The sequence below is a fragment of the Thioalkalivibrio sp. AKL7 genome, assembly GCF_000381705.1.
Lineage (GTDB): Bacteria > Pseudomonadota > Gammaproteobacteria > Ectothiorhodospirales > Ectothiorhodospiraceae > Thioalkalivibrio > Thioalkalivibrio versutus.
The window spans coordinates 461,374-639,354 of the sequence record NZ_KB906947.1 but is presented as its reverse complement, the minus strand read 5'-3'; the positions used below and the strand labels follow the sequence as shown (position 1 = coordinate 639,354).

The 177,981-nt window shown below is 65.8% G+C and carries 165 protein-coding genes, 7 tRNA genes, 2 other RNA genes and 1 pseudogene (1 of these 175 only partly in view); 82 read left to right on the top strand and 93 right to left on the bottom strand.

What is annotated here, in order from left to right:
- Window positions 1-651 (top strand): IS30 family transposase (locus tag G315_RS0102890; protein WP_019611894.1); only part of this gene is annotated, 651 nt, incomplete at its 5' end.
- On the opposite strand, the gene G315_RS13995 is transcribed toward G315_RS0102890, so the two are convergent.
- From G315_RS13995 to G315_RS0102875, 4 genes are all read right to left on the bottom strand, one after another.
- Window positions 538-927: a transposase gene (locus G315_RS13995; RefSeq protein ID WP_081624441.1), complete on the bottom strand. Its 390-nt coding sequence runs from the start codon at window positions 925-927 to the stop codon at window positions 538-540. The two genes, G315_RS0102890 and G315_RS13995, sit on opposite strands and share 114 nt — an antisense overlap.
- Before the next feature lie 470 nt (window positions 928-1,397).
- Window positions 1,398-2,315, bottom strand: coding sequence for an ornithine carbamoyltransferase (gene argF / locus G315_RS0102885; RefSeq protein ID WP_018145406.1), 918 nt, complete (start codon window positions 2,313-2,315; stop codon window positions 1,398-1,400).
- Complete coding sequence (locus tag G315_RS0102880; RefSeq protein ID WP_019611893.1) at window positions 2,312-3,508, bottom strand: acetylornithine transaminase; 1,197 nt, start codon at window positions 3,506-3,508, stop codon at window positions 2,312-2,314. Before G315_RS0102880 ends, argF begins: the two co-directional genes overlap by 4 nt.
- A 103-nt stretch (window positions 3,509-3,611) precedes the next feature.
- Complete coding sequence (locus tag G315_RS0102875; RefSeq protein WP_019611892.1) at window positions 3,612-4,193, bottom strand: superoxide dismutase; 582 nt, start codon at window positions 4,191-4,193, stop codon at window positions 3,612-3,614.
- A gap of 161 nt (window positions 4,194-4,354) precedes the next feature.
- Here G315_RS0102875 and G315_RS0102870 point away from each other — a divergent pair, with 161 nt between their 5' ends.
- Window positions 4,355-5,863, top strand: a complete 1,509-nt coding sequence (locus tag G315_RS0102870; protein WP_019611891.1) for a DASS family sodium-coupled anion symporter — start codon at window positions 4,355-4,357, stop codon at window positions 5,861-5,863.
- 161 nt (window positions 5,864-6,024) lie between these two features.
- Window positions 6,025-7,935, top strand: coding sequence for a methyl-accepting chemotaxis protein (locus G315_RS0102865; RefSeq protein WP_019611890.1), 1,911 nt, complete (start codon window positions 6,025-6,027; stop codon window positions 7,933-7,935).
- A gap of 681 nt (window positions 7,936-8,616) precedes the next feature.
- Here the strand turns inward: G315_RS0102865 and G315_RS0102860 are convergent.
- The 11 genes from G315_RS0102860 to G315_RS0102810 form a co-directional block, all read right to left on the bottom strand.
- The gene (locus tag G315_RS0102860; RefSeq protein WP_018145411.1) at window positions 8,617-9,450 is read right to left on the bottom strand and encodes an amidohydrolase family protein; all 834 of its coding nucleotides are present in this window, start codon (window positions 9,448-9,450) and stop codon (window positions 8,617-8,619) included.
- 29 nt (window positions 9,451-9,479) lie between these two features.
- Window positions 9,480-9,917 (bottom strand): glutathione S-transferase N-terminal domain-containing protein, encoded by a 438-nt coding sequence (locus G315_RS0102855; RefSeq protein ID WP_018145412.1) that lies wholly within the window; start codon window positions 9,915-9,917, stop codon window positions 9,480-9,482.
- Window positions 9,918-10,585: 668 nt separating this feature from the next.
- The gene (locus G315_RS0102850; RefSeq protein WP_018145413.1) at window positions 10,586-11,191 is read right to left on the bottom strand and encodes a DsrE family protein; all 606 of its coding nucleotides are present in this window, start codon (window positions 11,189-11,191) and stop codon (window positions 10,586-10,588) included.
- A 99-nt stretch (window positions 11,192-11,290) separates the two neighbouring features.
- Complete coding sequence (gene phoU / locus G315_RS0102845; protein WP_018145414.1) at window positions 11,291-12,013, bottom strand: phosphate signaling complex protein PhoU; 723 nt, start codon at window positions 12,011-12,013, stop codon at window positions 11,291-11,293.
- Between the two features lie 286 nt (window positions 12,014-12,299).
- Window positions 12,300-13,130, bottom strand: coding sequence for a phosphate ABC transporter ATP-binding protein PstB (gene pstB, locus G315_RS0102840; protein ID WP_018145415.1), 831 nt, complete (start codon window positions 13,128-13,130; stop codon window positions 12,300-12,302).
- A gap of 277 nt (window positions 13,131-13,407) precedes the next feature.
- Window positions 13,408-15,075 (bottom strand): phosphate ABC transporter permease PstA, encoded by a 1,668-nt coding sequence (gene pstA / locus G315_RS0102835; RefSeq protein ID WP_019611889.1) that lies wholly within the window; start codon window positions 15,073-15,075, stop codon window positions 13,408-13,410.
- A gap of 27 nt (window positions 15,076-15,102) precedes the next feature.
- Window positions 15,103-17,373: an ABC transporter permease subunit gene (locus G315_RS0102830; protein WP_019611888.1), complete on the bottom strand. Its 2,271-nt coding sequence runs from the start codon at window positions 17,371-17,373 to the stop codon at window positions 15,103-15,105.
- A gap of 210 nt (window positions 17,374-17,583) precedes the next feature.
- Complete coding sequence (locus G315_RS0102825; RefSeq protein WP_019611887.1) at window positions 17,584-18,558, bottom strand: PstS family phosphate ABC transporter substrate-binding protein; 975 nt, start codon at window positions 18,556-18,558, stop codon at window positions 17,584-17,586.
- A 299-nt stretch (window positions 18,559-18,857) separates the two neighbouring features.
- On the bottom strand, window positions 18,858-20,180 hold the full coding sequence (phoR, locus tag G315_RS0102820) for a phosphate regulon sensor histidine kinase PhoR (RefSeq protein WP_019611886.1): 1,323 nt from the start codon (window positions 20,178-20,180) through the stop codon (window positions 18,858-18,860).
- A gap of 15 nt (window positions 20,181-20,195) precedes the next feature.
- Window positions 20,196-20,885, bottom strand: a complete 690-nt coding sequence (phoB, locus tag G315_RS0102815; protein ID WP_018145420.1) for a phosphate regulon transcriptional regulator PhoB — start codon at window positions 20,883-20,885, stop codon at window positions 20,196-20,198.
- Between the two features lie 162 nt (window positions 20,886-21,047).
- Window positions 21,048-21,833, bottom strand: a complete 786-nt coding sequence (locus tag G315_RS0102810) for a 3',5'-cyclic-nucleotide phosphodiesterase (protein ID WP_018145421.1) — start codon at window positions 21,831-21,833, stop codon at window positions 21,048-21,050.
- A gap of 251 nt (window positions 21,834-22,084) precedes the next feature.
- Here G315_RS0102810 and G315_RS0102805 point away from each other — a divergent pair.
- Window positions 22,085-22,160, top strand: a tRNA-Ala gene (locus tag G315_RS0102805).
- 48 nt (window positions 22,161-22,208) lie between these two features.
- Here G315_RS0102805 and G315_RS0102800 read toward each other — a convergent pair.
- From G315_RS0102800 to G315_RS0102760, 9 genes are all read right to left on the bottom strand, one after another.
- Window positions 22,209-24,674: a bifunctional diguanylate cyclase/phosphodiesterase gene (locus tag G315_RS0102800; protein ID WP_019611885.1), complete on the bottom strand. Its 2,466-nt coding sequence runs from the start codon at window positions 24,672-24,674 to the stop codon at window positions 22,209-22,211.
- 127 nt (window positions 24,675-24,801) lie between these two features.
- A complete protein-coding gene (gene cynS / locus G315_RS0102795) occupies window positions 24,802-25,248 on the bottom strand; it encodes a cyanase (protein ID WP_019611884.1) in 447 nt (148 codons plus the stop codon).
- Window positions 25,249-25,284: 36 nt separating this feature from the next.
- Entirely contained in the window at window positions 25,285-26,196 is a 912-nt protein-coding gene (locus G315_RS0102790; RefSeq protein ID WP_019611883.1) for an ABC transporter ATP-binding protein, read from the bottom strand.
- A gap of 29 nt (window positions 26,197-26,225) precedes the next feature.
- On the bottom strand, window positions 26,226-27,074 hold the full coding sequence (gene ntrB / locus G315_RS0102785; RefSeq protein WP_018176619.1) for a nitrate ABC transporter permease: 849 nt from the start codon (window positions 27,072-27,074) through the stop codon (window positions 26,226-26,228).
- Window positions 27,075-27,077: 3 nt separating this feature from the next.
- Window positions 27,078-28,532 carry a CmpA/NrtA family ABC transporter substrate-binding protein gene (locus tag G315_RS0102780; protein ID WP_019611882.1) on the bottom strand — a complete coding sequence of 485 codons (1,455 nt, stop codon included), beginning with the start codon at window positions 28,530-28,532 and terminating at the stop codon, window positions 27,078-27,080.
- Window positions 28,533-28,720: 188 nt separating this feature from the next.
- The gene (locus G315_RS0102775) at window positions 28,721-30,370 is read right to left on the bottom strand and encodes a sigma-54-dependent Fis family transcriptional regulator (protein WP_018145427.1); all 1,650 of its coding nucleotides are present in this window, start codon (window positions 30,368-30,370) and stop codon (window positions 28,721-28,723) included.
- Window positions 30,371-30,569: 199 nt separating this feature from the next.
- Window positions 30,570-31,409 (bottom strand): ABC transporter permease, encoded by an 840-nt coding sequence (locus G315_RS0102770; protein ID WP_018145428.1) that lies wholly within the window; start codon window positions 31,407-31,409, stop codon window positions 30,570-30,572.
- A complete protein-coding gene (locus tag G315_RS0102765) occupies window positions 31,406-32,689 on the bottom strand; it encodes an ABC transporter substrate-binding protein (protein ID WP_019611881.1) in 1,284 nt (427 codons plus the stop codon). The genes G315_RS0102770 and G315_RS0102765 overlap by 4 nt, the downstream gene beginning before the upstream one ends.
- Window positions 32,690-32,732: 43 nt before the next feature.
- A complete protein-coding gene (locus tag G315_RS0102760; protein ID WP_019611880.1) occupies window positions 32,733-33,587 on the bottom strand; it encodes an ABC transporter ATP-binding protein in 855 nt (284 codons plus the stop codon).
- A gap of 414 nt (window positions 33,588-34,001) precedes the next feature.
- On the opposite strand from G315_RS0102760, the gene G315_RS0102755 reads away from it, so the two are divergent.
- Genes G315_RS0102755 through G315_RS0102740 form a run of 4 tightly spaced genes read left to right on the top strand, consistent with a single transcriptional unit; the run spans window position 34,002 to window position 37,593 of the window.
- Window positions 34,002-34,550 carry an OsmC family protein gene (locus G315_RS0102755; RefSeq protein ID WP_018145431.1) on the top strand — a complete coding sequence of 183 codons (549 nt, stop codon included), beginning with the start codon at window positions 34,002-34,004 and terminating at the stop codon, window positions 34,548-34,550.
- A gap of 34 nt (window positions 34,551-34,584) precedes the next feature.
- Complete coding sequence (locus tag G315_RS0102750) at window positions 34,585-35,724, top strand: acyl-CoA dehydrogenase family protein (protein ID WP_019611879.1); 1,140 nt, start codon at window positions 34,585-34,587, stop codon at window positions 35,722-35,724.
- Window positions 35,725-35,779: 55 nt separating this feature from the next.
- Window positions 35,780-36,160: a DUF302 domain-containing protein gene (locus G315_RS0102745; protein ID WP_018176625.1), complete on the top strand. Its 381-nt coding sequence runs from the start codon at window positions 35,780-35,782 to the stop codon at window positions 36,158-36,160.
- Window positions 36,160-37,593, top strand: coding sequence for an FAD-dependent oxidoreductase (locus G315_RS0102740; RefSeq protein WP_019611878.1), 1,434 nt, complete (start codon window positions 36,160-36,162; stop codon window positions 37,591-37,593). The genes G315_RS0102745 and G315_RS0102740 overlap by 1 nt, the downstream gene beginning before the upstream one ends.
- Window positions 37,594-37,656: 63 nt before the next feature.
- Here the strand turns inward: G315_RS0102740 and G315_RS14610 are convergent, their stop codons facing one another.
- Together G315_RS14610 and G315_RS0102730 are read right to left on the bottom strand one after the other, a co-directional pair.
- Window positions 37,657-37,821 (bottom strand): hypothetical protein, encoded by a 165-nt coding sequence (locus G315_RS14610; protein WP_018140916.1) that lies wholly within the window; start codon window positions 37,819-37,821, stop codon window positions 37,657-37,659.
- 3 nt (window positions 37,822-37,824) lie between these two features.
- Complete coding sequence (locus G315_RS0102730) at window positions 37,825-38,871, bottom strand: folate-binding protein YgfZ (protein ID WP_019611877.1); 1,047 nt, start codon at window positions 38,869-38,871, stop codon at window positions 37,825-37,827.
- A gap of 177 nt (window positions 38,872-39,048) precedes the next feature.
- Between G315_RS0102730 and sdhC the strand changes: the two genes are divergently transcribed.
- The 7 genes and pseudogenes from sdhC to G315_RS0102695 all read left to right on the top strand — a co-directional run bounded on the left by sdhC (window position 39,049) and on the right by G315_RS0102695 (window position 44,205).
- Window positions 39,049-39,429 carry a succinate dehydrogenase, cytochrome b556 subunit gene (sdhC, locus tag G315_RS0102725; protein WP_019611876.1) on the top strand — a complete coding sequence of 127 codons (381 nt, stop codon included), beginning with the start codon at window positions 39,049-39,051 and terminating at the stop codon, window positions 39,427-39,429.
- Window positions 39,426-39,764, top strand: a complete 339-nt coding sequence (gene sdhD / locus G315_RS0102720; protein WP_019611875.1) for a succinate dehydrogenase, hydrophobic membrane anchor protein — start codon at window positions 39,426-39,428, stop codon at window positions 39,762-39,764. Before sdhC ends, sdhD begins: the two co-directional genes overlap by 4 nt.
- 10 nt (window positions 39,765-39,774) lie before the next feature.
- Complete coding sequence (gene sdhA / locus G315_RS0102715) at window positions 39,775-41,550, top strand: succinate dehydrogenase flavoprotein subunit (RefSeq protein WP_019611874.1); 1,776 nt, start codon at window positions 39,775-39,777, stop codon at window positions 41,548-41,550.
- A gap of 233 nt (window positions 41,551-41,783) precedes the next feature.
- A pseudogene (locus G315_RS13985) lies at window positions 41,784-42,145 on the top strand (TraR/DksA family transcriptional regulator).
- A gap of 57 nt (window positions 42,146-42,202) precedes the next feature.
- A complete protein-coding gene (locus G315_RS0102705; protein WP_019611873.1) occupies window positions 42,203-42,904 on the top strand; it encodes a succinate dehydrogenase iron-sulfur subunit in 702 nt (233 codons plus the stop codon).
- A 136-nt stretch (window positions 42,905-43,040) separates the two neighbouring features.
- On the top strand, window positions 43,041-43,295 hold the full coding sequence (locus G315_RS0102700) for a succinate dehydrogenase assembly factor 2 (protein ID WP_018938539.1): 255 nt from the start codon (window positions 43,041-43,043) through the stop codon (window positions 43,293-43,295).
- A 52-nt stretch (window positions 43,296-43,347) separates the two neighbouring features.
- Window positions 43,348-44,205: a NifU family protein gene (locus tag G315_RS0102695; protein ID WP_019611872.1), complete on the top strand. Its 858-nt coding sequence runs from the start codon at window positions 43,348-43,350 to the stop codon at window positions 44,203-44,205.
- 19 nt (window positions 44,206-44,224) lie between these two features.
- Here G315_RS0102695 and G315_RS0102690 read toward each other — a convergent pair whose 3' ends face one another.
- A complete protein-coding gene (locus G315_RS0102690) occupies window positions 44,225-45,151 on the bottom strand; it encodes an AraC family transcriptional regulator (protein WP_019611871.1) in 927 nt (308 codons plus the stop codon).
- 191 nt (window positions 45,152-45,342) lie between these two features.
- Here G315_RS0102690 and G315_RS0102685 point away from each other — a divergent pair, with 191 nt between their 5' ends.
- The 5 genes from G315_RS0102685 (at window position 45,343) to G315_RS0102665 (ending at window position 48,895) form a co-directional block, all read left to right on the top strand.
- Window positions 45,343-45,963 carry a DoxX family protein gene (locus tag G315_RS0102685; RefSeq protein WP_038032162.1) on the top strand — a complete coding sequence of 207 codons (621 nt, stop codon included), beginning with the start codon at window positions 45,343-45,345 and terminating at the stop codon, window positions 45,961-45,963.
- 74 nt (window positions 45,964-46,037) lie between these two features.
- Entirely contained in the window at window positions 46,038-46,388 is a 351-nt protein-coding gene (locus tag G315_RS0102680) for a hypothetical protein (RefSeq protein WP_019611870.1), read from the top strand.
- Window positions 46,378-47,262 carry a DUF692 domain-containing protein gene (locus G315_RS0102675; protein WP_018145446.1) on the top strand — a complete coding sequence of 295 codons (885 nt, stop codon included), beginning with the start codon at window positions 46,378-46,380 and terminating at the stop codon, window positions 47,260-47,262. Before G315_RS0102680 ends, G315_RS0102675 begins: the two co-directional genes overlap by 11 nt.
- Complete coding sequence (locus G315_RS0102670) at window positions 47,255-48,025, top strand: DUF2063 domain-containing protein (RefSeq protein WP_018145447.1); 771 nt, start codon at window positions 47,255-47,257, stop codon at window positions 48,023-48,025. The genes G315_RS0102675 and G315_RS0102670 overlap by 8 nt, the downstream gene beginning before the upstream one ends.
- Window positions 48,026-48,472: 447 nt before the next feature.
- Window positions 48,473-48,895: a hypothetical protein gene (locus G315_RS0102665; RefSeq protein ID WP_026182093.1), complete on the top strand. Its 423-nt coding sequence runs from the start codon at window positions 48,473-48,475 to the stop codon at window positions 48,893-48,895.
- 22 nt (window positions 48,896-48,917) lie between these two features.
- On the opposite strand, the gene G315_RS0102660 is transcribed toward G315_RS0102665, so the two are convergent.
- Window positions 48,918-49,904 (bottom strand): serine/threonine protein kinase, encoded by a 987-nt coding sequence (locus tag G315_RS0102660; RefSeq protein WP_019611869.1) that lies wholly within the window; start codon window positions 49,902-49,904, stop codon window positions 48,918-48,920.
- A gap of 60 nt (window positions 49,905-49,964) precedes the next feature.
- Here G315_RS0102660 and G315_RS0102655 point away from each other — a divergent pair, with 60 nt between their 5' ends.
- From G315_RS0102655 to G315_RS0102605, 11 genes are all read left to right on the top strand, one after another.
- The gene (locus tag G315_RS0102655) at window positions 49,965-50,669 is read left to right on the top strand and encodes a TVP38/TMEM64 family protein (protein WP_019611868.1); all 705 of its coding nucleotides are present in this window, start codon (window positions 49,965-49,967) and stop codon (window positions 50,667-50,669) included.
- Between the two features lie 162 nt (window positions 50,670-50,831).
- A complete protein-coding gene (locus G315_RS0102650; protein ID WP_019611867.1) occupies window positions 50,832-51,818 on the top strand; it encodes an MBL fold metallo-hydrolase in 987 nt (328 codons plus the stop codon).
- Between the two features lie 150 nt (window positions 51,819-51,968).
- The gene (gene thrS / locus G315_RS0102645; protein WP_018145452.1) at window positions 51,969-53,885 is read left to right on the top strand and encodes a threonine--tRNA ligase; all 1,917 of its coding nucleotides are present in this window, start codon (window positions 51,969-51,971) and stop codon (window positions 53,883-53,885) included.
- A 22-nt stretch (window positions 53,886-53,907) separates the two neighbouring features.
- The gene (infC, locus tag G315_RS0102640; protein ID WP_077276933.1) at window positions 53,908-54,426 is read left to right on the top strand and encodes a translation initiation factor IF-3; all 519 of its coding nucleotides are present in this window, start codon (window positions 53,908-53,910) and stop codon (window positions 54,424-54,426) included.
- Window positions 54,427-54,796: 370 nt separating this feature from the next.
- Entirely contained in the window at window positions 54,797-54,994 is a 198-nt protein-coding gene (gene rpmI, locus G315_RS0102635; protein ID WP_017942014.1) for a 50S ribosomal protein L35, read from the top strand.
- A 20-nt stretch (window positions 54,995-55,014) separates the two neighbouring features.
- Complete coding sequence (gene rplT / locus G315_RS0102630; RefSeq protein WP_018145454.1) at window positions 55,015-55,374, top strand: 50S ribosomal protein L20; 360 nt, start codon at window positions 55,015-55,017, stop codon at window positions 55,372-55,374.
- Window positions 55,375-55,563: 189 nt separating this feature from the next.
- Window positions 55,564-56,592 (top strand): phenylalanine--tRNA ligase subunit alpha, encoded by a 1,029-nt coding sequence (gene pheS / locus G315_RS0102625; RefSeq protein ID WP_019611866.1) that lies wholly within the window; start codon window positions 55,564-55,566, stop codon window positions 56,590-56,592.
- Window positions 56,592-58,952, top strand: a complete 2,361-nt coding sequence (pheT, locus tag G315_RS0102620; protein ID WP_019611865.1) for a phenylalanine--tRNA ligase subunit beta — start codon at window positions 56,592-56,594, stop codon at window positions 58,950-58,952. The genes pheS and pheT overlap by 1 nt, the downstream gene beginning before the upstream one ends.
- Before the next feature lie 3 nt (window positions 58,953-58,955).
- The gene (locus G315_RS0102615) at window positions 58,956-59,255 is read left to right on the top strand and encodes an integration host factor subunit alpha (RefSeq protein WP_018140932.1); all 300 of its coding nucleotides are present in this window, start codon (window positions 58,956-58,958) and stop codon (window positions 59,253-59,255) included.
- Window positions 59,239-59,595, top strand: coding sequence for a MerR family transcriptional regulator (locus G315_RS0102610; protein WP_018140933.1), 357 nt, complete (start codon window positions 59,239-59,241; stop codon window positions 59,593-59,595). The genes G315_RS0102615 and G315_RS0102610 overlap by 17 nt, the downstream gene beginning before the upstream one ends.
- 253 nt (window positions 59,596-59,848) lie before the next feature.
- Window positions 59,849-59,925: transfer RNA gene (locus G315_RS0102605), tRNA-Pro, on the top strand.
- An 84-nt stretch (window positions 59,926-60,009) separates the two neighbouring features.
- Here the strand turns inward: G315_RS0102605 and G315_RS0102600 are convergent.
- The 4 genes from G315_RS0102600 to flgA form a co-directional block, all read right to left on the bottom strand.
- On the bottom strand, window positions 60,010-60,726 hold the full coding sequence (locus G315_RS0102600; RefSeq protein ID WP_019568523.1) for a flagellar brake protein: 717 nt from the start codon (window positions 60,724-60,726) through the stop codon (window positions 60,010-60,012).
- An 82-nt stretch (window positions 60,727-60,808) separates the two neighbouring features.
- On the bottom strand, window positions 60,809-61,294 hold the full coding sequence (locus G315_RS0102595; protein WP_019611864.1) for a flagella synthesis protein FlgN: 486 nt from the start codon (window positions 61,292-61,294) through the stop codon (window positions 60,809-60,811).
- A 15-nt stretch (window positions 61,295-61,309) separates the two neighbouring features.
- Window positions 61,310-61,624 (bottom strand): flagellar biosynthesis anti-sigma factor FlgM, encoded by a 315-nt coding sequence (gene flgM / locus G315_RS0102590; RefSeq protein WP_018145459.1) that lies wholly within the window; start codon window positions 61,622-61,624, stop codon window positions 61,310-61,312.
- A gap of 139 nt (window positions 61,625-61,763) precedes the next feature.
- Window positions 61,764-62,441 (bottom strand): flagellar basal body P-ring formation chaperone FlgA, encoded by a 678-nt coding sequence (gene flgA / locus G315_RS0102585; RefSeq protein WP_026338811.1) that lies wholly within the window; start codon window positions 62,439-62,441, stop codon window positions 61,764-61,766.
- 807 nt (window positions 62,442-63,248) lie between these two features.
- On the opposite strand from flgA, the gene G315_RS0102580 reads away from it, so the two are divergent.
- The 14 genes from G315_RS0102580 (at window position 63,249) to G315_RS0102515 (ending at window position 76,811) form a co-directional block, all read left to right on the top strand.
- Window positions 63,249-64,187 (top strand): chemotaxis protein CheV, encoded by a 939-nt coding sequence (locus G315_RS0102580; RefSeq protein WP_019611862.1) that lies wholly within the window; start codon window positions 63,249-63,251, stop codon window positions 64,185-64,187.
- Window positions 64,188-64,391: 204 nt separating this feature from the next.
- Window positions 64,392-65,207: a protein-glutamate O-methyltransferase CheR gene (locus G315_RS0102575; RefSeq protein WP_018145462.1), complete on the top strand. Its 816-nt coding sequence runs from the start codon at window positions 64,392-64,394 to the stop codon at window positions 65,205-65,207.
- 216 nt (window positions 65,208-65,423) lie between these two features.
- A complete protein-coding gene (gene flgB, locus G315_RS0102570) occupies window positions 65,424-65,831 on the top strand; it encodes a flagellar basal body rod protein FlgB (RefSeq protein WP_018169963.1) in 408 nt (135 codons plus the stop codon).
- 27 nt (window positions 65,832-65,858) lie between these two features.
- A complete protein-coding gene (gene flgC / locus G315_RS0102565; protein WP_018145464.1) occupies window positions 65,859-66,278 on the top strand; it encodes a flagellar basal body rod protein FlgC in 420 nt (139 codons plus the stop codon).
- A gap of 10 nt (window positions 66,279-66,288) precedes the next feature.
- Window positions 66,289-66,963: a flagellar hook assembly protein FlgD gene (locus G315_RS0102560; RefSeq protein ID WP_018145465.1), complete on the top strand. Its 675-nt coding sequence runs from the start codon at window positions 66,289-66,291 to the stop codon at window positions 66,961-66,963.
- A 43-nt stretch (window positions 66,964-67,006) separates the two neighbouring features.
- Entirely contained in the window at window positions 67,007-68,263 is a 1,257-nt protein-coding gene (gene flgE, locus G315_RS0102555; protein ID WP_019611860.1) for a flagellar hook protein FlgE, read from the top strand.
- Window positions 68,264-68,295: 32 nt separating this feature from the next.
- The gene (gene flgF, locus G315_RS0102550; RefSeq protein WP_019611859.1) at window positions 68,296-69,036 is read left to right on the top strand and encodes a flagellar basal-body rod protein FlgF; all 741 of its coding nucleotides are present in this window, start codon (window positions 68,296-68,298) and stop codon (window positions 69,034-69,036) included.
- 34 nt (window positions 69,037-69,070) lie between these two features.
- On the top strand, window positions 69,071-69,859 hold the full coding sequence (flgG, locus tag G315_RS0102545; protein ID WP_019611858.1) for a flagellar basal-body rod protein FlgG: 789 nt from the start codon (window positions 69,071-69,073) through the stop codon (window positions 69,857-69,859).
- Window positions 69,860-69,863: 4 nt separating this feature from the next.
- A complete protein-coding gene (flgH, locus tag G315_RS0102540) occupies window positions 69,864-70,562 on the top strand; it encodes a flagellar basal body L-ring protein FlgH (RefSeq protein WP_018145469.1) in 699 nt (232 codons plus the stop codon).
- Between the two features lie 27 nt (window positions 70,563-70,589).
- The gene (locus tag G315_RS0102535; protein WP_019611857.1) at window positions 70,590-71,807 is read left to right on the top strand and encodes a flagellar basal body P-ring protein FlgI; all 1,218 of its coding nucleotides are present in this window, start codon (window positions 70,590-70,592) and stop codon (window positions 71,805-71,807) included.
- Window positions 71,807-72,847: a flagellar assembly peptidoglycan hydrolase FlgJ gene (gene flgJ / locus G315_RS0102530; RefSeq protein WP_018145471.1), complete on the top strand. Its 1,041-nt coding sequence runs from the start codon at window positions 71,807-71,809 to the stop codon at window positions 72,845-72,847. Before G315_RS0102535 ends, flgJ begins: the two co-directional genes overlap by 1 nt.
- A 62-nt stretch (window positions 72,848-72,909) precedes the next feature.
- Window positions 72,910-74,805: a flagellar hook-associated protein FlgK gene (gene flgK / locus G315_RS0102525; protein ID WP_019611856.1), complete on the top strand. Its 1,896-nt coding sequence runs from the start codon at window positions 72,910-72,912 to the stop codon at window positions 74,803-74,805.
- 21 nt (window positions 74,806-74,826) lie between these two features.
- Entirely contained in the window at window positions 74,827-76,044 is a 1,218-nt protein-coding gene (gene flgL, locus G315_RS0102520) for a flagellar hook-associated protein FlgL (protein WP_019611855.1), read from the top strand.
- Window positions 76,045-76,121: 77 nt separating this feature from the next.
- On the top strand, window positions 76,122-76,811 hold the full coding sequence (locus tag G315_RS0102515; RefSeq protein ID WP_019611854.1) for a hypothetical protein: 690 nt from the start codon (window positions 76,122-76,124) through the stop codon (window positions 76,809-76,811).
- Window positions 76,812-76,989: 178 nt separating this feature from the next.
- On the opposite strand, the gene G315_RS0102510 is transcribed toward G315_RS0102515, so the two are convergent.
- The 3 genes from G315_RS0102510 to egtC are packed head-to-tail and all read right to left on the bottom strand — an operon-like array spanning window position 76,990 to window position 79,740.
- On the bottom strand, window positions 76,990-77,739 hold the full coding sequence (locus G315_RS0102510; protein ID WP_019611853.1) for an SIMPL domain-containing protein: 750 nt from the start codon (window positions 77,737-77,739) through the stop codon (window positions 76,990-76,992).
- A 12-nt stretch (window positions 77,740-77,751) separates the two neighbouring features.
- Window positions 77,752-78,942 carry an SUMF1/EgtB/PvdO family nonheme iron enzyme gene (locus G315_RS0102505; RefSeq protein WP_019611852.1) on the bottom strand — a complete coding sequence of 397 codons (1,191 nt, stop codon included), beginning with the start codon at window positions 78,940-78,942 and terminating at the stop codon, window positions 77,752-77,754.
- A gap of 15 nt (window positions 78,943-78,957) precedes the next feature.
- A complete protein-coding gene (gene egtC, locus G315_RS0102500; RefSeq protein ID WP_018145477.1) occupies window positions 78,958-79,740 on the bottom strand; it encodes an ergothioneine biosynthesis protein EgtC in 783 nt (260 codons plus the stop codon).
- 71 nt (window positions 79,741-79,811) lie between these two features.
- Here egtC and egtD point away from each other — a divergent pair, with 71 nt between their 5' ends.
- The 4 genes from egtD to G315_RS0102480 are packed head-to-tail and all read left to right on the top strand — an operon-like array spanning window position 79,812 to window position 83,476.
- Complete coding sequence (gene egtD / locus G315_RS0102495) at window positions 79,812-80,834, top strand: L-histidine N(alpha)-methyltransferase (RefSeq protein WP_018145478.1); 1,023 nt, start codon at window positions 79,812-79,814, stop codon at window positions 80,832-80,834.
- Window positions 80,835-80,839: 5 nt separating this feature from the next.
- Window positions 80,840-81,352 carry a histidine phosphatase family protein gene (locus tag G315_RS0102490; RefSeq protein ID WP_018145479.1) on the top strand — a complete coding sequence of 171 codons (513 nt, stop codon included), beginning with the start codon at window positions 80,840-80,842 and terminating at the stop codon, window positions 81,350-81,352.
- A 2-nt stretch (window positions 81,353-81,354) separates the two neighbouring features.
- Window positions 81,355-82,854, top strand: a complete 1,500-nt coding sequence (ppx, locus tag G315_RS0102485) for an exopolyphosphatase (protein ID WP_018650024.1) — start codon at window positions 81,355-81,357, stop codon at window positions 82,852-82,854.
- A gap of 34 nt (window positions 82,855-82,888) precedes the next feature.
- On the top strand, window positions 82,889-83,476 hold the full coding sequence (locus G315_RS0102480; protein WP_018145481.1) for a hypothetical protein: 588 nt from the start codon (window positions 82,889-82,891) through the stop codon (window positions 83,474-83,476).
- 507 nt (window positions 83,477-83,983) lie between these two features.
- Here G315_RS0102480 and ppk1 read toward each other — a convergent pair.
- On the bottom strand, window positions 83,984-86,068 hold the full coding sequence (ppk1, locus tag G315_RS0102475; RefSeq protein ID WP_018145482.1) for a polyphosphate kinase 1: 2,085 nt from the start codon (window positions 86,066-86,068) through the stop codon (window positions 83,984-83,986).
- 200 nt (window positions 86,069-86,268) lie between these two features.
- On the opposite strand from ppk1, the gene G315_RS0102470 reads away from it, so the two are divergent.
- Both G315_RS0102470 and G315_RS0102465 read left to right on the top strand, forming a co-directional pair.
- Window positions 86,269-86,886: a hypothetical protein gene (locus tag G315_RS0102470; protein ID WP_018145483.1), complete on the top strand. Its 618-nt coding sequence runs from the start codon at window positions 86,269-86,271 to the stop codon at window positions 86,884-86,886.
- 49 nt (window positions 86,887-86,935) lie between these two features.
- Complete coding sequence (locus G315_RS0102465; protein ID WP_038068268.1) at window positions 86,936-87,265, top strand: DUF2007 domain-containing protein; 330 nt, start codon at window positions 86,936-86,938, stop codon at window positions 87,263-87,265.
- Window positions 87,266-87,546: 281 nt separating this feature from the next.
- On the opposite strand, the gene G315_RS0102460 is transcribed toward G315_RS0102465, so the two are convergent.
- Window positions 87,547-88,290 carry a lytic transglycosylase domain-containing protein gene (locus G315_RS0102460; RefSeq protein ID WP_018145485.1) on the bottom strand — a complete coding sequence of 248 codons (744 nt, stop codon included), beginning with the start codon at window positions 88,288-88,290 and terminating at the stop codon, window positions 87,547-87,549.
- Between the two features lie 113 nt (window positions 88,291-88,403).
- Here G315_RS0102460 and G315_RS0102455 point away from each other — a divergent pair, with 113 nt between their 5' ends.
- The 3 genes from G315_RS0102455 to G315_RS0102445 are packed head-to-tail and all read left to right on the top strand — an operon-like array spanning window position 88,404 to window position 90,194.
- Entirely contained in the window at window positions 88,404-89,210 is an 807-nt protein-coding gene (locus tag G315_RS0102455; RefSeq protein ID WP_018145486.1) for a biotin--[acetyl-CoA-carboxylase] ligase, read from the top strand.
- Window positions 89,203-89,985, top strand: coding sequence for a type III pantothenate kinase (locus G315_RS0102450; protein WP_018145487.1), 783 nt, complete (start codon window positions 89,203-89,205; stop codon window positions 89,983-89,985). The genes G315_RS0102455 and G315_RS0102450 overlap by 8 nt, the downstream gene beginning before the upstream one ends.
- On the top strand, window positions 89,973-90,194 hold the full coding sequence (locus G315_RS0102445; RefSeq protein WP_019611851.1) for a hypothetical protein: 222 nt from the start codon (window positions 89,973-89,975) through the stop codon (window positions 90,192-90,194). Before G315_RS0102450 ends, G315_RS0102445 begins: the two co-directional genes overlap by 13 nt.
- 7 nt (window positions 90,195-90,201) lie before the next feature.
- On the opposite strand, the gene G315_RS0102440 is transcribed toward G315_RS0102445, so the two are convergent.
- The 4 genes from G315_RS0102440 to dapC are packed head-to-tail and all read right to left on the bottom strand — an operon-like array spanning window position 90,202 to window position 93,149.
- Window positions 90,202-90,729 carry a DUF2062 domain-containing protein gene (locus G315_RS0102440; RefSeq protein ID WP_018145489.1) on the bottom strand — a complete coding sequence of 176 codons (528 nt, stop codon included), beginning with the start codon at window positions 90,727-90,729 and terminating at the stop codon, window positions 90,202-90,204.
- Between the two features lie 13 nt (window positions 90,730-90,742).
- Window positions 90,743-91,096, bottom strand: a complete 354-nt coding sequence (locus G315_RS0102435) for an ArsC family reductase (RefSeq protein WP_018145490.1) — start codon at window positions 91,094-91,096, stop codon at window positions 90,743-90,745.
- Entirely contained in the window at window positions 91,089-91,910 is an 822-nt protein-coding gene (dapD, locus tag G315_RS0102430; protein ID WP_018145491.1) for a 2,3,4,5-tetrahydropyridine-2,6-dicarboxylate N-succinyltransferase, read from the bottom strand. Before dapD ends, G315_RS0102435 begins: the two co-directional genes overlap by 8 nt.
- Before the next feature lie 45 nt (window positions 91,911-91,955).
- Complete coding sequence (gene dapC / locus G315_RS0102425) at window positions 91,956-93,149, bottom strand: succinyldiaminopimelate transaminase (protein WP_019611850.1); 1,194 nt, start codon at window positions 93,147-93,149, stop codon at window positions 91,956-91,958.
- A gap of 233 nt (window positions 93,150-93,382) precedes the next feature.
- Between dapC and G315_RS0102420 the strand changes: the two genes are divergently transcribed.
- The 5 genes from G315_RS0102420 (at window position 93,383) to G315_RS0102400 (ending at window position 96,592) form a co-directional block, all read left to right on the top strand.
- The gene (locus G315_RS0102420) at window positions 93,383-93,760 is read left to right on the top strand and encodes a helix-turn-helix transcriptional regulator (RefSeq protein ID WP_018145493.1); all 378 of its coding nucleotides are present in this window, start codon (window positions 93,383-93,385) and stop codon (window positions 93,758-93,760) included.
- A 112-nt stretch (window positions 93,761-93,872) separates the two neighbouring features.
- Complete coding sequence (locus tag G315_RS0102415) at window positions 93,873-94,343, top strand: ArsI/CadI family heavy metal resistance metalloenzyme (protein ID WP_018145494.1); 471 nt, start codon at window positions 93,873-93,875, stop codon at window positions 94,341-94,343.
- A 30-nt stretch (window positions 94,344-94,373) separates the two neighbouring features.
- A complete protein-coding gene (arsB, locus tag G315_RS0102410) occupies window positions 94,374-95,465 on the top strand; it encodes an ACR3 family arsenite efflux transporter (protein WP_018145495.1) in 1,092 nt (363 codons plus the stop codon).
- A complete protein-coding gene (locus G315_RS0102405) occupies window positions 95,462-95,755 on the top strand; it encodes a CC/Se motif family (seleno)protein (protein ID WP_018145496.1) in 294 nt (97 codons plus the stop codon). The genes arsB and G315_RS0102405 overlap by 4 nt, the downstream gene beginning before the upstream one ends.
- A 15-nt stretch (window positions 95,756-95,770) precedes the next feature.
- The gene (locus tag G315_RS0102400; protein WP_018145497.1) at window positions 95,771-96,592 is read left to right on the top strand and encodes a universal stress protein; all 822 of its coding nucleotides are present in this window, start codon (window positions 95,771-95,773) and stop codon (window positions 96,590-96,592) included.
- Window positions 96,593-96,623: 31 nt separating this feature from the next.
- On the opposite strand, the gene G315_RS0102395 is transcribed toward G315_RS0102400, so the two are convergent.
- The 3 genes from G315_RS0102395 to G315_RS0102385 all read right to left on the bottom strand — a co-directional run bounded on the left by G315_RS0102395 (window position 96,624) and on the right by G315_RS0102385 (window position 98,661).
- A complete protein-coding gene (locus G315_RS0102395) occupies window positions 96,624-97,355 on the bottom strand; it encodes a glycosyltransferase (protein WP_019611849.1) in 732 nt (243 codons plus the stop codon).
- A 5-nt stretch (window positions 97,356-97,360) separates the two neighbouring features.
- The gene (locus G315_RS0102390; protein ID WP_018145499.1) at window positions 97,361-97,681 is read right to left on the bottom strand and encodes a rhodanese-like domain-containing protein; all 321 of its coding nucleotides are present in this window, start codon (window positions 97,679-97,681) and stop codon (window positions 97,361-97,363) included.
- A 326-nt stretch (window positions 97,682-98,007) separates the two neighbouring features.
- Entirely contained in the window at window positions 98,008-98,661 is a 654-nt protein-coding gene (locus tag G315_RS0102385) for a Crp/Fnr family transcriptional regulator (protein WP_018145500.1), read from the bottom strand.
- Window positions 98,662-99,353: 692 nt separating this feature from the next.
- On the opposite strand from G315_RS0102385, the gene G315_RS0102380 reads away from it, so the two are divergent.
- From G315_RS0102380 to G315_RS0102365, 4 genes are all read left to right on the top strand, one after another.
- Window positions 99,354-100,394 (top strand): fatty acid desaturase, encoded by a 1,041-nt coding sequence (locus G315_RS0102380; RefSeq protein WP_018145501.1) that lies wholly within the window; start codon window positions 99,354-99,356, stop codon window positions 100,392-100,394.
- A 736-nt stretch (window positions 100,395-101,130) separates the two neighbouring features.
- Window positions 101,131-101,307 (top strand): CsbD family protein, encoded by a 177-nt coding sequence (locus G315_RS0102375; RefSeq protein WP_018145502.1) that lies wholly within the window; start codon window positions 101,131-101,133, stop codon window positions 101,305-101,307.
- A 136-nt stretch (window positions 101,308-101,443) separates the two neighbouring features.
- Window positions 101,444-102,052, top strand: a complete 609-nt coding sequence (locus G315_RS0102370; RefSeq protein WP_018145503.1) for a PAS domain S-box protein — start codon at window positions 101,444-101,446, stop codon at window positions 102,050-102,052.
- A gap of 22 nt (window positions 102,053-102,074) precedes the next feature.
- Window positions 102,075-104,627 (top strand): chemotaxis protein CheB, encoded by a 2,553-nt coding sequence (locus tag G315_RS0102365; RefSeq protein WP_019611848.1) that lies wholly within the window; start codon window positions 102,075-102,077, stop codon window positions 104,625-104,627.
- A gap of 127 nt (window positions 104,628-104,754) precedes the next feature.
- Here the strand turns inward: G315_RS0102365 and G315_RS0102360 are convergent, their stop codons facing one another.
- The 7 genes from G315_RS0102360 to G315_RS0102330 form a co-directional block, all read right to left on the bottom strand.
- The gene (locus tag G315_RS0102360; protein ID WP_018145505.1) at window positions 104,755-105,069 is read right to left on the bottom strand and encodes a BON domain-containing protein; all 315 of its coding nucleotides are present in this window, start codon (window positions 105,067-105,069) and stop codon (window positions 104,755-104,757) included.
- A gap of 112 nt (window positions 105,070-105,181) precedes the next feature.
- The gene (locus G315_RS13970) at window positions 105,182-105,340 is read right to left on the bottom strand and encodes a DUF3309 family protein (protein ID WP_018145506.1); all 159 of its coding nucleotides are present in this window, start codon (window positions 105,338-105,340) and stop codon (window positions 105,182-105,184) included.
- Between the two features lie 631 nt (window positions 105,341-105,971).
- On the bottom strand, window positions 105,972-107,741 hold the full coding sequence (locus G315_RS0102350) for an EAL domain-containing protein (RefSeq protein WP_026182095.1): 1,770 nt from the start codon (window positions 107,739-107,741) through the stop codon (window positions 105,972-105,974).
- A gap of 408 nt (window positions 107,742-108,149) precedes the next feature.
- Window positions 108,150-116,795 (bottom strand): GH36-type glycosyl hydrolase domain-containing protein, encoded by an 8,646-nt coding sequence (locus G315_RS0102345; protein ID WP_019611847.1) that lies wholly within the window; start codon window positions 116,793-116,795, stop codon window positions 108,150-108,152.
- Between the two features lie 829 nt (window positions 116,796-117,624).
- Window positions 117,625-117,701, bottom strand: a tRNA-Arg gene (locus G315_RS0102340).
- 273 nt (window positions 117,702-117,974) lie between these two features.
- The gene (locus tag G315_RS0102335) at window positions 117,975-118,526 is read right to left on the bottom strand and encodes a hypothetical protein (RefSeq protein WP_019611846.1); all 552 of its coding nucleotides are present in this window, start codon (window positions 118,524-118,526) and stop codon (window positions 117,975-117,977) included.
- Window positions 118,527-119,048: 522 nt separating this feature from the next.
- The gene (locus G315_RS0102330; protein WP_026182098.1) at window positions 119,049-119,603 is read right to left on the bottom strand and encodes an outer membrane beta-barrel protein; all 555 of its coding nucleotides are present in this window, start codon (window positions 119,601-119,603) and stop codon (window positions 119,049-119,051) included.
- Window positions 119,604-119,994: 391 nt separating this feature from the next.
- Here G315_RS0102330 and G315_RS14700 point away from each other — a divergent pair, with 391 nt between their 5' ends.
- The gene (locus G315_RS14700) at window positions 119,995-120,207 is read left to right on the top strand and encodes a CsbD family protein (protein WP_026182099.1); all 213 of its coding nucleotides are present in this window, start codon (window positions 119,995-119,997) and stop codon (window positions 120,205-120,207) included.
- 250 nt (window positions 120,208-120,457) lie between these two features.
- Here G315_RS14700 and G315_RS0102320 read toward each other — a convergent pair whose 3' ends face one another.
- On the bottom strand, window positions 120,458-120,958 hold the full coding sequence (locus tag G315_RS0102320; RefSeq protein WP_019611844.1) for a PRC-barrel domain-containing protein: 501 nt from the start codon (window positions 120,956-120,958) through the stop codon (window positions 120,458-120,460).
- Window positions 120,959-121,229: 271 nt separating this feature from the next.
- Entirely contained in the window at window positions 121,230-121,937 is a 708-nt protein-coding gene (locus G315_RS0102315; protein ID WP_019611843.1) for an MBL fold metallo-hydrolase, read from the bottom strand.
- A 72-nt stretch (window positions 121,938-122,009) separates the two neighbouring features.
- On the opposite strand from G315_RS0102315, the gene G315_RS0102310 reads away from it, so the two are divergent.
- Entirely contained in the window at window positions 122,010-122,630 is a 621-nt protein-coding gene (locus tag G315_RS0102310; protein WP_019611842.1) for a methyltransferase domain-containing protein, read from the top strand.
- Between the two features lie 182 nt (window positions 122,631-122,812).
- The gene (locus tag G315_RS0102305) at window positions 122,813-123,334 is read left to right on the top strand and encodes a DUF302 domain-containing protein (RefSeq protein ID WP_019611841.1); all 522 of its coding nucleotides are present in this window, start codon (window positions 122,813-122,815) and stop codon (window positions 123,332-123,334) included.
- Window positions 123,335-123,410: 76 nt separating this feature from the next.
- Here G315_RS0102305 and G315_RS0102300 read toward each other — a convergent pair whose 3' ends face one another.
- Window positions 123,411-125,366 carry a DEAD/DEAH box helicase gene (locus tag G315_RS0102300; protein ID WP_019611840.1) on the bottom strand — a complete coding sequence of 652 codons (1,956 nt, stop codon included), beginning with the start codon at window positions 125,364-125,366 and terminating at the stop codon, window positions 123,411-123,413.
- Between the two features lie 255 nt (window positions 125,367-125,621).
- On the opposite strand from G315_RS0102300, the gene G315_RS0102295 reads away from it, so the two are divergent.
- The gene (locus tag G315_RS0102295; RefSeq protein WP_019611839.1) at window positions 125,622-125,975 is read left to right on the top strand and encodes a metalloregulator ArsR/SmtB family transcription factor; all 354 of its coding nucleotides are present in this window, start codon (window positions 125,622-125,624) and stop codon (window positions 125,973-125,975) included.
- 103 nt (window positions 125,976-126,078) lie between these two features.
- Here the strand turns inward: G315_RS0102295 and G315_RS0102290 are convergent, their stop codons facing one another.
- Together G315_RS0102290 and G315_RS0102285 are read right to left on the bottom strand one after the other, a co-directional pair.
- Window positions 126,079-127,158: a lipoate--protein ligase gene (locus G315_RS0102290; protein ID WP_019611838.1), complete on the bottom strand. Its 1,080-nt coding sequence runs from the start codon at window positions 127,156-127,158 to the stop codon at window positions 126,079-126,081.
- 43 nt (window positions 127,159-127,201) lie between these two features.
- Window positions 127,202-129,334 carry a TonB-dependent siderophore receptor gene (locus tag G315_RS0102285; protein ID WP_018145525.1) on the bottom strand — a complete coding sequence of 711 codons (2,133 nt, stop codon included), beginning with the start codon at window positions 129,332-129,334 and terminating at the stop codon, window positions 127,202-127,204.
- Between the two features lie 144 nt (window positions 129,335-129,478).
- On the opposite strand from G315_RS0102285, the gene G315_RS0102280 reads away from it, so the two are divergent.
- Window positions 129,479-130,111, top strand: a complete 633-nt coding sequence (locus tag G315_RS0102280; protein ID WP_019611837.1) for a MarC family protein — start codon at window positions 129,479-129,481, stop codon at window positions 130,109-130,111.
- Window positions 130,112-130,181: 70 nt separating this feature from the next.
- Here the strand turns inward: G315_RS0102280 and G315_RS0102275 are convergent, their stop codons facing one another.
- The gene (locus tag G315_RS0102275; RefSeq protein ID WP_018145527.1) at window positions 130,182-130,682 is read right to left on the bottom strand and encodes a heme-binding protein; all 501 of its coding nucleotides are present in this window, start codon (window positions 130,680-130,682) and stop codon (window positions 130,182-130,184) included.
- Window positions 130,683-130,895: 213 nt separating this feature from the next.
- Complete coding sequence (locus tag G315_RS0102270) at window positions 130,896-131,666, bottom strand: hypothetical protein (protein WP_018145528.1); 771 nt, start codon at window positions 131,664-131,666, stop codon at window positions 130,896-130,898.
- Between the two features lie 299 nt (window positions 131,667-131,965).
- On the opposite strand from G315_RS0102270, the gene G315_RS0102265 reads away from it, so the two are divergent.
- Window positions 131,966-133,021, top strand: a complete 1,056-nt coding sequence (locus G315_RS0102265; protein ID WP_018145529.1) for an NAD(P)-dependent alcohol dehydrogenase — start codon at window positions 131,966-131,968, stop codon at window positions 133,019-133,021.
- Here the strand turns inward: G315_RS0102265 and G315_RS0102260 are convergent.
- The 8 genes from G315_RS0102260 to G315_RS0102225 all read right to left on the bottom strand — a co-directional run bounded on the left by G315_RS0102260 (window position 133,011) and on the right by G315_RS0102225 (window position 140,226).
- On the bottom strand, window positions 133,011-133,658 hold the full coding sequence (locus tag G315_RS0102260) for a dienelactone hydrolase family protein (protein WP_019611836.1): 648 nt from the start codon (window positions 133,656-133,658) through the stop codon (window positions 133,011-133,013). The genes G315_RS0102265 and G315_RS0102260 overlap by 11 nt on opposite strands.
- Entirely contained in the window at window positions 133,642-134,298 is a 657-nt protein-coding gene (locus G315_RS0102255; protein ID WP_019611835.1) for a phosphoribosyltransferase, read from the bottom strand. Before G315_RS0102255 ends, G315_RS0102260 begins: the two co-directional genes overlap by 17 nt.
- Before the next feature lie 131 nt (window positions 134,299-134,429).
- On the bottom strand, window positions 134,430-134,633 hold the full coding sequence (locus tag G315_RS0102250) for a DUF2892 domain-containing protein (protein WP_018145532.1): 204 nt from the start codon (window positions 134,631-134,633) through the stop codon (window positions 134,430-134,432).
- Window positions 134,634-134,747: 114 nt separating this feature from the next.
- A complete protein-coding gene (locus tag G315_RS0102245; protein ID WP_018145533.1) occupies window positions 134,748-134,951 on the bottom strand; it encodes a DUF2892 domain-containing protein in 204 nt (67 codons plus the stop codon).
- Window positions 134,952-135,273: 322 nt separating this feature from the next.
- Window positions 135,274-136,578 carry a citrate synthase gene (locus tag G315_RS0102240; protein WP_018145534.1) on the bottom strand — a complete coding sequence of 435 codons (1,305 nt, stop codon included), beginning with the start codon at window positions 136,576-136,578 and terminating at the stop codon, window positions 135,274-135,276.
- Window positions 136,579-136,716: 138 nt separating this feature from the next.
- Entirely contained in the window at window positions 136,717-137,688 is a 972-nt protein-coding gene (locus G315_RS0102235; RefSeq protein ID WP_019611834.1) for a sensor domain-containing diguanylate cyclase, read from the bottom strand.
- Window positions 137,689-137,743: 55 nt separating this feature from the next.
- Entirely contained in the window at window positions 137,744-138,694 is a 951-nt protein-coding gene (locus tag G315_RS0102230; RefSeq protein WP_018145536.1) for a GGDEF domain-containing protein, read from the bottom strand.
- Between the two features lie 35 nt (window positions 138,695-138,729).
- On the bottom strand, window positions 138,730-140,226 hold the full coding sequence (locus tag G315_RS0102225; RefSeq protein ID WP_018145537.1) for an FAD-linked oxidase C-terminal domain-containing protein: 1,497 nt from the start codon (window positions 140,224-140,226) through the stop codon (window positions 138,730-138,732).
- A gap of 81 nt (window positions 140,227-140,307) precedes the next feature.
- Between G315_RS0102225 and crcB the strand changes: the two genes are divergently transcribed.
- The 4 genes from crcB to G315_RS0102205 all read left to right on the top strand — a co-directional run bounded on the left by crcB (window position 140,308) and on the right by G315_RS0102205 (window position 143,635).
- Window positions 140,308-140,718 (top strand): fluoride efflux transporter CrcB, encoded by a 411-nt coding sequence (crcB, locus tag G315_RS0102220; protein WP_018145538.1) that lies wholly within the window; start codon window positions 140,308-140,310, stop codon window positions 140,716-140,718.
- 85 nt (window positions 140,719-140,803) lie between these two features.
- The gene (gene serS / locus G315_RS0102215) at window positions 140,804-142,090 is read left to right on the top strand and encodes a serine--tRNA ligase (protein ID WP_018145539.1); all 1,287 of its coding nucleotides are present in this window, start codon (window positions 140,804-140,806) and stop codon (window positions 142,088-142,090) included.
- A 55-nt stretch (window positions 142,091-142,145) separates the two neighbouring features.
- Complete coding sequence (locus G315_RS0102210; protein ID WP_018145540.1) at window positions 142,146-143,183, top strand: thioredoxin fold domain-containing protein; 1,038 nt, start codon at window positions 142,146-142,148, stop codon at window positions 143,181-143,183.
- A 29-nt stretch (window positions 143,184-143,212) separates the two neighbouring features.
- Window positions 143,213-143,635 carry a hypothetical protein gene (locus G315_RS0102205; protein WP_019611833.1) on the top strand — a complete coding sequence of 141 codons (423 nt, stop codon included), beginning with the start codon at window positions 143,213-143,215 and terminating at the stop codon, window positions 143,633-143,635.
- Between the two features lie 21 nt (window positions 143,636-143,656).
- On the opposite strand, the gene cyaY is transcribed toward G315_RS0102205, so the two are convergent.
- From cyaY to G315_RS0102190, 3 genes are read right to left on the bottom strand one after another with little or no spacing between them, the layout of a single operon-like run.
- A complete protein-coding gene (cyaY, locus tag G315_RS0102200; RefSeq protein ID WP_019593266.1) occupies window positions 143,657-143,980 on the bottom strand; it encodes an iron donor protein CyaY in 324 nt (107 codons plus the stop codon).
- Between the two features lie 52 nt (window positions 143,981-144,032).
- Window positions 144,033-144,419: a DUF423 domain-containing protein gene (locus G315_RS0102195; protein ID WP_019611832.1), complete on the bottom strand. Its 387-nt coding sequence runs from the start codon at window positions 144,417-144,419 to the stop codon at window positions 144,033-144,035.
- Entirely contained in the window at window positions 144,419-144,754 is a 336-nt protein-coding gene (locus G315_RS0102190) for a hypothetical protein (RefSeq protein WP_018145544.1), read from the bottom strand. The genes G315_RS0102195 and G315_RS0102190 overlap by 1 nt, the downstream gene beginning before the upstream one ends.
- A gap of 385 nt (window positions 144,755-145,139) precedes the next feature.
- Here G315_RS0102190 and G315_RS0102185 point away from each other — a divergent pair, with 385 nt between their 5' ends.
- On the top strand, window positions 145,140-145,700 hold the full coding sequence (locus tag G315_RS0102185) for a hypothetical protein (RefSeq protein WP_018145545.1): 561 nt from the start codon (window positions 145,140-145,142) through the stop codon (window positions 145,698-145,700).
- A 128-nt stretch (window positions 145,701-145,828) separates the two neighbouring features.
- Here the strand turns inward: G315_RS0102185 and G315_RS0102180 are convergent, their stop codons facing one another.
- The 7 genes from G315_RS0102180 to G315_RS14515 all read right to left on the bottom strand — a co-directional run bounded on the left by G315_RS0102180 (window position 145,829) and on the right by G315_RS14515 (window position 151,590).
- Window positions 145,829-146,599: a class I SAM-dependent methyltransferase gene (locus tag G315_RS0102180; protein ID WP_019611831.1), complete on the bottom strand. Its 771-nt coding sequence runs from the start codon at window positions 146,597-146,599 to the stop codon at window positions 145,829-145,831.
- Between the two features lie 5 nt (window positions 146,600-146,604).
- On the bottom strand, window positions 146,605-146,823 hold the full coding sequence (locus G315_RS0102175; RefSeq protein WP_018145547.1) for a SlyX family protein: 219 nt from the start codon (window positions 146,821-146,823) through the stop codon (window positions 146,605-146,607).
- 5 nt (window positions 146,824-146,828) lie between these two features.
- Entirely contained in the window at window positions 146,829-147,800 is a 972-nt protein-coding gene (locus G315_RS0102170; RefSeq protein ID WP_026338810.1) for a D-2-hydroxyacid dehydrogenase, read from the bottom strand.
- Between the two features lie 98 nt (window positions 147,801-147,898).
- Window positions 147,899-148,588, bottom strand: a complete 690-nt coding sequence (locus G315_RS0102165) for a Bax inhibitor-1/YccA family protein (RefSeq protein ID WP_018145549.1) — start codon at window positions 148,586-148,588, stop codon at window positions 147,899-147,901.
- Window positions 148,589-148,710: 122 nt separating this feature from the next.
- Entirely contained in the window at window positions 148,711-150,783 is a 2,073-nt protein-coding gene (locus tag G315_RS0102160; RefSeq protein WP_018145550.1) for a SulP family inorganic anion transporter, read from the bottom strand.
- A gap of 489 nt (window positions 150,784-151,272) precedes the next feature.
- Window positions 151,273-151,362, bottom strand: a tRNA-Ser gene (locus tag G315_RS0102155).
- A 68-nt stretch (window positions 151,363-151,430) separates the two neighbouring features.
- Window positions 151,431-151,590: transfer RNA gene (locus tag G315_RS14515), tRNA-Ser, on the bottom strand.
- 145 nt (window positions 151,591-151,735) lie between these two features.
- Here G315_RS14515 and G315_RS0102150 point away from each other — a divergent pair.
- Window positions 151,736-151,810 (top strand) — tRNA-Val (locus G315_RS0102150).
- A gap of 94 nt (window positions 151,811-151,904) precedes the next feature.
- Here G315_RS0102150 and G315_RS13945 read toward each other — a convergent pair.
- The 4 genes from G315_RS13945 to pdxH form a co-directional block, all read right to left on the bottom strand.
- Window positions 151,905-152,045: non-coding RNA, RtT sRNA (locus tag G315_RS13945), on the bottom strand.
- A gap of 43 nt (window positions 152,046-152,088) precedes the next feature.
- A non-coding RNA gene (locus G315_RS13940) (RtT sRNA) lies at window positions 152,089-152,236 on the bottom strand.
- Window positions 152,237-152,272: 36 nt separating this feature from the next.
- Window positions 152,273-152,362: transfer RNA gene (locus tag G315_RS0102145), tRNA-Ser, on the bottom strand.
- An 82-nt stretch (window positions 152,363-152,444) separates the two neighbouring features.
- Complete coding sequence (gene pdxH / locus G315_RS0102140; RefSeq protein WP_018145551.1) at window positions 152,445-153,089, bottom strand: pyridoxamine 5'-phosphate oxidase; 645 nt, start codon at window positions 153,087-153,089, stop codon at window positions 152,445-152,447.
- A 119-nt stretch (window positions 153,090-153,208) separates the two neighbouring features.
- Between pdxH and G315_RS0102135 the strand changes: the two genes are divergently transcribed.
- The 3 genes from G315_RS0102135 (at window position 153,209) to G315_RS0102125 (ending at window position 157,738) form a co-directional block, all read left to right on the top strand.
- The gene (locus G315_RS0102135; RefSeq protein ID WP_019611829.1) at window positions 153,209-154,771 is read left to right on the top strand and encodes a glutamate synthase-related protein; all 1,563 of its coding nucleotides are present in this window, start codon (window positions 153,209-153,211) and stop codon (window positions 154,769-154,771) included.
- A 116-nt stretch (window positions 154,772-154,887) separates the two neighbouring features.
- Window positions 154,888-155,286: a globin gene (locus G315_RS0102130; protein WP_019611828.1), complete on the top strand. Its 399-nt coding sequence runs from the start codon at window positions 154,888-154,890 to the stop codon at window positions 155,284-155,286.
- 139 nt (window positions 155,287-155,425) lie between these two features.
- On the top strand, window positions 155,426-157,738 hold the full coding sequence (locus tag G315_RS0102125) for a YgiQ family radical SAM protein (protein ID WP_019611827.1): 2,313 nt from the start codon (window positions 155,426-155,428) through the stop codon (window positions 157,736-157,738).
- Window positions 157,739-157,750: 12 nt separating this feature from the next.
- Here G315_RS0102125 and G315_RS0102120 read toward each other — a convergent pair whose 3' ends face one another.
- From G315_RS0102120 to hpnD, 3 genes are read right to left on the bottom strand one after another with little or no spacing between them, the layout of a single operon-like run.
- Window positions 157,751-158,539, bottom strand: coding sequence for an SDR family NAD(P)-dependent oxidoreductase (locus tag G315_RS0102120; RefSeq protein WP_019611826.1), 789 nt, complete (start codon window positions 158,537-158,539; stop codon window positions 157,751-157,753).
- On the bottom strand, window positions 158,536-159,882 hold the full coding sequence (gene hpnE / locus G315_RS0102115) for a hydroxysqualene dehydroxylase HpnE (protein WP_019611825.1): 1,347 nt from the start codon (window positions 159,880-159,882) through the stop codon (window positions 158,536-158,538). Before hpnE ends, G315_RS0102120 begins: the two co-directional genes overlap by 4 nt.
- A 4-nt stretch (window positions 159,883-159,886) precedes the next feature.
- Window positions 159,887-160,747 (bottom strand): presqualene diphosphate synthase HpnD, encoded by an 861-nt coding sequence (gene hpnD, locus G315_RS0102110; protein ID WP_018169881.1) that lies wholly within the window; start codon window positions 160,745-160,747, stop codon window positions 159,887-159,889.
- Between the two features lie 178 nt (window positions 160,748-160,925).
- Here hpnD and hemN point away from each other — a divergent pair, with 178 nt between their 5' ends.
- Entirely contained in the window at window positions 160,926-162,314 is a 1,389-nt protein-coding gene (hemN, locus tag G315_RS0102105; RefSeq protein ID WP_019611824.1) for an oxygen-independent coproporphyrinogen III oxidase, read from the top strand.
- Between the two features lie 34 nt (window positions 162,315-162,348).
- Here the strand turns inward: hemN and hpnC are convergent, their stop codons facing one another.
- The 8 genes from hpnC to G315_RS0102065 all read right to left on the bottom strand — a co-directional run bounded on the left by hpnC (window position 162,349) and on the right by G315_RS0102065 (window position 171,627).
- Window positions 162,349-163,218 (bottom strand): squalene synthase HpnC, encoded by an 870-nt coding sequence (gene hpnC / locus G315_RS0102100; RefSeq protein WP_019611823.1) that lies wholly within the window; start codon window positions 163,216-163,218, stop codon window positions 162,349-162,351.
- A gap of 49 nt (window positions 163,219-163,267) precedes the next feature.
- Complete coding sequence (gph, locus tag G315_RS0102095; protein ID WP_019611822.1) at window positions 163,268-163,957, bottom strand: phosphoglycolate phosphatase; 690 nt, start codon at window positions 163,955-163,957, stop codon at window positions 163,268-163,270.
- A complete protein-coding gene (gene ubiG, locus G315_RS0102090) occupies window positions 163,954-164,700 on the bottom strand; it encodes a bifunctional 2-polyprenyl-6-hydroxyphenol methylase/3-demethylubiquinol 3-O-methyltransferase UbiG (RefSeq protein WP_019611821.1) in 747 nt (248 codons plus the stop codon). The genes gph and ubiG overlap by 4 nt, the downstream gene beginning before the upstream one ends.
- A 284-nt stretch (window positions 164,701-164,984) precedes the next feature.
- Complete coding sequence (locus G315_RS0102085; protein ID WP_019611820.1) at window positions 164,985-166,319, bottom strand: TRZ/ATZ family hydrolase; 1,335 nt, start codon at window positions 166,317-166,319, stop codon at window positions 164,985-164,987.
- Between the two features lie 82 nt (window positions 166,320-166,401).
- Window positions 166,402-166,794: a DoxX family protein gene (locus tag G315_RS0102080; RefSeq protein WP_018145564.1), complete on the bottom strand. Its 393-nt coding sequence runs from the start codon at window positions 166,792-166,794 to the stop codon at window positions 166,402-166,404.
- Between the two features lie 131 nt (window positions 166,795-166,925).
- Window positions 166,926-167,546: an NAD(P)H:quinone oxidoreductase gene (gene wrbA, locus G315_RS0102075; RefSeq protein ID WP_018145565.1), complete on the bottom strand. Its 621-nt coding sequence runs from the start codon at window positions 167,544-167,546 to the stop codon at window positions 166,926-166,928.
- Window positions 167,547-167,654: 108 nt separating this feature from the next.
- A complete protein-coding gene (locus tag G315_RS0102070; RefSeq protein WP_019611819.1) occupies window positions 167,655-170,447 on the bottom strand; it encodes an EAL domain-containing protein in 2,793 nt (930 codons plus the stop codon).
- A gap of 319 nt (window positions 170,448-170,766) precedes the next feature.
- On the bottom strand, window positions 170,767-171,627 hold the full coding sequence (locus G315_RS0102065) for a PhnD/SsuA/transferrin family substrate-binding protein (protein ID WP_026338809.1): 861 nt from the start codon (window positions 171,625-171,627) through the stop codon (window positions 170,767-170,769).
- A gap of 390 nt (window positions 171,628-172,017) precedes the next feature.
- Here G315_RS0102065 and G315_RS0102060 point away from each other — a divergent pair, with 390 nt between their 5' ends.
- Both G315_RS0102060 and G315_RS0102055 read left to right on the top strand, forming a co-directional pair.
- Window positions 172,018-173,073, top strand: a complete 1,056-nt coding sequence (locus G315_RS0102060; RefSeq protein ID WP_019611817.1) for a hypothetical protein — start codon at window positions 172,018-172,020, stop codon at window positions 173,071-173,073.
- Window positions 173,073-173,840 carry an OmpA family protein gene (locus G315_RS0102055; protein WP_018145569.1) on the top strand — a complete coding sequence of 256 codons (768 nt, stop codon included), beginning with the start codon at window positions 173,073-173,075 and terminating at the stop codon, window positions 173,838-173,840. Before G315_RS0102060 ends, G315_RS0102055 begins: the two co-directional genes overlap by 1 nt.
- An 11-nt stretch (window positions 173,841-173,851) precedes the next feature.
- Here G315_RS0102055 and glnD read toward each other — a convergent pair whose 3' ends face one another.
- Together glnD and map are read right to left on the bottom strand one after the other, a co-directional pair.
- Entirely contained in the window at window positions 173,852-176,527 is a 2,676-nt protein-coding gene (gene glnD, locus G315_RS0102050; protein ID WP_019611816.1) for a [protein-PII] uridylyltransferase, read from the bottom strand.
- A 58-nt stretch (window positions 176,528-176,585) separates the two neighbouring features.
- Entirely contained in the window at window positions 176,586-177,371 is a 786-nt protein-coding gene (gene map, locus G315_RS0102045; RefSeq protein WP_018145571.1) for a type I methionyl aminopeptidase, read from the bottom strand.
- Window positions 177,372-177,615: 244 nt separating this feature from the next.
- Here map and rpsB point away from each other — a divergent pair, with 244 nt between their 5' ends.
- A protein-coding gene (rpsB, locus tag G315_RS0102040; protein WP_018145572.1) for a 30S ribosomal protein S2 crosses the window boundary here: on the top strand, window positions 177,616-177,981 show its 5' portion. Its footprint extends 411 nt past the window's final position; the window shows 366 of its 777 coding nt (coding positions 1-366); the start codon lies at window positions 177,616-177,618; its stop codon lies beyond the right edge, outside the window.

Below are 177,981 nucleotides of genomic sequence, written 5' to 3'. Positions count from 1 at the left end.
GAGACGATTTACCGCAGCCTTTTCATTCAGGCTCGCGGCGTACTCAAGAAAGAACTGCTGAAGCACCTGCGTTCGCGACGGATGATGCGCCGCTCACGCCTTGCGAGCACGGAAGGACAGCCTCGCGGCCAGATCATTGATGCAATCTCGATCCGAGAGCGCCCGGCGGAAGTGGAAGATCGTGCGATACCGGGCCACTGGGAGGGAGACCTGATCTCCGGGGCGAAGAACAGCCACATCGCCACGCTTGTCGAGCGCCACTCCCGCTTTACGATGCTGGTGAAGGTCCAAGGCAAGGATGCGGCGAGTGTCGCGAGCGCGCTCAGCCGCGAGGTCCGCAGACTCCCGCGCGAGATGTGGCGCTCCCTGACTTGGGATCGCGGCAGCGAGATGGCCAGCCATAAGGCCTTCACCGCCGACACGGATGTGAAGGTCTACTTCTGTGACCCGCAGAGTCCTTGGCAGCGCGGCACCAACGAGAATACCAACCGCCTGCTGCGCCAGTACTTCCCCAAGGGTACGGAACTGGCAGGCTTCTCACAGACCGACCTGGATGAAGTCGCCCTCCGCTTGAATCGGCGACCGCGGAAAACCTTGGGCTTCATCTCCCCGGCGGATAAACTCATGGCCACTGTTGCGTCGACCGGTTGAACGCACCGACGCTTTTTTTAGCAGCTCCTTGTCCTCCTTCAACCGCCGGTTCTCCTCCTCGAGCTGGCGGATCCGTTGCTGTTCCGCCGTCAGCGGCCGACCCTCGCCCGGCTGCCCCGTGCGCTCCGCCTTGAGTTGATCGACCCAGCGGCGAACGGCCGTCTCGCCTAGATCCTGATCCCGGCATACGACCGAGACCTCCAGACCGTCATCGACCACCATCCGGGCCACGCGCTCCTTGTATTCGCTTGAAAAACTTCGGCGCTTACGTGCCATGGTTGTTCTCCTCGTCCAGGGGGTATCGTCCCACCTAACGAGGTGTCCACGGAAATTAGACCAGCTCACTTGGGCTGCACGAGACGCATCGTTTCCTGCGTCGTGCCAGTTCCTTGATGGGATTCGCTGCGCTCATCCCATCCTACGACTACGGGAGGGCAGCGGTGCGCGTCATCCCGGAAACCGCGTAGTGGTTATCCGGGATCTCGGCGGCTGGGGTTGTCCCGACGGGGGAGATCCCGGCTCCTCGCTTCGCTCCGGCCGGGATGACAGTGCAGGGGCCGGGGAGGGTGACATTCCCAAAACGCCCGGATTCAAGCGACCTGCGACGGGCCATTTACGTCCCCGGATGATCCCCGTGACTGGCTGACTCGCGTCGCTAATCAGGCGATTTTTCTACCCTGGATCTGCTCCATCTCCTCTGTGCCCTTCGTGTGCTTCGTAGTGGATAAAAGGGGGCGCGAAGAATGCTAGCTGGCGTTAAGGGTGATCAGGAATTCGAGCAGGGCCTTCTGGGCGTGCAGGCGGTTTTCGGCCTCGTCCCAGACGACGCTTTGCGGGCCTTCCAGGACATCCGTGGAGACCTCTTCCTCGCGGTGGGCCGGCAGGCAGTGCATGAACAGGGCGTCGTCGTTGGCGAGCCGCATCAGGTCGGCATCGACGAAGAAGCCGGAGAAGGCCCGGCGCCGCGCGCTCTTTTCCTGCTCCTGGCCCATGCTCGCCCAGACATCGGTGACGACCAGATCCGCACCCTCGGCCGCGGCACGGGCGTCGCGCGTCAGCTCGAAGTGTTCCTGCGTGGTCTCGACCACGCTGGGCTCCGGGTCGTAGCCTTCCGGACAGGCGGCGACCAGCTGGAAATCCAGCTGGCGGGCGGCGTACATGTAGCTGTGGCACATGTTGTTGCCGTCGCCGATCCAGGCCACGCGCTTGCCGCGGATGTCGCCGCGGTGCTCGACGTAGGTCTGCAGGTCGGCGAGCAGCTGCGCCGGGTGCTCCAGATCGGTCAGGCCGTTGATCACCGGGACCGAGGAGTGCTTGGCGAACAGTTCGATCTTCTCGTGCTCGTAGGTGCGGATCATCACGCAGTCGACCATGCGCGAGAGTACGCGGGCGGTGTCTTCGATCGGCTCGCCGCGGCCCAGCTGGGTGTCGCGCGGGGACAGGAACAGGGCGTTGCCGCCCAGCTGCTGCATGCCCACCTCGAACGACACCCGGGTGCGGGTGGAGGACTTCTCGAAGATCATGCCCAGGGTCTTGCCGCGCAGCAGGTCGTCGTGGTGTCCGCCCGACTTCAGCTGCTGCTTGAGCTCGATCGCCCGTTGCAGCAGGGCACGGGTTTCATCCCCGGAGAGATCGAGGAACGAGAGGTAATGGCGAGGGTTCATGCAGAGACCTCCTTGGGGACAGAGGATGACAGGAAGGCATCCACCAGGTCGGCTACGGTGGCGGCGATCTGTTCCACCTGCTCATCGTCGATGATGAGCGGCGGCAGCAGGCGGATCACGCGGTCCGCCGTCACGTTCAGGATCAGGCCGCGTTCCAGGGCGGCCATCACCAGCTCGCCCGCCGGGCGGTCCAGCTCGACGCCGATCATCAGGCCGCGGCCGCGCACGGCGACCACGCCCGGGTGGTCGCTCAGGCGGTCGCGCAGGCGACCCAGAAGGAATTCGCCCTGGCGCGCGGCCTGTTCGCACAGGGCCTCGTCCTGCATCACGTCGAGCACGGCCAGCGCCGCCCGGCACACCAGCGGGTTGCCGCCGAAGGTGGTGCCATGCATGCCGGGACTGAACAGCTCGCGCGCCGCACCGGCGACCAGATTGGCGCCAATGGGGATGCCGTTGCCGAGACCCTTGGCCAGGCTGACCACGTCCGGCGTGATGCCCTCGTGCTGGAAGGCGAACCAGTATCCGGTGCGTCCGATGCCCGCCTGGATCTCGTCCAGCATCAGCAGCCAGTCCTTGCGGTCGGCCAGCTCGCGCAGGCGCCGCAGGTAGCCAGGGGGCGGGACATGGATCCCGCCTTCGCCGGTGACCGGCTCGACCAGGATGGCGACCACGTCGGGGTCTTCGGCCAGGGCCTCTACCGCATCGAAGTCGCCATGCGGGACATGCACGAAGCCCGAGACCAGCGGTTCGAACCCGGCCCGCACCTTGGGGTTTCCGGTGGCGGACAGCGTGGCCAGGGTGCGGCCGTGGAAGCTGCCCTCCATCACCACGATCTTGGGCTCGGCGATGCCCCTGGCGCGGCCGTGCAGGCGGGCGAGCTTGATCGCCGCTTCGTTGGCCTCGGCTCCGGAGTTGCAGAAGAACGCGCGGTCCATGCCGGCCAGCTTGCATAGACGCCGGGCCAGCTGTTCCTGCAGCGGGATGCGGTACAGGTTGGAGGTATGCACCAGCGTGCCGGCCTGGTCGCAGATGGCCTGGGCCACCTTGGGGTGGGCATGTCCGAGACCGCACACGGCAATGCCGGACAGGGCATCCAGATAGCGCTTGCCGTCGGTGTCCCACAGCCAGGCGCCTTCGCCGCGTTCAAAGGCGACGGGCAGGCGCTTGTAGGTGTTCTGCAGGGCGTCGTTCATTGGGTTCTCCGAAACCAAAGAGCCGGCGGAGGACCGCCGGCTCGATGAAAGGCGCAGCCGCATCATGCGGCCAAAGGCGCCTAGTATATAAACCCTTTGGGGTTTACTTCATCTGCTGGGCAGCAAAGTCCCAGTTGACCACGGCCCAGAAGTTCTCGAGGTACTTCGGGCGCGCGTTGCGGTAGTCGATGTAGTAGGCGTGTTCCCAGACATCGCAGGTCAGCAGCGGGGTCTTGCCGTCGCGCAGCGGATTGGCGGCGTTGGAGGTGTTCACGATCTCCACCGAGCCGTCATCATTCTGCACCAGCCAGGTCCAGCCGGAGCCGAAGTTGCCGACCGCGGATTCGTTGAACTTCTCCTTGAAGGCGTCGAACGAACCGAAGGCGCTGTTGATGGCATCGGCCAGCTTGCCGGAGGGCTCGCCGCCGGCGTTCGGGGCCATGCAGTTGAAGTAGAAGGTGTGGTTCCAGACCTGGGCGCCGTTGTTGAAGATGCCACCGGCCGGGGCCTTCCGGATGATGTCTTCCAGCGAGGCATTTTCGAACTCGGAACCCGGCAACAGGCCGTTCAGCTTGGTCACGTAGGTCGCGTGGTGCTTGTCGTGATGGTATTCCAGCGTCTCGGCGGAGATGTGCGGTTCCAGCGCGTTCTTGGCGTAGGGCAGATCGGGCAGTTCGTAGGCCATGAAAGACTCCTTGTACGGTGTCGTGAGAAACTGAGGCGGCGGCGCACCCGAACCGGGAGCGCTGCTTAACAGGACAACGATAGTCACGTTGCCCGGGCGATGCAATTCCCGATGATGCCGGTTGGTTTTCATCCCGGCGGATTTCCCACAAGACGAGGCGCATGGCGGATACCGACGAGACGGGGCAGGAAGGCGAAGCGGCGGTGGCGAAGCGCTCGACGGTGGACTGGCGCGCCCGGATCGGCCTGATGCTGGGCCCGGCGATCTTTGTGCTGTTCCTGCTGGTGCCGGCGCCGACGGGGTTCGATCCGGCCGCTTGGTGGGTGCTGGGGCTGACGCTGTTCATGGCGACCTGGTGGATCAGCGAGGCGTTGCCGCTGCCGGTCACGGCGCTGCTGCCGATCGCGATCCTCCCGGTCCTCGACATCACCTCGATGGAGAACGCGACCGCGCCCTACGCGAACCCGATCATCTTCCTGTTCATGGGCGGCTTTGCGATCGCCTTGGCGGTGCAGCGCTGGGATTTGCACCGGCGCATGGCGCTGGCGATCGTGGCCCGTTCCGGGAATCGTCTGCACGCCCTGGTCGGGGCCTTCATGCTGGCCACGGCCGGGTTGTCCATGTGGGTCAGCAATACCGCGACCGCGGCGCTGATGCTGCCGATCGCCCTGTCGGTGCTGGGCCTGATTGAACGTCGTGCATCGCCACAGGGGCCGGGGGCGAGTGCGGAGTCGCGGCGCCCGGCCCTGGCGTTGTTGCTGGGGATCGCCTTTGCCGCAAACATCGGGGGCATGGCGACCATTATCGGCTCGCCGCCGAACGCCCTGACCGCGGCCTATCTCGGGGATCGCCACGGGATGGAGATCGGGTTTCTGGAGTGGATGACCTTGGGCCTGCCGCTGGCGGCGATCCTCCTGGCCCTCGCGTGGTGGCTGCTGACGCGCTGGGTGTTCCCGGTGCACCGGGTCGAACTGACCGGCCTGCGCGCCCTGCTGGACGAGCAGCGCGCCACGGTCGGGCGCTGGTCGACCGCAGAGAAGCGGGTGGCGGCGGTGTTCGTGCTGGTCGCGCTCGCCTGGCTGACACGGCCGCTGCTGGAGGGCTGGTTGCCCATCTCGCTGACCGATGCCGGCATTGCGATCCTGGGCGCCGGCTTGTTGTTCCTGATCCCCTCGGGTTCCATGGAACAGCGCAGGTTGTTGGCCTGGGATAACACCCGCGAGCTGCCCTGGGGCGTGCTGCTGCTGGTCGGAGGCGGCCTGAGCCTGGGGGCGGCCATCGAGTCCAGTGGTCTGGCGGAGCTGGCGGCCGATGCCCTGGTGATCGCGCAGACCTGGCCGCTGATCCTGATCATGGCCGGGGTGGTGTTGCTGACCATGACGCTGAGCCACGTAACCAGCAATACGGCCACGGCCGCGACGCTGCTACCCCTGGTCACCGCGTTTGCGCTGAGCATGGACGTGCCGGTACTGATGCTGGCACTACCCGTCGCCTTTGCCGCTTCCGTGGCCTTCATGCTGCCAGTGGCGACCCCGCCGAATGCCATCGTGTTCGCCAGCAACCGCCTGCAGGTGCTGGACATGGTGCGGGGCGGGGCACTGCTTTCCGTGGTGGCGCTGGTGCTGATCAGCCTGGCCGTCTACGTCTTCGCCGAGGCCCTGCTGTTGTAGCCGCTGCGCGGATTCGTTCTGTGATTGCCGTGTCCCCGACGTTCTTGTGGGGATGAAAAGCCTTCCATGCTCAAGTTCTAGGATTCGCCGCCGCTAGGGAGGACGAACGGCCCATTATTTTGCGAGCTGGCGCTGACCGGCAGACCGAAGGACGCACAGACATGTTCAACAATATTCGAATTGGCGTACGGCTCATGGTGGGCATCATCGGCGTGGTGGTCCTCGCCGTGGTGCTGACCCTGGTCGTGGTGATGAATGCCCTGGGTACGATGGCGGACAGGGCGGAGCAGCGGGAGCTGAACGACTTGGCTGGCCAGTTGCTGGATCGGCTGGACCAGGAGTCGGCGCGCGCGACCGCGATGGCGGAGACCGTGGCCCGCATCCCGGATGTGCAGGAGGCCATGGCTAATGGGGATCGCGATCGGTTGGCCGCACTGACGGTGCCGAGCTTCGAGTCCCTGAGCGCCGATTACGGCGTGCGCCAGTATCAGTTCCACACGCCGCCGGCGACCTCCTTCCTGCGCGTGCATCGCCCGGATCGTTATGGCGATGACCTGTCCGGTTTTCGCCAGACGGTCGTCGACACCAACGACCGCCGCGCCCCGATCTCGGGCCTGGAAGAGGGCGTGGCCGGCCTGGGTATCCGCGGCGTGGTCCCCATCGCTCACAACGGAGAGCACGTGGGTTCGGTGGAGTTCGGGCTGTCCTTCGGCGACCCCTTCTTCGAGCAGTTCACCGAGGAGCTGGGTGCACCGGTCGCGCTCTACCTGCGCGATGAGGGTCGGTTCAACCGCTTTGGCGGGACCATCGAAGGCGAAGCGACTTTCAATGCGGCCGAGATGCGCGAAGTGCTCCAGGGCGAGCGCCTGGTGCGCAACGTGACCTACCAGGGCGAGCCGATGGCGGTGATCGCCCGGCCGGTGCGCGATTTCTCCGGCGATGCGGTGGGTGTGCTGGAACTGATGGTGGACCGCAGCGCCTACGTGACCATGACCCGCAACGCCACCGGCACGGTGGTCATGGTCGGCGTGATTGCGGTGGTTCTGGGCGTGCTGCTGGCCTGGTTCCTGACCCGCAGCATCGTGCGCCCGCTGTGCCAGACGGTGGAGCGTCTGGACGACATCGCCAGTGGCGAGGGTGACCTGACGCGCCAGCTGGAGGTGTCCGGCCGGAACGAGCTGGGCGATCTGGCGGTGGTGTTCAACCGCTTTGTCGAGAAGATTCGCGTGTTGATCCAGCAAGTGGCGGCGGGTTCCGATCAGGTCGCTGCCGCGTCCAACGAGCTGTCCGCGACCAGCGAGGAGACCAACGAGCAGGTGCGCCGCCAGAAGGCGGAGACCGACCAGGTCGCTACCGCGATGAACGAGATGACCGCCACCGTGCAGGAAGTCGCCCGCAATGCCGCGGATGCGGCGGCGGCCGCCCAGGCCACGGACCAGGACGCCGTGGCCGGTCAGCAGGTGGTGCAGAAGACGGTCACCGCGATCAACGGCCTGTCCAGGCAGGTCGACAATGCGGCCGAGGTGGTCACCCGCCTGTCGCAGGATGCCGAGCAGATCAACAAGGTCCTGGAGGTCATCGGGGACATCGCCGATCAGACCAACCTGCTGGCGCTGAATGCCGCGATCGAGGCGGCCCGCGCTGGCGAGCAGGGCCGCGGCTTCGCCGTGGTGGCCGACGAGGTGCGCACCCTGGCCAGCCGGACGCAGGACTCGACGCACGAGATCCAGCAGATGATCGAGCGGGTCCAGAGCGGTACGCGCGAGGCGGTGCAGGCGATGGAAGATGGGCGTTCCAAGGCCCACGAGAGTGTCGAGCAGGTGAACCTCGCCGGCGAATCACTGAACGCGATTACCCAGTCGGTGACCCGCATCAGCGACATGAACACGCAGATCGCCAGCGCCGCCGAGGAGCAGTCCACCGTGGCCGAGGAGATCAACCGCAACGTGGCCAACATCACCGAGGTGCTTGACCAGACCGCGGCGGGCTCCGAGCAGATCCGCAATGCCTCGGAGGAGCTGTCCAAGCTCGCCTCCCAGCAGCAGGAGCGTGTGGGTCAGTTCAAGGTCTGATACTCGACCGGATGGTGTCGAGCCCGCCTCCCTGTTCGGGGAGCGCGGGCTTTTTTATGCGTGTGGGGAAAAGGGCAGACGAAGAAGCCAGGTCAAGGGCGATCCTGATTAGCAACGAGCGTCAGCCAGGCTCAAGGCCCGTGCGGGCCCGGGTCTCCGGGCGCCTCCTACATCGTCATCCCGGAAACCGCGCAGCGGTTATCCGGGACCTCCATGGTATGAGTGACCCGTACGTTGGGGCTAGAACGGCGTGTGGAGATCCCGGCTCTGCGCTGCGCTACGGCCGGGATGACGGGGAGGGGGCACTACGACTGGGATCACAATCAGGGTGAGCTCCGCCCGGGATGACAGGGCAGGGGTAAGCGCCCCGGGAGGGTGACACTCCCAGGAAGGCCTGGATCAAAGTGGCCCGGGGCGGGCCATGCACGTCCCCAAATGGGCCCCGCCACTGGCTGACGTTCGTTCCTAATCAGGAGGGCGATTGGACCACGGAGGACGCAGAGCACTGGGGGAAGGGCTGGGGAGGAAAAGGTCGGATGATGGCCGTACGACGTCAGACGACACTCCGGTCGTGATCTTTCGACACTGTCCTTGCCGTGCTCTGTGACCTCTGTGACCTCTGTGGTTCAGGCCTTTTGCCCGTCTTCGTGCCTTGGTGGCCTTCGTGGTGAATAAAGGCCCTTACTGAGCGGGAAAGAGGCGTTCGCCGTTTTCGAAGGCAATGGCGCGGGCGACGTTGTCGGGCAGCTGGTCGAGCCAGGCGCGGGTCTCGTCTTTCAGGTGGGTGTACTGTTCCCAGCGCGTGGTGGTGAACGTGTCCACGCCGATCATGAAGCGATCCGGATGGGTGAGGAACAGCTCGAACCAGTCGTCGTCGATCTGGCCACCGGGGTTAATGCGCGGGTTGCGCATGGACAGGTCCATGTTCATGCGCGGGTGGCGCTCGAGGTAGTCCTGCACCAGGGGCGGGTAGGCGTAGCTGCCGGCGTGGGCCCAGAGGATGCGGACCTCGGGGTGGGTGGCGTAGGCATGATCGATCACGGCCGGGTCGCCGTGGATCATGATGGTCAGATCGCGGGCGACGGCCAGGTCCAGCAACTGTTCGAAGCCGGGTCCGAAGCGGTCGTCTGCCAGGATGTGAAACTCGCCCAGCCCGCGCCAGGCCACGTCGGATTCGTCCAGCATGTCGGCAATGCGGGCGCCCAGGTCCTCGACGTGCATCCAGTCCATCTTCTTGCCCAGGCGGTGGGAGACTTCCAGAAACGGCACGATGCGGGTGTCCGAGCCCGCTTGCAGGCGACGAATCAAGCCGCCTTCGGTCGACATGACGATGGCGCTGCGCACGTCATTGGAGGCCAGGGTGCGGCCCACGTCGCTGATGCCAAAGGTTTCGGCCACCGCCGGGCGATAGTGCAGGTGGGCATCGAAGATCGGCGGCTCGGCGCTGGCGACCGTGAAGGGCAGGGCCAGCCCGAGCGTGGCGCCGAGCAGGGAACGGTGGAGGCGATGGTGCATGGACAGACCCTTCGGAAGCCAATTCGACATCAGGAACGCGGCGGACTGTTGGGCGCAGGGGTCGGATCGGTCGTCTGTGCCGGATCGAAGCGCTCGCGCAGGTAGCGGATGATGGCATCGGATTCGTACAGCCAGCGCACCGAGCCGTCTTCTTCCTCGATTCGCAGGCAGGGCACCTGCAGGCGGCCGCCCTCGTTCTGCAGTTCCTCGCGCCAGGGACCGGTGGCCTGGGCGTTGCGCAGTTCGATATCCAGCGACAGGCGCTGCATCGCGCGGCGGGCCTTGATGCAGAACGGGCACGCCGGGAAGTGATACAGGGCAAGGCGTTGCGTCTGTTCGTCGATTCGGGCTTGGTCGGCCGGGTCCCGTTCGATGCCGCGTGGGCGCGAGACGCGCTCACCGATCAGCATGAACGGGGTCAGAATCAGGCGGACGCCACGGAAGAAGGTGCGAATCAGGAATCTCATGGCGAAAGGATGCCACAGGAGCCCGACACCGTTACAGCATCTCGAGCGATGGAGGCGTTAGTTTCGCCCTCAAACCCAAGAGCGCTCCTGATTAGCAACGATCGTCAGCCAGTGGCGGGACCCATTTGGGGACGTGCATGGCCCACCCGGGGCCACTTTGATCCAGGCCTTCCTGGGAGTGTCACCCTCCCGGGGCGCTTACCCCTTCCCCGTCATCCCGGCCGTAGCGCAGCGGAGAGCCGGGATCTCCAGACGCCGTTCTAGCCCCAACGTACGGGTCACTCATACCGTGGAGATCCCGGATAACCGCTGCGCGCTTTCCGGGATGACGATGTAGGAGGCGCCTGGAGACCCGGGCCCGCACGGGCCTTGAGCCTGGCGGACGCTCGTTGCTAATCAGGAGAGCGCTTTTTGCACGCAGCGCATGAAGGCACGAAGAAGGTCAAGGGCGGTCTTACCACGGCGTATTAAAGAGGGCGCGGCGTGGAGTGGGGCAAGAGTGAGCAGAAAAGGGTATTGGCGCACCGATCCGTGCTGCTCAGCCCGCATCAAAGCTCCGATGCCGTTAACCATCCTGCCGTTGTCGGTGTCCGGCCGTGACCTCCATGGTTACAGGCTCTCGACCGTCTTTGCGTCTTCGTGGTGGGTATCTTTGTGAATCGGCAAGCTCAGGGGGTGCCGAAGTCGAACTCCCAAGGGTCTTCCGGGGGCGCATCGAGTAGCGACGGGCGCAGGCGGATCACTTCGAAGCCCAGTTCGCGATAGTCATCGAGGCGGTCTGGGGCGCGGTCGGCGACCTCGACGAAGTCGGCAAATGCCTCCGCGTCCAGGCCGCGCCAGCCGGCAAAGGTGCCGCAGACTGCCACGTTCACACCTTCGTCGCGGACCAGGGCCTCCACCTCGTCGTGCAGGCTGGGGTGCTGCGTCGCCTCGCGGCGCGTTAGGGTGAATTGTTCCGCACCGTGGGAGACGACGGCCACCGGGTAGTCGGGGTCGCGTTCGCGCAGGCGGGCGACACTGGCCCGAATCTCGGGAAGAAGCGCGGATAGCGCTGCGCGGTCGTTCTCGATGATCTCGAAGACCACGCCTTCAGGGAGCTTGTCGCGTTCCAGGAGCTCGAGGACGGCCGCGGAGGGTTCTCCCGGGGCCAGCGGGTCAGAGGAGGTCACGGGGCCCGCGTGCAGGCGGGGCATGGCCAGCATGGCAATGAGGCCGCCCACGAACAGCCAGGCGGGAAGCGGAAATGGGCGAGGGCGTGAGCGGGTAATCCACATGGCCCCATTCAAGCGGGGATCGCCGGACGACGCAAACACCCGCGCACGGGGGCAGCAGAATTGGGGCTCCCGCGCGTGGGCAGAGTCGAGTCGCCGGGGTCAGTGGCGGTCCCCGGTGGCCTGCTCGGCCATTTGCTCGTAGCTGGTGTGGCGCACGTCCTTGCCCTTGACGAAATAGACGACGTATTCGCAGATGTTGCGCGCGCGGTCGCCGATACGTTCCAGGGAGCGGGTGGCCCAGACGATGTCCATCAGGCGCGGGACGGAGTCCGGGGCGGCGGTCATCTGCCGCATCAGTTTGTGGGTGACGGTCTCGTACAGGCTGTCGATCTGGATATCGAGCTGGGCGACGCGCACGGCCTGTTCCACGTCCATACGGGCGAAGGCATCCAGGGCCCCGCGGGTCATCTCGCGGACATGTTCGCCCATGCTGGCGATATCCGACATCGGGGCGCTGTTGCGGTCCTCGTCCAGCAGGTGCAGGCCCATGCGGCCGACCCGCTCGGCCTCGTCGCCCATGCGTTCCAGGTCGGTGATGGTCTTGATGACCGCGATCACCAGCCGCAGGTCGGAGGCGGTCGGCTGGCGTCGGGCGAGGATGTGGGTGCACTCCTCGTCGATCTCGACCTCCTTGGCGTTGACCTCGTAGTCGGAGGTCATGACCTTCTCGGCGAGTTCGGCATCGCCCTCGACCATCGCGTGGACGGCATCGGCGAGCTGCTGCTCGACCAGGCCGCCCATGGCCATCACCTGCTTGATGATGTCTTCCAGCTCGGCGTTGAACTGCTGCGAGATGTGTTGCTTGAAGAAGCTCTTGTCCATGGTGTTTTCCTAGGGAGACACTGATGAATGTACGCGTCCGCGCTCGAGTCGGTTTTGCCCGCTGACAAGGCGCGGTGACTGCCGTGCAGTGACTCTGCACAAGGGAGCCGCAACGCTGGCAGCGGGCAAAAGCGGCCGAGCCCCGACCTCTAAGTGAGGACATACGGGGTTGTTGCCCCATTTCCAGAGTGTTGGTACTGGCAAGGGCCTTGTCGGCCTGTTTGTAGCGCTTGCTCTCGCACAAAATGGGGCACCAACGCGGAGGTGTAGATTCATCCGTGTCTCCCTAGCCGAAGCGGCCGGTGATGTAGTCCTCGGTCTGCTTCTTGGCAGGCGAGGTGAACAGGGTGTCGGTATCCGCGTATTCGATCAGCTCGCCCATGTACATGAAGGCGGTGTAGTCGGATACGCGCGCGGCCTGCTGCATGTTGTGGGTGACGATGACCAGCGTGTAGTCCTTCTTCAGCTCGATCATCAACTCCTCGATCTTCAGCGTGGCCAGCGGATCCAGCGCCGAGCAGGGCTCGTCCAGCAGCAGGACTTCGGGATCGATCGCGATGGCGCGGGCGATGACCAGGCGCTGCTGCTGGCCACCGGACAGGCCGAAGGCGTTCTCGTGCAGACGGTCTTTCACCTCATCCCACAGCGCGGCGCGCTTGAGCGACTTCTCCACCACCTCGTCCAGCTTGCGGCGATTCTTCACGCCCTGCAGGCGCAGGCCGTAGGCCACGTTCTCGTAGATCGACTTGGGGAACGGGTTCGGCTTCTGGAACACCATGCCCACTCGGCGGCGCAACTCGGGGACATCCACGGACTTGTCGTTGATGTCCGCGCCGTCCAGGCGGATGGTGCCCTCGATGCGTACGGAATCGATCAGGTCGTTCATGCGGTTGAAACAGCGCAGGAACGTTGACTTGCCGCAACCGGAAGGCCCGATGAATGCCGTGATGCGGTTCTTCGGGATGCGGATGTCGATGCCCTTGAGCGCCTGGTCCTCGCCGTAGAAAAGTTTTAGGCCCTCCGCGGTCAGGCAGATGTCCTCTCGGTCGAGGCTGAGGCCGCGCGGGGCCTGGTTATTCTGGGCCACGTTGAGGGCGTGGGTCTGGGTGTCACTCATTTCGGGTACTCCATGGGGAATGGGGTTCGACGCATCCCGGCACCGCGAGGGTACGGAAAAGCACCGTCATCGCGAGGCGCGCAGCGCCGTGGCGATCGCCGTGGGTGGCCCGGGCGCTGGGCCCGCCGGACCTCCGGGGTTGCGTCGGGAGATAACTCGCTGCGCTCGCCCTTCGGGCCGGCCTGCGGCCGTTCAAGGCGCTTCGCGCTTTTGTGCCGCGGCCCCTGCGGGGCCTCGCAATGACGGTGCATATGAAGGACGTTATGCATGTCGTATCTCAGTCACTGTCGGCGCGGTACTTCTCGCGCAGGTAGTTGCGGATCGAGATGGCGGTCAGGTTGAGCACGATGATCAGCATCACCAGGATCAGGGCGGTCGCGTAGACCAGCGGCCGGCCGGCCTCGACGTTCGGGCTCTGAAAGCCGACGTCGTAGATGTGGAAGCCCAGGTGCATGAAGGCGCGATCCAGGTGCAGGTACGGGAAGTTGCCGTCCACCGGCAGGCTGGGGGCCAGCTTGACCACCCCGACCAGCATCAGCGGGGCCACTTCGCCGGCCGCGCGCGCGACGGCCAGGATCAGCCCGGTCATCATCGCCGGCGCCGAAAGCGGCACGATCAGGCGCCACAGGGTCTCGGCCTTGGTCGCGCCCAGGGCCAGCGAGCCGTGGCGGATGCTGGCGCCGATGCGGGTCAGGCCTTCCTCGGTGGAGACGATTACCACCGGCAGGGTCAACAGCGCGAGCGTGAGCGAGGCCCAGATGATCGCCGGCGAGCCGAAGGTGGGCGAGGGCAGGGCGTCGCGGAAGAACATCTGGTCGATGTTGCCGCCGACCAGGTAGACGAAGAACCCGAGGCCGAATACACCGAACACGATGGAGGGGACGCCCGCAAGGTTGTTCACCGAAATGCGGATGATGCGCACCAGCGGGCCCTGCTTTGCGTATTCGCGCAGGTAGATCGCGGCCAGCACGCCGAACGGGGTCACGACGATCGACATGATCAGGACCATCAGTACGGTCCCGAAGATCGCCGGCAGGATGCCGCCTTCGGTGTTGGCCTCGCGCGGATAGCCGGTCATGAACTCCCAGAAGGTGTGCACGTAGTGCCCGAGCTTCTGCGGGATGCTCATGTCGTTCGGCCACCAGGCGTTCACGACATCCGCCAGTGCGATCACGGATTCGGCGCCGTCGGCGGTCTCCATCAGGATGGCGTAGCGGCGCAGTTCGTTGCGCAGCTCGTTACGCTCGTTTTCCAGCTCCGCGTACTGCTCCTCGAGTTCCGCGCGTTCGGCCTGCAGTTCCGCCTCGCGCTCGGCGCGCTCTTCGATCGACAGCTCGGTGGCACGCTCGATACCGCGCAGGGCAATGCGAATCTGCTCGATCTGGAAATTGATCGCGCCGATGTCCACGCGTTCGATGCGTTCGATCTGGCGGACCAGGCCGCGGGTCTCGGGGATAACCGCCTCGAAACGCACGCGCGCCTCGTTGCCGGTGGCCACGGCCGCGTCGTCCACGCGGAACTCGCGAACAAAGCCGTAGAAGTTGCCCCACTGCAGGCGTTCCAGCACCACCGCATCGCGAGGCATCTCGCGCTCGCCCATGAAGTCGTCCAGATACCAGCGGAAGTCTCGCGAGTCGAGGTCACGATTGCCGCGCTTGACCAGGTGCCGTACCACGATTTCCTGGCCTTCGGGCACGTCGAACCCGGCGTCGCGCATGGCCTGGGCGGTCATGGTCTCGGAGCGCTGGAACTCGCCCATGACCTGGGTGGGCTCGCTTTGCTGCGCCGTCTGGTATTCGAACTGGGCCACGTTGGACGGCCAGAAGAACGACAGGCCGTTGACCGCAATCATCAGGATCAGCCCGAAGACCATCACCAGCGAGGTGGCCACCGCGCCCGCATTCAGCCAGATCCAGGGGGTGCCGGATTTGAACCATTTATTCATCGGATCGAGACCTGTCTGGAATGCGTTTTAAAGGGAGGCGTACTTGTTGCGCAGGCGCTGGCGCACGATCTCGGCGACCGTGTTCACGAAGAACGTGAGCGCGAACAGCACCAGTGCGGCGAGGAACAGGATGCGGAAGTGGCTGCCGCCGACCGCGGCCTCGGGCATCTCGACCGCGATGTTGGCGGAGAGCGTGCGCATGCCCTCGAAGATGTTGAAGTTGACCACCGGCGAGTTGCCGGTCGCCATCAGCACGATCATGGTCTCGCCGACGGCGCGGCCGAAGCCGATCATGACCGCCGAGAAGATCCCCGGGCTGGCGGTCAGCAGGACCACGCGCACTACGGTCTGCCAGGGTGTGGCCCCCAGCGCCAGCGAACCCTGGGTCAGGTGCTTGGGCACGTTGAACACGGCATCCTCGGAAATCGAGTAAATGGTAGGGATCACCGCGAAGCCCATGGCGATGCCGATCACGAGGGCGTTGCGCTGGTCGTAGGTGATGCCGTTGTCGGTCAGCCACTGGCGCGCGTCGCCGCCGAACATCCAGATCTCGATCAGGGGGCTCAGCGTCACCGCGAACCAGCCCACCAGCAGGATCACCGGGATCAGGATCGCGGCCTCCCAGCCCGCCGGTATGAATGCGCGGACCTGCTCGGGGAGCACACGGGTCCAGACGAAGGCCATCAGCAGCATGGACAGCGGCAGCAGAATCAGGATGCTCGCGACGGCGGGGAGGTTCGCCTCGATGAACGGGGCCAGCCACAGCCCTGCGAGGAAGCCGAGGATGACCGTGGGCAGCGCCTCCATCAGCTCGATCGACGGCTTGGTGAGCGTGCGCATGCGCGCCGACATGAAGTAGGCGCTGTAGATTGCCCCCATGATCGCCAGCGGGGTGGCGAACAGCATGGCGTAGAAGGCGGCCTTGATGGTGCCGATGGTCAGGGGGATCAGCGAGAACTTGGGTTCGAACTCGTCGGTGGCCGAGGAGGACTGCCAGACGTAGTCGCCACCCGAGCGGCCCTCGTACCAGACCTTCTGCCACAGCACGTGGAAGGAGACCTCCGGATGACGGTTCTCCAGGCGCTGCAGGTGCCAGTTCTCGGCCTCGTCGATGGCGATCAGCAGGCGGTTGCGCGGGTCCACGTACACTCGATGCAGCGCCTGATCGGTAATCTGGCGTTCCACCAGGGTGCGCTGCGAGGTGGGGTAGTGGATCTTGATCTGGCCGGTTTCGTCGGCGGTCAGGAAGCCCTTGCGGATGTATTCGGGCTGGGTGTTGGTGACCGGCCCGGCGTGCGCGGGGAATTCGCGCACGCGGGTGATGCGGTTCACGTTGTCGGCGTCGCGCACCAGCATGTACTGGGTGACCGATCCGTCCGAGCCGCCCACGACGATCGACACCGTGCCCAGGAGGTACTCGAGCGAGGTGACTTCGGCATCGTCTCCGCGAATGACGCGCTTGCTGTCTTCCAGGGTCGCGCTGGCCGGACGACGGATGTCGTAGGAGTGCAGGCGCCCCTGGTCGTCGCCCACGAGCATGATGCGGCCGGTGATGTCGAGGAGGATGCGGGTGGCCGTGCTGCCTTCGGGCAGGGCGGGCATGTCGTAGGCACTGCGGCGCACCTGGGTCTCGCCGGTCATCATCGAGGTGGTCTCCTCGAACTGGACCAGACGGATGTGGCCGTCTTCGGTGGTGGCGGCGACACGAATACCGCTGGACCCGCGCTGGATCCCGACCACGCTGATGGCGGGGCCATCGCCGTCGATATCCAGCAGTGCGGAGTCTTCGTCACCCAGCGGGTAGACCACGCGTGGGTCATATTCGCGGCCCTCGGGGGTGAAGCGTTCGTTGTATTCGTACTCGATGGCGAGGACCTGCCCGTTGTCGAGGCCAAGCGCCACCAGGCGGGTACGCGGCTCGGCCGCGGTGAAACTTGTGACCCGGACGTCATCGGGAATCGGCAAGGTCTGTTCGCGCACGATCTCGCCGGTATTCGGGCGGAAGAACACGGCACGCCGGTCGTCGGTGATGCGCACGGCCATTTCGCGGTGGCGATTCACCGCCAGGTGCACGGTGCGGGTATCGGCGCCGCCGGGGGCGGCGTACTCGGTCAGGGGGTCGAGCTTGGCGCCCTGGAACATCGGCAGGGTTTCGCTCAGCAGGTAGACGAACATGAGGGTGAGGGCGCCGACCACGGCGATACCGAAAAACCCGATCATGTAGCGCGCGGAGCGATCCTTGGTGCGGCGCCAGCGCTGGAAACCGGCGAGACGCGGGGCGATGGTGGCGGTGGACATGAAGTTCCCCTGAGAGCCGCCGCGAAGGGCGTGCAAAACCATTGGATGTCGGGCGTGATGCTACGGTCGCTATGTGACAGGGACGTGACATCCATGTGACGGCTGGTTGACCGGTGGGCGAGGTAGGCCTGCGCACAACACACAAAAAAGGCCGGAACCCTTGGGTCCCGGCCTTTGCACCCATTCCCTGGGCCGGGTACTGCGCCCGGTTTATTCCAGACCGAGGTTCTTGCGCTCGCGCTCGGCGACCGTGGCCGGCAGTGGGATGAAGCCGTCACGCACCACGACCTCCTGGCCTTCCTTCGACAGCACCATTTTCAGGAACTCGGCCGCGCGCGGGGTCAGGCCGTCTTCCGGGTGCTTGTTGACCATCACGTAGAGGAAGCGGGCCAGCGGGTAGTCACCGGAGGCGGCGTTCTCGCCGTTCGGCTCGAAGTAGTTGCCTTCTTTGGTGCCCAGCGGGATGGCGCGCACGCCGGAGGTGGAGTACCCGATGCCGGAGTAGCCGATGCCGTTCAGGGACTCGGAGACGCCCTGAACCACCGAGGCGGAACCCGGCTGTTCGTTGATGGCGTTCTTGAAGTCGCCATCGCACAGGGCGTGCTGGCGGAAGTACCCGTAGGTGCCGGAGACGGCGTTACGGCTGTACAGGGTGATGTCACGGTTGGCCCAGGAGCCTTCCAGTCCGAGCTGACCCCAGCGGGTGATGTCCTCGGCACCGCCACAACGACGGGTGGAGGAGAAGACGGCGTCGACCTGATCGATGCTCATGCCTTCGATCGGGTTGTCGCGGTTCACGAACACGGCGATGGTGTCGATGGCGACCGGCACGGCGGTCATCTCGTAGCCGTGGCGCTGTTCGAACTCGGCATGTTCGCTGTCACGCGGCATGCGCGACATCGGGCCGAAGTCGGCGGTGCCTTCGGTCAGGGCGGGCGGGGCGGTGGAGGTGCCGGCACCCTGGATCTGGACGTTCACGTTCGGGTAGAAGCCCTGGAATTCTTCCGCCCACAGGGTCATGAGGTTGTTCAGGGTGTCGGAACCGATGCTCGACAGGTTGCCGGAGATGCCGGAGACCGTCTCGTAGGCCGGGATGTCGGCATCGACTTCAGCCGCGGCGGTCAGCGGGGCGATGGCGAGGGCTGTGGCCGTGGCCAGCGCGAGGATGCTTCGCTTCAACAACATGGGTGTACTCCCTTGGGCTTGCTTGAGGTTTTCAAGGCCGAGTGGCTCGGTCCTTGATGACGAATTATCGGGAGCGGTGCTTGCAGTTGCGTGACGCGCATGTGACAGCCGCGTGACATCTGGCCCGGTAGGGATGGGGCCGGGTTCGTGGGGGTGATTACTTCGTTGCGCTTGCAATGACGGGTATTGGTATAGGTCATTGCGAGGAGCGAAGCGACGCGGCAATCGGTCCGAAAGGCCCATGGGTTCGGGGCGTTTGCGGACGATTGCCACGGGCCCGGCGGGCCCTCGCAATGACGTTAGTTGGAGGGGCCGGAGGGTGCGGCGCGGCGGATGCGGGTCAGGGGGAACAGGCAGGTGAAGTGGCTGCCGCGGCCGACCTGGCTCTCGATGGCGAGGTGGCCTTCATGGCGGGCGAGGACATGTTTGACGATGGCCAGGCCCAGGCCTGTCCCGCCGCGCGACTGGGTGCGTCCGGCATCCACGCGATAGAAACGTTCGGTCAGGCGCCCGAGGTGATGGCTGGCGATGCCGGGCCCGGTGTCCTCGACGCTCAGGCGTGCGCCGTCGTCGTCGGCGCGCCAGCGCAGGGTGATGGTGGTCCCGCCAGGGGTGTACTTCACGGCATTGAACAGCAGGTTGGCGCAGGCCGAGCGCAGTTCGTCCGGGTTGCCCTGGAACTCCAGTTTGGGGTCGGCGTCCAGCACGATCGCGTGCGCTTCCGTGCCCGAAAGGATGCGCGCCTCGTCCGTCAGCTTCTGGAACAGTGGGAACGGGTTGAACCAGTCCTGCGGGCCGGTGGTTTCGCCGGTCTCCAGGCGTGAGAGCAGCAGCAGGTCGTCCACCAGCAGTTTCATGCGCTCGGACTGTTCGCGCAGCATCTGGACCGAACGCGCGAGCTGAGGCTGGTCCTCCAGTTCGTCTTCCAAGCTCTCGGTGACGCCGTAGAGTACGGTCAGCGGCGTGCGCAGCTCGTGCGAGACGTTGGCGATGAAGTCGCGCCGCATGACCTCCAGGCGGTGCAGGTGGGTGGTGTCCCGGGCCAGCAGCAGGTACTGCGCGTCGCCATAGGGGAGCATGCGCATCTCCAGTTGGCGCTCGCTGTCCAGCGGGGAGGGCACGGTCACCCGCGCGAGGGACTCGCGGGCACGTTCCATGAACGTCAGGAACTCCGGGTGGCGCAGGAGGTGGGTAATGCGCTGGCCCTCGTCACGCGGCCAGTGGAGCCCGAGCAGCTGGCAGGACATGTCGTTCAGCCACTCGATGCGCAGGTCATCGTTCAGGACCACTACCGCGTCGGGCATGGCCTTCGCCGAGTCCCGGTAGCGCTCCAGCAGCTGGCGCAACCGATGCACGCGGTTCTCGTGGCGTCTGCGGCGGCGGTAGAGGTGGTCGAAGATCACGCCCCACAGGCCGCGCACGTCCGGTGGGTCGGCACGGCCGCCCCGGCGCAGCCAGGTCTCCAGCCACAGCAGGTTGGCGATGTTCCAGGCCAGTGCAGCCCCAAGCAGAAACGCCAGGGTGGGCCAGAACTGGCCGGTCGCCCAGCCAAGCGCCAGGAGCGGCAGCGCGATCAGCAGGCTGGTAATGAGGATGTCGGGCCAGGTCTTGCGGGGCTGCACGGGGACCGCCGAAGGTCAGGGAAGTTGCGAGAAACGGTACCCTGAACCACGCACGGTTTGCACCAGGTGGTCATGCCCGGTGTCGGCCAGCGCCTTGCGCAGGCGGCGGATGTGTACATCCACCGTGCGTTCCTCCACATAGACGTTGGTGCCCCAGACCTTGTCCAGCAGCTGTTCGCGGCTGAACACCCGATCCTGATGGGTCATGAAGAAGTGCAGCAAGTTGTACTCGGTCGGGCCCATGCTGATGGCCGCGCCATTGCCGGTGATGCGATGCGAGACGGGGTCCAGACGCAGGCCCTCGATCTCGATCGGTTCCTCGCTGGTGGTGGGCGAGGTGCGGCGCAGCACGGCCTTCATGCGCGCGACCAGCTCGCGCGGCGAGAACGGTTTGGTTACGTAGTCGTCGGCGCCGACATCCAGGCCGCGCACGCGGTCTTCTTCCTCGCCGCGGGCAGTCAGCATGATCAGCGGGATGTCCTTGGTGACGGGGCTGGTCTTGAGCGTACGCGCCCAGTCGATACCGCTGATGTCCGGCAGCATCCAGTCCAGCAGGATCAGATCCGGCGGGTCTTCCAGCAGGAGGGATTTTGCCGAGCGGACATCTCCGGCCTCGCGGACCTCGTAGCCCGCCTTCTGGAACGGCACCTGCAGCATCTCGCGGATCGCTGCATCATCTTCCACCAGCAGAATTCGAGTGGCCATGGCCCCGTCTCGTGATTACCTGGTCGGCATTAGATAACAGGCATGTTACAGGCGTGTGAACGGGAGGTGGTGCGGCGGCGACCAGCCTGTGGCGTGTTCGGGCGGCTCGCGACCGATCGCCGCGACCCTGCGGGCCACGTGATGACGAGCGATGAGTAGCCGCTAAGGGTGGGCGCCGAGTTCGAAGCGTTCGTCGCCGTGCAGGAAGATCATGCCGTCGTGGTGCGGCGAGCGGGCGAGCTGCTGGCGGATGGCCTGTTCGTGGCCGGGCTTGAGATGGGTAATGGCAATGCGCGGGCGGTGCTGCAGTTGTGCCAGGTCCTCGCCCAGGTGCTGCGGGGTGTAGTGCTTGGCCAGATCCGCCATGCCCTCCATCTCGTCTGGGAGGCCGGTCTCGATCATCAGCAGATCGAGGTGGGGCAGGGCGTTCAGCGCGGGCCAGAGCAGGTGCGAGGAGGTCGTGTCGCCGCTGAAGGCGAAGGCGGCGCCGTCGCTGTTGGTGACGCTGTAGCCGACCGCGGGCACGGTATGGCGGGCGGGCAGCACCTGGATCTCGCGATGTTCCACCGCGATGCTGTGACCGGGTTGCAGCGACTCCAGGCGGATCAAGGGCTGATCGGGCCGTGGCAGACGGGTGAAGTCCGGCCAGATCACCCAGTTGAAGACGTGATCGCACAGGGCCTTGAGTGTTGCCGGGAGGCCGTGGACGTGGATGGGCGGGGCATCCGGGCTGTAGACCATGTCCGCCAGCATCGGGAGGAAGGCGATATGGTCCAGGTGCGAGTGGGTCAGGAAGACATGGCGGATGCGCCGCAGCTCCTCCAGGGTCAGATCGCCCACGCCACTGCCCGCGTCGATAAGGATGTCGTCATCGATGAGGATGGATGTGGTACGCCGGCCCGGGCCAATCCCGCCACTGGCGCCAAGGATGCGAACGGACAGACTCATGTCGGACAGTATATCGAGCGAGCAGCGGGCCGTCGTGTGGCCAGACCCGCGAGCCAGAGGCTGGGGTCGGTCGCCCCGGGTCGTTGGAGGTGGGTGACGGACATGCCCTAATGCTAGACCGGGTCCAGGCCCAAGTTCCGTGACGTGCGGCGCGAAAAGGTGATCCCGAGGCACGGCGGGGCGTCTCGCGAATCTTGTGCGGGCGGGGCTTCCCGCCACCCGGTGGAGTTGCTAGAATGCGCGTCCTGTTTGGGGCGGTAGCTCAGCTGGGAGAGCGTCGCGTTCGCAATGCGAAGGTCGGGAGTTCGATCCTCCTCCGCTCCACCAAACACCAAGGAAAAGGCCTGCTTTCGCAGGCCTTTTCCTTTTTCAGGTTCAGCTGCGCAGGTGGCGCCGTGGGGCCATGGCGGCCTTTACCGGGGTCCGGCGCGCGAACGGCTCGGGTTCGTGGTCGTTCACGAGCCGGGCCAGGGATGCGGCGGGAAGCGGGCGGCTGCACAAGTAGCCCTGCCAGGCATCGCAGCCCTGCGCGGCCAGAAACGCGCGTTGCGCCTGGGTTTCAACTCCCTCGGCGAGCACATCCAGCCCCAGGTTGTGGGCCATGTCGATGATGGTCATGGCCAGCTCGGCGTCGTTGCGGTCCTCCGGCAGGTCGCGCACGAAGGTCTGGTCGATCTTCAGGATGTCGATCGCGAATTCCTTCAGGTAGGCCAGCGACGAATACCCGGTGCCGAAGTCGTCGATGGCCAGTGCCACGCCCAGATGCTTGAGCTGTTGCAGGGTGCCGCGGGTCGTGTCGGCCTGTTCCATCAGGGTGCTTTCGGTGAGCTCCAGGGTCAGGCGCTGCGCGGGGAGTCCGGATTCGTTCAGCACCTGGCGGAGCTGATGGAGCAGGCCCGGTGCGGCGACCTGGCGGGCCGACAGGTTGACCGAGACCTCCAGCGGCGGCAGGCCCTGACGATCCCATTCCACGACCTGGCGGCAGGCCTCGCGCAGGACAAAATCCCCGATGGCGGTGATCAGGCCCGTTTCCTCGGCCAGCGGTATGAACACGTCCGGCGCGATCAGGCCGCGTTCGGGGTCCCGCCAGCGCACCAGGGCCTCGATCCCGGTGATCTTCCCGGATGTCATGTGTATCTGAGGCTGGTAGAACACTTCCAGTTCGTTCTGGACCAGGGCGTGCCGCAGCCGGTTCTCGATCTCCAGGCGCTGGTTGGCGGCATCGGTGAGGGCGGTCCGGTAAAAGCGGAAGGTGTTGCGCCCGGCGTCCTTGGCCTCGTACATCGCCGCATCCGCCTGGGTGAGAAGCTCACCGGCTTCGGTGGCGTCCTCCGGGAACAGTGCAATACCGATGCTCGCGCCTACCTGCAAGTTGGTCCAGCCGCCGACGGCAAAGGGTTCGGCTATGAGCTCCAGAAGCTGGCGGGCGCGGGCCTCGAGCTCTTGATGCTCTGCGGCGTCGTCGATTACCGCGATGAATTCGTCGCCCCCAATCCGGGCCACGGTGCGAGCCTTGAAACGAGTCTTCAGGCGCTCGCCCAGGATTTGCAGGAGGTCATCGCCGACGCGGTGGCCGAGGCTGTCGTTGATGTTCTTGAAGCGGTCCAGATCCACGAACAGGATGGCCACGAGGCCTTGCCGCTGGCGAGCCTGTTGCATGGCCTCGTCAAGGTGCTCCTGCAGCAGCGTGCGGTTGGGCAGTCCGGTCAGCGGGTCATGCCCGGCCTGGTACGCCAGGCGAGCTTCGTGTGCGCGCAGGCGGCCCTCCGCCGCGCGGCGTTGCTCGACCTCCAGTGAAAGCCGCCGCGTCAGACGCCGGTAGTAGAGCGCAGCCAACCCGCTCAGCAGCAATAACCCCGCCATGAAGCCGAGGAGGACCTCCGGCCGGGCCTCCCAGTAGGCGCGCAGGCTGATTGCCACGGTGCGGTCGTAGGGCGGGTAGCCGAGTTCTTCCAGGAGTTCGTGTACCGCTGCGTAGGACAACGGGGCCGACCAGCCGTGGTAGCCGCCTTCACGCGCCGCGGGGTGATCCGCGGGCAGGCTCAGCAGGGCGATTGTGACGGCTTCGGCCAGTTGGTCAGGGGTGTGTCCAAGACGCGAGAACGGCCATTCAGGGTAAAGCCGGGTGGAGTGGGCAAATGGAAACCCCGCTGTCTTGCGGGGCGCCAGTACGCGCAGGGTGTCGGCGGGCAGGTCGCCCGATTGCAGCCGTTCCTCCAGCACGCCGGTGCGCACCATGCCGGCGTCGGCCTCGCCGGTTAGCAAGCCCTCGAGCACCCGGTAGTGGGGCATGCCCGTGTAGTGAACCGACGCCAGGTCCTCGAACGGATCCACGCCAGCGTTGCGCAGGGCCCCGTAACCGGCCAGCCAACCGCCCAGAGAGTCTTCTTCCACCGCCAGCAACCGTTGCCCGCGAAGGTCGTCCAGTGACTGGAGGTCATTGCGTTCGTCGAGGACCAGGATCGTCCCGCCAAACTGACGAATGGGCTGGCCTTGCTCCTCGGCGATGAGGGTGGCCAGGCGGGTGATGCCTTGTTGCGCCTCCAGGCGCACGTAATGGCCGGTGTTGGTGAGGACGAAATCGACGTCCCCGGTGGCGACGGCCTGCTCCAGGTCCGGATAGTTAAGTGCCTGAATGCGAAATTCGGCCGCGTCGACCTGCGTGCTCAGGTAGTCGGCTGTGGGTTGCCACTGGGCCGTGGTCTCTTCGGCATCGCGAAAGGCCAGCACGCCGATGGTGTATACGCTGGCGCCGTCACTGTCTGCCGCCATTGCGGGGGCGGCAACGGACAGGCTGACCAGCAGGATCAGCAGACGGGGCAGGGTGGATGGATGGCGCATCGGCAAGAGCCTACTATGCGAAGGGACTTGCCGTACACGTTGGGGCGCGAACGGGCGCTGGGATACCGGCTCGCGGGAAGGGGCGGTCACGCGGCGCGCCTGGCCGCCGCGTGACCGATGGGACACGCTACCAGCTCTTGTAGGGCAGGAATTTGCCGTTCCAGGTGATCTTCACACGGTCGCCCTTGGGGTCCTCGACCTTGTCGATATCCATGGTGAAATCGATGGCGCTCATGATGCCGTCACCGAACTTTTCGTGGATCAGCGCCTTCATGGTGTCGCCGTAGACGTTGATCGCCTCGTAGAAGCGATAGAGCACCGGGTCGGTGGGGATGGTCTTGTCCCAGGTCTTGTGCGGGAAGGCCTGCAGCGCCTGCGAGACCTCGGGGCCGAGGCCGAGGAAGGTCGCCAGCTTGTCGGCCTGGTTACCCTCCAGGTGGTTCATGCCGTAGCAGGCGGAGGTCACGTAGACCTCGTGCAGCCCGGTGGCCTCGGCGATCGCGGCCCAGGTGGTTCCGCGGTTCTCCTTGGCCTCGAGGATGGTGGTGGTCATGGCGCTCTTGCTGAGACTCATTACTGTGCTCCTTGAATGCGATGGATGGACTGGGGGTCAGACCGCGCGAACCATGCGCGGACCGGGTTCCGGGTTGGCCTCGGGCTTGGCCGGGTTGACGATGCGCGGGCTGTGGCGCGGGTTGTCACCGCGGGCGGCGCCCGCCTGGGCCTTGGCCGACATCTCCTTGGCGCCGTTCACGAGGAAGTCGACCAGGTGGTTGCGGATCGGGTAGTAGGCCTCCTGCTGATGCAGACTGGCGCGCTCCCGCGGCCGGGGGATGTCGATCTTCACCGACTCGGCGACCTGGGCATGCGGCCCGTTGGTCATCAGCAGCACGCGGTCGGCAAGCAGGATCGCCTCGTCCACGTCGTGGGTGATCATGAACACGGTCTGGTGGGTCTCCGACCAGATCTTCAGCAGCTCCTCCTGGATGACCCCGCGGGTCAGGGCGTCCAGGGCTCCGAACGGCTCGTCCATCAGCAGCAGCTTGGGTTCGATGGCGAAGGCCCGGGCGATGCCGACGCGCTGGCGCATGCCGCCGGAGAGTTGCGAGGGCTTGCGGTCCATGGCGTGGTCCAGGCCCACCATGTGCAGGTAGCGCTCGGCGTGTTCCAGGCGTTTCGCCTTGCTCCAGTTCGGCCAGCGGGCGCGCACCGCGAACATCACGTTGTCGCGCGCCGACAGCCACGGCAGCAGGCTGTGGTTCTGGAAGATCACGCCCTGGTCGAGGCTGGGGCCGGTAATCTCCTTGTTGTCCATGATCACGTTGCCGTCGGTCGGTGTGGCCAGACCGGCGAGCACGTTCAGGATGGTGGACTTGCCGCAGCCGGAGTGACCGATCAGGCAGACGAACTCGCCCTTGTTGATGGTCACGTCGACGCCCTCGAACACGGTCATCAGTTCGCTGGAGTCGGGCTGCGGGAAGCGCTGGCTCAGGTTCTCGATTTCGAGGAATCCCTTGCTCATGATAGGTCTCCTGGTTGGGCTGCGCCGACTCAGTCGGCGTAGCGCACGAATTTGGTGGCCTGGGCGAGGGAGGCATCCAGCAGGAAGCCGACGATGCCGATCATGATGATCGCGAAGATCACGCTGGCGAGATCGAGGTTGTTCCACTCGTTCCAGATGTAGTAGCCGATGCCGGTGCCGCCCACGAGCATCTCCGCGGCGACGATGACCAGCCAGGCGATGCCGATGGAGATGCGCATGCCGGTGAGGATGGTCGGGGCCGCGGCAGGCAGGATCACGGTGAACGCGGTGCGCAGGTTCGACAGTTGGTGGGTCTTGGCCACGTTCAGCCAGTCATTGCGCACCGAGGCGACGCCGTAGGCGGTGTTCACGAGCATCGGCCAGATCGAGCAGATGAAGATCACGAAGATCGCCGACATGTTCGAGTCGCGGATCACGAACAGGGCGAGCGGCATCCAGGCCAGGGGCGAGATCGGCTTGAGGATCTGGATGTACGGATCGAACGCCTTGTTCAGCAGCGGCGACATGCCGATCACGAAGCCGAGCGGGATCGCGATCAGCGCGGCCAGGGCAAAGCCCAGCAGGACCCGGTAGATTGAGTAGGCCAGCTGGATGCCGATGCCCTTGTCGTTCGGGCCCGCGTCGTAGAACGGGTTGCTCAGTTCGCTGAAGGCGTGGCTGAACACCTGGGTGGGGGCCGGGATGCCGCTGCTGGAACTGCGATCGGTCCCGCCCCCCATCAGTTGTTCGTATTCGCTCAGCTCGCCCTGCTGCGGCGCGAGGACCTCCGGGGCGGTGGCCAGCTGCCACACGCCCAGGAAGACCACGAGCATCACCAGCGAGAGGACGGTCGCCCGGAAGTTGAGATTGCTCAACATGGCTTAGCTCCTGCGGATGTCGAAGCTGTCGAGATAGCCTTCCGGGTCGGTGTAGTCGAACACCTTCCCCATGATCTCGAAGTTCTTGTAGGTGTCGCTCGGCGCTTCGTAGCCCAGCTCGGTCATCACTTCGGCGCACTCGCTGGCGAGGAAGACGTCTTCCGCCAGGCGGTTGTAGTCGAAGTCGCGATCCACATAGCCCCAGCGCTTCATCTGGGTAAGGATCCAGGTAGCCATCGAGTGCCAGGGGAAGGGGTCGAAGTCGATCCGGTGCGGGTCGTTCTTGACCTCGCCCAGGCCGTCGGCATAGCGGCCGGTCAGCACCTGTTCCACCACCGATTTGGGCTGGTTGAGATAGGCGCGCGGGGAGATGGCCTCAGCGATCTCGGCGCGGTTGTTGATATCCGAGCTGTACTGGGTGGCCTCGATCAACGCGCGGAACAGCGCGCCGAAGGTGTTCGGGTGCTCGTCGGCGAAGGCGGCCGAACAGGCGAAGGCGCAGCACGGGTGGCCGTCCCAGATCTCCTTGGTCAGCATGTGAATGAAGCCGATGCCGTCCCAGACCGCGCGCTGGTTGAAGGGGTCGGGGGCCAGATAGCCATCGACGTTCTCGGCACGCAGGTTGGCGACCATCTCCGGCGGCGGGACGACGCGGATGCTGATGTCGCGATCCGGATCCAGCCCGTGTTCCGCGACGTAGTAGCGGAGCAGGAAGTTGTGCATCGAGTACTCGAAGGGCACGGCAAAGGTGAAGCCCTTCCAGTCCTTCGGATCGCGCTTGTCCTTGTGCTTGTTGTGCAGGGTGATGGCCTGGCCGTTGATGTTCTCCACCGCCGGCATGATGTAGTGCTCGCGCGAGGAGCCGGAGCCCAGGGTCATCGACAGCGGCATGGGCGAGAGCATGTGCGAGGCGTCGTACTCACCGGACAGCGACATGTCGCGGGCCACCGCCCAGCCGGCGGTCTTGATCACGTCGACGTCCAGGCCATGGCGCTCGTAGAAGCCCATCGGGTGGGCCATGATGATCGGCGTGGCGCAGGTGATCGGGACGAAGCCGACGCGCAGCTTGGTCTTTTCCAGCGGGCCACCGTCCTTGATTGCGGCCTTGACCTTGTCCAGCGGCAGGATGGAGCCCAGGGCCGCGGCCACCGTGCCGCCCCCGATCATCTGCAGGAAGCGGCGGCGGTTGATCTCGTTGTGGCCGAACATGCCGCGGACGATGGCGCTTTCCACGGCGCGATCGACCATGGCCTCGTCGCTCAGGTCTTCGCCGTTGGTGTGGGCGTCGGCCTGAACGGGCTCATGGGTGGCGCGTCGTTCCAGTTTTTCTTCCAGGTCCGGGGACGCGGTGTCGAAGCAGCTGCAGCTGCCGGGACCGGTGTGCCCGTGGCGGCAGCTGGAGCCGTGGCGCAGGTCGGCGTTGGCGTCGAAGGGATCGTGAAGACTCTTGGTCGGCATGGTCGGCTCTCCTCGTGGGTCGAATCGATGCGGGCATCGTTGCCGCGCATGTCGAGGGTCATTGCAGGTGCCATGCCAAGCGTGGGGAATGGGCCGCCAGGGCGGCGCGCGAGTGCCGGGAGATCGGACCATTGGTCGACATTGTCGACGAAGGGGACAAAAGGTCCGCTGGTGTCTGAGTGGTGGGCCTAAGTGGTTTCTATGCCGAGCTTTTTCAGGCGATAGCGCAATTGCCGCGGGGTCAGGCCCAGGTCCATCGCGGCGCGGGTCTTGTTGCCCCCGGTCTGCTCGATCGCGCGCTTCAGGCGCTCCGCCTCGGTGGCGTGCACGCGCTGATATGGGCGCACTGCGCTGGTGCAGGGCGCGCCGGAAGAGGGCAGGGTTCGGGGCTCGTTGTGCCGCGATGGTGCCGGTGCACGCTCGTCGCGGAGGCTGTACCTCTCGCCCTCGAACGGGCTGATGCGGGATTCCTCGTGCAGGATCTCGTCGATCAGCGGCGTGCCGATGCGGCCGTCCGTGGACAGCAGCACGGCGCGCTCCAGCACGTTCTCCAGCTGGCGGATGTTGCCGGGCCAGTCGAAGGCCTCCAGGCGTTCCAGCACGCCCTCGTCGACGACCACGTTCCAGCCGTGCAGGTGGGTGTAGCGGTCGAGGAAGTGGCGGGTGAGCAGGCGGATGTCGCTGGCGCGGTCGCGCAGGGCCGGCATGTGCAGCGGGATCACGTTCAGGCGGTAGAACAGGTCGAGCCGGAAGTTCCCGGCGTTCACCGCGGCCTGCAGGTTCTGGTGGGTTGCGGCGATGATGCGTACGTCCACCGGGAGATCGCGGTTGCCGCCAATGGGCTGGACCAGCCGTTCCTGCAGTACACGCAGGATCTTCGACTGCAACGCCTCCGGCATGTCGCCGATCTCGTCCAGAAACAGCGTGCCGCCGTCGGCCAGGGCGATCTTGCCGGTCTTGGCGCTGGAGGCACCGGTGAAGGCCCCCTTTTCGTGGCCAAACAGTTCGGATTCCAGCAGGTCCGCCGGGATCGCGGCGCAGTTGATGGAGATGAACGGCTTCGCGTTGCGCTGGCTGATCCGGTGGACCATGCGCGCGATCTTCTCCTTGCCAGTCCCGGAGGCCCCGGTGATCAGGACGGTGGCCTGGGTATCCGCAATGCGGTGGACCTGCTTGAGGACGTGCCGCAGGGCCGGACTCTCGCCGAGGATGCCGTACTGCCCGCCCTGGGTATCCAGGGCACTCTTGAGGTAGCGGTTCTCCGAGACCAGCTCGGCGGTGCGCTCGGCGATCAGCTGGTGGATGCGCAGCACCTGGCCGATCATGCTCGCGATCACCCGCAGAAGGTTCAGGTCGTCCTGGAACTGGCGCGAGCGGCGTCGCAGCCGGTGCACACCCAGCACGCCGATGGCGTGTTCGTCCTGGACGATGGGCACGGCGATGTAGGCGACGGTCTCCTGCGGCAGGGTGGAACGGTCAATGGCGCGCGCGAGGTATTCGGGCTCGTTGTCGATGTCCTGGATCAGGGCGATCTGGCCGGTCTTCATGACGCGCCCGGTGACACCCTCGCCGAGGCTGTAGCTGCCGCGGTCGCGCTCGGCATCGGTCAGGCCGTAGGCGTGGCGGATGCGCAGCTGGCCGCTGTTCGGATCCGGCAACAGGACCCGGCCGCGGTTGAGCCCCAGTAGCTGGGACATCATCCCGAGGATGCGGTAGATCGCGGCATCCGGGTCGCCGGAGCGGCCCATGAGCTTGGCAACCTCCAGCAGCAGGGTGATCTCCTGCTCCCGGGTGGCCAGGTCCGGTGGGGTCGAATCGGATATGCGGTGGAGTGCCATGCCGTGGGTTATGCAGAAAGCCTGCCAGTGCGGAAACGACGTGTTGGTGGGGCGTTCGGAGGCGTCTGGCCGGGTCGGGGTGACGCGGTTGCCTCGAGGCGGGGCAGGGCCTTGCACTGTTGGGTCGCGCTTGCCCGCTTTGCGGGCGCACAAAAAGGCCCGGCCAGGAACGGCCGGGCCCGGGCATGGCCTGGAGGGATCAGCCCTCCGCGTGATAGCTGCTGCGCTTGATCAGGCGTACGCAGATGGCGTCGAGCATGTAGCCGATGATGCCGATGACCAGGACAAATGCGGCCAGTTTGTCGTACTCCAGGGTGTCGCGGGCATCGTTGATGGCGTAGCCCAGCCCCGAGGTGACGCCCAGGTACTCGGCCGGCACCAGTACGATCCAGGCCACACCCACCGCCAGGCGGATCCCGGCGAACACATCCTGGGCGATCGCGGGCATCACGATGTAGCGCAGGGTGTGGTACGGATTGGCGCCCAGGTTGTTGCCCACCTTGAGCCACATCGGATCGATGCGTTGCACCCCGTGCGCGGTGGCGTAGGTAATGGGCCAGACGGCCGCGATGGCGATCAGGAAGATGATGGCCGCATCCCAGGTGGCGAAGGCCAGTACCGCGACCGGCATCCAGGCCAGCGGCGAGATCATCCGCAGGAACTGGAACGGGACGTGGGTGACCTGCTTCAGCGTCAGGAAATAGCCGATCATTACGCCCAGTGGCACGCCGATGGCAATGGCGTAGGCCAGGCCCCAGCCCACGCGGTACAGGCTGGACTCGATCGGCGACCACACGGCCCCGGAGCTGACGATGTCCCAGAAGGCCGCCAGCGTGGGCCCGGGGGCGAAGCTGGCGAAGGCCATCGTGTCCTCGTTGTTGCCGATGGCCCAGCCGCCCCAGTACCACAGGGCGAACAGGCCGGCGATGCCCAGTGCCGGGTACTGCAGCGCCCGGCGCGCTTGGTCCGCGAACCGCAGCACCGGCATGAGCCGCTCCACGGTCGCGGTGTCGACGGAGAGTGTGGCTTCGCGGTTCATAGGACCACCACCTCCTCGCGGGCATAGGGCGAATCCATGTCCACGCCCGGGGCGCCCTGCCAGGCGGTGTGTTTTTCCATCGCCTTGCGCACGAAGTCGTAGTTCACCAGGTCGTCGGTGACGAAGTCCGGGTCCAGGCCTTCGAGGAAGGTGGTGTCGCCGCCGACCAGGGTCTCGTTCATGGCGCCGACCAGCATCTTGGTCGCGGACGGGTAGGGCCAGGGCGAGAAGTCGATGCGACCGTTCTCCCATTCGGGGTGACGGATCGCGCCGCTGTCGGCGTAGGTGCTGTCGTCGTGATAGTTGGTCATCGCGCGTTCCACTACGTTGGCGGGCATCGGCAAGTAGCCCTTGCCATCGCGCGAGAGCATGGTGGCGACGCTCTTCTTGTCCTGCTGGATGGTGCCCTGGGCGCGGACCACGGCGTTCATCACCTTCTGGGTCCACTCCGGTTCGCGGGTGGTCAGGCGCTCGTTCATGCAGACCACGCAGCAGGGGTGGTTCTTCCAGATATCGCCGGTGAAGCGCAGCACGTTGCCGCGCGCCAGCAGTTCGCCGGCGGCGTTGAACGGCTCGGCGACGATGTAGGCATCAATGGAGCGCGCGGCCAGGGCCGGCGGCATGTCCGGCGGTGGCATGAGCATCAGGTTGACCTCGTGCGCCTCCAGGGCATCGCCCTGATCGCGGATCACCGGCGTCAGGCCGGCATCGCGCAGGGCCATCTGCATGACTACGTTGTGCATGGAATACCAGTAAGGCACGGCCACGCTCTTGCCGCCGAGGTCGGCGAAGCTCTGCACGTCGACATGGCGGCCGGTCACCACGGCCGAGCCGTTGGTGTGGGCCCAGGACATGATCTTCACCGGGAAGTCATTCTGGTAGCGCATCCACAGCGGGATCGGCTTGAGCAGGTGCACCAGGTTGAATCGGTTGGCGGCGAAGGACTCGATCAGCGGCGACCAGCCGCGGATCAGCTGGGGATCGGCGACCTCCAGTCCTTCGTCCTCGAAATAGCCCTCGGAGTGGGCGACCAGCAGGGCGGCCGCGTCGGTGATCGGGATGTAGCCGATGCGCACGACGCCGTCGAAGTCGCTGACGACGCCTTCGGGCTCTTCGAGGCTCCCGGGTTCGGCCCCGAACAGGGAACCGGGCAGGGCAAGCCCGCTCCCGGCCAGGCCGCCGACGGCGGCGGTACGCAGGAAGTTGCGACGGGAGAAGCTGCGATCCAGCAGCCGGTCCAGTTCGCTGTCGATGTCGTGGTGGTTGTCGCAGTTGCACATGGTGGCGGTTCCTCGCTTGGGTTCGGGGCAGTGGGGTGGTGGATCAGGCGGCGCGTACGCGCGCTCGGGATTCGGATGAAGAAGACTCGTCTTGTTCGCTTCCGGTATCCGGCGTCGGGGCTTCGGCCTCCGCTGAACCCTTGTCAGCGGCCGGGGTGCGGGTGGCGCCGAAGTAGCCCATCAGTTCGGCCTTGCGGTCGACGAAGGCCTGGCTGTTGCGATCGCGCGGGTGGGCAATGTCGATCGGCAGTTCGGCGGTGATGGTCCCCGGGTTTGAGCCCATGACCAGCACGCGGTCGGCCATGGCGACGGCCTCTTCGATGTCGTGGGTGACGAACACCACCGAGATCCCGCGTTCCCGGGCCAGGCGGGTGACTTCGTCCTGCAGGGCGACGCGGGTAAAGGCGTCCAGGGCCGAGAACGGTTCGTCCAGCAGGAGCAGCTCGGGGTCGGTGGCCAGGCTGCGGGCCAGGGCGACGCGCTGTTGCTGACCGCCGGAGAGCGACTGCACGTTGACCTCGGCCTTCTCGCTCAGACCCACGGTCTCCAGCAGCTGGTCGATGCGTTCGCGCATGTCGGTCTTGCGGCCCTGGAAGATCAGGCCCAGCGAGGCGTTCTTGCGCACCGTCATCCAGGGGTAGAGCGAGGGCTTCTGGAACATCATGTTCCAGCGCGGGCTCGGCTTGATGACCTGGTGGCCGTTGATTCGCACGCAGCCTTCGCTCGGCAGCAGGAGCCCCGCGAGCATGTGCAGCAGGGTGGACTTGCCGCAGCCACTCTGGCCGATCAGGGCGACGGTCTCGCCCGGTGCGACGGTGACCTGGATGTCCTTGAGCGTGGGGGCTTCCTGCCCGGGATAGTGGTGGGTGATGTAGTCGATGGAGATGGCGGCGCCCATGGCGTTTCCCTCTTGACCTTCGTTCATGAGCCGCCGGGTGGATCGGATCGGCGGCGCGTTCAAGGGGGTTCCTTACAAGGGGCGTGCCAAACCCGTCGTGTTGCCCGGGAATTTCGTCCGGACCGGGGGCGAAACGGCGCGCTGGTGCGCAATACAGGGAGCGGCGAACGAGGCATCGCAGAAGCGGGGGGATCCGGCGCGGGGGGCAAGAAGTGGACAATCCGGACAATGCGGACCAATTCGAATGGACAAAGCGGACGCATTGTCCGACGGGGGATGGGTTGGATTCGGGTGGGCCGGCTGGAAATGGCTTTGTGGTGCGGTCCGCACGGTTTTGGCACGGCTTCTGCACCGGGATGGACGACCCGGTCGAATGCCGGGGATCCACGAATCCCAACTATCAGGAGCACCACCATGTCTGCAGCCGAAGCCACTACCTCCCTGTCCATCAACGCCCTGGAGCCGATCGACCAGGATGGCCTCAATAACCTCGCCGCCAAGGGCAAGGCCAACCCCGAGAACATCGTGACGCTGAAGGCCACCACGGTCTGCGAAGGCAAGTTCCGCAACCTGACCTTCGTGCGCGACCTCGAGGCCCACGTGATCGACGAGCCGCCGCACCTGCTGGGCGACGACACCGCGCCGAACCCCTCCGAGGCCGCGCTGGCCAGCTTGGGTGCCTGCCTGTCCGTGGGGATGCACGCCAACGCCATCGATCGCGGTATCACCCTGACCAAGCTCGAGCTGACCCTGGAGGGCGACATCAACGTGACCGCCGTATGGGGCGTCGGGGATACCGATGTGAACAAGCACCTCGGCTTCTCCGATATCCGCGTCAAGGCGAACCTGGAAGGGGATGCCAGCGAGGAACAGCTGAAGGAGCTGGTCGCCCATGCCGACTTCTGGTCGCCGGTGGCCAACACCATGCGCAACCCGGTCAAGCTCAGCGTCGAACTGGCCTGATTCCGGTCCTGCTGCCCAACGGGAGTAAACCCCAATGCTTGAAACCCGCACTCACGACGTGACGGGGGTGTCGCCGGCCGCAGGGCCGGCGGATGCCGATGCCGCGCTGCAGGCGCTGGTGGAGCGCGATCTGGCTCCGCTGACCGCCCGTATCGACCGCGAAGGCCTGTACCCCGAAGACTTCCTGCGCGAGGCCGGTCGCCTCGGCGCCTTTAACCGCCACCTGGCCAGCCAGAACGCCAGCGGCACCACGGATATTGCCAGTGCCATCCGCGCGACCGAGGTGATCTCGGCCGAGTGCATGACCACCGGCTTTGTCGCCTGGTGCCAGAACGCCTGTGCCTGGTACGTGGAGAACAGTGCCTCGGACACCCTTAAGCGCGAGGCCCTGCCGAGGCTGGCAAATGCCGAGGCACTGGGTGCCACCGCGCTGTCCAACCCGATGAAGTGGTTTGCCAATATCGAGGACCTGAAGCTCTCCGCCGAACGTGTGGACGGCGGTTATGTGGTCTCCGGTGCGCTGCCCTGGGTATCCAACCTGGGCGAGGACCACTACTTCGGCGCGATCTTCCGCACCACCGGCGCGAACCCGCGGCCGGTGATGGCGCTGATCAACTGCTCCGACCCCGGGTTCAGCCTGACGGCCTGCCCCGAGTTCACCGCGCTGGAGGGTTCGCGCACCTTTGGCTGCCATTTCGATCGCGTGTTCGTGCCCGATGAGCACGTGCTGGCCGACGCCCTGCCCGAGTACATCCGCCGGATCCGACCGGGGTTCGTGCTGCTGCAGATGGGCATGGGGCTGGGGCTGATCGATGGCTGCATCCAGACCATGCGCGAGGCCAACGAGACGCTGGCCCATGTAAATGGCTATCTGGATGACCAGGTGGGCGAGCTGGAAGAGGCACTGGAGGATGGTCGTTCGGCCTGTTATGCCTTGTCGGAGACCCCCTTTGATGAATCCGAAGGCTTCTTTGCCGATGTGTTGCAGATGCGCCTGACCGGTTCCGAGCTGTCGCTGCGCGCGTCGCAGTCGGCATTGCTGCATGCCGGGGCCCGGGGCTATCTGGCGAATGCCGCCGCCCAGCGCAAGCTGCGCGAGTCGTACTTCGTGGCCATCGTCACCCCGGCGATCAAGCATCTGCGCAAGGAGCTGGCGCGGATCCACGCGCACTAGTCCACCACCCACGGTCGGGGCCTACCGGGGCCCCGCACCGAACGAAGGAATCGTCATGCTGGAAACCACTACCCGACTGGACCCCGAGACTGCGGTCGCGACCCTGAAGGAGGCGATTGACGCCCAGGGGCTGAAGCTGGTCTCGCACATCAATGGCCAGGCCAATGCCGCGAAGATCGGGGTCGAGGTCCCGACCGACCAGATCCTGGAGATCTTCCACCCGAGCTACGCGGTGCGTGTCTGGGAGGCTTGCAAGCCGGCCGGCATCGACATCCCGTTGCGCATCCACGTCTCCGGCGATGGCGAGATGCTGCGCGTCAGCGCGCGCTCCGCACGGGACGTGTTCGCGCCGTGGGCCAACCCCGATCTGGACGCCATCGGGTCCGAACTGGACCCCAAGCTGAAGGCCATTCTCGATGCCGTGGAGGCCGCGTGATGAGCACCGAAACCGACGAGTTCAAGCGCTATATCTGCAAGGTCTGCGGGTATATCTACGACGAGGCCAAGGGCGACCCGGATTCCGGTCTGGCCCCTGGGACCCGCTTCGAGGATATCCCCGACGACTGGTACTGCCCCGACTGTAATGTGACCAAGGCGGATTTCACCGCCCTGGAGCCGCGCGCCGAGACCGCGGACGCCGGTGCCGTCGCGATGGCCTGGAGTGCCGGAGCCGGCGCGGCCGATCCGGATGCGGTTGTAATCGTCGGCGGCGGCATGGCGGGCTGGGCCCTGGCCGAGGCCCTGCGCGAGCGGGATCCGCGGCGCACGATCCGCCTGCTGACTGCCGATTCCGGTGATTACTACACCAAGCCGCGGATCTCCAATGCCTTTGCCCGGGGCGTTGCGGTCGCGGATCTGGTGGAGGAGACTGGCGTGGCGCGAGCGGCCCGGCTCGGCATTGACCTGATGCCGTTTGTCCGCGTGCTCGATGTCCAGCGGGCTCAGCAAAAAATCATCACCGCCCGTGGCGGCGTGCCGTACGGCCAGCTGGTGCTGGCCACCGGGGCGCGTCCGCGGCAAATGGCGTTCCCGGGCGGGGCCGGGGCGCCGTTGTCGGTGAACACGCTGGAGGACTACCGCGCGCTGCGTGCGGCCCTCGAGGCGCAAGCCGGGTCACCGGCCCATACCCGTGTGGCCATCATCGGCGCCGGCCTGGTGGGCTGCGAGCTGGCGGACGACCTGGCGGCCGGTGGTTATCCGGTGTCTTTGATCGAGTGTGCGTCGCGGCCGCTGCCGAATCTGCTGCCCGAGTCGCTGAGCGACGATCTGGAGAAAGCGCTGGCGGACCGCGGCGTGCAGTGGCACACCGAGGCGACCGTCGAGCGCATCGAACCGGTTGCGGAGGGGGCGACCCGTCTCGTCCTTGCCAGCGGCGAATCGGTAGAGGCCGAGGTGGTCATCAGCGCGCTCGGGCTGGTGCCCAACCGCGAGCTGGCCGAGCGGATGGGGCTGGCCTGCCACGCGGGCATCGAGGTGGACGCACTCTTGCGCACCACCGACCCGGCGGTCTTCGCCCTGGGCGATGGTTGCGAGTTCGATGGCCAGTTACGCCCCTACGTGGAGACCCTGCGCGGGCAAGCGGCTGCACTGGCGCGCACGCTGTCCGGCGAGCCGACGGTGTACCGGCCGGATGCCGGGATCGTGCAGGTCAAGACCGGGAGCCTGCCGTTGAACGTCTGCCCGCCGCAGACGGATGGGGGCGAGTGGGTGGAGATCTCGGGCGACGGCGAAGGGCGTCACCTGGAGTATCACGCCGACGCACGGCTCGAGGGGTTTGCCTTGTCGGGTTGCCATGCACGCCAGGCGCGGGACCTGGAGACGCGCCTGGGCGAGACGGTGGCGGATACCCGAGCCCGGCTGGCGTCCTGAGGCGCGTGGCCCGGCCGGGGCCGGGCCCGCGGGGGCGCGGCGATGCGGATCAGAGGGTTCGGGTCATATGACCCCGTCGAGGCGCAAATAGCCGATCAGGAACAGCACTGCCAATACACCGGCCAGGGCGTAGAGCCAGTTGGATAGTGTGGGGTTGTCGGGGCGGCTGAAGAAGGCCGCCCACAGCGCCAGCAGGATCAGGACGAAAAAGAAGAACAAAAAGCGCATGCGTCAGGCTCCTTCGGGGACAGCGTAGGGCAGTTCGACGACCTCGGCCTTGGCGCCGTCGGGTGCGTCCCAGCGCAGTTCGCCCTTGGCGGCCGCGACCTGCAGTACCGCCAGGGCGGAGTACAGCCCGTCCGGGTGCAATTCGGCTGCGACGATCTCGCCGTCCGACTGGTCCGGGTTGCCGCCGGCCTGGAATACAGGCGAGCCGGGTTGGGGTGGAGTCTGAGTATGGATCGCCAGGCGGAACATGCGCCGCTTGAGCTTGCCCAGGTAGTGCATGCGTGCCACGACCTCCTGGCCCGGATAGCAGCCCTTCTCGAAGCTGACCGCGCCCAGGGCATGCAGGTTGAGCATCTGCGGCACGAACTTCTCGCTGGTTTCCTCCACCACGGTGGGGACCCCGGCCAGGATGTCCAGCAGTGCCCAGTCGCGCGGGCCCACCGGGGCCGCGTGGACGTTCAGGCCGTCCCACGCCTTGCGCATGGCGTCGATCTCGCCGAACAGCTCGAAGCGCGGGTGCACCCCGGGTACCCGGACCACGGTGACGCCGTTTTTCTCGACGACCTCCTCGACCTCGGCGGGACAGACACCCAGCGCGCTTTGCAGCTCCTTCTCGGCATCCGGCCCGGAGCAGCCGAAGTGGATCCGCGAATCCCCGGCCTGTTCGATGATGACGTTCGCGCGCAGCACGAACATCTGCAGGCGCTTGGCCACCGGCTCGATCCGGTCTGCGGGCATCTCCAGCAGGTAGCCGTCGCGGGTACGCAGCACGCGGAATACGGCGTAGGCGCGGCCCTTGGGACTGGAGTAGCTGGACAGCTGGCTGTGTTGCGCATCCACCGCGCGGATGTCGTTGCCGAACTGGCCCTGCAGGAAATCGGTGGCGTCGTCGCCGCGAACCTCCAGCAGGCCGCGATGGGAGAGGTCGCAGATCACCTCGCCGTTAACGGCCATGCGGCGTTCACGCTCCGGGTTGCCGTAGTGCAGGAGGTCGTCCTCCTCGAACTCGGCGCCGGCATCGATCAAGTGGTTTTTCCAGTCTTCGCGCATCGGAAATCTCCCGTGGAAGCGCTCGCTGTCGTCCGCCGTCGGGCTCGATTGGCTATCGGTATCCGGGGCGCACGGCCAGGGTTTGAGGTGATAAGCTGAACCAAGCGGCTCGATAGTAGACGAACCATTTGCAGGGTGTCAGCCCTGTTTTCTTCTCTTCCCAATGAAGGGGGTGGCATGACTCGGCAGGGACGTCCCGTCTTTCTGGATTTGCGCAAGATCCGACTGCCGCTGAATGCCGTGGTCTCCATTCTGCACCGGATTACCGGTGTCTTCCTGATTCTGTCGATTCCCGTGCTGCTTTGGCTGCTGGACCGCTCGCTGGCCAGCCCCGATGGCTTCGCCCAGGTCGTGGCGGTCATTCATCACCCGATCGGCCTGGTGGCGCTGGCACTGGGGCTTTGGTGGCTGCTGCATCACCTGTTTGCCGGGATTCGCTACCTGTTGATGGAATTCGGCATTGGCGAGGATCGCGCGGGCTCGCTGCGCACCGCGCGCGATGCCCTCTACGCGGGCATCCTCGGCACCGTGCTGGTGTGGCTGGGGCTGGTGCTGTGAGGCTCCTGAGCGGACAGCGCGCCTGGCTGCTGCAACGCATCACGGCGGTGTACGTGGGCGTGTACGTGATCCTGGCCCTCGGATTCTTCGTGCTGGCCGCGCCGGCGGATCATGCCGCATGGCTGGGCGTGGTCGGGCACCCGGTGGTGGGGTTGCTGACGGCGGTGTTCGTGCTGCTGTTGCTGCTGCATGCGTGGATCGGGCTGCGCGACGTGGTGATGGACTACGTGCATGCGCCCGGCATGCGGCTCCTGGTGTTCGTGCTGGCCGCCGGCGGGCTGCTCCTGACGGGGCTGTGGGCATTTTTCATTCTGATTCGGGCGGGACTGGCATGAAGGGACTGGCATGAACGTGGCGCGACGCAAGTTCGACGCCTTGATCATCGGGGCCGGCGGGGCCGGCCTGCGCGCGGCGCTGCAGCTGTCCAATGGCGATGCCAAGGTCGCGGTGGTCTCCAAGGTGTTTCCCACGCGCTCGCACACGGTGGCGGCGCAGGGCGGGGTGAACGCCGCCCTGGCCAATGTGCTGCCGGATTCCTGGCACTGGCACATGTTCGACACGGTGAAGGGTTCGGACTATCTGGGCGACCAAGACGCGATCGAATACATGTGTCGCGCCGCGCCCAAGGTGGTCTACGAGCTGGACCACTTCGGCGTGCCGTTCTCGCGCCTGGACAACGGCACCATCTACCAGCGCGCCTTTGGCGGGCAGAGCCAGAACTTCGGTCAGGACCAGGCGGCGCGCACCTGCGCCGCGGCGGACCGCACCGGGCACGCGATCCTGCACTCGCTGTACCAGCAGAACCTGCGCGCGCGCACCCACTTCTTCGACGAGTACTTCGCGGTGGACCTGCTGCGCGACGCGCAGGGCTACGTGCTGGGCGTGCTGGCGTTCGAGATCCTGACCGGCGAGCCGATCGTGATCGAGGCGAAGACCACCCTGATCGCGACCGGCGGGGCGGGACAGCTGTTCCGCACCACGACCAACGCGCTGATCAACACCGGTGACGGCATGGCGATGGCCCTGCGCGCCGGGGTGCCGCTGGAGGACATGGAGTTCGTGCAGTTCCACCCGACCGGCATCGCCGGGCGCGGGATGCTGATTACCGAGGGTGCCCGCGGCGAGGGCGGGTTCCTGATCAATTCCGAGGGCGAGCGCTTCATGGAGCGCTACGCCCCGCGGGCGAAGGACCTGGCCTCGCGCGACGTGGTGAGCCGCTCCATTGCCACCGAGGTGCGCGAGGGACGCGGCTGCGGGCGCAATGCGGATCACGTATTGCTCGACCTGCGCCATCTGGGCGCCGATACGATCATGCAGCGCCTGCCGGGGATTCGCGAGACGAGCATGACCTTTCTCGGGGTCGATCCGATCGAGGCGCCGATCCCGATCTTCCCGACCTGCCACTACAGCATGGGCGGCATCCCGACCAATCGCTTCGGGCAGGTGGTGGCGCCGGAGAAGGATACGCCGGAGGACCCGGTCCCCGGGCTGTACGCGGCCGGCGAAACGGCCTGTGTATCGGTGCACGGGGCCAACCGCCTGGGCGGCAATTCACTGCTCGACATCCTGGTGTTCGGCCGCGCGGCGGCCAATCACATCCTCGAGTACCTGGCCGAGAACCGTTACCACCGCCCGCTGGACGAATCGGCCGTCGAACAGGCGATGGCGCGGCTCACGCGCTGGGATCGCAAGGACCCGGGCGATGGCTCCGCCGAGCAGGTCGAGCCGCTCAAGCGCGAGCTGCGCAAGGTGATGGAAGACCACTGCTCGGTCTTCCGCACCGACGAGGTGATGCGCGAGGGCGTGGAGGAGGTCCGTGCGTTGCGCGAGCGCCTGAACCATGCGGTGATCGCGGATCACTCCAGCACCTTCAATACCGCGCGGGTGGAGGCGATGGAGCTGGAGAACCTGATGGACTGCGCGATCGCGACCATCCGCTCCGCGCTGGGGCGCGAGGAAAGCCGCGGCGCCCACTCGCGGATCGATTTCCCCGAGCGCGACGATCAGCACTGGCTCAAGCACAGCCTGTACTCGCTGGCGGATGACAGCCTGGACTACAAGCCGGTGCGGACGCAGCCGAATACCGTGGCCTCGTTCCCGCCCAAGGAACGCGTCTATTGATGGCTCGAGGCGACTGCAGGGAAGGATCGTAGGATGCCGATGAGCGCAGCGAATCGCATCACGAGGTGGGTGGTCCCACCGGGATCGGTGCGTTTCGCGATGCTCAACGCACCCTACGACGCAGATGCGCTGGTACAGGTTCGTGGGATGCGGATGAGTGCAGCGAATCGCATCAGGGGGCATGGCAGCGCGCGCGTTCAACCCTGGGCATTGTGCCCAATGGGCGACGAGCAATGAGCAACCCTGCCGAACCGGTACCCGAGGCATGGCTGCGCGAGCGGCTCGAGGTGCTGCTGACGGAGCTGGATGCCGCGCTCGCGGGCGCCGCCGATAGCGGCGCGACCGTGGAGCTGGACCAGCAGCGCACCGGACGGCTCTCGCGGATGGACGCGCTGCAGGGCCAGGCCATGGCCAAGGCGAGCCAGCTGCGGCGCGAGGCCCAGCGTGTTCGTGCCCGCCGGGCGCTGAAGCGGCTGGAGGAGGGCGAGGGCGGACTGTGCATCGACTGCCTGGAGCCGATGCGCGCTCGCGGCTGGAGATCGACCCGTCGGCCGAGCGATGCATTGCCTGTGCCGAGGCGCAGGAACAGGATTGATTGGGGCTTACCGACGCGTGTGACAACGGTGGCCGCGGTCACCGACAGGAGATACCGATGGAGTTCTCGATCTACCGCTTCAACCCGGAAACGGACACGCTGCCGAAGATGCAGCGCTTCAGCCTGCCCGATGACCAGGTCGAGCCCGGGATGATGCTGCTGGATGCCCTGCTTCTGCTGAAGGAACAGGACGACTCCCTGGGCTTTCGCCGCTCCTGTCAGCACGGGGTGTGTGGCTCCGACGGCATGAACATCAACGGCACCAATGGCCTGGCCTGCATCACCCCGTTGGCGGGTCTGGACTCACCCGTGACCCTGCGCCCGTTCCCGGGCATGCCGGTGATCCGCGACCTGATCGTGGACATGGACAACTTCTGGGAGCAATACCGCAAGGCCGAGCCCTGGCTGGTCAACGACAGCCCGGAGCCCGAGGTGGAGCGCAAGCAAAGCCCCGAAGACCGCGAACAACTGGACGGGCTCTACGAGTGCATCTTGTGCGGCTGCTGCTCCGCTGCCTGCCCATCCTACTGGTGGAACCCGGACAAGTTCCTGGGGCCGGCGGCGCTTTTGCAGGCCGCGCGCTTCATCCACGACAGCCGCGACGAGGCCACCGAGCACCGGCTGGAACAGCTGGATGATGCCTGGAAGCTTTATCGCTGCCATACCATCATGAACTGTACCCAGGTGTGCCCGAAGGGCCTGAATCCGAGTCGCGCGATCAGCGACATCCGCCGCAACATGCTCAAGAAGTCGCTGTGATCGGCGCGACCCCCAACGGTTGTTCCACCCCCGTAGGAGCCTGCTTGCAGGCGAAGCCCCTGCCCGCGTCCTGCTTTGGCAGGGGCATTCGCCTGCAAGCAGGCTCCCACAGGGGGCCTGGACGGGTGTTTGGGTGATGGAACCCGATAACCGGACACGCTGGCGCTGCCGCCGCGGCATGCTGGAGAACGACTGGCTGCTCGGCCACTTTCTCGCGCAGGGATATGCGCAACTGGACCAGGAGGGTCGCGATGCCTTCGAGCGCCTGCTCGATTACCCCGACAACGTGCTGCTGGATGTGGTCATGGGTCGCCAGACCACGGTGGACGAGGGGATAGCCCGTCTTGTCCCGGCGATCCGCGCCGCCACTCAGGCTTCGGCTCCGGCCTGACCCGGTTCTTCCCCGGCTCGCGCTCGCGGGCCAGATCCTCCTGCTCCTGGCTGTGGCCGGCTATGTGCTGGTGTACAGCCCGTTGTGGACGCTGGCCCCGGTCTTCGGACTGGCCGTGGTCGGCTGGTGGTGGCAAGGGCGCTCGCAACCGCCGGCCTGGGATTGGCTGGGGCAGACGCCCGAGGGTGCAACCTGGCTGGCCACCGCCGAGGGTCTGCGCCAGGAGCAGGTGGACTGGGTCGAGGTGCTGCCCGATACACGGGTGTTGCGCCGGCTCGTCATCCTCGTCGTTCGGGTGCCCGCGACCGGCCGGGTATGGCGCCTGTGGCTGCACGCCGGGCGCATGCATCCGGAGGACTTGCGCCGTTTGCGCGTGCGGTTGCGCTGGTCGCCTGCGCGCGAGGTGGTGGATCCCGGCTGGCGGGTGCGGCTTCGCGCGGGGGTGGAGCGCGGCGTTGCTATACTGGCGAAAAGCCGAGTACCCGGAGGCCCGAACATGGCTGGACCCGACAATGCGCAGGTGATGGTGGACGTGTCACATCTGCTGAGTGACGAGCCCGATCACGTGTACAGCGAGGATGAACTGGACGCGATCGAGGAACTCGATCCGGAGCTCGCGCTGCGCCTGGACCGGGCTCAGACCTTCGCCGAGCGCGAGGCGGCGGACGTGCCGGCCGATGGCCCGATCGACGTGGATGCGGTGCGCGCCGCGATCGAGGAGGCACGGCGGATCATGATGCAGGACGGGGGCGACATCGAGTTCGTGGAGCTGGACGGTCGCACCGTGCGGGTCCGGCTCAAGGGGGCCTGTGTGGGCTGTCCGCGCTCGACACTGGATCTCAAGAACGTGGTCGAGCGCCTGGTCCGTTCGCGCGCACCGGGCGTGGCCAGCGTCGCCAATACGTTCTGAACGAGCCGCTTCTTCCCGATCACCCGGCGGCGATTCGGCGCAGTAGCTGCCGGATGCGCCCCGGCCCGAAACCGTGCACCCGCTTGAAGGCCTTGCGAAAGGCCGCCTCCGAGGTATAACCCACCGCATCCATCACGCCCGCGACCGACTGCCGTCCGTCGCGCAGCAGGCGCTCCGCCAGGACCATGCGCCACTGGGTCAGGTAGTCGATGGGTGTCTGTCCGACCAGGGTGTGAAAGCGTTCCGCGAAGCTGCTGCGCGACATGGCCGCCTCGCTGGCCAGCCCTTCCAGGGTCCAGGCCGCTTCCGGGTGGGCGTGCAGGGCATCCAGTGCCCGTCGGATGCGGTCGTCCGCCAGGGCGGCGATCAAGGATCCCTCCGAGTGTTCGCGTTGCGAGCAGATGTGGTGGCGCACGGCCATCACGAACAGGGTATCGGCCAGCCGGTCCAGTACGGGCCGGTAGCCCGAGGAGCGTTCCGCGAGCTCGATGTTCATCAGATCCGCCAGATGCGCCAGGCGTTCGCCCGATTCGCGGCGGCGGATAATGATATGGCCCGGGAGGGCGGCCAGGATCGGGTTGCGGCGGCCGGAATCGAACTCGAAGTGGCCGCACAGGAGCTGGGTCACCGGCGTGTCCGGCGGATCCTCGCCTTCCACCAGCGTCAGATGGTTGTCGCGGTCGGGGACAGTGTGGCGACTGGACATCAGGTGCCAGTCGTCGTGCGGGAGCAGCAACAGGTCCCCGGCCTCCATCCAGACGGGGGCGATGTCCTCCATGTGCAGATAGCAGCCGCCTTCCCCGACCAGGTGAAAGCTGGCATTCCCCGACCCCGCCGTACTGAGCTGCCACTCCCCGCACAGGCGCGGATTGGTGTCGATGCGGGCGCGCAGGTTGTAGGCCGCCAGGACCGTCGACAGCACGTCTTCGTGGGGGCGGATGTCCATCAAGCCTTCCTTTTGCCTGTTCCTGTTGGTTCTTCACCTTAGACCTTAGGACGCCCGGTTGCCGGGCGTCACGGGCCTCTCCCCGTGGTCCCGGACGATCGGACATAAAAGCCGGCGGATCACCCCGCGTACGGCGCGAGCCCGAGGTCTAGGCTTTATACCCAGTAGAAAGGGAAAAGGAGATCAGGACGATGGCTGCGACTGGAACCTTGGCAGTGCGCTTGCAGGGTTGGCTCGACTGGACGCGAGGCGCGGACTTCCTGGCGCCCCTGCTGTTGCGGCTCTACCTCGCGCCGGTGTTCTGGATGGCGGGGACCAACAAGCTGGACGGGATCCTGCCGAAAGAGAACGTGGTGATGTGGTACGGCAACGCGGACTGGGGGCTGGGCATGCCCTTCCCCTATCTGATGGTGATGCTGTCGGCGTATGCCGAGGTGCTGGGTGCGATCGCGTTGCTGCTCGGACTGGCGACGCGCTGGTTCTCGATCCCGCTGATGATCACGATGGTGGTGGCGGCCTTGACCGTACATATTGAACATGGCTGGCAACGGATCTCCGACCCGATGATGTGCCTGTTCAACTGTTCCGGGATCGCGGAGGCACAGATGCGCCTGGATCGCGCCAAGTCCATTTTGCAGGAGCACGGCAACTACAATTGGCTGACCGAGACCGGAAACTTCGCGATCGTGAACAACGGGATCGAGATGGCCGCGACCTTCTTCGTGATGCTTCTGGTCCTGTTCTTCTGGGGAGCGGGACGCTACGTCAGCATCGACTATTACATCCGTCGGAGGATGATGAGCAGGGGATAACTCCAAGAGCTGTTTCAGCAGCCATTACACAACGGGTCCAGCGGATCCATAATCGCAAGACGAGGAGTAAGACCATGAAGAACGATCTGTTTTCCACCAAGACCCTGGCCGGCGCCGTCGGCACGGCGGCAATTGGCATGGCCATGGCCACCAGCCCGGTGTTTGCCTCGGCCGACCTGAACCACGGCTATCAGCAGGGCGGCCAGTCGCCGCTGATGCTGGCCGAGGGTTCCTGCGGTGAAGGTACTTGCGGCGGGGCGGCCGAAACCAAGGACAACGAAGGCAGCTGCGGTGAAGGGACCTGCGGCGGCGCGAGCGATACCAAGGACAGTGAAGGCAGCTGCGGCGAGGGCACCTGCGGGGGCTCGGACGGCGACGAGAAGGATTCCGAAGGCGCCTGTGGTGAGGGGACCTGTGGCGGCTAAGGTCGTCCACCCTGCCAACCCGGCCCGCGTTAGCGGTGCCGGGCTCGGCTTGCGGCGGGCCCTGCTGGGCCCGCTGGCCGAGGCCCCGGAGGCGACGGAACGCCTGGGGTTCTTCGAGGCGGCACCGGAGAACTGGATGCACCTGGGCGGACGCCTGGGCCGCATCTTTCGCGAATATACCGAGGCCCAGCCCTTCATCTGCCACGGGCTGTCTCTCGACATCGGCGGGCCGCGCCCGCTGGACAAGGCCTTCCTGCAGGACCTGCGTGCGTTCCTGGATACCCACGGGATCGAGGACTACAGCGAGCATCTCTCCGCCTGTGGCGACGCCCAGGGGCATCTCTACGATCTGATGCCGATCCCGTTTACCGAGGAGGCGGTGCACTACGTGGCCGATCGCGTGCGCCAGGTGCAGGACATCCTCGGGCGCCGGATGGCGCTGGAGAATGTCTCCTATTACACCCCGGTGGGGGCGGAGCTGGACGAGATCAGCTTCGTGCGCGCGGTGCTGGAAGAGGCCGACTGCGACCTCCTGCTCGACGTGAACAACATCGTCGTCAACAGCATCAACCACGGCTACGAGCCGACTGAATTCCTGGATGCGATGCCGCTGGAGCGAGTGCGCTACCTGCATATCGCCGGGCATGAGGAGGAGGCCCCGGACCTGCGCGTCGACACCCACGGCCAGGCGATCTGCCCGGATGTCTGGGCGCTGCTGGAGGCCACCTATGCGCGCATCGGGCCGGTTCCGACCCTGCTCGAGCGTGACTTCAACTTTCCGCCGCTGGAGGAACTGCTGGCCGAGACCGACCGGATCCGGGACCTGCAGTTGCAGGCGCGCGCGGGCCAGGAGGAGCGGATCCTGCATGCCTGAGGCGGATTTCCAGCAGGTGCAGGAGGCGTTTGCGCGTCACCTGCGCGACCCGGAGCGCTATCCGCCCCCAGAGGGGATCGAGAGCCGGCGCCTGGCGATCTACCGGCGTCTTTTCTTCAACAACGTGGCAAACCTGCTGGCCAGGGGGTTCCCGGTCCTGCGGGGACTGCTGGAGGCGGCCGCCTGGGAACAGCTGGTACGCGACTTCTATCGCGATCATGGCAGCGAAACGCCGTACTTTCCGCAGCTGGCGGCGGAGTTCGTGCGCTACCTGGCGGAGGAACGCCCGGCGCAGCCCGGCGATCTGCCCTTCCTGGCCGAGCTGGCCCACTACGAGCGGGTGGAGACCGAACTGGTCTATGCGGATGCCACGCCGCCCCCGGAAGTCGAGCCGGATGGCGACCTGATGATTCAGGTTCCGGTGTTTTCCAAGGCCGCGCGGCTGCTGGCCTACGAGTACCCGGTGCATCGGATCGGGGCCGACTTCCAGCCGGATCAACCGGGAGAGGTGCCCACCTACCTGCTGGCGTACCGCACCGGGGAGGAGCGGGTGCGGTTTGCCGAGCTGAACCCGCTCGGCGCCCGGCTACTGTGGCGGGTGATCGAGACACCGGCGACCGGCGATGAACAGATCCGCCGGGTGGCCGGCGATTTCGGGCTGGAGGCCACCGATGAACTGGTGGCCAGTGGACGCCAGTTGCTGGAGCACTACCGCGGGCTGGGCGCCATCGTGGGGACCCGGCCTGACTGCGTGGCCTCCTGATCAAGAGGGGTCCTGATTAGCAACGAGCTTCAGCCAATTGCAGGGAACGTTCTCCCATGGGTTGGCACCCTTCCGCCGCGGCAGGGTGCCGTTGAGCGCAGCGAAACGCACCCTTTCCCGGGTCGTGCCAGTCCCTTGATGGGATTCGCTGCGCTCATCCCATCCTACGACCCGGCGGCTGGCCGAACGTCATTGCTAGTCTGGAGAGGGGTTGGACGCGCGCGTCGCAGACGTGGACTTCCGTGCATGGCCAAAGCCCAGGGCGGCCGCTAGTTACTGAAACAGGAAGCAGTGGTTTCAGTGGAGCGGCAGCCAATGCGAAGCATGCTGAATCAATGGGTCGAGTCGATCCGGCAGGGGATCGGACGTCGAACGCCAGGCGGGGATGTCCGTCGGGTGCCTCGCCGCCACCGGATACGGGCCCAGCTGCGTCGGCACAGCGTCGCGATTATTTCATTGCTGATCGCACTCTCGTCCCTGGGCTACAACACCTGGCGCAATGAGACCTCGGAGCTGCATCGGAATTGGCGTCAGGCGTCCTTCGAGCTGACGCGCGAGATTAACGAGCTCCAGCAGGTGGTGCTGTACCGGCGCTATTTTCACCCGGTAGAAACCACCTCGCCGGGTGGGGTCGGGGATGCGGAGACCTGGATCCTGGGCTGGGGGCGGGTGGCCAGCGTGCGCGACCTGACCTCGGTATTGCCGGAGCCGCTGCCGGCGCACGGCGTTCATCTGCACACCACCTGGGCGCAGCATGCGCAGCACCTGAATGCCGGTGACGAATCCGCCCGCGAGGCCGAGGAGGCCCTGCTGGCCGCCCTCGACGATACTCGCGACTCGGTGCTGGAGCTGATCCGGAACCTGCGGTGAGGGCGGGCCTGGGGACGGGGGTTCAGTAACCGAGGTCGAGGGCGGGTTCGTCGAGGGCGGCGGCCTGCTCGCGCAGGGTGAGGATGTGATCCTCCCAGAAGCGCGGCGTGTAGAAGATCGGAAAGCCGTCGACAAAGGCCGGGTCGTCGGCGCGCCGGGCCAGCCAGGCGGCGTGGCGCAGGATGCGCAGGGTGCGTAGCGGGGCGATCAGTCCGAGCTGGCGGCGATCCAGCGGTACGAAGGTCTCGTAGCCTTCCAGCAGGGCCTGCATCTGCCAGGCCATCTCGGGCGGTTCGCCGGACAGGAACATCCACAGGTCCTGCATGGCGGGGCCGGTACAGGCGTCGTCCAGATCGACAAAGTGCGGGCCGTCGTCGGTCCACAGGATGTTGCCGGGGTGGGTGTCGCCGTGCAGGCGTAGCTGCGGGACCGGTCCGATCGTGTCGAGGTCACGCTGGATCCGCCCCAGCAGGTCGGCGCTGAGATCGCGGTACACGGATTCCAGCTCCAGGGGCAGATAGCCGGAGGCGAGCACGGCCTGGCGCGCCTCCTCGCCACGCGGGACGGGATCGAGCACCGGCCGCTCGTGAAAGCGTGCGGCGCGTCCAACCTCGTGGATACGCGCGATGAAGCGGCCGATGCGGACCAGGGTGTCGCGCTGTTCCAGATCCGGTGCGCGGCCGCCGCAGCGCGGGTAGACGGCGAACATGAACCCGGCGTGATCGTGCAGGGTTTCGCCTTCAGGATCGGCCAGAGGGGCGACTACCGGGATCTCGCGGCTTGCAAGTTCCTGGCTGAAGCCGTGTTCCTCGCGGATGGCGGCGGGTGTCCAGCGTTGCGGACGATAGAACTTGGCGATGACCGGTGTGGTGTCCTCGATGCCGACCTGGTAGACGCGGTTCTCGTAGCTGTTGAGGGCCAGCAGGCGCCCGTCGCAGCGCAGACCGGTCGTTTCCACCGCGTCGAGGATGACACCGGGTTTCAGTTCGTCGTACGGATGTGCATGCATGCTTGCAGTGTACGGGTTTGCCGCGCATCGTTCCGGCAAATTGACCGCGAGGAGTCGCGCTTGAATCGCTATTACTGGGGGTTGGTTGTCGCCCTCGTGGGTCTCGTCGCCGTCTGGCTGGTGGTTGCGATGGGGCCGGGTCTGGATCTGGAGACCCTGCAGGTCGCGCGCCTGCAGGTGGAGGACTGGCGGGTCGCGCACCCGTTCGTCACGGCCTGGGTGTTCTTCCTGTTGTACATGGTGGTGGCCGCCTTTTCGGTGCCGGGGATCGTGGTGATGACCCTGGCCGGCGGTGCCCTGTTTGGCGTGGTCTGGGGCACCGTGCTGTCGTCGCTGGCTTCGACGTTGGGGGCGACCCTGACCTTTGTGGTGGCGCGGGCGCTGGCGCGCGATGCTGTTCAGCGTCGTTACAAGCACCAACTTGGGCGCATCAATGCGGGCTTTGAGCGCGAGGGCGCGTTCTACCTGTTCGCGCTGCGGATGATTCCGGTGTTCCCGTTCCTGTTGATCAACGCCGGGATGGGCCTGTTGCCGATCCGGATCTGGACGTATTTCTGGGTATCACTCGTGGGGATGCTGCCGGCCACGGCGGTGTTCGCGAATGCCGGGACGCAGTTGGGGCGGCTTGATAGCATCGAGGGCATTCTCTCGCCGGTGCTGGTCCTGTCCCTGGTTGCCACGGGCCTTTTTCCGCTCCTGGCGCGGTGGCTGGTGAATGCCGTGCGCCGCAGGCAGGGTCGATTGGATAACCCGGGCGCGGACTAACACGCACGCAGTATCCGCCATCGCGTATATAATAGGGTTTACCGTTGGGAGGCGGCCGTGGAGCGCGCACCGCCGGACACAATCTCGAAGTTCAACGAACGATCCCGTCACATATTGCGTGCGCTGTCCGACTCGGGGCGCGAACGACACAAGGAGTTTTCCATGACATTGAATGTTTTGTTGCGCCAGGGTCAGCTGGCCTTCCTCGCGCTGGGCCTGATGGGCTTCGGCATGGCCGCCGTGCAGGCGGAGGAAGCGTCGCTGGATCGTCCGATCGAGAAGGTGCTGGAGCCGATTCAGCTGACCGACCGGGTTCATTACTTTTACGGCTCGCTCGAGAACCGCACGCCGGCCAATCTCGGTTTCACCAACAACACCGGCTTCGTGGTAACCGACGAAGGCGTGGTGCTGATCGATTCGGGGCCGAGCTACCAGGTCGCCCAGCGCATGGAGAAGGCGATTGCCGGGGTCACCGACAAGCCGATCACGCACGTGATCTCGGTGGGCAGCCAGGACCACCGCTGGCTGGGCAACGGCTACTTCCACGAGCAGGGGGCGGAGCTGGTTGCGCTGCAGCGGACCGCGAGCACCCAGGCCGATCGCGGGGAGGGGCAGATCGCCTCGCTGGCCAATTCCGTGGGCGAAGAGGCGATGGAGGGCACCCAGCCGGTTCCGGCACCGAACCCCATCGATGCCGATGAATACACCCTGACCGTGGGCGGTGTGGACTTCGAGCTGATCTATGCCGGGGATGCCCACTTCCCGGGCGACATCATGGTTCACCTTCCGGGCGAGGACGTCGTCTTTACCGGTGACATCGTCTACACCGAGCGCATGCTGGGCATCCATCCCTTCAGCAACCCGGTGGAGAAGCTCGAGGCCTTCCGGCACCTGGAATCCATCGATCCGGAGATCGTCGTGCCGGGGCACGGCCGCGCGACCGACATGGCCGAGGCACGCCAGGATACCGGCGATTACCTGGAACTCCTGGTGCGCGAGGTGACGGCTGGCATCGAGGACTGGGAATCGCTTAACGAGGTGGTCGACCGCCTGGCGGATCTGGAACAGTTCAAGCACCTGCGCCACTACGATGACTGGCACCGCCCGAACGTGAATCGGACCTACCTGTTCATCGAAGGCAACATGTAACAACCGCACGGTAATCCCGGCCACAGCCCGGGAGATCTGCCGACGGCGCGGGGCACATGGTATGCTTCGCGCCGTTGTCGTTTCCGGCAACTCCAAATTTCTGATACGCGACGTTCGACCCCGCGTATGGGTCGGCGAAGGAGCCTCGCAATGCCCGCAATAACCCTCCCCGACGGCAGCCGCCGCGAGTTCGATCACCCGGTCACCGTGCTGGACGTGGCGAAGGACATCGGTCCCGGCCTGGCCAAGGCCACCCTGGCCGGCAAGGTCGATGGCGAACTGGTCGATGCCCGCCACGAAATCGACACAGACGCCGCGCTGGCGATCGTGACCGACCGCGACCCGGAAGGGGTGGAGATCATCCGGCATTCGACCGCGCACCTGATGGCGCAGGCGGTCAAGCAGCTGTTTCCCGACGCGCAGGTGACCATCGGCCCGACCATCGAGAACGGCTTCTACTACGACTTCGCCTATGACCGCGGCTTTACGCCGGAGGATCTGGAGAAGATCGAGAAGCGCATGAAGGAGCTGGCCAAGCAGGACTTGCCAGTGGAGCGCTCGCTGATGGATCGCGACGAGGCGGTCAAGTACTTCCGCGACATGGGCGAGGCGTACAAGGCCGAGATCATCGCGAGCATCCCGCAGGGGGAGAACATCTCGCTGTACAAGCAGGGCGACTTTGTCGATCTCTGCCGGGGCCCGCATATCCCGTCCACCGGCAAGCTGAAGGCCTTCAAGCTGACCAAGGTGGCCGGTGCCTACTGGCGGGGCGACTCCGACAACGAGATGCTGACGCGCATCTACGGTACCGCCTGGCCGAACAAGGACCAGCTGAAGGAGCATCTGGATCGGCTGAAGGAGGCCGAGCGCCGCGATCATCGCAAGATCGGTCAGGAACTGGATCTGTTCTCGATCCAGGACGAGGCCGGTGGTGGCCTGGTGTTCTGGCACCCGAAGGGCGCGCGCATCCGCCGCGAGATCGAGAAGTACTGGTACGATATGCACGAGAAGGCCGGCTACGACTTCGTGGTCTCGCCGCATATCGCGAACCTGGAGCTGTGGAAGACCTCCGGCCACGCGGATTTTTATGCCGAGTCCATGTACGAGCCGATGGAGGACGAGCACCAGTCCTTCCAGCTCAAGCCGATGAACTGCCCGTTCCACGTGCTGATGTACAAGGACCGGCTGCATTCCTACCGCGACCTGCCGCTGCGCTGGGCGGAGATGGGCACGGTGTACCGCCGCGAGATGTCCGGTGCGCTGCACGGGCTGATGCGCGTGCGCGGGTTTACCCAGGACGATGCCCACATCTTCTGCCGCGAGGACCAGATCGAGGCCGAGGTCATGGGCGTGATCGACCTGACCCTCGAGGTTCTGCAGACCTTCGGCTTCGAGAAGTTCGACGTGAACCTGTCGACCAAGCCCGAGGATGCGGTCGGGTCGGATGAAATCTGGGAACACGCGACCGCTTCGCTGCGCTCGGCGATCGAGAAGAAGGGCCTGGATTATTCGGTGGACGAGGGCGGCGGTGCCTTCTACGGTCCGAAGATCGATATCAAGATCCATGACGCGATCGGCCGCGAATGGCAGTGCTCCACGGTGCAGCTGGACTTCAATCTGCCCGAGCGTTTCGACATGGAATACGTCGCCGAGGACAACGAGCGACGCCGTCCGATCATGATCCACCGCGCGCTGCTAGGCTCGGTGGAACGCTTCTTCGGCGTGCTGATCGAACACTATGCCGGACACTTCCCGGCGTGGCTGGCCCCGGTGCAGGCCGAGGTGCTGACCATTACCGAAAGGCAGGATGAATACGCCCGCGAGGTCACGAAGACGCTGCGCGCGATGGGGTTCCGGGTCGAGGCCGACTTGAGAAACGAGAAGATCGGCTTTAAGATTCGCGAGCACACGCTCAAGCGCGTGCCGTACCTGCTGGTCCTTGGAGACAAGGAGATGGAAAATGGGCAGGTGGCGGTGCGTACGCGGAGCGGGGAAGACCTCGGCGTGATGCGCCTCGAGGACTTCGGCGAACGCCTCCGGGAGGAGGTCGGCAGTCGCCAACACTGAACCCTGAACTGGAGAGAAGGCTATTAGCGCAGCGAAAACGGTCCGCCTGAACGATCAGATCACGAGTCCGCAGATCCGACTGATCGACGCCGAAGGCGAGAATCGCGGTGTCTGCAGCACTGCAGAGGCCCTGGAAATGGCCCAGGAAGGTGGTCTGGACCTGGTCGAGATCTCGCCGAATGCCGAGCCGCCCGTGGCCCGGATCATGGATTACGGGAAGTTCAAGTTCGAGCAGGCGAAGAAGGCGCAGGAAGCCAAGAAGAAGCAGAAGCAGATCCAGATCAAGGAAGTGAAGTTTCGTCCGGGTACGGACGAAGGCGACTACAACGTCAAGCTTCGCAACCTGCGCCGCTTCATCGAGGCCGGTGACAAGGGCAAGGTGACCATCCGCTTCCGCGGGCGCGAGATGCGCCACCAGGAACTGGGTGGCGAGCTGCTCGACAAGGTCGAGAAAGACATGGCCGACATCGCGATCGTGGAACAGCGGCCGAAGATGGAAGGACGCCAGATGATCATGGTGCTGACGGGCAAGAAGAAGTAAGTCCGTCAGACGATGGGATACACTGGCCGATATACACGAGCGCGTTGGTACTTCATTTTTTCCGAGACCAGGCGCGGCGCGCAGACCGGTAGTGGTTCTACCGGCTAGCGGCGCAACGCAGGATCGGGGAAAATGAAGCACCAACCCCGAAGGGGCTCGGCCGATTTTGCGCGCTGATGGCGTTGCGGCTCCCTTGTGCAGAATGCTGCACCGCAGTCGCCGTGCCTTGTCAGCACGCAAAATCGACTCGAGCGCGCACGTGTATATCGACCAGCGTATCCCAAGGGCGATCGGGTTTCCGCATACCCGCATCGCTTTTTCATAAACGGTCGGCCCGCAGTGGGTACGGCCCAAAATGCCGGAGAGAGTAATGCCGAAGATCAAGACCAATCGGGGTGCGGCCAAGCGCTTCACCCGTACCGGGTCGGGGAAGTTCAAGCGGTTCCAGTCGCACCGCAGCCACATCCTGACCAAGAAGCCTACCAAGCGTAAGCGTCACCTGCGCAGTCCGGCGATGGTGCACGAGTCGGATGCCCCGGCCGTGCGCAAGCTGCTGCCGTACCGTTGAACTGACCGAGGAATCGAGACATGCCACGAGTCAAGCGCGGTGTAACCGCTCACGCCCGTCACAAGAAAGTCCTGAAGCAAGCCAAGGGCTACTACGGCGCCCGGAAGAACGTCTTCCGCGTTGCCAACCAGGCCGTCATCAAGGCCGGTCAGTATGCCTACCGTGACCGTCGCCAAAAGAAGCGTCAGTTCCGGTCGCTGTGGATCGTCCGCATCAATGCGGCGGCCCGTCAGTTCGATCTCTCCTACAGCCGTTTGATGAACGGTTTGAACAAGGCCGAGATCGATATCGACCGCAAGACCCTGGCCGATCTGGCCGTGCACGACCTGACCGCGTTCGGCAAGATCGCGGAGAAGGCCAAGGCTGCACTGCCGGCCTGAGCCGCAGGGCCTGAAGGACTGCCCGCCGGCGGTGTGCCGGCGGGTCCCGAGAAGGGAGGGTCGATGCCCTCCCTTTTTTGTTTCGGGAACAGGAAACGAGGCGCCTGCAAGGCAGCGGCCCCCGAGTGCGGGCCGCTGCCTTGCAGGCGAATAGGGGGCCGGGGAGGCCCGTACCAGTCGGGGGAAGTCGTGGAACAACTGCAACAGCTGGTCGCCGAGGCGCGCGAGCGCGTCGAAGGGGCCACGGACCTGAAGGCGCTGGACGAGGTCCGGGTGCACTATCTCGGCAAGAAGGGCGCACTCACGGCACAGCTCAAGGAGCTGGGCAAGCTACCGGCGGAGGAACGGCCGGCGGCGGGGCAGAAAGTGAACGAGGCCAAGACCGAGGTCGCCGGCCTGATCGAGGCGCGCAAGGAGGCCCTGGCGCAGAGCGCACTGGCGGAACAGCTGGCGGGCGAACAGGTCGACGTGACCCTGCCGGGGCGGCGTCAGGCCGATGGCGCGCTGCACCCCATTACACAAACCCTGGAACGCATCGAGACCTTCTTTGCTGGATTGGGCTTTCGCGTGGCCGAGGGCCCCGAGGTGGAAGATGACTTCCACAACTTCGAGGCCCTGAACATCCCCGAGCATCACCCGGCGCGGGCGATGCACGACACCTTCTACTTTGATGCCCACCGCGTGCTGCGCACGCATACCTCGCCGGTGCAGATCCGCACCATGGAACAGGAGCGCCCGCCGCTGCGCGTGATCGCGCCAGGGCGCGTGTATCGCTGCGATTCGGATCTGACGCATAGCCCGATGTTCCACCAGGTGGAAGGGCTTTGCGTGGATACGGACATCACGTTCGCGGATCTGCGCGGCGTGTTGAGTGCATTTCTTCAGGCCTTCTTTGATCGGGACGATCTGGCCACGCGCTTTCGGCCGTCGTACTTCCCGTTCACCGAGCCGTCGGCCGAGGTCGACATCCAGTGCGTGCACTGCGGCGGTCACGGCTGCCGCGTTTGCAGCCACACCGGCTGGCTGGAGGTGATGGGTTGCGGGATGGTGCACCCCAACGTGCTGGGTCACGTGGGGATCGACGCCGAGCAGTACACCGGCTTTGCCTTTGGCCTGGGCGTCGAACGCATGGCGATGCTGCGCCATGGCGTGAATGACCTCCGGCTGTTCTTCGACAACGATATCCGCTTCATCGGGCAATTCGGGCAGACAGGCTAATGCGTATCAGTGTGCAGTGGCTGCAGGAATGGCTGCAGATCGACGAGACCCCGGAACAACTCGGCCATCGCCTGACCATGGCGGGTCTGGAACTGGATGCGATGGAAGCGGCGGCGCCCGCGTTCAGTGGGGTGCGGGTGGGCCATGTGGTGGCAGTCGATCCGCACCCGGACGCGGATCGCCTGCGCGTGTGCCGGGTCGAAGCGGGCGAGGCGGAGCCGCTGACCATCGTCTGTGGCGCGCCCAACGTGCATGAAGGCATGCGGGCGCCGGTGGCGGTGATCGGTGCGGTATTGCCCGGCGATTTCCGTATCAAGCGCTCCAAGCTGCGCGGCGTGGCTTCCGAGGGCATGCTGTGCTCCGCTCGCGAGCTTGGCCTGGCAGATGATGCCGAAGGCCTGATGTCCCTGCCGGCGACGCTGGAGGCCGGCCAGGACCTGCGTGAGGCGCTGGGGCTGGACGACACCATCCTGGAAGTGGACCTGACGCCGAACCGGGCCGATTGCCTGGGCATGCGCGGGATTGCGCGGGAGTGCTCGGCATTGCTGGACCGGCCGCTGCATGCCCCGGCGATGCCGGCCGTGGAGGTCGCCAGCGATGCCCGGGTGAGCGTGATCATCGAGAATCCGGAGGCCTGCCCCTTGTATGCCGCACGGGTGCTGGAGGGTCTGGACGCCAAGGCCGCGACGCCGCTGTGGATGACCGAACGCCTGCGCCGTGCCGGGGTGCGCCCGCTGAGCGCGATCGTGGATGTGACCAATTACGTGATGCTGGAACTGGGCCAGCCACTGCATGCCTTTGATGCCGATCGCACGGGCGCCCCGATCCAGGTGCGCCAGGGCAAACAGGGGGAAACTCTGACGCTGCTCGGAGGCGACCAGACGGTGAAATTGTCGCCGCAGGATCTGGTCATTGCGGGTGATGACGGCCCCCTGGCGCTGGCCGGAGTGATGGGCGGCGCCGCCAGTGCGGTCGATGCCAGCACCACCCGCGTGATCCTCGAATGTGCGCATTTCGCACCGCGGGCCCTGGCCGGTCGGGCGCGGGCCCACGGCCTGCATACCGATGCCTCCCACCGTTTCGAGCGGGGTGTCGACCCGACCCTGGTCCCGCAGGCGATGGAACGCGCGACCCAGCTGCTGCTGGAACTCTGCGGCGGGCAGTGTGGCCCGGTCGAGCAAGTGGGTGAGACGCCGGCCTCCCATGCGGAACAGGCGATCGTCCTGCGCCCGGATCGTGTCCAGCGCCTGCTTGGGGTGACCCTAGAGGCTTCCGAGGTCGAGCGGATCCTGGAGGCACTGGACTGCCGCATCGAGACGTGCGAGAGCGGCTGGTCGGTACGCGCGCCGCGGGCCCGATTCGACCTCGAACGCGAGGAGGATCTGATCGAAGAGCTGGCCCGGGTGCACGGCTATGACGCCCTGCCGCAGACACTCCCAAAGCCGGTTGCGCCGGTGACGCCGGAGTCGGGTCTGCGGTCACTGCGCAACGGGCTTGCCCGCCAGGGCTTCCATGAGGTGATCAGCTTCAGTTTTATCGCTCGCGAGGCCGCCAGTGCGTTCTACCCGGACGTGGAACCCCTGGCGCTGGCCAATCCCATTTCGTCCGATCTGGCGGTGATGCGCCCGGGACTGTGGCCCGGGTTGGTGACCACCGCCGCCTACAACCAGGCGCGCCAGCAATCGGACCTGCGCCTGTTCGAGCATGGCCTGCGCTTTGTTCCGGATGCGTCCGGTCTGCGGCAGGAGCCGCGACTGGCCGGCCTGCTCGGTGGGAGGGTGGCTCCGGAAGGCTGGGAAGGCGAGGCGAAGAAGGTCGATTTCTTCGACGCCAAGGGCACCGTGGAAGGCCTGTGCGAACGCGTCGCCGGCCCGCTCGGCTTTCGCGCGGAACGTCATCCGGCGCTGCATGACGGGCAATCCGCACGGGTACTGGTGGACGGCCATCCGATCGGCTGGGTCGGGCGCCTGCACCCGGCGCTGTGCGAGCGCTTCGACGTGGAGCCGGTCTACCTGTTCGATCTGGATGCCGCGGCCGTGGTGCGCGCCCCGGTGGCGCAGTTCACGCCGTTGTCGCCGTACCCGTCCATCCGTCGGGATCTGGCGCTGGTCGTGGCCGAGTCGGTGGCGGCGGGCGATGTGCTGGCGGCCATCGATGAGCTTGGCCTGGGGATCCTTCAGGACGTTCGCCTGTTCGATGTGTACCAGGGCAAAGGCTTGAATCCGGACGAAAAAAGCCTGGCTTTGGGCTTGATTTTACGGGCTTTTGATCGCACCCTAGGCGAACAGGACGTGGCTGGCGTCACCGACGCGGTGGTGCAGCATCTCCAGGCCCGGTTCAACGCAACCTTGAGACAATAGCCGATGGCAGCTGTAACCAAGGCGGATCTCGCCGCCGCGCTAAACGAGGAACTGGGTCTCAACAAGCGCGAGGCCAAGGAATTCGTCGAGATGTTCTTCGAGGAGATGCGGCAGTCGCTGGAGACCGGCGAGGGCGTGAAGCTTTCCGGGTTCGGGAATTTCATCCTGCGCGACAAGAACCAGCGGCCAGGGCGCAATCCCAAGACGGGCGAAGAGATTCCGGTCTCCGCGCGTCGTGTGGTGACCTTCCGGCCGGGACAGAAACTGCGCGAGCGGGTAGAGAGCTATGCTGGAGGCGAGTAACCACCAGGAACTGCCCGCCATCCCGGGCAAGCGCTACTTCACCATCGGCGAAGTCGCGGAGCTGTGCCAGGTCAAGCCGCATGTGCTGCGGTACTGGGAGCAGGAATTCCCGATGCTGGAGCCGGTCAAGCGGCGCGGCAACCGTCGCTACTACCAGCGCCAGGACGTGATCCTGATCCGTCAGATTCGCGCATTGCTGTACGAAGAGGGCTACACCATCAATGGTGCCCGTCAGAAGCTCTCCGGCGACGAAGCCAAGGGTGATCGTCAGCAGGCCCAGCAGATCATCCAGGACACCATCTCGGAGCTTGAGTCGGTTCTGCGCGTACTGCGCGCCTGAGGCCCGGACCCAGGGGGTGGGTGGCTTTCGGGACGTCGTGTTGATGCGATTCGCTTCGCTCGTCGCATCCTACAGAGCTGAATCGGATTTACGGTAACGCAGGCGGGAACCCGCGTAGGATGCGACGAGCGAAGCGAATCGCATCAATGCGCCATTCTCGGCGTACGTGGCACGAATGGTCCGCACGGATCTCGCAGCAATGGGGTGGCCGATGCTTTCGTGAAGGCGGGGAATCGGATATAGTTCGCGGCTTCGGGGCGTGGCGCAGTCTGGTAGCGCATCTGCATGGGGTGCAGAGGGTCGCAGGTTCAAATCCTGCCGTCCCGACCAAACAGGAACGATCAAAAAAGGCCGCTTTAAGCGGCCTTTTTTTGTGTTCGGAGTTGCGGGTTGCGGCGTCGCCTGGGCGCAGGCTCAATCCATCGAGCGGCGGCGCGCTTCGCGCTGGTAATGGAGCAGGGCGATGTTGGTCTGGCGTTCCATCCACTGGGTCATTCCGACGATCTCGAAGCCTGCAAACTCGAAGCCATCACGCGTGCTGCGGCGACGGTTGGCCAGCCGCAGGTCCCCGGAAAGGCGTTCACTGACATCGGGGAGCAAGAGGTTCTCGAAGGCCAGGTTCGCCTGGTCCTCAAGCGCATCCAGGAGGGTGGTGGACAACTCGATGCACATGCCCTGGGCAGAGAGGTCGGCAACCTCGCCAATCACGGGATCCTTCCAGGCCTTTGCATGGAGTTCGATCTGAGGCCGCTGGGCCATCGGGATGTGCACGCGGAACGTTTCGCGGCGTTGCAGGTAGTAAAGAGTTTCCGGATAGGTGCAGACGTAGAGCGCGCCTTTTTGCTCCTGCTCGATGCGTGTTACATGCGTGCCGAATCGTACTGCAACCCCGCGCAGCGCCGCGAATACGCGCAAGTCCATGCCGGCCTGAACCTGCTGGTGCGCCCGAGGCGGGGTCAGCTCGTCGAGAAAGAGTTCCTTGGCGGCTGGGTCCAGACGGACCAGGGCCGAGGTGTACAGGGGGCCGTCGGTATCCACGCGAACGCTCACGACGGTGAGCTTGTGGTCGAGGTCCTTGAGGATGCCGGCAATCCGGTCCGGCTTATCGACGGTATAGTCCGTGTCGTCCATGCGTCCGAAGTGTTAGGAAGGTGTGAGGACGCAAGGTACTGGTGGATGCCGCGAAAAGCCAGCCTCCACCAGGACCGGGCTCTCAGGCCTGGGTGATCTGGCGTCCGCCGCGGTTTCCGGGCCGGGCGCGGCCATACGGGTCGTAGGTGGCCGCGGGGCCGGTTTCCTCGCCGCGGAGGATCTGCATGGAGAGTTCCACGCGCTGGCGGTCACGGTCGATCAGGCGCGCATTGCCATGATTCAGAGTGTCGCAGCGTTCGATGGACTGGCGCAGGGCCTGCCACAGGTCGTTCAGTACGACGCCATCGTCCATCTTCGAGAACAGGCGTGCGACGCCCTCGGGGCTGAAGGCCTCGCCGGCGGCCTCGACCAGGCCTTGCTGGTTGCGTGTCTCGGTTTCCAGTTCATGCAGCAGGGTCTGCTTGCCGGTCACCACGTCCTGCAGCGTATCGGGTTGGCGCGCTTCGACCGCGCGCGTCTCCTTTAGCAGACTCTCTTCCAGCTGATGAGCCAGCCGGATTGAGGTCTCGAGCGAGCGTTGCAGTTTATGGTGCGCGTCGGCATTCATGGGCGATAGACCGGGTTAGCGCAGCAGGCTTTCGAGGTCGATCATGCGATCGGCCAGCTGCTGGTTGTCCACTGGATAGTTGCCGCTGGAGATCGCCTCGCGCAGTTCTGCAACGCGGGCGGCGTCGAAGGGGGCGGTGTCGCCCGCGCCGGCCGCGGCATTCATTGCCTGGGCGGCCCCGGTGAGCGTGACCGAATCATTGTTTGCCGTCGATGCGTTACCGGAGGCCGGGGCACGGCTTGCCGTGTTGGCGGACTCGTCGCGACCCTTTACCCCGGGGTTCTGGTTGTCGGGGCGCAGGCTGTTCGTATTGAGGCCCTTGATATCCATGATGCCTTCCTGTCGTTGTAACTGTGCTGCAATTGTTTACGGCCAGCGTTGCTGAAACTGTAGGCCTCGGGGGCGGAAAAGTGTAACGGGCTTCACAGTCCGCTTCGAAGATCGTTGGCGTGCCTGGTGGGTCGAGGCCTCAAAGCGCTACCCGGATGTGGCCGGAGGCCTGGATTTCGCCTTCGACGACGCGCCCGGAGGATGCGTTCTTGACGCGGATTCGCTCGCCCAGCGTCCCGTTCTCCAGCGCTTCGCCCTGCATGCGGATGGCGATCGAGCCGTTCTCTGCCAGGATGGTAACCCGCTGGCCGCGACTGATGATCTCGCGCGGGCTCACGTGCTGCGTTCCGATGATCTGACCCGGGCGGATGCTGCGCCGGGTCTGCTGGCCGATCAGGGCATTCTTTTCCTCATGATAACTGCCGGCATGGCGCGAGGTCTCGATTCGCTGGAAACGCAGGTCGCCCGCCGAGAGGGTGTGCTGGCGCGGCAGGGTACGGTTCGCAACCAGCACTTCGGCGTAACGTTCGACCGTCGCCGGCACGTATAACTGCCAGGTCACCGGGCCGGCACACTGGATATGGACAGCGGTGTTGCCGTCACTCCGACCGCCGGGTGGGAAACGCGCTTCCAGGCCGTCCGTGCAGGGGACGAGGCGCAGACGCTTGTCGAGCTGGCCAATCTCGATGGAAACATCCTTCTCGGTATCGGTAACGCCCAGTTCCTGAATCAGGAACTGCTCGGCGGCGTGGCGGATGTCGTCAACCGGGTGGACTTCGGCCCGGACGCTGGTAGACAGCAGTACCAGGATGAACAAGAGGGTGACGCCGGCAAGGAGACGCGGAATGGCTCGCACGTTTGCGCTCGAGTCGATCACGCTCGCTGGCGAGGCACCGGAGGGCCCGCCTTTTCCTGGAACGAATGAGGCCCCAACGCGAACGAGCGAACGGATCAGCGTCTCCCTGGCAGCGGAAGCAAATTCTGAAATGGGTCGGCGCTGGTTCATGTCGCGGTCCTGTTTGGTCCTGTCCTGCGCAGCCAGTTCGGTGCGGGCGTCGGACTGTGCGCGAATGGCTCGGGTTTGACGGATCTTGCGTCGATGTCGAGCGAGTCGCGTGCAGTTTCAGTACGCAAAAACATGCAGATGTCGTGCCAATGAATGGGCATCTCGCGCCGCGCGCGCATTCAAGGACCGTCGCGGGCGGCCGTTATGGCCATGAGGCGGCGTCAGAAGGCGCATGCACGCAAATGCAAATGACAGGCCGGGGTTGCGCGGTGCACACTTGGCCTTTGAGGCCTGTCCGGTGCCTAGGGAAACACTGATTAATGTACGCACTCGCGTTGGTACCCCAGGTTCCCCGAGACAAGGCGCGTCGTGCAGCGGGTAGTGGTTCTACCCGCAAGCGGCGCAACGCAGGATCGGGGAACCTGGGGTACCAACCCCACAATCCTTTGAAAAGCAGGGGCTCGGCCGCTTTTGCGTGCGCACGGCGTTGCGGCTCCCTTGTGCAGAATGACTGCACGGCAGTCGCCGCGCCTTGTTCGCACGCAAAAGCGACTCGAGCGCGAGCGTGTACATTAATCAGTGTTTCCCTAGAGCAATCGGGGCAAGGAGAGCGGCACGATGAGTCAATTCATTGACGATGTGAATCAGCGAACCCAGTTGGTGGGGCAGAACCGCATGGAGCTTCTGCTGTTCCATCTGGGCGGGTCGCAGACCTTCGGGATCAATGTCTTCAAGGTCCGCGAGGTGATTCCGTCGCCGCCGCTGCGTCAGATTCCCGGCTCCATGGGCGTGGTGCGCGGGGTGGCGTCGCTGCGTGGCGGTACCGTGCCGATCATTGACCTGGCGCGAGCGATGGGCCTGCGTGGCGCCGTCGGGGCGGTCGACAACGGGGAGCAGAAAGTGGTGGTCACCGAGTTCAATCGTTCGGTGCAGGGCTTCTGGGTGTCGGCGGTGGATCGCATCGTCAACGTGAACTGGCAGGATGTGAAATCGCCCCCGCGCGGAACCGGGCGCGAATCCTTCCTCGTGGCCGTCACGGAGATCGACAACAAGCTGGTCGAGATCATCGACGTCGAACGGGTGCTCTCCATCGTCAATCCGCTGCCCAGCGAGGTCTCGCCATCCATCCGCGAGAATGCCAGAGAGGCCAGCGGGCGCAAGGTCGTGATCGTCGATGACTCTGTGGTGGCGCGCAAGCAGATCGAGGGCGCGATCAAGGGCCTCGGTTTCGAATACGATGTCTTCAAGGATGGCCAGGAAGCACTGGACTTCCTCGAGCAGAAGGCCACGGAAGGGCCGGTAGGGGACCAGGTCGAACTGGTGATCTCGGATATCGAGATGCCACGCATGGACGGCTATACCCTGACCGCGCGCATCCGGGACAACACCGCGCTGAAGGACCTGAAGGTGCTGCTGCACTCCTCGCTGAGCGGTGAGTTCAATACCGACATGGTTAAGCGCGCGGGCGCGGATGCCTTTCTCTCCAAGTTCAATCCCGATGAGCTGGCCAATGCCGTACTGGATCAGACCGGGCGCGAGAGTCAGCAGGCCGAATGACCGGTCGGGCGGAACCGCGTTGCCGCTCGGCAAGCCCGGAGCGGCGATGGGTGGCCGGAAGTCGGTGTGTATGGTGCCATGCGCGCGACGCCGTATACTCGATCCGATCTTCTGGATCACCCCGGTTTTCCGGCCAAGCGGCCCCGGTCAAGGATTCGTCATCAGGATGCCTAATCACGATGGACAGCGCTCAGGGATGACTCGGTGATCGATTCCCGCGACTACGAGGAGTTCTCCCGCTTCCTGCAGGACTGCTGCGGCTTGGTGTTGGGTGACAGCCGCCAGTACCTGGTTTCCAGTCGTCTGTCGCGGCTGCTCGACGAGTTCGACTTCAAGAGCGTCCCGGAACTGCTGCATGCGATGCGGCAGGCCCCGAATCCGCGTCTGCGCACCCGCGTGATCGATGCGATGACGACCAACGAGACGTCCTGGTTCCGCGATGGCTTTCCGTTCGAGATCCTGCGCCACGTGCTGTTGCCGGAACTGGCCGCGAAGGGAGGCAGCATCAAGGTCTGGTCCGCGGGCTGCTCCAGTGGGCAGGAGGCCTATACGATCTCCATGGTGGTCTCGGAATGGGAAGAATCGCGGCCGGCCCGGAAGGTACCGGTTTCCATTCTTGGCACGGACCTATCAGAGAAGATCCTGGACGATGCGCGGCGGGCCGTGTACGACGGCCTGAGCATCGTGCGCGGGCTCAGCGAGAGCCGGCGCGCGCGCTTCTTCGAGACCGTCGCGGATGGCCACAAGGTGATCCCGGATGTGCAGCGGCGCTGTCGCTTTCAGAAGCTCAACCTGATCGACAGCTATGCGGCGCTGGGCAAGTTCGACCTGGTGTTCTGCCGTAATGTGCTGATCTATTTCTCGGGCGACACCAAGCGACAGGTTCTTGACGCTATCGCCCGGCAGATGAATCCGGGCGGGTATCTGTTTCTTGGCGCTTCCGAGACCGCAGGGCCCTACACCCAGGCCTTCGAGACCGTACGAACCGAGTACGGCTCGGTACTTCGTCTGAAGTCCTGACGTAATCCAGCCCCGGGGCTGATCCCCGGGAACGCCCGTGCAATGCGGACGGCGAGTCGCTCCATCCCTTCCCCTGGCTGCCCACTGTGCCTGCGCCCCTGCGGCACGTCGCTCGAGAATGGCATAACGATTGCTTCAGTTCCCCTGCGAAGGGTCGCAATCGGTGCGCCCCGTTCTCCAAGCGAGGGTCCGCCACGGGCGGACAGGACGGAAGCGATGAGTCTCTCTCTCGACAAGGCGATGGGTATTTCTCCGCAGGCGGTGAACGTGCGGGCGCAGCGCATGGAGCTGCTGGCCTCCAACATCGCCAACGCGGATACCCCGAACTACAAGGCGCGGGATATCGATTTTCGTGCGGTGCTCGAATCCGCGGCCGGCGGCGGCAATACCTTGCCCATGGCGCGCAGCCAGGCGGCGCATCTCGACCCCAACGCTGGCGCGATGAACGGGCAGGTCGAGGCGCTTTACCGCGTCCCCTCGCAGGCGTCGCTGGATGGCAACACGGTGGACCCGCAGATGGAGCGGGCCGCCTTTGCCGAGAACGCCGTTCAATATCAGAGCAGCCTGGAATTCCTCAATCGCCGGGTCTCCGGCATCCGCGAAGCCCTGCGGGGCGACCGCTAACGCGGACCTGATCGGGAGATCGATGTCGTGAGCAACCTTTTCAGCCTGTTCAATACCTCCGCCTCGGCGCTGTCGGCGCAGTCGGTGCGCCTGAACACCGTGGCCTCGAACCTGGCCAACGCGAACACCGCCGCGACCAACCCCGACGAGGCCTATCGCGCCAAGCAGGTGCTGTTCCAGAGCGTGATGGACCAGGCCAACCCGAACGGTTCGTCGACGGCCGTTCGGGTGGCCGGCGTGACCGAGTCGCAGGCGGCGCCGCATGCGCATTACGAACCCCATCACCCGCAGGCCAACGAGGAGGGCTACATCTTCCGTCCGGCCATCAGCGTGGTGGAGGAGATGGCCAACATGATGTCCGCCTCGCGCAATTACGAAGCCAACGTGGAGGTGATGGAGACCTCGCGTCAGCTGCTCCAGCGCACATTGCAGATCGGTCAAGGCTAGGGAGCCATCGATGACACAGATATCCCCCGAATTGCTGGATCGCCTGGGCCTCTCGCGCCCCGAGCAGAAACAGGACAAGGACATGGACCGCCTGGGCCAGTCCGACTTCCTCAAGCTGATGACGACCCAGCTGGAGAATCAGGACCCAATGGAGCCGATGGACAACGGCGACTTCCTGGGCCAGATGGCGCAGTTCTCGACCGTAACCGGCATCGAGGAGCTGTCCAAATCCTTCCAGCAGCTGGCGCAGTCGCTGGGCCAGAACCAGACGCTGCAGGCCGCCTCCCTGGTAGGCAAGGACGTGCTGGTTCCCGTCGAATTCGGCGAGCTGGGTCCGGACGGCATGGTCAAGGGTGCGGTGGACCTGGATCGCTCCACGGAGGAGCTGCAGATCGACGTGTACAGCCCGAACGGCGAGCGCATCCGCCGCATGAACCTGGGCGCCGCCGGCAGCGGCTTGCAGGAGTTCAGCTGGAACGGCATGCGCGACGACGGGACCTTCGCACCCCCGGGCGTCTACGAGTTCAAGGCCACGGCCCGCTCCGGGACCCAGTCCGAGGCCGTGGATACCTTCCTGGATGCCCGCGTGGAGAGCGTCGCGGTGGGCAATGATTCCGGGCTGGCACTGACCGTGCAAGGCCTGGGCGAGATCAGCTTTTCGGATGTACGGCGGATTGGCGGCTAACGGCCGGCGCGCGTCGAACGAACCCTAACGGAGGAAACACCCCATGCCCTTCAATATCGGATTGAGCGGACTGAACGCGGCCCAGGCCGACCTGCAGACCACCGGCAACAACGTCTCCAACTCCGGGACCACCGGATTCAAGCGCTCGCGGGCGGAATTCGGTGACGTGTTTGCCCAGAGCTTCGGCGGCATCAGCCAGACGGCGATCGGTTCCGGTACGCGCCTGCAGGCGGTGACCCAGCAGTTTTCGCAGGGTCGGACGGAGTTTACCGAGAACGGCCTGGACCTGGCCATCAACGGCGAGGGCTTCTTCGTCCTGAACGACCAGGGCAGCACGGTGTACAGCCGTGCTGGGGCCTTTCAGGTGGACCGCGACGGCTATCTGGTAAACAACCAGGGTCTGCGCCTGCGTGGCTATGACGAGGCGGGGGGTACGAATCTCGGGGATTTGCGTCTGCAAACCGATACGGCCGCTCCCCAGGCCACCGAAAACCTTGAGGCACTGATTAACTTGCGTTCGGATGCGGCGACATTGAGTGACGATCCGGACGATTTCGATCTCGAGGACCCGGAGACCTACAACTTCTCCACCTCGCTCACGATGTATGACTCCCTGGGTATTGCGCGGGACGCCAACCTCTACTTCGTGAAGACGGACCAGAACGAGTGGAATGCCCATGTTGCGGTGCGTGACGAGAATGGTGAGTTGCAGGAGGTCGAGTACCCGATTGACCCGGTTACTAGCAATCCAGCATCTGCGCTACGACTGGAGTTTGACCAAAGTGGTCAGCTGGACGGTGTCATCCCCGGGGCTGAAGGCCTTACTGTCCCGGGCGGTAGCTTGGACGGCGCGGATGATTTGGTCTTCGATATCGACTTCGACGGTACGACGCAGTTCGGTGGTGATTTCTCGGTGAACGACCTGAATCAGGACGGTTTCGCCTCCGGCCAGCTGACCGGCATCGATATCGATCAGACCGGTGTAGTGTTCGCGCGCTTCACCAATGGTCAGTCCTCGGTTCTCGGCCAGCTGGCGCTGGCGAATTTCCCCAACCCTCAGGGTCTGGAACAGCTAGGTGACAACAACTGGGCCGAAACCTTCGCGGCGGGTGACGTGCGACTGGATCGTCCAGGGTCGAGCAACCTAGGTTCCGTACAGGCCGGAGCGCTGGAGGCTTCCAACGTGGATATCGCGCAGGAGCTGGTGAATCTGATCACTGCGCAGCGCAACTTCCAGGCGAACGCGCAGACGATCTCCACGGCCGATCAGGTCACCCAGACGATCATCAACATCCGTTAAGTGGCGGATGAGACGCTGAAGAGGGCTTGAGCATGGATCGATTTCTGTACATCGCGATGTCCGGTGCGAAGGAGACGATGCACGCACAGGCCATCAACAACCACAACCTGGCCAACGCCAATACCGACGGCTTCCGTCAGGCCCTGGCTACGGCAGATACCTTGCCGGTGCGCGGGCCGGGCCATGCCTCGCGCGACTACACCCAGATCGGCAACGATGCGGTGGACTTCAGCAAGGGCAAGATGCAGAGCACCGGGCGCGACATGGATATCGCCATCGAGGGCGAAGGTTTTATCGCGGTGCAGGGCCCGGACGGGGAGGAAGGCTACACCCGCGCCGGCTCGCTGCATGTGGACGCCTTCGGGCTGCTGCGCACCGCGCAGGGTCACCAGGTACTGGGGGATGGCGGTCCGATTGCCATCCCGCCGGCGGAGCAGATCGAGATCGGCACTGACGGCACCATCAGCGTGCGCCCCCTGGGCGTGGGCCCGGAGGCCCTGGCGGCGGTGGAACGCATCCGCCTGGTCAACCCGGACACCGACGAGCTCCAGCGCGGGGATGACGGCCTGTTCCGCCTGGCGGAAGGGGGCGAGGCGCCGGCGGATGCCGAGGTGCGTGTGATCTCCGGGATGCTGGAGGGCAGCAACGTGAACACCGTGGAGGCGCTGACCCGGATGATCGAGCTGTCCCGCCACTTCGAGATGCAAGTGAAGATGATGGACAGCGCCAACACGCTGGAACAAAGCAGCAACCGCTTGCTCGGCCTCGGCTGATGGGCGGCTTCGAGAGTAACGACAGGAGAACACCATGAACCAGGCACTGTGGATCGCCAAGACCGGCCTCGACGCGCAGCACACGCGCATGTCGACGGTCTCGAACAACCTGGCCAACGTGAACACCACCGGCTTCAAGAAGGACCGGGCGGTGTTCGAGGATCTGATCTATCAGACCGTGCGCCAGCCAGGCGCCCAGGCCACTCAGGATCAGCAGCTGCCCTCGGGCCTGCAGATCGGTACCGGGGTGCGCGCCGTCTCCACCGAGAAGATGTTCCAGCAGGGCAACCTGCAGCAGACGGACAATTCGCTGGACATGGCCATCGAGGGCCGCGGGTTCTTCCAGATCCTGCTGCCGGACGGCGACGTCGGGTACACCCGCGACGGCAGCTTCCAGCTGAATTCGGACGGCCAGGTGGTGATGTCCAATGGCTACCCGCTGCAGCCGGGCCTGTTCGTGCCGGAGGACACCCAGTCCCTCTCGATCGGCAAGGACGGCACGGTGACGGCGCAGATCCCGGGGCAGGCGGCCCCGGTGGAGCTGGGCAATATCCAGCTGGCGGACTTCGTGAACCCGGCCGGCCTGCAGGCGGTGGGCGAGAACCTGTTCCGCGAGTCCGCGGCCTCGGGCGTGGCGCAGCAGTCCCTGCCGGGCCTGAACGGCACCGGCACCGTGGTGCAGGGCTCACTGGAGACCTCGAACGTGAACATTGCCGAGGAGCTGGTGAACATGATCGAGACCCAGCGCGCCTACGAGGTCAACTCCAAGGCGATCTCCGCGGCCGACCAGTCGCTGCAGTTCGTCAACCAGACCATCGGGTGATCTGATGACGCGCCTCGGAACCGTTCTCCGCCTGGCCCTGGCCGTGACCGCCGCATTGTTGCTGTCCGCCTGCGCCGCCACCCAGACGACCAAGCCGGACGACAACCCGGAGTACCAGCCGGTGATGCCGGCGCAGCCGGTCCCGCAGTCGCAGAACAATGGCGGCATCTACCAGGCCGCCCACTCCCAGGGGCTGTTCGAGGACTACAAGGCGCGCAATGTCGGCGACATCCTGACGGTCATCCTGGCGGAGAGCACCAACGCGCAGAAGTCGGCGTCGACTTCCACCGGCAAGGATTCCAACCTGGAGCTGGGCAATCTCTCGGCCTTCGGCCGCGATGCCACGTTCAACGGTCGCCCGTTGTTTGGGGCGAGCAACTCGAGTTCGCGGGACTTCGACGGGTCCGGGGACTCGTCGCAGAGCAACCAGCTCGACGGCGAGATCACCGTGACCGTGGCCGAGGTACTGGCGAACGGCAACCTGGTCGTGCAGGGCGAGAAATGGCTGGGCATCAACCAGGGTGAGGAGTACGTGCGCTTTCGCGGCATCGTGCGCCCAGTGGATGTGACGACCAATAACACCGTGCTCTCCACCCAGGTGGCCAACGCCCGCGTGTACTACGGCGGTTCCGGCGTACTGGCGGACAGCAACACACCCGGGTGGATCACGCGTTTCTTCAACAGCCCGATCTGGCCCTTCTGACCCGGCATGACCGTGGCGAGGTACGACATGGATTCCACACGCACGACACAACGCGCTTCAGGCCTTCCGGCTGCGCCGTTCGGCGGCTGGCGCCGGCTGGGGCTACTGCTCCTGGCGGCGCTGCTGGTGGCGGGGCTGGGGAGCGCCGCGGTCTCGGCGCAGACTGCGATGCAGCAGCAGGTGGCCATGCAAGAGCGCAGCTACATGGAGCGGGTCAAGGATGTGGCCAGCGTCTCCGGCGTGCGGGATAACCAGCTGATCGGTTATGGCCTGGTGGTCGGCCTCGATGGTACGGGGGACCAGACCACCCAGACCCCGTTCACCGTGCAGAGCCTGAACAACATGCTGGGCCAGCTGGGGCTGACGCCGGATGCGGGCAACCCGCAGCTGCGCAACGTGGCCGCGGTGATGGTCACGGCTGAACTGCCACCGTTCGCCAAGGCGGGTCAGCGGATCGATATCACCGTGTCGTCCATGGGCAACGCGACCAGCCTGCGCGGCGGCACGCTGCTGATGACGCCGTTGAAGGGGGCGGATGGTCAGACCTACAGCATCGCCCAGGGCAATCTGATCGTGGGTGGCTTTGGCGCCGAGGGCACCGATGGCTCGCGCATCACCGTGAACGTGCCCAGCGTCGGCCGTATCCCCAACGGCGCAACCGTGGAGCGCGAGGTCCCGACCGCGTTCGCCCAGGGCGATCACGTCACCCTGAACCTCAACCGACCGGATTTCACCACCGCCAACCGCCTGGTGCAGACGGTGAACGATACCTTCGGCCATGGCGTGGCCCATGCCCTCGACGGCTCGTCGGTGCGGGTGCGGGCGCCGGCGAACCCGGATCACCGGGTCGGTTTCGTGGCCGAACTGGAGAACCTGCCGATCGAACGCGGCACGCCGCCGGCGCGCGTGATCGTCAACTCGCGTACCGGGACCGTGGTGATCGGTTCCAGTGTGCAGGTGACCCCGGCCGCCGTCTCCCACGGCAGCCTGACCGTGACCATCAGCGAGGCCCCTCAGGTCGTCCAGCCCGCGCCCTTCGGCGAGGGCGAGACCGCCATCCAGCCGGATACCGACATCGCGATCGAGGAGGGCGACAACACCATGTTCCTGTTCGACCCGGGCACCTCGCTGGACGAGATTGTCCGCGCCGTGAATAACGTGGGCGCGGCGCCGGGCGATCTGGTCGCGATCCTGGAGGCCCTGCGCGAGGCCGGTGCCCTGCGCGCGGAGCTGGTGGTGATCTGATGATTGGTTCGGGTGTCGATACCCAGATGCAGGCCCGCGCGGCCATGGCCTCGGACCCCAGTGGTCTGCAGGACCTGGCCCGGGGCGCGCGTTCGGGCGATCAGAAGGGTCTGGAGGCCGTGGCCCGCGAGTTCGAGGCCATGCTGATCGGCCAGATGCTCAAGCAGATGCGCGAGGCCTCTCTGGGCGACGGCCTGTTCGACAACGACCAGAGCGAGATGTACCTGGAGATGCAGGATCAGGAGTTCGCCAAGGCCATGAGCCAGGGCGACGGCATCGGCCTGCGTGATGCCCTGATGCGCCAGCTCTCCGCCCAGCAGCCTGTCGATCCCGAGACACTGAATGACCCGGATCGCCAGGCGGCCCTGGAAATGCCGCGTCGACGGTCGGAGCTGGATACCCTGCGGGCGTTACAGGGCGAGGCGGAATTCGAGTTGCGCCCGGTGGGCCCGCAACGCCCGGAAGCTGTGTCGCCGGAGGCGGCTCGCAAGGCGGCGCCGCAACCGGCCCCCATCGCCTGGCCGCCGCGGGACGCCGCGGACTTTGTGCAGACCCTGGAACCCCTGGCGCGGGATGCCGCGGCGGAGCTGGGCGTCGAGCCCGGCATCCTGCTGGCGCAGAGCGCGCTGGAGACCGGCTGGGGGCAGCACGTGCCGTCGCGGGCCGACGGCCAGCCGAGTTTCAACCTGTTCGGGATCAAGGCCGACAGCCGCTGGGATGGCGATCGCGTCTCCGTGGGCACGCTGGAGTTCCGCGAGGGCGTCGCCCAGCGCGAACAGGCACGCTTCCGGGCCTATGCCGATCCGTCCGAGTCGTTCTCCGATTACGTCGATTTTATTCGTAACAACCCGCGTTACCACCGGGCCCTGCAGGCCGGCGATGACGCGCAGTACATCCGCGAGCTGCAGGATGCCGGCTATGCCACCGACCCGGCTTACGCGGACAAGGTCCTGCGGGTGCGCGACCAGATGGCCGCGCATCGTGACAACGGATCGACTCAAGTCGCGGCCGATGCGGCCGTTACCCGTACCAAGGGGTAGAGCATGAAGCAGAAACGGCCCAGTCCGATGATTAAACAGGCGTTGTCGCGGGAGGCACGGGCATGAGCGCGTCCGGCATCGGCACCTCCGCGCTGCTGGCGTTCCAGCGCGCGATCGGCACCACCAGCAACAACATCGCGAACTCGGCGACCGAAGGCTACAGCCGCCAGCGCACCGAGCTGTCCAACCTGACGCCGCAGTTCCTGGGCGGGAGCTTCCAGGGTCAGGGCGTGCAGGTGGACACGATCCGCCGTATCTCCGACGATTTTGTGAATACCCAGCTGCGCAACTCGATCTCCGATCAGTCGAACGCCGAGCTGAAGGCGTCGCTGGCCGGGCGCATCGACGACCTGCTGGGCAGCTCCAGTTCCGGGCTGACGCCGGTGCTGCAGGACTTCTTCGACGCCGGCCAGGATCTGGCCAACGACCCCACCTCCAGCGCCGCGCGCACGGTCTTCCTGACCGAAGCGGAGTCTCTGGCCGAGCGATTCGCCTCGATCGACCGGCGCATCGAGGAGCAGCGCGACATCATCAACGGCCAGATCCGCACCAACGTCGACGAGATCAACTCGCTGACCGAGGCGGTCGCCGGGCTCAACCGCGAGATCGTGTCCAAGTCCACCCAAGGCACCCCGAACGATCTGCTGGACCAGCGCGACCGCGTGCTGAACCAGCTGGCGGAGAAGGTGAACGTCCGCATCACCGAGCAGGATGACGGTGCGGTCAATGTGTTCGTCGGCAACGGCCAGGCGCTGGTACTGGGCGGTAACAACCGCGAACTGGTAGCCGAGTCGCTGACCGGTGATCCGCGTTCGCCGGACATCGGGCTGGCCACCAGCGGCGATCCGGTCAACATCTCCCGCTTCATCCAGGGCGGCGAGCTGGGTGCACTGCTGGAGACCCGCAGCGGCATCATCGACGAGGCCCAGAACACCCTGGGCCGCCTCGCGATCAGCATCGGAGAGGAATTCAACAACCAGAACAACCTTGGGCTGGATCTGAACGACGGGCTGGGCGGGGATATCTTCGGGATCGGCGATCCGGCGGTGCGCGGATTCCCCGGCAATGGGTCTGATGATGTTCCTTCTGTCGAATTCGGCGACGTGCGCGACCTGACCACGTCCGATTACCGCCTAAGTTATAACGGTACGGACTATGAACTGCGGAAGCTGTCGGATGGTGAGGTCGTGGCGAGTGGCAATGGAGTCCTTGAGGCGGACGGGATCATTGTGGATACCGCTACAATTGACGGACAGGAGGAAGGGGATGGCTGGTTGATCCAGCCGACTCGCAATGGCGCACGGGATCTCTCGGTGGAGATGACGGACCCTTCGGGTATCGCCGCAGCCGCCGCCGTGAGGGCGGACCTTGGCGAGAACAATACTGGGGATGCATCGATCGCGTCTGTTCGTGCCACTGATGCGGGGATTGATCTGGAATCGATCCCCCCCGACGAGCCGGACGAGATTGAATTCGATGCGGGTATCGGGCCTAACGGGGCATTCCTTGTCGGAGGCGAAACCTTCGAGCTTGGTGACAATGGCGTGACGACCATCGATTTCAATGGCTGGCAGATGGAGATCCGCGGTACGCCAGCCGACGGCGATACCTTCGAGGTCAGCAGCAACGAGGGCTATCCGGGTGACAACCGCAACATGCTGGCGATGAATGATCTGTCGGACGAGCGGCTGGTGGGTGGTGACCGTACCTTCGGGGATGGCTACAACAGCCTGTTGGCCAATGTCGGCACACGCACGCGCCAGGCGCAGGTCGCGCAGGAATCGGCCGATGCGCAGCTGGAGCAGGCGCGTGCCCAGCGCGAAGCGGTCTCCGGCGTCAATCTGGACGAAGAGGCGGCGGACCTGATCCGCTACCAGCAGGCCTATCAGGCGGCGGCCCAGGTCATCTCGGTCAGCAATTCGCTGTTCGATTCACTGCTCGGCGCGGTCCGCCGCTAGCGCCCACCGGGAGACACGAACATGCGCATCTCGACCACCCAGATTTTCCAGACCGGGATCGACCAGATCCAGCGCGGCCAGACGGAGCTCAACCGGACCTCGCTGCAGATGGGGCGGGGCGAGCGCATCCTGTCGCCGTCCGATGACCCGAGCGGTGCGACCCAGGTCAATCAGTTCGAACGCATCATCCAGGCCACCAAGCAGTACCAGCGCAACATCGACAACACCCAGCCGCGCCTGCAGCAGGAGGAATCGGCCCTGCAAAGCGGGACGGACCTGTTGCAGCGGGCGCGCGAGCTGGTGGTTGCCGGCAATAACGATAGCCAGACCAACGAGACCCGTAGCTACCTCGCCGGCGAACTGCGCCAGCTGCGTGAAGGGATGTTCGACATCGCGAACACCAAGGACCCGAACGGCGAATACCTCTTCGCCGGTACGAAGTCGTTGCAGCAGCCCTTCCAGCAGGATGGCGCGGGTGCGGTGGACTACAAGGGGGCGGAAGGGACGGGGAGTGTCCGCGAAGTCGCGATCTCGGCCAACCGGAAGATCCCGGTGGGCGACACTGGCGCGCGCGTGTTCATGGACATCCCCGAGAATGACGGGCGTGTCGGGGCCGAGGTCACGAATCGTGGGCCCGGCAGCCGCCTGGTGGTCGAGCAGACCGGAGTCAATGACTCCGCCGCGCTGACGGATCAGACCTATACCATCACTTTCGAGGAGGTGGGGGAGCAGATCGAATACCGGATTGAGGACGAAAGTGGCGATCCAGTCGCCAGTGGGCCCTACGTTTCCGGCGAAGCAATTACCTTCGATGGGCGCAGCATCACGCTGAGCGGCACCCCGGAGGAAGGGGACGAAGTCGTGTCACGTCCGGCGGAGAAGAAGAGCGTGTTCGAGACCCTGGACGCGATCATTGCGGCCCTGGAAGAGGGTGGCGCCAGCGGCAACAGCCGGGCCAACCTGGCGACGGCCAGCAACACCGCGCTGGCCGACCTGGATGCGGTACTGGGCAACTTCAGCGACATCCGGGCCGAAGTCGGTTCGCGCCTGAAGACCTTTGACCAGCAAAAGGATCTGAACGAGGACCGGCTGGTGGACCTGAACAGTGCCGTCTCCGAGATTCGCGACCTGGACTATGCCGAGGCGATCAGCCGTTTCAACCAGCAGCAGGTGGCCCTGCAGGCCGCGCAGCAGACCTATACCCAGGTGAACCGCCTGTCGCTGTTCGACTTCCTCTGATCCGCGTCCCTAGCCGGGCGGGCCATGGTTGCGCCTTTGTGCGACCATGACGCCGTCCTGATCTGCGAGAGTCCGGCATGGCCAAGAACAACGAACCCTCCGCGCCCATCCAGTATCGCTCCACCGGGCGTCCCCCGCGCTACCTGATTGTCCTGCTGATCCTGGCTGCGTTGTGGGCCGGCTTCTGGGGTGTGATCCACCTGCAGTCGGGCGAGCCCGAGGCGGTGACGCTGGACGTCGAGGAGCAGGCCGAGCTGGAGGCCAAGTTGCAGGCGCTGGGGCCGCGCGATGCCGAGCCCCGCCCGGATCAGGCACCCGGCGACCCCATCATCGACCTCGACGCCGAGGCCGAGCCGCTGGTCCAGGAACTCTACGAGGAACGCGCCGAGGCGCGCAGCGTGCGCTTCAGCGAGCGCGAACTGAATGCCCTGATCGCCCAGGACCCGGACCTGGCCGGACGCGTGGCGATGCGTCTTACACCGGGGCAGGTCAGCACTCGGGTGCGCATCGATGTTCCGGCGGATATCCCACTGCTGGGAGGTCGTGTCCTGAATGTACGCTCGGGGGTGCGCTTCGAGACCGAGGATGGGCGGGTGCATGCGCGCCTGGTCGGCGTCAGCGTCGCCGGAATCCCGTTGCCGGATGCCTGGCTGGGCGGGTTGAAGGACGAAGACCTGCTGGCGCTGGAGCCCTTCCAGCAACTGCGTGCCGGCATCGAATCCATCGAGGTGCGTGACGGCGAGCTGGTGCTGGAACTCGCCCGCTGAGGGGCGTTCTCGCGAACTCTGATATCCAGGGGCTATCCCTGATCATGAACGACGTAGGGTGCCAATGAGCGCAGCGAATTGCACCGATCGAGGCCGGGGGTACCCGGGGGTCGGGGCCCGCATGGATCGGTGCGGTTCGGCTAGCGCCTCACGGCACCCTACGGGATGGACTTGCGCGCTAACGCGGGGTGACGCGCAGGGTCTCGGCGCCCAGGGCCTGCAGGCGTCCACGTACGCTGAGGGTCAGGGTGGAATGCCCGGCCTCCAGTGACGGCTGGCTGGCTGACTCGTCCATGGCGCGCATGGCCATCATGGGCTGTGGCCGATCGTAGTGGTCGTCCGGCAATTCCACTTCCAGCGTGCGCAGGTGCGTGGCCCCCAGCGAGCGGGCGATGACGCGCGCTTGTTCCTTCAGATCTTCCATCGCCTCTTCGATCATCGCCTCGCGATGTTCCTGGCGTGCCTCGGGGCTGAGGGAGAATCGGATCTGGCTGACGTTGAGGTCCCGCTGCTGGAGCGCGCCCACCAGTTCGGTCAACCGATCGAAATCGGCTCCGGTCAGTTCCAGGCTCTGCTGGACCAGCCAGGCATTGATGCGGCTGCGGTCGTCGGAGTCGTGAATGGCGCGGGTGGAATAGCCGAGGGTGCGGGCGTCAATCCCATCCTGTTCGCCGGCGCGTTCCAGTGCGGCGTGCATGTTGCGGTTGACGGTGGCGGCGGCCGTGGCGGCCTCCGGGGCGCGGGCCTCGGTCGTCATCAGCACGGTCATGTGGTCGTTGGCGACCTGGCGCTCGGCCTTGCCGGTCAGGGCCAGCGTGGTTCCGCCGTCGCTTGCGATGGCCGTAGCCGGAAACGCCAGGACCAGGGCGGCGAGCCCGGCGACGAGCCAGGACGGGCGGGGCGCGAGGGGAGTGTTCTTCGGTCGCATGTTCATGAACCTCTACAGATTGCGCGCAAGCCGGAGGCCGGCGAACACGTGGCGTTTTTCGGGGGTGAAGAAGTTGCGCATTGTAGAGCGGGTGAGCAATGGATCGCTCCAGGCGCTTCCGCCGCGCAGAACGTAGTGTTCGCCGTCGAACCAGGGTAGGGAGTATTCCTCGTACGGGAACGGCTGGAAGCCCGGGTAGGGCTGAAAGGTGTTGCCGCACCATTCCCATACCTGGCCCGTGGCGCGCAACCGCCCGGCCTGGGCGGCGTGTTCCCATTCGTGTTCGTGGGGGAGGCGGGCACCCACCCAGCGGGCGTAGGCCGAGGCCTCGAACCAGGAGAGTCCGACGGCGGGTGCATGCGGATCGAGTGCCTGGGTGCCGTGGGGGAGGGTTTGTACCCGGGTCCCGTCGGGTAGCTTCCACCACCCGAGAGGTGTCTCGATGCCCGTTTGTACCAGCCAGGTTCGACCCGGCGGGTCCCAGTGGGGGCCCGGGCGGTAGCCTCCGGCCTCGATAAACGCGGCGATCTCGGCATTGGAGACCGGATGCGAGCGGATCGTGTGGGGCGCGAGCCGGACCGGGTGGAGGCCACGCTCGTTGTCGAAGGCGGTCGCCGCGTCGCTGCCGCTGACATGTTCGCCGCCCGGGCACTCGATCCAGTCGCCGCCGGCCGCCAGTGCCGGTTTTGGCTCCTGCGTTCGGGGTGGGGCGGGGCGATGCAGGCGGGCGAACCAGCGCACCTGCTCCAGGCTTTCCAGGTGCATGGCGTGGTGCTGCGCGAGAAAACCGGTCAGGTAGTCCCGCTCGAGCAGGGGATGCCGCCGCACCGCCGGATGGTTGTGCAACAAGTCCAGGTGATGTTGCTGGCTGGCCTTGCCCCATTCCAGCAGGGATGGGCGCGTCGGGAGTCTTCCGCCGCGGCGCCACTTCGGGCTCTGTTCCGGGAAGTAGAGATCGTGCCAGTCGCGCCGGTCGGGCGGTGGTTCACCGAGGATGCGTTCGTGTAGCCATACCGCCTCGATGAAATGGCAATGGGCGTAGTGCCACCCGATGGGACTTAGGTCCGGGTGATACTGATTGCGCCATTCGTTCCCCGGTGTCGACTCCAGTGCCGTGTTCAGGCGGTCGTGCTGGGTCGCCAGGCAGTCCAGGAGGTCGGATGGGTGCGGGTTTGCACTTGGCTGCGGATGGGCGGCATTCATATCCGGTGGAGCGTGTTACAGCGCCAGGAGTTCCGGCGGTTCGTCGGGATCGAGGATCAAAAGATGGCCGGGCGGGACCGGGCGCCAGCGTTCGCGGTCGGTGAGGGGCTCGGAGGCCACGACCACGCTGTCGTCGGGGAACGTCTCGTCATCGGTGGTGTAGTAGAGGCTGGGACAGGGCGCATTGACCGCATGGCGGCTGGCGATGATGCGGCGGCCGTCGGACAGGATCACGTTCAGCAGGGCGGTGTCGGCCCCCAGCCAGGTCTCCACGGTGGAGAACGCCTCGCCGAGGGCGCCCTCCAGCGTCGCGTTGTCGTCATCGGCCAGGTATTGCCGGACCAGGGCGAAGAGGTATTCGGAATCGGTGGTTCCCTCGATGCTCGATTCGACCTCCTGGCTGAGGATGTTCTGGATCTGGCGCCGGATGTCGGGACGGAAGCGGCTGATCAGGCCGTTGTGGCTGTACAGCAGGCCATCGCGGGCGAATGGCTGGGCGTTGACGGTGTCGCCGCCGAAGCCGGGGGTTGCACTGCGGATGGCGGCAACCCACAGGGGCTGGGTCATGTCGCTGGCCAGATCCACCAGGTTGGGATCCTGCCAGAGCGGATCGGCGCGCCGGTAGTGGCGCGCAACGCCCCCCTCGCCAAACCACCCGAAGCCGAAGCCGTCGGCGTTGACGCGGGCATACACCAGCTCCTGCGGGGCCATGGCTTGCTCGATCAGGTTGTGTGGCGGATCCAGGATCAGGCTGCGCAGCGTGATCGGAGGACCCAGATAGGCGAGGTGTCGGCACATGGCTAGGGTCAGTTGGGGCGTCCGGGGTTTCGTGCTAGCGTGCCGCAAACCACCCCGATACGGAAGCCCGGATGTCCGCCGAACCCAGTGCTGTCTCTATTTCCCCTCGTTACAGCCGCCAGGTGGTGGAGGAACGCGACGCCCACGCCGACTTGCTGGCCGATTTCCGCGCGGGGATGCTCGAGCCGCCCCGGTCCCTGCCGCCGAAGTATTTCTACGATGCGCGCGGATCGCAGCTGTTCGATGCGATCTGCGATACCCCGGAGTATTACCCCACGCGCCTGGAGGCCGACCTGCTGGAGCGGCATGCCGAAGCGATCCTGGAGGCGTCCGGGGCGCGCACGCTGTTTGAACTCGGCAGCGGGACGTCGCGCAAGACCGAGTACCTGCTGGCGGCGCTGGAAGCCCGCGTCTCCGCGCCCCATTACGTCGCGAACGATGTCTGTGGCGAGATCCTCGACGAGGCCGGCGCGCGACTCCTGCAGCGCTTCGATCAGATGCGGGTGGACAGCCTGTGCGGGGACTATGCGGCGGCGCTGACCCATCTGGCCGATGTTTCCGGTGCGCAAGCCGACGGTCCGCGCCTGTTTGCCTTTCTCGGCAGCAGTCTGGGGAATTTCGAGGACGCCGAGGCGGCTGCACTGCTGCGACGAATCCGCGACACCATGAACCCCGAAGACCGGCTGCTGCTGGGGCTGGACCGGGTCAAGCCGCGCCCGGTCCTGGAGGCGGCCTACAACGATGCGGCGGGGGTAACCGCGGCATTCAACCTGAACCTGCTGTCGGTGTTGAATACCGAGTTGGGGGCGGACTTCGATCCGGAGGGTTTCGAGCATCGCGCTCCGTTCGTCGAAGACCTCTCGCGGATCGAGATGCACCTGGTGTCGCGGCGACAGCAGACGGTGCGTGTGTCGGAGCCGGAGGCGGTTCTGGAGATCGCCGAAGGCGAGGTGATCCGGACCGAGATCTCGCGCAAGTTCAGCCGCGAGGCCATCGACCGTCTGCTGACGGCGGCCGGGCTCGAACATGCGGCACAGTGGTCGGCGCCCGAGGAGTGGTACTCCCTGTTTCTGCTGCGGCCGGGGGCGGACTGAGCGGGATGCGCGCACCGCGGCTGGTGCTGGTGCGGCACGCCCAGGCCGGAAACCCCGGCGACTGGGACGGGGCGGATCGTGACCGGCCGCTGACCGACAAGGGCCAGGTGAGTGCGGTACGCATGGCGCAGGCGCTCGGGGATCTGCTGCCGGGATCGGTCGAGCTCCTTTGCAGCCCCTATCTGCGGGCCCGCCAGACGGCGATCCCTTTGTCCCAGGCGCTGGATGTCCCGGTGCGGCAGAAGAAATGGCTGGCGCCCGGGCAACCCACGGGGCTGGAGGTCGAGGCCCTGGCCCGCAATCTCCCGGCGGATGGTGGACTGGTGATCGTGGGACACGAGCCGGACCTGTCGCTGCTCGTAAGCTGTCTGCTGGGCACGACGGGCGGGCGGAGTCTGGTTCATATGGGCAAGGGCGATGCCTGCGGATTGACGGGCGCGCTGCCGGGCCCCATGCAGCTCGCCTGGCACCTGCCTCGACGTATCCTCGAACGGCTGGCCGGCGGTGAGGCGGATTGAACATGCACACGGAGAACGATGCCGAGACGGTTGCGGCCGTTGATCTGGGTTCCAACAGCTTTCACATGATCGTGGCACGGCGCCAGGACGGCGAGGTTCTGAAGGTCGACCGCATCAAGGAGACGGTGCGTCTTGCCAGCGGTCTGGATCCCGATGGACAGCTGGATCCGGAGGTGGGGCAGCGTGCCCTGGCTTGTCTGGATCGCTTCGGCCAGCGACTGCGCCAGCTGCCGCGCGGCTGCGTGCGCGTGGTCGGCACCAACACCTTGCGCCAGATGGACGACAGCCGCGCCTTCCTGCGCGCGGCGGAAGAGGCCCTGGGGCATCCGGTTGAGATCATTGCCGGGCGCGAGGAAGCGCGGCTGATCTACCTGGGCGTGGCGCATGCGCTGGCGGACGATAGCGGCCGCCGGCTGGTGATGGATATCGGTGGCGGCAGTACCGAATTCATTATTGGAGAGCGCTTCGAGCCGGTCCTGGCCGAGAGCCTGGAGATGGGCTGCGTGACGTTCACCCAGCGCTTCTTCGCCGATGGCAAACTGACGCGCAAGGCCTTCGCGGCCGCGCAACTGCAGGCGCAGCGGGAGCTGCAACCGATCGCGAGTGCCTACCGCGCGGCCGGCTGGGAGCAGGCGCTGGGGGCGTCGGGTACGATCCTTGCCCTGGACCGCATGGTGCATGAGGGGGAATTGGACGAGGCGCCGGGTGTAAGCCGCGAGAACCTGGAGCGGCTGCGCGATGCGCTGATCGAGCAGGGGGCCATCAAGCGGCTGAAATGGCCCGGTCTGGCCGAGGACCGGGCGCCCGTGATTGCCGGTGGCCTTGCGGTGCTTCTGGGTGCCTTCGAGGCGTTGGGGATCGAGCGGCTGCACCCCTCGGACGGGGCCCTGCGCGAGGGCGTGATTCACGACCTTCTGGGACGTTTTCGGCACGAGGATGTGCGTGGCAGCACCATTCACCATCTGCGCCGGCGGTTCGCGGTCGATGCGTCCCAGGCGGAGCGGGTGCAGGCGACGGTGGCGCGTCTGGTGACCGCCGTTCGCGCCGCCTGGGAGCTCGGCGAGGATGACGCGGAACGCCTGGACTGGGCGGCCGAACTGCACGAGATCGGCCTGGCACTGGCCCACAGCAAATACCACAAACATGGGGAGTACATCCTCACCTGGGCCGACCTGCCGGGTTTCTCGCAGCCCGAACAGGCCGAGTTGGCGTGGCTGGTGCGCCTGCACCGGGGCGGGCTGAAGCCCAAGCTGTTGTCCGGGGTGCGAGAGGATCGCGCGCGGCCGCTGCTGTTCATGGCGGCCCTGCTGCGTCTGGCCGTGTTGCTGCATCGTTCGCGCGCGCCGGATCCGGTGCCGCTGGAGCGCATCGAGGCGACGCAGGAGGGTCTGACGCTGACCTTCGCGCCCGACTGGCTGGATACCCACCCGTTAACGCGCGCCGATCTGGATGCAGAACGCGAGGACTGGGCCCGCCACAAGCTGGAACTGGAGTTCGAGTGAGCCCCTATTCCGAACCTGACACAAGGAACGCAGGATGCTGAACGTGGTGGTCTGGATCTACGTACTCGCGGTGCCACTGTGGATCGGCATCTGGTGGTCGGCGACCGGGTTTCGGTTGATGCGACACAACCGGTTGCTGGCACTGCCCTTCCTGCTCAGCCTGGTGTATGTGATCGGGAATGCGCTGCTGGTGGCGGTGTTCGGCGGGCTCAGCGAAGCCACCTACGAGGAGGGTCGGTACGTGTTCATCACCGACCGGGCCATGATTGCGGTTCAGGCGACGGCGAGTGTGCTGATCGTGGCGACCATCGTCTACGGCTTGAGCATCCGCAGGGTCCCGGTGCATTTCATTCGCTTCATGGTGTACGCATTCGTGGCGCTGCTGGGGGTGATGGCGCCGATCCTGTGGATTCCGGCGCAGGAGGCGGAATTCTTCTTTGTGCTCCGCCATGTGCAGTCGATCGGCCTGAATTTCGGGCTGTTCCTCTGCGTGGCCGGGATCGTGGTCCTGCTGCAGGACCTGCTGCGGCACGGCGACGCCGAAGTCAGCTTGCTGGGCGGGATGCACGATGTCCCGCGTTCCGGCAACGCTTCAGCGGACCGGCACCACGACAAATCCTGACCTGACTAGCCATGACGTTCAGCCAGCCGCCGGGTCGCAGGATGGGATGAGCGTAGCGAATCCCATCAAGGGATTGGCACGACGCGGGAAATGGTGCGTTTCGCTGCGCTCAACGGCACCCTACCGCGGCGGAAGGGAGCCAACGCCTAGGGAGACGCTGATTTAATCGCGCGTTCGCGTTGGTGCCCCCTGTTTCCCGAGCCAAGGCGCGTCGCGCAGCGGGTAGTGGTTCTACCCGCAAGTGGCGCAACGCAGGATCGGGGAACAGGGGGCACCAACCCGACAAGTGATTGAAAGAGCGGGCTCGGCCGCTTTTGCGCGCGAACAGCGTTGCGGTTCCCTTGTGCAGAGTGACTGCACGGCAGTCACCACGCCTTGTTCGCACGCAAAAGCGACTCGAGCGCGAACGCGCGATTAAATCAGCGTCTCCCTAGGAGAACGTTCCCTGCAATTGGCTGAAGCTCGTTGCCAATGAGGGATTCTGAAGTCGGCGAGACAGAGGGTCGCTCAGCCCGTGGTGGCACCCGACAGTTGGGCGGTCAGGGATTCCTGAGCGGAATAGGGGATCTCGCCCGCGGTTGGCCGGATGCGTTGGTAGCTGCCGTCGGGCTGCAGTGCCCAGGCGGTGGAGCTGTCCTGCAGATAGTTGAACAGGGATTCCTCGGCGACGCGGTCGCGCAGTTCCGGGTCGCGTACGGGGAAGGCTACCTCGACGCGGCGGAAGAAGTTGCGCGGCATCCAGTCGGCGCTGGACAGGAACACCTCGGGGTCGCCGCCGTTCTCGAAATAGAACACGCGGGAGTGTTCCAGGAACCGGCCCAGGACCGAGCGCACCTCGATGGTTTCCGAGATGCCGGGCACCCCGGGGCGCAGGCTGCAGATGCCGCGCACGACCAGCTGGATGGGGACGCCCGCCTGCGAAGCCTTGTAGAGGGCCTGGATGATCTTCGCCTCGTTGAGCGAGTTCATGCGCGCGATGATGCGGGCGGGCTTCCCGGCCTGGTGGTTGTCGATCTCGCGCTGGATCTTCTCGAGCATCGCGGCGTGCAGGCGGAATGGCGCCTGGAGCAGCTGGCGCAGCCGGGTCACCTTGCCCAGGCCGGTGAGCTGGAGGAACACGCGGTGGACGTCCTCGGTAAGCACGGGGTCGGCCGTCAGCAGGCCGAAGTCGGTATAGGCCTTGGCGGTGCCGGAGTGATAGTTCCCGGTGCCCAGGTGGGCGTAGCGGGTGATGCGGTCGCCATCGCGGCGCACGACCAGCGCCAGCTTGGCGTGGGTCTTGTAGCCGACCACGCCGTAGGTCACATGGACCCCCGCGTCCTGCATGCGGTTGGCCAGCTCGATGTTGTCGGCCTCGTCGAAGCGCGCCCGCAGCTCGATCACGACGGTGACCTCCTTGCCGGCCTGCGCCGCCTCGATCAGGATCTCGACCAGCGGCGAGCGGGTGCCGGTGCGGTAGAGCGTCTGCTTGATGGCCAGCACCCGCGGATCCGCCGCCGCCTGGCGCAGGAAGTCGACCACCGGCATGAACGACTGGTAGGGGTGATGCAGCAGCAGCTCCTGGTCGCGGATGCAGGCAAAGATGCCGCTGCCGCTCGTGTCACTGCGGGGCAGGGCCGGGACCAGCGGGGGAAACTTGAGGTCCGGCCGCTCCACCAGTTCGTGCACGGCCATCAGGCGGTTCAGGTTGACCAGTCCGGTGACCTGGTAGAGGTCGTCCGGCTCCAGGTGGAATTGCTGCAGCAGGAACTCCGCGACCTCCTGCGGGCAGTTGTCCGCGACCTCGAGGCGCACGCCGGCACCGTAGTTGCGCTGGGGCAGCTCGCCCTCCAGGGCGTTCAGGAGGTCGTCGATCTCCTCTTCCTGCACGAACAGGTCCGAGTTGCGGGTCAGCCGGAACTGGTAGCAGCCGGTGACCTTCATGCCCTGGAACAGCTCGTCCACGTGCGCATGCAGGATGGATGACAGCAGCACGAAGTCGTTGTCGCCGCTGGCGACCTCGCGCGGCAGCCGTACCAGGCGCGGCAGGGAACGCGGGGCCTGGACCACGGCGCGGCCGGATTCACGCCCGAAGGCATCCTTGCCCTTGAGGGTGACGATGAAGTTCAGGCTCTTGTTGAGGATGCGCGGGAACGGATGGGCCGGGTCCAGGCCGATCGGGCTGAGGACCGGCTGGAGTTGTTCGCGGAAGTACTCCCGCACCCAGTCCCGCTGGGCCGCGTCCCAGTGGGTGCGCCGAACGAAGTGGATCCCCTCCGCTGCGAGCGCCGGGATCAGCTCGTCGTTCAGCGTGTTGTACTGCTGTTCCACCAGGTCGTGGGCGCGCGGCGCGATCTGGCGCAGCTGTTCGGCGGCCGAGAGGCCATCCGGGCCCGGGGCCTGCACGTTCAGTTCGACCTGCTGGCGCAGCGAGCCCACGCGGACCTCGAAGAATTCGTCCAGGTTGGTGGAGGAGATGCTGAGGTAGCGCAGGCGTTCCAGTAGCGGGAAGGCCGGGTCCTGGGCGATGGCGAGTACCCGGCGGTTGAATTCCAGCAGGGACAGTTCGCGGTTGAGGAACAGGTCGGTTTGGGTCACGTCGGCATCCGGCATGCACGACTCGCGGCAGAAGTGGGACCGAGAGTCTATGACGGCATTATGTCAGTTCCGTGAACCGGGGTCGGTTGGGACGGCCGAGAACGGTCCTGGAAGTCCCCGGGCGGCGTACCTGAACTGCGCTGTCTCGGCGCTGGTGGCTATACTTGAACGCTTGATCATGCAGCGCGAAACGCGCTGCCGTAAGGAGAAGTCCGTTGGCCGAATTTACCCTGACACTGCACGCGCGCGACGAGGCACAGCCGGAGCTGCACAAGGTCTCGGTGGTCGCCGAAGGCGAGCTGCCCGAATACGGTCAGGTCTGGGTCTGGGACATCCTCTACGCCCGGCAGTTGTTCGCCCTGGGCGAGGTGCAGGCGGCCCAGGACCTCAAGGAGACCCTGGAGCTGTGGGCAGTGAACATGTCCAGCAAGGTGTTTCAGCCCCACGGCCATATCCTGTCCAAGGGCTACCTGGACCTGTCCGAGAACCTGCAGCTCGTGACTGGGGACGATATCCCCGCCGCGGCCGAAGGCGATCGCCAGGTGGTGGTCTCGGTCGATGGCCAGGCCGGGCAGCTGCCGGATGTCGTGGTGTCGCCGGAGAGCCTGACGGCCGAAGAACGCCAGGACCTCGTGCTGGGGCTCGGGCAGTACTTCAACTTCGAAAACCCGATGTTCGCGCGCGAGCTGCCGATCCACGTGCTGGCCATGCGCAAGTACTACGCGGATATCAACTTGCCGCATACGCAGATCGCCCTCGACGAGGCCCCGTTCTTCGCCATCCAGAAGGCGATGGAGTACTTCCAGGCCGCCAACCAGGGCACCGTGCAGTAGGCACCGCCGCCGCTGCGCCGGGTTCGGGCTGCGTGCTACGGTCGCGATCATGAGGACCGTCTATTCTGCCGCCGACCCGGTGATGGCCGGGTTCATCGAGACCCTGCTGCAGGAGGCCGGCATCCCGGCCTACGTGAACCAGGCCGGGCTTTACGGTGCCGTCGGGGAAGTCCCGCCGACCGAGACCTGGGCCCGCATTATGGTGGTGCACGAGGAACAGGCCGAGGAGGCGCGCGCCATCATCCTGGAATATCTGGAGGGCGAGCCCGAACACGACGGCCGCGACTGGAAGTGCCCGCGCTGTGGCGAGGTGATCGAGCCGCAGTTCACCCAGTGCTGGAACTGCGGCCGGGACAAGCCTAGGGAGACGCTGAGTTAATCGCACGTTCGCGCTCGAGTCGCTTTTGCGTGCGAACAAGGCGCGGTGACTGCCGTGCAGTCATTCTGCACAAGGGAACCGCAACGCCGTGCGCGCGCAAAAGCGGCCGAGCCCGCTCTTTCAATGATTTGTCGGGTTGGTGCCCCCTGTTCCCCGATCCTGCGTTGCGCCGCTTGCGGGTAGAACCACTACCCGCTGCACGACGCGCCTGGTCTCGGGAAACAGGGGGCACCAACGCGAACGTGCGATTAAATCAGCGTCTCCCTAAGGCCTGAGGGTCGTCAGTCGAGCCGCCCGTTGCCGCCATACTGGGCGCGGATGCGCTGGATGTAGTTCTGTGTCTCGCGAAACGGGGGCACGCCGCCATGCCGTTCCACCGCGCCGGGGCCGGCATTGTAGGCGGCCAGGGCGAGATCCAGATCCCCCTCGAAGCGATCGAGCATGGCGGCCAGGTAACGCGTGCCGCCATCGATATTCTGGGCGGGATCAAAGCGGTCGGTCACCCCGAGATCGGCGGCGGTAGCGGGCATCAGCTGCATCAAGCCGTGCGCGCCCACCCGGGATACCGCCTGCGGATCGAAGCAGGACTCCACGTGAATCACCGACTGCACCAGCGCCGGGTCCACGCCCTGGCGGTGGGCGGCGTTGTGGATGAGGTCCGCGAAGTCGCCACCGCCGGTGGCCAGGGCATTGCGGGCGCGGGCACCGCAACGTGCGCGGGCGGTCGGTCGGCCGTAGGTAGCGATCAGCTCCATGCCGCTATTCTGCTGACGCTGGTTGGTGATCAGGCGCTCTCCACCCGGGCCCTGGAACACGAAGATCTGACTGGGTGACCAGTTTCCACCGCCGGGTGTCGAGGTGACCGTGCCGGCACCGCCGGGCGAGCGGATGGTCTCGTAGGGAACGCCCTGCGGGCGCTCGTCGGTCAGGACCCGGGCCCCGGAGGCATCGCGAAAGGAGTAGAGCTCGGCCGCGCTGGTGCCGGCCAGAGCCAGCCCCGCCACCAGTATCAGCAGGCGCAGCACCGTCCGACCGGAATGCTTACCATGGTGCCTTGTATGCAAGCCCTGTTCCCCCTGGCCCGGATGCGAGCCGAGTACTGATCCCGATGACCGAGACCGCGTTCACAGTTTGCATTATGGCGCCGGAGAGCGCACGCCTGAAAGCGCGTGTCGAACGCCTGGTCGACGGGGCGGGTGTGACGGCGCCGACGGTCGAGGTGCTGGAGTCGGTGGACTCGACCAACCGCTATCTGCTGGAGACCCGCCCCGAGGCGGGCGATCTGCCACGCGCCTGCGTGGCGCAGGCCCAGACAGCGGGTCGCGGGCGGCGCGGTCGTGTCTGGCATTCGCCTCCGGGGGCGAGCCTGGCGCTGTCGCTGGCATGGCCCATCATGCAGGGGCGGGTGCCGCCCGCCTATCCGGTCGGGGTTGGCATTGGGGTCATCCGTGCGCTGGAAGCGCTGGGTCTGGAAGGTGTGCGGCTCAAGTGGCCCAATGATCTGATGGTCGATGCCGCCAAGCTGGGCGGCATCCTGGTGGAGCAGCGCGCGGCGAGTGGTGGCCAGCCAGGCTGGCTGGTGGTGGGGATTGGTCTCAACCGGCAAGGCGCCGGTGCCCTGGAGCTGGAGCGCGCGGTGACCGATCTCGCGACCCAGCTCCCCGGCCCGGTTCCGGATCTCCTGGAGCTTGCAGCCCGGGTGATCGCGGAGCAATGTCGCCTGCATCCGCTGTTGATGGGCGAAGGGCTTGTGCCGCTGGAGCGTGAGCTGGTACGGCTGGACTGCCTGCGCGGCCGGCCGATCGAAATCCTGGATGACGGCGTCCGCGGACAGGCGCATGGAATCGATCCGGCGAGTGGCTGCCTGGTTGTGCAGTTCGACGACGGTGCGATCCGGCACCTGCATTCGGGCGAGGTCTCGGTACGGAGTTGCGAACATGTCTGACATTGCCCTGGTGGATATCGGCAGTACCCGTGTGAAGTGGCAGGTGCGCAACGCGGAGGGCGAAGTGCTGGGGTCCGGGGCGAATCGTGACCCGGCCGGTTGTGTCCGTGGCCTGGCCTCGATGGCGCGCGAGGCCCCGCTCACGGCCGTCTGGTTGTCGCGGGTCGGGCCCGGCGAGCGCGAGGCGGCGTTCTCGGTCGAACTGGCGGCTGCCGGGATCGACGCGCCGGTACACGCGGTGACGGTGCCGGCGAACGGCCCGCATGGCCTGCGGATCGACTATGCGGCGGGGCAGTTGGGCGTCGATCGCTACTGCGCGCTGGTCGCGGCGCGGGCCCGCTGCGATGCGCCGGTGATCCTGGTCGATGCGGGCACCGCCGTCACCGTGGATGTACTGGAGGCGGACGGTCGCCATGCGGGAGGCTATCTGTTGCCGGGGCGCCAGCTCGGCTGGGAGGCGCTGCAGACGCGTCTGACAGATCGCATTGCGCCGCGCGAGGCCACGCAGTGGCCGGATGACCTGGAGACCGCGCCGGGCCTGAACAGCACCGAGGCCCTGGAGCGCGGATGGAGCCTGGGGCTGGCCGGCGCGCTGGATGGGTTGATCGCGCGCTCACGGACCGTGGAGCGGGCGGGCGCGGCCTGCTGGCTGACGGGGGGCGATGCCTACTGGCTGGCGCCGGTGCTGCGTGCAGAGTCCACGATCTTCCCGAACCTGGTGCTGGACGGCCTCTGGGAGCTGGCGCGCTGGGAGGGCGCCGAATGCGCTGGCTGATCCTGTTTCTCGCGTTGGTGAACCTGGGGTACTTCACCTGGGCCTGGCACGATGGCCGCCTCAACCCCGATCCCTACGCGGACGTGCCCCCGCTGGAGCGCAATGGTGGCCAGGTGGAGCTGCTGGATGCGTGGCTGGAGGCGCCCGCTGATGACCCGGACCCGGGTGATTCGGTGTGGCGTGAACGACGTCGGAGCGGGGTCCAGTAGTGGCTCTCTAACGCTCCCGCTGTGCAGCGCGTTCGGCACGGCGCCGGTCGCGGTGGCGTTGCCAGGCGGCCGACAGGCGGCGGGAGGCCCAGTAGCCGGCAATGGCGGTTGGCGTGGCGATCAGCAGGCTGCCCATCAGGGTATAGGTGATCTCGTCCCCGATGCCCTGCAGATACCAGGCGTCGGGGTCGTGCGAGATCAGGGGGACATAGTAGAACACGGCCTCGCCGAGCTCGTGGAAACCCCAATACAGCGGCGCGGCGGTGAAGGGGTTGCTGACGAACGAGGCCACGAACGCCGTGGGAAAATTGCCCGCCAGTGCAATGCACAGAATGATGATCAACACGGTCTGGAAGCCGACCGTGGGGGTCAGGCCAATAAACAGCCCGATCGCGACCCCGCGGGCCAGCGCCTCCGGGCCGCTCTTCATGCTCCCGGCGGCATGCAGCCCGGCATGCAGGCGCGGATGACGGGCCAGCCAGTTGTGGGCGCGCCAGCGCAAGGCCCGCCAACGGATGCTGGTCCGCCTCAGCATGGCCGCGGGTGCCTCAGGCCGCTCCCCACCGGGCCGCGGTCTCGGGGGTCCAGCCGACGGTGATCGCGGTGTCCTGTTCGATGACGGGCCGCTTGATGAGCGCCGGGTGTTCGAGCATCAGCGCGATGGCGCGTTCCGCATCCAGTCCCTCGCGCTGATCGTCCGGGAGTTGGCGCCAGGTCGAGCCGCGCCGGTTGACCAGGGTCTCCCAGCCGACTGCGTCGACCCAGCCGCGCAGCCGATCCGCCTCCAGCCCGTCCCTGCGAACGTCCACGAAACGATAGCCCACGCCGGCCGCATCCAGCGACCGGCGGGCCTTGCGGACGGTATCGCAGTTGGCGATGCCGTAGAGCGCGATCTCAGACATCGCGCAGCAGGGCGTTTAGGCCCACCTTGGCCTTGGTCTTCTCGTCCACGCGCTTCACGATCACGGCGCAGTACAGCGAGTACTTGCCATCCTTCGACGGAAGGTTGCCCGAGACGACCACGGAGCCAGCCGGCACGCGGCCGTAGAGGATCTCGTCGTTCTCGCGGTCGTAGATGCGGGTGGACTGGCCCAGGTACACGCCCATGGAGATGACCGCGCCTTCCTCGACGATCACGCCCTCGACCACCTCGGAGCGCGCGCCGATGAAGCAGTTGTCCTCGATGATGGTCGGGGCGGCCTGCAGCGGCTCCAGTACGCCGCCAATGCCCACGCCGCCGGAGAGGTGCACGTTCTTGCCGATCTGGGCGCAGGAGCCGACCGTGGCCCAGGTGTCCACCATCGTGCCTTCATCGACATAGGCGCCGATGTTCACGTAGGACGGCATCAGCACCGTGTTGGGGGCAATGAAGCTCCCGCGACGGGCGGTCGCCGGGGGCACGACGCGCACGCCGGCCTCGCGGAAGTCGCGGCTGGAGGTGTCCGCGTACTTGGACGGGACCTTGTCGTAGTAGTTGGTGAAGCCGCCTTTGATGAACTCGTTCTCGGAGATACGGAACGACAGCAGCACGGCCTTCTTGAGCCATTCGTTCACCACCCAGTCGCCGTCCTTTTTCTCGGCGACGCGGGCACGGCCGGTGTCCAGCATATCCAGCGCCTCGTTCACGGCGTCGCGGACGTTGGTTTCCACGTTGCGCGGGTTGATGTCGGCGCGGCGTTCAAAGGCGGCTTCGATGGTGCTCTGGATATCGGACATTAGGTATTCCCTTTAAGGCAATGAAAAATAAATTGATGAGTGGCGTTAACGATAAAGCGCGGTGATCCGCTCGGCCGCCTCGATGCAGGCGGCGGGCGCGGCGACCAGCGCCATGCGCACGTGTCCGGCCCCGGGATTGTGCCCGGTCTCCGGGTCGGTCCGGGAGAGGTAGCGCCCCGGCAGGACCGTGACCCCCGCCTCGCCGTAGAGGCGTCGGGCAAAGCCCTCGTCGTCACCATCCGGCACGCGCGGCCACAGGTAGAAGCCGGCGGCGGGTGCTCGCACGTCGATCACCGATTCCAGGATCGGGACCACCGCAGCGAATTTCTCGGCATAGAGGGCACGATTCTCGGCCACGTGGGCCTCGTCTGACCAGGCGGCGCGGCTGACGGCCTGCGTCGGCGGCGGCAGGGTGCAGCCATGGTAGGTCCGGTACAGCGCGAAGCGGTCGAGCAGGGCCGCATCGCCGGCCACGAAACCAGAGCGCAGCCCCGGGAGGTTGGATCGCTTGGACAGACTGTGGAAGACGATGCAGCGCTCGAAGGCGGTATTGCCCATTCGGGCGGCAGCGCCCAGCAGGCCGGCCGGCGGTTCGCCATCGGGGGGGTAGATCTCGGAGTAGCACTCGTCCGCCGCGATGATGAAGTCGTGGCGCTCGGCCAGGCGGATCAGGTCCTGCATCGCGGCCTCGGACATGCAGGCCCCGGCGGGATTGCCCGGGTTGCAGATGTAGACCAGCTGCACGTCCTCCCAGGTGGCCGCGTCGACCGCCGAAAAGTCGGGCAGATAGCTGTTCTCCGGCGCCAGGTCGTAGAAGGCCGGCGCGGCCCCGGCGAGCAGCGCCGCGCCTTCGTAGATCTGGTAGAACGGATTTGGCATCAGCACGCGGGCGCCGGGCTTCTGTGCCACGACCGCCTGGGCAATCGCGAACAGGGCCTCGCGCGTGCCGCTGACCGGAAGCACCTGCCGGTCCGCATCCACATTGCCGAGGTCAAAGCGCCGTTGCAGCCACGCCGCGATGGACTCGCGCAGGGCCGGTTCGCCGCGTGTGGTCGGGTAGTGGTTGAAGCCCTGGAGGGAGGCCCGCAGGGCGGGTTCGATGAAATCGGGCAGTGCGTGGCGCGGCTCGCCAATCGACAGTGCGATGGGCTCCCGGTCCGCAGGCGGTTGCAGGTCCGCGAACAGCCGGCGCAGGCGTTCAAACGGATAGGGCTGTAGCCGGTCCAGGCGCGGGTTCATGGCGGCTCGGGCGTCGTGGTCGGAGTTGAACGGGAGACCGCGCAGTATACCGGGCCTCGATGCCCCGCGGGAAAACCCCGACAGACCGGCGGCGACCGGGTGGCCCGGCGCAAACCCTGCAGGCTGTGCGGGGCGGCATCGGGCGGTTCTTGAGAAAGAGGTGCGCGCCCGTGGCAACGGCGACTGGGTCCTGTCACTTGACAACGATACAAGGATCGTTGAAAAATTGGCCTATGGACAAGGTCACCGCCACCCACATGTTCGAGTCGCTGGCCTCCGGCATTCGCCTGGATATCGTGCGCCTGCTGGTGCGATATGGCCACGATGGGCGGGTCGCCGGCGAAATCGCCAAAACCCTGGAACTGCCGCGCACGAACCTCTCATTTCACCTCAAGACCCTGACGCAGGCGGGTCTGCTGACGGTCACGCAGGAAGGGCGCTACCAGCGCTATCGGGTGAATCTCGACGCGATGCAGGACCTGGTCGCCTACCTGACCGAAAACTGCTGTGCGGCCGACGCCGACGGCTGCGCGTTGCCTGCGGCCCTGGACTGTGCAGGGGATACGGAAGCCACAGCGGCTCTGCAAGTGCCGGGCCGGCACGTCCGATAGACCACGCGCCCGGGTGGGGACCGCAACAACCGAGCCGGACCGGGTTCACCCGGGATGGCCAGTGGGACCCCGGGCCGATCCGCGACATGTAGTGAATCAAGGAGTCTGATCCATGAAGCGCATGCACCTGCACGTTTCCGTGCCGGAACTGGAACCGGCGATCCGCTTTTACTCGCAGCTGTTCGCGGCCGAGCCGAGCGTGGTCAAGGGCGACTACGCGAAATGGATGCTGGAGGACCCGCGGGTGAATTTCGCGGTGTCGGCCCGCGGTGCGCCGGTGGGCCTGAACCACCTCGGCATCCAGGCCGAAGAGGCGGCCGAGCTCGAGGAGCTGGGCCAGCGTCTGGACGCCATCGACGCGGACGTGCACGAGGAGATGGGCACGCATTGCTGCTACGCGCAATCCGACAAGTACTGGACCACCGATCCGGCCGGGATCGCGTGGGAGAGTTATCACACGCTCGGGAGCATCCCGATGTTCGGCGCACGGGATGAAGGGACCGGTGACTGCTGTGTACCGGAAGGGACATCAAGCGTCTCGTGCCAGCCAGACCGTGACGATGAAGCCAAGGGTTGCGGCTGACGCTTCACCCCGGCAGATACGGAGAAAGCAATGACCGACCGGAACGCCTCCGTCGAGGAGATCTCGACGAAGGAAGGCATGGGCATCTTCGAGCGCTACCTGAGCGTGTGGGTGGCGCTGTGCATCGTGGCGGGCGTCGCCCTGGGGCAGCTCCTGCCCGTCGTTCCGGAGACGCTGTCGCAATGGGAGTACGCGCAGGTGTCGATCCCGGTGGCCATCCTGATCTGGGCGATGATCTACCCGATGATGGTGCAGATCGACTTCTCCGCCATCCTCGGCGTGCGCCGGGAGCCGAAGGGCCTGGCGATTACCACCTCGGTGAACTGGCTGATCAAGCCGTTCACCATGTTCGCGATCGCCTGGTTCTTCTTCATGGTGGTGTATGCCGCCTGGATCCCGGAAGACCTCGGGCGTGAATACCTGGCCGGGGCGATCCTGCTCGGCGCGGCGCCGTGTACTGCGATGGTGTTCGTCTGGAGCTACCTGACCCGCGGGGATGCCGCCTACACCCTGGTACAGGTGGCGGTGAACGACATCATCATGCTGTTCGCCTTTGCCCCCATCGTGGTGCTCCTGCTGGGCGTGTCCAACATCCACGTGCCCTGGGACACGGTCGCGCTGTCGGTGCTGCTGTACATCGTCATTCCATTCGTCGCCGGCTACCTGACGCGCATCTGGCTGATCCGCAAGAAGGGCATCGAGTGGTTCGACAACGTGTTCATGAAGCGTCTGGGCCCGGTCACGCCGATCGGCCTGCTGGTGACGCTGGTCCTGCTGTTCGCCTTCCAGGGCGAGCGCATCCTGGAGAACCCGGGGCATATCGTGCTGATCGCGATCCCGCTGATCATCCAGACCTTCCTGGTGTTCTACATCGCCTATTACTGGGCCAAGGCGTGGCGCGTGCGGCATGCGGTGGCGGCCCCCGGCGCGATGATCGGCGCGAGCAACTTCTTCGAGCTGGCGGTGGCCGCGGCGATCGCGATGTTTGGCCTGCAGTCGGGTGCGGCGTTGGTGACCGTGGTGGGTGTGCTGGTCGAGGTGCCGCTGATGCTGGCGCTGGTGCGCATCGCCAATCGCACTCGCCACTGGTTCCCGGCGGACATCGAGGGGAAACCGGCATGACCACGGTTACCCTGACCGATGCGGCACGCGACTGGCTGGCCGGGCAGGGCGGCGAGGTGACGCTGCGGTTGTCTACGCGCCACGGCTGCTGTGGCGGCCAGGCCGCGGCGCCGGTGGCCGAACCGGGCGCACCGCGTAATGCGAACGGTTATACCGTCCGGGAGATCGATGGCGTCCGGGTCTTCGTCGCCGATGATCTCGGTGCGGGTCCCTATCGTATTGATGGGGAGGGCCTGTTTCGCTGGCGCCGGCTGGTGGTGGAAGGCGAAATGGGCCAAAGCCAAAACTAAAGGCTGGAGAGCGCGATGTTCGAACATGTTCTGGTTGCAGTCGACTTCTCGCCCGCCTCGGCCCGTCTGGAGGGCCAGCTAGAACGCTTGCGAGCGCTAGGCTGCCGCAGGCTGACCCTGGTCCACGTGCTGGTCGGGGGGTACACCCAGGCCCCCGAGCTGGGGCATGGCCCGTATTACGAAGAGCGCCTGGAGGAAATGGCCGCCCGGTTTCGTGAGCGAGGTTTCGAGATCGATACGGCCGTCTGCGCGGGCGCCGTGGCCTCCGAACTGGAGCGTGTGGCCCGAGAGCGTGGTGCCGGCGTGATCCTGGCCGGCAGCCATGGTCACAGCTCGCTGCGCGACATCTTGCTCGGTAGCACGGTGCTGGATCTGTCGCGCCGCGCCCGGCGCCCGTTGCTGCTGGCACCCACCGGCGGCGATGTGGCACTGGCCGAGGCCCCGGTGTGTCGCCCTTTGCTGGCGACGGATGGCTCGAAGGCCGCAGCGGCTGCCGAGGAGGTCTTCCTCCAGGTCTTGCCTCAGTGTCGGCGCGGGGTGGTGGTGGCGGTCGGGCGTTGGGACGATGATCCCGAACGCGTCGAGGAGCGCCGGACCATCGAGGCCCACGTCGAGGGGCTGGCGCAGCGGGCCGGTGAGCGCCCCTGCGACACCGTGCTCGTCGGCCAGGGCAAGCCCTCGGTCGTGATCGGTCGGGTGGCCGAGGAAAAGGCCGCGGATCTCGTGGTCATCGGCAAGCGCGGCCGCAACCCGGTCACGGACCTGCTGCTGGGCAGCACGGCCGAGGCGGTATGCCGCCAGGCCCGGCGCCTGACGCTGCTGGTGCCATCATCCTGAGAGGCCAAGTTCTGGAGTTCGATGTGCTTTGTTAATGCCGGCGTGGGCGGGTGTACCAGAACCAGCTGAGGCGGCGTGAGCGCAGGCTCCAGGGGAACAGCAGCACCTGCGTCACCACGAGGATGTGGCGACCTGGATGGAACCAGTCCGCCTTGCGGCCGGAGGTCAGTACGGGCGTTTCCAGGATCTCGACGCGCTGGCCGTGCGCGCGGCCCCAGCGTTTCAGCGCGCGGGACAGGAACACCTCTTCCCCCGCGTACACGGCCTCGCTGAAGCCGTCCACCGCCGCGAAGGCCTCGCGGGTGCAGAAGACGTAGCAGCCAGCCGCGAGAGCCAGGCGCGCGGAGAGGGTGTTCCACGCGGTGGCACCCCAGCGATAGATCCGGTGGCTAAGGTGGTCGAAGGTCACCCGCGCGCCACCCCCACAGACCTCGCCGCTGTCCAGCGCGTCCAGTGTTGCCTGCAACAGGGCGCGGTCGGGCCAGGTGTCGGCATCGACGAACAGGAGGTAATCGCCGCAGGCTACGGCCGCGCCGACATTGCGGGCGCGGCTGATGCGGCGCTCGGGTTCGAACACGACGCGGCATCCCGCGGCCTGGGCGATCTGTGGCGTGCGGTCGGTCGAGGCGTTGTCGACCACGATGATCTCGCTGTTCCGGTCAATGCCGGATAGCGCTTCCTGCACCGCCGCCAGGGTGCGTGGTAGCCATTCGGCCTCGTTCCAGGCCGGGATGATGATCGACAGGGCCGGTCTGCGGGACACGTGGGTCAGTAGGTCGGCATGTGGGGGTCGACATCGCGCGCCCAGGCATCGACGCCGCCCGTCAGGTTGATCACGTGCTGGAATCCGGCCCGGTCCAGGAATCTGCAGACCTGCTGGCTGCGCACCCCGTGGTGGCAGATCACCACGATCTCGTCCTCGGCGTTCAGATCCTGATAGGCCGTCGGGATCTGGCCCATCGGGAGCAGTTGCGAGCCCCCGATGTGGCAGTGCTCGTATTCCCAGGGCTCGCGGACATCCAGGAGCAGCGGCGGGTTCTCCGCCTGGGCGAGGTAGTCCTGTAGTTCTCGGGGAGACATCTGGCGCATGGGTCGATCCGTGCCTGAGTTAGCCCGCCACGCTAGGGTGCGGCGGGCCGGGGCGCAAGAAACACGATCATTACCGCGTCGAGGGGGATCGACCGGCATGCTGTCGCGGAGGGAGACACCCATTCATGGGCACGGCGGGTCGAGGCGCCCGGGATCGCATCGTCCGGTTTGCGGCAGGAGGGCTGGCTGGAGGTTGCGGCGGTTCTTGTATAACTGCGGCGATGGGGAGGCGTGCGAGAGCATGCGAATGGCGTCCGGACCCGCGACGTTCGGTGGTGGATGGGCCTGGGATCAGAGGCGCTGCATCCATGGCGATCGGGGGGCTGTCAGCGAGACACGCTTAATCGGCGCCCCGTCTGCAGATCAGGCGTCGTCGACAGCAGACGATGGTATTCCGCCCGGACCGCCGCATAGCATTCACAGGCACACGCCTCCAGACCGGGCCGGTCGAGCACGGTGATGTGCCCGCGGTGGTACTCGATCAGGCCCGCTTTTTGCAGTTTTCCGGCGGCGCAGGTGATGCCTTCCCGGCGCACGCCCAGGATATGCGCGATCAGTTCCTGGGTCATTTCGAGGGTGTTCGCGTGCAGACGGTCGAGATTCAGCAGCAGCCAGCGGGCGAGTTGCTGGTCCAGGGTGTGATGACGGTTGCATACCGCCGTTTGTGCCATCTGGGTCAGCAGCGCCTGGGTATAGCGCAACAGCAATTGCTGCATGTGACCGCCGTGGGTGAACTCGTCTTTCAGGACCTGGGCCTTCAGCCGAAACCCGTGTCCGGCGCTATGCACGACCGCGCGGCTGGATGTGCTTTCGCCGCCCATGAACAAGGAGACCCCGATCATGCCCTCGTATCCAACCACGGCAACTTCGGTCGTTCCGCCATCTTGCATCACGTTGAGGAGGGACACGATGGCCGTGGTGGGGAAGTAGGCGTAGCGCATCGGGTGTCCGGGCTCGGCCAGGACTTCCCCCAGCGGCATGGGTACCGCCTCCATGTGCGGGGAAAGATGCGCGTAATCGTCGAGCGGAAGTCCTGCGAGTAGGTGGTTCTCGCGAGTTTTACTGGCGTACGGCATTCCAGGCCTCCTGCCATGAGGTTCCGTCGGCACATAGACGCCCCCCCGATTGCCGCGACCGCAACTGTTCCGCTGCGTGTACTGACGTACGCAGGGCTCGATTGGTTGCATCGCCTATCACATTAATAGACGTACAGGTGCAAGGGGTCAATGCGCGGTTCACAGGGAACGTGAGTTCGACAGATGTTCCCCGAGGGGGCTCGTCCCTGATGCGGGGCGCCCCGGACCACTGGCGTGTGTGCACCCGAGCCTGAATGGCGGGTAGATCGAGTAACACCCGGATGCTACAGAGGTTTGGACGTTCCACGTTCAATGTGCGTGTCCAATGGGCGTGACCAGGGCGTCTGCACGAACTTGCGGAGGCGAACAGACGACAAGGCTCGCGGGGGGCGGAGCGGAAGCTGCCATGGTGCAGCAGGCGCAATGTGCGGGATCGAACATACGGTGAACGCGCCTGGCCCCAGTATAGGTTGGAAGTGTACGGCTTTCGGACCCGCTCCTAGTATCGAGACCGAAAGCCCGGTGTTAGAAACCGGCTCGCCGGCGGTGGGTTGCGAACCCGGCCGCTGGAGTCGAGCCAAGTACGGAGCCTCAGCATGGAACCACCAGCAGCGGTTGTCGAAACCGCCGATGATCCCCGAGCGTTACAGCGTGCCCTGGCCGCCTATCGTACGCCGCTTCTCGCGCGCAGCGTGTTTGAACTGGTCGTTACTGTGATCCCGTTCGGACTTTTCTGGTTTCTGACCTGGGCCAGTGTGAGCGCCGGCTACTGGGTTGGCCTGGTGCTGGCCATTCCCGCTGCCGGATTTCTCGTGCGGCTGTTCATGATCCAGCATGACTGCGGGCACGGGTCATTCTTCCCGTCCCGGCGCGCGAATGACTGGGTGGGACGGGCGCTGGGCATCTTCACGCTCACGCCCTACGACTTCTGGCGTCACACGCACGCCCTCCATCATGCGCACTCCGGCAATCTGGATCGCGCGGACGAGGGGAGCATCGATACCTTGAGTGTGCGGGAATACCAGGCCCTGTCTGCCTCGCAACGCCTGCGTTACCGGCTGTACCGGCATCCGCTGATCCTGTTCGGGCTGGGTCCGGTCTACCTGTTCATGTTGAACAATCGCGTTCCTGTCGGCTTCCTGCGCGCGGGATGGATGCCCTGGGTGAGCACCATGGGTACCAATGCAGGCATTGCGCTGGTCGTCGTTGCGATGATGTGGCTGGTGGGTGCGGGCACCTTTCTCCTGGTGCACCTGCCGATCGCGGTTCTGGCGGGTTCGATCGGCGTCTGGCTGTTCTATGTCCAGCACCAGTTCGAGAATACGCGCTGGGCGCACGACGAGGCGTGGAGCTTCCAGGAAACGGCGCTCTACGGAAGTTCTTATTACGAGCTGCCTGCGGTGTTGCGCTGGATGACCGCGAATATCGGGGTACACCACGTCCACCATCTCGCCAGCCGCATTCCGTTCTACCGATTGCCCGAGGTGCTGGAAGACCATCCGCAGCTTCGCAAGATCAGCCGTGTCACGCTGAAGCAAAGCCTCCATTGCGCCCGGCTCGCCCTGTGGGACGAGGAACGGCAGCGTCTGGTGCCCTTCGAGCACGCAAGCACGGAGACGCCTCCGGTACGCGCGTAGGCATGCAGAGCGGGGTCTCCGGCAGGGCGCTCGACGCGTGCGTCGGCCACCGGTGCGCGACGTGCGAATGGATCAGGGTCTCCCTGGCGCGCAACCGGCCATGTCGGATGGCGCACCCTGCCTGACGGATGGGGGCCTGTGGCTGCTCCCCCGAATGACCGGCGGGCTGTTCGGCGGCCCGGCAAAGCTGCGGGCAAACCCTCCGCGGCGACGATGCGGGTCCTATCGGAGTCCGAAGAATCCCAGTATGAACAGGACGATAACGATGGCGCCGACGATGTAGATGATCTGGTTCATGAGCTTTTTCCTGGTTGGACGGGTTCGGCGACAGGCTGTCCGAACCCCGTGATTCGCCTTTAAGCGTATGCGTGGCCGGATTGCCCGTCGGTGCGGCACCGCACAGGGCGTCTCGGGACTCATGCGAGCGGGCCGCGCACGCTTCGAGGTCATCACTGCATTGGCTTGCTTGTCGCGCACAGACACCCGCATGGCCGCATGCCGAAGTAGGACGGGTTGTGTTCCGCTGCCGGGTTTTGTTCGGCAACAGACAGACGCGGGGCTTGGCGCTCACGTAGCTTGACGCTGGCTAAACACCGAGAACGTGGGCGGTGGCTCGAACACGCCGGAGACCGCATCCGGGATGCGGGTCGGGCCCCCGTAAGTGATTGGCGGGTGGGCCGGGCGGTGATCCCGGACGTGACTCCTTTTTATCCACAACCGTTAACGGGAGAACAACATGAACAAGGACCAGATCAAGGGCCGCGTCGAAGAGGCGAAGGGCCAGGCAAAGCAGACCGCCGGCAAGGTCGTTGGCAACAAGGAACTGGAAGTGAAAGGAAGCGCTCAGAAGGCGGGTGGAAAGCTCCAGGCGGGATATGGCGACCTGAAGAAGGACATCAAGGATTCCACCTGACCCGGACTTTCCGCGAGTGAAACCGGTCACCGGCTGCGAACGCGGTGCGTCCGCCGGGAAGCAGAGCGGCCCGGCACCGGGCTATTATGCGCGCACCAGGGGCGGTGACCTCGGGATGGATTTGACTGGAGGACCGATGCGGAAGCTGAGCCCGGAGTTCGAGAGACAGTTGCAATTGCGCCATGAGGCGGAGTGCCGGCTTAAAGAGGGTTCGGCTCCGCCTACCGGTGGCTGGACGGTTGGCCCGGATTCGCTGACGCTCCTTTACCGCCTGGCGAGTGACCCCGATACCGCCGCGGATGCCCTCAGGCTGCTGAGTGAACTGCAGACCCACCAGGTCGAGCTGGATCTGCAGAATTTCCAGCTGAGAACCGACCAGGAGGAGCTGGACCAGGCCCTGGCGCGTTATCGAAGTCTCTATGAGTTTGCGCCGGTGGGGTATCTGGTGGTCGGGCTCGATGGAAGAATCCGCGAAGGCAATCGCGCCGGAGCGGAGCTGCTCGGTACGGCACCGGATGGACTCGAGGGCGCGCCCCTGGCGTCGTGGTTCGCGCAGGGCAGCCAGTCGGCGATCCAGGGCGTGGTTGAAGCGTGCCGGGAAGGCGCCGGGGGTGTCTGCTGCTCGGTCGAATCCAGCGGCCGAGGGGGTAATGGCGCAGAACTTTTGCGAATCACCGCGAGCCTGGGCCCGGGGGGCGAGGACGTATTGCTGATCGTCTCGAGGTGCGAATCATCGCCGCGATGAGTCTGCCCGAGAGGCGCTGAGTATGGGTAACCGTTCCCCTGTCGATGCTCCGGAGGCGGTGCGCATTATAGGAATCGGGGCATCGGCCGGCGGTCTGGTCGCGCTGGAGGAGTTTCTGCACCGCATACCGCCGAATCGCGGCATTGCTTGTGTCGTGGTGCAGCATCTTGATCCCACCCAGAAGGGGTTGCTGCCCGAACTGCTGCAGCGGGTTACGGCCATGCCAGTGCGTGCGGCCGAACAGGGGATGCGCATCGAACCGGGTCACGTGTATGTGATTCCGCCGAACACGGAACTCACCGTGGTCGGCACGACACTGCATTTGGCCGCACCCGCGGAGCCACGGGGCATGCGCTTGCCAGTCAATATCCTGTTTTCGTCGCTGGCCAGTGGGCAAGGCGAACGCGCCATCGGTGTCGTGCTCTCCGGTATGGGCTCGGACGGAACGGCGGGCCTGGAGGCGATCAAGGCCGTGGGCGGCCTGACGGCGGTGCAAGACCCAGAATCGGCGCAGTTCGACTCGATGCCCCGAAGCGCCATCAATGCGGGGTGTGCCGATATCGTGGCGACGCCGAGCGAGTTGCCGGAACGGATCCTGGCCGTCGTGCGCGAGGCGAGCGTCGTTTCAGAAGAGGCGCCCCCCTTGGATAGCTCCACGCCTCTGGAACGGATCGTTGCCGCGTTGCAGCAGCGGATTCGCCATGACTTTTCGCTGTACAAGCCCAGCACGCTGCAGCGCCGGACGGAACGGCGCATGGCCATCCATGGCATCGCCTCGCTGGAGGAGTACGCGGCGTTCCTCGAACACAACGCGCAGGAATCCGAACTGCTGTTCAAGGAACTGCTGATCGGCGTGACCCGTTTCTTCCGTGATCCCGCCGCCTGGGAGTATCTGGCGGATACGGTGCTGCCCGGGCTTCTGGAGCGGCAGAAGGGGGCAGAGAAGCTTCGCGCCTGGGTGATTGGCTGTTCGACCGGCGAGGAGGCCTATTCGCTGGCCATGGTGTTCACCGAGGTCATGGAGCGATCGCAGCCGCCGCCTGCCGTCACGCTGCAGATCTTCGCGTCGGATTTGAGTCCGGACGGCATTGCGACCGCGCGCCGGGGCCGGTATCCACTCGCGATCGCGGACGATGTGTCGCCCGAACGGCTGGAGCGTTTCTTTACCGCCCATGAACACCACTATCAGGTGATACCGGGCATTCGGGACATGGTGCTGTTCTCCCAGCATGACGTGATCCTCGACCCGCCATTCACCAAGCTCGACCTGATTGCCTGCCGCAACCTGCTGATCTATTTTGGGCCGGTGTTGCAACGCAAGCTGCTGCCCCTGTTCCACTACACCCTGCGCCCGGGTGGCGTGCTGTTTCTGGGGACTTCCGAGACCGTCGGGCAATTCAACCATCTGTTCACGCCGATCGAGTCGCGGATGCGGTTCTATCAGCGCCAGGATCACACCTACATGGGTGGGCGTGATTTCCTGCTGCATGCCTTCCCGCCGCTGTCGGGCCCGAGCAAGGAGCGTCCCGTGTCCCCATCCGAGGTTTCCTCCCAACCCACCGATGCGCTGCAGGCGGAGGCCGATCAGGTCCTGCTGCAGGTGTATGCGCCGGCCGCGGTGGTGCTCAACGCCGATGGGGATATCGTCTACGTCAGCGGCCATACCGGAAAGTACCTCGAGCCGGCCGCCGGCAAGGCTAACTGGAATATCTTCGCCATGGCGCGCGAAGGCCTGGGTGGACCTCTGGTCGGGGCGTTGAAGCAGGCCGCGAAGGCCGACCGCCCCGTGCATCTGCATAGCCTGGAAGTGTCCACGCACGCCGGAGTGCAGCGCGTCGATGTCACCGTGCATGCCTTTCATGACGCATCCCCCTTGCGGGGCATGACCATGATCGTCTTCCGTGATCTGGCCCCGAGCACGGCCGGGCGGGGTGGGCGCGGGAACAAGAACAAGGGCAAGGGGCCCATGCCGGCGGCGCATGATGCCCAGCTGCAGCAATACCGCGCCGAGATCGAGGCCTTGCGCGAAGAGGCGCGCACGGCCCGGGAAGACTCGCAGGCTGCGACCGAGGAGCTGCAATCCGCCAACGAGGAACTGCAGTCGACCAACGAGGAGCTCAACAGCTCGAAGGAAGAGATGCAGTCCATGAACGAGGAACTGCAGACGATCAATGCCGAGCTGCAGGCCAAGCTGGACGATCTCGCGCTCGCGCAGAGCGACATGCAGAACGTGCTCAACAGCATCGATATCGCCATCCTGTTCCTGGATCAGAATCTGGATGTCCGGCGTTATACCGATCAGGCGGCCCGGGTCTTCCGACTCCGGGAGAGCGATGTCGGCCGGCCGCTGAGCGATCTGACCACCAGCCTGGAATACCCGGAGCTGCATGACGATGCCCGCGATACCCTGCGCACCCTGGCCGTCTCGGAGAAACAGATCACGACCGACGACGGGCGCTGGTTCACGGTCCGCATCATGCCCTATCGGCGGGTGGACAACGTGATCGATGGGGTGGTGATCACCATGGTCGATATCACCGAGACCAAGAGGCTGGAAGCCGCGTTGCGGGAGTAGGCAAACCGATGACGGCCCGCCCCAATGGGCGGGCCGTCATGGAGCATGGACGAGTGGCGGCGCGCCACCGCGGCCTCGGCAGGGGGGCCGCGCGTGCGTATCGGGGCCGGCTGTTCGCGTCCGGCCGCTATTTGAGCTGCATGTCGTTCTCGACCGACCGTACGCCCTCGACGCCACGTGCGATCTCGACGGCCTTGTTGATGTCCTCCTGGGAACTGACGAAGCCGCTCAACTGCACGCGGCCCTCGTAGGTCTCGACGCTGACTTCGAAGCCGCTCAGGGATGGCTCGTTGAACAATGCCGCCTTCACCTTGGTGGTGATCACGCTGTCGTCGACGTACTCGCCGACCGTCTGTCGTTCACCCGATCCAGCGCAACCCGCGAGGAGCAGGGCCAGCAAAAGGGTCAGGAAGATCGGGGGTAAATATCGCAACTGTCTCATTTCTTGTTCTCCAGATGAGTATGGACCAAGTCACCGTGGACGGTGTCGGTCCGGGGCTGCCTTGGCTTCGGGGTGTCGGTGGCGGCATGTCCGTCGGCAGGAACGATCGGGACTAGATCCGGCCGGTGAGTAGCAGGATGAGAAGGATGATCAGCACCACGCCGATTACCCCGCCCGGGGCATAACCCCAGTTCCGGCTATGCGGCCACGTCGGGATCACGCCGATCAACAGCAGGACGAGGACGATGAGCAGAATGGTTCCCAGTGTCATGGCGTTTCCCTCAGTGTTGTGGGCCTTTTTGTGGCCGGGTCTTCTTGACCAGCACCTGTGAGAAAGTCTGGCGCGTGCCCGATGGGCTGTCTGTACGATCCCGCACACATAGCGGGCCTTTCCGCAAGCGAGAAAGATCCGGCGTTACTGCGGGGCAGGCGGGCCGGCTTGAGTTCAACCGGCGCGTGGGCCCCCAACTTGTCGACCAACGGGCGGTGCGCCGCGCCTGGTCCGGTTACCGATCGGAGGGGCAAGGCAGGGAAGGGAAGGTTGTTTTGTTCGGCGGCGAACAGAGTCGTCCGCAGGGGCATGGCATTCTTGTCCGGTCGCGTTTGCCCAAGCCGGGTCAGCCCGGGTAGCGGGTTGGCGGCTTTCTGCCTGGGGAAGCCAGAATGAGGAGGGCTGTCCGCGCTATGGAACGCGCATTCGGTCCGGAGAGAGGAGTGATCATGACCGCCAACGAGCTCGGAAACGCCCCCGGTGATGCCCTTGACCGCACGGGTAGCTGCGCAGACGGGGGCGATGGCCCTGTCTTCTCCAGGAGTGCCCTTGCCAGAGTCTGGAGCGGGCAGGAACGGCTGCGACAGAAAATGCGGAGCCGAACCTCGACGAGCGCTGCTCGCCGCAACGGCTAAGGGCACGGCCCTGCCTTGCGCAATAGCCGCTGAAAATCGTCCAGTGGCAGTGGCGCGCTGAACAGGAAACCCTGGAAGGTATCGCAGTCCTGATCGGCGAGGAGACGGCGCTGTGCCTCGGTTTCCACGCCTTCGGCAACGGTCGCGAGCCCCAGGCTCTTGGACAGGGCGAGGATGGCCGAAACCAGGGTGGCGTCATTCCCCGGTTGACCCATGTTGGCCACCAGCGATCGGTCGATCTTGATTTCCTGCAGCCGCAGCCGAGTAAGGCGAGACAGGGACGACCACCCCCTTCCGAAGTCATCCACCGATAAGCGAACGCCGAGGTCCATGAGCTGGCACGACCGCGCGATGGTCGCTTCACTGCTGTCGAGGGTCGCGCCCTCGGTCAGCTCCAGGGTCAGCCTTTCCGGATTGGCGCCAGTGGACTCCAGTGCCTGGCGGACCTGATCGATGAAATCGGCCTGCCGGAACTCCAGCGCACTGATATTGACCGCCAGGGTAAGTTCGCGGGTAGCGGGATCCTGCGCCCAGGCGGCGAGCTGGGCGCAGGCGATCTCCAGCACCCAGCGTCCGATGGGCAGGATCAGACCCGTCTGCGCGGCCATCCCGAGGAAGGCGCCAGGCGCCATCAATCCGTGTTTCGGGTGTCGCCAGCGCAGCAGCGACTCGGCCCCCACCACGCGCCGTGTTCCATCGAACCGGGGTTGGTAGTGGAGTTCGAGCTGTCCCTTGCTTAGCGCCTGGCCCAGTGCGTCCTCCAGGATGCCCCGGGCATCCAGCACTGCCTGCATGGACGGGTCAAAGAAGATTACCCGGTTACGTCCGGCCGATTTCGCCCGGTACAGGGCCAGATCGGCATGCTGGAGCAATTCTTCTTCGGCTTCGCCCGGACCGAACAGGCGCACGCCGATACTGGTCGTGCAGTGGAACGCGAAGTCGCCGAGATCGACGGGCTCGGCAATGCTTTGACGCAGTTTCTCGCCAATGCTCTGGGCGAGCAGGGCGGCGCTGTCCCGCGTCGGCCCCAGGCCATCCAGGATGACCACGAATTCGTCTCCACCCATGCGCGCCACGGTATCGCCTTCGCGCAGCCCGGCACGCAGGCGCTGTCCCAACTCGGCGAGGAGCCGATCGCCGGCGTCGTGACCCCGGGTATCATTGAGCACCTTGAAATCGTCGAGGTCGAGAAACACGATCGCGCCGTAGAGGCCCTTGCGCTCGGATGCCGCCAGCGTCTGGGCCAGGCGGTCCAGCAGGAGCCGACGGTTGGGAAGGCCGGTCAGCGCATCGAAATAGGCCAGCCGGTGGATCTCTGCCGCGGCCTCGGCGCGCTCAGTGATGTCGAAGAACGCGATGCGCATGGTGGTCCCGGTGTGGGAGCGGTCCAGTGCGCCGCATTGCAGTTGGGCCGGGAACTGTGAGCCCTCCGCATTCTGGAGTAGAAGTTCGTGCTCCTGGGGTGCGTCGAGGCGGCCCGCCCACACGGCCGCGGCCCGTTCCTGCCACCGCCCCCGGTCGCAGGAAGCGATGAACTGGTCGAAGGAATGTTCAAGCAACTGTGCCTGGGTGAGGCCCAGGAGCCGGGTGGCGAGCTGATTGGCGTCGGTCAATCGGCCATCGCGCGCAAGGATCACATAGGCCACAGGGGCGGATTCGAAGAGATCGACATAGCGGTTACGCGATTCCTCCAGTTCATGCTGGGCCTGACGCAGGGTCTCGTTCTGTATCTCCAGTTCGATCTGATGAACCCGGAGTTCGTGCACGAGCGCCTGGGTCGATTCGGGGGGCTCCCGGGAAGCGACCCTTGCGAGGCGGGCCTCCGCCGCGCGCCGCAATGCGTTCTTGGTCTGGTACTCATCCCTCATCTGGTACTCAAGCCTCATGGTATCGTCCCTGTCGCATTCGGGGTTCGGCACGCCTCGTGGCCGTCTGCGTGTACCACCAGGTGTAAAGATTCATCACAAACGATTCGACCGGACGCACGCAGATGGCAGGCCGGCGCGGTGTCCGCGCGGGGTCGAACGCTCATGCCCAACCTTGGCACCGACCCTCCAGGGGGTCTGTGCGCTAGCGAACACGCGGCCGGTTCAATGGGCGTTGCCATCGTTCCGGGCCGATGGGCCGGGCCGTGTGGGCCATGCGGCATTGGTCGCTGGCTGGTGCGGGCGCGATCATGCCTTTGTAACGAGATGGAGTTCGACATGATGCTCCTGGTGGTCGTCCACCAATGGGATGCGTGAATCCGGGCACTCGACACCGTCCACCGTCATGCGCGTCGCCTGACCTTCAGGTTCCCCGATCGGCCGGATGGTGATGTGGTAGACCGTCTCGCGGTAGCGGTAGTGGATGCGGTAGGCGTCCCAGTCCGCAGGGATGCGGGGCGCGATGCGCAGATGGTCGGCCTCCAGGTGCAGGCCCAGCAGGGTCTCGACCGTCAGCCGGTACATCCAGCCGGCCGCCCCGGTGTACCAGGTCCAGCCGCCGCGGCCGGTGTGCGGTGGGGCGCCGTAGATATCCGCGCACATCACGTAGGGCTCGACCCGGTAGCGTTCGATCGCCTCCGGGGTGCTGCCCTGGTGGATGGGATTGAGCATGGCGAAGAACTCCCAGGCGCGTTCCGTGTCGCCCATCCTGGCGAATGCCATCGTGGTCCAGATCGCGGCATGGGTGTACTGGCCGCCGTTCTCGCGCACACCGGGGATGTAGCCCTTGATGTACCCCGGTTCCAGGTCGGAGTGGTCGAAGGGCGGGTCGAGCAGCTGGATGATCCGCTCGTCGCGTCGCACCAGGCGCGTGTCCACCGCCGCCATTGCCTGGCGGGCGCGCAGCGGGTCGCCACCCCCGGAGAGGATCGCCCAGCTCTGGCTGATCGAATCGATCTGGCACTCCTCGTTGCTGGACGAACCCAGCGGAGTCCCATTGTCGAACCAGGCGCGCCGGTACCAGGCACCGTCCCAGGCTTCGGCTTCGATGTTGTCGCGAAGCGCTTCGGCCTGCGCGGTGCACAACTCGGCAAAGTCCGCGTCGCCGTGCTTGCGTGCGAGGTCGGCGAATCGCTCGAGATTCTCGAACAGGAACCACGCGAGCCACACGCTCTCGCCCTTGCCCTCGTTGCCGACCAGATTCATGCCGTCGTTCCAGTCGCCGCAACCCATCAGCGGCAGGTGGTGTTCGCCGAAACGCAGGCCGTGCCGAAGGGCGCGCACGCAGTGTTCATAGAGGCTGGCCGATTCCGACGAGGTCTGCGGCTGGTCGTAGTAGGCCTCCTCGTCCGCATGGAGTTCGCGGCCCTCCAGGAACGCGATGGACTCGTCGAGCACGCCGGTGTCCCCGGTGGCTGCCACGTAGCGACAGGCGGCATAGGGCAGCCACAGGTAGTCGTCGGAGAACCGGGTGCGCACGCCCTGGCCGTTGGGCGGGTGCCACCAGTGCTGCACGTCGCCCTGCGGGAACTGGCGTCCGGCACAACGAAGCAGCTGTTCGCGGGCCAGCCAGGGCGTGGCATGGACGAGCGCCATGGTGTCCTGCAACTGATCCCGGAACCCGTAGGCACCGCCGGACTGGTAATAGCCGCTGCGGCCCCACAGCCGGCACGATATCGTCTGATACACCAGCCAGCCGTTGGCCAGCACGTTCAGGGCGGGGTCGGGCGTGTCCACATGCACCGCGCCCAGCGTGTGATTCCAGTACTCCCAGACCGCTTCGAGGGCGTGGCGCGCGCCGGCGCGGCCGCCGAATCGCTGGATGTACTGGCGCGCCTCGTCGGCGTTGGCGGCCGCACCGAAGACGAACACGATCTCTTGTTCCTCTCCTGCAGCCAGTTCGATCCGGGTCTGGAGCGCGGCGCACGGGTCGAGGCCGGGCCCGGTCTTGCCGGACAGCCGCTTAAGGCGCATCGCCTCCGGGCTGGCCAGCGAGCGGTTGCGGCCAATGAATTCGTTGCGACTCCCGCTGATCCAGCGCTCGCGTCCGCCGACATGGGCAAACACCACCCGGTTGGCGCATTCGCGGCCGTAGGCATTGCGGGCCAGCAGCGCCCCGGTTTGCGCATCGGCTTCGGTGACGATGTGCATCATGTTCGCGTGCCGCCACTCGCCGAGCACCAGTTCCCAGTACCCGGTCAGCGACAGGCTGCGTGGCCGCTGCGATGTGTTGCTCAGTTTGACCCGCACGATCTTCACCGGAGCGTCCATGGCGACGTAGGTATGCAGCTTCGAGGCGATCTCCGATTCGGTGTGCTCGAACACGCTGTAGCCAAACCCGTGCCGGCATACGTAGCCGGATTGGCCGCGGGCTGGCAGCGGCGTGGGTGACCAGAACATCCCGGTCTCCTCGTCGCGGATGTAGAAGGCCTCGCCGCTGGCGTCGGAGAGCGGATCGTTGTGCCAGGTGGTGAGGCGGAACTCGTGCGCGTTCTCGACCCAGGTGTAGGCACTGCCGCTCTCGCTGACGACCGTGCCAATGTGGGGGCTGGCGATGACGTTGACCCACGGCGCCGGGGTCGTCTGGCCGGGCTCCAGGGTGACCACGTATTCCTGCCCGTCGGGGGTGAAGCCGCCCAGCCCGTTGCTGAAGACCCGCTCGCGTGACGCCAGCGGATGAACCGCTTCGGGGGTGGCGGGCTTGGCGGGTTCCAGCAGATCGGAGGCACGCGTTGCGGTCACGCGCCGGTCCACCGATCGGCCCGGCTTCGAGCGGCGCCGATCCACCGATCGTCCCTTGTTCGAGACCCGCCGATCCAGCGACTTGGCCGAGAGCCTCCGGTCCATCTCTTCGCTCAGGGTCTTGGCCGTGTCGCTGAAGACGATCCGCGCCACCGTCTGCAGCAACACCCGTTCGTCCTCGGTCAGTTCTTCGGCACGCCGCACGAAGACCCCGCCGGGGTGGTCGACGACCTGCGCCTCGGGTCCGGCGTGGATCAGCCCCATGATTTGATCCTGGAGCAGGGCGCGGTAGCCGGAGAAGTCCTCGTTCACGATCACCAGGTCCGCGGCCAGGCCCTTCAGACGCCAGTAGGTGTGGGCCTGCAGGATCTGCCGGACCAGGCCGATGCGATCCAGGTTGCGGATATGCAACAGGACAATGGGCAGGTCCCCCGAGATGCCGAAGCGCCACAGCCCGGACTGGCCCAGCCGGTTGCGCGCGATGGTGGCGGGCTCGGTGCGGCGCAGGGCGTTGCCGTAGACGACGGAACTGGCCAGGCGACCGAAGAGCTGGGCATCGACTTCGGTGGCATTGATGTGGCGCAGCACCTCCTGGCTCTGGAACCAGGCCATCTCGAATGCCCGCTCGACAAAGTAGCGGTCGCAATACTTTTCCAGCAGGGCCAGTGCGGTCTCGCGGGTGTCCACGGCCCCGGAGATGATCTGCACGCTGGCCGACTCGTCGGGCGCCAGGGTCAGGGTGCGGCGGATCGCGACCACGGGGTCGAGCACCGGCCCATCCGTATTGGAAAGGGTCGCCTCGCTGTCCGGCTTGTCGAGCACCAGCGGGTTGGCGGCGCTGCGCCCGCGGCCGATGAAGCGGGCACGGTCGGTCTCGTAGGAGGGTTCGTCGGTTGTCGCACCCGGGGCCGCCATCAGGTGGAACATCCAGGGTACTTGTTCGCCCGGCGTGCGTGGGCGCCGCGTGCAGAGGATCGCCTGGCGCTCCGGCAGGATCTCGGTCTGCACGAACAGATTGCTGAACGAGCGGTGCGCGAGGTCGTTGTTCAACGGCGCCAGCACCACCTCCGCGTAGCTGGTCACCTCGATGTGGCGGGTACTGGACGACTGGTTGGTGAGGGTGACGCGGCGGATCTCGACATCGTCCTCGGGCGAGACACAGAGCTCGGTGTGGGCCTCGATCGCGTGGTCGCGGCGGCGGTATTCCGCCCGCCCCTGGACGAAGATCGCCTCGTAGTGGTCGGCGGGGCGCAGGGTGGGCTGGTGGGCTGTCGACCAGTAGGTGCCGCTGTCGCGGTCGCGCAGGTAGATAAACGTGCCCCAGCCATCGGTGGTGGCATCCTCGCGCCAGCGGGTGACGGCGAGGTCGCGCCAGCGGCTGGCGCTGCCGCCGGCATGCGTCGCCACGACGTGGTAACGACCGTTCGACAGCAGATGAACCTCGGGCATCGGCGTGTCCGGGTCGGTGAACATGCGCATGATCGAACCGGTGTCCGCGCCGGAGGGGCGAGCGGCGGCACTGACCTCCGCAGCGTGCGGGTGCACGGTGGCGCCCTTCTTTGGCACCCGTTCCTGGAGCAGCAATTCGGTCGCCCGCACCAGCGGATCGGACATGAAACGGCGCTGCATTGGCTGATCGAGCAGGACATGGGCAAAGGCGAGCAGGCTCATGCCCTGGTGATGCGCCATGAAGGAGCGCACAACGGCATGCGGATTGCCGTGCGGCACCCGGGTCGCCGTATAGTCGATCGCCTCGTAGAACCCGTAGGCGCCGAGGAATCCCTGATCCGCCAGGTTCTGGAGGTTACGGCAGGCGTCCTGCGGTGCCACGGTCAGGGCCAGGGCGCTGGCGTAGGGTGCGATCACCAGGTCATCGCCCAGCCCCCGCTTCAGGCCGAGGCCGGGAACGCCGAAGGCGCGGTACTGGTACACCTGATGGAGATCCGTGGCGCTGTAACAGGACTCGGATATACCCCAGGGCACTGCCCGTTGACGGCCGTATTCGATCTGGCGTGCCACGGCCGCCTTGCCGGTCTGGTCCAGCAGGGTATTGGCGTAGCTCGGCATGATGAGCTGCGGCATCAGGTACTCGAACATGGAGCCGCTCCACGAGATCAGGCTGATGTCGCCTCCATGGCGAGTCAGCAGGCGGCCGAGCGTGAACCAGTGTTTCTGCGGCACCTGTCCCTGCGCGATGAGCAGGAAACTGGCCAGGCGGGCTTCCGATGCCAGCAGGTCGTAGCACGATGGGTCACGCCGCCGTTCGGTCACGTCATAGCCGATGGCCAGCAGGTCGCGCGGCGCGTCGTAGAGAAACTCGAAATCCATGGTCGCCAGTGCGCTGCAACGCCCGATCAGGTCATCGATGCGGTCGATCTGCGCCCGGGCCCCGCCATCTCCAGTATCCGCTCGGGCCAGTTCCGCCAGCGTCGGGAGGCCGTTGTCCGGCCACGTGGCGGGAACCAGCTGCGCGAACTCTTCCTGGAGGGCCTTGGCCTGGCGCTGGAATGCCTGCGTCCAGGCATCCAGTTCAGGGTCGGTTTCGGTACCTGGCGGCGGCTCCTCGAGGAGCATGCCTCCGAGTAGTCGGTGAAGCTCGCCGAGCGCACGGGTGGCGGCCTCCAGGGTCTGCGGGGGGCCGTTCAGCATCAGGGTGCGCAGGGTCTCCTGCAGCCGGCCGACCGTTTTCGTCAACTCGGGCGCGGAAGCAGGGGGCAAGTGTTCGGCGAGCACCTCCAGGGTGTCCTGTAGGCCCTGCCACGCGTTCGCGGTCAGTATCGGTTGGTGCTTCAGCTCCTGCAGGCCGGCCTGCAGGGTCAGCAGGCTGCCGGCCAGGTTACCGCTGTCCACCGACGATACGTATTGCGGCTGGAGGGGTTGCAGCGTGCGGGTGTCGTACCAGTTGTAGAAATGCCCGCGATAGCGTTCCAGCTGCTCCATCGAGCCCAGGGTATTGCCGATGCGTTCCAGGCATTCCCCGGTCGTGAGATAGCCGAAATCGACCGCTGCCAGATCGGCCAGTAGCGCCATGCCCATGTTGGTCGGCGAGGTCCGCGTGGCGATGGCCGAGGCGGGGGATTCCTGAAAATTGTCGGGTGGGAGCCAGTGGTCTTCGGGGCCGACGAAGTCCAGGAAGTAGCGCCAGGTGCGTCGGGCCACGGCCCGCAGGAAGGCCCGCTGATCCGCGCTCAGGTCCGGGGTGGAAACGATCAGCGGCCGGCTGATCCACCAGCCGATCACCGGCGAGACCAGCCACAGCAGCAGGATCGGGGCGGCGGCAAGCCAGACCGCCGCCGGGCTGCCGGTCAGGGCCAGTAGCATGCCCAGCACGACGGCAAGGCCGGGTGCGCTCGCCATCTCCCGGAAGAAACCGGCCGGCGTCTGGCGGGCGTTGCGGCGCGCGTACGATGGCAGGTACCACAGCAGCAGACCGCTGCGCGTGTACAGCATGCGGATGCCCGAGTGCAGGATCGCACCCACGCTGATCCGCGCGTCGTAGGGCAGGAAGGCCAGGGTCAGCAGGGCGAGCAGCAGCGGCCGGCCGGTCGACCGTCCGGTCAGGTTCAAGTGTGGCGCCCAGTCGCGTCCGGTGGGCTTGTCGATCAGCTCGATGATGCTGGACAGCAGGGTGGGCAGGAGCACCACGGCCACGACCAGCAGGGTCCACAGCCACGCCGGTCCCAGCAGCCAGCCCCCTGCAAGCAGGAGCACCAGCGCGGGCGCCACCAGGCTGCGCCGCAGGTTGTCGAACAGTTTCCAGCGCGACAGGGCCGAGAGCGGGTTCGGCTGGCGCGGTCCCATGGATCCGTCCGGGCCGGGCGGCCCCGGTACCCGCGGGCGCAGCCAGCCTGCCAGTTGCCAGTCGCCGCGTATCCAGCGGTGGCGCCGACTGGCCTCGATGGCAACACTGGCCGGGTGTTCCTCGATCAGTTCGATATCGGTCACCAGGGCCGACCGCGCATACCCGCTTTCGAGCAGGTCGTGACTGAGGATCAGGTTTTCCGGAAAGCGTCCGTCGACGGCCTGGCGGAACGCATCCACGTCATAGATGCCCTTGCCGATAAACGAGCCTTCGCAGAAGACATCCTGGTAGACGTCCGACACTTCACGGGTATACGGGTCGAGGCCGGACTCGCCGGCAAACAATCGGCTGAAGTGCGACTGCTCGGCGCTGGTCAGGCTGATCATCGCGCGGGGCTGGAGGATCGCATAGCCCTCCACCACGCGGCCCTTTTCGGGGTCGTAGACCGGGCGGTTGAGGGGATGCGCCAGATTGCCGATCAGGGCGCGGGCGGCGTCGCGCGGTAGCTGTGTATCGGTATCCAGGGTGATGACGTACTGGATCGACGCGAGCACGGACGGATCGCCAACGAGATCGGAGAAGGCGGTCAGGGCTTCGCCTCGCAGCCGCGCATTGAACTGCTCCAGTTTGCCGCGCTTGCGCTCATGGCCCATCCATATCTGCTCGAACGGATTCCACACCCGGGGCCGGTGGAACAAGTAAAAGATGCAGGGGCGGTCGTCGCTGTAGGTCTGGTTGAGTTGTTCGACTGCACTGCGCGCATGGGCGAGCAGGGCCTCGTCCCCGGGCATGGTTTGTTCGGGCGCGTCGCGGAAGTCCGTCAGCAGGGCGAAAAACAGGTTGGGATCACGATTCCCGAGATAGCGGATCTCCATGGCTTCGAGCAGATCATCGACGTCCTGAGGACTTCCCAGCAGGGTGGGTACGACCACCATGGTGCGGTGGCGGTCGGGAATCCCGTGGGAAAAATCCATGCGCGGCAAGGCCCGTGGTGGCAAAACGCGCGTGTACAGCAGGTTCACCAGGGCGATCGCCAGCGCCGAGGCGGCGATCAGGAGCGGAAGCGCAAGCAGCCAGTTCCACCCGGAACCGGCGCCGAAGAAGCCTCCAAGGGCTGCCGCAACCCCTGCGATGACGAGCGTGAGCAGCCCAATGGGCCCCAGATACAGGGGCAGGCTGTGTTCCCGGAACACCCCGCGGATGCGGGATCTCCACGAGGGCCGGTAGCCCACTGCATGCTCCAGGTCCGGACGTCCCCGGTCGACCAGGTAGTAACCCACATGCACATTGCGGTCGCGGTGGTTCCGGTGTGTGGCTGCCGCTTGTGCCAGACCGATGGCTTCGTGCGCGACGGTCGGTTCGCTGCGGCCGCTGTGGCGCGCCACTTCCTCAATGACGTGGCGATACCGGTCGCGGGTCGCGAAGTCCTGGCCGGCGTAGCTGCCCATTGGATCCTCGATCAGGATCCGTTCCACCACGCTGAGTGACTCGACATACTGCTTCCAGTCCATCGAGGAGATGAACCGCAGGCTGCCGATGCAGTTGGCGATGGAAATCTGGTTGGCTGCCGCCGTGCGTCCATACGCCTCGGACAACCCGGTAGTGGTGACCCCCTGTTCCTGCAACCGTTGCTCGACCCAGGTCTGCACGAAGGCCATGGCCGGCCCCTGCGCCTGGAGCCGGCCGTAGAACTCCTCCACAAACGGCGCCGTCAGCGGTACATCGGCACTGGCAAACTCCGCCAGCAACTGGATCATCTGCGCGGGTTCGCGTTCGGCGGCCGCGAGCATGCGGTCCGCCCAGCTGATGGCCGCGTCGCGCTCCACGCGGCGCTGGGCGATGCGCACCCCGACGCGGCGCAGGTTCTCCAGCAAGGCCAGCTGGAGCATGATCGGGAACGCCCACAGCTCACCCAGTTTCAGGGGCTCGACGGTTTGATAGGCGGCGATCATCTCGGTGGCGTTGTCGCGATCGACCCGCCCATCCATGTGCGAGATCAGTCCCAGCGCCAGGTCGTAGATGCGCGGGAATCCCGCCGAGGGGCCATCGGCCAGGTGCGGCAGCTGCCGGCTGTAGCCGTCCGGCAGATGCCGTCGTGCCATCGCGATCTGCTGCTCGATCAGGTAGAAGTTGTCGAGCAGCCACGCCTCGTCCGGCACGATTCGCTGGCCCGGTACTTCGGCACGGGTCGCGGTGATGACGTCGTAGGCCGCGATCAGGACCCGTTCATTGTCCGCCAGCCGTGGCAGCAGCCGGTCCGGTCCGGGGCGGGGATCGATACGGTGCTGCTCGGCCAGCGTGACCGCATGCCGCTTGAGCTGCTCGACGCTCAGAAGCTCCGAACGCAGCAACTCGGTGTCGCGGTCGTGGCGAAGCGCCTCGCGCGTACGCGAGGAAGATCCGAACGCCTTGATGTCGATGACCTTCTCCTTGTCCGGACGCAGGTGGGTCAGGGCCGGGCTGGCCTACCCCGTCGTAGGCAACGATTTCAGTCTTGCACCTTGCGTCAGCGCCGTATGTTCGCCAGCGCACGGTGGGGTTCACGCAGATGTGATGCAGCGACAAGGGGGAGGCCTCAGGACTGGTCAGAGAAACACGGTCCGGATAAGCGCCAAACGGACTCCCAGTTCCGGCGCGGTTCAATTGCCAGATCGGGGTTTTTCGAGCGTGTTTGCGCGAGGGTGGGGGGAACAGCGTCAGAGGTCTGCTGGATGGTTTGTACGACGGGGGCTGGCGTGACTGGTTAAGAGGGGTCACCGACGCCCTGGAGCCCATAACGAGAAAGGGCTCCCGAATGGGGTGCACTTTCTCTGGAGTGTGGCGCGCCCGGAAGGATAGCGGCGACGCTGCGCGTCTTGCCCTTCCGAGTGTCGGCCTGGGGCCGACACGTTCCTCGCTGCGCTCGGGATCGAACCGGATTGTTGGACGGAGGTTCGAACCCTTTGGGGGACTGGAAACGAAAAAGGGCACCCGGATGTGGGTGCCCTCTCTCTGGAATATGGCGCGCCCGGAAGGATTGCTACGACGCTGCGCGTCTTGCCCTTCCGGGTGTCGGCCTGGGGCCGACACGTTCCTCGCTGCGCTCGGGATCGAACCGGATTGTTGGACGGAGGTTCGAATCCTTTGGGGGACTGGAAACGAAAAAAGGCACCCGGGTGTGGGTGCCTCTTCTCTGAAATATGGCGCGCCCGGAAGGATTCGAACCTCCGACCACCTGGTTCGTAGCCAGGTACTCTATCCAGCTGAGCTACGGGCGCATCGACTGAAGGCGCGCATTATCGCGATTGGTCCCGAAGGATGCAAGCCGTCGCGGGGTATTCTTTGCGTTCGGCTTGGTCTGCCTGGCTCTCCCAGCCGTGCACGATCGGGCGATATAGCGTACTTCGCACTCCGTCGCGTTCACGAATGCGGTCGTGGGCGAAATCCGACATGCCGCCGAAGCCCACGGAGGCATGGCCGGCGCGCCGTTGTTCCAGTGTGGATTTCACGATTCGAGCGTGCGCCTGAAAAGCCCCGGCCCCGGACGCGAATCAGAAGTTGTAGCCAAGTCCGACAGTGTACGAAAAGGCACCATCGAGGAACGCATTCTCTGCGTCATTCGAGCGGCTGAAGAACCACTGGTATTCAATGCGCCCCAGGGCGTAGGTGTCCTCCAGGAGGTAGTACTTCAAGCCCCCATCCAATGCGGCGAACCCGCTGTCGTTGACTCCGTCGCCGTAGACTGCGCCCAGGCTCCCGCCAGCGAAGGGACGCATCCGGCCGTCTGTGTCTTGAAGGTTGAGATAGCCTCGAGTGGCGCCGCTCCAGAAGTCATTGGTCAGGAAGTCGCTCTCGAAGTCGGCGTAGTGGATGCTCTGGCGGACGCCGAGGACCAAGTGACCACGCAGATACCAGCCGATATCACCCGTGATGCCGAGGTTGGTGTTGTCGAACCTCCGGTCACTGCTGCCGCTTCCGGAAAGCGAGAATTCGCGGTCGCCGATGGAGGGCCCAAAGTTGGCGTCCGATCCTTGTTGAGCCTGGACGGAAAGGGTGAACGGTCCAACCAGGCAGAGCATGACTGCGGCTACCTTTTTCATCATTACGTGCCTCCTGAAACGTTACCCACCGCGTTGGCATGGCGCAGAGCGTTTGGAGTGCGACGGCGACCGGGAGGGCCCGCTTTGCATCCGAAACGGCAGATTGCGGTCGCAACCGAGAGGGCATCTGTACGTTGCCGCACATTCGCCCCCGGGCGCGTTGGGTTTCAGATAACGGGAGACAGAAAAAATACGAGAGATCAATGGCGTAACGATGATTACGATACGCCATATGAGATGTTGAAAAGGATCTTCAGCGAGACGCGGCTTGAAGGGCGTTTGCGTGTTCTCGCGGTGGCGCCCCATGTCGTCCGAGACAAGGGTGCTGTGCTTTGGGTAGTGAACGAAAGGGGCCTGATCGGGGACGCACAGAAGTCTCTGTCAACCTGGTCTTCGACCCGCTATGAAGCGACTTTGTGGCCCGATTGGATGGTGGCGGGGGGCGGCTGCTCCTCTGATCGTGGTGTGCCTCGGGGCAGGGCAGCAGGCCTTCTTTCGAATGGCCCCTACCCCGGGCAAGAAGGGTCAGAAGTTGTAGCCGAGGCCTACGGTGTAGGCGAACGCACCATCGCGGAAGGCATCTTCTGCATCGCTGGAGCGGCTGAAGAACCACTGGTATTCGACGCGGCCCAGGACGTAAGTGTTCTCCAGGACGTAATACTTCAGGCCGCCTTCCAGGCCGGCGAACGCACTGTCCTTGACGCCGTCGCCGTAGATGAAGCCCAGGCTGCCACCACCAAAGGGACGCAGACGGCCGTCCGTCGTCTGGAAGTTGAGGTAGCCGCGCGTGGCGCCATTCCAGAAGTCATTGGTTATGTTCTCGCCCTCGATGTCGGCGTAGTTGATGCTCTGGCGGACCCCGACGATCAAATGATCGCGCAGGTACCAGCCCATATCGCCCGAGATACCGAAGTTGGTGCTGTCGAACTTGCGGTCGCTGCTGCCGCTTCCGGAAAGCGAGAACTCGCGGTCCCCCATGGAAGGTCCAAAGTTTGCCGTTGATCCGGCTTGCTGGGCCTGGACGGCGAGGGGGAGTGTTCCGGCCAGACAGAGCGTGAGCGCGATTAGCCTTTTGGTCATTAGGTTTCTCCTGATTGGTTCCCATCCGGGGAGGGATGGGGTGGGGTGGTTGTCTCGGTGGGTTCTGGGCGTGGCCGGGATGGTCCCGGTCGATACTCGGAATCAGATTACGTTTCCAGCGATGGGGTATCTGTACGTTGGCGCACACAGACATCCGGTCGCGCTGTGTCCTGGTTGGCGAAAATCAACAGAGCCCTGGGTTCTGCGGAACCGTGGATCCAAATCGTGCTTTTCAAGATGGGAAGGACCCTTGATGGGTAGAACGCAGGTGGACGCTGCGCGTGAAGTTCGGGCGGGTTTGTGCGGTCCCGCACAGACGGGCACGGGTGTGCTCCGCAGGGTTCTGGATCGGGCGGCAATCAAGCTGACCAGCCATTCGGAGGAGTGCGAGATGAACTGGAATATCGCGAGAGATCACTGGAAGCAGTTCAAGGGCAAGGTCAAGGCACGTTGGGACCAGCTGACCGACGATGAACTGGAAACCGTGGCGGGGGAACGCGACGAGTTGGTGGGCTGTATCCAGGAGCGGTATGGCGTGAGCCGGGCCGCGGCCGAAGGGCAGCTCGTAGAGTTCGAGAGGAAGGTGAGTCGGGTCCACCACTGAACTGCCAGCCGTGGGTGGGGCCTGGCCCGCCTGGGCTCACCTCCAGGGTGCGGTGATTGGCGTGTGTCCGGGGTGGTGGCGTAGTGGCGGGCGGCCCTGCTAGCCGGAAACCGGCTAGGCGGTTTGGGTGGCGCACTGTGTTTGCGCAAGTGCAGGGCCCCACCCGGACGCGCGAGATAACCAATGTCTGCGTAGCGAGTCGGTGGCCCCGAGGAGTGTGGTACCCCTCGGGGCGAGGACGACCAACGCGTTAGTCGCGTTCGTATTCCGGTATTTCTTGCAGCGTGTCTTCATTCATGTCGATGTAAAGCTTGACCTCTCCGTCTTCGGACGTACGCTCGATACGGTCCCAGGCGATCGCCACGTCCTTTCCGCCGAGGCCGAGAACGCCGCTGCCCGTGCCGATCACGACCGCGACGATACGGCCAGCCTGATCGACGACCAGGTCATGGACTTCCCCGATCTCGTCCTGGCTTTCACGGCTATGGATCTTCTGGTCCATCAGGTCCGAGACGTGCAGCCCCTGGTCCGGCATGCGCTGGATATGGGGGGCATCGTCACGGGCGTCCGCACGTGGTTGTTCCATGGCGTCGCGGTCGAAGCCTTCGGCGCCACGTTCTTCCATCATCTCGTGGTCGTCCGAGTCCTTCTCGTGTTCGCCGGCCATCGCGCCGGTCATGACACCGCCCAGGCCAAAGACGAAGATGGGGACCGTGGCTGCGGCGAGTTTGAGTGAGGCAAGTGTTTTCATGGTGTCGCTCCTTGGTGGGTCCGGCATTCAATCCGGAAGTCGATGTCGCGTGCATCGCGCGGGCACTTGGACCCGGCGATGCGAACGCACCAACGATGTTGCGGAGCGCTGTCACCCACGTCTGTACGTTGAGGCACACACCTGGTTCGTAGCCAGGAAGTCTATCCAGCTGCGCTGGCATCGACTGGATGCACGGTGGATCGTGATGAGCCCCGAGGCAGCAAGCCGTCGCGCTGAGTGTGTTGTGGTTTTCCGGCCCCGTCCGCCGTCCTTATCCTCTCGGGACGGGGTGATAGGGCGTACTGCGTACTCGGTCGTGTTCATGCATGCGGTAATGGACGAAGGCGTCCTTGTCGTCAAAGTGCAGGAAGGGGTTGCCCGCATCCTCCTCCGCCAGGGTGGATTCCGCCTTTTCCGCGTAGTTGTGGCCCGGGTGGATGCAGGTATGGGCCGGAAGCCCCTCGCGCAGGCCGTTGAGGGTGTGAAACATCTGTTCCGGATCGCCGCCGGCCAGGTCGCAGCGGCCGCAGCCGAAGACGAACAGGGTGTCGCCGGTGATCAGGTCGTCGCCCGCCGGCATGTGGAAGCAGGCGGAGCCGGGGGTGTGGCCGGGTGTATGCAGGAAGCGGATCTCGGTGTCGCCCAGACGCATCTCGTCGCCACCGTGGTGCAGTTCCGGACGTTCCAGCTCCTTTCCCCAGAATTCGGCCTCGGGCTTGAGCAGGTGCAGCCGCGCATTTGGATAGTGTTCAAGGATTGCCTCGACCCCGTTGATGTGGTCGTGGTGGCTGTGCGTCAGCAGGATGTCGGAGATGTCGACTTCATTTTCGCGGGCCTGACGGATGATCGCCTCCGGGTCCCAGGCTGGATCGACCACCGCACCACGATGGCTGGCGCGATCCTCGATCAGATAGACGAAGTTCTCCATCGGGCCGAGTTCCTGGCGGTGGATGCGATAGGGCAGTTGAGTACGGTCCATCGAGGTCTCCGGGAGTTATTCGTGGTTTGGTAGGGTCTATGCATTTCCTATCCTGTGCCGAGAAGGGGAGTGATGCCAATTTCCGAAGGTTCGCCAGTTGATTCCGAAGTTCTGGATGCCGAGACCGACTGGGAGGCGCGCTATCAGGCGGGTTCGACCCGTTGGGATCGCGGCGCGCCCAGCCCTTCGCTGGAGCGGTGGTTGGAGGTCACCGCGCTGGGACCCCGTTCGCGGATTGTGGTGCCCGGTTGCGGTTTTGGTCACGAGGTGCCGGCTTTGGCCACGCGGGGTTTCCGTGTGACCGGGCTGGATGTGGCGCCAACGCCGGTAGAGCACTTGCGCCGCGAACTGGCGCAGGCCGGGCTGGAGGCGGAAGTGGTGCAGGCGGACATGCTCGCCTGGCAACCAGAGGGGCCAGTGGACGGCATCTACGAGCAGACATCTCTTTGTGCCCTGCCGCCCGAGCAGTGGTCGGCCTACGAGGCGAAGCTGCATGGCTGGCTGCGTGAAGGCGGTGAACTGTTTGCGTGTTTCATGCAGACCGTTCGCGAGGGCGGGCCGCCCTACCATTGCGCAGTGCCAACGATGCGTCAGCTGTTTCCTGCCGATCGTTGGGGTTGGCAGGACGAGGTGGGCCGGACCGACCACACCAATGGCAAGTACGAGCAGCTCTACTGCTTGATCCGGCGTTAAGGTGCTGCTGTGGATCGTATCGGCCGGGCCCGTGCGCGGCCCGGCGCCGACGGCGAATCTCCCGCGTCCAGGCGCGGTAGATTCGGTGAAGTGCATGCGCATGATCTAGATTCGCACTGAGGGAGGGCCGCAAGGGCTTTCGGCCGGCGGGCTCTCCCGTCCACCCGAACCAGGAGTGCGCGATGAAAGTCTGGATGCTCGTGTTGTTGTTATTGCTGCTGCCGCTTCCGCTGACCGCGTCCGAATCGACGGAGGGGGACGAGGCGCTGGATCCTGAAACGTTGCAACAGATGGTTCGGCAGAGTGCCGAGATTTTCAAGATCGAAGAGGGTGTCACCATCGACGAGGCCATCGAGTCGATGAAATTGCGGGCCAATCTGCGCAATTTCCAGGAGGTCGCCGATTTGCCGCTGTCGGATCAGGTGCAGGCAATGGGCGGCGAGGGCAATTACATGCGTATTCTCGCCTTCTGTGATGCCCTGATCGCCAACCAGATGGTGAAGCACGACATCATCTATGCGAGCTTTCTGCCCTGTCGTATCGCAGTGGTGGAGGATGACGAGGGGCAGGGCTGGATCGTCACCACCAACATGGACATGATGCTGCATGCGACGGATCTCCCCGAGGATCTCGAGGTCGTGGCCCGCGAGGTGCGCGACACGATCTACAGCATCGTCGAGGCGGGGCGCACCGGAGATTTCTGAACGTCCAAATGAAACGCCCGCGGCTCCTTTCGGAGGCCGCGGGCGTTGTCTGGTACGCGCCTTTGAGTTGCCGCGCTTAGCCGTTGGCGGCCTTGCGCTTGATCATCAGCGTGCCGTCCGCGCGCGAGCCGGTGTTCTTGGGCCCACTGGTACCCTTGCGTACGGGGCGTTTGCCGGGTGCGGCGGCATAGGCCGGGCGCTTGCCGTTGCCCGGGGCCGGGCCGCGCTTGGCCGGTGTGGGCTTGCTGGTCGGCTTGGACCTGCCGCTGGTCTCCGGCTTGTCACTGCGCGGCTTGGCGGTCTTGCGCGGCGCAGGCTTGCGCGCGTCGTCCTGGTTCGCGGCCTGGCCCGGGCGCGGGGCCTGAAGGGTCAGTTCCAGCTTGCGGTTGGCAATATGGATGTTGCCCAGGCGACGAATCGCGGCTTCGTCCAGCGACGCCGGAAGATCCACATGGCTGTGGTCGTCACGCAGGCCAATGCGGCCGATGTCGCGGCCGTTCAGGCCGCCCTCGTTGGCCAGTGCGCCAACGATGGCACCCGGCGCCACGCCGTTGTTGCGGCCGACCGGCATGTAGTAGCGCACCATGTCGGCTTCCGGCTCGCGATCCTTGCCGCGCGACGGACGCTCGCCCCGGGGCTTGCTGTCCCGGCGGTTGTCGCCGCGTTCGGAATAGGGGGCACGGGCGGCCGCCAGCAGCGGATCGGCGCCCTTGTTGGCGTTGGCATCCAGCGGGCTGCCGGCAGTGGCCAGTGCGACCAGGGCGGTGGCGAGTTCGCGCTCGGATACGCCACTGTCGGCCAGCAGGCGATCGACCAGGGCTTCGTGTCCGGAGTTCTGTTCGCTGCCCAGGAGGGCCTGAACGCGCTCGGCGAAGCGCGTCTCGCGGCGGGCCTGTACGGCCTGGCGGTCGGGCACCGGCTGTTCGCGCACCGGCTTGCCGGTGAGGCGTTCGATGTCTTTCAGCATGCGGCGCTTGCGCGGCTCCAGGAACAGGATGGCGCGGCCCTTGCGGCCGGCGCGACCGGTACGGCCGATGCGGTGGACGTAGACCTCGGCATCGCCGGGGGCGTCGAAGTTGAAGACGTGGCTGATGCGCGGCACATCGATGCCGCGGGCGGCGACGTCGGTGGCGACGATGACATCCAGGCGGCCGTCGCGCAGGTCACTGACCACACGCTCGCGCTCGGCTTGTTCCATGTCGCCGTTCAGCGCGGACGCGGCGATGCCGGCCTGGCCGAGTGAATCGGCGATCTCGACCGTGGAGGCCTTGGTACGGGCAAAGACGACCGCGCCGTCCAGGTCTGCCTCGGTCTCCATCAGACGGGTCAGGGCCTCCACCTTGTGGCGGGCATCGACCAGGCAATAGCTCTGGTCGATGTCGGTTCCGGCCTCGTTGCCGGCGCCGATCTTGATCTCTTCCGGTTCGCGCATGTGGCGGTGCGCGATACGACGGATGGGCGCCGGCATGGTGGCGGAGAACAGGGTGGTCTGGCGCGCTTCCGGGGTCTGTTCCAGGATCCACTCGATCTCTTCGACAAAGCCCATGCGCAGCATTTCGTCGGCTTCGTCCAGCACCACGACGCGCAGGGCGTCCAGGTTCAGGGTGCCGCGCTTGATGTGGTCGACCACGCGGCCGGGCGTACCGACCACGATCTGCGGGCCCTTGCGCAGGGCGCGCAGCTGTTCGCCCATCGGCTGGCCGCCGTAGACGGGCAGCACATCGATGCCAGAGAACTCGCGGGCGAATTCAGTCAGGGCGCCGGCGACCTGGTTGGCCAACTCGCGCGTCGGAGCCAGCACCAGTGCCTGGGGCACACGCTTGCCGGCGTCCATCAGGTCAATCAGCGGCAGGCCGAAGGCCCCGGTCTTGCCGGTGCCGGTCTGGGCTTCGCCCAGCACATCGCGGCCTTCCAGCAGCGCGGGGATGCAGGCGGCCTGGACCGGGGTCGGGGTCGTGAAGCCCATGTTCGACAGGGCATGAACCAGCGACTCGGAAAGCCCGAGCTGGGAGAAGGAGGGGGAATCAGACATTGAGGGTACTCACACAGGCCGGAAACGAAGGCCCGGCGAAAATCGGATGGCAACTGCCAACCCCGCATCATACACGAATCGAAGACGTAACGAGCGAAAACGTCGGACGTCTTCCAGGGAGGTGCGGCCGGATGTTCGAAATGCCGCAACCGGCTTGCTCGTCCTGGACTGGGGCGGAATCGTGGGGACGCCTATTCGTTGTTCCACCTGAGCTGTCGGGATATAGTTCGTCCAAGGATTTTTGCTGGATGCGGTATGTCGCTTAACCCTACGGACCTGTTTAACTTGCTGGCCGACGAGACACGGCTTCGCTCGCTCTTGCTGATGCAGGCGGAAGGGGAGCTGTGTGTCTGCGAGCTGACCCACGCTCTGGAGATGTCCCAGCCGAAGGTATCGCGTCACCTGGCCGCTCTGCGCCATTATCAGGTGGTGCGGACCCGGCGCGAGAGCAACTGGATCTATTATCGGCTCTCGCCGGAGCTTCCTGAATGGGCCGCGGAGATCCTGAAGACTGCGGATCGTGCCGCCTCCCGAACGGAGCCGTACACAAGTGATCGCGACCGGCTCAACACCGCGCCCAGTCGTGCGGAGTGCCTGGATTCGGCCTGAGGGTCGTCGTACTCAGAAAGCTGCAATAACGTCAAAACGGCCGGACCACCAAGAGGGTGGTCCGGCCGTTTCTGTTTGGATGCGAAGCCTTGCGCGTGACCGCTCAATGAGGCTCGCGGTGGACGCAGGCGAGGATCGCCGTCGCGATGTCGCTGGCTTCGATGCCCGGGGCGTCCAGGCCGATCTCCTGCATGCAGGTGGTCGCAGCAGTCCGCAGGGCTTCTTCTTCCAGTGGCTGGCCGTGCAGGGCGTCGGCGATGCGATCCATGCCGTCTTCCGGGAAGACCGTGAAATCGCCGGACAGCAGGAGATCGGCGATGTGGTCGTCCTTCTCCATCAGCTGGGCCCGGATCAGCCCGCCGGGGGCCTTGTGGGAACCTTCGGTCAGGTGGGTTCCGGCGGCGATCTTGACCCCCATCTCGACGAATTTGCGGCCCTTGCGGTAGGTCCATTCGGGGTCGGTCAGCTCGGCCATCTGTTCCTCAATGGCGGCGGTTTCCTCGGCCGTGGGTTCGCTCATATCGACCTCGACGGCGAGGTCGCTGGCCACGCGTTTCAGGAAGGCATCGCGCACGGTCTCGCGGGCAGGCATCTCGCCGAGTTCGCGTGACAACGTGGTGATGTAGTCCTCCATGCCGGCGCGCAGCTTGTCGCGGAACTTCTCCGAAGGGACCTTGAGGCAACGCGCCATGGTCGCGGTGTCGAAGTCGAACATGAAGCTGCCGACCATCACGGTGGCGTTGCCAATGCTGGCGGCACCCGTGCCACCGATCTTGCGTCCGTCCACGTGGATGTCGTTCACCGGGCGGAAGGTCGCGTTCACGCCCAGGTCCTGGTAGGTGTTGATCACCGGGTCGATGAACTTTTTGTAGATGTCGGAGACGATCCGCGGGGCCTTGGACGACGGATAGATGAAGTGGAAGAACATCTGGTTGTGGTCCAGATACACCGCACCGCCACCGACATGACGGCGGATGATCGGCAGGTTCTGTTCCTTGCAGAAGTCTTCGTCGGCCTCCAGGGCAATCTCCTGATGCAGCCCGACGCAGACATACGGGTCGTCGGGGTTGACCAGGGTGAGCACCGGATCGTCGTCCTTGCCCATGGCCTCGGCGATGCCGTGGTAGACCGCCTGGGACCGCACGGCGGGCTGCTGGCCAAAATCGATTACGCGTAAACGCATGGTGTTGTCCTTGTCTTGTCTTGGGGGCGAAGGCGGGGCCGGTCTAGAACTCGGCGTTCCAGGTCAGCCCGAAGCTGCGGCCGGGGGCCCAGATATCCTGTACGCCATTGGCCGGGTCCAGGCGTGCCTCGGTCATCTCGTTGACGTGCTCGCGATAGGCCTTGTTCGCGACGTTGGTCACGCTAAAGGTGATCTCATTGGAACGAAAGCCGGCGCTCGGCCCGAAGCGGTAGCCGACAGCGAGATCGGCGGTGGCGAATCCGGAGGTGTTGCGTTCGCTGTTCTCCGTGAAGGTGTCGGCCGTCCGGCTCTGGCTCGCCACGGCCCGGATGCGGGCATCCCATTGCCAGCCCTGTGCGACAGAATGGCTGAGCCCGACGCTGGCCTCCGGCGGCGGCATCTGGGTCAGCGGCTCGTCAAAGCGGCGGTCGCGGTTCTCGCCGCGGATCCAGGTACCACTGGCGTAGCCGGTGATCGCAGCGGTAAACGCGTGCTCCACCAGGGCTTCGATGCCGTGTATGCGGGCCTCGTCGAGGTTGATCGTCTGCTTGGTTTCGGAGCCGATTACTTCGCCACCTATGTAGTCGCGGATCCGGCTTTCGTAAGCGGATACGGTGTAGGAGGTCGCGCCGATCTGGCCGCGTGCGCCCACCTCGAACGTGCGGTTCCGTTCCGGGTCCAGCTGGGGATTGCTGAGCCAGGTGTAACCGTCGCTGTAGGGGTAGGTGAGATAGCGTTCCAGCAGACTGGCAGAGCGATAGCCCTCGGAGAGGCTGAAATACGGGTTAAAGGCCTCATACAGGTGCCAGGTCAACCCGGCCGACCAGCTGAGGTTACGGTCGGTCTTGTCGAGTGGGGGGGCGACCATGAACGCATCATCCGCTTTCCCGGAAATCTCGTCGTACCGTACACCAAGATTGACCGTGGCCCAGTCCAGGTAGGTTTCGTGCTGCGCGAATATCCCCACCGACTCAATGCGGCCGTTCTCTACCAAAGGCTGAGGCGTATCGATAAACGGATTGACATACTCGCCTGGTTGGAACTCATTGCTCTCGGTCCCGAAATACGATTCGGGGCTTGCACGAAGACGCCAGGCCTCGGCTCCGACCAGCAGGATCTGGTCATCGGTGGGTATCAATTCGGCCTGAAGACGCAGTCCATCAGTCGTGAAGTCCGTGTCGGACGTGCGGTAGTCCCGTCCGAGCTGTTTGTTCCAGTCGTAGTTGCCGCGCGATAGTTCGTGGCGGTAGACCGAGGCTTCGACACGCGGTGCCCAGGCGCCATTCAGTTCGCCTTCGTACCGGAGTTCGTACAGGTCGCGGGTCTGGCGCGGGGTGTAGTGCGTATTCAGCCCCATCGGCGGATCAATAGATCCTTCCCGGGGTTCATCGGTGTTGAAGTTGCGCGAGGCGAGGTACCAGACGTCCTTGCGCTCGTCGCGCTGGGCGCGGAACTGGACTTCGTGGCCTGGTGCCAGCTTGCCGCGGTAGCGCAGGTGGTAGGCGTTCTGTTCGGTGCCGGAGTCGCGCAGACGGTCGCCGTCGCCGTTCTTGTAGTCGTCGGTGTTCAGGTAGGCGGTGGAGAGGTCCAGCACGTTGCGGTCGTTGGAGACGGTGACGCCGACCGCGCCGCGGATGCCTTCGTCCACCGAGGTGACGCCCAGGCGGGAGAAGCCGCGGGTCTCGGGTTCGTCGGTGAAATCGCCGCCGCGGGTGATGATGTTGATCACGCCGCCCATGGCGCCGGCGCCGTAGAGCACGGAGCCCGGGCCGCGCACGATCTCGATGCGTTCGATCAGGTCGACGTTGACATAGGAAGCCAGCGAGCCGCGGGCCGGCGGCTGCATCGCATTGATGCGCACGCCGTCCACCAGAACCAGCACCTGGTCGCGCTTCAGGCCGCGGATGATCGGATCGGAGCCCACCGATCCGTCCACGGCCGTGGCGACACCCGGCTGGCCGCGCAGGAGGTCGCCGAGGGTGCGGGCCTCGCGGTTGCGGATTTCGCTGGCCTCGATCACGGTGACGGAGGACGGCGTCTCGTCGATCAGGGTCTCGTATCCGGTGGCCGTAACCGATACGGTGCCCAGTGTCTGAGCGGCCTCCTGGGCATGAGCGAGGGCGGGTGATGCAAGCAGACTGGCCAGCGTCAGATGACCGACAACACGACGTTTCATGACTCGATGGCTCCCCAATAAGCGTTTCAGAACGCGCTAAAGTAGGTTCGTCGATCACGAAGGGCAACTTAAACCCCGGATGGCCAGGCCCATTCCGGGCGTGTCATGGCCGTTGAAGAACAGCCGCCAGAGGAGGGATCCGCCATGCTGGAACTGGGAATCGTCGCGCTGGCCACGTTTTTCGTGACCATCGGGCCGGTGGATGTCGCGGTGGTATTCGCGGTCCTCAGTCGGGGCGTGGACCCAGCCCAGCGCCGTGCCATGGCCATCCGCGGGGCGGCGGTCGCGGGCGGCATCCTGTTGCTGTTTGCGCTGGTCGGGGAGGCGCTGCTGTCGCTGCTGGGGATCTCGCTGGCGGCGCTGTACACCGCAGGCGGGATCCTGCTGCTGTTGATTGGGATCGACATGGTGTTTGCCCGCAGCTCGGGCGGGGTGTCGGCCACGGCGGCCGAGACGCAGGAGGCGCGCACCCGCAAGGACTTGTCGATCTTTCCGTTGGCCACGCCCTTGCTGGCCGGCCCCGGCGCGATGGGAGCCGCGATCCTGATGATGAGCCGGGCCGAGGGCGACTGGGTGGCCCAGGCCGTGGTGCTCGGGGCGTTGGTGGCCGTTATGGTGCTTGCGCTGGTGTGCCTGCTGGTGGCGTCACGTCTGCAGCACTGGCTGGGCGTCACCGGCGCGCATGTGCTCACGCGCATCCTGGGCGTGCTGCTGAGTGCGCTGGCGATGCAGTTTATCTTCGACGGGCTTCAGCGAAGCGGTTTGCTCGGCGCCTGAAACGGCTGGCGTGGTCATGCGATGAACGGGGCCCTCCGCTCGCGCGAGAAGGCCCCGGCAGATGGTGGGGTCAGAGCAGGTCTTCGGTGATGGCGTCGATGCCGGCTGCCGCGCATTCGTCATCGACCTGTCCGCTGGGGGCGCCGGAGATGCCGATCCCGCCGACAATCCGACCACCGGTGGTGATCTGCTTGCCGCCGCCCAGAGTGCTGACCCCCGGCAGGTGCTGGATGCCATAGCCGGCCTCTCCCGGTTCCGTCATCTCGCGAAGCTCCAGGGTGTCGGTGCGGAAGCTGACGGCGGTCCAGGCCTTGCGGATGGCGGTATCTACCGTGTGCGGGCCGGCAAAGCGGTCGCGCTTCAGGGCCTGGGGGGTGCCATGTCGGTCGACCACGGCTGCAGTGACCTGGGTGTCGCGTTCGCGGCAGGCCTCGACCGCGGCCTCTGCGGCCTTGACCGCAAGCTCGGGGATCAGCGTCGGGGTGTCGAAAGTACCCTCGCTGGCGTGCAGGGGCGCGGCGGCAAACGCCAGGAAGATCGGGGCAGCAAGGCAGTAACGCAGGGTGGTCATGATGAGCCTCCAGAAAGCTGTGGTTTCGCAACTCTGATAACTAGATGCCCGGGCACCGCTCTTCAACGCGCCGAGACCCCGCGCTAAGTGGTATCCACTTTCGATCAGGTAAATCTGACTATTCGACAGTAAGGTACGGAAGAAGTCTTATAAAACGGATTGAATAACGCCACGCCTGGCGGCTGTGCAACTGGGGCCCGTAGGACGGGCCGATCAGGCGGCGCCGCTCGCGGCTTCACGCTCGCGACGGGCGAGATCGCGCAATGCGTGGCGCAGGGCCGGGCGCAACGGGGTATTCAGGTGAGCCCTCGCTCGGGACGGCGGGATGGCGTGCCGCCGGCAGAACAACCCCAGGGCGTAGGCAAGGTCGTCGCGCGAGAGTGCGGTTTCGCGTTCGGCGCTCGGCCCCTTGCAGGCACCGCACTGATTCACGCGGACCTGGAAGGCAGTATTGGCCAGCATGACCCCGAAGCCCATCTGGGTGGCGAGGAGTTCCGCGATATGGGCCTCGTTACCCTCCAGGGCGGGTGGGGGCTCGCCAGCCGTGGCGAGCAGGCGCAAGGCGATCTCGCGCGCGAAGTGGGCAATCAGCGCCTGGGAATGGGCGACGAGCTCCGGGTCGTAGGGGATGCCGACGCCCGCCGACTGGGGCTCCCCCGGGTTGCGGCTCGGTCGGGCCGTATTCATCGCATCCCAGGGGATGGGATCGTCCATCAGGTTTCCAGGGTGCACGAGCCGGAACGGACTGTCCCCGAGCCCGGCATGTTCCAGCACGCGATCGAACACCAGTTGAGCCATGGCCTGGCGATTGTCGGCTTGCCCGGGGAAGTGCTCGGCCGTGGGCAGTACCAGATGTGCCTTGCGCAGCATCGATCCCAGGTGTGGTTCGTTCCCGGCCCAATCGAAGATGGCGTGGATCCAGGCCCGGCTTTCGGGATCGAGGGCCGGGGCGCGTTGAAACAGGCGGGGAATGAGCGAGATCACAGGCGATCCTGAACAGCAGATGTAGGCTCATTGTAAGGGAGGCGAGCGGGGCGTCGCGATGCGCGGGAAGGTCGGGCCGGCAGGGTAAGGGAGAAGCCTGCTATGTTCGACGAACAGGGTGTGCATAACGGCATGCCGCCCCTTGGGGAAAACGCTGGATGAGCCGCGCTTGCGGGTAGCGCCGCGGCGAAGCAATCCATGAACAGCGGATGGCCAGGCCCGATCGATTGGCTCGCTGCACTCGAAATCATGGAAAGCGGGTGGTTCATTTTTCCGGGAACGCTACAAAGGAGGTTGGTATGAGCACGATGAAGGCGGCAGTTTTTGTCGAACCCGGGCGGATCGAGTTGCAGGAGCGTCCAATCCCGGAGATCGGGCCGACGGACGCCCTGCTGCGGGTGACGACCACGACTATCTGCGGGACCGATGTGCATATCCTCAAGGGCGAGTACCCGGTGGAGGCGGGCCGCATCGTGGGGCACGAACCGGTTGGGGTGATCGAACGCCTCGGGGACGCAGTGACCGGCTATGAGGTCGGCCAGCGGGTCATCGCGGGCGCGATCACGCCCTGCGGGCAATGCCATTCCTGCCTGGAGGGCATCTCCAGCCAGTGTGGTGGCAAGGCGATGGGTGGCTGGCAGCTGGGAAACACGATCGATGGCTGTCAGGCGGAGTACGTGCGCATCCCCAATGCGCAGGCGAATCTGACCCCGGTGCCGGACGGCCTGAGCGACGAACAGGTGCTGATGTGTCCGGACATCATGAGCACCGGTTTCGGCGGCGCCGAGCATGGGCACATCCACATCGGTGATACGGTGGCCGTGTTCGCCCAGGGCCCTATCGGCCTTTGTGCCACGGCGGGTGCCAAGCTCATGGGGGCCACCCGGATCATCGTGGTGGACGGGGTGCCGGAGCGCCTGGAGACTGCCCGCAAGCTGGGCGCGGATGTGGCAATCAACTTCCGCGAGCAGGACCCGGTCGAGACGATCATGGAGCTGACTGGCGGGCGCGGGGTCGATGTGGCCATCGAGGCCCTGGGGCAGCAGCAGACCTTCGAGGCCTGTCTGCGCATCCTGAAACCGGGCGGGACGCTTTCCAGCCTCGGGGTGTATTCGGGCAAGCTGTCCATGCCGCTGGATGCGATTGCGGCCGGGCTGGGCGATCACACCATCGTGACCACCCTGTGCCCCGGCGGGAAAGAACGCATGCGGCGGTTGATGGAGGTCGTGGCCTCGGGGCGCGTGGACCTGACGCCGATGGTGACGCACCGTTACAAGCTGGCGGATATCGAGACGGCCTACGAACTATTCTCGCATCAACGCGACGGCGTGCTGAAGGTCGCCATTACGCCGTAGGCAAGCACTCGCTGAACCAGGCGGCCGCGAGTTCGGCTGCCTGTTCCAGCGTGCCCGGTTCCTCGAACAGGTGGCTGGCGCCGGGTACGACCTGGAGCTCGCAGCGCGCGTGCATGAGCGCCTGCGCCTGGCGATTCAGTTGAATCACCATGGTGTCGTCACCGCCCACGATGAGGAGGGTGGGGCTCTCGACTCGGGGCAGGGCGGCGCCCGCCAGATCCGGGCGCCCGCCGCGCGAGACCACGGCCCGGATGGTCTCCGGCGCTGCGGCGGCGGCCTGCAACGCTGCCGCGGCGCCGGTGCTGGCGCCAAACAGCCCGAGCGGCAGGGGTGCCAGGCGAGGCTGGGCGGCCGCCCATTGGCAGGCCTGCACCAGCCGCCGGCCGAGGAGTTCGATATCGAAGCGGTTGGCGTAGGTGCGATCTTCCCCTTCGGTCAGCAGATCGAACATCAGGGTGGCGATGCGGCTGGCCTGCAGTGTCCGCGCCACTTGATGATTGCGCGGGCTCAGGCGGCTGCTACCGCTACCGTGCGCGAAAACGACGAGACCAATGGGTGTCTCGGGTACGCCGAGAATCCCCTGGTGGACCTGGCCGTCCAGGGCCAGGTCGACGGACTGTTCATTCGCGCGAGACATCGGGGTTTTCCGCACGGTGGACGGAGGCCATCATCGCGATGACCGCGTCGTCGGAGACTTGTTCGAAATCCTCGTAGTACGCCCCCACCGAGCCGCGGTAGTACTCGGGGATGTCCAGGGTGACCAGTTCATCGACCTCGTTTTCCAGGCGCGCCGCGGTCTCCTCTGGTGCCACCGGGATCGCCACGACCAGATGGCGAGGCCGGCGCTGACGTGCGTCGCGGATCGCGGCGCGCATGGTGAGTCCGGTGGCGATCCCGTCGTCGACAATGATCGCCAGCTTGCCGCCAACGTCCGGGGAAGGCGTCGTGCAGTACAGTTGGCGCCTGCGCCGGGCTTCGGCGCGTTCGCGCGCCTCGGCCTGGTCCAGCCAGCCTGGATCGAGCCGTTCCGCCTCGCGTGGATTGCAGACCGGTTCGCCCTGCTCGGGCACGGCACAGATCGCGTACTCGGGATGGAACGGGTGGCCGATCTTGCGCGGGATCAGGAGATCGAGGGGCATGCCCAGGTGCCGGGCGACGGCGATCCCCAGGGGGACTCCGCCACGCGGCAAGGCATACACAACGCCGGGTTGGCCGCGATAGCGGTCCAGGGCATGTGCGAGTTGCTCGCCGGCTTCATTTCGGTCTCGAAATCGCATTGGGCCTACGCTCAGCGTGAGTGGGTATCACCTGAAGTGTAGACAGGCGTTGATCACTCGCGGGCGGCGCAAACAAAAAGGCCCGGGACCAGCGGTGCCCGGGCCTTGGAAGGAGTGGGGACCCCTTGGTTTTAGTTGAAGGCTTCCCCGGGCTTCACGCCCATCGCCTTCAGGATCATGGCCAGCGGGCAGAAGCCGGTGAAGGCGGACTGCAACAGGTTGGCGCCGACGAACAGGGTCAGGATCAGCCACATCGGGGTGAAGACCCACCCGAGGATGGCGCTGATGATCACGACGGTGCCGGCGAAGGCGAGGACGATGCGGTCAATGCTCATGGATGGTGTCTCCTGGTTAAGTATTAGCTAAGGCTAATATGCAGTCTGCCGCTTACGAACACAAGGGGCGCGTAGTCGATGGGGTTTCCTCGCCATCCACCGCGCGTGTCGGGTTCAGGGGAAGATTTCGCCGGGCTTGAGCCCCATGGATTTCAGGATCATTACCAGCGGGCAGAAGCCGGTAAACGAGGCCTGAATCAGGTGGATGCCCATGAAGACGGCGAGCAGCAGCCACCAGGGGCTGGCCAGCCAGGTGAGCAGTACGCTGACCAGGACGACAATACCGGCAAACAAAATGAAAAAACGGTCGGTGGACATGAGCACTCCCTCCCTTGTTACTACCCAGTAGATAGCACCGGCGCAGGGGTTCGGCAAGCATCCGATCGGATGCCCGCCTGGGGTGGATGCGGATCAACGCACGTGTTCGCGCTCGCACGGCAACACCGTCGCGGGGCAGAAGCGGCCAAGCCCCGGCGTTCCATCGGTCGTGGGGTGGGGCTCCACGCTCCCCGATTTGTTTTGCGACCTCCAAAGAGAGGACACCGTCCGGTAGCGCGTCTACCAGTCGATGTGCCGTATCGGGTCGCGGAAAACATGGGGTGCCAACGCGGACGTACGCATGGACCGGACCAGCGTCTCTCTAGCGTTCCTCGATGGAGGTGTAGTCGCGCGAGCGGTAGCCGGTGTAGAGCTGGCGCGGGCGGCCGATGCGGGATTCGGGATCCTGCATCATTTCGTTCCAGTGCGAGATCCAGCCGACGGTGCGGGCGAGGGCGAAGATCACGGTGAACATATTCAACGGGATGCCCATCGCGCGCAGGATGATGCCGGAGTAGAAGTCCACGTTGGGGTAGAGCTTGCGCTCGATAAAGTAGTCGTCCTCCATCGCGATACGTTCCAGCTCCATGGCGACGTCGAACAGGGGCTGGTTATCGGCGCCCATGTCGCCCATCTCCGCCAGCAGGTCGTGGCACATCTTGCGGATGATCTTGGCGCGCGGATCGTAGTTCTTGTACACGCGATGGCCGAAGCCCATCAGGCGGAAGGAGTCGTTCTTGTCCTTCGCGCGGGCCACGAAGTCCTCCACGCTCTTGTCGGAGTTCACGATCTCCTCGAGCATGCGGATGACCTTCTCGTTCGCCCCCCCATGCAGTGGGCCCCAAAGTGAGGCGATGCCGGCGGAGATCGCGGCGAACGGGTTGGCCTCGGAGGAGCCGGACAGGCGCACGGTGGAGGTCGAGGCGTTCTGCTCGTGGTCGGCGTGCAGGATCAGGATCAGGTCGAGCGCGCGCACGAACACCGGGTTCGGCTGGTAGGGCTCGCTGGGCACGCCGAACATCATCGCCAGGAAATTGGCGGTGTAGGACAGGTTGTTGTCCGGGTACATGAACGGCTGGCCGTTGGCGTACTTGTACGACCAGGCGGCGATGGTGGGCATCTTGGAGATCAGCCGGTGCGCGGCGATGCGCCGATGTTCCGGGTTATGCACGTCCACGTTGTCGTGATAGAAGGCCGATAGCGCGCCGACCACACCGACCATGATCGCCATTGGATGCGCGTCGTGGCGGAAGCCGTCGAAGAAGCGGCGCACGGCCTCGTGCAGCATCGAGTGCTCCTTGATGATGCGCGAGAAATCGTGCAGGTCGTCGGCGGCAGGCAGGTCGCCGTTCAGCAGCAGATAGCAGACCTCGAGATAGGTGCTTTCTTCCGCCAACTGTTCAATCGGGTAGCCGCGGTAGAGCAGGGTGCCCTCGTCGCCGTCGATGAAGGTGACGTCCGAACGACAGCTGGCCGTGGACATGAACCCCGGGTCATAGGTGAAGTAGCCGAGCTCCTTGTACAGGGTGCGGACATCCAGGCAGTTCGGGCCGTGCGAGCCCTCCTGGATCGGCAGTTCGATGCTCTTGCCGGTGGTGTTGTCGGTCAGCGTGACGGTTTTGCTCATGAAACGGCCTCGTAGCGAAGGGGACGTCCGGATGCGGATTAGGTGAATGGTAAACCATCGACCGGCCCGCGGCAGAGGGGTGCGTGAAGTGTGTTGGGCCGGGAGGAAAAGGGCGATCGCGCTTGCCGCGCGAGGGCGTCAGGGCCCGGGGGTTCCGCGGCGCTGGCGCTTGTCGGCGTACATCGCGGCATCGGCGCTGGTCTGGGCCTCGGGCAGGGACCCGCTGACGGTGCGGCAGGCGTAACCGATAGAGGCCGACACACCGGCCTCTTGCAGCGCCGCACGCAGCCGGTTCGCGATCCCGGGGAGGTGGTCGGCCGGCGTCTCCGGCAGCAGCACGCCAAACTCGTCTCCACCCAGGCGGGCAACGATGTCGATTTCGCGACTGGCATCCCGCAGGGCCTGGCCAGCCGCCTTGATCAATCGGTCGCCGGCGTCATGGCCGTCCTGGTCGTTGACGGTCTTCAGGTTGTCGAGGTCGATGGCGACGATGCCCGCCGGGAGGTTGTGATCCTGGCAGCGCTGTTCCTCGGCGCTCAACGCGAGTAGCCAGCCGCGCCGGTTGTAGGTGCCGGTAAGGGCGTCGTTGTAGGCCTCCAGTCGCAGGGCCTCGCGCTCGCGTTCCAGTTCGTCGATCTGGCGGCGCTGACGGATCAGTGCCTCGATGACGGTGACGGCGGCCTGGATCTGGTCGGATTGCGCTTCGATGTCGGCCGATATGGGCTCCGGATTTATCGCGCAAAGTACGCCATACATCTCGTATTCGTGGTCCTGTACCGGAAACCCGATGTAGCTGCCGATGGCGGGGGGATCGGGTTGTGCGGCGAGGGCTTCCTGGTAGGCGGGAACCTGTTGTACGTCCGGCGTGATTCGCGGGCCGCGTTCGGCGAGCATGCGGATGCAGAAGGAGTTGCTCCAGTCAAAGGCCGTGCCGGCCTGAATGCCGTACCCGTGGTCGTCGGCGCGCACCACGATCTGCTCGTTGCCCTCGATGCGGGTCAGCATCCAGACGTCTAGGGGGGCGATCCGGCGGAGCAGTTTCAGGACGTGATCGACCCCGAGGTTGAACGGCGAGGGCGCGGTATCGGGGGGGTCGAAGATTCGGGCCATGGGACATTCCGTCGAGACGGTGGGACGGCGGTTCGCCGCGCAGGATGGAAAAAGTCTAGGAGATCGCGGGTCGCGCTGCCGGTCGCAGTTCGCGTTCCGCGCGCTTCAGGGCGTGTTGCAGGCTTCCAGCACCGGGTTCGCGCATGGCGTGGCCAATGGCCGCGGGGATGGCCTTTGCGGACAGGGCCTGGCGGATGTGTCGCGCCCGCGCCGCCAGGGGTTGCGCCCTCAAGTCGATCGCGAGCAGGCCGAAGCGGGTGCCGCCGAGTCGACCGATCAGGTCGGTGGGGCCTGCCAGGCCCTGCAGGGCGAGGATCGCGCGAACCAGTTCGGTGTCATCCTGAATGCCAGTGCTGTCCACGCTCGAGTCCCCGGGGAAGAGATCGAACAGGATGATGCCGGCGGGTTGGCCGCTCTGTTGGCAGCGGGTCTCCTCCGCGTCCAGCGCGAGCTCCCAGCCGTGGCGGTTGAGCACGCCGGTCAGGGGATCACCGTGGGCGGCCAGCGCAGCGTGCTGTCGCAACCGGTCCAGCCCCTCGGCGCGCTGGCTGAGACGCAGCAGGTGCCCCAGCGATCCTGCCAGGGCACGCACGACCGGCTCATGGTGTTCGATCGCGGAGTCCATGGGTTCGGGATGCAATCCGCAAAGCGTGCCGAAGAGTTCGCCATCGGCATCGTACAGCGGGAACCCGATGTAGCAGCCAATCGTTGCGACGTCATTGATCGGGGCACTGGCATAGGCTGGAACCGTGCGTGCGTCGGCGGCGATGTTGGGTCCGTCTCCGGCGTTCATGTGCACGCAGTAGGAGTGCTGCCAGCTGAATGCGGCCCCGGGACGGATGCGCGGTGCGTGGCCGTGGGTGTGCAATACCACCCAGTCGTCGGATTCGACCCGCGTGAGCATCCACATGTCCAGCGGGATCAACGCTTGCAGCGCCCTCAGGGTGGCGTCGACGGCTCCCGAGAAGTCGTCGGCCAGTGCGGTAGCAAGGGTGGCCCGGGGCATTGGAGGTTTAGCTCGGTTCGGTCGAGCCGGTCATCCTACAGGCGCGGGAGTTCCGGGTGCGACAGCTGCCCACCGTGGACGTGCTGGCGCCCGAACTCGGCGCAGCGGGCGAGGGTGGGGATGGCCTTGCCGGGGTTGAGCAGCCCCAGCGGGTCGAACGCGCGGCGCAGGTGGTGAAACTGCTCCAGTTCCGGCGCGGCGAACTGCACGCACATGCCGTCCAGCTTTTCCACGCCTACGCCGTGTTCCCCGGTGACGGTGCCACCCACCTCCACGCAGAGTTCGAGGATCTGCTGGCCGAAGGCCTCCGCGGTTTCCAGTTGCCCGGACTGGTTGGCGTCGTAGAGGATCAGTGGATGCAGATTGCCGTCACCGGCGTGGAACACGTTGCACACGCCGAGGCCAACCTCGCGCGACAGGGTGTTGATTCGTTCCAGCACCGTCCCGATCTGGTGGCGCGGGATGGTCCCGTCCATGCAGTAGTAGTCCGGCGAAATACGCCCGGCGGCAGGGAACGCGGCCTTGCGCCCGGCCCAGAACAATGCGCGTTCGGCGTCGTCGCGGGCGGTGTGCACCTCGGTGGCCCCCAAATCCAGGAGCTTCTGGCGTACCACCATGACGTCCTCGGAGACCTCGGCGTTGGTCCCGTCGAGTTCGCACAAGAGGATCGCGGCCGCCTCCACCGGGTAGCCGGCGTGGACGAAGTCCTCCGCAGCGCGGATGGCAGCGTTGTCCATCATTTCCAGCCCGGCGGGAATCAGTCCGGCGGCGATGATGCCTGCCACTGCGCGTCCGGCGGCCTCGGCCTGGTCAAAGCTGGCCAGCAGGACCTGGGTGCGCTCGGGGCGGGGCAGCAGGCGCACGGTGACTTCGGTGACGATGCCCAGCATGCCCTCCGAGCCAACCATGAAGGCGAGCAGGTCCAGTCCGGCACTATCCAGCGTCTTGCCGCCGAGGCGGATGATCTCGCCCTCCAGGGTGACCAGTTCCAGCCCGATCACGTTGTGCACGGTGAGTCCGTACTTGAGGCAATGCACGCCTCCCGCGTTCTCGGCCACGTTGCCGCCGATGGAACACGCGATCTGCGAGGACGGGTCGGGTGCGTAGTAGAGCCCCTGCGGGGCCGCCGCCTCGGAGATCGCGAGGTTGCGCACGCCGGGCTGGACGACCGCGCAGCGGTTGTCGGCATCGATCTCCAGGATGCGATTGAAGCGCGCCAGGGACAGCAGCAGCCCAGTCTCGCTGGGCAGGGCGCCGCCGGACAGCCCGGTGCCAGCCCCGCGCGGCACGATCGGGACCCCGTGCTCGCGGCACAGCCGCAGGCAGGTCAGCAGTTCTTCGTGGGTCCGTGGCAGGGCCACGGCCCCGGGGATCTGGCGGTAGGCGGAGAGACCGTCGCACTCGTAGGCTCGGCGTTCCGCGGCCTCGACCACCAGGGCGTCCGAGGGCAGCTCGGTGGTCAGAGCCTCAATGACCGTGGCCAGCGCCTGTGCGGCGGCCTCGGTCGGCGGTGTGGCGGGATGGGCGCTCATGGCCTCGATGGTAGGGGTCTGCTGGGTCCGTGCGAGGTGATCGCATAAACTGTGGGTCTTTTCCGCAAGCGGGACGTGATGATGGGCATTGGGCTGGGCTCGTATCTGGCAGTGGCGGCCGGCGGTGCGCTGGGCTCGGCACTGCGCCTGGGGATGCAGGAGTGGATGGTGGCGCACTTCGGGCGTGCCTTCCCCTGGGGGACTTTGAGCATCAACATCCTTGGCTCGTTCCTGATCGGGGTACTGGCCGTGGTGCTGGTGGAGCGCCTGGAACTGCACCCTGCCTGGCGCTTGTTGCTGGTAGTGGGGGTGCTCGGGGGGTTCACGACGTTTTCAACCTTCTCCCTGGAAGTCGTTCACATGGTGGATGTAGGCGCCTGGGCGCGTGCACTGGGCTACATGCTCGCGAGCCTGCTGGTCTGCGTGCTGGCTGCGGCAGCGGGGCTCCATGGAACTCGATTCCTGCTGGGGGTCGGGCCGGTCGCCTCGTGAGGGCATTGGCCGCGACCGTGGACGCCACGGGGCGGCAACCGTAGACTTCCCCGTCGTTCTTTCCACCCCTTGCCGGAAATCCGTCATGCTTGATATCCACAGCCTGCGCCAGGACCTGGATGCGACTGCCACCGCTCTGGAACGCCGTGGCTATACCCTGGACCGCGAACGCTTCAAGGCCCTGGAGGCCCGCCGCAAGGCGTTGCAGATGCGCACCCAGGAGCTGCAGGCCGACCGCAACACCCGCTCCAAGGGTATCGGGCAGGCGAAGGCGCGGGGCGAGGACATCGAGCCGCTGAAGGCCGAGGTCGGGCGCCTGGGCGACGAGCTCAAGCAGTGCGAGACCGATCTGCACGGGGTCCAGCAGGAGCTGGATGCGATGCTGATGCAGATCCCGAATCTGCCGCAGGCGGACGTGCCCGACGGACTGGACGAGAAAGACAACGTCGAGGTCCGCCGCGAGGGAACCCCCCGGACCTTTGATTTCACGCCGCGCGATCACGTGGACCTGGGCCTGCCCGGTGGCTGGCTGGATTTCGAGGCCGCGGTGCGGGTGGCCGGTTCGCGGTTCGTGGTAATGCGCGGTCAGATGGCGCGCCTGCACCGGGCACTGACCCAGTTCATGCTGGATCTGCACACCGGCGGGCACGGCTACCAGGAGACGTACGTCCCCTACCTGGCCAATCCCGAATCGCTGGAGGGGACCGGGCAGTTGCCGAAGTTCGACGATGACCTGTTCTCGGTCGATTGTGACCAGCGCTACCGTCTGATCCCCACCGCCGAGGTCACCCTGACCAACCTGGTGCGCGAGCAGATCCTCGATGCCGAGGCCTTGCCACTGAAGATGGTGGCCCACACCCCGTGTTTTCGTTCCGAGGCGGGCAGCTATGGGCGCGACGTGCGCGGCCTGATCCGGCAGCACCAGTTCGAGAAGGTGGAGCTGGTGCAGATCGTGCAGCCGGAGAGCTCGGATGCCGCACTGGAGGAACTCCTGGGCCATGCCGAGCGGGTCTTGCAGGCGCTGGAACTGCCGTACCGCGTGATGCTCCTCAGCGCCGGGGACATGGGCTTTGCCGCGGCGCGCACCTATGACCTGGAAGTCTGGCTGCCGGCCCAGGATGCCTACCGCGAGATCTCCTCTTGCTCCAACTTCCAGGCCTTCCAGGCGCGCCGCATGCAGGCGCGCTTCCGACCGAAGGCGGGCGAACGCCCGGAGCTGGTGCACACCATCAACGGCTCCGGGGTTGCGGTCGGCCGGGCCCTGGTCGCATTGCTGGAGAATCACCAGCAGGCGGACGGCTCGATCCGCATCCCGGAAAAACTGCGCCCGTATCTCGGGGGAACCTCGGTGATGGAGCCACCGTCCGAATAGGAGGTCCACCGGGAGTCGGCTTGACGTGAATAACGCCCTTGGCAGGAAGAGTTGGTTGGGTTGGCTGGCGAGCGTCTCGCTGGTGGGCATGGTGGTGTTGTTCGCGACCGCCTCTGTGGCGGACGAATCCGTCGAATCCGACGAGGGGATCGTGTTCGATGACACCCCGCGCCCGATCGGGCTGCATACGCCCGACTGGTTCGAGCTGAGCTTCCTCGATCTGCGCGAGGACCTGGAAGACGCGGTGGAGCAGGGAAAGATGGGGCTGGCCGTCTACTTCGGCATGGATGACTGCCCCTATTGCGAGGCGCTGTTCGACAAGAACTTCGCACAGGACGATATCCGCGAGTACCTGGCGTCACACTTCAACGTGGTGGCCATCGACGCGCTGGGCACGCGTGAAGTCACGGACCTGGACGGCGAGACCTGGCTTGAACGGCGCTACGCCGCCGAACAACGGCTGAACTTTACCCCCTCGATTGCCTTTTACGACGAGGACGGCGAGCGCATCCATCAGATGCGCGGATACTACCCGCCATACCGGTTCCGCGCGCTGCTGGAATACGTGATTGACCGGCATGACCGCGAGGAGAGTTTTCGCGACTATCTGGAGCGCGCCGACCCACCGCCAAAGTTCGATCTCGACGACATCAACCAGCGGGAGTTCTTCATCAACCAGCCGTATGCGCTGGATCGGAGCCGGATCCCCGCCGAACGCCCACTGGTGGTGTTCTTTGAGCGCGAGGCCTGTCATGCCTGCGATATCATGCACTCCGAGCCGCTGCAGCAGGACGAAGTGCTGGAGCGCATCGGCCTGATGGATGCGGTGCAGCTGGATGCCGACGATGCCGATACGCCGGTGCTGACGCCGGGTGGCGACCGCACTAACGCAAAAGACTGGGCCGCGGAACTGGGTGTGCACTGGGCGCCCACGCTCATTTTCTTCGACGAGCGTGGCGAAGAGATTATCCGCATCGATTCGGTCGTCCACCAGAATCGGCTACGCAACGTGCTGGACTTTGTCCTGACCCGTGGCTACGAGGAGTATCCGACCTTCGAACGCTGGCGTGCCCAGCAGCCGCCACGCCCCTGACCACGCCGCTGACTCAAGGAATCATCCCTTTGCATTTCGACCGTGACTTCGTAATCCGCAACCGTGATGTGCTGGAAGGTATCGTTGCCCGTTCCCACCGCGTAGCACTGGGAATCTTCGCGGTGACCTTCGGGGGCTATGGGGCGGCGGTATGGCTCTGGTTCCAGGACAACGTGTGGGCCGCCCTGGTGGTGGCGACGCTCAGCTACCTGGTGTTCCGCCAGTTCCGCATGCTGGCGCTGGGAGTAGCGCGCATGCCGCTGCGCGGCGATGCGGAGGCGGTGGAGGCGCTCAAGGCGATCGATATGGCGCTGGAACAGGACAAGCCCCACCCGGTACTGGCCGAGGTCGAGGCGCATCTGCGGGCGCTGGAAGAGGCGCCCGCAACGCAGGAGGAACGCGAGGCCGCGGGCCCGGACGATTCGAAGAAGGGGGCCGGCAAGGGCGACTGACAGCGACCTTTGGTCGCCGGATCAGAGCTCGACGGGTACGCCCAGTTTCTGCTCGATGACCCGCACCAGGGTCGCGTGCAGCTCTTCGCCGTTGCGATCGTCGATCCAGGTGCCTTCCTCGTCGGAATAGCCGAAATGGGCCGGTCCTTCGGGCGAGGAGAGCCAGATCTGCTGTGCGGCCTCCTGGCGGTTCAGGATCAACTGGGCGCCATCGTCGAATTCGATCGTCATCACGCCGTCGATCAGGTCAATGTCCAGGTCGTCCAGCGCGCTTTGCTCGGTGAGGCGGGTCTGGATGTCGTCCAGGGTGTTTTCGGCGAATACGGCGAAGGAGGTCTGGCTCATGGGGATCTCGATACGGTCGGGAAGAGGGGGGTGGCTGCGCCGTGATTATAGGTCAGCTGCGCCAGGCGGCAATGGCCAACCCGGCCCAGCCGAGGATAAACGCGGTGCCGCCCAGCGGTGCAATCGCGCCGAGGATACGGGGTGCGCCGAGCACCAGGGCATACAGGCTCCCAGAGAACAGCAGGATGCCGATCACGAACGCCACAGCACTGGCAGCGGCCCAGCCGTTGGCCAGGTGGGCCCACAACGCCGCGACCAGCAGCAGGGCCAGGGCATGGATGAAGTGATACTGGACGCCGGTATGCCAGGTCGCGAGGGCCTGTTCCGTCAGGCGTTCCTGCAGGGCGTGGGCGCCGAAGGCGCCGAGGACGACGGCAATCCCTGCCAACAGGGCAGCGATGACAACAAGGGGGCGAATCAGCGGTTCGCTGGCCCCCATCAGGCGTCGTCGCCCATCTCGCTGTCGATGTCCTGGCCGGCGACCCAGCCGTGCTCGCGGGCGCGCTCGATGGCTTCGTTATGGATGCGCTCATGGCGCTCGCGCAGCTCGGGCGGGAGGTTGCTGATGCGCAGGCTGTATTTGTCCCACTCGGCGTTGACCTGGTCATGCAGCATCTGGATACGCGAGACATCCCAGCCATCGCAGGTTTCGTCCTCCGGGAGGATGCCGAATACCCAGGCATCGCGGATGAAATTGCCGATGGGGGTCATGCCGGCGTACATGTCGTTGTACAGGCCGACGTAGGTGCGACTGGAGCGTTTGGGTTCATTCATGCTGCATAGTCTAGGGAAATACTGATGAATGTACACACTCGCGTTGGCACCCCAGGTTTTCCGAGACAAGGCGCGTCGTGCAGCGGGTAGTGGTTCTACCCGCAAGCGGCGCAACGCAGGATCGGGGAACCTGGGGTACCAACCCGACAGGTGATTGAAAGAGCGGGCTCGGCCGCCCGTTGTTGATGAAAACGGGCGCGCGCACGGCGTTGCGGTTCCCTTGTGCAGAATGACTGCACGGCAGTCACCGCGCCTTGTTCGCACGCAAAAGCGACTCGAGCGCGAGGGTGTACATTCATCAGTGTTTCCCTCGGCTGCGTCCGTCTCAGGCAAAGCGATTTCGACGAGGTGTCCGAGGGCTTCCGGACGCGAACGGGGATACTAGGTGCACGCAGAAAACGACTCGCTGACTCGGGTACGCATCCGCGCCCTGATCAAACTGATGGTTCTCGGGGCCGCCCTGCTGCTGGTTGGGGTGATGCTCCGGTACGCCTTTTCCGGACCGGGCGATACCCGTGGCGAGACGCTGCGGGTGGATCTTGCCGAGATTGCGCCGGGCGAGGCCCTGCGTGTGATTCACGGTAGCCGTCACGTGCTTGTGGTCCATCGCGATGCCGCGTGGCAGGCCGCCCTGGCCGGTGATGACGAGCTGGTCGACCCGGAGGCCCGCCGCGGCCAGCAACCGGACGGGCTGGATCGGCCATTGCGCAGCTTCCGGCCAGAGTGGCTGGTGGTGATCGGCGAAAGTGCGGATCTGGGTTGCGAGCTGGACCTGGTCCACCCGGACGAGGCCGACGGCTGGAGCGGTGGCTTTGTCGACCGCTGCCGGGGCGGACGTTACGACGGCGCCGGCCGCGTATATGCGGATCAATCGGCCCGGCGCAACCTGCCCATCCCCGACTATCGCTTCGCCGGGGATGACCAACTGATCCTGGGCAGACCGTGAAGGTGACTTCCCAAGCGGCCCTGGCTCTTTCACCGGGCCCCAGGGTGACGTGGTTCCGCGAGGCGCCAACTCGGTATGGGGGTGTCTCTGCGGACGCGGAAAACCGTGTCCGGCCTGGACGGTCTGAGTCAGCCGTCCTCCACCTTCGCGAGGGTGATGGCAGGGTAGAGGTCAAACCGCACGCTCTTGCCCTTGATGCTCGCCTGGGGCGAGTCGGGACCGAGGGCGGGCGCATGCAGCGGGCGCTTGACGATGACGCGACGTTCCACGTTCTGGCGCAAGGTGGCCAGGGTTTGCTCCGCGTCGGGGTCGGCCGCCTCGGGCATCAGCGCCTGCATCAGCTGCATGTCCTTTTTCACCGCGGCCCGCTTGGCCCGTTCCGGGAACATGGGATCGAAGACCGCGGCCATTGCCGGGGCGGCGAGATGCGCCGGATCGGCCTTCCCCTCGTGCAGGGTGATGCGTCCGATGATGGGCGCGAGTTCCGGACTGGACGCCGCGCGTTCCAGCGCGTCGGCGAGCAGGAGGTACACCACGGGATGCCGCTCCCAGGCCGTGACCCGGAAGCCGTGCGCGGCCAGCAGGAGGGTGTCGCGGCCCAGGCCGGCGGAGGCATCCAGCACATGGCCGTCACGCGGGAGTCTGCCGAAGGCGCGGATCAGGCCCTCGCGCTGGTGGCCAGCATGGGCGAGGCGATAGCCCTGGCGCCCGGCGGCAAAGTCCAGCTGCAGTCGCAGCGGCGGGTGTACGTCCTCGCGGACCAGTTCGAGCCCGCGGTCTCCCGTCTCCAGCACGAGCGTGGCTTCCCCGGCATGGGCGTAGCTGCGCGCCGCCAAGGCCAGGCGCAGTGCGTTGGCGGCGGACTCGTGGCCGGGGGCCGCGCGTACGGTGAGTGGCATGGGCGTCAGTAGTGCGGCGGGGGTGGTTCGGCGCCCTCCGGCCCGCCGCCGTGCTCCTCGAGGTCGCGCATGCGATCGCGCAGCCACTGGACCTGCTGGCGCAGCTCGGTATTGGCCTGTTGCAGCTCCAGTTGCACGCGGGCCTGCTCCTCCTGGGTGTATTCCTGATGGGCCAGGCGGATCTCCAGATCCTCGATGCGTTTTTGCAGGGCTTCCGAATCCATGTGGGTTACTCCACCACGTTGCGCGGCTGGTCGCTCGCGTAGCCGTGGATATTGGCCGTGACCTCGTCGATTACCCGCTGCCGGGCGGTTCGCGCGGCCCAGGCGGTGTGGGGCGTGAGGACGAGGTTGGGGATATCGTCGGCCAGCAGGGGGTGATCCGCCGGTGGGGGTTCCGGTTCCAGTACGTCGATGCCGGCGCCGCCGAGATGCCCGCTGCGCAGGTACCTGGCCAGGGCCTCGGGATCGACCAGGCCACCCCGGGCGGTGTTCAGCAGCAGGGCCCCCGGACGCATCTGGCGCAGGGCGGCATCATCGATGAGGTGCCGGGTCGTCGCGGTCAGGGGGCAGTGCAGGCTGATGACGTCGCATTGTCCCAGCAACCGTTCCAGCGGCACGCGATCCTCTTGTGCTGCGCGGTCCGGATTCAGGCTCTCGGCGACCAGCACCTCCATGCCAAAGGCCTCGGCGACGCGCGCGGTGGCCCGGCCCAGTACGCCCCAGCCGATGATGCCGAGGCGCATTCCGGCCACGGTGCCGATGGGGTGGTCGAGGAGACAGAACTGATCGGAGGCGCTCCAGCGACCGGCGCGAATGTCCGCGCGGTAGGCGTCCAGTTGGGTGACTAGCGTCAGGAGCAGGGCGAAGACGTGCTGCACCACGGAGTCGGTGGCGTAGTCGCGCGCATTGCTGACGACGATACCCAGGCGGTGGGCTGCCTCCACGTCGATATTGTTGGTGCCGGTGGCGGCGGCGCAGACGAGTCGCAGGCGGGGTGCGGCGGCCAGTGCCTCCGCATTCAGCTCGACCTTGTTGGTGACGATCACCTCGGCATCGCCGATTCGGCCCAGTCGCTGATCCGGCTCGGTGTGCTCGTGGAAGGACCACACGGGGAGGCTGGCCCGGAGTTCGGTCAGGTCAAGATCGTCGCGGTCGACCGTGGCGAGATCGAGAAAGACGCCGCGTTGAAGGTGGCTCATGATCGGCGTGTACCCGTATTCAATGAAGATGGTGTCCAATGAAAAGGGCCCCGCTGTGCGGGGCCCTGGAGCGCATTCCTGCCGTGCTGTGCAGAACCCTAGTTGTCGCCCATGAAGGCGTGGAACAGGTTCAGCAGGTGCAGGAACATCACATAGAGGTTCGCGTACAGCGAGACCGTCATCACGATGTAGTTGGCCTCGGGGTCGTGAATCATCCGGCTGGTGTCGAACAGGATGGCGGCCGACAGCAGCAGGACAACCGCGGCCGAGATGGCCAGCGACAGGGCCGGGATCGCCAGGAACAGGTTGGCGACGATGGCCAGCAGGGCGACGATCAGGCCGACGACCAGGAAGCCGCCGAGGAAGCTGAAGTCCTTCTTGGTGGCCAGGGCGTAGCCGGAAAGCGTGACAAACGCGACCGCAGTGGCGGCGAAGGCGTTGCCGACGATCTGGGGCCCGTTCGGCAGACCCAGGTACATGCTCAGGATCGGGCCGAGGAAGAAGCCCAGCACGCCGGTGAAGGCGAAGGTCAGCACGATGCCCAGCGCCGAGTTGCGCGCGGCGTGGATGGCGAACGGGCCGCCGATCAGCACCCCCAGCATGATGATCCAGTGCACCGGCGGCGCGTTGACCGCCATGGCGATGAACGCGGTGATCGCGCTGAACGCCAGGGTGAGCGACAGCAGCATGTAGGTCTGCCGGATCACCTTGTTGGTGGAGATGGTCTCGCTGATGGAACCAGTGCTGGACGGATTGCGACTCGAGCGGACGATCTGGTCTCGGGACACGGGTCAACTCCTCATTGGATTCGAAACAAGCACAGTGTAGCGACAAGCGTTCCCGGTTGCAGCGTTTCCCTTGCGGTTTCAGGGCATGCGGGCCGATCACGCGGTGATCGGCCCGGTGCGGGTTACTTGATCGGCTCGCCGACCTTTTCCGAGATGGTCTTCACCGCATGGTCGGTGGACTTGAAGATGTTGTCCTTGCCGATGATGTCGTCCAGCCCCGTGCGCTGCATGACCTCCATGATCTGGGCCTTGACGCCGGCGAACACGAGCGTGATGCCGCGGGCCTTGAGGCGGTGCACCAGTTGATGGATGACCTCTTCGCCGGAGGCGTCGATCTCGTTGATGCCCTTGCCGACGACGATCAGATATTTGGATTGTGGGTGGCGGGCCAGCAGGTCCAGTACGGCATCTTCGAAGTAGGGCACGTTGGCGAAGTACAACGACCCATCGAAGCGCATGATGCCGACCTTCTCGTTGGTCTCCAGGCCGTAGCGCTGGGCCTCGCGCAGGGTGCCGTCCTCATAGCGTGCCAGTTCCGAGACACGCGGCTTCATGGTGCGGTACAGATACAGCACGATGGCCAGACCGGCACCGGTGAGGATGCCGTAGTCCAGGTTCGGAGCCATTGCGAGGGTCGCAACGAAAGTCACGGCCGCGGCAGCGCCATCGTGCTTGTTGGCCACCCATGCGTGCTTGATGGCCTTGAAGTTCACGAGCCCGGCAACCGCCATCATGATGATGGCAGCGAGGACCGCCTGTGGCAGGTGATAGATCAGCGGCGTCAGGAACAGGAGGGCCAGGCCGATGAGTACCGCAGTAAAGACCGAGGAGAGGCCGGTCTTGGCGCCGGAGTTCAGGTTGACCGCTGATCGCGAGAACGAGCCGCTGACCGGATAGCCCTGGGTGAAGCCGCCGGCGATGTTCGCCAGACCCTGACCCATCAACTCCTTGCTGGGGTCCAGGCGCTGGCCGGTCCGTGCCGCCATGGCCTTGGCGATCGCGATGGCCTCGGTGAAGCCCACCAGCGCGATGACGAAGGCGGTGGTCAGCAGCGTGGTGAAGGTGCCGAAGGTAATATCCGGGATCGAGAACCCGGGGAGCCCCTGGGGCACATTGCCCACCACGGCGCCGCCGCCGTTCAGATGCACGGTATCTTCACCGACCCGTTCGATACGCCATGCGGCGCGATCGGCGCGCGCACGTTCGGCATCGGTCAGGTGATCGTCTGCAATGAACCGCGCAGGCTGGTCGTTCTCGCCGGGGACGCGACGCAGCGTGATGTCGCGGATCTCCTCGCGCATGCCGGCAAGTTCGGGGCGCAGTTCATCGCGCTGCAGACGCAGCTGGTCGGCCTCGTGGCGCAGGCGCACGGCCTCGGCGCCCTCCTGTTCCTGGAGCTCTGCTTCCAGCCGGCGGATCTGCTCGTCGAGATCGGCGAGGCGCCTGCCATCGCTCTCGATGGACTGCGCGAGAGTCAGAACCTGGGCCGGGGCGATCTGCTGAAGGGACGTCTCGGCCTTCTGCTCGTAGCCGATTGCCCAGCTCACCAGGATCGCCACGACCACGGCGACCAGTACCCCCGGGATCTTCGGCACGAACCGTTTCATCAGCACCATCAGGCCAATGGCGCCGACGCCGAACGCCAGCGTGGGCCAGTGGACGCTGCCCAATTCCGTCATCACGCCCCAGAGGCCCAGCATGAAGTGGCCGCTGGTATCAATCGGGACACCGAGGATCTTGTTCAGCTGCGACAGGGCGATGATGATGGCCGCGGCATTGGTGAAGCCGACGATGACCGGATGCGAGATAAAGCTGACCAGCGCGCCAAGCTTGAACAACCCCAGCATCAACTGGACCAGGCCCACGATGAATGCCAGGGCAATGGCCAGCATGACAAATTCGGAAGAGCCCTCGGCGGCCAGCGGTATCAGCGCCGAGGCGGTAAGTAGCGAGACCACCGCGACCGGGCCGGTGGCGAGCTGGTTCGATGAACCCCACAGCGCGGCGACCATGACGGGCAGCAGGGAGGCGTAAAGCCCGTACACCGGCGGTAGCCCGGCCAGCTGGGCATAGGCCATGGACTGCGGGATCAGGACCAGGGCGACCGAGATCCCGGCGATGAGGTCCGCGTTGAGGGTTTGCTTCGTCGGGCGCCAGCTGAGGAAGGGGAACACTCGCAGCAGAATCGAAGTCATCGGGTCGCTCGCTTGGCCAGTTCGTGAGGGTTGACGACGGCCGGAACCGATGCAATAGGCCCAAGGGCAGTCCGGGCCGGGGCTTGCCAGGGCCGTCGTCACAATACTGGCAGCCGGTGCTGGGCCCGGTCGGATGCACGGGCGCAGTCGCGAAAGTAGCGCCAGATTATAGGCGGTCAGTCCATTTTCTTCTATCTAACTTGTTCTATATGACACATACCGTATCGGCTATGGATTGCGAGCAAGCTGCGAAGGGGGTTCGTCTGGCGGAGGCGGGAGATGACTGCGGCCGGGAGGCTGGAAATGGCGGAGAGGGAGGGATTACGGCCAGCGCCGCTGGCCGCCCTTCGGGCCGCCTTCACGTTGCTACGGCGTTCCGGTGTCGCGTTGCGCCACCGGTCGAACCCGCTTTCTGGAATCTCGGGTTCGAATCCCGGAACGCTGGGGCTTGGCGGCACAGTGCTTTGGGTGAATCCTGAGGATTGGGAATGGCGGAGAGGGAGGGATTCGAACCCTCGAGGGGCTTTCACCCCTGCCGGTTTTCAAGACCGGTGCAATCGACCACTCTGCCACCTCTCCGAGGTTGAGCATTGTCTGGCAAGGGGGACGGGCTGGCAACCGGGGGTGGCCCGCGTGGCCTGGCGGCCACGAGAGGGAGGGATAGATTCGGACCTGCGGTCCTCACCCTTCGGGCGTTGCCTGGCGGCAACGTCCTGCGGCGGCTGCGCCGCCTTGTCGAACCCTCGAGGGGCTTTCACCCCTGCCGGTTTTCAAGACCGGTGCAATCGACCACTCTGCCACCTCTCCGAGGCTGAGCATTGTCTGGCAAGGGGGGCGGGCTGGCAACCGGGGGCGGTGCCGGGTCTCCCGGCGAAGGGCTCGCTGGGAGCGGGATATTCGGCATGCAACGCTTGACGTTCGCTCGCTTGAACCCTAATCTTGTCCGCGCTCCGGGCGGTTAGCTCAGCGGTAGAGCACTGCCTTCACACGGCAGGGGTCACTAGTTCGAACCTAGTACCGCCCACCAGCTTTGAATAACAAGAAAGCGGCCTCGGGAAACCGGGCCGCTTTTTTTGTGCCTGTGAGACGGTCGCATGTGACATGAGAGGCGCTTGCGGAATCTGGCGAGCGGGAGCGATTACTCGGCGTGTTGCGCCTCGTCCTTCGGGTCGTCGCCTGCAGCGACGTTCTGGCATCGCTGCGCGCTGCCAGTCGAACCGTCATTTTCGATTCCTCGGGTTCGAACCCCGAAACCGCAGAGGCCAGACATGCGAAAGGGGCCGCTCGGGCCCCTTTGCTAGTATTTGGCGGAGAGGGAGGGATTACTCGGCACTTCGCGCCTTGCCCTTCGGGTCGTCGCCTGCGGCGACGTTCTAGCGCCACTATATGGCGCCAGTCGAAGCTGAATTTCTTTATTCCTCGGGTTCGAATCCCCGCGCGTCTGGGCTAACCATGCAAAAGGGGCCACTCGGGCCCCTGTGCTTAAATCTGGCGGAGAGGGAGGGATTCGAACCCTCGGTACTCGCGAGAGTACAACGGTTTTCGAGACCGCCCCGTTCGACCACTCCGGCACCTCTCCGAATCTGCTTGCCGCGCGGGGTCGAGCCGCTACGACGGAGCGAATCCTAGCAGATTCGGTTGGCCGAGCGGTAGCGTCTCCCTTAGGGCATCAGACGGGTGATCTCCCAGTCGCTGCCCACGCGGTGGTATTGGAACCGGTCGTGCAGCCGATTGGGGCGGCCCTGCCAGAATTCGAACAGTTCGGGCTGCAGGCGGTAGCCGATCCAGGCGGGATCGCGCGGAATGTCGCCCTCCGGGTATTGCTGCTCCAGCGAACGCACACGCTGCTCGAGTTCGTCGCGGCCGGCGACCGGGTGGCTCTGGGTCGAGGCCGCCGCGGCAATCTGGCTGCCGCGCGGGCGCTGGTGGAAGTAGGTATCGGCCAGTTCGCCCGGGAGGGCAGTGACCGGGCCTTCGACCCGGATCTGGCGCTCGGTCTCGGGCCAGTAGAACAATAGGGCGGCCTGCGGGTTTTCGCTCAGGTCCTGACCCTTGCGGCTGCGCGAGTCGGTGTACCAGGCCAGGCCCTCGGGATCGACGTGCTTGAGCAGAACGGTGCGAGCGGAGGGCTGGCCGTCGGCGCCGGCGGTGGCCAGGATCATGGCGGTGGGGTCCGGGTTGCCGGCTTCACGGGCGGCCTCGAGCCAGTCATTCAGCAGGCCGAGCGGGTTTTCGTGCAGGTCGCTGCGGCGAAGTTCGGCGCGGGTGTAATCGCGGCGGGTATGGCGGTGGTCGGCGGTGCTCATGGGGCCCCCTGGGCTGGATGCGACGACTTCATCATACGGCGCCGGCGGGGATTCGGAAATTTGTGCGACTTTCACTGTCACAGATGAGGACGATTCAATTCGAGCGCAAGGAGCATCCGATGGCTGAACCGATTATCGCCGCAGTGGAACCCCGGGGAGTGGAACTGACAAAGGGCGAGGAGTACGCGTTCTGTCGCTGCGGGCGCTCGAAGGATCAGCCATTCTGCGACGGCTCGCACGAGGGCACAGGTATCGAGCCGCTGATTTTCACGGCGGAAGAGGACGGCGAGGCGTACCTGTGTCAGTGCAAGCAGTCCGGCAATCTGCCGTACTGCGACGGGACGCATGCGCAGTTCGATCAGGACGCGGTGGGTCAGCCCGCGAGCGCGGCGGAAGGGGATTCCGAGGCATCGGATCAGGGCGATCAGGCCCCGAGCCCCCGTAACAGCGAGGTCGAACCGCATGTCGAGTGGATTCACGCCCTGGCACGCGATGGCTTGGAGGGTGTGGGCCGCCATGGCACAACGGTGGCCATGGGTGTCCCGCGCGATCGATTGCCCGCGTGGGACGGGCTGCAGCTCCTGGCGGCGCAACTGGCCACACGCCCGCTCGACGAAGATGCCGACGTGGGCACCTCGCTGGTGATCGGGCCCGAGGCGAAGCGCCCGCTGGAACTGGCGATTCCGCTGCTGGTGTCGGACATGAGCTTTGGTGCGCTTTCGCGCGAGGCAAAGATCGCCCTGGCGCGCGGGGCAGAGCGGGCCGGGACCGGTATCTGCTCCGGCGAGGGGGGCATGCTGGACGCCGAGCAGGCAGAGAATTCGCGCTACCTGTTCGAGTTGGGGCCGGCGCAGTTTGGCTATTCGGACGAGGTGCTGGACCAGATTCAGGCGTTTCACTTCAAGGCCGGCCAGGCCGCGAAGACCGGGCTGGGGGGGGTTCTTCCGGGCAGCAAGGTAAGTGACGAGATTGCGCGGGTGCGTGGGATCGAGGCGGGGCAGGATGCCCATTCACCCGCTGCCCATGCCGATCTGCAAAGCCCGGACGATTTCCGCCGGTTTGCCGACGCGGTGCGCGAGAAGACCGGTGGTGTGCCGGTCGGATTCAAGCTGTCGGCCAACCACATCGAGGCGGACCTGGCCTTTGCCCTGGAGGCTGGCGCCGACTACCTGATCCTGGATGGCCGAGGCGGCGGCACGGGCGCCGCGCCGGCCCTGCTGCGCGATCACATCAGCGTGCCTACCATCCCGGCGCTGGCACGGGCGCGGCGCTTTCTCGATGCCAACGGCGCCACTGGACGGGTGACGCTGCTGGTTACCGGTGGGCTGCGCACGCCCGCGGACTTCGTGAAGGCCCTGGCCCTCGGTGCGGACGGGATTGCCCTCGCCAATTCGGCGATCCAGGCCGTGGGCTGCGTGAGCGCGCGGATGTGCCATACCAATCAGTGCCCCAGTGGTGTAGCGACCCAGGATCCGAAACTGCGCAGCCGGCTGGACCCGCAGGAGGGGAGCGAGCGGCTGGAGCGTTTCCTGAATGGTTCCACCGAGTTGATGAAAGTACTGGCGCGGGCCTGTGGGCATTCCAGTCTGGAGGACTTCGGGCCGAATGATCTGACCACGTTCGATCGCGATCTCGCACGTCTCGCCGGTATCCAGTACGCAGGGGTTCTCGAGGGACGTTGATGGCCGTCCTCTGGAGCCGGGTAACCCCGATGTGTTCCTGCTCCCGGGGGGATCTGGATTAGCCCGCCTCGGAGCAATCCCGGTAGAATCGCGCTTTTTCGGGAATGGGGGTTTTGATGAGCTACTCCGATGTCCACCAGAGCTACGGGCGTTGTCGGCGGGCCGGCAACTTCGTGGATCGCTTCTACGAACGCTTTCTCGCCGCCGACGAGCGGGTGGCACAGGCGTTCACGACCACCAACTGGTCGCAGCAGAAGCGGGCCCTCGGGCAGGCAATCTCCACTGCGATCAGTTACGCCGAGGGCGAGAGCTTCGTCGCACCGACCATGGAAAAGATGGCCGAGGTGCATAGCCGCCATGGCCGCGTACCGGTCGCGCCGGAGCTGTACGGGGTGTGGCTGAACTGCATGGTGGAGACGGCCCGCGAGTTGGATCCGCGCTGGGACGAGTCCCTGGCGCAGCGCTGGCGCGGCGCGCTGAGTCCGGCGATCGATCTGTTCATCGAGCGCTACTGACGCGAGCCGGGCCGTTTCCGGCGGCCCGGTCAACCACTGCGAAGTCCCGCCGGCGGGCGTGCCCTGTTGATCTTGGGGCGCCCCCGGCGTGTAATGCGCGCATTTCCTGTTGCCGGCGTCCGCCGGAAGAAGCCTGGTCATGTCCGCAGCACCCGATTCCCTGTTCGCCCGCAAGCCCTACTGGGCCAAGCGCTTTGGCACGGCGCCGTTTCTGCCAACCACGCGCGAGGAAATGGACGACCTCGGCTGGGACAGCTGCGACATCGTGCTGGTGACCGGCGATGCCTATGTGGACCACCCGAGCTTCGGCATGGCGATCATCGGCCGGCTGCTGGAGGCACAGGGGTTCCGCGTGGGCATTCTGGCGCAGCCGGACTGGACCTCGGCCGAGCCGTTCCGGGCCCTGGGGCGGCCGAACCTGTTCTTCGGCGTGACCGCCGGGAACATGGACTCGATGGTCAACCACTACACCGCGGAGCGGAAGATCCGCTCCAACGATGCTTATACGCCGGGGGACGTGCATGGCAAACGCCCGGACCGTGCGGTGATCGTGTACGCCCAGCGCGCCCGCGAGGCGTACAAGGACGTGCCGGTCGTCGCCGGCGGGATCGAGGCCAGCCTGCGGCGGATTGCGCACTACGACTACTGGCAGGACAGGGTGCGTCGTTCCGTCTTGCTGGATTCGCGCGCCGATATCCTGCTGTTCGGCAATGCCGAGCGTGCCCTGGTGGAGCTCGCCCATCGCGTGGCCGCGGGCGAGCACCCGCGCGAGATCACGGACCTACGCGGGACGGCCCTGCTGCGCGATGCCGTGCCGTCCGGCTACGTCGAGCTGGATTCCAGCGAGGTTGATACCCCCGGACCGGTGGATGCCAACCCCGACCCCTACGCCATGGTCTCGCCCGAGACCTGCGCCGATGCCGAGGCACAGGATGCACAGGCGGCCGAAGCGGAGGCAGGTGCGAAGGTCGTGCGTTTTCACCGGGATATCCCGCGTGGCACCCCGCGCGAGCAAACGGTGATCCGTATTCCGGCCTTCGAGCAGGTGAAGGGCGACGCGGTGCTCTACGCGCATGCCTCGCGGGTGCTGCACCTGGAGACCAACCCGGGGAATGCCCGCGCGATCGTGCAGCGCCACGGGGACAAGGAGGTCTGGCTCAATCCGCCGCCGATCCCGCTGTCGACACCCGAGATGGATGCGGTGTTCGATCTGCCCTATGCGCGGGCCCCGCATCCGTCCTACGGGGATGCGCGCATCCCGGCGTGGGAGATGATCCGCTTCTCGGTGAACATCATGCGCGGCTGTTTCGGCGGCTGTACGTTCTGTTCCATCACCGAACACGAAGGGCGGATCATCCAGAGCCGCTCCGAGGACAGCGTGCTGCGCGAGATCGAGGAGATCCGCGACAAGGTGGACGGGTTCACCGGCGTGATCTCGGATCTGGGCGGCCCGACCGCCAACATGTACCGCCTGGCCTGCAAGGACCCGAAGATCGAGCAGAGCTGTCGGCGACTGTCCTGCGTGTACCCGGGCATTTGCAGCAACCTGGACACCGACCACGCGCCGCTCATCCGCCTGTACCGCAAGGCGCGGGCGCTGCCGGGCATCAAGAAGATCCTGATTGCATCGGGTCTGCGCTACGACCTGGCGATCGAGTCACCGGAGTATGTGAAAGAACTGGTGACCCATCATGTGGGGGGTTACCTGAAGATTGCGCCGGAACATACGGAAAAGGGACCGCTTTCGCGCATGATGAAGCCGGGCATGGGGACCTATGACCGATTCAAGGCCATGTTCGAGAAGTACTCGAAGGCGGCCGGGAAGGAGCAGTACCTGATCCCGTATTTCATCGCCGCGCATCCCGGCACCACCGACCAGGACATGCTGCAGCTTGCGCTCTGGCTGAAGCGCAACGACTTCCGCGCCGACCAGGTGCAGGCGTTCCTGCCCAGTCCCATGGCCCTGGCCACCGCCATGTGGCACTCGGGGCGTGACCCGCTGCGCGGCATTCGGCGCACGACCAGCGAACGCGTCCCCGTGCCTCGCGGGGTGCGCGCGCGGCGTCTGCACAAGGCGTTCCTGCGCTATCACGATCCGAACAACTGGCCGCTACTGCGCGATGCCCTGCAACGTATGGGGCGTGCGGACCTGATCGGAAATGGCAAGCATCACCTGGTGCCGACCTGGCAGCCGGCCGGGACCGGTCAGGGTTCGGCACGTCCGTCCACCGGAGGGCGCATCACCCGTGGCGGCAAGGCGCTGAAAAAGCGCGGCCAGACCTTCCAGACGCAGCACAACGGCGTCGAGGCCGCAGCACGCCCCGGTGGCAAGCCAGTAGAAGCGGGCAAGGCCGGCGGGGCGCGTTCGGCCACGCCCAAGGGCGGCAAGCCGCGCGCGGGTAGTGGGAAGGTGCGCAAAGGGCGCCCGGCCGGAAAACGACCGCGCGCCTGATGCCCCTGCGGTTCAGGACGCCGTGTCGGGCACCGGGACCTGGCCTTCCAGGCTGATGTTCAGACCGGTGGTGGTGCGGTCGCCGGGGTCCAGGAAGTACAGGTAGGGGCCGACCACGGCCTCGGGCTCGGGCAGGAGGTCGGGGTTTTCCCCGGGATAATGCCCGGCGCGGAAGCGGGTGCGTACGGGGCCGGTGTCGATACCGTTCACGTGCAGGAAACGCGGTTCGTTGCGATGCTCGTGCGACAGGATGTCGATCAGGCCGTCCTGGGCCGCCTTGGCCATGCCGAAGGCGCCCCAGAAGGCCTTGCGGGCGTTCTGGGTGGACACGACCAGGCTCCCGGTGGGGCTGGCCTCCAGCAGCGGCAGGACGGCCTGCGTGAGGAAGAACGGGCCGTGCAGGTTGCTGTTGATCACCTTGAACCACAGCTCCGGGTCGTAGTTCTTCATCGGCATCAGGGCGCCGGCCCAGCCCGCGTTCAGTACCAGCCCGTCCAGGCGGCCGAGGGAGTCGCGGATGTTCTCCGCCAGGTCACCATAGTCCTTGACCGTCGCGCCTTCGAGATTCAATGGGTAGATCGCGGGCTGCGGGTGACCGGCCTGTTCGATCCGGTCATAGACCGCTTCGAGGCCCTTCAGGTCCTTGTCCAGCAGGACCACGATCGCGCCGGCCGCGGCACAGGCCTCGGCAACCGCGCGGCCGATGCCGTCGGCGGCCCCGGTGACCAGGATCACGCGTTCATCGAAGGCGCCGGGTTCCGGGCGGTAGGCGAGCAGACGGGCAATATCGAGATCGGTCAAGGATGGTCCTCCAGGTACAGGTGCGCCGATTCTAGTCCAGATTGTACGGCCGCTTCGAGCGTGGACGGCAGTGCAGGCGTCAGGTAATCCCCGGCCAGATAACACCCCGGCCAGGGCGTGCGGGCCGGCGGGCGACGTGCATCCAGACCGGCTTGCGCGTCCAGCGTCGCGCGGCGTTCGCAAATGCTGTGGCCGGTCTCGGGTTCGCCCAGTTCGGGGAAGGTTCGGGCCAGGGAGCGGGCGACGGTGCGCCATCGCGCATCCGCCGTCAACGGTTCGAGGTCGTCGGCCGCGGAGATCACGACCGCCAGCCAGTGTGGTGCCCCGGCGACATGCCGGGCGATCAGCCATTGGCCATGCTGGTCCAGCAGCCCCTGTAGTGGCGGAAGATCTTCAAGGCGCCGCGCATAGCGCAGGTAGACCGTGCAGATGCTGCGGGCGCCCATGGCATTCAGGCCCTGGTGCGTGGCCTCCCAGCCGGTTTCGTGTGGCAGCAGGGCAGCGGCGGCGGCTGGGGGGGTCGCCAGGATCACGCCGCGCGCCGGGCTCGCCACGCCCTGGCGGTCGCGCAGGCGGTAGGGGGCGGCGTCGTGAGTCGTGCTGCGCTCAATGGCGGTGATGCGGCGGCCAAGATCCACTCTGGCGCCACGCTCCCGGAGTTCCTGTACAGCCGGTTCCGGGAACAGCTCGCCGAGTGGCCGCGCGGGGACGAGAAGGCGCGCGGCTTCCGGGCCATGGTTGAGTGCCAGGCGCAGGACGTTCTGGAAGATGCGGGCCGAGGCGGTTCGGGGCGGGGTGTTCATCACCGCCAGGCACAACGGGTCCCACAGGCTGCGAATGAGGGCGTCGGGCTGACGGCGCTGGCGCAGCCAGTCGAGGACGGGGAGATCGTCGCGCAGGGGCCGGTGCAACATGGCGGCGGCGCCGGACAGGGCACGCAGGCGTGTACCAAGGGAGTGCTTCGCAAGCGCCCGGTAAAGCGCGGCGGCCAGGGCGGGCAACCGGGGCGAACGTGGTTCCAGCTGGAACGCCGGGTCCTGCGGCCGGCCGGTGGGCTCGAACATGCGCAGGCCGAAGGGCAGGGCCTGAAACGCCTGCTCGGGGTTGATGCCGACCGAACGGATCTGCTGCAGGGTCTGCTGGCAGGCCCCGACCAGGATGTGCTGGCCGTTGTCGAGCGGGGTGCCGTCCAGGTCGAGGTTGCGGGCACGGCCACCGAGGGTCTTGCCGGCCTCGATCAGGTGCACGGGGTGCCCGGCGCGAGCAAGCGCCAGCGCAGCGGTCAGGCCGGCCCAGCCCGCGCCGACCACGACCGCCGGGGCCGGGGGGGAGCTGGAGGTCATGGCATCAGGCCGCGCGGCGGCGTTGTTCGCGCTTCAGGCGGCGCGCGGTGCGCCACGCGATCCACAGCTTGCGGATCGGGGTCAGGCGTACGCGGTGTTCCAGCACGCGATAGCCATCGTCCGCGATCTCGTCGAGCAGGGTGCGGTAGATGGCTGCCATGATCAGGCCCGGGCGCTGGGCGTAGCGGTCGGCGTCCGGGAGGTGTTCCTCGGCGCGTTCGTAGTAGCGTCGCGCCCGTTCCGCCTGCTCCGCGAACAGGGCGCGGTGGCGGTCGTCGGTGATGTTGATCTGGAATTCCTCCGGCTTGACTCCGTGCTTGCTGAGCTCGTCCATGGGGATGTACACGCGGCCGCGCATGGCGTCCTCGTGCACGTCGCGCAGGATGTTGGTGAGCTGCAACGCCATGCCGAGGTCGTGGGCGTACTTGAGAGTGCGCCGGTCGGTGTAGCCGAAGATATGAGCGGACAGGATGCCCACGACGCTGGCGGCGCGGTAGCAGTACAGCGACAGCGTGGTGAAGTCCGGGTAACTGTCGTAGTCGAGATCCATCTGCATGCCGTCGATGATCTCGTCGAAATACTCGCGGCCGAGGTCGAAGGCGGCGATGTGGGGCTGCAGTGCCTGGGTGATGGGGTGGCGGGGTTCGCCGGCGAACAGGCGTTCGATCTCCTGGCGCCACCAGTCGAGCTTGGTGCGCGCAATGCTCTCCTCGCTCACCTCGTCGACGATGTCGTCGACTTCCCGGCAGAAGGCGTACAGCGCCGTGATGGCGCGACGGCGATCCGGCTCCAGAAAGCGGAACGCGTAGTAGAAGCTGGAGCCGCTTTGCGCGGCCTTCTCCTCGCAATACTCGTCGGGGGACATGCGCTCTCGCGTGGCGGGTGTCGAACAGGGAGGAGAAGGCTAGCACAGGCAGCACAGGGGGCGGGAGAGGGCGCCCTGAAGGCGGATTGTTGACCTGTATCAAGCTCGGGCCCGGCGTGCGGCCGTAGTCTGCAGAACCAAGGTCGCGAGTGCGCGGCGCACGGCTGTGGAGCTCCCTATGGAACAACGCCTGGTGTTTGACCCCGAAATCCTGCGCCGCTACGACGTGAGCGGGCCGCGGTACACGTCGTATCCCACCGCGCCACAGTTTCACGAGGGCTTTGACGACCGCGCCTATGCCGAGGCGGCGCAGGCCACCAACGGGGCGGACCCGGCGCGGCCGCTGTCACTGTATGTGCATGTGCCGTTCTGCGACACGGTGTGCTTCTACTGCGCCTGCAACAAGGTCATCACCGGAAATTACCAACGCGCCCAGCGCTACCTGCAGTATCTGGAGCGCGAGGCCAAACTGCAGGGCGAGCTGTTCGACCGGGAACGCACTGTCGGGCAGCTGCACTTCGGGGGCGGCACGCCGACCTATCTTGGCGACGACGATCTGCGCCGGGTGATGGCGACGCTGGCGAGGCACTTCCGCCTGGACGAAAGCGATGCCCGCGAGTTCTCCATCGAGATTGATCCGCGCGCGGTGCGGCCCGGGACCATCCCGCTGCTGGGCGAGCTGGGTTTTAACCGGATCAGCCTCGGGGTGCAGGATTTCGACCCGAACGTGCAGCGGGCGGTGAACCGCATCCAGCCGTTCGAGGTGACCGCGCGGGCGGTGGAGCAGGCGCGGGCCAACGGCTTCGAATCCACCAACCTGGACCTGATCTACGGCCTTCCCTTGCAGACGGTGGAGACCTATACCGCCACCCTGGAACGCGCGCTGGAGCTGCGCCCGGAGCGCCTGGCGATCTACAACTACGCGCACCTGCCGCAGATGTTCAAGACTCAGCGCCAGATCCGCGAGGGCGATCTGCCGGACGCCGCGGAGAAGCTGGCGATCCTCGAGACCACCATCGCTCGCCTGACCGATGCCGGCTATGTCTACATCGGCATGGACCACTTTGCCCTGCCGGACGACGAACTGGCCACGGCGCAGCGCGCCGGGACGCTGCAGCGCAATTTCCAGGGCTATTCCACACGGGCGGAGTACGACCTGGTGGCACTGGGTCCGACGGCCATCGGCAAGGTGGGCGCCACCTACAGCCAGAACCTGCGCGAGCTGGATGCCTATTACGCGCGGCTGGATGCCGGGCGCCTGCCGGTCTTTCGCGGGCTCGAACTGAGTGCCGACGATCGGCTGCGCCGGGACGTGATTACCGATCTGATGTGCCATTCGCGTATCGAATTCGCCGCGATCGAGGCGCGCCACGGGATCGTGTTCGGCGAGGTCCTTGGGGATGCACTGGAGCGGCTTCAGGGCATGGAGGCCGATGGACTGGTACGGATCGGCGCGGAGCGCCTGGAGATCCTGCCGCGCGGGCGCCTGCTGCTGCGCAACGTCGCCATGGCCTTCGACGCCTACCTGAAGACGGAGAGCGCGCAGCGCTACAGCAAGGTGGTCTGACGGCGGTGAAACGCGCCTGATGCAAAAGGCCCCGTCAGCGGGCCCGGGTGCGCCGCCGCGGGCGCAGGCTGTGGCTCAGGATGATCCAGGCGTCGCGGGTGCGCAGGCGCGGGCGGGCGAAGACGTCATCCTGCTGCCGCAGCCGCCAGAGGATGCGTGCCCCGCCGTTGATGATCGCCCGGATCTCCAGCCCCATGCGCCCGCGCAGCAGGCCGCCCAGCGGCGCCCCGGCGCGCAGCAGGCGGTCGGCGCGGGCGTATTGAAACTGCATCAGGTTGCGTAGCTGGAAGGTGGTCTGCCCGGTGGCCAGCATCGCTTCGGTCACGCCGTACTGGTCCATCTCTTCCTGCGGCAGGTAGATGCGGTTGTTCTCCCGCAGGTCCTGCTGCAGGTCCTGATAGAAGTTGATCAGCTGCAGCGCCGAGCAGATGGCGTCCGAGTACCCCAGCATCTCGTCGGTCGGGTTGCCGTTCAGGTGCAGCATCAGCCGGCCCACCGGGTTGGCCGAGCGGCGGCAGTAGTCCATGACCTCGCCGAAGGTCGCATAGCGGGTCTGTTCCAGATCCTGCAGGAAGGCGTCGATCAGGTCGGAGAACGGCGCGGCCGGGAGGTCGAAGCGGGCGCGGGCGTCGGCAAGGGCAATCCATTCGGGTTCGTGCTCGGCGGCGGGGTCTTCCAGGATCTGCACGCGTTCCTGCATCGCCAACAGTGCCTGGCGCCGCTCGGCGACCGGGCGCGGGTCCTCGTCGGCCAGGTCGTCGGCGTCGCGGGCGAAGCAGTAGATCGCCGCCACGGGGCCGCGCAGACGGCTGGGCAGCAGCCAGGAGGCCACGGGGAAGTTCTCGTAATGCGCCTTGGCACGCTGGCGACAGTGGCGGTAGGCCGAACGGATACGAGGCGACATGGGTGCTCAGCCCCTATTTTCGGCGTGCGGGGCGCCGAGGTGGGCGAATTCAGCTCGCAAGCCCGGGCTCCGTGGCGGCTCCGTCGGCGTACCAGGCCCAGAAGTCGTTCGGCTGTTCCAGGGCGGCATCGGCGCCCCATTGATCCGGACGCTGGTTGGCGTCGATGTAGCCCCAGTTGGCGATCAGGGTGGGCATGCCGGCGGCCCGTCCGGCCGCGATGTCGCGTTCTGCATCGCCCCAGTAGCAGTGGCGTTCCGGCGGCAGGCCAGTCTGGCGTGCGGCCAGCCACATGGGTTCCGGGGCGGGTTTGCGCTGAGGCAGGGTATCGCCGCTGACGACGGCTGCCATGCGCGAATGCAGCCCGAGGGCCTCCAGCAGCGGATCGGTCAGCCAGCCCGGCTTGTTGGTGACCACGCCGAAGGACCAGCCGCGGGCCTCGCAGGCGTCCAGCAGCTCGGCGAGTCCGGGAAACAACGTAGTGGCCTGGCACAGGTCGCGGGCGTAGATCTCCAGGTAGCGCTTCTTGAGATGCTCGGCGAAGGCGGGATCGGCATCGGGAAAGGCGAGATCCACCAGGGCCCGGGACCCGTGGGAGACAAAGTTACGCACGACCTCGAACGCCAGCGGCGCACGGTCGTGTTCGGCCATCAGGGTGACCAGGGCCGCATGCATGTCGGGAGCGGTGTCCAGCAGGGTCCCGTCGAGGTCGAACAGGACCGATCCGAGTTCGCGGGTCATTCGTCGGTGCCGCCTTCGTCGCGGCGGGCGGCCATCAGGTAGTTCACGTCGGTGCGGGCGACCAGGCGATAACGCCCGCTCAGGGGCGAATAGGTCAGGCCGGTCATCGCGGTGACCTCGAACCCGTGGCGGCGCAGGGCGGTGCCCAGTTCGGAGGGCCGGATGAAGCGGCCGTACTCATGGGTGCCGGTGGGCAGCATGTGCAACACGTATTCGGCCCCCACGATGGCCTCGGCAAAGGCGCGCGGAGTTCGGTTGATGGTGGACAGGAACAGCCAGCCGCCGGGGCGCACGAGCGTTGCAAGGGCGTCGATCACGGCATCCGGATCGGGCACGTGTTCCAGCATCTCCAGGCAGGTCACCACGTCGTAGTCGCCGGCGTGACGTTCGGCGTGCGCCTCGGCGGTAGTGTGCAGGTAGTGGATTTCCAGCCCTGCCTCCACCGCGTGTTCGCGCGCGACCTCCAGGTGTTCGGCGCCGGCGTCCAGCGCGGTGACCTGAGCGCCGCGAACCGCCATTGCCTCGGAGAGGATACCGGCGCCGCAGCCTACATCCAGCACCTTCTTGCCGGCGAGATCGGCCTTGCCGTCGATCCATTCGAGGCGCAACGGGTTGATCGCGTGCAACGTGGCGAAGGGGCCCTTCGGGTCCCACCATTCGTGGGCCCGATGGGTGAATTTGTGGATCTCGGCGCTATCGACGTTTGCGTGCGCAGAAGTTTGGGAGAGGGGTTCGGGGCTCATGGCGTCTGTCTCGCTCAGGGAAACACTGATTAATGTACACGTTCGCGCTCGAGTCGCTGTTGCGTGCGAACAAGGCGCGGTGGCTGCCGTGCAGTCATTCTGCACAAGGGAGCCGCAACGCCGTGCGCGCGCAAAAGCGGCCGAGCCCCTCGGGGTTGGCACCCCAGGTTCCCCGATCCTGCGTTGCGGCCCTTGCCGGTAGAACAACTATCGGCTGCGCACCGCGCCTTGTCTTGGAAAACCTGGGGTACCAACGCGAGCGTGTACATTGATCAGTGTTTCCCTCAGGCAGTGGGCTGCTGGGTTTCCAGCACCCGGATGCGCCAGTACTCGGCTTCGGCGTGGAGATCCTGCGAGTTCAGCGTAAGCAGTTCGCGGTCGCGTAGCAACGGCCGTCCGGCCACGTAGACATCGCGCACGGCATCGCGGGTGGCGGCGTAAACGATCTGTGCACTGGGGTCGTGCGCCGGTTGCAGTTCCAGCGCCTGCAGGTCTACTGCGACCACATCGGCCTGCTTGCCGGGCTCCAGGGAGCCGATCCGATCCGCGAGTCCCAGGGCTTTGGCACTCCCCAGCGTCGCCATTTCCAGCGCGGCGGTGGCGGGCAGGGCGGCGGCATCGCCACTGACCCCCTTGGCCAGCAGTGCCGCGGTGCGCATCTCGCCGATCATGTCGAGATCGTTGTTGGAGGCAGTGCCGTCGGTCCCGAGGGCGATGTTGATGCCGGCGGCCTGTAACCGCGTGACCGGGCAGAAGCCGGAGGCGAGTTTCAGATTGGATTCCGGGCAGTGGGCGATGGAGACCGGGCGTTCGCGCAGCAGATCCAGATCGGTATCGTCTACCTGGGTCATGTGCACCGCGATGAAGGGCTGGTCCAGCATGCCAAGGCGTGCGAGGCGGGCCAATGGTCGTTCGCCCTGGTCGCGCAGGGCGTCGGCGACCTCGCTGGCCGTCTCGTGAACATGCATGTGGATGGGCACGTTCAGTTCGCGGGCACGGGCCGCCACGCGCTCCAGGCTTGTATCCCCCACGGTGTATGGCGCGTGCGGGGCGACATTGAAGGTGATGCGGTCATGCTGCCCCCAGTTCGCGACGACGTCCGCGCCGCGCTGGAAGTATTCGTCTGCCGTGCTGGCCCAGGGCGTTGGGAAGTCGAACACGGTGAGGCCCAGCGAGGCGCGGATGCCGGTCTCGTCGACCACCCGGGCCGCATCGTCCACAAACAGGTACATGTCACTGAAGCACGTCGTGCCCCCGCGCAGCATCTCGGCTATGGAGAGGCGGGTGCCTGCGCGTACGAATTCGGGGGAGAGCAGCTTGCCCTCGGCCGGCCAGATATAGCGCTTGAGCCAATCCATCAATGTGTGGTCGCTGCCGATGCCGCGCAGGAGGCTCATGCCGGAATGCGTATGGGCGTTCACCAGGCCCGGGATCAGGACCTGTCCGGGGTGGTCCCGGTACTCGGCGTCGGGATGGTTTGCGCGAGCGGTGGCGTGCGGCTCGATGGCTTCGATCACGCCGTTACGAATCACCAGGGCGTGCTCCCGCAGGATGGTGTCGCGGGGAATGACCGGGAGGATCTGCGGGGCGCCGAGGATCAGCGTCTGGGCGTTGTGCATGGCGGTATGTCTGCGCGGGGGCCAGGGTCGCGCATGGTACCCGAAAGGGGCGGCATTGCGCCGCCCCGGGAAACGGCCGGGACTACCAGCGATTAATCGCCAGGCGGCCCGGACCGGTCAGTGCCAGGGCGATGGCCGTGAACAGGAACATGCCCTGCAGCTCGAGGGCCCAGCCGCCGGTGCCGGTGAGCAGGAAGACCTCGTGGGTGTGGGCGAGCGCGATGGCGAAGAGCATGTTGATGGCGATAATCACCGCGCCGATGCGCGAATACAGGCCGATGATGACGAGGATCGGGGCGAGGATCTCGCCGATGTAGACGCCATAGGCGAGGATCGCCGGGAGTCCGGCGTTGGTAACCATGCTTTCGATGCCGCTGATCCCGCCAGTCAGCTTGGCGATGCCGTGCAGCAGGATCATGATCCCGAGGGCCAGGCGGAGTACGAGCTTGCCACTGTCGTCTAGCGTGTTGTCCATTGCCATCCTCTCCTTGTCGTGCTGCGGATCGATGTCCCCAGTCGCTACGGTCGGGCCTGTGCCCGACCGGGTTTGTCCCCGGGCAACATCCAGCCAGGGCATGCGCCCCTTTGGGATGTACCTGTGGCGGGTCAGCCGGCGTTGCGCCCCAGACGCTGGGCCCGGGCGACCTCGGCGACGTGACGCCCCTGAAAGGCGGCCATGCCCAGTTCGTTTTCGCTCGGTTGGCGCGAGCCGTCGCCGTCGGCCAGCGTGGTCGCCCCGTAGGGGGTGCCGCCGCAGACCTCGCTGACATCGAGCAGGCGCTTCTCGGTGTAGGGTAGACCAACCACGGTCATACCGTAGTGCAGCAGGTTCACGATGGTCGAGACCAGGGTGGTCTCCTGGCCGCCGTGTTGCGAGGCGGTGGAACTGAACACGCTCCCGACCTTGCCGACCAGCTTGTCGCCGAACCACAGGGCACCGGTCTGATCGAGGAAGTTGGCCATCTGCGCGGCCATCCGGCCGAAGCGGGTAGGGGTGCCGATGATGATCGCGTCGTAGTCCGCCAGTTCTTCGGGCTTGGCGATGGGGGCGGCCTGGTCGAGCTTGGCGCCGGCATTGCGGGCCACGTCTTCCGGCATCAGCTCGGGGACGCGCTTGATCGTGACTTCGGTCTCCGGGACCTCACGGGCGCCGCGGGCCACAGCTTCGGCCATCTGCTCGATGTGGCCCCAGGTGGAGTAGTACAGGATCAGGATCTTGGTGCTCATGGCGGGTCGCCTCTGGTTGGCTAGGTTGCAATACCCGCTACCCTAGATCCGATTTATACGAATGAAAATGGCGAAAAACGGCTCCAACGATTCGGATAATACGAATGGTTAGGGGTGGGTTGCGGCGTTTCCGTTGCCGCTCTGGCGCAGTACCAGGGCCTCAAGTTCTGCCAGCGTGTCGGGGTGGCCGTACAGGTAGCCCTGAAAGTGGCGGCAGCCGAGGCCGAACAGGAAGGCCCGCTGCTGGTCGTTCTCCACGCCTTCGGCGATGACGTCCAGGTCGAGGGTGTGAGCCAGGTTGACCACCATCTGGGCGATCGCGGCATCGTTGGGATCGTCCAGGACGTCGCGTACGAAGGACTGATCGATCTTCAGCTGAGCGAGGGGCAGTCGCTTGAGGTAGGCGAGAGAGGAGTAGCCGGTCCCAAAGTCGTCCAGGGAGAACTCGATTCCGAAGCTCCGCAATTCCTCGATGTGGGCAATGACGGTCTCCACGTTTTCGAGCAGCATGCTCTCGGTCAGCTCCAGCTTCAGGCGGTGCCCCGGTGCGCCGGTAGCCTCGAGCGTCTCGGCCAGATCGCGCACGAAGTACTTGTGCCGGAATTGGCGCGCGCTGACGTTGACCGACAGGGTGAGGTCCCGAAAGGCGGGCTGGTGTTTCCAGGCAGCCAGCTGCTCACAGGCCGCGCGCAGCACCTTGCGGCCAATCGGGACAATCAGACCGGTCTGTTCTGCCACAGGGATGAACTCGGCGGGCGAGATCATTCCGCGGCTGGCGTGCTGCCAGCGCAGCAGGATCTCGGCCCCGATGACCGCGCCCGACGTGTTCACCTGTGGCTGGTAGTGCACGCTGAAGGCATCTTGATCCAGGGCGTGGCGAAGCTCGCTCTCCAGCTCGAATCGGGCCTCGACGGCGCGGTGCAGCTCGGGGTCGTAGAAGCGCACAGTGTTGCGCCCGGCGTTCTTGGCCCGGTACATGGCGAGGTCCGCCTGCTTGAGGATCTCCTCCACGCTCAGATTGCGGCCGCTGAACAGCGTGGCACCGATACTGGGCGTTACGTGCCGCCTCTGTCCCGCCAGCTTGAAAGGATCGCGCAGAATCTCGATGAGCTTGCGACCCACGGCCTCGGCCTGGGTCGCCGCGCGTGCCGGGTCCGGGTGCAGATCGTTGAGGATGATGACGAACTCGTCGCCCCCGAGGCGGGCGAGGGTGTCCGCCTCGCGCACGGAGTTCAGCATGCGCTCGGCGACCTGGCGTAGCAGGTCATCGCCGACTGCATGGCCGAGGGTGTCGTTGATGTCCTTGAAGTTGTCGAGATCGATGAACAGCAACGCGCCATGCAGTCGGGTGCGTTCGGTATTGGCGAGACTCTGACCCAGCCGGTCGTGCAGCAGGGTGCGATTGGGCAGTTGGGTCAGCCCGTCGAAGAAGGCGAGACGCCGGATCTCGTCCTCGGCCTGCTTGCGATCGGAGATGTCGGTCATCGTGCCGAAGGTCGCCGTCACCTGGTCGTGGTCATCGAAGCGGGCACTGGCGTAGATGCTGACCCAGCGGATGTCTCCGTCGCGGGTGCGCAGACGGATCTCCTCGGATTGCGAATGGGAGCCGCCCTCGAGGAGGGTGGCACAGAAGCTATGGGCGTCGTCGTGGTCCTCGGGGGCTACAAAGTCGCACAGCGGGCGGCCGAGAGTCTCTTCCACGCTAAACCCCGTCAGGGCCTCCCAGGCTGGATTCAGCAGGGTCCAGTGGCCTTCGGCATCGGTACGGAAGATGACCTCGGAGATGTGGTCCACCACGTCGCGGTAGCGGTTCTCGCTTTCCGCCAGTGCATCGGTGGTGCGTCGGTGGGTGGTGATATCCAGGGTCAGGCCGCGCAGGCTCTCCCGGCCGTCCGCGTCCCGGGCCCAGGAGAGGATGTCTCGCAGCCAGATCCACTGGCCGTCGCGATGGGCGAAGCGGTAGTCCACCGTGCGCGGGCTGGTCCGGCTCTCGCGGGCGGCGTTCTGCACGCGCGGCAGGTCGGCAGGGTGGATATGCCGGGCGCGCAGCTCGCCCCGGCCCAGGTTGTGGGCCGGGAAGCCCAGCAGGCGGCGGGCGTCGCCGGCCACGAACTCCCATTCGTGGGTGCGCGGGTCAGCCTCCCACAAGATCGCGTTGGCGCCGCCGAGCATGGACTCCAGGCGCGCGACCGAGCGGTTCAGTTGTTGGTTCTGTTGTTCCAGGGTGGTCTGGGTGGACCCCAGGTGGGCGGCGACATCGTTGAAGGTGCGCGCGAGGTCGCCGAACTCGTCGTGCGACCGCACCGGGATGCGATGGTCCAGACGGCCGCCCTGCAACGCCTTGCCGCCCTGGTTCAGCAGGCGCAGGCGGCGAGTAATAACCAGGCTGAAGACCACCGCGGCCAGCATGGACAACACGAGCACGCCCAGCGCCAGCAGGACGTTGCGCTGCAGGAGGGTAGCGGACAGGGCGTCGATCGCATCGGTGGAATAGCCCACCGCCAGGGTCCCGAGCGGTTGCCCGGCCAGATCAATGTCGCGCAGGATCTCGATCTGCCCGGGCGTGGTGCGCGTGCCGTCCGCGCGTGCCGGGATGGTGTCCGGCGAGATGCCCACCGACGCCATCGGCTGGTCCTGGGCGTCGAGTACCACGGCATAGAGGACATGGGAGTCGTCCGCGACGAGCTCGAGCAGGTCCTGCAGCATCGCCGGATCCGCGTAGGCCAGGCCGGGGGTCAGCGCGCTGGAGAGCAGGCGGCCCTGCTGTTCGGCAAAGCGTTCCAGCATCTGCGACTGGTTCTGCTGCACCTGGGAGATGCCGCTGATCATCAGCGCTGCCACCATCGCGACCTGGATCGCGACGGTGCCGATGATGATCTGCCAGGCGAAATTCAGGCGCATGTGGGGGGCGCCGACGCCTGTGGGGCGATGCCGGCAGGGGTGGGGCCAGAGCTGGTTGGAGCCGGGCCGGGAAGGGGCATCGATGGAATCCGGGTTGCGTGCGCGCCAGAGTCACCGCGTGGTGCGGCAATGGATGTGATCCCGACCATTTTAACGATACTGGATGATGGATGCCCGTGCCGTTTGAAATTTGGGGAAGGCCACGGCGGTCGGGGGCGATCATCGGGGTGGGTGGATGGCGAGGTAGCGGGGGAGAAGCCGAAACCCCAGGAGCGGTCCGCGTCCGTGCGGCGGGCGTGATGGATGCTGCGGGCTGGACTTACGGGGTCGGGTTCCCGGCCGGGATGGGGGCCCGGAGATCGAATTTGGCTTCCAGGTCATCCAGCGCACCCTGAAATGCCGCGTACTCGCCGGCATGCGCCTCGATGAATCCGCGGTGTCCGATATGCCTCAGGAGTGTTGTGCCGGACGGGCTCTGCTGCAGCGTGATCAGGCGATGGTGCAATCGCGGGGTGTCGCGATCCAGACGTTCGTGTACCAGAAGGGTAAGTCCCGGGAACCGTTCGGATTGGGCAAGGATACGCACCAGGCTTCCGTCGCCCAGCGACATGTGGCGTTGGCGGGCGCCTTCGAAATCCGGTCGTGCCGGCAATACGTTGCCTTCGATGATCATGACGAGGGCATCGGCGATTCCGCGTTGGAATGCGGCCACTGCCGCGCTGTTGTGGTGATAGTGCAGGTAGCGGGGCGGGCCGGGTGGGTCGGGCCAGTCCTGGGCGTCAATCAGGCTGCGTGCGAGGGTCGCCGCGCGGCTTTCCTTGTACGGGACTGCGAGGGATCGGCCTGCGAGGCCGGCAAGCGAATCGATGCCACCCCCGGGCCGCACCAGGAGGACCATCGCCAGCTCTTCCTCGCTGCGTACCAGTAAGCGGTAGGGCCCGTTTTCCGTGAGGAGCGGCACTACCTGCGGTGCCACGAGGATCAAGTCGTAGCGGCCCTCTCGGCTGCGTTCGAGCAGCGTCGGCAGGTCGCGTGCGGACTCCAGCCGTACCGGCTGGCCGAGTTCCGTTCCCAGCCAGTCGCGCAGGGGCGCGTAGCGTGTGAACAGCGCTGGCGGGCTGGCAAATGGCTGAATCCCGAAGGTCAATGGGGCTTGTGCCTGAGCCGGGGTACTCAGCAACCAGAGCAGGATGGCGAATGCCAGCCAGACGAGCGTCGGCCGCCGCCGGGGCGGGCCGATGGGCTTGCATGACACGTTCGCAGTAGGCGTGACCGTCGCAGGCATGGAGCCACCGTCTATTGGGCTTCGCTGGGTAAGACGGGGCAGGCGCGCGATTTCGTCCCATTCGGGGCGTCAAAGAATGGACGATTGGGCTCTGGTTGCGGTTCGCTGCCTGGCGCGTGGGCGTCGGGAATCCGTCGAAAGCTTGTGGCGCGCCCGGTCCGGTCGTGCCTGAAAGCCCCGTTCCACCGGTCTTTGGCGGGTCTGGCGTTGTTTTTGCTTGCATCCGGTTCCTACGAATCGCACGACCGCGCGCGTGCTACCGGCGCCGCGGGACGGAGGAAGCACATGACCGGAATTTTCGATCGGGTCGCCGAGGCGCTGTTGGCCACGTTGCAGGGGCTCAGTCCATTAAGCGTGATTGGCTTGTTCGCGCTGTTGCTGTTTGGGCTGTTCCTGGCGGCGTTGACGGCGACGGCATTGCGCCGCGCCGAGTCCTTGCAGGGAGCGGCGCCCGCGCTGCTGACCACCGTGGGGATTCTCGGCACCTTCCTCGGGGTCGCCATTGGGCTGCTGGATTTTGACGCTGGACGGGTGGAGGCCAGTATCCCGGCCCTGCTGGAGGGGCTCAAGCTGGCCTTCGTGACCAGTATCGTGGGCATCTTGCTGGCGGCGGTGTTGCGGATGGTTCAGGTGATGGTACCCGCACCGACGGCCTCCCCCGAAGCGTCAGCGCAGGGTGCGTCGGATGCACCATTGGATAACGCGCACCTGGCGGCACAACAACGGGATGCCTCGCTCGCCGTAGTGGAGGCGGTGCGGGCCCTCGATCAGCGCCTGGATGCCCGGCTGGAGCAACAGCACCGCGAACTGACCGGTGCGCTCGATGGCATGGCCGAGCGCATTACGGAGATGAGCAGCGGGCACCTGGTAGAAGCCCTGGAGCGGGTGATCCACGATTTCAACGATCGCCTGGGTGAACAGTTTGGCGAGAACTTCCGGCGTCTGGATGACTCGGTCGCTCGCCTGGTGGAGTGGCAGGATCAGTATCGCGAGCAGATGGACACCCTGCATCGGGCCTTCGACCAGGCCCGTGCCGGGGTCGAACAGACCGAGCAGACCCTGGAGCGCATGACCGGGCAGGCCTTGCAGATCACCCGGCACGTGGAGGACCAGGAATCGACGCTCTCCAGTCTGCGTCGCGAGACGGTGGAACTGGAGGCCCTGCTGGGGAGCATCGCGGCCCTGCGGGATCGTGCCACCGAGGCCTTCCCGGCGATGGACGCACGGCTGGAGGCGATGCTCGAGAGTATCGAGAATGCCGTCCAGGCAGGGCTCGCGGCGGAGACGCGCTGGGGTGGGGAACGTTCCGCCGCCATCGCCTCCGCGGGCGGGCGTAACTGATGTTTTCCTGGTTGGCGCGACGCCGTCGGCGACAAGGTGTGGCCGCGGGAAACGAGGCCGACCAGGGTTCGCACTGGCTGGCGGTGGCGGACCTGATGGCCGCGCTGATGATGATCTTCCTGTTCCTCGCGCTGCTGCACATGGTTCAGGTGGAGCGCGAGAGCGCGGTGCATACCGAGGTTCGCAATGAGGCGGCCGCCTTGCGCGCGGCGATCTATTCGGTTCTGGAGGAGGAGTTTCGCGAGGATTTGCCGCGCTGGAATGCGGAACTGGACCGCGACAGCCTGACCTTGCGCTTTCGCGAGCCGGAGGTCCTGTTCGAGCGCAGTTCGGCACGCATCCGGCCGCGCTTCGAGGCGATTCTCGAGGACTTCATGCCGCGCTACGCGGCACAGTTGCGTCCGTTCGCCGAGGTCATTCGGGAGGTGCGGATCGAGGGCCACACCTCCAGCGAGTGGGCCGGCAGCGACGATGCGCTGGAGGCCTATTTCGGAAACATGGATCTTAGCCAGCGCCGCACGCGCGCGGTGCTGGAATATGCCTATCAGCTAGAGCCCCTGCAGGAGGCGGACTGGTTCCGCTCGCGGGTCGCGGCCGTGGGGTTGTCCTCTTCACGCCGGGTGCTGGACGAGCGCGGCGAGGAGGATCGTCGGGCATCCCGCCGAGTCGAGTTCAGTGTCCTGACCGATTTCGAGGCGCGCCTGCTGGGCGCGGGGGTGGCGTCCGACGAGGCAGGGCCCCGACCTCTGGAGGCTCGCGCCCGCTGACCCGGCTGCCGTCAGATGGCGCCGAGCAGGGCCTTGCGCAGGTGGGCCTGATCCTCGTCGTCGAGCGCCGCGTGGCCGGGGCGGCTGAGGAGGAAACTGTCCTCGACCTGTTCCCCGGCCGTGGCGATGCGTGCAGTCCGCACGTCGATTCTCTGCTCGGCAAGGACATGCCCGATGGTCGACAGCAGGCCGGGTCGGTCCAAAGCGCGCAGCCGCATGCGCGTTGCCTGGCCGCCCGCGGCGGGTTCGAATTCGATCTGCGTATCCACGTCGAAGTGCTTGAGGCGGCGTGGAAGCTGGCGTGAGGCCGGGTTGGGGATGGTCCCTTCGCGTTCGAGTTCGCGTTCGAGGCTCTGGCGGATCTCTTCGGAGCGATAACCGGCATCCACCGTCTGGCCCCCGCCGCTTTCGAGAACCAGAAAGGTATCCAGCGTGCGGCCGCCTGCAGTCGTGATGATCCGTGCGTCCACGATGTCCAGTCCCAACTGGGTCAGGGCGCTGGTGATGCGCGCGAAGATCCGGGGATGGTCGCTGGCGTAGACGAAGATCTCCGTGCTCCCGCGCGAGGTCTTCGGGCGCACCAGGATCAGGGGGAGGGCGTCCGGGGGGAGTGGCAGCAGGGCCCGGCCGTGCCAGGCGATCTCGTCGGCGGAATGGCGCAGGAAGTATTCGTCGTCCAGTTCGTCCCACAACTTCCGGGCCTGATCGGTATCGAAGCCTTGTTGTTCGATTAACGCGAGTGCCTCGGTGCGGGTTTGCCGGATCTGTTCGTCCATGTCCGGCGGGGTATCCAGACCCCGGTCCAGGACATTGCGGGTGGCGTGATAAAGGGTTTGGAGCAGGGAATCCTTCCAGCTGTTCCACAGCTCCGGATTGGTTCCGCGGATATCGGCAATGGTCAGCAGATAGAGAAAGTCCAGGCGTTCGCGGGTGACCACCTCGCGGGCGAAAGCCATGACGACCTCGGGGTCGGAGATGTCCTTGCGCTGGGCCGTCAGCGACATCAGCAGGTGGGAACGCACCAGCCAGGCGACTAGGCCGGCATCCGCGTCCGACAGGCCGTGATGCTGGCAGAAATGCAGGGCATCGTGGGCCCCCAGCTCGGAATGATCACCCCCGCGGCCCTTGGCGATGTCGTGAAACAGGGCGGCCAGCACCAGACGTTCGGGGCGCACCAGTCCCGAGTAGATCTGGTGCGCCAGGGGCTGTTCGTGCGCGAACTCGGGCAGCGCCAGGCGGCGCGCGTTGCGCACCACGTTCAGGGTGTGCTCGTCCACGGTGTAGGCGTGGAACAGGTCGTACTGCATGCGTCCGATGATGCGCCCGAAGGCCGGCAGGTAATTGCCCAGCACGCCGTAGCGGTTCATGCGGCGCAGCTGGCTGGTGATCCCGCGCGGGGCGCGCAGGATGTCCATGAAGAGCTCGCGGCACACCGGATTGCGGCGGAAGTGCCCATCGATCAGGTGGCGGTGGGCCCGGATCAGGCGGATGGTGGAGGCGCGGATGCCCTGGATCTCCGGGTGTTCCTGGAGCAGGCGGAAGACCTCCAGCAGCGCCGGCGGATAGATCATGAAGACCTGATCGTGCGCCGCCTCGAGGTAGCCGCCCCGGACCTGGAAACGCTGGTGGATGCGTACGGGGTCCTGCAGGGCTTCCGGATCGTCGAGGATGGCCTCGTTGAAGTGCTGCAGCAGCAGTTCGTTCAGCCGCTCGAGATCGTTGATGGTGCGGAAGTAGCGCTGCATGAACTGCTCGACCGCCCGGTTGTGGTTCTGGTCGACGAAGCCGAAGGTGTTGGCAAGCTGGCGCTGCAGATCGAAAAGCAGGCGGTCCTCGCGGCGGCCAGCGAGCATGTGCAGGGCAAAGCGTACCCGCCAGAGGAAGTTCTGGCCCTCCATCATCTCGCGGAACTCACCCTCGCGCAGGAAGCCCAGTGACACCAGCTCCTCGATGCGCTCGGCGCCGTAATGACGCTTGGTGACCCAGCCGATCATCTGGATGTCGCGCAGGCCGCCGGGGCCCTCCTTGACGTTCGGCTCGAGGCGGTAGGCGGTCTCGCCAAAACGCCGGTGGCGTGCTTGTTGTTCGGCCAGCTTGGCGGCATAGAAACTGCGCGAGTCCCAGATGCGGTCGGGCTCGATGGCGCCGCGGAAGTCGTTGAACAGACTGAGATGGCCGGCCAGGTAGCGAGCCTCGATCAGGTTGGTCGCGACGGTGATGTCGTCGCGCGCCTCGCGGGTGCAGTCGTCGATACTGCGCACGCTGTGCCCGACCTCGATGCCGATGTCCCAGAGGAACGTGACGAAGTCACTGATCCGGTCGAAGAGGGCGGGATCATGTTCGCCCTCGAGGATGATCTGGATGTCGATATCGGAGGCCGGGTGCAGTTCGCCGCGGCCATAGCCACCGACCGCGATCAGGCATAGCTGGTCGTCATCCGCGAGGCCCTTCTGGGCCCAGATCAGCTTGAGCAGCTCGTCGATGCGCCGGGCGTGGCCATGGATCAGCTCGGCGATCGGCATGCCGTCGCGAAAGCCCTGGTATTGCTGTTCCAGGATGGCGCGGCGCCGGTCCCGAAACAGCGCAATATTCCCCGGGTTGCGGCTGAGGCGCTGGTAGTCCTCGCCCCAGCCGGGGGTGAAGGCCGGGGTGTCGAGTTCGCCGGGGTTGCTGCCCGCAGGATTCATTGGTGCTCCGTGGAATGGGCGGTTCGAATCGGCGGGGAACAGGCGTGATGGCCTTCGATCAGGCCGCGATCTCCTGCGGTGGGGTTTCGTCCTTGCGCAGGGTCAGGATCTCGTATCCGTCGGCGGTGACCAGCAGTGTGTGTTCCCACTGCGCCGACGGACTGTGATCCTTGGTCACGGCGGTCCAGCCATCCGCCAGGATGCGAGTGTGGCGGCGGCCGGCATTGATCATCGGCTCGATGGTAAAGCACATGCCTTCTCTCAGGGTCATACCGGTGCCGGGCTTGCCATAGTGCAGGACCTGCGGATCCTCGTGGAAGCCGCGCCCGATCCCGTGGCCGCAGAACTCGCGTACCACGGAGCAGCGTTGTGCCTCGGCGTAAACCTGAATCGCGTGGCCGATATCGCCCAGCGTTGCGCCCGGGCGAACCTGCTGGATGCCGAGGTACATGCTGGTACGTGCCACGTCGATCACCCGCTGGGCCTGGATACCGGCCTTGCCGATCACGAACATGCGGCTGGTGTCGCCGTGGAAGCCGTCCTTGATCACGGTGATATCGATATTGAGGATATCGCCGTTCTTCAGCTTGCGATCCCCCGGGATGCCGTGGCAGACCTGATGGTTCACCGAGGTGCAGATCGACCTTGGGAAGCCGCGATAGTTGAGTGGGGCCGGGATCGCGTCCTGGGTGTTCACGATGTAGTCGTGACAGATCCGGTCCAGTTCCCCGGTGGTCACGCCGGCTTGCACGTGGGGCTCGATCATCTCGAGGACTTCGGCGGCCAGGCGGCCGGCGACGCGCATGTGTTCGATCTCTTCGGGGGTCTTGATGGAAACGGACATGGGGGCTCCCGCCGCGGCGCCCGGAGGGGCTCGGCGTTTGGTTCGGGTAAGTGTCCTATGCTATAAAGCGCGCGCCTCGCTGGCAATTCGGCGGGGCCGGAAGCCGCCTTTTGCGGGGCGACTCCCGAAACCTTAATCCACACACGCATCGGCACGATCTGTCGGGTGCCCGCCCTCGAAGAAGATTCGGTTCGGGTTTCAGATCGGGATGCGTGGAGGCTCAACCCGTTACAGGAGAAAACTCATGTCCCTCGTGACTATGCGACAGATGCTGGAGGCCGGTGTGCACTTCGGCCACCAGACGCGTTACTGGCATCCCAAGATGGCCCCATACATCTTCGGGGAACGCAACAAGATTCATATCATCAACCTCGAGAAGTCCCTGCCGATGTTCAACGATGCGTTGAACTTCCTCGGCAAGATCGCTGCCGACGGTGGCCAGATCATGTTCGTCGGCACCAAGCGCTCGGCGCGCGATGTGGTGGCCGAAGAGGCAAACCGTTGCGGCATGCCGCACGTGAGCCACCGCTGGCTGGGCGGCATGCTGACCAACTTCAACACCGTCAAGCAGTCGATCAAGCGCCTGAAAGACCTCGAGACGATGGACGCC

Excerpts from the sequence above, each read along its gene's own strand:
- G315_RS13995 (WP_081624441.1), bottom strand. The coding sequence starts at position 927 with ATGGCACGTAAGCGCCGAAGTTTTTCAAGCGAATACAAGGAGCGCGTG.
- argF (WP_018145406.1), bottom strand. The coding sequence starts at position 2,315 with ATGAACCCTCGCCATTACCTCTCGTTCCTCGATCTCTCCGGGGATGAA.
- G315_RS0102880 (WP_019611893.1), bottom strand. The coding sequence starts at position 3,508 with ATGAACGACGCCCTGCAGAACACCTACAAGCGCCTGCCCGTCGCCTTT.
- G315_RS0102875 (WP_019611892.1), bottom strand. The coding sequence starts at position 4,193 with ATGGCCTACGAACTGCCCGATCTGCCCTACGCCAAGAACGCGCTGGAA.
- G315_RS0102870 (WP_019611891.1), top strand. The coding sequence starts at position 4,355 with ATGGCGGATACCGACGAGACGGGGCAGGAAGGCGAAGCGGCGGTGGCG.
- G315_RS0102865 (WP_019611890.1), top strand. The coding sequence starts at position 6,025 with ATGTTCAACAATATTCGAATTGGCGTACGGCTCATGGTGGGCATCATC.
- G315_RS0102860 (WP_018145411.1), bottom strand. The coding sequence starts at position 9,450 with ATGCACCATCGCCTCCACCGTTCCCTGCTCGGCGCCACGCTCGGGCTG.
- G315_RS0102855 (WP_018145412.1), bottom strand. The coding sequence starts at position 9,917 with ATGAGATTCCTGATTCGCACCTTCTTCCGTGGCGTCCGCCTGATTCTG.
- G315_RS0102850 (WP_018145413.1), bottom strand. The coding sequence starts at position 11,191 with ATGTGGATTACCCGCTCACGCCCTCGCCCATTTCCGCTTCCCGCCTGG.
- phoU (WP_018145414.1), bottom strand. The coding sequence starts at position 12,013 with ATGGACAAGAGCTTCTTCAAGCAACACATCTCGCAGCAGTTCAACGCC.
- pstB (WP_018145415.1), bottom strand. The coding sequence starts at position 13,130 with ATGAGTGACACCCAGACCCACGCCCTCAACGTGGCCCAGAATAACCAG.
- pstA (WP_019611889.1), bottom strand. The coding sequence starts at position 15,075 with ATGAATAAATGGTTCAAATCCGGCACCCCCTGGATCTGGCTGAATGCG.
- G315_RS0102830 (WP_019611888.1), bottom strand. The coding sequence starts at position 17,373 with ATGTCCACCGCCACCATCGCCCCGCGTCTCGCCGGTTTCCAGCGCTGG.
- G315_RS0102825 (WP_019611887.1), bottom strand. The coding sequence starts at position 18,558 with ATGTTGTTGAAGCGAAGCATCCTCGCGCTGGCCACGGCCACAGCCCTC.
- phoB (WP_018145420.1), bottom strand. The coding sequence starts at position 20,885 with ATGGCCACTCGAATTCTGCTGGTGGAAGATGATGCAGCGATCCGCGAG.
- G315_RS0102810 (WP_018145421.1), bottom strand. The coding sequence starts at position 21,833 with ATGAGTCTGTCCGTTCGCATCCTTGGCGCCAGTGGCGGGATTGGCCCG.
- G315_RS0102800 (WP_019611885.1), bottom strand. The coding sequence starts at position 24,674 with ATGCGCCATCCATCCACCCTGCCCCGTCTGCTGATCCTGCTGGTCAGC.
- cynS (WP_019611884.1), bottom strand. The coding sequence starts at position 25,248 with ATGAGTCTCAGCAAGAGCGCCATGACCACCACCATCCTCGAGGCCAAG.
- G315_RS0102790 (WP_019611883.1), bottom strand. The coding sequence starts at position 26,196 with ATGAGCAAGGGATTCCTCGAAATCGAGAACCTGAGCCAGCGCTTCCCG.
- ntrB (WP_018176619.1), bottom strand. The coding sequence starts at position 27,074 with ATGTTGAGCAATCTCAACTTCCGGGCGACCGTCCTCTCGCTGGTGATG.
- G315_RS0102780 (WP_019611882.1), bottom strand. The coding sequence starts at position 28,532 with ATGCCGACCAAGAGTCTTCACGATCCCTTCGACGCCAACGCCGACCTG.
- G315_RS0102775 (WP_018145427.1), bottom strand. The coding sequence starts at position 30,370 with ATGGCACTCCACCGCATATCCGATTCGACCCCACCGGACCTGGCCACC.
- G315_RS0102770 (WP_018145428.1), bottom strand. The coding sequence starts at position 31,409 with ATGAACCGCGAAGCCACACTCTCCGTCGACACCGCGACCGTGGAGCGG.
- G315_RS0102765 (WP_019611881.1), bottom strand. The coding sequence starts at position 32,689 with ATGTGCAACTGCGACAACCACCACGACATCGACAGCGAACTGGACCGG.
- G315_RS0102760 (WP_019611880.1), bottom strand. The coding sequence starts at position 33,587 with ATGGGCGCCGCCATCTCCATCGACTACATCACCCACCACTATCCCGGG.
- G315_RS0102755 (WP_018145431.1), top strand. The coding sequence starts at position 34,002 with ATGTCTGCAGCCGAAGCCACTACCTCCCTGTCCATCAACGCCCTGGAG.
- G315_RS0102750 (WP_019611879.1), top strand. The coding sequence starts at position 34,585 with ATGCTTGAAACCCGCACTCACGACGTGACGGGGGTGTCGCCGGCCGCA.
- G315_RS0102745 (WP_018176625.1), top strand. The coding sequence starts at position 35,780 with ATGCTGGAAACCACTACCCGACTGGACCCCGAGACTGCGGTCGCGACC.
- G315_RS0102740 (WP_019611878.1), top strand. The coding sequence starts at position 36,160 with ATGAGCACCGAAACCGACGAGTTCAAGCGCTATATCTGCAAGGTCTGC.
- G315_RS14610 (WP_018140916.1), bottom strand. The coding sequence starts at position 37,821 with ATGCGCTTTTTGTTCTTCTTTTTCGTCCTGATCCTGCTGGCGCTGTGG.
- G315_RS0102730 (WP_019611877.1), bottom strand. The coding sequence starts at position 38,871 with ATGCGCGAAGACTGGAAAAACCACTTGATCGATGCCGGCGCCGAGTTC.
- sdhC (WP_019611876.1), top strand. The coding sequence starts at position 39,049 with ATGACTCGGCAGGGACGTCCCGTCTTTCTGGATTTGCGCAAGATCCGA.
- sdhA (WP_019611874.1), top strand. The coding sequence starts at position 39,775 with ATGAACGTGGCGCGACGCAAGTTCGACGCCTTGATCATCGGGGCCGGC.
- G315_RS0102705 (WP_019611873.1), top strand. The coding sequence starts at position 42,203 with ATGGAGTTCTCGATCTACCGCTTCAACCCGGAAACGGACACGCTGCCG.
- G315_RS0102700 (WP_018938539.1), top strand. The coding sequence starts at position 43,041 with ATGGAACCCGATAACCGGACACGCTGGCGCTGCCGCCGCGGCATGCTG.
- G315_RS0102690 (WP_019611871.1), bottom strand. The coding sequence starts at position 45,151 with ATGGACATCCGCCCCCACGAAGACGTGCTGTCGACGGTCCTGGCGGCC.
- G315_RS0102685 (WP_038032162.1), top strand. The coding sequence starts at position 45,343 with ATGGCTGCGACTGGAACCTTGGCAGTGCGCTTGCAGGGTTGGCTCGAC.
- G315_RS0102680 (WP_019611870.1), top strand. The coding sequence starts at position 46,038 with ATGAAGAACGATCTGTTTTCCACCAAGACCCTGGCCGGCGCCGTCGGC.
- G315_RS0102670 (WP_018145447.1), top strand. The coding sequence starts at position 47,255 with ATGCCTGAGGCGGATTTCCAGCAGGTGCAGGAGGCGTTTGCGCGTCAC.
- G315_RS0102660 (WP_019611869.1), bottom strand. The coding sequence starts at position 49,904 with ATGCATGCACATCCGTACGACGAACTGAAACCCGGTGTCATCCTCGAC.
- G315_RS0102650 (WP_019611867.1), top strand. The coding sequence starts at position 50,832 with ATGACATTGAATGTTTTGTTGCGCCAGGGTCAGCTGGCCTTCCTCGCG.
- thrS (WP_018145452.1), top strand. The coding sequence starts at position 51,969 with ATGCCCGCAATAACCCTCCCCGACGGCAGCCGCCGCGAGTTCGATCAC.
- rpmI (WP_017942014.1), top strand. The coding sequence starts at position 54,797 with ATGCCGAAGATCAAGACCAATCGGGGTGCGGCCAAGCGCTTCACCCGT.
- rplT (WP_018145454.1), top strand. The coding sequence starts at position 55,015 with ATGCCACGAGTCAAGCGCGGTGTAACCGCTCACGCCCGTCACAAGAAA.
- pheT (WP_019611865.1), top strand. The coding sequence starts at position 56,592 with ATGCGTATCAGTGTGCAGTGGCTGCAGGAATGGCTGCAGATCGACGAG.
- G315_RS0102615 (WP_018140932.1), top strand. The coding sequence starts at position 58,956 with ATGGCAGCTGTAACCAAGGCGGATCTCGCCGCCGCGCTAAACGAGGAA.
- G315_RS0102610 (WP_018140933.1), top strand. The coding sequence starts at position 59,239 with ATGCTGGAGGCGAGTAACCACCAGGAACTGCCCGCCATCCCGGGCAAG.
- G315_RS0102600 (WP_019568523.1), bottom strand. The coding sequence starts at position 60,726 with ATGGACGACACGGACTATACCGTCGATAAGCCGGACCGGATTGCCGGC.
- G315_RS0102595 (WP_019611864.1), bottom strand. The coding sequence starts at position 61,294 with ATGAATGCCGACGCGCACCATAAACTGCAACGCTCGCTCGAGACCTCA.
- flgM (WP_018145459.1), bottom strand. The coding sequence starts at position 61,624 with ATGGATATCAAGGGCCTCAATACGAACAGCCTGCGCCCCGACAACCAG.
- G315_RS0102580 (WP_019611862.1), top strand. The coding sequence starts at position 63,249 with ATGAGTCAATTCATTGACGATGTGAATCAGCGAACCCAGTTGGTGGGG.
- flgB (WP_018169963.1), top strand. The coding sequence starts at position 65,424 with ATGAGTCTCTCTCTCGACAAGGCGATGGGTATTTCTCCGCAGGCGGTG.
- G315_RS0102560 (WP_018145465.1), top strand. The coding sequence starts at position 66,289 with ATGACACAGATATCCCCCGAATTGCTGGATCGCCTGGGCCTCTCGCGC.
- flgE (WP_019611860.1), top strand. The coding sequence starts at position 67,007 with ATGCCCTTCAATATCGGATTGAGCGGACTGAACGCGGCCCAGGCCGAC.
- flgF (WP_019611859.1), top strand. The coding sequence starts at position 68,296 with ATGGATCGATTTCTGTACATCGCGATGTCCGGTGCGAAGGAGACGATG.
- flgG (WP_019611858.1), top strand. The coding sequence starts at position 69,071 with ATGAACCAGGCACTGTGGATCGCCAAGACCGGCCTCGACGCGCAGCAC.
- flgH (WP_018145469.1), top strand. The coding sequence starts at position 69,864 with ATGACGCGCCTCGGAACCGTTCTCCGCCTGGCCCTGGCCGTGACCGCC.
- G315_RS0102535 (WP_019611857.1), top strand. The coding sequence starts at position 70,590 with ATGGATTCCACACGCACGACACAACGCGCTTCAGGCCTTCCGGCTGCG.
- flgJ (WP_018145471.1), top strand. The coding sequence starts at position 71,807 with ATGATTGGTTCGGGTGTCGATACCCAGATGCAGGCCCGCGCGGCCATG.
- flgK (WP_019611856.1), top strand. The coding sequence starts at position 72,910 with ATGAGCGCGTCCGGCATCGGCACCTCCGCGCTGCTGGCGTTCCAGCGC.
- flgL (WP_019611855.1), top strand. The coding sequence starts at position 74,827 with ATGCGCATCTCGACCACCCAGATTTTCCAGACCGGGATCGACCAGATC.
- G315_RS0102515 (WP_019611854.1), top strand. The coding sequence starts at position 76,122 with ATGGCCAAGAACAACGAACCCTCCGCGCCCATCCAGTATCGCTCCACC.
- G315_RS0102510 (WP_019611853.1), bottom strand. The coding sequence starts at position 77,739 with ATGCGACCGAAGAACACTCCCCTCGCGCCCCGCCCGTCCTGGCTCGTC.
- G315_RS0102505 (WP_019611852.1), bottom strand. The coding sequence starts at position 78,942 with ATGAATGCCGCCCATCCGCAGCCAAGTGCAAACCCGCACCCATCCGAC.
- egtC (WP_018145477.1), bottom strand. The coding sequence starts at position 79,740 with ATGTGCCGACACCTCGCCTATCTGGGTCCTCCGATCACGCTGCGCAGC.
- egtD (WP_018145478.1), top strand. The coding sequence starts at position 79,812 with ATGTCCGCCGAACCCAGTGCTGTCTCTATTTCCCCTCGTTACAGCCGC.
- G315_RS0102490 (WP_018145479.1), top strand. The coding sequence starts at position 80,840 with ATGCGCGCACCGCGGCTGGTGCTGGTGCGGCACGCCCAGGCCGGAAAC.
- ppx (WP_018650024.1), top strand. The coding sequence starts at position 81,355 with ATGCACACGGAGAACGATGCCGAGACGGTTGCGGCCGTTGATCTGGGT.
- G315_RS0102480 (WP_018145481.1), top strand. The coding sequence starts at position 82,889 with ATGCTGAACGTGGTGGTCTGGATCTACGTACTCGCGGTGCCACTGTGG.
- ppk1 (WP_018145482.1), bottom strand. The coding sequence starts at position 86,068 with ATGCCGGATGCCGACGTGACCCAAACCGACCTGTTCCTCAACCGCGAA.
- G315_RS0102465 (WP_038068268.1), top strand. The coding sequence starts at position 86,936 with ATGAGGACCGTCTATTCTGCCGCCGACCCGGTGATGGCCGGGTTCATC.
- G315_RS0102455 (WP_018145486.1), top strand. The coding sequence starts at position 88,404 with ATGGCGCCGGAGAGCGCACGCCTGAAAGCGCGTGTCGAACGCCTGGTC.
- G315_RS0102450 (WP_018145487.1), top strand. The coding sequence starts at position 89,203 with ATGTCTGACATTGCCCTGGTGGATATCGGCAGTACCCGTGTGAAGTGG.
- G315_RS0102445 (WP_019611851.1), top strand. The coding sequence starts at position 89,973 with ATGCGCTGGCTGATCCTGTTTCTCGCGTTGGTGAACCTGGGGTACTTC.
- G315_RS0102440 (WP_018145489.1), bottom strand. The coding sequence starts at position 90,729 with ATGCTGAGGCGGACCAGCATCCGTTGGCGGGCCTTGCGCTGGCGCGCC.
- G315_RS0102435 (WP_018145490.1), bottom strand. The coding sequence starts at position 91,096 with ATGTCTGAGATCGCGCTCTACGGCATCGCCAACTGCGATACCGTCCGC.
- dapD (WP_018145491.1), bottom strand. The coding sequence starts at position 91,910 with ATGTCCGATATCCAGAGCACCATCGAAGCCGCCTTTGAACGCCGCGCC.
- dapC (WP_019611850.1), bottom strand. The coding sequence starts at position 93,149 with ATGAACCCGCGCCTGGACCGGCTACAGCCCTATCCGTTTGAACGCCTG.
- G315_RS0102420 (WP_018145493.1), top strand. The coding sequence starts at position 93,383 with ATGGACAAGGTCACCGCCACCCACATGTTCGAGTCGCTGGCCTCCGGC.
- G315_RS0102415 (WP_018145494.1), top strand. The coding sequence starts at position 93,873 with ATGAAGCGCATGCACCTGCACGTTTCCGTGCCGGAACTGGAACCGGCG.
- arsB (WP_018145495.1), top strand. The coding sequence starts at position 94,374 with ATGACCGACCGGAACGCCTCCGTCGAGGAGATCTCGACGAAGGAAGGC.
- G315_RS0102405 (WP_018145496.1), top strand. The coding sequence starts at position 95,462 with ATGACCACGGTTACCCTGACCGATGCGGCACGCGACTGGCTGGCCGGG.
- G315_RS0102400 (WP_018145497.1), top strand. The coding sequence starts at position 95,771 with ATGTTCGAACATGTTCTGGTTGCAGTCGACTTCTCGCCCGCCTCGGCC.
- G315_RS0102390 (WP_018145499.1), bottom strand. The coding sequence starts at position 97,681 with ATGCGCCAGATGTCTCCCCGAGAACTACAGGACTACCTCGCCCAGGCG.
- G315_RS0102385 (WP_018145500.1), bottom strand. The coding sequence starts at position 98,661 with ATGCCGCTGGGGGAAGTCCTGGCCGAGCCCGGACACCCGATGCGCTAC.
- G315_RS0102380 (WP_018145501.1), top strand. The coding sequence starts at position 99,354 with ATGGAACCACCAGCAGCGGTTGTCGAAACCGCCGATGATCCCCGAGCG.
- G315_RS0102375 (WP_018145502.1), top strand. The coding sequence starts at position 101,131 with ATGAACAAGGACCAGATCAAGGGCCGCGTCGAAGAGGCGAAGGGCCAG.
- G315_RS0102370 (WP_018145503.1), top strand. The coding sequence starts at position 101,444 with ATGCGGAAGCTGAGCCCGGAGTTCGAGAGACAGTTGCAATTGCGCCAT.
- G315_RS0102365 (WP_019611848.1), top strand. The coding sequence starts at position 102,075 with ATGGGTAACCGTTCCCCTGTCGATGCTCCGGAGGCGGTGCGCATTATA.
- G315_RS0102360 (WP_018145505.1), bottom strand. The coding sequence starts at position 105,069 with ATGAGACAGTTGCGATATTTACCCCCGATCTTCCTGACCCTTTTGCTG.
- G315_RS13970 (WP_018145506.1), bottom strand. The coding sequence starts at position 105,340 with ATGACACTGGGAACCATTCTGCTCATCGTCCTCGTCCTGCTGTTGATC.
- G315_RS0102335 (WP_019611846.1), bottom strand. The coding sequence starts at position 118,526 with ATGATGAAAAAGGTAGCCGCAGTCATGCTCTGCCTGGTTGGACCGTTC.
- G315_RS0102330 (WP_026182098.1), bottom strand. The coding sequence starts at position 119,603 with ATGACCAAAAGGCTAATCGCGCTCACGCTCTGTCTGGCCGGAACACTC.
- G315_RS14700 (WP_026182099.1), top strand. The coding sequence starts at position 119,995 with ATGAACTGGAATATCGCGAGAGATCACTGGAAGCAGTTCAAGGGCAAG.
- G315_RS0102320 (WP_019611844.1), bottom strand. The coding sequence starts at position 120,958 with ATGAAAACACTTGCCTCACTCAAACTCGCCGCAGCCACGGTCCCCATC.
- G315_RS0102315 (WP_019611843.1), bottom strand. The coding sequence starts at position 121,937 with ATGGACCGTACTCAACTGCCCTATCGCATCCACCGCCAGGAACTCGGC.
- G315_RS0102310 (WP_019611842.1), top strand. The coding sequence starts at position 122,010 with ATGCCAATTTCCGAAGGTTCGCCAGTTGATTCCGAAGTTCTGGATGCC.
- G315_RS0102305 (WP_019611841.1), top strand. The coding sequence starts at position 122,813 with ATGAAAGTCTGGATGCTCGTGTTGTTGTTATTGCTGCTGCCGCTTCCG.
- G315_RS0102300 (WP_019611840.1), bottom strand. The coding sequence starts at position 125,366 with ATGTCTGATTCCCCCTCCTTCTCCCAGCTCGGGCTTTCCGAGTCGCTG.
- G315_RS0102295 (WP_019611839.1), top strand. The coding sequence starts at position 125,622 with ATGTCGCTTAACCCTACGGACCTGTTTAACTTGCTGGCCGACGAGACA.
- G315_RS0102290 (WP_019611838.1), bottom strand. The coding sequence starts at position 127,158 with ATGCGTTTACGCGTAATCGATTTTGGCCAGCAGCCCGCCGTGCGGTCC.
- G315_RS0102285 (WP_018145525.1), bottom strand. The coding sequence starts at position 129,334 with ATGAAACGTCGTGTTGTCGGTCATCTGACGCTGGCCAGTCTGCTTGCA.
- G315_RS0102280 (WP_019611837.1), top strand. The coding sequence starts at position 129,479 with ATGCTGGAACTGGGAATCGTCGCGCTGGCCACGTTTTTCGTGACCATC.
- G315_RS0102275 (WP_018145527.1), bottom strand. The coding sequence starts at position 130,682 with ATGACCACCCTGCGTTACTGCCTTGCTGCCCCGATCTTCCTGGCGTTT.
- G315_RS0102265 (WP_018145529.1), top strand. The coding sequence starts at position 131,966 with ATGAGCACGATGAAGGCGGCAGTTTTTGTCGAACCCGGGCGGATCGAG.
- G315_RS0102260 (WP_019611836.1), bottom strand. The coding sequence starts at position 133,658 with ATGTCTCGCGCGAATGAACAGTCCGTCGACCTGGCCCTGGACGGCCAG.
- G315_RS0102255 (WP_019611835.1), bottom strand. The coding sequence starts at position 134,298 with ATGCGATTTCGAGACCGAAATGAAGCCGGCGAGCAACTCGCACATGCC.
- G315_RS0102250 (WP_018145532.1), bottom strand. The coding sequence starts at position 134,633 with ATGAGCATTGACCGCATCGTCCTCGCCTTCGCCGGCACCGTCGTGATC.
- G315_RS0102245 (WP_018145533.1), bottom strand. The coding sequence starts at position 134,951 with ATGTCCACCGACCGTTTTTTCATTTTGTTTGCCGGTATTGTCGTCCTG.
- G315_RS0102240 (WP_018145534.1), bottom strand. The coding sequence starts at position 136,578 with ATGAGCAAAACCGTCACGCTGACCGACAACACCACCGGCAAGAGCATC.
- G315_RS0102235 (WP_019611834.1), bottom strand. The coding sequence starts at position 137,688 with ATGGCCCGAATCTTCGACCCCCCCGATACCGCGCCCTCGCCGTTCAAC.
- G315_RS0102230 (WP_018145536.1), bottom strand. The coding sequence starts at position 138,694 with ATGCCCCGGGCCACCCTTGCTACCGCACTGGCCGACGACTTCTCGGGA.
- G315_RS0102225 (WP_018145537.1), bottom strand. The coding sequence starts at position 140,226 with ATGAGCGCCCATCCCGCCACACCGCCGACCGAGGCCGCCGCACAGGCG.
- crcB (WP_018145538.1), top strand. The coding sequence starts at position 140,308 with ATGGGCATTGGGCTGGGCTCGTATCTGGCAGTGGCGGCCGGCGGTGCG.
- serS (WP_018145539.1), top strand. The coding sequence starts at position 140,804 with ATGCTTGATATCCACAGCCTGCGCCAGGACCTGGATGCGACTGCCACC.
- cyaY (WP_019593266.1), bottom strand. The coding sequence starts at position 143,980 with ATGAGCCAGACCTCCTTCGCCGTATTCGCCGAAAACACCCTGGACGAC.
- G315_RS0102195 (WP_019611832.1), bottom strand. The coding sequence starts at position 144,419 with ATGGGGGCCAGCGAACCGCTGATTCGCCCCCTTGTTGTCATCGCTGCC.
- G315_RS0102190 (WP_018145544.1), bottom strand. The coding sequence starts at position 144,754 with ATGAATGAACCCAAACGCTCCAGTCGCACCTACGTCGGCCTGTACAAC.
- G315_RS0102180 (WP_019611831.1), bottom strand. The coding sequence starts at position 146,599 with ATGCCACTCACCGTACGCGCGGCCCCCGGCCACGAGTCCGCCGCCAAC.
- G315_RS0102175 (WP_018145547.1), bottom strand. The coding sequence starts at position 146,823 with ATGGATTCGGAAGCCCTGCAAAAACGCATCGAGGATCTGGAGATCCGC.
- G315_RS0102170 (WP_026338810.1), bottom strand. The coding sequence starts at position 147,800 with ATGAGCCACCTTCAACGCGGCGTCTTTCTCGATCTCGCCACGGTCGAC.
- G315_RS0102160 (WP_018145550.1), bottom strand. The coding sequence starts at position 150,783 with ATGACTTCGATTCTGCTGCGAGTGTTCCCCTTCCTCAGCTGGCGCCCG.
- pdxH (WP_018145551.1), bottom strand. The coding sequence starts at position 153,089 with ATGAGCACCGCCGACCACCGCCATACCCGCCGCGATTACACCCGCGCC.
- G315_RS0102135 (WP_019611829.1), top strand. The coding sequence starts at position 153,209 with ATGGCTGAACCGATTATCGCCGCAGTGGAACCCCGGGGAGTGGAACTG.
- G315_RS0102130 (WP_019611828.1), top strand. The coding sequence starts at position 154,888 with ATGAGCTACTCCGATGTCCACCAGAGCTACGGGCGTTGTCGGCGGGCC.
- G315_RS0102125 (WP_019611827.1), top strand. The coding sequence starts at position 155,426 with ATGTCCGCAGCACCCGATTCCCTGTTCGCCCGCAAGCCCTACTGGGCC.
- hpnE (WP_019611825.1), bottom strand. The coding sequence starts at position 159,882 with ATGACCTCCAGCTCCCCCCCGGCCCCGGCGGTCGTGGTCGGCGCGGGC.
- hpnD (WP_018169881.1), bottom strand. The coding sequence starts at position 160,747 with ATGTCCCCCGACGAGTATTGCGAGGAGAAGGCCGCGCAAAGCGGCTCC.
- hemN (WP_019611824.1), top strand. The coding sequence starts at position 160,926 with ATGGAACAACGCCTGGTGTTTGACCCCGAAATCCTGCGCCGCTACGAC.
- hpnC (WP_019611823.1), bottom strand. The coding sequence starts at position 163,218 with ATGTCGCCTCGTATCCGTTCGGCCTACCGCCACTGTCGCCAGCGTGCC.
- gph (WP_019611822.1), bottom strand. The coding sequence starts at position 163,957 with ATGACCCGCGAACTCGGATCGGTCCTGTTCGACCTCGACGGGACCCTG.
- ubiG (WP_019611821.1), bottom strand. The coding sequence starts at position 164,700 with ATGAGCCCCGAACCCCTCTCCCAAACTTCTGCGCACGCAAACGTCGAT.
- G315_RS0102085 (WP_019611820.1), bottom strand. The coding sequence starts at position 166,319 with ATGCACAACGCCCAGACGCTGATCCTCGGCGCCCCGCAGATCCTCCCG.
- G315_RS0102080 (WP_018145564.1), bottom strand. The coding sequence starts at position 166,794 with ATGGACAACACGCTAGACGACAGTGGCAAGCTCGTACTCCGCCTGGCC.
- wrbA (WP_018145565.1), bottom strand. The coding sequence starts at position 167,546 with ATGAGCACCAAGATCCTGATCCTGTACTACTCCACCTGGGGCCACATC.
- G315_RS0102070 (WP_019611819.1), bottom strand. The coding sequence starts at position 170,447 with ATGCGCCTGAATTTCGCCTGGCAGATCATCATCGGCACCGTCGCGATC.
- G315_RS0102060 (WP_019611817.1), top strand. The coding sequence starts at position 172,018 with ATGACCGGAATTTTCGATCGGGTCGCCGAGGCGCTGTTGGCCACGTTG.
- G315_RS0102055 (WP_018145569.1), top strand. The coding sequence starts at position 173,073 with ATGTTTTCCTGGTTGGCGCGACGCCGTCGGCGACAAGGTGTGGCCGCG.
- glnD (WP_019611816.1), bottom strand. The coding sequence starts at position 176,527 with ATGAATCCTGCGGGCAGCAACCCCGGCGAACTCGACACCCCGGCCTTC.
- map (WP_018145571.1), bottom strand. The coding sequence starts at position 177,371 with ATGTCCGTTTCCATCAAGACCCCCGAAGAGATCGAACACATGCGCGTC.